At 54.4% G+C, this 228,154-nt stretch carries 234 protein-coding genes and 4 tRNA genes (2 of these 238 only partly in view); 156 read left to right on the forward strand and 82 right to left on the reverse strand.

Annotation, left to right across the window (positions count from 1 at the left end; all coding sequences use genetic code 11):
- Positions 1-370, reverse strand: the start of a protein-coding gene (gene rpoH / locus IT971_RS08700; RefSeq protein ID WP_007089975.1) for an RNA polymerase sigma factor RpoH. Its footprint begins 497 nt before the window's first position; 370 of the gene's 867 nt are visible here — the first part of the coding sequence; its start codon is at positions 368-370; its stop codon lies off the left edge, out of view.
- A 111-nt stretch (positions 371-481) separates the two neighbouring features.
- Entirely contained in the window at positions 482-1,483 is a 1,002-nt protein-coding gene (locus IT971_RS08705; protein ID WP_063092909.1) for an RluA family pseudouridine synthase, read from the reverse strand.
- Between the two features lie 207 nt (positions 1,484-1,690).
- Here IT971_RS08705 and IT971_RS08710 point away from each other — a divergent pair, with 207 nt between their 5' ends.
- Together IT971_RS08710 and IT971_RS08715 are read left to right on the forward strand one after the other, a co-directional pair.
- Positions 1,691-2,056 carry a hypothetical protein gene (locus IT971_RS08710; protein ID WP_063092910.1) on the forward strand — a complete coding sequence of 122 codons (366 nt, stop codon included), beginning with the start codon at positions 1,691-1,693 and terminating at the stop codon, positions 2,054-2,056.
- Between the two features lie 26 nt (positions 2,057-2,082).
- Positions 2,083-2,535 (forward strand): Mov34/MPN/PAD-1 family protein, encoded by a 453-nt coding sequence (locus IT971_RS08715; protein ID WP_063092911.1) that lies wholly within the window; start codon positions 2,083-2,085, stop codon positions 2,533-2,535.
- Here the strand turns inward: IT971_RS08715 and IT971_RS08720 are convergent, their stop codons facing one another.
- Positions 2,536-3,729 (reverse strand): glycosyltransferase, encoded by a 1,194-nt coding sequence (locus IT971_RS08720; RefSeq protein ID WP_063092912.1) that lies wholly within the window; start codon positions 3,727-3,729, stop codon positions 2,536-2,538.
- A complete protein-coding gene (locus tag IT971_RS08725) occupies positions 3,726-4,226 on the reverse strand; it encodes a MarR family winged helix-turn-helix transcriptional regulator (RefSeq protein WP_007089970.1) in 501 nt (166 codons plus the stop codon). Before IT971_RS08725 ends, IT971_RS08720 begins: the two co-directional genes overlap by 4 nt.
- 455 nt (positions 4,227-4,681) lie before the next feature.
- On the opposite strand from IT971_RS08725, the gene IT971_RS08730 reads away from it, so the two are divergent.
- The 15 genes from IT971_RS08730 (at position 4,682) to rfbC (ending at position 23,276) form a co-directional block, all read left to right on the forward strand.
- The gene (locus tag IT971_RS08730) at positions 4,682-6,343 is read left to right on the forward strand and encodes a type I secretion system permease/ATPase (protein WP_230729297.1); all 1,662 of its coding nucleotides are present in this window, start codon (positions 4,682-4,684) and stop codon (positions 6,341-6,343) included.
- Positions 6,340-7,722, forward strand: a complete 1,383-nt coding sequence (locus IT971_RS08735) for an HlyD family type I secretion periplasmic adaptor subunit (RefSeq protein WP_063092914.1) — start codon at positions 6,340-6,342, stop codon at positions 7,720-7,722. The genes IT971_RS08730 and IT971_RS08735 overlap by 4 nt, the downstream gene beginning before the upstream one ends.
- A 333-nt stretch (positions 7,723-8,055) precedes the next feature.
- Positions 8,056-8,850: a calcium-binding protein gene (locus IT971_RS08740; protein ID WP_007089967.1), complete on the forward strand. Its 795-nt coding sequence runs from the start codon at positions 8,056-8,058 to the stop codon at positions 8,848-8,850.
- A 69-nt stretch (positions 8,851-8,919) separates the two neighbouring features.
- Positions 8,920-11,172, forward strand: a complete 2,253-nt coding sequence (locus tag IT971_RS08745; RefSeq protein ID WP_063092915.1) for a glycosyltransferase — start codon at positions 8,920-8,922, stop codon at positions 11,170-11,172.
- Positions 11,169-12,014, forward strand: a complete 846-nt coding sequence (locus IT971_RS08750; RefSeq protein ID WP_063092916.1) for a class I SAM-dependent methyltransferase — start codon at positions 11,169-11,171, stop codon at positions 12,012-12,014. Before IT971_RS08745 ends, IT971_RS08750 begins: the two co-directional genes overlap by 4 nt.
- The gene (locus tag IT971_RS08755; RefSeq protein WP_063092917.1) at positions 12,011-13,273 is read left to right on the forward strand and encodes a glycosyltransferase family 4 protein; all 1,263 of its coding nucleotides are present in this window, start codon (positions 12,011-12,013) and stop codon (positions 13,271-13,273) included. Before IT971_RS08750 ends, IT971_RS08755 begins: the two co-directional genes overlap by 4 nt.
- A 21-nt stretch (positions 13,274-13,294) precedes the next feature.
- Positions 13,295-14,077 carry a hypothetical protein gene (locus tag IT971_RS08760; RefSeq protein ID WP_063092918.1) on the forward strand — a complete coding sequence of 261 codons (783 nt, stop codon included), beginning with the start codon at positions 13,295-13,297 and terminating at the stop codon, positions 14,075-14,077.
- Positions 14,078-14,088: 11 nt separating this feature from the next.
- Positions 14,089-14,244, forward strand: a complete 156-nt coding sequence (locus tag IT971_RS08765; protein ID WP_156488011.1) for a hypothetical protein — start codon at positions 14,089-14,091, stop codon at positions 14,242-14,244.
- On the forward strand, positions 14,237-16,429 hold the full coding sequence (locus IT971_RS08770; RefSeq protein ID WP_065701992.1) for a glycosyltransferase family 2 protein: 2,193 nt from the start codon (positions 14,237-14,239) through the stop codon (positions 16,427-16,429). The genes IT971_RS08765 and IT971_RS08770 overlap by 8 nt, the downstream gene beginning before the upstream one ends.
- Positions 16,416-17,738: a glycosyltransferase family 4 protein gene (locus IT971_RS08775; protein ID WP_063092920.1), complete on the forward strand. Its 1,323-nt coding sequence runs from the start codon at positions 16,416-16,418 to the stop codon at positions 17,736-17,738. The genes IT971_RS08770 and IT971_RS08775 overlap by 14 nt, the downstream gene beginning before the upstream one ends.
- Before the next feature lie 36 nt (positions 17,739-17,774).
- Positions 17,775-18,965, forward strand: coding sequence for a polysaccharide pyruvyl transferase family protein (locus tag IT971_RS08780; RefSeq protein ID WP_007089960.1), 1,191 nt, complete (start codon positions 17,775-17,777; stop codon positions 18,963-18,965).
- A 101-nt stretch (positions 18,966-19,066) separates the two neighbouring features.
- Positions 19,067-20,065 (forward strand): UDP-glucose 4-epimerase GalE, encoded by a 999-nt coding sequence (gene galE / locus IT971_RS08785; protein ID WP_063092921.1) that lies wholly within the window; start codon positions 19,067-19,069, stop codon positions 20,063-20,065.
- Positions 20,066-20,210: 145 nt separating this feature from the next.
- Positions 20,211-21,365 carry a polysaccharide pyruvyl transferase family protein gene (locus tag IT971_RS08790; RefSeq protein ID WP_063092922.1) on the forward strand — a complete coding sequence of 385 codons (1,155 nt, stop codon included), beginning with the start codon at positions 20,211-20,213 and terminating at the stop codon, positions 21,363-21,365.
- 84 nt (positions 21,366-21,449) lie between these two features.
- Positions 21,450-22,640, forward strand: a complete 1,191-nt coding sequence (locus IT971_RS08795) for a hypothetical protein (protein ID WP_063093040.1) — start codon at positions 21,450-21,452, stop codon at positions 22,638-22,640.
- Positions 22,641-22,652: 12 nt separating this feature from the next.
- Positions 22,653-23,276: a dTDP-4-dehydrorhamnose 3,5-epimerase gene (gene rfbC / locus IT971_RS08800; protein WP_063092923.1), complete on the forward strand. Its 624-nt coding sequence runs from the start codon at positions 22,653-22,655 to the stop codon at positions 23,274-23,276.
- On the opposite strand, the gene IT971_RS08805 is transcribed toward rfbC, so the two are convergent.
- From IT971_RS08805 to proV, 6 genes are all read right to left on the reverse strand, one after another.
- A complete protein-coding gene (locus tag IT971_RS08805) occupies positions 23,255-24,325 on the reverse strand; it encodes an HD-GYP domain-containing protein (protein WP_065701993.1) in 1,071 nt (356 codons plus the stop codon). The genes rfbC and IT971_RS08805 overlap by 22 nt on opposite strands.
- Before the next feature lie 157 nt (positions 24,326-24,482).
- A complete protein-coding gene (locus IT971_RS08810; RefSeq protein WP_063092925.1) occupies positions 24,483-25,502 on the reverse strand; it encodes a glycine betaine/L-proline ABC transporter ATP-binding protein in 1,020 nt (339 codons plus the stop codon).
- Entirely contained in the window at positions 25,499-26,365 is an 867-nt protein-coding gene (locus tag IT971_RS08815) for a proline/glycine betaine ABC transporter permease (protein WP_063092926.1), read from the reverse strand. The genes IT971_RS08810 and IT971_RS08815 overlap by 4 nt, the downstream gene beginning before the upstream one ends.
- Before the next feature lie 205 nt (positions 26,366-26,570).
- A complete protein-coding gene (gene proX, locus IT971_RS08820; RefSeq protein WP_063092927.1) occupies positions 26,571-27,587 on the reverse strand; it encodes a glycine betaine/L-proline ABC transporter substrate-binding protein ProX in 1,017 nt (338 codons plus the stop codon).
- 63 nt (positions 27,588-27,650) lie between these two features.
- The gene (gene proW / locus IT971_RS08825; RefSeq protein WP_063092928.1) at positions 27,651-28,757 is read right to left on the reverse strand and encodes a glycine betaine/L-proline ABC transporter permease ProW; all 1,107 of its coding nucleotides are present in this window, start codon (positions 28,755-28,757) and stop codon (positions 27,651-27,653) included.
- A complete protein-coding gene (proV, locus tag IT971_RS08830) occupies positions 28,750-29,955 on the reverse strand; it encodes a glycine betaine/L-proline ABC transporter ATP-binding protein ProV (protein ID WP_007089950.1) in 1,206 nt (401 codons plus the stop codon). The genes proW and proV overlap by 8 nt, the downstream gene beginning before the upstream one ends.
- 239 nt (positions 29,956-30,194) lie before the next feature.
- Between proV and IT971_RS08835 the strand changes: the two genes are divergently transcribed.
- Entirely contained in the window at positions 30,195-30,689 is a 495-nt protein-coding gene (locus IT971_RS08835) for a MarR family winged helix-turn-helix transcriptional regulator (protein ID WP_037988469.1), read from the forward strand.
- Positions 30,690-30,824: 135 nt separating this feature from the next.
- Here the strand turns inward: IT971_RS08835 and IT971_RS08840 are convergent, their stop codons facing one another.
- Positions 30,825-31,829 (reverse strand): ABC transporter substrate-binding protein, encoded by a 1,005-nt coding sequence (locus tag IT971_RS08840; protein WP_230729295.1) that lies wholly within the window; start codon positions 31,827-31,829, stop codon positions 30,825-30,827.
- 384 nt (positions 31,830-32,213) lie between these two features.
- On the opposite strand from IT971_RS08840, the gene IT971_RS08845 reads away from it, so the two are divergent.
- The 17 genes from IT971_RS08845 (at position 32,214) to IT971_RS08925 (ending at position 53,259) form a co-directional block, all read left to right on the forward strand.
- A complete protein-coding gene (locus tag IT971_RS08845; protein WP_063092930.1) occupies positions 32,214-33,047 on the forward strand; it encodes a 3'-5' exonuclease in 834 nt (277 codons plus the stop codon).
- Positions 33,048-33,206: 159 nt separating this feature from the next.
- Positions 33,207-34,223 (forward strand): Fe(3+) ABC transporter substrate-binding protein, encoded by a 1,017-nt coding sequence (locus IT971_RS08850; RefSeq protein ID WP_110252310.1) that lies wholly within the window; start codon positions 33,207-33,209, stop codon positions 34,221-34,223.
- A gap of 227 nt (positions 34,224-34,450) precedes the next feature.
- On the forward strand, positions 34,451-35,473 hold the full coding sequence (locus IT971_RS08855; protein ID WP_110252311.1) for a Fe(3+) ABC transporter substrate-binding protein: 1,023 nt from the start codon (positions 34,451-34,453) through the stop codon (positions 35,471-35,473).
- 12 nt (positions 35,474-35,485) lie between these two features.
- Positions 35,486-37,255 (forward strand): iron ABC transporter permease, encoded by a 1,770-nt coding sequence (locus IT971_RS08860; protein WP_223305077.1) that lies wholly within the window; start codon positions 35,486-35,488, stop codon positions 37,253-37,255.
- A gap of 63 nt (positions 37,256-37,318) precedes the next feature.
- The gene (gene glp / locus IT971_RS08865; protein ID WP_063092931.1) at positions 37,319-38,620 is read left to right on the forward strand and encodes a gephyrin-like molybdotransferase Glp; all 1,302 of its coding nucleotides are present in this window, start codon (positions 37,319-37,321) and stop codon (positions 38,618-38,620) included.
- Positions 38,621-38,697: 77 nt separating this feature from the next.
- The gene (locus IT971_RS08870; RefSeq protein ID WP_063092932.1) at positions 38,698-40,278 is read left to right on the forward strand and encodes an MBL fold metallo-hydrolase; all 1,581 of its coding nucleotides are present in this window, start codon (positions 38,698-38,700) and stop codon (positions 40,276-40,278) included.
- Positions 40,279-40,404: 126 nt separating this feature from the next.
- Positions 40,405-41,607, forward strand: coding sequence for a glycosyltransferase family protein (locus IT971_RS08875; protein ID WP_007089940.1), 1,203 nt, complete (start codon positions 40,405-40,407; stop codon positions 41,605-41,607).
- Positions 41,608-41,628: 21 nt separating this feature from the next.
- Entirely contained in the window at positions 41,629-42,897 is a 1,269-nt protein-coding gene (locus tag IT971_RS08880) for a glycosyltransferase family 4 protein (protein WP_063092933.1), read from the forward strand.
- Between the two features lie 13 nt (positions 42,898-42,910).
- Positions 42,911-44,059 carry a glycosyltransferase family 4 protein gene (locus IT971_RS08885; protein ID WP_063092934.1) on the forward strand — a complete coding sequence of 383 codons (1,149 nt, stop codon included), beginning with the start codon at positions 42,911-42,913 and terminating at the stop codon, positions 44,057-44,059.
- Positions 44,056-44,661 carry a histidine phosphatase family protein gene (locus IT971_RS08890; protein ID WP_063092935.1) on the forward strand — a complete coding sequence of 202 codons (606 nt, stop codon included), beginning with the start codon at positions 44,056-44,058 and terminating at the stop codon, positions 44,659-44,661. The genes IT971_RS08885 and IT971_RS08890 overlap by 4 nt, the downstream gene beginning before the upstream one ends.
- Positions 44,658-45,785 carry a glycosyltransferase family protein gene (locus IT971_RS08895; RefSeq protein WP_063092936.1) on the forward strand — a complete coding sequence of 376 codons (1,128 nt, stop codon included), beginning with the start codon at positions 44,658-44,660 and terminating at the stop codon, positions 45,783-45,785. Before IT971_RS08890 ends, IT971_RS08895 begins: the two co-directional genes overlap by 4 nt.
- Positions 45,782-46,540, forward strand: a complete 759-nt coding sequence (locus tag IT971_RS08900; protein WP_007089935.1) for a polysaccharide deacetylase family protein — start codon at positions 45,782-45,784, stop codon at positions 46,538-46,540. Before IT971_RS08895 ends, IT971_RS08900 begins: the two co-directional genes overlap by 4 nt.
- Positions 46,531-47,145: a hypothetical protein gene (locus IT971_RS08905; RefSeq protein WP_007089934.1), complete on the forward strand. Its 615-nt coding sequence runs from the start codon at positions 46,531-46,533 to the stop codon at positions 47,143-47,145. Before IT971_RS08900 ends, IT971_RS08905 begins: the two co-directional genes overlap by 10 nt.
- A complete protein-coding gene (locus IT971_RS08910; protein ID WP_063092937.1) occupies positions 47,142-49,070 on the forward strand; it encodes an ABC transporter ATP-binding protein in 1,929 nt (642 codons plus the stop codon). Before IT971_RS08905 ends, IT971_RS08910 begins: the two co-directional genes overlap by 4 nt.
- Positions 49,067-51,016, forward strand: coding sequence for an ABC transporter substrate-binding protein (locus tag IT971_RS08915; protein WP_082822701.1), 1,950 nt, complete (start codon positions 49,067-49,069; stop codon positions 51,014-51,016). The genes IT971_RS08910 and IT971_RS08915 overlap by 4 nt, the downstream gene beginning before the upstream one ends.
- Before the next feature lie 78 nt (positions 51,017-51,094).
- Positions 51,095-52,093: an ABC transporter permease gene (locus IT971_RS08920; RefSeq protein WP_007089931.1), complete on the forward strand. Its 999-nt coding sequence runs from the start codon at positions 51,095-51,097 to the stop codon at positions 52,091-52,093.
- A complete protein-coding gene (locus IT971_RS08925) occupies positions 52,090-53,259 on the forward strand; it encodes an ABC transporter permease (RefSeq protein WP_063092938.1) in 1,170 nt (389 codons plus the stop codon). Before IT971_RS08920 ends, IT971_RS08925 begins: the two co-directional genes overlap by 4 nt.
- A 50-nt stretch (positions 53,260-53,309) precedes the next feature.
- Here the strand turns inward: IT971_RS08925 and IT971_RS08930 are convergent, their stop codons facing one another.
- The 5 genes from IT971_RS08930 to dusA form a co-directional block, all read right to left on the reverse strand.
- A complete protein-coding gene (locus IT971_RS08930) occupies positions 53,310-54,491 on the reverse strand; it encodes an MFS transporter (RefSeq protein ID WP_063092939.1) in 1,182 nt (393 codons plus the stop codon).
- Between the two features lie 118 nt (positions 54,492-54,609).
- The gene (locus tag IT971_RS08935; RefSeq protein ID WP_007089928.1) at positions 54,610-55,467 is read right to left on the reverse strand and encodes a class I SAM-dependent methyltransferase; all 858 of its coding nucleotides are present in this window, start codon (positions 55,465-55,467) and stop codon (positions 54,610-54,612) included.
- A 25-nt stretch (positions 55,468-55,492) separates the two neighbouring features.
- On the reverse strand, positions 55,493-56,689 hold the full coding sequence (locus IT971_RS08940) for a 3-phenylpropionate MFS transporter (protein ID WP_063092940.1): 1,197 nt from the start codon (positions 56,687-56,689) through the stop codon (positions 55,493-55,495).
- Positions 56,686-58,719 carry a bifunctional tRNA (5-methylaminomethyl-2-thiouridine)(34)-methyltransferase MnmD/FAD-dependent 5-carboxymethylaminomethyl-2-thiouridine(34) oxidoreductase MnmC gene (gene mnmC / locus IT971_RS08945; RefSeq protein WP_063092941.1) on the reverse strand — a complete coding sequence of 678 codons (2,034 nt, stop codon included), beginning with the start codon at positions 58,717-58,719 and terminating at the stop codon, positions 56,686-56,688. Before mnmC ends, IT971_RS08940 begins: the two co-directional genes overlap by 4 nt.
- Complete coding sequence (gene dusA, locus IT971_RS08950; RefSeq protein ID WP_063092942.1) at positions 58,716-59,711, reverse strand: tRNA dihydrouridine(20/20a) synthase DusA; 996 nt, start codon at positions 59,709-59,711, stop codon at positions 58,716-58,718. Before dusA ends, mnmC begins: the two co-directional genes overlap by 4 nt.
- Positions 59,712-59,855: 144 nt before the next feature.
- On the opposite strand from dusA, the gene IT971_RS08955 reads away from it, so the two are divergent.
- Positions 59,856-60,209 (forward strand): ArsC/Spx/MgsR family protein, encoded by a 354-nt coding sequence (locus IT971_RS08955; RefSeq protein ID WP_063092943.1) that lies wholly within the window; start codon positions 59,856-59,858, stop codon positions 60,207-60,209.
- A 23-nt stretch (positions 60,210-60,232) separates the two neighbouring features.
- On the forward strand, positions 60,233-60,901 hold the full coding sequence (locus IT971_RS08960; RefSeq protein WP_223305080.1) for an HAD family phosphatase: 669 nt from the start codon (positions 60,233-60,235) through the stop codon (positions 60,899-60,901).
- A gap of 58 nt (positions 60,902-60,959) precedes the next feature.
- On the opposite strand, the gene ggt is transcribed toward IT971_RS08960, so the two are convergent.
- Both ggt and IT971_RS08970 read right to left on the reverse strand, forming a co-directional pair.
- A complete protein-coding gene (gene ggt, locus IT971_RS08965; RefSeq protein WP_223305081.1) occupies positions 60,960-62,735 on the reverse strand; it encodes a gamma-glutamyltransferase in 1,776 nt (591 codons plus the stop codon).
- 149 nt (positions 62,736-62,884) lie between these two features.
- Positions 62,885-63,721: an alpha/beta hydrolase gene (locus IT971_RS08970; protein ID WP_063092945.1), complete on the reverse strand. Its 837-nt coding sequence runs from the start codon at positions 63,719-63,721 to the stop codon at positions 62,885-62,887.
- A 252-nt stretch (positions 63,722-63,973) separates the two neighbouring features.
- Between IT971_RS08970 and IT971_RS08975 the strand changes: the two genes are divergently transcribed.
- Positions 63,974-64,654 (forward strand): Crp/Fnr family transcriptional regulator, encoded by a 681-nt coding sequence (locus tag IT971_RS08975; protein WP_007089920.1) that lies wholly within the window; start codon positions 63,974-63,976, stop codon positions 64,652-64,654.
- A 273-nt stretch (positions 64,655-64,927) separates the two neighbouring features.
- On the forward strand, positions 64,928-65,305 hold the full coding sequence (locus IT971_RS08980) for a DUF423 domain-containing protein (RefSeq protein ID WP_063092946.1): 378 nt from the start codon (positions 64,928-64,930) through the stop codon (positions 65,303-65,305).
- A gap of 107 nt (positions 65,306-65,412) precedes the next feature.
- Here IT971_RS08980 and rpmG read toward each other — a convergent pair whose 3' ends face one another.
- The 3 genes from rpmG to IT971_RS08995 form a co-directional block, all read right to left on the reverse strand.
- Complete coding sequence (rpmG, locus tag IT971_RS08985; protein WP_007089918.1) at positions 65,413-65,580, reverse strand: 50S ribosomal protein L33; 168 nt, start codon at positions 65,578-65,580, stop codon at positions 65,413-65,415.
- 94 nt (positions 65,581-65,674) lie between these two features.
- Positions 65,675-67,291 carry a S41 family peptidase gene (locus tag IT971_RS08990; protein ID WP_223305083.1) on the reverse strand — a complete coding sequence of 539 codons (1,617 nt, stop codon included), beginning with the start codon at positions 67,289-67,291 and terminating at the stop codon, positions 65,675-65,677.
- Positions 67,292-67,365: 74 nt separating this feature from the next.
- A complete protein-coding gene (locus IT971_RS08995) occupies positions 67,366-67,803 on the reverse strand; it encodes a DUF983 domain-containing protein (RefSeq protein ID WP_007089916.1) in 438 nt (145 codons plus the stop codon).
- A 137-nt stretch (positions 67,804-67,940) separates the two neighbouring features.
- Here IT971_RS08995 and IT971_RS09000 point away from each other — a divergent pair, with 137 nt between their 5' ends.
- Positions 67,941-68,723: an Hpt domain-containing protein gene (locus IT971_RS09000; RefSeq protein ID WP_063092947.1), complete on the forward strand. Its 783-nt coding sequence runs from the start codon at positions 67,941-67,943 to the stop codon at positions 68,721-68,723.
- Between the two features lie 54 nt (positions 68,724-68,777).
- Here IT971_RS09000 and rnr read toward each other — a convergent pair whose 3' ends face one another.
- The 3 genes from rnr to dprA form a co-directional block, all read right to left on the reverse strand.
- Positions 68,778-71,207 carry a ribonuclease R gene (rnr, locus tag IT971_RS09005; protein WP_074624809.1) on the reverse strand — a complete coding sequence of 810 codons (2,430 nt, stop codon included), beginning with the start codon at positions 71,205-71,207 and terminating at the stop codon, positions 68,778-68,780.
- 48 nt (positions 71,208-71,255) lie between these two features.
- Positions 71,256-73,907 carry a type I DNA topoisomerase gene (gene topA / locus IT971_RS09010; RefSeq protein WP_037987568.1) on the reverse strand — a complete coding sequence of 884 codons (2,652 nt, stop codon included), beginning with the start codon at positions 73,905-73,907 and terminating at the stop codon, positions 71,256-71,258.
- Between the two features lie 166 nt (positions 73,908-74,073).
- A complete protein-coding gene (dprA, locus tag IT971_RS09015; RefSeq protein WP_223305085.1) occupies positions 74,074-75,336 on the reverse strand; it encodes a DNA-processing protein DprA in 1,263 nt (420 codons plus the stop codon).
- A gap of 277 nt (positions 75,337-75,613) precedes the next feature.
- On the opposite strand from dprA, the gene IT971_RS09020 reads away from it, so the two are divergent.
- The 4 genes from IT971_RS09020 to IT971_RS09035 are packed head-to-tail and all read left to right on the forward strand — an operon-like array spanning position 75,614 to position 79,224.
- Positions 75,614-76,120, forward strand: coding sequence for a hypothetical protein (locus tag IT971_RS09020; RefSeq protein ID WP_063092949.1), 507 nt, complete (start codon positions 75,614-75,616; stop codon positions 76,118-76,120).
- Positions 76,113-76,784 carry a PspA/IM30 family protein gene (locus IT971_RS09025; RefSeq protein WP_063092950.1) on the forward strand — a complete coding sequence of 224 codons (672 nt, stop codon included), beginning with the start codon at positions 76,113-76,115 and terminating at the stop codon, positions 76,782-76,784. Before IT971_RS09020 ends, IT971_RS09025 begins: the two co-directional genes overlap by 8 nt.
- Positions 76,785-76,795: 11 nt before the next feature.
- On the forward strand, positions 76,796-77,458 hold the full coding sequence (locus IT971_RS09030) for a YqiJ family protein (protein WP_063092951.1): 663 nt from the start codon (positions 76,796-76,798) through the stop codon (positions 77,456-77,458).
- Positions 77,459-77,514: 56 nt separating this feature from the next.
- Positions 77,515-79,224, forward strand: a complete 1,710-nt coding sequence (locus IT971_RS09035) for a flotillin family protein (protein ID WP_063092952.1) — start codon at positions 77,515-77,517, stop codon at positions 79,222-79,224.
- Positions 79,225-79,317: 93 nt separating this feature from the next.
- Here IT971_RS09035 and plsY read toward each other — a convergent pair whose 3' ends face one another.
- From plsY to IT971_RS09055, 4 genes are all read right to left on the reverse strand, one after another.
- The gene (gene plsY, locus IT971_RS09040) at positions 79,318-79,965 is read right to left on the reverse strand and encodes a glycerol-3-phosphate 1-O-acyltransferase PlsY (protein WP_175494885.1); all 648 of its coding nucleotides are present in this window, start codon (positions 79,963-79,965) and stop codon (positions 79,318-79,320) included.
- A gap of 2 nt (positions 79,966-79,967) precedes the next feature.
- Positions 79,968-81,305 carry a dihydroorotase family protein gene (locus tag IT971_RS09045; protein ID WP_110252312.1) on the reverse strand — a complete coding sequence of 446 codons (1,338 nt, stop codon included), beginning with the start codon at positions 81,303-81,305 and terminating at the stop codon, positions 79,968-79,970.
- The gene (locus tag IT971_RS09050; protein ID WP_110252313.1) at positions 81,302-82,261 is read right to left on the reverse strand and encodes an aspartate carbamoyltransferase catalytic subunit; all 960 of its coding nucleotides are present in this window, start codon (positions 82,259-82,261) and stop codon (positions 81,302-81,304) included. The genes IT971_RS09045 and IT971_RS09050 overlap by 4 nt, the downstream gene beginning before the upstream one ends.
- Before the next feature lie 140 nt (positions 82,262-82,401).
- A complete protein-coding gene (locus IT971_RS09055; RefSeq protein WP_063092953.1) occupies positions 82,402-83,325 on the reverse strand; it encodes an AEC family transporter in 924 nt (307 codons plus the stop codon).
- 255 nt (positions 83,326-83,580) lie between these two features.
- Here IT971_RS09055 and IT971_RS09060 point away from each other — a divergent pair, with 255 nt between their 5' ends.
- The gene (locus IT971_RS09060) at positions 83,581-84,408 is read left to right on the forward strand and encodes a VOC family protein (RefSeq protein ID WP_063092954.1); all 828 of its coding nucleotides are present in this window, start codon (positions 83,581-83,583) and stop codon (positions 84,406-84,408) included.
- 56 nt (positions 84,409-84,464) lie between these two features.
- Here IT971_RS09060 and ruvX read toward each other — a convergent pair whose 3' ends face one another.
- Positions 84,465-84,995, reverse strand: a complete 531-nt coding sequence (gene ruvX, locus IT971_RS09065; RefSeq protein ID WP_063092955.1) for a Holliday junction resolvase RuvX — start codon at positions 84,993-84,995, stop codon at positions 84,465-84,467.
- Positions 84,996-85,277: 282 nt separating this feature from the next.
- On the opposite strand from ruvX, the gene gatC reads away from it, so the two are divergent.
- From gatC to gatB, 3 genes are read left to right on the forward strand one after another with little or no spacing between them, the layout of a single operon-like run.
- The gene (gene gatC / locus IT971_RS09070; protein ID WP_007089905.1) at positions 85,278-85,568 is read left to right on the forward strand and encodes an Asp-tRNA(Asn)/Glu-tRNA(Gln) amidotransferase subunit GatC; all 291 of its coding nucleotides are present in this window, start codon (positions 85,278-85,280) and stop codon (positions 85,566-85,568) included.
- Positions 85,568-87,046 (forward strand): Asp-tRNA(Asn)/Glu-tRNA(Gln) amidotransferase subunit GatA, encoded by a 1,479-nt coding sequence (gene gatA / locus IT971_RS09075; RefSeq protein ID WP_063092956.1) that lies wholly within the window; start codon positions 85,568-85,570, stop codon positions 87,044-87,046. The genes gatC and gatA overlap by 1 nt, the downstream gene beginning before the upstream one ends.
- 3 nt (positions 87,047-87,049) lie before the next feature.
- The gene (gene gatB, locus IT971_RS09080; RefSeq protein ID WP_037987559.1) at positions 87,050-88,504 is read left to right on the forward strand and encodes an Asp-tRNA(Asn)/Glu-tRNA(Gln) amidotransferase subunit GatB; all 1,455 of its coding nucleotides are present in this window, start codon (positions 87,050-87,052) and stop codon (positions 88,502-88,504) included.
- A 177-nt stretch (positions 88,505-88,681) separates the two neighbouring features.
- On the opposite strand, the gene IT971_RS09085 is transcribed toward gatB, so the two are convergent.
- A complete protein-coding gene (locus tag IT971_RS09085; RefSeq protein ID WP_037987558.1) occupies positions 88,682-89,116 on the reverse strand; it encodes a helix-turn-helix domain-containing protein in 435 nt (144 codons plus the stop codon).
- A 653-nt stretch (positions 89,117-89,769) separates the two neighbouring features.
- On the opposite strand from IT971_RS09085, the gene IT971_RS09090 reads away from it, so the two are divergent.
- Positions 89,770-91,434 carry a methyl-accepting chemotaxis protein gene (locus tag IT971_RS09090; RefSeq protein WP_063092957.1) on the forward strand — a complete coding sequence of 555 codons (1,665 nt, stop codon included), beginning with the start codon at positions 89,770-89,772 and terminating at the stop codon, positions 91,432-91,434.
- 200 nt (positions 91,435-91,634) lie between these two features.
- On the opposite strand, the gene IT971_RS09095 is transcribed toward IT971_RS09090, so the two are convergent.
- On the reverse strand, positions 91,635-92,393 hold the full coding sequence (locus IT971_RS09095) for a helix-turn-helix domain-containing protein (RefSeq protein WP_063092958.1): 759 nt from the start codon (positions 92,391-92,393) through the stop codon (positions 91,635-91,637).
- A 135-nt stretch (positions 92,394-92,528) separates the two neighbouring features.
- Between IT971_RS09095 and IT971_RS09100 the strand changes: the two genes are divergently transcribed.
- Complete coding sequence (locus tag IT971_RS09100; protein WP_063092959.1) at positions 92,529-93,734, forward strand: MFS transporter; 1,206 nt, start codon at positions 92,529-92,531, stop codon at positions 93,732-93,734.
- A gap of 66 nt (positions 93,735-93,800) precedes the next feature.
- Here the strand turns inward: IT971_RS09100 and IT971_RS09105 are convergent, their stop codons facing one another.
- A complete protein-coding gene (locus IT971_RS09105; protein ID WP_007089898.1) occupies positions 93,801-94,001 on the reverse strand; it encodes a heavy-metal-associated domain-containing protein in 201 nt (66 codons plus the stop codon).
- A gap of 70 nt (positions 94,002-94,071) precedes the next feature.
- Positions 94,072-94,752 carry a type 1 glutamine amidotransferase domain-containing protein gene (locus IT971_RS09110; RefSeq protein WP_063092960.1) on the reverse strand — a complete coding sequence of 227 codons (681 nt, stop codon included), beginning with the start codon at positions 94,750-94,752 and terminating at the stop codon, positions 94,072-94,074.
- Positions 94,753-94,862: 110 nt separating this feature from the next.
- Between IT971_RS09110 and IT971_RS09115 the strand changes: the two genes are divergently transcribed.
- Positions 94,863-95,774: a LysR family transcriptional regulator gene (locus IT971_RS09115; RefSeq protein WP_007089896.1), complete on the forward strand. Its 912-nt coding sequence runs from the start codon at positions 94,863-94,865 to the stop codon at positions 95,772-95,774.
- Positions 95,775-95,852: 78 nt separating this feature from the next.
- The gene (locus IT971_RS09120) at positions 95,853-96,431 is read left to right on the forward strand and encodes a thymidine kinase (RefSeq protein ID WP_007089895.1); all 579 of its coding nucleotides are present in this window, start codon (positions 95,853-95,855) and stop codon (positions 96,429-96,431) included.
- A 60-nt stretch (positions 96,432-96,491) separates the two neighbouring features.
- Here IT971_RS09120 and IT971_RS09125 read toward each other — a convergent pair whose 3' ends face one another.
- Positions 96,492-97,118 carry a LysE/ArgO family amino acid transporter gene (locus IT971_RS09125; protein WP_063092961.1) on the reverse strand — a complete coding sequence of 209 codons (627 nt, stop codon included), beginning with the start codon at positions 97,116-97,118 and terminating at the stop codon, positions 96,492-96,494.
- A 283-nt stretch (positions 97,119-97,401) separates the two neighbouring features.
- Between IT971_RS09125 and IT971_RS09130 the strand changes: the two genes are divergently transcribed.
- The 7 genes from IT971_RS09130 to IT971_RS09160 all read left to right on the forward strand — a co-directional run bounded on the left by IT971_RS09130 (position 97,402) and on the right by IT971_RS09160 (position 106,437).
- On the forward strand, positions 97,402-98,301 hold the full coding sequence (locus IT971_RS09130; RefSeq protein WP_063092962.1) for a LysR family transcriptional regulator ArgP: 900 nt from the start codon (positions 97,402-97,404) through the stop codon (positions 98,299-98,301).
- 151 nt (positions 98,302-98,452) lie between these two features.
- On the forward strand, positions 98,453-99,739 hold the full coding sequence (locus IT971_RS09135) for a paraquat-inducible protein A (protein WP_063092963.1): 1,287 nt from the start codon (positions 98,453-98,455) through the stop codon (positions 99,737-99,739).
- Complete coding sequence (locus IT971_RS09140) at positions 99,736-101,421, forward strand: intermembrane transport protein PqiB (RefSeq protein WP_037987548.1); 1,686 nt, start codon at positions 99,736-99,738, stop codon at positions 101,419-101,421. Before IT971_RS09135 ends, IT971_RS09140 begins: the two co-directional genes overlap by 4 nt.
- Positions 101,422-101,435: 14 nt before the next feature.
- Complete coding sequence (locus IT971_RS09145) at positions 101,436-102,038, forward strand: membrane integrity-associated transporter subunit PqiC (RefSeq protein ID WP_158526650.1); 603 nt, start codon at positions 101,436-101,438, stop codon at positions 102,036-102,038.
- Between the two features lie 277 nt (positions 102,039-102,315).
- Complete coding sequence (locus tag IT971_RS09150; RefSeq protein WP_063092965.1) at positions 102,316-104,004, forward strand: hypothetical protein; 1,689 nt, start codon at positions 102,316-102,318, stop codon at positions 104,002-104,004.
- A gap of 164 nt (positions 104,005-104,168) precedes the next feature.
- Entirely contained in the window at positions 104,169-105,209 is a 1,041-nt protein-coding gene (locus IT971_RS09155; RefSeq protein ID WP_082822700.1) for a GlxA family transcriptional regulator, read from the forward strand.
- A 52-nt stretch (positions 105,210-105,261) separates the two neighbouring features.
- Positions 105,262-106,437, forward strand: coding sequence for an MFS transporter (locus IT971_RS09160; RefSeq protein WP_063092966.1), 1,176 nt, complete (start codon positions 105,262-105,264; stop codon positions 106,435-106,437).
- Between the two features lie 146 nt (positions 106,438-106,583).
- Here IT971_RS09160 and IT971_RS09165 read toward each other — a convergent pair whose 3' ends face one another.
- Positions 106,584-106,805: a hypothetical protein gene (locus IT971_RS09165; protein ID WP_007089886.1), complete on the reverse strand. Its 222-nt coding sequence runs from the start codon at positions 106,803-106,805 to the stop codon at positions 106,584-106,586.
- Positions 106,806-107,092: 287 nt separating this feature from the next.
- Between IT971_RS09165 and IT971_RS09170 the strand changes: the two genes are divergently transcribed.
- Positions 107,093-107,185, forward strand: a tRNA-Ser gene (locus tag IT971_RS09170).
- A gap of 179 nt (positions 107,186-107,364) precedes the next feature.
- The gene (locus tag IT971_RS09175; protein ID WP_196871208.1) at positions 107,365-108,720 is read left to right on the forward strand and encodes a DUF6538 domain-containing protein; all 1,356 of its coding nucleotides are present in this window, start codon (positions 107,365-107,367) and stop codon (positions 108,718-108,720) included.
- Here the strand turns inward: IT971_RS09175 and IT971_RS09180 are convergent.
- The 12 genes from IT971_RS09180 to IT971_RS09235 all read right to left on the reverse strand — a co-directional run bounded on the left by IT971_RS09180 (position 108,665) and on the right by IT971_RS09235 (position 116,596).
- Entirely contained in the window at positions 108,665-108,901 is a 237-nt protein-coding gene (locus IT971_RS09180; RefSeq protein ID WP_110252315.1) for a hypothetical protein, read from the reverse strand. The genes IT971_RS09175 and IT971_RS09180 overlap by 56 nt on opposite strands.
- A gap of 1 nt (position 108,902) precedes the next feature.
- Positions 108,903-109,163, reverse strand: coding sequence for a hypothetical protein (locus IT971_RS09185; RefSeq protein WP_158526652.1), 261 nt, complete (start codon positions 109,161-109,163; stop codon positions 108,903-108,905).
- Complete coding sequence (locus IT971_RS09190; RefSeq protein WP_110252317.1) at positions 109,150-110,043, reverse strand: hypothetical protein; 894 nt, start codon at positions 110,041-110,043, stop codon at positions 109,150-109,152. Before IT971_RS09190 ends, IT971_RS09185 begins: the two co-directional genes overlap by 14 nt.
- Positions 110,044-110,294: 251 nt before the next feature.
- Complete coding sequence (locus IT971_RS09195) at positions 110,295-110,876, reverse strand: hypothetical protein (RefSeq protein WP_110252318.1); 582 nt, start codon at positions 110,874-110,876, stop codon at positions 110,295-110,297.
- Positions 110,877-110,909: 33 nt separating this feature from the next.
- Positions 110,910-111,593 (reverse strand): hypothetical protein, encoded by a 684-nt coding sequence (locus tag IT971_RS09200; RefSeq protein WP_110252319.1) that lies wholly within the window; start codon positions 111,591-111,593, stop codon positions 110,910-110,912.
- Positions 111,590-111,835 (reverse strand): hypothetical protein, encoded by a 246-nt coding sequence (locus tag IT971_RS09205; protein WP_196871209.1) that lies wholly within the window; start codon positions 111,833-111,835, stop codon positions 111,590-111,592. Before IT971_RS09205 ends, IT971_RS09200 begins: the two co-directional genes overlap by 4 nt.
- On the reverse strand, positions 111,835-112,248 hold the full coding sequence (locus tag IT971_RS09210; RefSeq protein ID WP_110252321.1) for a hypothetical protein: 414 nt from the start codon (positions 112,246-112,248) through the stop codon (positions 111,835-111,837). Before IT971_RS09210 ends, IT971_RS09205 begins: the two co-directional genes overlap by 1 nt.
- Positions 112,249-112,351: 103 nt before the next feature.
- On the reverse strand, positions 112,352-113,551 hold the full coding sequence (locus tag IT971_RS09215; RefSeq protein ID WP_110252375.1) for a phage Gp37/Gp68 family protein: 1,200 nt from the start codon (positions 113,549-113,551) through the stop codon (positions 112,352-112,354).
- Positions 113,552-113,562: 11 nt separating this feature from the next.
- On the reverse strand, positions 113,563-114,261 hold the full coding sequence (locus tag IT971_RS09220; RefSeq protein ID WP_071240151.1) for a hypothetical protein: 699 nt from the start codon (positions 114,259-114,261) through the stop codon (positions 113,563-113,565).
- A gap of 16 nt (positions 114,262-114,277) precedes the next feature.
- Positions 114,278-114,832 (reverse strand): Nmad5 family putative nucleotide modification protein, encoded by a 555-nt coding sequence (locus IT971_RS09225; RefSeq protein WP_110252322.1) that lies wholly within the window; start codon positions 114,830-114,832, stop codon positions 114,278-114,280.
- A gap of 131 nt (positions 114,833-114,963) precedes the next feature.
- Complete coding sequence (locus IT971_RS09230; RefSeq protein WP_071240150.1) at positions 114,964-115,752, reverse strand: phage antirepressor KilAC domain-containing protein; 789 nt, start codon at positions 115,750-115,752, stop codon at positions 114,964-114,966.
- A gap of 175 nt (positions 115,753-115,927) precedes the next feature.
- Positions 115,928-116,596 (reverse strand): helix-turn-helix transcriptional regulator, encoded by a 669-nt coding sequence (locus IT971_RS09235; RefSeq protein ID WP_063092980.1) that lies wholly within the window; start codon positions 116,594-116,596, stop codon positions 115,928-115,930.
- A gap of 156 nt (positions 116,597-116,752) precedes the next feature.
- On the opposite strand from IT971_RS09235, the gene IT971_RS09240 reads away from it, so the two are divergent.
- The 56 genes from IT971_RS09240 to IT971_RS09510 all read left to right on the forward strand — a co-directional run bounded on the left by IT971_RS09240 (position 116,753) and on the right by IT971_RS09510 (position 151,788).
- Positions 116,753-117,013, forward strand: coding sequence for a helix-turn-helix domain-containing protein (locus IT971_RS09240; protein WP_063092981.1), 261 nt, complete (start codon positions 116,753-116,755; stop codon positions 117,011-117,013).
- 47 nt (positions 117,014-117,060) lie between these two features.
- On the forward strand, positions 117,061-117,561 hold the full coding sequence (locus IT971_RS09245; RefSeq protein ID WP_071240149.1) for a hypothetical protein: 501 nt from the start codon (positions 117,061-117,063) through the stop codon (positions 117,559-117,561).
- Positions 117,558-117,965, forward strand: coding sequence for a hypothetical protein (locus tag IT971_RS09250; protein WP_071240148.1), 408 nt, complete (start codon positions 117,558-117,560; stop codon positions 117,963-117,965). Before IT971_RS09245 ends, IT971_RS09250 begins: the two co-directional genes overlap by 4 nt.
- Positions 117,962-118,207, forward strand: coding sequence for a hypothetical protein (locus IT971_RS09255; RefSeq protein ID WP_071240147.1), 246 nt, complete (start codon positions 117,962-117,964; stop codon positions 118,205-118,207). Before IT971_RS09250 ends, IT971_RS09255 begins: the two co-directional genes overlap by 4 nt.
- Complete coding sequence (locus IT971_RS09260; protein ID WP_110252323.1) at positions 118,204-118,869, forward strand: hypothetical protein; 666 nt, start codon at positions 118,204-118,206, stop codon at positions 118,867-118,869. The genes IT971_RS09255 and IT971_RS09260 overlap by 4 nt, the downstream gene beginning before the upstream one ends.
- On the forward strand, positions 118,866-119,531 hold the full coding sequence (locus IT971_RS09265) for an SAM-dependent DNA methyltransferase (protein ID WP_110252324.1): 666 nt from the start codon (positions 118,866-118,868) through the stop codon (positions 119,529-119,531). The genes IT971_RS09260 and IT971_RS09265 overlap by 4 nt, the downstream gene beginning before the upstream one ends.
- Before the next feature lie 433 nt (positions 119,532-119,964).
- Positions 119,965-120,357: a hypothetical protein gene (locus IT971_RS09270; RefSeq protein WP_110252325.1), complete on the forward strand. Its 393-nt coding sequence runs from the start codon at positions 119,965-119,967 to the stop codon at positions 120,355-120,357.
- Positions 120,357-120,794, forward strand: coding sequence for a hypothetical protein (locus IT971_RS09275; RefSeq protein WP_110252326.1), 438 nt, complete (start codon positions 120,357-120,359; stop codon positions 120,792-120,794). The genes IT971_RS09270 and IT971_RS09275 overlap by 1 nt, the downstream gene beginning before the upstream one ends.
- Complete coding sequence (locus IT971_RS09280) at positions 120,794-121,405, forward strand: hypothetical protein (RefSeq protein WP_110252327.1); 612 nt, start codon at positions 120,794-120,796, stop codon at positions 121,403-121,405. The genes IT971_RS09275 and IT971_RS09280 overlap by 1 nt, the downstream gene beginning before the upstream one ends.
- A complete protein-coding gene (locus IT971_RS09285; RefSeq protein ID WP_071240141.1) occupies positions 121,402-121,740 on the forward strand; it encodes a hypothetical protein in 339 nt (112 codons plus the stop codon). Before IT971_RS09280 ends, IT971_RS09285 begins: the two co-directional genes overlap by 4 nt.
- Complete coding sequence (locus IT971_RS22530; RefSeq protein ID WP_255414984.1) at positions 121,730-121,855, forward strand: hypothetical protein; 126 nt, start codon at positions 121,730-121,732, stop codon at positions 121,853-121,855. Before IT971_RS09285 ends, IT971_RS22530 begins: the two co-directional genes overlap by 11 nt.
- A 93-nt stretch (positions 121,856-121,948) precedes the next feature.
- Positions 121,949-122,170: a hypothetical protein gene (locus tag IT971_RS09290; RefSeq protein WP_146216697.1), complete on the forward strand. Its 222-nt coding sequence runs from the start codon at positions 121,949-121,951 to the stop codon at positions 122,168-122,170.
- On the forward strand, positions 122,170-122,367 hold the full coding sequence (locus tag IT971_RS09295; protein WP_110252329.1) for a hypothetical protein: 198 nt from the start codon (positions 122,170-122,172) through the stop codon (positions 122,365-122,367). The genes IT971_RS09290 and IT971_RS09295 overlap by 1 nt, the downstream gene beginning before the upstream one ends.
- Entirely contained in the window at positions 122,367-123,458 is a 1,092-nt protein-coding gene (locus tag IT971_RS09300) for a site-specific DNA-methyltransferase (RefSeq protein ID WP_110252330.1), read from the forward strand. Before IT971_RS09295 ends, IT971_RS09300 begins: the two co-directional genes overlap by 1 nt.
- Positions 123,459-123,766: 308 nt before the next feature.
- Positions 123,767-124,531 (forward strand): BRO family protein, encoded by a 765-nt coding sequence (locus tag IT971_RS09305; RefSeq protein ID WP_158526653.1) that lies wholly within the window; start codon positions 123,767-123,769, stop codon positions 124,529-124,531.
- On the forward strand, positions 124,524-124,937 hold the full coding sequence (locus tag IT971_RS09310; protein ID WP_110252332.1) for a hypothetical protein: 414 nt from the start codon (positions 124,524-124,526) through the stop codon (positions 124,935-124,937). The genes IT971_RS09305 and IT971_RS09310 overlap by 8 nt, the downstream gene beginning before the upstream one ends.
- Positions 124,937-125,236, forward strand: coding sequence for a hypothetical protein (locus IT971_RS09315; RefSeq protein ID WP_110252333.1), 300 nt, complete (start codon positions 124,937-124,939; stop codon positions 125,234-125,236). The genes IT971_RS09310 and IT971_RS09315 overlap by 1 nt, the downstream gene beginning before the upstream one ends.
- Positions 125,236-125,421: a hypothetical protein gene (locus IT971_RS09320; RefSeq protein WP_110252334.1), complete on the forward strand. Its 186-nt coding sequence runs from the start codon at positions 125,236-125,238 to the stop codon at positions 125,419-125,421. Before IT971_RS09315 ends, IT971_RS09320 begins: the two co-directional genes overlap by 1 nt.
- Positions 125,421-125,558, forward strand: coding sequence for a hypothetical protein (locus IT971_RS09325; protein ID WP_158526654.1), 138 nt, complete (start codon positions 125,421-125,423; stop codon positions 125,556-125,558). Before IT971_RS09320 ends, IT971_RS09325 begins: the two co-directional genes overlap by 1 nt.
- A complete protein-coding gene (locus IT971_RS09330) occupies positions 125,548-126,555 on the forward strand; it encodes a CHC2 zinc finger domain-containing protein (protein ID WP_196871210.1) in 1,008 nt (335 codons plus the stop codon). The genes IT971_RS09325 and IT971_RS09330 overlap by 11 nt, the downstream gene beginning before the upstream one ends.
- The gene (locus IT971_RS09335) at positions 126,527-126,688 is read left to right on the forward strand and encodes a toprim domain-containing protein (RefSeq protein ID WP_196871211.1); all 162 of its coding nucleotides are present in this window, start codon (positions 126,527-126,529) and stop codon (positions 126,686-126,688) included. Before IT971_RS09330 ends, IT971_RS09335 begins: the two co-directional genes overlap by 29 nt.
- A gap of 5 nt (positions 126,689-126,693) precedes the next feature.
- Positions 126,694-128,478 (forward strand): hypothetical protein, encoded by a 1,785-nt coding sequence (locus IT971_RS09340; RefSeq protein WP_063092999.1) that lies wholly within the window; start codon positions 126,694-126,696, stop codon positions 128,476-128,478.
- A 306-nt stretch (positions 128,479-128,784) separates the two neighbouring features.
- The gene (locus tag IT971_RS09345) at positions 128,785-128,973 is read left to right on the forward strand and encodes a hypothetical protein (RefSeq protein ID WP_063093000.1); all 189 of its coding nucleotides are present in this window, start codon (positions 128,785-128,787) and stop codon (positions 128,971-128,973) included.
- Positions 128,955-129,545 (forward strand): hypothetical protein, encoded by a 591-nt coding sequence (locus tag IT971_RS09350; protein ID WP_063114501.1) that lies wholly within the window; start codon positions 128,955-128,957, stop codon positions 129,543-129,545. Before IT971_RS09345 ends, IT971_RS09350 begins: the two co-directional genes overlap by 19 nt.
- A 197-nt stretch (positions 129,546-129,742) precedes the next feature.
- The gene (locus tag IT971_RS09355; RefSeq protein WP_063093050.1) at positions 129,743-130,141 is read left to right on the forward strand and encodes an HNH endonuclease; all 399 of its coding nucleotides are present in this window, start codon (positions 129,743-129,745) and stop codon (positions 130,139-130,141) included.
- Positions 130,142-130,282: 141 nt separating this feature from the next.
- Positions 130,283-130,813: a P27 family phage terminase small subunit gene (locus IT971_RS09360; RefSeq protein ID WP_196871212.1), complete on the forward strand. Its 531-nt coding sequence runs from the start codon at positions 130,283-130,285 to the stop codon at positions 130,811-130,813.
- On the forward strand, positions 130,776-132,569 hold the full coding sequence (locus IT971_RS09365) for a terminase large subunit (RefSeq protein ID WP_196871213.1): 1,794 nt from the start codon (positions 130,776-130,778) through the stop codon (positions 132,567-132,569). Before IT971_RS09360 ends, IT971_RS09365 begins: the two co-directional genes overlap by 38 nt.
- Before the next feature lie 12 nt (positions 132,570-132,581).
- On the forward strand, positions 132,582-133,853 hold the full coding sequence (locus IT971_RS09370) for a phage portal protein (RefSeq protein ID WP_110252338.1): 1,272 nt from the start codon (positions 132,582-132,584) through the stop codon (positions 133,851-133,853).
- On the forward strand, positions 133,837-134,736 hold the full coding sequence (locus IT971_RS09375) for a head maturation protease, ClpP-related (protein WP_196871214.1): 900 nt from the start codon (positions 133,837-133,839) through the stop codon (positions 134,734-134,736). The genes IT971_RS09370 and IT971_RS09375 overlap by 17 nt, the downstream gene beginning before the upstream one ends.
- Before the next feature lie 68 nt (positions 134,737-134,804).
- Complete coding sequence (locus tag IT971_RS09380) at positions 134,805-136,109, forward strand: phage major capsid protein (RefSeq protein ID WP_158526655.1); 1,305 nt, start codon at positions 134,805-134,807, stop codon at positions 136,107-136,109.
- Positions 136,110-136,179: 70 nt separating this feature from the next.
- On the forward strand, positions 136,180-136,647 hold the full coding sequence (locus tag IT971_RS09385; protein WP_146216698.1) for a hypothetical protein: 468 nt from the start codon (positions 136,180-136,182) through the stop codon (positions 136,645-136,647).
- Between the two features lie 66 nt (positions 136,648-136,713).
- A complete protein-coding gene (locus IT971_RS09390) occupies positions 136,714-137,169 on the forward strand; it encodes a hypothetical protein (RefSeq protein WP_110252342.1) in 456 nt (151 codons plus the stop codon).
- 17 nt (positions 137,170-137,186) lie between these two features.
- Complete coding sequence (locus IT971_RS09395; protein ID WP_110252343.1) at positions 137,187-137,534, forward strand: hypothetical protein; 348 nt, start codon at positions 137,187-137,189, stop codon at positions 137,532-137,534.
- Entirely contained in the window at positions 137,531-138,082 is a 552-nt protein-coding gene (locus tag IT971_RS09400; RefSeq protein ID WP_110252344.1) for an FkbM family methyltransferase, read from the forward strand. Before IT971_RS09395 ends, IT971_RS09400 begins: the two co-directional genes overlap by 4 nt.
- Positions 138,073-138,660, forward strand: coding sequence for a hypothetical protein (locus IT971_RS09405; protein WP_110252345.1), 588 nt, complete (start codon positions 138,073-138,075; stop codon positions 138,658-138,660). Before IT971_RS09400 ends, IT971_RS09405 begins: the two co-directional genes overlap by 10 nt.
- 32 nt (positions 138,661-138,692) lie before the next feature.
- Positions 138,693-139,304, forward strand: coding sequence for a head-tail connector protein (locus tag IT971_RS09410; RefSeq protein WP_158526656.1), 612 nt, complete (start codon positions 138,693-138,695; stop codon positions 139,302-139,304).
- On the forward strand, positions 139,304-139,654 hold the full coding sequence (locus IT971_RS09415; RefSeq protein ID WP_110252347.1) for a head-tail adaptor protein: 351 nt from the start codon (positions 139,304-139,306) through the stop codon (positions 139,652-139,654). Before IT971_RS09410 ends, IT971_RS09415 begins: the two co-directional genes overlap by 1 nt.
- A complete protein-coding gene (locus IT971_RS09420) occupies positions 139,651-140,028 on the forward strand; it encodes a DUF3168 domain-containing protein (RefSeq protein WP_110252348.1) in 378 nt (125 codons plus the stop codon). Before IT971_RS09415 ends, IT971_RS09420 begins: the two co-directional genes overlap by 4 nt.
- A gap of 45 nt (positions 140,029-140,073) precedes the next feature.
- A complete protein-coding gene (locus IT971_RS09425; protein ID WP_063093017.1) occupies positions 140,074-140,544 on the forward strand; it encodes a hypothetical protein in 471 nt (156 codons plus the stop codon).
- 77 nt (positions 140,545-140,621) lie between these two features.
- Positions 140,622-141,008: a hypothetical protein gene (locus IT971_RS09430; RefSeq protein WP_196871215.1), complete on the forward strand. Its 387-nt coding sequence runs from the start codon at positions 140,622-140,624 to the stop codon at positions 141,006-141,008.
- Between the two features lie 71 nt (positions 141,009-141,079).
- On the forward strand, positions 141,080-141,247 hold the full coding sequence (locus IT971_RS09435; protein WP_196871216.1) for a hypothetical protein: 168 nt from the start codon (positions 141,080-141,082) through the stop codon (positions 141,245-141,247).
- Between the two features lie 5 nt (positions 141,248-141,252).
- Complete coding sequence (locus IT971_RS09440; RefSeq protein ID WP_196871217.1) at positions 141,253-141,696, forward strand: hypothetical protein; 444 nt, start codon at positions 141,253-141,255, stop codon at positions 141,694-141,696.
- A complete protein-coding gene (locus tag IT971_RS09445; protein WP_196871218.1) occupies positions 141,696-143,681 on the forward strand; it encodes a hypothetical protein in 1,986 nt (661 codons plus the stop codon). The genes IT971_RS09440 and IT971_RS09445 overlap by 1 nt, the downstream gene beginning before the upstream one ends.
- A 3-nt stretch (positions 143,682-143,684) precedes the next feature.
- Positions 143,685-144,320 (forward strand): hypothetical protein, encoded by a 636-nt coding sequence (locus IT971_RS09450; RefSeq protein ID WP_196871219.1) that lies wholly within the window; start codon positions 143,685-143,687, stop codon positions 144,318-144,320.
- Positions 144,317-144,880, forward strand: a complete 564-nt coding sequence (locus IT971_RS09455; protein ID WP_196871220.1) for a hypothetical protein — start codon at positions 144,317-144,319, stop codon at positions 144,878-144,880. Before IT971_RS09450 ends, IT971_RS09455 begins: the two co-directional genes overlap by 4 nt.
- Positions 144,862-145,296, forward strand: coding sequence for a hypothetical protein (locus IT971_RS09460; RefSeq protein ID WP_196871221.1), 435 nt, complete (start codon positions 144,862-144,864; stop codon positions 145,294-145,296). The genes IT971_RS09455 and IT971_RS09460 overlap by 19 nt, the downstream gene beginning before the upstream one ends.
- A 3-nt stretch (positions 145,297-145,299) precedes the next feature.
- On the forward strand, positions 145,300-147,927 hold the full coding sequence (locus tag IT971_RS09465; RefSeq protein WP_196871222.1) for a phage tail protein: 2,628 nt from the start codon (positions 145,300-145,302) through the stop codon (positions 147,925-147,927).
- 14 nt (positions 147,928-147,941) lie between these two features.
- A complete protein-coding gene (locus IT971_RS09470; RefSeq protein ID WP_071240115.1) occupies positions 147,942-148,271 on the forward strand; it encodes a hypothetical protein in 330 nt (109 codons plus the stop codon).
- Complete coding sequence (locus IT971_RS09475; RefSeq protein WP_071240114.1) at positions 148,271-149,281, forward strand: hypothetical protein; 1,011 nt, start codon at positions 148,271-148,273, stop codon at positions 149,279-149,281. Before IT971_RS09470 ends, IT971_RS09475 begins: the two co-directional genes overlap by 1 nt.
- Positions 149,282-149,291: 10 nt before the next feature.
- Positions 149,292-149,672: a hypothetical protein gene (locus IT971_RS09480; protein ID WP_071240113.1), complete on the forward strand. Its 381-nt coding sequence runs from the start codon at positions 149,292-149,294 to the stop codon at positions 149,670-149,672.
- Positions 149,669-150,004, forward strand: a complete 336-nt coding sequence (locus IT971_RS09485) for a hypothetical protein (protein WP_071240112.1) — start codon at positions 149,669-149,671, stop codon at positions 150,002-150,004. Before IT971_RS09480 ends, IT971_RS09485 begins: the two co-directional genes overlap by 4 nt.
- A 37-nt stretch (positions 150,005-150,041) precedes the next feature.
- On the forward strand, positions 150,042-150,335 hold the full coding sequence (locus IT971_RS09490) for a hypothetical protein (RefSeq protein WP_071240111.1): 294 nt from the start codon (positions 150,042-150,044) through the stop codon (positions 150,333-150,335).
- A 41-nt stretch (positions 150,336-150,376) separates the two neighbouring features.
- Complete coding sequence (locus IT971_RS09495) at positions 150,377-150,709, forward strand: phage holin family protein (RefSeq protein ID WP_063093029.1); 333 nt, start codon at positions 150,377-150,379, stop codon at positions 150,707-150,709.
- Entirely contained in the window at positions 150,706-150,903 is a 198-nt protein-coding gene (locus tag IT971_RS09500; protein WP_063093030.1) for a hypothetical protein, read from the forward strand. Before IT971_RS09495 ends, IT971_RS09500 begins: the two co-directional genes overlap by 4 nt.
- 1 nt (position 150,904) lies before the next feature.
- On the forward strand, positions 150,905-151,552 hold the full coding sequence (locus IT971_RS09505; RefSeq protein WP_063093031.1) for a cell wall hydrolase: 648 nt from the start codon (positions 150,905-150,907) through the stop codon (positions 151,550-151,552).
- Complete coding sequence (locus IT971_RS09510; RefSeq protein WP_063093032.1) at positions 151,549-151,788, forward strand: hypothetical protein; 240 nt, start codon at positions 151,549-151,551, stop codon at positions 151,786-151,788. The genes IT971_RS09505 and IT971_RS09510 overlap by 4 nt, the downstream gene beginning before the upstream one ends.
- Before the next feature lie 150 nt (positions 151,789-151,938).
- Here the strand turns inward: IT971_RS09510 and IT971_RS09515 are convergent, their stop codons facing one another.
- On the reverse strand, positions 151,939-152,292 hold the full coding sequence (locus tag IT971_RS09515; RefSeq protein WP_063093033.1) for a hypothetical protein: 354 nt from the start codon (positions 152,290-152,292) through the stop codon (positions 151,939-151,941).
- A 345-nt stretch (positions 152,293-152,637) separates the two neighbouring features.
- Here IT971_RS09515 and IT971_RS09520 point away from each other — a divergent pair, with 345 nt between their 5' ends.
- Positions 152,638-153,111 (forward strand): hypothetical protein, encoded by a 474-nt coding sequence (locus IT971_RS09520; protein ID WP_223305088.1) that lies wholly within the window; start codon positions 152,638-152,640, stop codon positions 153,109-153,111.
- A gap of 81 nt (positions 153,112-153,192) precedes the next feature.
- On the opposite strand, the gene IT971_RS09525 is transcribed toward IT971_RS09520, so the two are convergent.
- Positions 153,193-153,435: an Lrp/AsnC ligand binding domain-containing protein gene (locus IT971_RS09525; protein WP_007089884.1), complete on the reverse strand. Its 243-nt coding sequence runs from the start codon at positions 153,433-153,435 to the stop codon at positions 153,193-153,195.
- 97 nt (positions 153,436-153,532) lie between these two features.
- Positions 153,533-154,408: a MurR/RpiR family transcriptional regulator gene (locus IT971_RS09530; protein ID WP_065702202.1), complete on the reverse strand. Its 876-nt coding sequence runs from the start codon at positions 154,406-154,408 to the stop codon at positions 153,533-153,535.
- Between the two features lie 508 nt (positions 154,409-154,916).
- Here IT971_RS09530 and IT971_RS09535 point away from each other — a divergent pair.
- The 7 genes from IT971_RS09535 to IT971_RS09565 all read left to right on the forward strand — a co-directional run bounded on the left by IT971_RS09535 (position 154,917) and on the right by IT971_RS09565 (position 163,174).
- Positions 154,917-155,426 carry a TRAP transporter small permease subunit gene (locus IT971_RS09535; protein ID WP_007089882.1) on the forward strand — a complete coding sequence of 170 codons (510 nt, stop codon included), beginning with the start codon at positions 154,917-154,919 and terminating at the stop codon, positions 155,424-155,426.
- Positions 155,423-156,748, forward strand: coding sequence for a TRAP transporter large permease subunit (locus tag IT971_RS09540; RefSeq protein WP_063093036.1), 1,326 nt, complete (start codon positions 155,423-155,425; stop codon positions 156,746-156,748). Before IT971_RS09535 ends, IT971_RS09540 begins: the two co-directional genes overlap by 4 nt.
- Before the next feature lie 170 nt (positions 156,749-156,918).
- Entirely contained in the window at positions 156,919-157,971 is a 1,053-nt protein-coding gene (locus IT971_RS09545; protein ID WP_007089880.1) for a TRAP transporter substrate-binding protein, read from the forward strand.
- A 256-nt stretch (positions 157,972-158,227) separates the two neighbouring features.
- Positions 158,228-159,595: a glutamine synthetase family protein gene (locus IT971_RS09550; protein WP_063093986.1), complete on the forward strand. Its 1,368-nt coding sequence runs from the start codon at positions 158,228-158,230 to the stop codon at positions 159,593-159,595.
- A gap of 84 nt (positions 159,596-159,679) precedes the next feature.
- On the forward strand, positions 159,680-161,071 hold the full coding sequence (locus tag IT971_RS09555; RefSeq protein WP_063093988.1) for an aldehyde dehydrogenase family protein: 1,392 nt from the start codon (positions 159,680-159,682) through the stop codon (positions 161,069-161,071).
- 29 nt (positions 161,072-161,100) lie between these two features.
- The gene (locus tag IT971_RS09560; RefSeq protein ID WP_063093990.1) at positions 161,101-162,270 is read left to right on the forward strand and encodes an iron-containing alcohol dehydrogenase; all 1,170 of its coding nucleotides are present in this window, start codon (positions 161,101-161,103) and stop codon (positions 162,268-162,270) included.
- Positions 162,271-162,316: 46 nt separating this feature from the next.
- Complete coding sequence (locus IT971_RS09565; protein ID WP_063093992.1) at positions 162,317-163,174, forward strand: type 1 glutamine amidotransferase; 858 nt, start codon at positions 162,317-162,319, stop codon at positions 163,172-163,174.
- Here IT971_RS09565 and IT971_RS09570 read toward each other — a convergent pair.
- Complete coding sequence (locus IT971_RS09570) at positions 163,171-164,121, reverse strand: carbohydrate kinase family protein (RefSeq protein WP_063093994.1); 951 nt, start codon at positions 164,119-164,121, stop codon at positions 163,171-163,173. The two genes, IT971_RS09565 and IT971_RS09570, sit on opposite strands and share 4 nt — an antisense overlap.
- A gap of 145 nt (positions 164,122-164,266) precedes the next feature.
- Positions 164,267-165,862 carry a bifunctional UDP-sugar hydrolase/5'-nucleotidase gene (locus IT971_RS09575; RefSeq protein WP_063093996.1) on the reverse strand — a complete coding sequence of 532 codons (1,596 nt, stop codon included), beginning with the start codon at positions 165,860-165,862 and terminating at the stop codon, positions 164,267-164,269.
- Between the two features lie 600 nt (positions 165,863-166,462).
- Between IT971_RS09575 and IT971_RS09580 the strand changes: the two genes are divergently transcribed.
- Genes IT971_RS09580 through IT971_RS09595 form a run of 4 tightly spaced genes read left to right on the forward strand, consistent with a single transcriptional unit; the run spans position 166,463 to position 171,168 of the window.
- Positions 166,463-167,458, forward strand: coding sequence for a BMP family protein (locus IT971_RS09580; protein WP_037987537.1), 996 nt, complete (start codon positions 166,463-166,465; stop codon positions 167,456-167,458).
- Between the two features lie 49 nt (positions 167,459-167,507).
- Complete coding sequence (locus IT971_RS09585; RefSeq protein ID WP_063094163.1) at positions 167,508-169,082, forward strand: ABC transporter ATP-binding protein; 1,575 nt, start codon at positions 167,508-167,510, stop codon at positions 169,080-169,082.
- The gene (locus tag IT971_RS09590) at positions 169,079-170,197 is read left to right on the forward strand and encodes an ABC transporter permease (RefSeq protein WP_063093999.1); all 1,119 of its coding nucleotides are present in this window, start codon (positions 169,079-169,081) and stop codon (positions 170,195-170,197) included. Before IT971_RS09585 ends, IT971_RS09590 begins: the two co-directional genes overlap by 4 nt.
- Positions 170,197-171,168: an ABC transporter permease gene (locus IT971_RS09595; RefSeq protein WP_063094001.1), complete on the forward strand. Its 972-nt coding sequence runs from the start codon at positions 170,197-170,199 to the stop codon at positions 171,166-171,168. Before IT971_RS09590 ends, IT971_RS09595 begins: the two co-directional genes overlap by 1 nt.
- Before the next feature lie 136 nt (positions 171,169-171,304).
- On the opposite strand, the gene IT971_RS09600 is transcribed toward IT971_RS09595, so the two are convergent.
- Positions 171,305-171,505: a hypothetical protein gene (locus IT971_RS09600; RefSeq protein ID WP_063094003.1), complete on the reverse strand. Its 201-nt coding sequence runs from the start codon at positions 171,503-171,505 to the stop codon at positions 171,305-171,307.
- A 21-nt stretch (positions 171,506-171,526) separates the two neighbouring features.
- On the opposite strand from IT971_RS09600, the gene IT971_RS09605 reads away from it, so the two are divergent.
- From IT971_RS09605 to deoA, 4 genes are read left to right on the forward strand one after another with little or no spacing between them, the layout of a single operon-like run.
- Positions 171,527-171,769 carry a hypothetical protein gene (locus tag IT971_RS09605; RefSeq protein WP_063094005.1) on the forward strand — a complete coding sequence of 81 codons (243 nt, stop codon included), beginning with the start codon at positions 171,527-171,529 and terminating at the stop codon, positions 171,767-171,769.
- Between the two features lie 27 nt (positions 171,770-171,796).
- On the forward strand, positions 171,797-172,216 hold the full coding sequence (cdd, locus tag IT971_RS09610; protein WP_063094007.1) for a cytidine deaminase: 420 nt from the start codon (positions 171,797-171,799) through the stop codon (positions 172,214-172,216).
- The gene (locus IT971_RS09615; RefSeq protein ID WP_063094009.1) at positions 172,213-173,019 is read left to right on the forward strand and encodes a purine-nucleoside phosphorylase; all 807 of its coding nucleotides are present in this window, start codon (positions 172,213-172,215) and stop codon (positions 173,017-173,019) included. Before cdd ends, IT971_RS09615 begins: the two co-directional genes overlap by 4 nt.
- 58 nt (positions 173,020-173,077) lie before the next feature.
- Positions 173,078-174,418 carry a thymidine phosphorylase gene (gene deoA / locus IT971_RS09620; RefSeq protein WP_063094011.1) on the forward strand — a complete coding sequence of 447 codons (1,341 nt, stop codon included), beginning with the start codon at positions 173,078-173,080 and terminating at the stop codon, positions 174,416-174,418.
- Positions 174,419-174,485: 67 nt separating this feature from the next.
- Here deoA and IT971_RS09625 read toward each other — a convergent pair whose 3' ends face one another.
- The gene (locus IT971_RS09625; protein WP_063094013.1) at positions 174,486-176,117 is read right to left on the reverse strand and encodes a GMC family oxidoreductase; all 1,632 of its coding nucleotides are present in this window, start codon (positions 176,115-176,117) and stop codon (positions 174,486-174,488) included.
- Positions 176,118-176,410: 293 nt separating this feature from the next.
- Here IT971_RS09625 and IT971_RS09630 point away from each other — a divergent pair, with 293 nt between their 5' ends.
- Both IT971_RS09630 and IT971_RS09635 read left to right on the forward strand, forming a co-directional pair.
- Entirely contained in the window at positions 176,411-177,970 is a 1,560-nt protein-coding gene (locus IT971_RS09630) for a DASS family sodium-coupled anion symporter (protein WP_063094014.1), read from the forward strand.
- 106 nt (positions 177,971-178,076) lie between these two features.
- Complete coding sequence (locus IT971_RS09635; protein WP_037987529.1) at positions 178,077-178,841, forward strand: DeoR/GlpR family DNA-binding transcription regulator; 765 nt, start codon at positions 178,077-178,079, stop codon at positions 178,839-178,841.
- A 20-nt stretch (positions 178,842-178,861) separates the two neighbouring features.
- Here the strand turns inward: IT971_RS09635 and IT971_RS09640 are convergent, their stop codons facing one another.
- The 6 genes from IT971_RS09640 to IT971_RS09665 form a co-directional block, all read right to left on the reverse strand.
- Positions 178,862-179,686 (reverse strand): ABC transporter ATP-binding protein, encoded by an 825-nt coding sequence (locus IT971_RS09640; RefSeq protein ID WP_051682085.1) that lies wholly within the window; start codon positions 179,684-179,686, stop codon positions 178,862-178,864.
- Between the two features lie 147 nt (positions 179,687-179,833).
- Positions 179,834-180,622, reverse strand: a complete 789-nt coding sequence (locus IT971_RS09645) for an amino acid ABC transporter ATP-binding protein (RefSeq protein WP_037987528.1) — start codon at positions 180,620-180,622, stop codon at positions 179,834-179,836.
- Between the two features lie 17 nt (positions 180,623-180,639).
- Positions 180,640-181,743: an amino acid ABC transporter permease gene (locus tag IT971_RS09650; RefSeq protein WP_007092144.1), complete on the reverse strand. Its 1,104-nt coding sequence runs from the start codon at positions 181,741-181,743 to the stop codon at positions 180,640-180,642.
- Between the two features lies 1 nt (position 181,744).
- Positions 181,745-182,941 (reverse strand): amino acid ABC transporter permease, encoded by a 1,197-nt coding sequence (locus IT971_RS09655; RefSeq protein ID WP_007092145.1) that lies wholly within the window; start codon positions 182,939-182,941, stop codon positions 181,745-181,747.
- Between the two features lie 115 nt (positions 182,942-183,056).
- Positions 183,057-184,076, reverse strand: a complete 1,020-nt coding sequence (locus IT971_RS09660; protein ID WP_007092146.1) for an amino acid ABC transporter substrate-binding protein — start codon at positions 184,074-184,076, stop codon at positions 183,057-183,059.
- A gap of 533 nt (positions 184,077-184,609) precedes the next feature.
- A complete protein-coding gene (locus tag IT971_RS09665) occupies positions 184,610-186,562 on the reverse strand; it encodes an acetoacetate--CoA ligase (RefSeq protein ID WP_007092147.1) in 1,953 nt (650 codons plus the stop codon).
- 426 nt (positions 186,563-186,988) lie between these two features.
- On the opposite strand from IT971_RS09665, the gene moaB reads away from it, so the two are divergent.
- The 5 genes from moaB to IT971_RS09690 all read left to right on the forward strand — a co-directional run bounded on the left by moaB (position 186,989) and on the right by IT971_RS09690 (position 191,502).
- Positions 186,989-187,519 carry a molybdenum cofactor biosynthesis protein B gene (gene moaB / locus IT971_RS09670; protein WP_007092148.1) on the forward strand — a complete coding sequence of 177 codons (531 nt, stop codon included), beginning with the start codon at positions 186,989-186,991 and terminating at the stop codon, positions 187,517-187,519.
- A gap of 50 nt (positions 187,520-187,569) precedes the next feature.
- Positions 187,570-188,340, forward strand: a complete 771-nt coding sequence (locus tag IT971_RS09675; RefSeq protein ID WP_063094016.1) for a sulfite exporter TauE/SafE family protein — start codon at positions 187,570-187,572, stop codon at positions 188,338-188,340.
- 248 nt (positions 188,341-188,588) lie between these two features.
- Positions 188,589-189,650, forward strand: coding sequence for a methyl-accepting chemotaxis protein (locus IT971_RS09680; RefSeq protein ID WP_063094018.1), 1,062 nt, complete (start codon positions 188,589-188,591; stop codon positions 189,648-189,650).
- A gap of 212 nt (positions 189,651-189,862) precedes the next feature.
- A complete protein-coding gene (locus IT971_RS09685) occupies positions 189,863-190,669 on the forward strand; it encodes a hypothetical protein (protein WP_007092151.1) in 807 nt (268 codons plus the stop codon).
- Positions 190,670-190,740: 71 nt separating this feature from the next.
- A complete protein-coding gene (locus IT971_RS09690; protein WP_007092152.1) occupies positions 190,741-191,502 on the forward strand; it encodes an IclR family transcriptional regulator in 762 nt (253 codons plus the stop codon).
- Between the two features lie 57 nt (positions 191,503-191,559).
- Here IT971_RS09690 and msrA read toward each other — a convergent pair whose 3' ends face one another.
- The 6 genes from msrA to thrS form a co-directional block, all read right to left on the reverse strand.
- Positions 191,560-192,204, reverse strand: a complete 645-nt coding sequence (gene msrA, locus IT971_RS09695) for a peptide-methionine (S)-S-oxide reductase MsrA (protein ID WP_063094020.1) — start codon at positions 192,202-192,204, stop codon at positions 191,560-191,562.
- A gap of 1 nt (position 192,205) precedes the next feature.
- On the reverse strand, positions 192,206-192,538 hold the full coding sequence (locus IT971_RS09700) for a hypothetical protein (protein ID WP_063114500.1): 333 nt from the start codon (positions 192,536-192,538) through the stop codon (positions 192,206-192,208).
- Between the two features lie 215 nt (positions 192,539-192,753).
- Complete coding sequence (locus IT971_RS09705; protein WP_158526657.1) at positions 192,754-193,755, reverse strand: SPOR domain-containing protein; 1,002 nt, start codon at positions 193,753-193,755, stop codon at positions 192,754-192,756.
- 494 nt (positions 193,756-194,249) lie between these two features.
- Positions 194,250-194,573 (reverse strand): hypothetical protein, encoded by a 324-nt coding sequence (locus IT971_RS09710; RefSeq protein ID WP_223305090.1) that lies wholly within the window; start codon positions 194,571-194,573, stop codon positions 194,250-194,252.
- Positions 194,574-194,750: 177 nt separating this feature from the next.
- Entirely contained in the window at positions 194,751-195,212 is a 462-nt protein-coding gene (locus IT971_RS09715; RefSeq protein ID WP_063094028.1) for a tetratricopeptide repeat protein, read from the reverse strand.
- A 261-nt stretch (positions 195,213-195,473) separates the two neighbouring features.
- Positions 195,474-197,411: a threonine--tRNA ligase gene (gene thrS / locus IT971_RS09720; protein ID WP_063094030.1), complete on the reverse strand. Its 1,938-nt coding sequence runs from the start codon at positions 197,409-197,411 to the stop codon at positions 195,474-195,476.
- A gap of 386 nt (positions 197,412-197,797) precedes the next feature.
- Between thrS and IT971_RS09725 the strand changes: the two genes are divergently transcribed.
- On the forward strand, positions 197,798-198,985 hold the full coding sequence (locus IT971_RS09725; protein ID WP_063094032.1) for an MFS transporter: 1,188 nt from the start codon (positions 197,798-197,800) through the stop codon (positions 198,983-198,985).
- A 38-nt stretch (positions 198,986-199,023) separates the two neighbouring features.
- Here the strand turns inward: IT971_RS09725 and IT971_RS09730 are convergent, their stop codons facing one another.
- Entirely contained in the window at positions 199,024-199,701 is a 678-nt protein-coding gene (locus IT971_RS09730) for a DUF599 domain-containing protein (protein WP_063094034.1), read from the reverse strand.
- A gap of 216 nt (positions 199,702-199,917) precedes the next feature.
- On the opposite strand from IT971_RS09730, the gene IT971_RS09735 reads away from it, so the two are divergent.
- The 3 genes from IT971_RS09735 (at position 199,918) to IT971_RS09745 (ending at position 201,636) form a co-directional block, all read left to right on the forward strand.
- Positions 199,918-200,403 (forward strand): hypothetical protein, encoded by a 486-nt coding sequence (locus tag IT971_RS09735; RefSeq protein WP_063094036.1) that lies wholly within the window; start codon positions 199,918-199,920, stop codon positions 200,401-200,403.
- Between the two features lie 88 nt (positions 200,404-200,491).
- On the forward strand, positions 200,492-201,286 hold the full coding sequence (locus tag IT971_RS09740; protein ID WP_063094038.1) for a peptidoglycan DD-metalloendopeptidase family protein: 795 nt from the start codon (positions 200,492-200,494) through the stop codon (positions 201,284-201,286).
- Positions 201,286-201,636 (forward strand): DUF1491 family protein, encoded by a 351-nt coding sequence (locus tag IT971_RS09745; RefSeq protein WP_007092163.1) that lies wholly within the window; start codon positions 201,286-201,288, stop codon positions 201,634-201,636. Before IT971_RS09740 ends, IT971_RS09745 begins: the two co-directional genes overlap by 1 nt.
- Positions 201,637-201,715: 79 nt before the next feature.
- Here IT971_RS09745 and IT971_RS09750 read toward each other — a convergent pair whose 3' ends face one another.
- Positions 201,716-202,057: a peptidylprolyl isomerase gene (locus IT971_RS09750; protein ID WP_255356858.1), complete on the reverse strand. Its 342-nt coding sequence runs from the start codon at positions 202,055-202,057 to the stop codon at positions 201,716-201,718.
- A gap of 176 nt (positions 202,058-202,233) precedes the next feature.
- On the opposite strand from IT971_RS09750, the gene yaaA reads away from it, so the two are divergent.
- Complete coding sequence (yaaA, locus tag IT971_RS09755) at positions 202,234-203,007, forward strand: peroxide stress protein YaaA (protein WP_007092165.1); 774 nt, start codon at positions 202,234-202,236, stop codon at positions 203,005-203,007.
- A 21-nt stretch (positions 203,008-203,028) separates the two neighbouring features.
- Positions 203,029-204,093, forward strand: coding sequence for a glycosyl transferase family protein (locus IT971_RS09760; protein ID WP_063094041.1), 1,065 nt, complete (start codon positions 203,029-203,031; stop codon positions 204,091-204,093).
- A gap of 71 nt (positions 204,094-204,164) precedes the next feature.
- Here the strand turns inward: IT971_RS09760 and IT971_RS09765 are convergent, their stop codons facing one another.
- The 8 genes from IT971_RS09765 to IT971_RS09800 form a co-directional block, all read right to left on the reverse strand.
- Entirely contained in the window at positions 204,165-204,707 is a 543-nt protein-coding gene (locus IT971_RS09765) for a DUF924 family protein (protein WP_063094042.1), read from the reverse strand.
- Between the two features lie 62 nt (positions 204,708-204,769).
- Positions 204,770-205,429, reverse strand: coding sequence for an energy-coupling factor ABC transporter ATP-binding protein (locus tag IT971_RS09770; protein WP_063094044.1), 660 nt, complete (start codon positions 205,427-205,429; stop codon positions 204,770-204,772).
- Positions 205,411-206,187, reverse strand: a complete 777-nt coding sequence (gene cbiQ, locus IT971_RS09775) for a cobalt ECF transporter T component CbiQ (RefSeq protein WP_063094046.1) — start codon at positions 206,185-206,187, stop codon at positions 205,411-205,413. The genes IT971_RS09770 and cbiQ overlap by 19 nt, the downstream gene beginning before the upstream one ends.
- Positions 206,184-206,852, reverse strand: coding sequence for a hypothetical protein (locus IT971_RS09780; RefSeq protein ID WP_063094048.1), 669 nt, complete (start codon positions 206,850-206,852; stop codon positions 206,184-206,186). The genes cbiQ and IT971_RS09780 overlap by 4 nt, the downstream gene beginning before the upstream one ends.
- Positions 206,853-206,855: 3 nt before the next feature.
- The gene (cbiM, locus tag IT971_RS09785; protein ID WP_063094050.1) at positions 206,856-207,479 is read right to left on the reverse strand and encodes a cobalt transporter CbiM; all 624 of its coding nucleotides are present in this window, start codon (positions 207,477-207,479) and stop codon (positions 206,856-206,858) included.
- A gap of 207 nt (positions 207,480-207,686) precedes the next feature.
- Positions 207,687-208,472, reverse strand: a complete 786-nt coding sequence (locus IT971_RS09790) for a DUF4198 domain-containing protein (RefSeq protein ID WP_063094053.1) — start codon at positions 208,470-208,472, stop codon at positions 207,687-207,689.
- A 165-nt stretch (positions 208,473-208,637) separates the two neighbouring features.
- Entirely contained in the window at positions 208,638-211,214 is a 2,577-nt protein-coding gene (gene secD, locus IT971_RS09795) for a protein translocase subunit SecD (RefSeq protein WP_063094055.1), read from the reverse strand.
- Between the two features lie 115 nt (positions 211,215-211,329).
- A complete protein-coding gene (locus IT971_RS09800; protein ID WP_063094057.1) occupies positions 211,330-211,773 on the reverse strand; it encodes a hypothetical protein in 444 nt (147 codons plus the stop codon).
- 108 nt (positions 211,774-211,881) lie between these two features.
- Here IT971_RS09800 and IT971_RS09805 point away from each other — a divergent pair, with 108 nt between their 5' ends.
- Positions 211,882-213,384: a hypothetical protein gene (locus IT971_RS09805; protein ID WP_063094059.1), complete on the forward strand. Its 1,503-nt coding sequence runs from the start codon at positions 211,882-211,884 to the stop codon at positions 213,382-213,384.
- Between the two features lie 126 nt (positions 213,385-213,510).
- On the forward strand, positions 213,511-213,948 hold the full coding sequence (locus IT971_RS09810; RefSeq protein WP_007092176.1) for a MerR family DNA-binding transcriptional regulator: 438 nt from the start codon (positions 213,511-213,513) through the stop codon (positions 213,946-213,948).
- A gap of 83 nt (positions 213,949-214,031) precedes the next feature.
- On the opposite strand, the gene IT971_RS09815 is transcribed toward IT971_RS09810, so the two are convergent.
- The 6 genes from IT971_RS09815 to IT971_RS09840 form a co-directional block, all read right to left on the reverse strand.
- A complete protein-coding gene (locus tag IT971_RS09815) occupies positions 214,032-216,722 on the reverse strand; it encodes a bifunctional acetate--CoA ligase family protein/GNAT family N-acetyltransferase (protein WP_063094061.1) in 2,691 nt (896 codons plus the stop codon).
- Between the two features lie 241 nt (positions 216,723-216,963).
- Positions 216,964-217,281: a hypothetical protein gene (locus IT971_RS09820; protein ID WP_063094063.1), complete on the reverse strand. Its 318-nt coding sequence runs from the start codon at positions 217,279-217,281 to the stop codon at positions 216,964-216,966.
- Between the two features lie 82 nt (positions 217,282-217,363).
- A tRNA-Asn gene (locus IT971_RS09825) sits at positions 217,364-217,439 on the reverse strand.
- Positions 217,440-217,608: 169 nt separating this feature from the next.
- Positions 217,609-218,532, reverse strand: coding sequence for an aldo/keto reductase family oxidoreductase (locus IT971_RS09830; RefSeq protein ID WP_063094065.1), 924 nt, complete (start codon positions 218,530-218,532; stop codon positions 217,609-217,611).
- A gap of 105 nt (positions 218,533-218,637) precedes the next feature.
- Positions 218,638-218,713, reverse strand: a tRNA-Asn gene (locus tag IT971_RS09835).
- Positions 218,714-218,717: 4 nt separating this feature from the next.
- A tRNA-Cys gene (locus IT971_RS09840) sits at positions 218,718-218,791 on the reverse strand.
- Positions 218,792-219,085: 294 nt separating this feature from the next.
- Between IT971_RS09840 and IT971_RS09845 the strand changes: the two genes are divergently transcribed.
- The 8 genes from IT971_RS09845 to IT971_RS09880 form a co-directional block, all read left to right on the forward strand.
- Entirely contained in the window at positions 219,086-219,739 is a 654-nt protein-coding gene (locus IT971_RS09845; RefSeq protein ID WP_063094067.1) for a protein-L-isoaspartate O-methyltransferase, read from the forward strand.
- Between the two features lie 95 nt (positions 219,740-219,834).
- Positions 219,835-220,158, forward strand: coding sequence for a rhodanese-like domain-containing protein (locus IT971_RS09850; RefSeq protein WP_082822697.1), 324 nt, complete (start codon positions 219,835-219,837; stop codon positions 220,156-220,158).
- A gap of 142 nt (positions 220,159-220,300) precedes the next feature.
- Positions 220,301-221,653, forward strand: coding sequence for a TolC family outer membrane protein (locus IT971_RS09855; protein WP_063094069.1), 1,353 nt, complete (start codon positions 220,301-220,303; stop codon positions 221,651-221,653).
- A 112-nt stretch (positions 221,654-221,765) separates the two neighbouring features.
- Entirely contained in the window at positions 221,766-222,374 is a 609-nt protein-coding gene (locus IT971_RS09860; protein WP_007089650.1) for a DUF2497 domain-containing protein, read from the forward strand.
- Between the two features lie 89 nt (positions 222,375-222,463).
- On the forward strand, positions 222,464-225,130 hold the full coding sequence (locus IT971_RS09865; RefSeq protein ID WP_063094071.1) for a valine--tRNA ligase: 2,667 nt from the start codon (positions 222,464-222,466) through the stop codon (positions 225,128-225,130).
- Between the two features lie 187 nt (positions 225,131-225,317).
- Positions 225,318-226,715 (forward strand): aminodeoxychorismate synthase component I, encoded by a 1,398-nt coding sequence (gene pabB / locus IT971_RS09870; protein ID WP_063094073.1) that lies wholly within the window; start codon positions 225,318-225,320, stop codon positions 226,713-226,715.
- 54 nt (positions 226,716-226,769) lie between these two features.
- Positions 226,770-227,363, forward strand: a complete 594-nt coding sequence (locus IT971_RS09875; protein WP_063094075.1) for an aminodeoxychorismate/anthranilate synthase component II — start codon at positions 226,770-226,772, stop codon at positions 227,361-227,363.
- Positions 227,360-228,154 carry the 5' portion of an aminotransferase class IV gene (locus IT971_RS09880; protein ID WP_063094077.1) on the forward strand. Its footprint extends 72 nt past the window's final position, so only the first 795 of its 867 coding nucleotides appear in the window; the start codon lies at positions 227,360-227,362; the stop codon falls past the right edge of the window. Before IT971_RS09875 ends, IT971_RS09880 begins: the two co-directional genes overlap by 4 nt.

Here is a 228,154-nt window from a genome sequence, read left to right on the forward strand (position 1 = left end):
TCACCAGCGACCAGGAATGCAGGATATATTCCTGAATTGCGGCGCGGATCCACCACATCGCATAAGTCGCAAGGCGGAAACCTTTGTCCGGGTCAAAGCGCTTGACCGATTGAAGCAGGCCCACATTGCCTTCGGAGATCAGTTCGTTTATCGGAAGTCCGTAACCGCGATAGCTCATGGCTATCTTGGCAACCAGCCGCAAATGACTTGTAATCAGCTTTTCTGCGGCAGTTGCATCATCATTGTCACGGAATTCACATGCAAACGTCGTTTCCTGTTCAGGTGTAAGCATGGGGTAACGGCGGATGCGCTGCAAATAGACTGTCAGACCATCTTGGGAGATGATTGGAAGTGCATTTCCCTGTTTCATTGAAGCCTCCCGTTGCGCTTCGTATAAAGTGCGGTTTATCCCCTAGCACTTATTGAAAGGTATACGGGAGTATTAGGTGTCGTCAATAAAAATTAGACCAAAAAGGTTAGGTCAAACTATCCCAATGGGTAGGTCTAGGCAGGTGATGAGTTCCTGTAGGTCTTCCGGGAGGGGGGCTTTGGTGAGGACGTAATTCCCTGTTTTTGGGTGTAAAAATCCCAGTGTTCTGGCATGTAGCGCCTGTTTTTCAAAGCCCGTCAGGACCTCGTGCACATGCTTGCTGAACTTCTGGGTAAGTTTGCTTCTACCGTAAACTGGATCACATATAAGTGAGTGACCAAGATGGGTCATGTGAACGCGAATTTGATGTGTTCTGCCAGTCAAAAGCCTGCATTCAACAAGAGATGCCAACGAGTCGTCGCGTTTTGCCAAAACCTTGTAACGCGTAAGGGCCGGTTTTCCCCCATTTCGAAGTACCGCCATCTTCTTTCTATTGCGCGGGCTTCGGCCGATATTTCCCTCTATGACGCCTTCGATTTGGCGCGGGACACCCCAAACAACGGCGATATAAGCGCGTTCGATATTTTCCTTATCCTCGGAAAACAGGGTCGAAAGTGCCCGATGGGTTGCATCGTTCTTCGCGACCACCATTGCCCCACTGGTGTCTTTGTCGAGCCGGTGCACGATACCCGGGCGCTTCACGCCGCCGATCCCCGACAGGCTTTCACCACAATGGGCCAGCAAAGCATTGACCAATGTACCGCTTTCATTGCCCGCAGCAGGATGAACAACCATCCCCGCGGGTTTATTGATCACCAGCAGATCGTCGTCTTCATAAAGGATATCGAGCGCGATTTTTTCGGCGATTGGGTCGGCCGCCACTGCGGGTGGGATTTCAAGCGCAAAGCGGTCGCCACTTTTTACCTTGTGTGACATCTTGGCGATCGGCGTGTCATTCAGCAGCAGATGTCCGTTCTCAATCAGGCTTTTGATGCGCGAACGGGATTGCTCGGGCCATGCGGTTGCCAGAACCTTGTCAAGCCGCGCTCCCTCGTCAGCGGGAGAGGCAATATATTCAAGATGTTCGGTGTTCAAGCCGCTATCCATATTCATATCTGCTGCTATTCTGGCCTGCTATGACCGTCACTGTCCGTTAAAGGGCGGTTTTAATCGCTTACTGATGAAATGCAATCCCGCTTTGCAAACTTGCAATTGGCTTCTCTTGTCGCTATGGCCTTCAATATCGTCCTGTCAGGCCTGTTGTGATCATAGCGTGGCGCAAGACAGGGGCATTCTATCAACTTATCAATCGGAAATGTGATGCGCGTTATCAAGATTCTGGTCGCTTTTATGGGAGTGCTGATCGTTGCGGGCGTCGCACTTGTGGTTTATGGCCTGTCGCGTCAGGAAGATGGCAGCGTTGCATCCAATGCACCTAAGCTATCCGCGCCGATTGCTGGGCCGTTTGAGACGCCAACAGATACAGGCCCACGATCCGCAACACAGATCGCACCGTTCGGAACGATCAATGTTGATTTGGCACCGGGGGAGACCTTGGTTGATTTTTCCCGTCAGGGAACAGAGGCAACTCTTCGTCTTGAGGGACGCCAAGGAAGCCGTCTGGTGATTGTTTCTTTGCGTGACGGCGCTATTCTTGGGCAGATTTTACTGGTGGAGCCGCAATAAGCACCGCTTAAACTGATGGTGGTTTGATGATCGACGCGGGTAAAATCATAAAACTGCGGACAGGTTTGCTGGCAGAGATTTCAGATATCGCAGCTGCGGCATGGCCGGAGGAATGCTGTGGTCTATTGATTGCCGACGCGGAAAGTCCCGAAGTTATTCTGCGTTTTGTTGCCTCACGCAATGTCGCCATCGATCGCCAAAAAACATTCGAAATTGATCCGCACGTTCTGATTGCGACGCATCGATCGGTTCGGCAACGCGGAGAGGCGATTATCGGATGCTATCATTCACATCCGAATGGCGATTGCCAGCCATCGAAAACCGATTTGTCTCGCGCCGAAGAAGCCGGTTTTCTGTGGCTGATTTTCGCCACTGGCAAAAACGGGGTTGATGAGTGGCAGCTATATCGCCGGATGCCGGAACGTGCCGATGACACAGCACCGCGTTATTTCAAAGCTTGTGATATCGCCGAGGCCTGATCATTGCTTTGCCATGCGTTCGATCAGGCCAGTCTGCTTTTCAAGTGATTGCTGAAGCGCGAAGTTTTGCGTGATTGTCCGGCGCGCCAGCTGGCGTATTTCGCGAAGCCTGTCAGGATTGGCCAATGCTTCGACCATTGTGCTGGCAAGTTGGTCTTCATTCCAGAAGCCACACATTAATCCATTCCTGCCATGACGAATGATATCGCGGCAGGGGCCTGTGTCCGATGCGATCACCGGCGTTCCGCATGCCATGGCTTCAAGTACCGACCATGACAAAACAAACGGATATGTCAGATAGACATGGGCCGAACTGATCTGGAACAGACGGATCAGCTGATCGTGGGGGATTTGCCCCAGAAAGACGATGCGAGAGGGATCCATACCGGTTTCAGCCATCATCGCATCACGCCATTTCTGGCCGTCGGCGCGCGGCGTTCCATAACTGACGCCATCCCCCCCGGCGATGACAAAGGTTACATCGGGGTTGTGCCGGGCCAGCTTGGCAGCGGCACGCATGAATTGTGGAAAGCCGCGATAGGGTTCGAGATCGCGTGCAACATAGGTCACTATCGGATCGCCATGTCGCAGCACACGACCATCGGGCAGGCGAAGCAGTGCCTTGTCGTCCGGACGGCAACGATGGATATCGATGCCATCGTGGCAAATACCGATCTTGTTATGGAAGCTTTGCGGAAAGGCGGCTTTCTGCCATGCCGTGGGGCTGATCCCGGTGTCTATTGCTTCCAGACTTGAAAGCTGTGCGCTGTTGCGCAGCCGCAGTTGTGTGCGTTTTGCCAAGGTCACCGTTTCTGTCGGGTCAAAGCCGACATCGCGACCTTCGGCGTGGTAAAAATGTTCGCAATAGCCCACCAGTGGCGTTTTGCGCAGGACATCGCGCGCAAACATCATGCTGCCCCAGCCGATATGTCCGTAAACGATGTCGGGTGGGCCTTCCTGTGCGACGAGTGAATCAAGTGTTGTCGCCGCATGCATGCCGATCTGCTGGTGATATTGCGGAAATGGGGTCGCAGGCGGTGGCGGAGTTGCCCGCTGACGCAGGACGCGAATGCCGGGAAGCTGTACGTTCATTGCTTCGCAAAGGAAGGAAACCTGCCATCCGGCATTTGCCAGATGACAGGCCAGGTGAACAAATTGTCCCGGTCCATGGCGGTGGACAAAGACAATTTTCATCGGCGACTGCGAAGCTCGTGTGTCATAACGCCACTTGTGACGGGGACACCGCCATACCGAAGGGTCTGTGTCCAGAATTCCTCCAGGCGACGCAAAGTTCGAAGTGCCGTTTCCATTTCCTGCTGGTCCTGCAGGTCATTGGTCAGTGCGTTGTGATATTCTTCGTGAAATTCATGCAGGGATTCACAAAGTTCGTGCCCCTTGCGCGTCAGTTTTATTCTGGCAGACCGTCGGTCACGGGCCATGACATGTCGTTCGACATAGCCCGATTCAGCCAGCTGTTTCAGATTATAGGATGCATTCGATCCCATATAGTGGCCGCGATCCAATAGATCACGTACCGACAGTTCATCGTCGCCGATGGTAAACAGCAACGCGACTTGTGCGGGGCTGATGTCATCTTTGCCGAGTCGAATAAGATCTACACGAAGCAGATCAGCAAAACGCCGATAAATACGCTCGACGGTATTTGCAAGTTCAAGATGAGTGACGGTCATGTTGTTTGATCCGTTATCTGGTCCCAAGCGAGAGTTGATGCCATGGCCTTTCGACCAAGGCAGGCCTTTCGTGTGGGGAAGATAACAGGACGTTGCTCTTGAACGATTTTTCCGCACGCCCAATTCTTCCCTCAGTTTGCTCGTAATTTCGAAGTAATTTCAAAGTATTTTTATTTTAAAATTACTTCGTATTCTTCTGTTTTTACATTGTCAGATCATGAACATGAGATCGACATATTTGATTTTATTGTAGATCATCATGACATCGCAACTATGTGATTAGATTGCGGAAAAACTATGACTTTTGGCTGATTGGATGAAAATCAATGCATTTTGGTCGTAAAAACACGCCAAAAACCGCAGAAAGCAAAGCTGTCAGACCATCTCTGGATGCAAAATCGGTTATCCGCGAGGCGAGATTCACTTTTGTACGCGGTCTTGGATGGGCCGGGGTCTTGAGTGGCTTTATCAATGTTCTGCAACTGACCGTGCCGCTTTTCATGCTTCAGGTGCATGATCGCGTGATTAACAGTCAAAGTACCGATACGCTTAAATTGCTGCTCGCAATTGCGATTGGTGCCATCATTCTATACGGCATCCTTGATTTCATTCGGGCCCTGATCTTTCAGGAAATGGCCAAATCATTGTTGCGTCGCCTGAACTTGCCGGCCATTTCGGCGGCAATGAGCGTGGCGCTGGAAAAAGGATCGATACAGGGCACGCAGGTTCTGCGCGATTTGTCGGATTTGCGCAATTTTATCAATGGCAATACCATCAGTGCGCCACTCGAAGCGATCTGGTCGCCGATTTTCCTTGGTGTGATGTTTGCCCTTCATCCGTTTTACGGTATTGCGGGGCTTGTGGCGGTGCTGGTCCTCATCGGGCTTAGTCTGTTGGGTGATTTGCTTGTGCGACAGATCACCAAGGAAGGCACCGATGCCAATCTGCGTAATATCGGCGATATCGGGTCAACCGTATCAAATGCCGAGGCGATTGAGGCAATGGGCATGTTACCCGCACTTGCCATGCGCTGGCGCCAATCGCAGGTCCATGCCAGTGAGTTGCTTGATATCGGGAATGTCCGAAGTAAAGGCATGTATTCCGTCACGCGCTCGGCCCGTTTCGGCATGCAGATTTGCGTGCTGGCGATGGGGGCGTATCTGGTTATTCTGGGGGAAACAACACCCGGGGCGATGATTGGCGGTACGATTATCATGGGCCGTCTTCTGTTGCCGTTTGATAATGTTACGCGCGACTGGCGGGCGTGGGTTTCTGCTCTTTCGTCATGGAAGCGCATCCGGAATATCCTTGAGGAGCGTCATTCCGAGCGCGAAATCGAACCAACACCGCGTTCCGAAGGGCCGCTTGTTGTCGATAATCTTGTATATGCGGTGCCCGGCTCGAACGTGCCGGTTCTACGCGGGGTGAGCTTCGATCTTAACCCGGGCGAAATTCTGGGCGTGGTCGGGCCGTCGGCTGCTGGTAAATCGACCCTGTCGCGTCTGCTGGTCGGATCGGCGAAACCGACTGCTGGCGGCGTATTTCTTGACGGGCATAGCACCTATCTTTGGGAGCGCGGTTCGTTTGGCAACATGGTCGGTTATCTGCCGCAATCCGTTTCGCTTCTGAACGGCACCATCCGTGAAAACATTGGTCGCATGCGTGAAGCCAATCCGCGCAAGGTGATTGATGCGGCCCGCGCAGCCGGGGTGCATGAAATGATCGGCCGACTGCCACTTGGTTACGATACGCCGATCGGGGCGGGGCGACATACCCTGTCTGGTGGGCAGCAGCAACGCATTGCACTTGCCCGTGCTCTTTATGGCTGGCCACGTCTTCTGGTGCTTGATGAACCCAACGCCAACCTTGATGCTGAAGGTGAAGCATCACTGATCCGGGCGGTCCGTCAGGCAGCAGAAGGTGGGGCAATGGTTGTTCTGATCGCACACCGGCAAAGCATCATGCAATACGCCCACAAGCTGCTTGTCATGCAGGAAGGGCGGGTCAAACAGTTTGGTGAACGCACCAATGTGATCCGGGCGATGACGCAGGATGATAACGACATCAAAAACCTGCCCCCGGTTAAGCGCAATCAGCAAAACGGGGGTGCAGCATGAACCGAGTGATCAATGTCGACAACCGTGGCGAGGTCATGATTCCCGAAGACCCGCAACCGGCATGGTATCAGGTCCTTGACGAAGAGCGCACCGCGTCGCGTCAAAGCCTGCGAAAGCCGATCATGGCGGGAATCATCGTTATTGCCGTCGGGTTTGGCGGCTTCTTTTCCTGGGCTTTTACGGCCGAACTCGACAGTGCTGCAGTGGCATCGGGATCTGTCATTGTGGATTCCCGCAAAAAGGTTGTGAACCATTTCGAAGGCGGCATTTTGAAGAAGCTGCTGGTTGAAGAAGGTGATCGCGTCAAGGCGGGGCAAACATTGATGTTGCTGGATGGAACACGCAGTGAGTCCGAGTTGGGCCAGCTGCGCGGTGAACGATATGGGCTTATCGCCAAGCTTGCCCGACTTCGCGCTGAGCAAAGTGGCCGTGGTGAAATCGATTTTCCCGAGCAAATACTGAATGCGGAGCAGGATTATGTTGCCGATATCTTGCTGGATGAAAAGCGATTATTCGGCAAGCGTAATGAGGTTTACGATGCCAAGCGAAATGCCCAAGCCAAGCAAATAGAACAATTTGATGCCGAGGCGCGCGCACTGGAATCCCAGATAAATGCCCGCACCCGTCAGGAAAAGCTTGTTGCCGAGCAGCTCAAGGGCATCAGGCAGCTTGCGGAAAAGGGCTTCGCGACGCGCACCCAGTTGGTCGAGATAGAAAACAATTGGTCTGACCTTGTCGGGGATATGGGCGAGTTCAAGGCCCAAAAAGCCGCCGCCGAACAGCAAAAGGCTGAGGCCGAAATCAATCTTGCCTCGATTGAAATGGAATGGCAAAGCGATATCGCGACAGAAATCCAGGAAGCGCAACTGGCACTGAATGATGTGACCCAGCGTATCCGCGCCAGCGAGGATGTTCTGAACCGGCGCGAAGTCAAGGCACCGCAGGACGGTATTGTTGCCAATATTCAGATCCGCACGCCGGGTGGCGTGATCAGTCCGGCGGAGCCCATCATGGATATCATCCCGGAAAACGAGCCGCTTCTGATCGAAGCCATGATCAACCGTCAGGACATTGATTCGGTTCATGTCGGATCAAAAGCCCAAATCAAGCTTACGGCATATAGTCAGCGCCGGTTGGCACCGCTTGACGGCGAAGTCCGCTATGTTGCCGCCGACCAGACGGTCGATGAGAAACGCGACTCTTCCTATTACATCGTTCGGGCCGCAATTAACCCCGATGCATTGGCAAAACGCGATGATATCGAAATTCGACCGGGTATGCCGGCCGACATTCTGATCCTGAAATCTCCCAGAAGGGCGATCGACTATCTGATTGATCCGATCACTGAAAGCATGAGCAGGGCCTTCCGCGAGGACTGATTTTTGCTGATGCTGCGGGTGCGAAGGCCGCGGGCTGAAAGGTCTGCGGCCTTTTTCTTTGAATTATTGTTTAAAAGTAAAACTAAATAAAAATTAAACAAACAACAAATACTTATTAAATAAATATAGAAATATAATGTGATTATTGCCTTAATCCATAATATTGACACAATAAAAACACGAGAATATCTTCCTAAGATAAAAGAAAAGAATATAGGGTTGCTGTGTGGCCGATCTCAGGGTGGCCTCTAGCTGCCTTGAGGGAACGGCCAGCCTCTCGTGAGGGGATAACCCCCGCGATGTCAATAATGTTGGGACACGAAGGAGGATACCATGGCAACTCTCGAAGGCGGCGCCTTTGATGATGCGCTTCTAGGGTCTCGTTTCAGCGACGTGATTTTCGGACGTGGCGGTGACGATACAATCTTCGGACAAGGTGATGACGATGTTCTGTTCGGTGAAGAGGGCGATGACGTTCTGTTCGGCGGCGCAGGAAACGATGTCGCGATTGGTGGCGAAGGTGACGATATCCTGTTCGGTGGATCGGGTGACGATGTGCTGATGGGGGATTCCGGCAGCGACCTGTTGATAGGTGGCTCTGGCGAAGACGTACTGTCAGGTGGTGCCGGTGACGACACCCTGCTTGGCGGTTCGGACAATGATGTCCTTGATGGTGGCGCAGGCGATGATCTTATGGTCGGCGGTGGCGGCGATGACATCATGCTGGGCGGTGCAGGCGACGATCAGTTGCTGGGCGGTTCTGGGGACGATGTTCTCCAGGGTGGCGATGGCAATGACGTCCTGCTTGGCGGCTCCGGGGACGATGTCCTTGACGGTGGTGCCGGGGACGACCTGCTGGTCGGTGGCTCGGGTAGCGATACCTTTGTCTTCACCGGTGGCGGCGGCAACGACGTCGTGCTCGACTTCACGGTTGGTGAAGACATGCTTTCCATTAGCAGCAACATCAATGATACCGGCATTGAAAGTGCCGATGATATTGCTGCGCGTGCATCGCAGGTTGGCGCCAACACTGTTATCGACCTTGGCAATGGGGATTCCATCACCCTCAACAATGTCGATGCAGAAGACGTCCAGGACAATCCGGACAGCTTCTTCAGCGTCCAGTAATCCGAATGTTGGCGTCCGCAACTTATGTTGCGGGCGTCACCCCGTTCTTCTTGTGAAGTGAAAATCGCCATGCTTGAATTTGCCTCGTCCGATGCTGTGCGGACGACCGGTGACGCGCCGGACGTTTGCCTGCTTAACCCGGAAACATTGCTTCTGATCTGGGATATGCCGACCCGCTTGTGGGCGGTGCCCAAACTTGAAACTACCGAAGGCAAGGCAATCTCGCCGCAAGCCACACTGCGTTTGCCGCTTAATGGTGGCGGCACGCGACTTCTGCGCCTGATCCGTCGGCCTAAGGACGAACCGGTTTCGTTCCTGGCAGAAGCAGGGACTCTTGGCCGCAAAGATGAAATCACCATCGATCCGGAAGGTGATTTTGAATTTGCCAATGCGAGCATGCTGCTTGAAGACGTGACGCCATCGGGACGCTTGTCTCTTATGTCTGCGCTGCTTGGTGCGTGGGCAAGCATGTTTCGTACCCGCCGAAGCAAAAGTTACACCGCATTTCTCAATAAACTGGTTTCCGAAATTGTCGATACGCCACAGCGCGCCAAAGCGGTCGCAAAACTCTCAGATCAGCAGATACTGATCTCGGCTGGGCTGCCGGTGGCGTTTGGTGACATCGAAGCTGTTTATATCGTGTCCTCGTTCGGATTCCGCCGTCTGGCTGTTCCGCCACATGAAAGCAGCGAGGGGCCCCAAGGCAAAAAACAGACCTACATGATCGCTGATCGCGACGGCACCGAGAACGGTGCCTATCTCGTCGTGACCGGCGGACGCGCGCTGGCCATTCGCCATCTGGCGGCGACGCCAGTTTTGCCCTCGTTGTCGCGATGGTGGCTGGCGCGCGGCAAATCTGATGCCGATCTGCGCGAATATATCATTGGCGCAATGGCGCGTGGCGATACCAAGGCCAGAAAGGCCGCGCTTGAATTCCAGCTACGCTGTCCGCTTTCAAGCCAGCGGGTTACGGGTGGCGGTGGCTTGCCCAGTGGTGAGGTCGACCTTGCCGTAACTACTGCGCGTGGCACCCTGATTGGCGGCTGGTATCGTGATCCGGCTGAAATGATCGCCAGCATTGATATTCTTGACAGCAAGGGCACAGCCCATCCATTCGGCGATGGTTTTTATCGCTATGCCGGGAATGTCATGGATGACGACCGAACGGTTTCGGCCACCGGGTTTGTCGGGTTTTATCGTGACATTCAAAGCCAGGTACCGATCCTTCAACCACGCAGTTTGATGCGACTGACCTCGGGCAGTCGTCACCTGATGGTGCCAACCGCCCAGCCGATTGACCCGGCAGAGGCGCGGGCACGTATCCTGCGTGCGGTCCCACCGCAGCACCTGACTGACGAGATCATTGAAAACTGTCTGGCTCCGGTCATTGGTGATTTGCAGCAGAAATTGCTTGCTGCTGCCAAAGCGGATCGAACCATCGAGTTTGGTGAGCAGCTTAAAGAGCCCGCTGTTTCGATTGTTGTGCCGCTGTATCGGGTGCTCGATTTCCTGCGTGCCCAGGTTGGTGCCTTTGCCTGTGACCCCTGGATTTCACGATATTGCGAAGTGATTTACGTTCTGGATTCTCCGGAACAGGCAGAAGAGTGCGAACATCTGCTGCGTGGGTTGCATCTGCTTTATGACATGCCGATGCGTCTGGTGGTCATGACCCGAAATGGGGGGTATGCGCGGGCCTGCAATTCAGGTGCCGAACAGGCTCGGTCAGACCTGATCGCGATGCTGAATTCGGATGTCATTCCCTATCAGATTGGCTGGCTGGAATTGATGGCCTCAAAAATGGGCGGTCCGCAGGATGTCGCCGCGGTCGGGCCAAAGCTTCTGTTTGAAGATGGCTCGTTGCAGCATGCCGGAATGTATTTTGCCCGCAATGAACGCGGACAATGGCTGAACCATCATTTCTATAAAGGGCTGCCCGATCAGTTCCGTGACGCCAATGTTGAACGATCCGTTCCCGGGATCACCGGGGCTTGCATGCTGTTGCATCGTGGCACGTTCAATGATGTCGGTGGCTTTACCGAAGATTACGTGATCGGCGATTACGAGGACAGTGACCTTTGCCTCAAAATCCGCAAGGCCGATTTCGATATCAAATATGTACCTGACGCCAGCCTTTATCATTTCGAGCGAAAGTCGATCTCGACCCACACCGATTACATGCTTGGTGTGGCGACGCAATACAACGCCTGGCTTCATGCCTCGCGCTGGTCAGACATGCTCGAAGATTTCCACAAAAACGATGTTCCACAGAACCGGCCGCAAAACCGTGTTTCAGATAAAGACGATCAAGGAGAAGCGGCATGAGCCAGGTTCTGGCATTTTCCAACCATGATGAACCGGTGCTCGACGCCAAAAGCGAACAGCATCTGGACTGGCTTTGCAAGCAGATCATCGCCAATCGTTTTCTGCCGGTACCGCCCGAAGAAGCCGTTTTTGTCGGCGATGGCGACTATCGTGCCATCGGTGCCGAATTTCTGGGGCATTTTGTCCGCCGGGCGGGCCTTATGCCTGACCATGATGTGCTTGATATCGGGTGCGGCATCGGGCGGATTGCGGTGCCACTGACCCAGTATCTTGATGCGTCCAATGCGATCTACGAAGGCATTGACCCGGTTGCAAACGGGATTGAATGGTGCAAGCGCACGATTTCACCCGCTTATCCAAATTTTGGTTTCCAGACGCAGGACGTCAAAAACGCGCTGTATAATCCCGAAGGATCCATCGGCGGGCGTGGCATGCGGTTGCCTTTTCAGGATGGTGCATTCGATTTCACCGCAATGATCTCGGTGGCAACCCACTTGCCGCCTGAAGAAATCGAAACCTATTGCACCGAGGTGTTCCGCGTGCTGCGCCCGGGCGGGAAGCTGTTTCTGACGGCATTCATCATTCGCGATCCAGAAGAACTTTCAAAGCCCGGTTGCGATCCGCGACTGACCAGTCTGGAAAAACTTGAAAACCAGCCGTGCTGGCATCTTAAGGGTGAAAACCCGATGGCGGCCGTCGGCTTTGATGATGGTTTCATCGACGGCGCGATGAGTGCCGCCGGATTTACCCTGAAATCCAAAAGTTTCGGAACCTGGCACGGTGATCAGGCCGATCATTACCAGGACTTCCTGATTGCAGAAAAACCGCGGAGGAACGCATGAACCCGCGCATCATGGTTCTGGCTCATAATCATCCCGATTTGCATCCCGGCGGCACCGAGATTTTCGCCCACGATCTGTTTAATGCCTATAAGCGGGCAGGGTGCGAAGCCATTTTCATTGGCGCGACCAACGATATCCATCGTGAACGTCGCCCTGGCACCAGCTTTCAGGCGATCAATGATGCCGGTGATGAAATGCTGTTCTGGGCGGGGCATTTTGACCGGTTTAACATGTCGCAGACGGATCTTTATGCCGTCGCGCCGAATTTTACCGAGCTACTGAAAACCTGGGATCCGGATGTGGTGCATATCCATCATCTGGTTCTTTGGGGGATCGAGTTGCCGATTCTGATCCGCCGTGTTTTGCCGCATTGCCAGATCGTGATGACCTTGCATGACTACTATGCGATTTGCCCGAATGACGGGTTGATGATCCATCGCGGGACCCGTCAGCGTTATCTGGAAGCGGACCGGATTGGCAAACGTTGTGGTCTTGATGGCATTGCGCCGGAACGGTTTTCAATGCGGACGGTCAATCTGCGCAATCATCTTCGCGTTGTTGATCGCTTTCTGTCTCCAAGCGCGTTCCTGCGTGATCGCTATGTCGATTGGGGAATTGACCCGGCAAAGATCGAAGTCATGCACAATGGTCGCCCGTCCGTACCGGCCGCACCCAAACGCGATATGGGGGCCGGGATGCCAAATGTGTTTGGTTATTTCGGCAATCTGAACCCATGGAAGGGGGCGGATGTTCTGCTTGAAGCCAGTCAGAAACTGGCAGCCGATGATGTTGATTTTGAATTGCGTATTCACGGCGGGGCACCGTTCCAGACTGTTGCCTTTAATGAAAAGATTGATGGTCTTTTCGATGCAACCGGTTCGAAAGTTCACCGTATGGGGGCCTATGAACGAGCCGATATCCCCGAACTGATGGCACGCATCGATTGGGTCGTCGTACCGTCGATCTGGTGGGAAAATGCCCCGCTAGTCATTCAGGAAGCGTTCCAGCATGGCCGTCCTGTGATCACAAGCGGCATCGGCGGCATGGCTGAAATGGTCCGCGATGGTCATGACGGTATTCACGTGCGCGCCGATGATCCGGCCGATCTTGCCCGTGTGATGAAGGACTGTGCCACCAATCCGAAACTCTGGAAGAAGCTGTCGGGGCATGTGCGTCCGCCAGCCGGTATCGATGAAGTTGCGCAAAAGCACCTTGTGCTGTTTCGCAAGATGATCCGTCCCGATTTCGTCGCGGCCTGACACAGATAAAAGGAGGCATTCATGGCGATTGCCCAGAAAGACCTATCAGAAACATCTGCAAAGCCCGTTGCCAATGATGCGGCAAAAAACGATGTCGAACCGGCGATCCCGACAATCGAGGGACGCGTTGATGCGATTGATCGTCAACGGTTGTTTGGCTGGGTCTGGTGCCCGGAGCGCCCGGATGCGCGCATCGAAGTTATCGTTCGTCTGAACGGGCATACCTTGTTGCGGATGAAGGCCGAAAACGAGCGTGTCGACCTGCGCCGTAATGGCATAGGCGACGGTGCCCACGCATTCGAGGTGGAGCTTCCCGAAGCCGCCTTGGCAAGTGTTGAAAATGTTAGCGTTTTCGCGATTGCGCCTGAAACCGGCGATCAGATCGAGTTGCGCATTCCGTCGCAAAGCGAACAGCAGGCGCAATCGGCCGTCAACGCGCCGCTTTCGAAAATTCTGGACCGGCTTGATCGTTTGCTGGCGGCTCAGCACATTTTACAAAATGGTCAGCGTGAAGCCGCCAAGCGCCTTGTTGATGCATCCAAGCGCATGGATGAACTGGCGTCCGCCGATGACGGGATCGAGGCCGGTGTGAAGCTTGTTCGTACCGGGCAGGACGAACTGACCCGTCGTGTTGAGGAACTCGAAGTTTTCCTGGTTCGCTTCGACAAGTCACTTGGCGGATTTGACGAACGTCTTTCCGTATTGACCGAGCGGCATCGCAACGATCTGAAAACGCCGCTTTTGGTGCTGTCCTGCCTGATTGGTGTGACGGTCGGACTTTCCATCGGCGCAATGGTTTGGTGAGGCAGGGCGTCATGACAAAGGCCAACAATCATCGCGAATTGCTCGAAAGTACCGGCAGCGCGGATTTTTCGGCGCCGTCATTTGTAATGACGGTGCCGTTCGGTCTGGCTGAACTGTTTTTCAATTCACAATCACAAGAAATGACAAGGAGGGCAGGGCATGACTGAACCGTCTGGAATGCCGCTGGACGGCAGGACCGTTGTGGCCGCTTTGGTCGATGACGGGCTTGCGCTTATGGCGGGTGTCGGTGCTGCGATGCCCGCGACAATCGATGTATTCCTGAACGGTCAATCTGATGCCAAGGTTCAGGCATCAATCATCAGTTGGCGTCGTGCCGATGGCCCACCCGAGGCTGCTTTTGGTTTTGTCGCACTTCTGCCGATGCAGAATGTATCGCAACGCCGATTGAAAACGGCCCTGTTCAAGGCACCGGGACAGCCCGGCGAATATCGGATTGAAAGCCGCTCGCAGGGACTTGAATCCATTCTATCTGCCGTGGCCGAGCAATCCGGGTCGGCATTCGCGACCGTGATTGACGGCGTTATCGAGGCGCTTCTGGCCGGCAACCCGAACAAGAAGCGTTTGCGCACTGTGGCTGCCCTTGTCCGGATTGCTGCACGAAGCAACGGCTTTATCGAAGTTCTGGGCGGTCTGGAAGAAGGCGATATTTACATTCAGGGCTGGTCGAGCAATTTCCCGACCGGCCGCACCCGCGTGATCGCGATAGACGAAGGCCCGGTTCTTGCCGAACTGACCAGTGCTGAATTTCAACGCGATGATCTTGGTGAACATGCATCGGGCGTTACCGGGCTTATGGCTGGCGACACCAGGATCAATCCGAGCAAGTTGCAGCGCGTTTATTTCCGTGGTCGTGATGGCTGGTTCTCGATCGAGGTTTATCAGCAGCGCGTGCTGGTTGCCTTGCAAGATGTGCCTGCGCATATCCGTTCTGTTCTGGATCGGGTAAAGGCGCCCGATAACATCCTTGCGCAAATCCGGATGGCAGCCCATCGCTTTGACGGTCGCGATACTGTTTCCGAACTGGATCGTCCGGTGCGGATCGGGATCGACTTTTCGCTGGTGATAGAAGGCAGTGGCATTCTGGTATCGGGCTGGATGCTTGACCCTGATCGTGCGGTTGAAACCGTCATGTTGCGCGTTGGCGGTGAAGCGGTTCGGATTGATGATCGCTGGACCCGGCAGTCACGGCCCGACGTTACCAATGCATTTCTGAACGATCCGATGTTTTCGGGGCTTAACCCGGCACGTAACAGCCATGGTTTTCTGGTGTTCTGTCCGCTGGAAGATACACCGTCATCCGATCAGCCGGTTTATCTGGAACTGGCCATATCCGACGCGTTCCCGGCCTATTGCCCGCTAAACCCGACCCGTGCGTCGGCGCGACAGGCATTGTCGCGGGTTCTGCCGTCCCTTGATCCGCGTTCGGTTACGGCATCAAACAGCATCGAACGACAGTTTGGCCCGATGTTGCAGAACATGACGGCGCAAAGCCCGTTTGCCATCGATACCCATGATATCGGCAATTTCGATGAAGACGCGCCAGTTACCCTGATCGTTGGTGTTGACGACACGATTAGCGATATCGGTGTGACTATTGCCTTGCTTGGCCTTGATGAGGTCACGCGCCATCTGCCGATTGTGATAGCAGGCCCCGCCGAAAGTTTTGATCAGGTCGGCAGCGACATGATGAGGCTGGCGGCCTTTTATAAACTTAATGTCCGCATCGTTTTTGCCGAGGGCGTCGAGGATTTCTGCGACGCGCTTGAGGTTGGCGTTGCTGCAACGAATTCCGAAACAATCGCGTTGGTGTCAGCACACATCCTGCCACACGACACAGGCTGGTTCGAGCCATTGCTGGCGGCTTATCGCAAACGCGGCAGCAAATGCGTCGTCTGTCCGACGATCCTGTTTGAAGATGATTCCGTCCGTTGGGCAGGCACCTGGATCGAGGGCGATGTCGACGGGCAGTATTTGTCGGATCGTTATGTCGGTTATCCGCGTGCCGTTCTGGCCGATGCCGAACCGACCGAAGTCAGTGCCGGAACCCCGGAATGTTGCGTCATGCCGCGCAAGGCATTCGAAGACATAAACGGTTTTACTCGTGGCTATATTGGCCCGTCGGAAAAGGGGCTCGACCTTGCGCTGAAACTGCGCATGGGCGGGACGGCGTCATGGTGGATTCCGGAAATCGAAGTCCTGGGGAGCGAACAATCGATAACAAGCGCCCCCGCCTGGGAGGAACTTTCGCATCGTCTTGACCGCTGGGCGTTTGATCGCCGCTGGTCATTGGTCGTCTCAAATTTGCGGAGCCACAATCATGCCGTCGACTGACCTGCGTGTCCTCATCATTTCGCACGGACATCCCAGCATGTCGCTGGGCGGGGCCGAAGTGGCCTCCTACAACCTGCATAAAGGCTTGAACGAACTGGACGGGGTGGAAAGCTTCTATCTGGCCCGTGTCGGTCATCCGGTGCCGCGTCACGGTGCGTCTGCACTTATGAGTCTGCGCCAGAAAGATAACGAAATCCTGTATCATGCAGAAAACTATGATCATTTTCTGCTGTCGAACGGGAATACTGACGAAATTGATCGCGATCTGTTGCGCTTTGTGCGCGATTATGAGCCGGATGTTGTGCATTTTCACCACTATCTCGGCCTCGGTTTGGAAACTATCTATGCGATCCGTGAAGCCATGCCGGATGCGGCGATCTTCTTTACCTTCCACGAATTCCTGACGATCTGTCACAACCACGGACAGATGGTAAAAAGCGGCGGGACGAAGCTTTGCAACCGGGCAAGCCCCATCGAATGCAACGGCTGTTTCCAGAACATCTCGCCGGCATCCTTCCTGCGTCGCGAGCGGTTCATCAAGGCGATGCTTAATCTGGCCGATCATTATGTGTCCCCCAGCGATTTTCTGGCGGACCGGTTTGTCGACTGGGGATTGGATCGTGACAAGATGTCGGTGATCGAAAACGGTCTGGACGTCAAGGAGGCGGCAAATACCCGGGCACTTTCCAAGGCGCAACCACGCCGGTCGCGTTTCGCGTTCTTTGGTCAGCTAACCATGTTCAAGGGTGCTGATATCCTGCTGGATGCGGTGGGCCGTGTGCCTGATGAAATCTGGGGGGATGATGCCCGGATGATGATCTTTGGTGGCAATCTTGAGCGGCAACCCATTGAATATCAGGAAAAAGTCCACGACCTGATCGAAAAAGCCGGTGAACGTGTCCGGTTCTATGGCGCTTATCAGAACAGCGAAATGCCCAAACTGATGGAGCTCGCCGACTGGACGATCATTCCGTCGATCTGGTGGGAAAATTCACCGATCGTCATTCAGGAAGCCTTCTTCCATGGGCGTCCAATGATCTGTTCGAATATCGGTGGCATGGCCGAAAAAATTACTGATGGCGTCAATGGTCTGCATTTCCGTGTCGGCAGTGCCGAAGACCTTGCCGACCGTCTTGTTGATGCCCTTACCGACAATAAAATCTGGGATCGGATGCGCGAAGGAATTCCCCGCCCGCCGACCTATATCGATTGCGCCGAGCAACATCTCGCGCAGTACCGGGAGGTTCTCGAGACCCGCCCGATGTCTGTGACTCCTGTGTCGCAGCACTCCGTCGCCAGCACGGCATAACGATAATCAGAAGTCACCTAGCCAAGGAGAAATACTATGGCGCGCGTTCTCGTAATGATTCCATCGGGCGAAGTCTACGACCATGATTGTGTCCGCTGGTACAATTATCAGGATATTCAACGTAGTATCGACCACTATCACAATATTGGCGATGCGTTCGTATACGATTCATCACTGAAATTGATGAATTATGACAAGCTCGGCGTTCTGCCGATTGCAGAGCCCAAAATGGAAGATATTGATCGTCTGCGTGAAGAATACGATTACGTCTTCCTGCGTGGGTCGAACTATATCCATTCTGATATGGATTGGCGCAATACCATCGAAGTCCTCGAACGGCTGCGCTTGCCTGTTCTGGGTTTTGGTATCGGTGCGCAGGCTCCGGTCAAGGGCAAGCTGGAATTGTCCGACCAGACCAAACGCGTCTTGCGGATGATGGCCGATTCCACGACTTCAATCGGTGTGCGCGGGGCTTACACTGCCCAGGTTCTTTGGGATCTGGGAATTACCAATGTTCGCATTGTCGGGTGTCCGACGGCCTTCCGGTCCAATAATCCGGACATGCGCATCAAGCTCCCGTCGCTTGACGCTGTACGCAATGTCGGTATCACCCTGCGGCGCGAAGTTTCCCCAGCCTACGCACAGAACATTGAACGGTATCTGACTTTCCATCGCGATCTGGTCAAGGAACTGGCACATCGGTTCGATGACATCACCCTGATGGCCCAGGGCGAACCCGAAGAAAAGAAACTGGTTTTCGGGACCAATGCCCAGAAAGAAGAGGCAATGCAGGCCCTTAAAAACAACGATTGGGTCAAGAACTGGTATCTCGATCCGACGATGGAAAAGCTGTATCGCGAAAAGCTATTCTATTCCGATGTCGTGGCCGATTACGAACATCTGGTCCGCACCAAGGATTGTGTTCTGGGCTATCGCCTGCACGGCAATCTGATGGCGTTGTCGAACGGTGTTCCATCGATCTATTTCACCTATGACAGCCGCACGGTGGAATTTGCCGAAACCTATCAGATTCCTTCCTACGACGTGTTCTCGAAAAAGGAATTCGTGCTTGAGGATTACTGGAATCAGGATCTGTTCGACAAATTCAATCGCGCCTGGTTCCAAACCTATCGCGAGATGGCAACGTTCCTTACGGAAAACAATATCGATCACAAGATGGTCGATGTGATGGCCCGAGACGCTCAGCCCGAGCGCAAGGTCGCCTGATTAAACCCGGTGCAGCCATTTCGCACCGTACTATCGGGCGGGATGGCTGTGCCACCACAAGCATGTCCGCAAACGGGCAGCGATAACAAGGAGACACGGCAATGACTGTACTTGTAACGGGTGGCGCAGGTTATATCGGTAGCCACGCAGCGCTTGCACTTCTGGATGCCGGGCGACATGTCGTCGTCCTCGATAACCTTAGTCAGGGGCACCGCTGGGCTGTTCCGGCCGGGGCTGCCTTTGTCGAAGGTGACTGCGGCGATTATGAGCTGGTTGGCAAACTCATCACCGATCACGATGTGACGGCAATCATGCATTTTGCGGGCTCGATCATCGTGCCGGAATCGGTCGTTTATCCGCTTGATTATTACTACAACAACACGGTGAATTCCCGTGCGCTTGCACAGGCCACTGTTGATGCCGGTATCCGGCATTTCATCTTTTCCTCGACCGCAGGTGTTTATGGTGAACCGGCCAAAACCCCGATCCTTGAAGATTTCCCGTCAAAACCGATTTCGCCTTATGGCACGTCGAAAATGATGACGGAAAAGATGCTGGCCGATGCCTCGGTTGCCCATGACATGAATTATGTCGCATTGCGCTATTTCAATGTTGCCGGTGCGGATCCCAAAGGTCGGGCAGGGCAGACGTCACGCAAGGCGACCCATCTGATCAAGATCGCAAGCCAGGCCGCGACCGGTGTCCGCTCGCATCTGGAAATCTATGGCGAAGATTACGAAACCCCCGATGGCACCTGTATTCGCGATTACATCCATGTTTCCGACCTTGCCAATGCGCATGTTCTTGCATTGGAATATCTGGAAAATGGTGGCGAAAGCGACGTGATGAATTGTGGTTACGGTCGCGGTTTCTCCGTCAAGGAAGTGATTTCGGCGGTCAAGGAAGTATCAGGCGTTGATTTCCCGGTCAAACTGGCCGAACGCCGGCCGGGTGATCCTGCGGCGCTGATTGCCGGAGCAGACCGTGTTCGTGAAAAACTCGGTTGGGTGCCGAAACATGATGATCTTGAAATGATCGTGCGTCATGCCCTTGACTGGGAGGAAAGCCTGAAAAACCGTCAGGTGGTCGACGCCGCATAACACCCGAGCGCCAAGAAGGGAGGAAACGTCCATTACGAGCAAGCGGTTCAGAAGGATCAAAATGGCCCGAACCGCAATAGCAGGAGTACCAGAAATGAGCCAGATAACCCCCTCCACTGGCCAGAGGCCCCGTATCGGCGTTCTCATGCCGGCAGGCAGAGTTGTCGAAAATGTCGGAGTGGTAACGCATACTTTTGGATCCCCGGAAAAAGCCACTCGGCTATTTACCAATATCGGTGACTGCTTCGTCTATGACTCATCCCTGAGAATTCTTGATTACGCTGAACTCTATCCTATTTATGCTTCGGCCAATGGCGATATTTCAGAAGCCCAGATCGAAAAAATCAACCTGCTTGATTATCTGTTTCTGCGCGGATCGAATTACATCCATACCAACGGTCAATGGGATCCGATCATTCGGGTGTTGGAGCGAACCAAAGTTCCGGTAATTGCATTTGGTATTGGTGTGCAAACACCTGACAATTCGGAAGACTACGTCAATGAGTCGACCAAGCGTTTCCTTCAAATCGTATCTCATCGGTCGGCAACGCTGGGGGTGCGCGGGAATCTTTCGAAAAAGGCGCTGAACTCGATTGGGATCAAGAATGTCCGCGTTTTTGGGTGTCCGACGGCGTTCCGCCACTGCAAACCGAAACTCAGTCTCCCCCGCATCAAGGCCAACGAAATTAAAAGGCTTGGTTTTACCCTAAGGCGCAAAACACATGGTTTTGGGACGCTGCAACGCTATTTGATGCGCACACTTGCGGAACGATATCAGACCGAATTCCTGTGTGCGGGTGAACTGGAAGAAAAGGCCATTTTCTATGCCCGCTGCAACCAGATTGCCAACGCGGACGAAGTGATGGCAAAGGCCGTCAACCAGCTTATCAAGGAACGCTGGCTTTATGGTGAAAACGACCCGATCTTGCAACTGTATAAATCGTCACTGGCGGTTTTCGAAACGGTGGCAGATTTCGAGGAAGCAGAACAGCATCTTGATGCCGTAACCGGCTTCCGTCTGCATGGTAATCTTCTGGCGCTCGCCAACGAAGTGCCAGCGCTTTACATCACCTACGACACGCGAACTCGCGAATTTGTCAAAACGCTGGGCATTCCGCATGTCGACGGTCGCTATATCGACAAGTTTTCCTTCGAAGAAGCCTGGGATCAGGCAGATTTCGGCCATTTCGAGGAAACCTACCAGATGCGGTTTGGCGAACTTAAAACCTTCCTTGAAGAGAACGGCATGGCGCACCGCCTTGGTGCAACTCCGACCCCATACGTGGTCGAGGCGGCGTGATCAATGCTGCGCGGGCGTGGCCGGTTTTCCTAGTGCCGGTCATGCCTGTGTTTCTTTTCGTTTCAAACGGTAATGGATGGCGACGTGTTAACCAGATCGCATTTCCGCTACGCGGCAGTATTGATTGCGACCGTCTTTTCCGGCGGCAGCATACTTGCTTTCTCATCTCCGAATTCCTCGGCGCTTGAATTGACCGTCAAGGGACCGGAAAAAGTCATTTTTGACAGTGACGTTGCGGGTTGTGATTCACATCATTTGCCCGATGCGCCAGCACGTGCCTTTCGCGATGATAAGGGGCGCATGATCCTGTTTGCGCCGAATTTTCAGAACCGGGCATTTGTCGGGTATGGTTTCGATAGCCTGAAACCCGATTGCGACAGCCGGTTTATGGCGGCAGGCAAGGCGCGGCCCGATCTTCTCGATGACCGCACCTGGATCCACGCCATTTACACCAATGATGGCAGAAATGTTTATGCACTGGGCAGTGCCAGCTTCATGCCGTATCGGCACGAAATGCCCTGCAAGGGACGGACAAAGCGGATTGATTGCTGGATCAACGGATTGGTAACGCTGAAATCGACCGATGGTGGCAAGACATTTGATTATCTGGGAAAACCGCCTCATCACGCACCCTTTCCGCCACCCGAACCTTATCGCGATGACCGCAAACGTGCGCCAAGCTACGTAACCGTGACCAACATCATCAATTGGCAGAATTATCTTTATGCCATTGTCTGGCGACGGGAAGAGGAATGGAAAAATTCGCGCAATTGTCTGGTCCGCGCCCCCGCCAATGACCCGTCAAGCTGGCAGGTTTGGGATGGCGAGGATTTCATCGACGCTGCCCGCCTGACTGAAAACGTATGGCATGTCAAACAGACTGATTGCGCCCGAGTTGGTCCAAGAGGCATTACCTCGATCCGGGGGCTGGTGCGACACGAAGGCACCAATAACTTTATTGCGATCTATCAGCACCGGCAACGCAACAAGGACGGTACAGATCGTCACGGAATCTTTTATTCGACGTCGGCAGATATGAAAAACTGGTCGGATCCGCAGTTCCTTCTGGATGAGGATCTGGACCCCGATGCCGGACCGGGGGATCCGTTTGCCGCCTATGCCACCATGATTGATGAAGACAGTCAGGATCGGCTTTTTAGCACTGTGGATGACGAGGCCAGCCTCGTGTTCGTGCGTTTGATCCCAAAGCCTCATAACGGGAAGTGGCGGGTGCCGCGACAGTTGGTACGTTTTCCCGTTTCCATCAGGAAGTAAAAGGATAAGGCCATGGAATTTGATCGTTTTGACATTGACGGGCCGGTGCTTTTTGTCCCCAACCGTCATCGTGACCCGCGTGGAACATTTGCCGAAACCTTCCGCGAGGATGAATTTCGTGCGGCAATTGGCGATGTAACACTCGTGCAGGAAAACCAGTCCATCAGCAAACCGATCAACACCATTCGTGGTTTGCATTACCAATCTGAACCCCATGTTCAGGGTAAGCTGGTCCGGGTGACAACGGGGGAGATCATGGATATCGCCGTTGATATCCGCCCGCATTCACCGACTTTCGGGCAGCATATCAAGATCAAACTGTCGGCGGAAAACTGGTATCAGCTATGGATACCGCCGGGATTTGCCCATGGTTTCCGTACCATGCGGCCCGACACCACCGTGATTTACAAGGTGTCGGATTATTACAGCCCTGAAAATGACCGTGGGATCGCGTGGAATGACCCTGATCTTCAGATCGATTGGGAATTATTTGGTCAGCAGCCCGTACTATCGGAAAAAGACAGAGCGCAGCCCGCATTGATCGAACTGTTTTCAGTTGATGTTGCGCGTGCGGCGGCGGCGCATCATGCTCTTGCCAGGGATATCGGGCGTTATCACGCGTCGACGGGTGATTGATATAGCGGGGCCAGCGCAATCAGGCTTTCGTCCGGGATTTTATCGTTGATTGCGTTGATGTTCTTTTCAAGCGTCCTGCCCAGGGCGTGCACCAGGACCTTTTCCACTTTGCCGTCATTGGCCATTTGCAAAAGGATGGATAAAGATTCTGTGACGCTGAAGGGTTCTTTGTAGGATCGCCGTTCAAGCAGCGCACCCATGATATCGCAAACGGTCAGAATACGGGTCAGATCGCGAATTTGGTCACCTGACAGGCCATCAGGGTAGCCAGTGCCGTTCAGGAATTCATGATGATGCAGGATGGCATCCAGAACGTCTTCGTCAATGCCGCCTTGCCGGGAAAGGAACCGGTAACCCGCCAAGGGATGGGTACGGATGACGTCAAACTCTTCGGGGGTTAATTTTCCCGGCTTATCAAGGATTGCAGCCGGGATATCGACCTTGCCGATATCATGCAGCAATCCGGCGATGGTCAGCTTTTCGATATCGCCGCGCCGCATTCCCATTGCAGTAGCAAACGAGCAGGCAAGACCGGTTACGATCAGGATGTGCTGGAAGGTTGTCTGGTGATATGCCCGCACCGTCGATAGCCATTCATTTACACCGACATCGCCAATGGTTTTTGCAACTTCCTCGCCGGTTGCCGCAACTTCGTCAAGGTCGACGGGCCTGTTTGCTCCGAACTGGGTAAAGGTGTTTTCCAGTGTCTTTGCTGCTGCGTTTATCGCTTTGGTCGCTGTCGGGGTAAATATGCCCTCCGCCTCGCGAATGTCTTCGATAATCTTTGCCAGCCCGACATCGTTTAACGGTTTGTGCGTTGTCTTGCGCGCGCCAAGAGTGGTCGCCTGCAATTCTTCCTGCAGGTTGCCTTTGGTGATCGCGAAAATCTGTTTGCAGCGGGCAGGAGCCGTTTTGCGAAACGCTGTCAGCTTGGTGATATTATCGGCCTTCGCAAGATCGATATCCAGAACGATGGTTTGCGCATCCAGCGGAATTTTATCAGCAATGGACGAGACCCGAATGTCAAAACCAAGCAGGGATACCGGCATCAAAGCCGTGCGGTCGCTTTCGCACACGACATGCAATATGTTTTGGGTTCCGGTGGTCAACGAAGTGCCATGAGACTGAATTCCTGCCCGATATTATCGCTTTTATTCGTATGAATATAAGATTTTATCAAGCAATTAGAAGCCTCTAATCAAAAAATTATGCGGCCAGTGCTGCAATCACCTGTTGTTTGCTTAAGATGCCGACCGTTTCTTGCCTGTCGTTAATCACGGCCATTGATCCCTCGGTCGCCAGTGCGACGGGCAGGATATCTTCAAGGCGCATGTCCCCGGCAATCCTGGGCCAACCCGCATTGACGTCGCTGCCATTTGCAACGGGCTGCATCAAGGTACGGGCACGCAGTACCCGTGATCTGTTCACATCGCGGGTGAAGGCACGTACATACGCATCAGCGGGCTGCATGATGATTTCTTCGGGTCGACCGACCTGAATGAGTTTGCCATCCTTCAGGATCGCAATCCGGTCGCCCAGTTTAAGTGCTTCGTCCAGATCATGGGTAATGAACACGATGGTTTTATGAAGCTCGCCCTGAAGTTTCATCAACTCATCCTGCATGTCATTGCGGATGAGTGGATCAAGGGCTGAAAATGCCTCGTCCATCAGAAGGACTTCGGGATCGGTTGTTAAAGCACGGGCAAGGCCCACGCGCTGCTGCATGCCGCCTGAAAGCTGATCGGGGAATTTATCTTCGTATCCGGCAAGGCCGACCCGTTCGATCCAGTTGCGAGCCGCATCGTCGCGTGGTTTGCGATCAATCCCCTGAATTTCCAAACCATAGCCGACATTGTCGATCACACTGCGGTGGGGCAAAAGCCCGAAGCGCTGAAACACCATGCCAAGCCTTTTGCGCCGAAATGCATTCAATTCACTGATGCTCATGGCAAGGATATCAGTGCCGTCAAAAAGGACTTCGCCTGACGTCGGATCAATCAGACGGTTCAGATGCCGGATCAGGGTTGATTTTCCTGACCCTGAAAGCCCCATAACCACAAATGTTTCACCCCGTTCGACAGAGAGTGATACATCATGCAGGCCGACCGTATGGCCGGTCTTGGCAAGGATTTCATCCTTATCGGCACCGTCCTGCGCCAGTTTAAGTGCTGTTTGCGGATCCGGGCCGAAGATTTTGAAAATATTGCGGATTTCAATATAACTCATGGCTTTTCCTCCGCCTTGTGACTGCGTTGGGACCGTCTGCCATAAGCCTGACCGATCCGGTCAAACACCACCGCCAGAAGCACAATCGCAATGCCGGCTTCCATACCCGCACCAACATCAAGGCGCTGGATGCCCATCAATACCTGTTCACCAAGGCCGCGCGCACCGATCATGGACGCAATCACCACCATCGAGATCGACATCATTGTCGTCTGATTGATCCCGGCCATGATGTTGGGTAGGGCGAGGGGGAGTTGCACTTTCCAGAGGATTTGCTTGCGGCTGGCTCCGAATGACCGGGATGCTTCAAGAACTTCGGCATCGACCAGCCTGATTCCCAGATCGGTCAGACGGATTACCGGCGGGGCCGCGTAAATCACAGTTGCAAGGATAGCTGGTACCTTGCCCAGACCAAACAGCATCAAAGCTGGAATCAGATACACAAAGCTTGGCATTGTCTGCATGGTATCAAGGATCGGCAGCATTACGGCGCGTAGCCGGTTGGACATCGCCATCGCAATGCCGACCGGAACGCCGATGATCACCGAAAATGACGTTGCCACGATCATCAGGGCAAGGGTCTGCATCGCCTTGTCCCAAAGCCCCAGCGATCCGATGGCAACCATGGCAATTGCCAGTCCGGCGGCAATTTTCCAGTTGCGGCTGGCATGAAATCCGATGACCGCAACCGCGATCACCACGATCCACCAAGGCGTTCCGCGCAGGATTTGTTCAAGCCAGACCAGAATTGTCAGCAGGCTGTCGGCAAACGCTTCAAAGGCATCGCCATAATTCACCACCAGCCAGTCGACAAAGCGATTGACCCATTTGCCCAAGGGCACATTCAATTGTTCTGGAAACATCGTGTGCGTCCGGCCGGTTGTGTTCAGAAAACCAATGAACGTAGGAGCCTAGCAATATGATCCCGCCTGCGCACGATTAATTGCTTGAGGGACTGACATCTCCTGACAGTTTTTTGCGTCAGGAACTGATAATAAAACAGCCCGCCCCATTCAGGCGGGCTGCTTTACACGTCAAAGACGTCAGAGCTTAAAAGCCTTAACGCGATTACATCGCAGCTTTACGTGCTTCTTCAAGCCAGCCGTCGAATTTCGCCTGATTTGCCTTGATCCAGGCATCGGCATGACGGTCGATATCCTCGGCCGATTTTTCGCCATCGCGCATGCGAAGGTTCTGGGCCGAGATGTCGTTGGCTGACAGTTCCATGATCGCAAACAGTTTTGCCGCAGCCGGGTTTTCTTCGGCCCATGCCTTGTTGGCGATGATCTGCTGGTTGTTCACCTGGAAGCCATAGTTCGAACCGTCCGGAAGGGCGGTATCGGCTTCCTTGTTTTCACCCGGAAGCGACGAGAACGGAACCTGAAGCCAGGTAACGTCTTTGCCCGGTACGAGAACGCCCGAAACCCAATAAGGGGTCCAGGTGTAATACAGGATCGGCTCGCCAGCCTTATAACGGGTGATGGTATCGGCGATGATCGCCGAATAGGAACCCTGATTGTGGGCCACCGTGTCGCGCAGGTCATAGGCATCAAGGTGATGTTCGATCACACCTTCACAGCCCCAACCCGGGTTGCAGCCCGCAAGATCAGCTTTGCCGTCGCCGTTATTGTCAAAAATCTTGGCGATTTCCGGATCGGACAACTGGCTGATATTGGTGATGTTGTATTCATCAGCTGTTTTCTTGTCGATCAGGTAACCCTGCAACGCGCCCGGTGAATATACACCTTCGCGATAGATTTTCTTGTCACCGCCAGCAGCCTTGTAAAAATCGGCATGCAGCGGGTTCCAGTGATCGGCCAAGAAGGTCGCATCGCCATTGCCGATGGCAACGTGGCCCGCAGCATATTCGATTTCCTGGATATCCTGGACGTCATAGCCAAGTTCTTCAAGCGCCTTGTTCACCAGAACGGTCTGGAATGTTTCTTCGGCGATCGAGCTTTTAAGCGGCTGAACTTCAACGCCTTCGCCCGGTTTCATGTTGTCGGCAAAAGCAGTGCCGCTGATCAGAAACGAGCTGGTCACAGCAATGGCTGCACCGGTGGAAAGTTTCTTCAGGATCGTCATTAGCTTCTCCTTGTTGGTTGATTGGGGCAGTTTTCTGCCCTTGTTTTCAAACCGGCGTGCCGGCTATTTCTTGCCCATAAGGGAACGGATAGCTGCGGCCGGGCCGCTTTCGTACCAGTGGCGGGTGCCTTTGCTGCGGCTATCCTGACCAAGCGCCTGCGTCATGCGGTCAAGCACGATGGCCAGAAGGACAATCCCAACACCGCCAACTGTGGCAAGGCCCATGTCAAGGCGACCAATGCCGCGCAAAACCATCTGACCAAGGCCACCAACAGCGATCATCGAGGCGATCACCACCATCGAAAGGGCAAGCATCAGGGTCTGGTTCACGCCTGCCATGATTGTCGGCATGGCAAGCGGAAGCTGAACACGGAACAGAAGCTGTTTCGGGCTGGCGCCAAAGGAACGAGCCGCTTCGACCAGATCGCCGGGCACCTGACGGATACCCAGAATGGTCAGGCGGATCAGTGGCGGCAGGGCAAAGATGATGGTCACCACCACGCCCGGAACGTTGCCAATACCAAACAGCATCACGATAGGCACAAGGTAAACAAACGCAGGTGTTGTCTGCATTGCGTCAAGGACGGGGCGTGCCGTATTTGCTGCCCGTTCATTGCGTGCCAGCCAGATACCGGTCGGCAGGCCCAGGACCACGCAGAACAGAACCGATGTTATAACCAATGATAATGTCACCATGGCTTCTGACCAGGCACCGATCAGACCAACGGCAATCATCGAAATCAAAGTACCAATCGCAAGGCGACGACCGGCCAACTGCCACGCAATCAATGACAGGATCAGAATGACAACGATGGCTGGTGTTGCCTGCAACCCAGTTTCGACACCCGATAGGACCGCATCAATCGGCCAGCGGATCGCCTGAAAGACGCTGCGAAAGTTATCGACGACCCATTCCAGCCCATGATTGACCCAGATATCAAGTGGAATGACCGCATCCTGAAACGGATGAAGGATATCAAAATGATGTTCCGGGGCAGGGGCGGCATTCGAAAGCCAGTCTCCTGCCGTGTCAGAAGCGTCACCGCCACCCCATGGATTGGACGCGCCGTTCCGGGCTGCATCAGCGGCACCTGATGTGGTTGCGTCTTTTGCTGCATCTGCCGCGCCGGTATCGGTGGCAGCACCCCACGGATTGCTGTTATCAGCCATTTGCGCCATCTCCTTCGCGGTCGAGAGTCGCCAAAAGATTGGCTCTGTTGATTACGCCAAGATATTTGCCGTTTTCATTGACGACCGGCACGCCGCACGGTGTATGTGCCACGGTTCCGATCAGGTCAGAAAGCTGGGTGTCATGGGAAACGGCTTCGATATCAGGCAGGAAAGCTGCTGAAAGTTTGTCGGCACCTGATTTGATCGCCTGATCGACGCTGTCGACGGAAATGATCCCGTGGAAATCAAGCTTGTCACCAACGATATAGCCATATTCGCGGTCTTCGTTACGCAGGCGGTTAAGGGCTGTTTTAAGGCCAACGCCTTCGCGTTCGATCACAGTAACCTGGCGTTTTACGACGATATCCTTGGCCGTAAGAATTGTTGAGACATCAACACCGCGGAAGAACGATTTGACATAGTCATTGGCCGGATTGTTGAGGATTTCCTCAGGCGTTCCGACCTGAACGACAATGCCGCCCTCCATGATCGCGATACGGTCACCGATGCGCATCGCTTCATCCAGATCGTGCGAGATGAAGATGATGGTGCGCTTGTGTTCACGTTGCAGGGTTAGAAGTTCGTCCTGCATTTCTGTACGGATCAGCGGATCAAGGGCGGAAAATGCTTCGTCCATCAACATAACGGATGGGTCGTTGGCAAGGGCACGGGCAAGGCCGACGCGCTGCTGCATGCCACCCGAAAGTTCATCGGGGTATGAATTGGCCTGTGCTTTCAGTCCGACCTGATCAAGCGCATTCAGGGCGCGCTCATGGCGTTCGTTTTCGGCAACACCCGCCAATTCTAGGCCAAATGCTGCATTTTCGACGACGCTCATATGGGGCATCAGTGCAAAGGACTGGAATACCATGGACATGTCCCTTCGGCGTAATTCGCGCAATTCCTCGTCATTCATGGCGGCAATGTCGGTGCCGTCATAAAGAACCTGGCCCGACGTCGGCTCGATCAAACGGTTCAGCAGGCGAACAAGTGTCGATTTTCCGGATCCCGAAAGCCCCATCACAACGAAAATCTCGCCCTGACGGACGGTGAAGCTGGCGCCGCAAACCCCGACGGTTTGTCCGGTTTTGTCAAAAATTTCGGCTTTGTCGATCCCGTCATTGATCATCTGCATTGCCTGATCAGGACGGTCGCCAAAGACTTTATAAAGGTCCTTTACAACGATTTTATCGGTCATTGGCCCTTGTCATTTGTTGTTGTCGGACAACAAGCGTCGTCGATCCCGGGGTGCGGAAACCGCGCGATGTCATCCATTGAAAATGTCATGTCGAGACAGGTGTGATCTTTGCGCCGGATCGCGCCTGCTCCCCCAATTTCGTCACATTCTGTGTTTTGATAGTTACAGATCAAAACATTTGATGTCAAATTATAATGGCGCTAAGTTGGCCCGATAACATGACAGGGAGAACGGCGCGTATGATCACGGATCAGCAGAAAAGAAGAGAGTTTCTCGATGTTCTGGTCGCGCTGAGGCAGATCATTCGTGCAACCGATCTGCATTCAAAACATGTGATGAAGGTTTGTGGTCTTACTGTTCCGCAGCTTGTCGTGCTTCTGGCAATCGAAGAATTGGGGGCGGTGACGGTCAAGGAAATCTCGCGGCACGTCTCGCTTAGTCAGGCAACCGTTACGACGATCCTGAACCGGCTTGAAGATCGCGGTTTTATCGAGCGGGCCCGCAACGCGGATGACAAGAGGGTGGTCAATAGTCGCCTTACCGACAAGGGGCTTGCCGTACTGAGCGATACGCCACCGCTGATGGACGGTGAATTCATGCAGCGCTATGAAATGCTTGATATGAACGAACGCAGCCGTATCCTGACCTCATTGCAGCATGTTGCCCGCCTGATGGATACCGAAGAAGTCGACCCTAGGCCGCCGACCGGATACGACCGGTTTTCCGTGGACTAGAATGGGGCAATCCGGATTGCCTCGATTGTTTCCACCCCTAACCAATTTTGCAGGCGCAGCAAAAAGGGGCAGATCGAAATCTGCCCCGTGATCAATATTTGCAAGACCGCATTGCGATCAGGTTGCTACCTGTTTTTAAAGCGCGGCCTCAACCCGCTCTGCCACTTTCTCCGGCACCCAGGCTTTCCAAACGTCCGGCTTTTCTTTCAGGAAATAAAGTGCTGCATCTTCGGGCTTTTCTTCGTTTTCCTGCATATAGGCCAGCATTTCCGAAACCATGGCGTTGCTGGTTTCATAATGCGTCAGGAATTCGATCAGTCTGGGCGCTGATTTCATGAATTCCGTATTAACCCCGACCGTAACCGTGCTTTCGGGATAGGCCGTGGCTTTTTTCGGGTTTGTATCTGTTTTCAGCTTGTCGAAAATCGACTGATCATAGGCCGGTTCTTCAAGGCGATAGCTGTCATAAAGACCCATCACCCATGTCGGCCCCCAATAGTAATAAAGTGCCGGCTCGCCACGCTTGTGCGCAGAGGCGATTGCCGCAGAAAGCGCCGCACCGGTGCCCGGGCGGAAGTTGGTGAAGCTGTCATCAAGGCCATAGGCCACGAGTTTCGCCGAATTGACCTTTTCGCAAACCCAGCCCGCCGGGCAATTGTAAAAGCGGCCTTTGTTCGGTTCTTCGGCATCTTCGAACAGTTTGGCGTATTTGGGCAGATCATCGACCGACTTCAGATCGGGCGCCATCGGCTCGATCCCGCGTTCCTTATCGCCTTCGATCACATAACGCGGCACGAACCAGCCTTCGACCGCATCATCGAAATTCACCCCGATTTGGGTAACATTTCCGGCGGCCTCTGCCTTTTTCCATGCGTCCGCCACGTTATCGCGCCAGATTTCCATGACAACGTCGATGTCGCCTTTACCCGCACCGGTCAAAAGCGGAATCACATCACCGGGCAGGGCGTCGGTCTGGCAGCCATAACCCTTTTCAATGATAAAGCGCGCGACAGCATTGTGGAAAAGCGCGCTGTCATAATTCAGCCCGGCGAACATCACCGGGCGATCAATCTCGCAACTGGCATCTTGTGCCTGTGCGCTTGTGTGCGTGGAAAATGCAAGGCCAGCGGCCATAAGCATTGCGGCTCCGGTAGGCAGGATGTTCATCATTTTTCCCTTTGATTATCTTCTACGGTCCGGAAGCGCATCAAATGCAATGTCCGACGGTTGGATGCCGTCATGTCACCAGTGGTTGTTCATTTGGTCCCCTGACTGGACTTTGCCCCTGATACAGGTAGGTCAAAGTTTAACCTCGGGCCCAAAGATGACGCAACCCTGCTTGCCGACATTTGTCGGACTTGTGATGTGCCATGATGGGTTGCAGTCTAAAACGCTCCTCCTGACAACGATGTCAGGAGATGTCAGTGTATTTACGATTGCGGGGGTGGAATTTTGACCGGAAGTTCGTGAAACTTTCCTGTGGCATGTTTATGCTGCGCCAAACGCATTTTCGCCGGGGGCACCATGACGCATGACAGTCTGTTTGTTTTTGATATCGAAACCGTTCCCGATATCGATGTTCTGCCACAATTGACCGGCGAAACCGCACCTGATCCGGCAACAGGTCGCGAGATGCTCGAAAAATATCATCTTGATATCACCGATGGTCGAAACGGGTTCCCGCGCCAGCCGTTTCACAAGGTTGTCGCGATCAGTTTCCTGCGCGCCACGATCCAGCGCGACGGAAATCTTGAAACTTACGAGATCGAAGAACTGCGTTCCGGTGGTGATCTGACCAGCGAGGAAAAGGACCTTGTGAATGGTTTCTTTGCCTATTGCGGTAAACTTTATCCCAGGCTTGTTAGTTTCAATGGTCGTGGGTTCGATCTGCCGGTTTTAAAATATCGCGCGATGAAGCATGGGGTGAGTGCGCGGTGGTTACACCAATCTGCCAACAAGTGGGAAAATTATACGTCGCGTTATGCGCCAAACTGGCATTGTGACCTTGGCGAAGTTCTTTCCGACTATGGTGCATCCGCAAGAACCAAAATGAACGAGGTCTGTGCCGCCCTTGATCTTCCGGGCAAGACCGGCGTTGATGGTAGCAAAGTTTCGGACATGTATGACAATGGCGAGATTGAAGGCATTCGTCGTTACTGCGAAACGGATGTTCTCAACACCTATCTTCTTTATCTTCGCTATGTTCTCCACACCGGATTAAGCGATCATGACGGTTATAATCACGCCATCAATCTGACCGTCGCATGGCTTGAGGAACGGGCAGGGGATATTCCGGCTTATCAGGAATTCCTCGACGCCTGGCGGGCTTCAAGCGCCGGATCATTCAATCTGCTTTAAGATATCCCGGTTTCGGTAAAGTGAAACGTTTCACACCGACGGGATCGTTCTGTGTGATCTGTATTGAATTGCGAATCATTTGCGATTAGTGCTGGTGTTTGGTTGCAAGTGACTTGCAAACGCATGTCGTGGTGAAAAGATTTCAAGGGAAACGTTTCGATGGATATCAGGAGAATCATCTGTGGCACGGTGTTGGGTGCTGCCGCCGTTACGGCTTCGGCCGCCTCTGCACAGGAAGTGAATGTCTACTCCCTGCGCCAGCCTTTCCTTGTTGAGCCCCTGTTCGAGAGCTTCACCAAGGAAACCGGAGTTAAGGTCAATGTGATCTTCGCGGAAAAAGGTCTGGTCGAGCGGATCAAGCAGGAAGGTGCAAACAGCCCGGCGGATGTCCTGATGACCGTCGATATCAGCCGCATCAAGGAAGCCGTCGATGCCGGTGTCACCGACGCCGTCAATAGTGATGTTCTGGAAGCAAATATTCCGGCCCACTTGCGCGATGAAAACGATCAGTGGTTCGCGCTGACCCAGCGTGGTCGCGCTCTTTATGCATCGAAAGACCGTGTGACCGAGGGCGAAATTGCCACATACGAAGATCTTGCCGATCCGAAATGGAAGGGCCGCGTTTGTACCCGTTCTGGTACGCATGATTACAATATCGCGCTGGTTTCTTCGATGATTGCGCATCACGGCACAGAAGAAGCCAAAACATGGCTCGAAGGGCTGAAAGCAAACCTTGCACGCAAGCCACAGGGCAACGATCGTGGTCAGGTCAAGGCGATCAAGGAAGGCGAATGCGATGTCGCGATTGCCAATACCTATTACTATGGCAAGATGCTTGATGATCCGGAACAGCGCGCATGGGCGGAATCGGTAAATATTATCTTCCCCAATCAGAATGACCGCGGCATGTCGATGAACATTTCCGGCATGACCCTGATCAAAGGTGCCCCGAACAAGGAAAACGCCGTCAAGTTGATGGAATTCCTTTCGGGTGACGAGGCACAGAAAATCTATGCCGAAGTGAATTACGAATATCCGGTCAAGCCGGGTGTTGAATGGTCCGACTATGTGAAGTCGTGGGGCACGTTCAAGGCTGATGAGCTGCCGTTGTCTGAAATTGCGCGTCTGCGTGCGGATGCCGTACGCATGATCGATGAAGTGGGATACAACGAATAAACGAATTTTCGTTTTTCGAATCATTCCGGAAAGGGGCGGTAACCATTACCGTCCCTTTTTTTATGTCTGTAAACCCGGCAATTCCGCGGCGCAAACCGACATGGACAAGGCGGTTATGTTCTATTGGCTCTTGCAAAACAGGGTAGCAGCCCTTTAATTTCCCCGACAGCGAGTACAAATCATTCTTACTTGCCCCATCGCTTTGCGACCATTTCAGGAGATTCAAGATGACTTCACTGCGCAACAAGGTCTTTGGCATTATGGGCGCGGTGGTCGGATTGACGGCATTTCAAGCGAATGCTGCCGAGGAGGTGAATGTATATTCGCTTCGCCAGCCTTTCCTGATTGAACCGATGTTCAAACAATTCACTCAGGAAACCGGCATCCGGGTCAATACGCTGTTTTCGCAAAGCGGTCTGGTCGAACGTATCAAACATGAAGGCCGCAACAGTCCGGCCGATCTTTTGCTGACGGTTGATATCGGGCGCATCCAGGATGCTGTTGATGCCGATATCGCAACACCGCTTCAAAGCGATGTGATCGATGCCAATATCCCCGAACAATTCCGTGATCAGGACCATCTGTGGGTTGGTCTGACAACTCGTGCACGTGTTCTTTATACGTCGCTTGATCGTGTGAAGCCCGACGCCATTTCGACATACGAAGAACTTGCCGATCCGGAATGGAAGGGGCGCATTTGTCTCCGTTCTGGAATGCATGTTTACAATATCGCACTGGTGGCCTCGATGATTGCCCATCATGGCGAGGAATACACAAAAACCTGGCTTCAGGGACTGAAAGACAATCTTGCTCGCAAACCGCAAGGGGCCGATATCGACCAGATCGAGGCCGTATCGCAGGGTGTTTGTGACCTGGCAATCGGCAATTCCTATTATTACGGCAAGATGCTTGATGATCCGAACAAAGCCGATGCCGCCAAGGATGTTCGGATTGTTTTCCCCAATCAGGGTGACCGTGGTACGCATGTGAATATTTCGGGCGTTGCGCTGATCAAGAATGCACCCAACAAGGAAAATGCGATCAAGCTGGTCGAATTCCTATCGGGGGACGAAGCGCAGCATATGTATGCTGACGTCAATTTTGAATACCCGGTCAAGCCGGGGGTGGCATGGTCGGAAATGGTTCGTTCCTGGGGAACTTTCAAATCCGACACGCTGCCGCTTAACGAAGTTGCCAACAATCGTGGCGCCGCCATTCGTCTGATCGACGAAGTCGGCTTTAACGAATAGGGCATTCTTCGCGTGAACAATTCCTGTCAGACCAAAGATGATCGCGATATCCGGCCGTCGGCCGTGACCGAAACGCTTGATCCGTTGCGCGAACGGTCGCTTGGAACCTCGATGCGGTGGTTGCCACGTGGCCAATCAGGTCTTTGGTTGGCCGGGGCGTTCATTATAGCGCTTCTTGTGGCGACGCCGTTGATTGCGGTTGTCTATCTGGCACTGTTCCCCACCGAAAATATCTGGCCGCATCTGGCATCAACCATGTTGCCCCGATACCTTAAAAATACCGGCATTCTGATGCTGGGCGTCGGTGTTGGTGTAACATTGATCGGTGTGTCGGCGGCATGGGTCGTAACGATGTGCCGCCTGCCCGGCAAACGGTTCTTTGAATGGGCAATGCTGCTGCCGATGGCGGTTCCGGCCTACATCGTTGCTTATGTTTATACCGATCTTCTGGAATATGCCGGGCCGTTTCAGCGTCTGTTGCGCGAAATTTTTGGCTGGCAATCGGCGCGCGATTACTGGTTCCCCGATATCCGGACCAAGGGCGGGGCAATTCTGGTGCTCAGCCTGACGCTGTATCCTTATGTTTACATGCTGGCCCGGGCTGCCTTTTTGGCGCAATCGGTCTGTGTCCTTGAAGCTGCGCGCGTTCTTGGGCGTTCGGCGTGGAATTCGTTTGTGACCGTTGCCTTGCCATTGGCGCGGCCTGCCATCGTGGTTGGGGTGGTCATTGCATTGATGGAAACGCTGAATGATTTCGGCACCATCGATTTCTTTGCGGTTCATACCCTGACTGCCGGTATTTTCAACGTCTGGCTTGGTATGGGAAATGCCGGTGGGGCGGCGCAGATTGCGCTGACCATGCTTGCGGTTGTGATTGTCCTGATTGTGGCCGAACGCTATTCGCGTCGTCGCCAGCGCTTCCACGACACAACCAATCGTTTTCAGGAATTACCGGGTTACGAGCTTGGCCCGGTCGCCAAGTTCTTTGCACTTGCGGTTTGTGTTCTGCCGATTGTGCTGGGTTTCGTGATCCCGTCGCTGGTGCTGATCTATTATTCCGTTGGCTATTTTGACCAAAGCTGGACATCGGACTTCTTTGAATATGCGGGCAACAGCCTTCTGGTTGCTGGTCTTGCAACCTTTGTTGCGGTCGGATGTGCTGTGTTTCTGGGATATGCCCTGCGGCTTTTCCCGCAGCCGCTTTTGCGGTTCTGCATCCGCATGGCGTCGGTTGGCTATGCCGTGCCGGGGGCAGTTCTTGCAATCGGGGTTCTGATTCCATTCGCAAGGTTTGATAATGCGGTTGACGCCGTGATGCGCGAAACATTCGGGATTTCAACCGGTCTGCTTCTAAGCGGTACGGTCTTTGCCATCGTGTTTGCCTATGCCGTGCGGTTTATGGCTGTTTCTTATGGATCGATCGAGGCCGCCCTTGGCAAGGTCCGGCCAAGTATGGATGACGCCGCCCGGACATTGGGGGAAAGCCCGTGGGGTACGTTGAAACGTATTCATTTCCCGATGGTGCGTGGCGGTATTCTTGCCGCCGCGGTTCTGGTCTTTGTTGATGCGATGAAAGAACTTCCGGCGACACTGATCCTGCGGCCGTTCAATTTTGAAACGCTGGCAACGCATGTCTATCAGTTTGCCAAGGACGAAATGATCGAGCAGGCCGCACTAGGTGCCTTGACCATCGTCATTGTCGGCGTCGTGCCGGTGGTTATGCTCAGCCGTGCAATTTCTCGGTCCCGCCCCGGGCATGGCAGTGCATCTTCGCCCCATTGACGTTCCTGTTCCGGCGGACCACTATCGCTGCTATATGATCCCGATAAATTCGACAGGCTGCCGATGACCACGTCGCAAAAAAATCCTGCCAAGACCGACCTTTGCCATCAACCGGGCCTGACCCGGTTGGAAGATGCACTGCGTATTGCGTTTAACGACGTGGCTGTTCGCGCCCCGGTGATTGAGGCACCACTTTCTGATTGTTATGGCGCAATCCTGCGCAAGGATATCGTTGCCAGGGTCGATGTTCCGTCTGCTGATAATTCGGCGATGGACGGATATGCATTTTGTCATGCCGATTTGCAGGAATTTGTCGGGGCGTCGGATGCACAAATCATTGTGGGCGGCGTATCACTGGCAGGTCATCCTTTTGCTGGAGAAATCCCGCGCGGGCAGGCAATCCGCATTGCGACCGGGGCCTCCATTCCTGATGGTGCGGATTGCATCATCATTCAGGAAAATATCACGGCCAATGCCGATGAAACGCTTTTGACCATCCCGCAGGACGTGATCGCCAAAACCCGTCTGCATCAACATATCCGTCGGCGCGGTGAAGATGTTGCAACCGGTATGGTTGTCCTGCCAGCCGGTAAACGTCTGCGCCCACAGGATATCGCAGTCGCGGCCGGGCAGGGGTATCAGTCCCTGCCGGTTGCCAGACCATTATCAGTTGCCGTTTTCTCGACCGGGGATGAGCTGGCAAGGCCGGGTGATCCACTTCCAGCCGGTGGCGTCTACGATTCCAACCGGTTTGCCATGATCGGTATGCTGCGCGCTTGCGGGTGCAGGGTAACCGATCTCGGTCTTCTGGCTGATGATTTCGACGTTCTGAAAACGGCCTTGAAGGATGCGGCTCAAACCCATGATGTCATCTTGACGTCGGGTGGGGTTTCGGTTGGCAAGGCCGATCTGCTTAAACCCGTCGTGGATAGCCTTGGCGAAATTCAGGCGTGGAAACTGGCAATCAAACCCGGAAAGCCCTTGATGCGAGGCCGTATCGGGGATTGTGTGGTTATTGGTTTGCCTGGCAATCCTGTTTCGGTGATGGTGTCAGGCCTGCTTTATGCCGTGCCATTGCTTTTGCATATGATGGGGGCTGCTGATCAGGTTTGTGCCCCCGTGCGATTGCCCGCAACCGCCGGATTTGATTTCAGGCGAGGTACCGGGCGCCGTGAATGGTTGCGCGCCCGTCTTGTGGAGGATGATGGTCAATGGGTTGCCAGGCCTTATCATTCGGCAAGTTCCGGTATGTTATCCTCGATGGTGTGGGCAGAAGGCCTGATTGAAATCGCCGAGGATTGCGGACAGGTTAAAAAGGGTGATCGCGTGCTTTATTTGCCCTTCGGTGGTTTGCAGGCGTTTTAAAAACTGATCCAGATCATGGATTTGCTGCCTTTTTTCGCAGATGTATAACAAAACAACGGATTAAGGGTGGAAAGCAGATGACTGTATCAGTTACTTTTTGCGGGGCTGCGGGTGGCGTTACCGGTTCGTGTTATCTGCTGCGTACCGACGGTGGTGATATCATTGTCGATTGCGGCATGTTTCAGGGCAGCAAGACGGTTCGCGAACTGAACTATGGAGCTTTTCCGTTCAAGGCTGCGGATATTCGTAGCGTGCTTCTGACCCATGCGCATATTGATCATTCCGGGTTGCTTCCCAAACTGGTGAAGGCCGGTTTTAACGGGCCGATCTACGCGACCGAACCCACCTGCGATCTTCTGACCTACATGCTGCCTGATTCCGGCTATATTCAGGAAACCGAGGTCGAACGTCTTAATCGCCGCAATGTTCGGCGTGGCCGCCCGGAAGTCACCCCGATCTATACCCGCGAAGACGCGGAAAAGACCCTCAAACGTTTGCAGCCTGTCGATTATCATGAGTGGCGCGAAGTTTTACCGGGTTTGCGGGCACGCTACTGGGATGCAGGGCATCTTTTGGGATCGGCCTCGATCGAGGTCGAAGTGGATGACGAGGCACCGGACGGCGAACCGCGCACCTTGCGGTTGCTGTTTTCAGGTGATATCGGCACGGGAGAGGCGGTGTTTAACGATGCCCCCGAAGGCCCGAAAAACATCGATTATCTGTTTGTTGAATCGACCTATGGTGATCGTAACCGTCCTGAAGTCAGCGACGCCGAACGTCGTGAAATGCTTGCCGTGGAAGTTCGCGCTGCCATTCAGGCTGGCGGCAACCTTGTCATACCAAGCTTTGCTGTTGCCCGAACGCAGGAATTGCTGGTTGATCTGGCAACCCTGTTTAACCTTGGAAAGCTGCCCAAGGCGGATGTTTTCGTCGATAGCCCGCTGGCTCAGCGCGCAACCGAGGTTTTTGCCAAACATCTGTCTCATGACGATGCTCGTGGCTTGGCGCATCCCAATTTCCATATGGTGCCCGATGCCGAAGCCAGCATGCAACTGGCACGGGTTAAAAGCGGGGCGATCATTTTATCAGCAAGCGGCATGTGCGATGCCGGGCGTATTCGGTATCATCTGAAAAACAATCTGTGGCGTCCTGAATCTACGGTGTTGATGGTTGGTTTCCAGGCTGCCGGCTCGCTTGGTCGTGTGTTGCAGGGCGGGGCAAAGCACGTCCGCATTCACGGTGACGAGATTGATGTCCGTGCCCGGATCAGAACGCTTGATATCTATTCCGGTCATGCCGATCAGGACATGCTTCTGCGCTGGACAAAAGAACGTATGCCGGTATCGCGGCGTATTTTCCTGACCCATGGTGAAGATGGCGCACGTGCCGGTTTGCAGCAGGCGATGATTAATGCCGGTATCGAAGAAAGCAAAATCGCCCTTCCGATGCTTGATGACACCGTTATGCTCAAACGCGGGCAGGCAAAACAGGCCGAATTCAAACCGCGCCTGCCGGCTGGCGAAATGTCCCGGGACGACTGGCATAACCGCTATGCCCATAGTGTTACAGAGCTTTCTGAAAAACTTCGCGCACTCGACAGCAACGAAAAACGCGAGGCCCTGCTCGAAAAAGTCTTGCAAGATATCGCATCGGCATGAGAGCAATAGCCCGATGGCAGGTTTTAAATACCGTAAAATACGGAAATACTTGCCAACGGGCGATATCGTGTCACCCTATATCGGGTTGAGAAGGTATCGAAGGACACTACGAGAGCGGGCGGATATATGTCGATCGTGGGGAATACCGGCTATCGTGTTCTGATCTATAGCCACGATACATTCGGCTTGGGCCATCTGCGCCGCTGCCGAACCATTGCGCATGCGCTTGTTTCACGTCGGGACGATGTATCTGTGCTGATCCTTTCTGGATCGCCGATCATTGGCAGTTTCGAATTCCGTTCACGAGTCGACTTTGTGCGCATTCCGGGCGTGATCAAGCTCTCGAATGGTGAATACACGTCACTTAATCTGAATATTGATGTTGATCAGACTCTGGCGATGCGTGAATCCATTATTCAGCATACCGCCGACGTGTTTAACCCTGATCTGTTCATCGTCGACAAGGAGCCGCTTGGTTTGCGCGGGGAAGTTGAATCGACACTTCAAATGCTTCGCCATCGCCGCACGCGCCTTGTCATGGGCTTGCGCGATGTGATGGATGACCCGGTTAATCTGCGCGAAGAATGGGACCGCAAAAAATGCGTTCCGGCCCTTGCCGATCTTTACGATGAAATCTGGGTCTATGGCCTCAAGGACATCTGCAATCCGCTTGAAGGTATTGATTTGCCACCGGGTGTCGAAGAAAAAATGACCTATACCGGCTATCTGCCGCGTACAGCCACCCGCAAACCAACCCCGGAACATGGCGCGCTTGGTCTTGAGGAACCCTATTACCTTGTCACCACCGGTGGCGGTGGAGATGGGGTTAATCTGGTCGATTGGGTTATCAGTGCCTATGAAGCCGATCCTGACATTCCGGTTCCGTCGCTTGTTGTGCTGGGCCCGTTCATGGCACCAAATGATCAGCAGGCGTTCATGGAACGCGCCGAAAAGATCGATAAGCTCTCGGTCATCACCTTTGATGCCAATGTTGAAATGTTGATGGATCGGTCCGCTGGCGTGATTGCGATGGGCGGATACAATACCTTCTGCGAAATTCTGTCTTTTGACAAACCGGCAATTATTGTGCCGCGAACCGTTCCGCGGCTTGAACAATATGTCCGCGCATCGGCGGCCGAAAAGCTTGGTCTGGTCAAGATGCTGACCGAGGACGGTGGTCGTCCGCCGATGCAAATGGCCGAGGCCCTTCGCAGTCTGATTGATCAGCCAAAGCCGTCGCATGTGACCGTGCCAAACCTGATGGGCGGCCTTGATAGTGTTGGCGATCAGGTTGAACGCTGGCTGCCGCCGCAGCTTGCTGCCGAGTAAGATTTTCCGGGATAACAACAGATGTCATGCGACAAGCTTGCAATCGTGGTGAAAGGTTATCCACGATTGTCGGAAACCTTTATTGCCCAGGAAATACTTGGTATTCAGCAGGCAGGTATTCCTTATCGCATTGTATCCCTGCGTCATCCGACCGATAAAAAACGCCATCCGATCCACGAACGGATCATGGCTGAAATCGATTACCTGCCAGAATATGTTTATCAGGAACCGATGCGCGTGTTTCGCGGCTGGTTAAAGGCGCGCAAAATGCCGGGATATCGTCGGGCCAGAAACATCTGGTGGCAGGACTATCGCCGGGATCGCACGCCGAACCGTGCCCGTCGTTTCGCCCAGGCATTGGTAATGGCGGCGGAGCTGCCGAACGATATCACACGCATCTATGCGCATTTCCTGCACACCCCGGCATCGGTTGCACGATATGCCGCGATCATTCGCGGTCTTCCATGGTGTTGTTCGGCGCATGCCAAGGATATCTACACCAGCGAAGATTGGGACATGCGTGAAAAGCTGGCAGATATGGATTGGCTGGTGACCTGCACGAAGGCAAATGTCGATCATCTGCAAAAGCTTGCCGATGATCCGGCCAAAGTGAATTTGCTTTATCATGGATTGGATTTTTCACGGTTCCCCGAAGAACTGCCCGATCGGTCCCCCCGTGACGGGCGTGATGACAATAACCGGGTGACAATCCTGTCGGTTGGTCGGCTGGTTGGCAAAAAGGGTTATGATGACCTTTTACGAGCACTTGCCGACTTGCCAAAAGATCTGCACTGGCGGTTTGTCCATATTGGTGGCGGTAATGGCGATAAATATAAATCGCTCGCAGCGGACCTTGGAATTGCCGATAATTGCGATTGGCAAGGGCCGCGTGACCAGAAGGAAGTGATTGCAGCCTGTCAGTCTGCTGATCTGTTCGTGCTGGCAAGCCGGGTGGAAAAGGATGGTGATCGTGACGGATTGCCCAATGTCCTGATGGAAGCCCAGCTTTGCGGGCTTGCAGCGGTTTCGACCGCAATTTCAGCGATACCGGAACTGATCACGGATGGCCTGAATGGCAAACTTGTTCCCGAACGTGATCCAAAATCATTGTCGTTGGCAATGGCTGAACTGATCGTTGATCCGGCTCTGCGCGACCAGATGGGGCGCAAGGGCAATGAAATCGTCCGACGCGATTTTTCGTTCTATACCGGGATGAAGGAACTGGCGCGTCGATTTGGCGCTGATCGGGCTTTCGATACAAGCACATTAGAACAACCGGCGGCGGAGTAGGGGGACGGCAAACGTGCAGATCGCCTTTTATGCACCGTTAAAGCCGATTGATCATCCGACACCATCGGGGGATCGCCTGATGGCGCGCCTTCTGTGTGACGCGCTTTCGCAAGCCGGACATAAAGTTGATATCGCATCTCGTCTGCGCAGCAGGGTTGGCGATGGCAATGTCCTGCGTCAGGCGCAAATTGCCGAACTGGCGTCAAAGCTGACCGCGCGGCTGTTGCGGCAGTATCAGAATGGCAAACGCAAGCGCCCCGATATCTGGTTTACCTATCATCTCTATTACAAGGCCCCGGACTGGATTGGCCCGGTGATCGCGAATGTTCTTGGCATTCCCTATGTCGTGGCCGAGGCATCCTTTGCCCCCAAACGCGCAACCGGTCCCTGGGCGCAAAGCCATATAGCCGTTGAACATGCCTTGCGATGTGCCGGTGCGGTGTTTTCACTTAATCATGCGGATATGGAATGTCTTGCGCCAATATGCGGTCAGGATCGGCTGCATTATCTGCCACCCTTTACCCATACCGAAAACTGGCATGCTGCTGATCGTGGCCAAATTGATCTGGATAAACCGGTTCAGTTGGTAACAACCGCCATGATGCGACCGGGCGACAAGCTGAAATCTTACGAATTGCTGGCAAACGCACTCGGCAGGCTCAATGCACGGAATGTGACGAACTGGCATCTGACGGTGATCGGCGATGGTCCCGCACGCGCGGATGTCGAGGCAGCCTTTGAACGCCACGCAATCAAATACGATCAACTTGATTTCGCCGGTCTTTGCGATGCCGATCATACGCGCATTCTTTTGGCGCGATCTGACATGTTTGTATGGCCGGCGATCAACGAGGCCTATGGTATGGCAATACTTGAAGCACAGGCGGCAGCATTACCTGTTCTGGCAGGCGACTGTGGCGGTGTTTCAGGCATTGTAGCGGATGGCAAAACCGGATGGCTGGTGCCGGTTGGGGATGTTGATGCCTTTGCCGACAAACTTGCCGAATGCTTGGCATCGGATCGGTACAGCATATTGCGCGATATCGGGCAGTCGGCCGCGCAGAAAGCCGAACAGATGCATACCGTCACCGCCGCCGCCCAAAAGCTTGATACTGTCCTGGGTGGCGTGATGGAAAGTCACATGAAACGGAAACAGGGATGAGAAACTTTCATTTTGCCCTGTTGCGACATGGGATTACCGCGTGGAACACGGAAAAACGTATCCAGGGCCAAAGCGACATATCGTTGCTTCCCGAAACCATTGATGAGTATGGCCGCCTGCAATTACCGGAAAAATGGCGCAAAGTTCCTTGGCGTGTCAGCCCGCTGATCCGGACAATTCAAACAGCCGTTAGCCTTTCGATTGAGGGTGTTTCACCTGACGAACATTGGATTGAAATGAACTGGGGGGATTGGGAAGGTAAAAAACTTTCCGACTTGCGCCGCCAACTCGGCCCCAGAATGCAGGAAAATGAAGGCCGTGGTTGGGACTTCCGCCCGGAAGGCGGCGAAAGCCCGCGTGAAGTTCTTTCCCGGGTCGAGGCCGCCTTGGCCGGGCATCGTGACGGTGATTTTGGCGTCGTAACCCACAAGGGTGTTATTCGTGCGGTCTATGCTGCGGCAAGAGGCTGGGACATGATGGGGAAAATCCCTGACAGGCTTGATTGGAAAAGCATTCATGTCTTTTCATGGTCTTCGGATGACGGGCTTGGCGTCGTTGATCTTAATTGCCGTCTGCTTGAACGGGACGGAACAACCTCATGACCGACATCCTGATATATGTTCAGCATTTGCTTGGTATCGGTCATGTGCGCCGTATCGCCCTGATCAATGCGGAACTGAAAAAGCTCGGCATCAAGGCAACCGTTATCACCGGTGGTATCCCCGATGCCGCACTGGATTTCGGAAGCGATGATGTGATCCAACTGCCGCCTTGCCGAACCGCAGATAGCGGTTTTTCCGGATTGGTCGACGCGGCGGGAAATCCGGTCAATGAGGCATGGAAGCAGGCGCGAAAACAGGCATTACTTGATGCGTTCAAATCCGTGGCACCCAAGCTTTTGATGATCGAAATGTTCCCGTTTGGCCGCCGGGCCTTCCGGTTCGAATTACTGCCGCTGCTGGAACGGGCTGGGCAGGCGGGGATTCCCCGTATCTGTTCCGTTCGTGACCTTCTGGTTCGCAAATCTGACCCGTCAAAAGAAGTCTGGATGCGCGATATTGCGCGCAGTCATTTTGACCACGTGCTGGTTCACGGTGATCCGATGCTTTTTGGTTTCGGGCGTAGCTTCCCGTTTGCCAGCGATATTGCTGATATGATCGAATATACTGGTTATGTTGCGCCCAAAGCTGAGTTCTTGGGCGGCGAACGACAAGGTGTTCTTGTTTCTGCTGGCGGTGGTGCGGTCGGGGCTGCGCTGATTGAAGCTGCAATTGCTGCGCGTCCGCTTTCAAGCCGGTTTGCCGATCAGCCATGGGATATTGTCACAGGGCCGCATTTCCCGACCAACACATTCCATCGCCTTGCGCAAAACCTGCCGGCCGGGGTCACGTTGCATCGCTTTTTGCCTGATTTCCGCGAACGGATGGCACATGCCTGTGTTTCCGTCTCGCAGGCAGGCTATAATACCTTGATGGATGTTCTGGCGACGGGGACCGCGTCGGTAATGGTTCCATTCGCCGATGGCGGTGAAAGCGAACAGACTGAGCGCGCTGCTATTTTAGCGGGAAAGAAAGTGCTGTCGTTGCTTGATCCCGATGATTTAAGTCCACAATCCTTGGCAAATCAAATAGATCGGGCGAAAAATCCTGTTAAATTAGATATATCTCTGGACGGGGCAGGGATAACTGCGGCTAAACTCGCAGAAAGAATAAGAGGGAAGGCATGAGTAGCTGGGATCAACTTCGCGCAGAGCTGGATTTGTGGCAGTCCGAAGAATGGATTGCCACGATGTGGTGGCGCGACGATGACGCAGTTGCCGTTACATCGGCACTTGAAACGTTGCTTGCCTTCGAACAGGATTATCGCGTTCCCTTGGCCCTTGCGGTGATTCCGGCTGATCTTGAACATGATCTGGTGCTGCGTCTGGCAGAAACACTTGATACCCGTGTTTTCCAGCATGGCTGGTCCCATACCAATCATATGCCTGCTGGCCGAAAAAAGCAGGAACTCGACGATGTTCGCGATATTGGTACGGTCGTTGCCGATATCCGCCGCGGCTTTGATATCCTGTCATCCCAGTTTGGCAATCGTTTCCTGCCGGTGATGGTGCCGCCATGGAACCGCATTGCCGATGACGTCATGCGGGCTTTGCCATCGCTTGGCCTGCGCGGCATCAGCACGTTTAATGCGAGACCGGATGCATATCCCGTTTCCGGCCTTCTGATGGTCAATACCCATGTTGATGTTATTGACTGGCGCGGTACCCGTGGGTTTGCGGGCGAAGACCAATGCATTACGGCGATGATTGCGCATTTGTCGGCCCGCCGAACCGGGCTGGTTGACGCCGCCGAGCCCACAGGGCTTCTGACGCATCATCTGGTTCATGACGACGCCACAACACGATTTCTTGAAAACCTGTTTTCGTTTGAGCACGCAGCGCTCAAATGGTTGCGAATTCCCGGAGTTTTCCCATGGCAATAAGCCCTATCGAAGAAACCGGCGGTGTCGAAACAGTCGATCCGGTCAAGCCTGCCGGTGTGCGTGATCGTGATGTTCAGATCATGGGATATCCGCCGCGGCTTATGGCACCTGATATGGCGAAATCGGTTGCCGGATTGCTGATTTGCGGTGTCATTGCCCTGATTCCCGAAATGCTGCCGATTATTCAGTGGACGGCAGCCGGGCTGGCGCTTTTGTTCATTCTTTATTTTGCCCGCACATTAATGCGGTTTCAGTCAAAGATTTATGTTTCGGAATATGGTATCCGGATCAGCAACTTGCGCGGCGGAACCGCATTTGCGTGGTCGGAACTTTCCAAATTCCGTTTGCGTTATTTCTCTACCCGTCGCGATGGCAGGAAAGGCTGGTTTGAACTGACCCTCCAGGCCGGGGATGCGAAAATCGTCACAGAATCAACATTGGACGGTTTTGATGATCTGCTTGAAATTGCGCGGGATTGGGCCAAAGATAACCAGTTACTGGTCGACGATATAACAAGAACCAATCTGATGCGTATGGACGAGGCCGAAACAATGGTCCAGGCAGCCGCATCAAGTCGGGCAGGCGGCATTGGCGAGGGAAGATGACCGATATTCTGCGTATCCGCGATTTGAAAGTCGAATTCGTTTTGCCGCATATGCGGGTCAAGGCGGTCGAAAATGTCAGTTTTCGCATTGGTGCGCAGGAAACCGTCGCCCTTGTCGGAGAATCCGGTTCTGGCAAAACCACCATTTCACAGGCGATCATGGGGTTGTTGCCCAAATCGGCACAGATCACCAACGGATCAATTGTTTTTGCCGATCCGAAAAAGCCGGGAACCCGCGTTGATATCGCGATGCTGGATCGCTCGGGTGCTGAAATGCGTTCCATTCGCGGTGGCCGTATTTCCATGATTTTTCAGGAGCCGATGAGCTCCCTATCACCTCTTCATACCATCGGTGATCAGATTTGCGAGGCCGTGCGCCTCCATCGCAAGGTCGGCTCCAGCGAGGCCAAAGAGCTTGCCAGTGACATGCTGGGACTTGTCGGTTTTCCCAATCCAAAAAGATCCTTAAAGACATATCCGTTCGAGCTTTCAGGTGGTTTGCGCCAACGTGCGATGATTGCCATGGCAATGGTTTGCCGGCCGGCACTGCTGGTTGCGGACGAACCGACAACGGCACTTGATGTGACGATACAGGCCCAGACACTTCGTTTGATCAAGGATATGCAGGCCGAATTGCAAATGTCCGTACTGCTGATCACCCATGATCTTGGGGTGGTGGCCAACATGGCGGACCGCATGGTCGTGGTTTATGATGGCCGTGTTGTCGAAAGCGGTCTGACCCATGATGTGTTCGTCAATCCCGGTCACCTCTATACACAGTCGTTGCTGGCTGCGGTTCCGCATTTCGATATGGGACCTGACGAACGTTTGCGTCCCCTGCGTGAAATCAAGCCGAAGGTCGATAGTCTGCTGACTTTTTGCGGCGACAAAGACACATCTGAGCAAGGCGGGGATGTTCCACCGTCGCTGGCATTGCATCCGACAATGGCAAGCGAGCCGGTTCTGGCTGTGCGCCACCTTTACAAAAGTTTTGCGGTGCGCAAAGGCAACTGGCTAAAGACCGAGGAACAAGAAATTGCCGCTGTGGCGGATGTGTCTCTGACGGTTAATCGCGGCGAATGTGTCGGTCTGGTTGGCGAAAGTGGATGTGGCAAAACCACGCTTTCCAAACTGATCATGCGGGCGATGGCACCCGATAGCGGATCGATCCTGTTCCGGGGGGAAAGTGGTCAGATGACCGAATTGACCGGCTTGAACGAAGATCAGCTCAACCCGTATCGCAAACGTATCCAGTTCGTTTTCCAGGACCCGTTCGGGTCCCTTAATCCACGGATGACCGTGCAGGACATAATTACCGAACCGTTGATTATTCATGGTATCGGTGATGCATCCTACCGTAAGAAAATGGTGCTGGAACTGATGGAACTGGTCGGGCTTGATCCCCGGTTCCTGAACCGGTATCCGCACAGCTTTTCGGGCGGCCAGCGCCAGCGTATCGGCATTGCACGCGCGCTGACGCTTAAACCCGACCTTCTGATTTTTGATGAACCGACATCGGCACTTGATGTATCGGTTCAGGCGCAAATTTTAAACCTTCTCAAAGATTTGCAGCGTGAACTTAAACTGACATACCTGTTTATTTCGCACAATCTGGCGGTGGTTGACTATATTGCGGACCGGATTGCTGTGATGTGTGCGGGGCGTATTGTTGAATCCGCACCACGCGAACAATTGTTCAGAAATCCGGTCCATCCCTATACCCAGGCATTGCTTAACGCCGTGCCGTTTGCCGATCTCGACCATCTTCTGGATTTTACCAAGATTGTCGACGGCAAGGCTTCCGATCCGCGCCGCTGGCCTGCGCCCTTTACCATTGATCCCCAATCTGATCCGCGGATGGTCCAGTTTGCCGAGGATCACTTTGTCCGTGCCGCACGTGCCGATTATCAGGAGATGGCCATATGAAGCCGACTATCGTTCCTGCGTTCTCTGCGGGTTGGTTTAACAAATCGCGCATGGCGTTCGTATGTGTGGGGTTCTCGGCGGCAATGTTTGCGGGGATGATATCGGCGGTCGGCCCGGCAAAGGCTGAAATTCCGTATTTCGAGGATGCCGTATCAAAGGGGGAATTGCCCCCGATGGCGGCACGTCTGCCTGAACATCCCAACGTCATCGACTTCACTGCCGAGAATAAGGAAATCGGCAAATATGGCGGTGATCTGGTGACCATCATGGGCCGTTCGCGCGATATTCGCATGGCGGTGGTTTATGGCTATGCCCGGTTGATCGGATATGACGAGAACCTGAACCTGCAACCCGATATTCTCGAAAGCCTTGATGTCAACGATACCGGTAATGTATTCACCCTGCATCTTCGCAAAGGCCATAAATGGTCCGATGGTGAACCCTTTACCGCCGAGGATTTCCGCTATTTTTGGGAAGACGTCGTCAATAACGATGAACTGTTTCCGGTCGGTCCGCCGCGTTTCCTGTTTGTTGGCGATGAACCGGCAACATTCGAGATTCTCGACGAATATACCGTTCGTTACAGTTGGTCCAAACCCAACCCGTTTTTCGTAACGGAACTGGCTGCAACCCGGCCGCCCTTCATTTATCGGCCTGCACATTATCTGAAACAGTTTCACGCGAAATATCGCGATGCGGCCGAGTTGGATGCGATTGTCAAAGAACGGGGCTTACGCAGCTGGGCGGTGCTTCATACAGATAAGGACCGTCCTTACCGGCTTGAAAATGTCGAACGTCCATCGCTGGAACCATGGCTGATCAGGACCGAAGAACCGTCTGATCGCTTCATCTTTGAACGTAACCCGTACTATCATCGCGTTGATCCGGATGGCAATCAGCTGCCTTATATTGATCGGATGATCTTCAATATCTCGAATGCCAAACTGGTTCCGGCCAAGGTCGGCGCGGGCGAGGTTGATCTGCAAAGCCGGATTCTGTCCTTGCAGGATTACACCTTCCTTAAACAGTCCGAGCCGCAGCAAAACTTCAAGGTGAACCTTTGGGATGTCGGTTACGGTGCCTATGCGGCACTTTATCCGAACCTGACCTGTTCTGATCCGGTCTGGCGGAAATTATTGCGCGATGTGAAATTCCGCCGGGCATTGTCGCTTGCCATCAACCGAACAGAGATCAACCGGGTGATGTTCTTTGGTCTGGCGGCACCAACCAACAATACGGTCCTGCCCAAAAGCCCGCTTTTCAAACAGGAATACCGCGACAGCTATATTGAGTTCGATGTCAAGAAGGCCAATGCGCTGCTTGATGAAATGGGCCTGACCAAGCGCAATGGCGATGGTATTCGTTTGATGCCCGATGGTCGACCGCTTGAAATCATTGTCGAAACCATGGGCGAAAACCCCGAACATGACGACATGCTTGAACTGATCGGGGATAGCTGGAAACAGATTGGTGTAAAGCTGTTCGTCAAGGGATTGCAGCGCGAAGTTCTGCGCAATCGGGCCTATAGCGGCGAAACCATAATGTCGATCTTTAATGGTGTCGATAGCGGCCTTGCAACGCCGGGTACAGTTCCGGCGGAATTCGTTCCGATCCAGCAGGACAGCCTGCAATGGCCGAAATGGGGACAGTATTTCCAGACCAATGGCGAGGCGGGCGAAGCACCGGATATGCCCGCCGCCAAGGAACTCATGGACCTTTATGGTAAATGGGCCAATGGCAATGACGCGGCCCGAAAGGACGCATGGCAGCGTATTCTCGATATCAATGCGGAAAACATGTTCTCTATCGGTCTGATCGGTAATGTGCCGCAGCCGGTCGTGGTTCGCAACGATCTGCGCAACGTGCCGGAAAAGGGCATACATAGCTGGGAACCAGGTGCATTCTTTGGCATTTACCGTCCCGATACATTCTGGTGGGACCGTTGATCGCAATGATCTGAAAACGAACGCATCATTCCGGATAGGGAAACCGGAGCCGATGCGACAGGGGGAGCTTAACCGCCGATGCTGACTTTCTTGGCAAGACGGCTTTTTGTCATGATGCCCACGCTGTTTTTCATCAGCGTGCTGGTGTTTATTATCATTCAATTGCCGCCGGGCGACTTCCTGTCCACCTATCTGAATGAATTGCAGGCGCAGGGCGAGGCGGTCGATCCTGCCAAAATTGCTTTCCTCAAACAGCAATACGGTCTTGATCAACCGCTCTGGCAGCAATATTTCGATTGGGCGTGGGGGCTGTTGCACGGCGATCTTGGTTTCTCGTTTGAATATAACCTGCCGGTTACCGAGGTGGTTGGGGATCGTCTGTGGTTATCGGTCGTTCTGAATTTCAGCACGGTTCTGTTCATCTATGTCGTCAGCTTCCCAATCGGGATTTATTCTGCAACCCGCCAATATAGCTGGGGAGACTACGGCTTTACCTTGCTCGGTTTCCTCGGCCTTGCCATGCCGAACTTCCTGTTTGCGCTCATCCTGCTTTATTACGCCAATGTTGTGTTTGGGACTTCCATCGGTGGTCTGATGGACCCGGAATTCATCAATCAGGGTTGGTCTTTTGCCAAGATCATGTCGGTTGCCGAACATCTTTGGGCGCCGGTGCTGGTGATCGGGACATCCGGGACCGCGTCGATGATCCGGCGCCTGCGGGCCAATCTTCTTGATGAACTCGGCAAACAATATGTTGTCACGGCCCATGCCAAGGGCTTGTCGCCAACGCGCGTTTTGTTCAAATACCCGCTGCGCATGGCATTGAATCCGTTTATCGCCGATATTGGCAATATCCTGCCTCAGGTCGTATCGGGTTCTGTTCTGGTATCTGTTGTGATGTCGCTGCCAACAACCGGGCCGATGTTGCTTGCCGCCCTACAAAGTCAGGACATGTATCTGGCCGGGTCGTTCCTGATGTTTCTGGCATTGCTGACGGTGATCGGCATGTTTGTGTCCGATCTGCTTCTTGCATGGCTTGATCCCCGAATTCGTCTGCAAGGAGGGGTATCGCAATGAGCCGCAGCGACGATAAACGTAACGAGCATTTCGTTGATACCGCGCCCTTCGATCCCTGGGATCGTGAGGAACTGACACGCGCGCAGGAAAAATACTATCTCGCATCGCAGTGGAAGCTGATCTGGTGGCGGCTTAAACGCCATCGGCTGGCGTATGTTTCGCTGATCATTCTGGCGATAATGTATGCATCCGTTTTCATTGTCGAAATCCTGGCACCCTATGCACAGGAAACCCGGAATTCCGAATACATCCATCATCAACCGCAAGCGATCCACCTGTTTCACGACGGGAAATTTGTCGGGCCGTTTACCTATGGCACCGATTTCTCGATTGACATGGAAACGCTGAAACCGATCTATACGCCAAGCGACAGCCGCGTTGAAAAAATCCGCTTCTTCTGTTCCGGCGATCCCTATGAATTCTGGGGCCTGTTCGAGGCCGATTTTCATGTCATGTGCCCGGCCGAGGACGGAACCCTGTTCTTGTTGGGTACGGATCGTCTGGGACGCGACATGTTGTCGCGCATGATTTACGGCGCGCGTGTGTCGCTGACCATCGGTTTGGTCGGTATCGCCGTAAGCTTCATTCTGGGCATCCTGATCGGCGGGGCGGCGGGATATTACGGCGGCTGGGTCGATGCAAGCGCGCAGCGCCTGATCGAAGTCATCCGCTCGATGCCGGAAATTCCGTTATGGATGGCACTTTCAGCAGCATTGCCGGTGACCTGGAGCCCGGTTTTGATCTATTTCGGGATCACGATCATTCTGGGCTTGATCGACTGGACGGGGCTTGCCCGCGCGGTACGTTCGAAACTTCTTGCACTGCGTGAAGAAGACTATGCCCTTGCCGCCCGTCTGATGGGGGCCAAGCCAAAACGCATCATTGCCCGTCATCTGCTGCCAAACTTTGCCAGTCACCTGATCGCGTCGGTAACCCTCTCGATCCCGAACATGATCCTTGGCGAAACCGCGCTCAGTTTCCTTGGTCTTGGCCTCCGGGCACCTGTCACCAGTTGGGGCGTGCTGTTAAACGAGGCACAGAACATCAACGCCGTTGCTGTCTATCCGTGGCTGATGTTGCCGGTGGTGCCGGTGGTGATCGTTGTTCTGGCGTTCAACTTCCTTGGCGATGGCCTGCGCGATGCGGCCGATCCCTACAAGAATTAACTGTCCTGCCAAATCAAGCAGCCCGCCATCTAATGGCGGGCTGTTCTGCTTTAATGCACAATCGGTTTTGATCGCAGTTGCGCCATCGAGGGCACCATCGCAATCACCGAAAGTGCGAGCCCGAAACCGCAAACCGCAGGCCAACCGCCCAGTCCCCATGCATAGGTCGCCCCGGCCGAGCCGAATGAACCGCCAAGGAACATACCGGTCATATAAACGGTGTTGATCCGGCCGCGGGCCTCTGGCAGCAGGCCGAAGATCACATGTTGGTTGGAAATCATCGCACTTTGCACGCCGAAATCCAGAATGATCACCCCGACGATCAACCCTGCAAGAGCTGTCCAAAGCCCGAATGCCAGCCACGAAATCACGCAAATGATGACACCAGCGGCAATGACGCGCGCAGGACCATATCGGTCTGCCAACCGGCCCGAAAGGGGGGCTGCCAGAACGCCAATCGCGCCCAAAACCCCGAATAGCCCGGCGATATCGGCACCCAGCTGATAGTCGGGTTCCTGAAGATGCAGGGCCAATATGGTCCAGAAGGCCGAAAATGATCCGAACAGGGCGGCTTGCGTCAATGTCGCCCGGCGAAGGGCAGGCAGCTGTTTACACAGGAACAGCACGGATAAAAGCGCCTCGCCATAGCCGATGGAGGTCCGCGCCTTGTCCTTTGGCAACATCACGGCCATCACGATGGCGGCAAGAACGGCCACCGGGGCGGCAAGCCAGAACATCTCGCGCCAGCCAAGATGGGTCGACACAAACCCCGCCAGTGTCCGGCTCAGAAGAATACCGCACAGCAAACCCGCCATGACCGTGCCAATGGTTTTTCCGCGGTTTTCGGGAGGGGTCAGTGCGGTTGCATAAGGAATGATTTGCTGGGCCACCGTCGAACAGGCACCAAGCAATATTGACGAAATAAACAGAACATAATCCGTTGGTGCCGATCCTTCGACTACAAGAACCAGTGCCAGCAACAGGAACAGGATAACAATCAGTTTGCGCCGGTCAAACAGATCGCCAAGCGGGACGAGTAAAAACAGACCAACTGCATATCCCAACTGCGTTGCGGTCGGGATCAGGGCCGCAGTGCCGCTTTGATTGAACTCGGCCATGATGATGCCAAGCATCGGTTGGTTATAATAAATATTGGCAACTGCAAGACCGGCAGCAACCGCCATGACAAAGGCCAGTCCCCGGCCAAGACCCGGAGCATCTGTTCGCGACATCGATTTAATCCTGATTAACCGTGGTTCGGATGGAAAGACGTTTTCCCGGCAGGCTTGCGGGGCTTTTGCCCCGTCATTTCCGTCAATACGGTTTGAATGGATCCTGATCCTGTTTGAACTACTTTTTACGCAACCACAAGCTGGTTTCATGTGCCCCATCAGGCAGATGAATGCCATTGGCGATGGAGTTTGCAATAATGTTATTCAGGCGTGTACTGGCATAGGCACTCGACCACAGGATTTCAAACCCGTTACCTGCCAGCAACGCTGCAACACCCTGCTGTTCATTGTATCCGCGCCATTGCCAGATTTCCGGATAATCATCGGGCAGGGTGATGTCATGGATATGAATGATCGCCCCACTGGGCAATGCCGGTATGACCGTTGAAAACAGCAGATCAACATCCGTGCCGGGCATCAGGATATGGCTTGAATCTATCGAAAGAATATCCGCACCCGACAATGTCTTGAACACAGCCGGATCGGCCTTTTGCACGATGGTTCGTTCGACCGTAATCGGCAAGGCGGCAATATCGGCGCGTGGTACCGGATCAATTGCGTGAAAGATGGTGTCGAGTTCACCATCAAGAATGGCGCGATAGTAAAACCGTGTTGAATGGCCCGATCCAATTTCAATAATCCGTTCCGGGCGAAATTCACGCGTCAGGACATAGGCCATCATCCCGTCTAGTCGCGGGAACCAGCTTTGTTGCCAACGTGGATCGGGTGGGGTGGCATTGCCGAAACTGGCAAATGCGTCCTGATATTTGTTGGCCTTGGTCAGCCACGCCTTCATGGTCGGTGCCGCGTGATCCATCATGGCCTCTATTGCCGGATAATGCGGTCGGCCAACGGTACTGGCCGTTTCGGCGGCATAGCGATACGGAATGAAATAACCGGCTGGCGACGCCGTCAAAAGCGTCCTAAGCCCCAGTTTCAAACGGCGCCATTTCCGTGAAAGCGGAAGATTGCTCATCAGATTTCCCCCCGGCATGTCCCGGTCATTCACAAAACGTGTTGTCTTCGCCGCGCCAACGCTTGATTAGCCAAAGCGCAAAGAAGAACGCAACAATCGAAAGTCCGCTCATGGCGTAATAGGCATGCGATCCGAAATGATCATAAAGCGGTCCCGATGCCCAGATCGCACTGCCAAGGAAAACACCCATGGATAATGTCGCCATCAGGCTTTGAGCCGATGTTGCAAGCTGGGTCGGTACCGCGCGTGCAATAAAGCTGACAGCCGCCAGATGGGTAATGCCAAATGTCATGGCATGCAAGGGTTGCACCAGAACAATCAGCCAGAAATTATCGGTCATGCCCAGAACAGTCCAGCGCAGCACGCCTGACGCCGCTCCGATGGCAAACAAAATCCCCGGATGCCGACCGCGCACATATTTCCCGGCAAAGGCAAACAGGGCTATTTCGGCAATCACCCCGATGGACCAGAACGCCCCGATCACATCATGGGGATAGCCGACATTTTCCCAATGGACAGACGCAAAGCTATAATAGGTGCCGTGCGACCCTTGCGCAAAACCGATGCAGCCGAGATAAATCAGGAAAACGGGTTTGCGCAGCAGATAAATGATTGACGAACCGGACCGCAACGGACGGTCGGTTTGTGGATCGGGCATGCGAGTGACGATGGCAAAATTTACAATCCCGGCAATAAACAGCATCCAGACAATCCAGGCCGTAGATGTGCCATCAAGAACCCATCCCGCGCCATAGGATGCCGCGATAAAGGCAAGCGATCCCCAAAGCCGAACCCGGCCGTAGTCAAGTTCCTTGGCCTTGCATTCATGAACCGTAATCGTTGTGCCCAGTGGCAATAACGGTGCAAAGCTAAAGCCGATGATCACGGATAATCCGGCCAGCCACCAGAAATTGCTCGATACCGGAAAGGCAAGAACCGTAACGACATAAATCCCCGCCAGCCATAACATAGGTGTCTTACGATTGCCGGTGCGATCTGCGCGCTGCGCAATCAATGGGTCGGCAAAAACCCGAACCCAGTTGGGCAGGGACAGCAAAATACCGATCTCGCCCGCCGATAATCCCTGACTTTTCAACCAGACCGGCCAATAGGGCAGAAACACACCCTGAATAAGGAAAAGCCCCACGAAAAACAGCGCAAGCACGGTTGCGGTTTTCATATGCGGGTCGTCAAATGACGGAAGGACGTGCTTGTTGATCATGCCGTGATTTGCCGCCGTTTAAGACCACGCACGATGAACCGTGCGGGATGGATCGCATCCATCAGGGACTTTTCGAGCGGCAGGGGCATATTGCAAATCTCGCTGGCAATTATTTCGGCGGCAAGAGGGGCTGCGATCAGCCCACGCGCGCCAAATCCGGTACAGATATACACGTCTTTATGGTAAGGCGCATCGATATATCGCGCCGCCTTTTTCCCTTTGTCTATATCGTGATAGGCCGAAAGATAGGCATCGTAATCCGGTGCTGGACCGATCATTGGCAGGTGATCCGGGGTTGTGGTCCGCAATGCCGCCCGACCGTCAAGTTTTATCGCTTCCAGCCTGTCGGCAAGCTCGGGCAGGACGCGGCTCAACTGTTGGCGGTTATGGGCATGGTCAGTTTCGCGCAGGTCTGTCTGATCATCATTGCGATCAAATGTCGCACCAAAAACATGGATACCCGCACGCGCCGGGGTCAGGTAGCCTTTATGACTGAGCACGCAGCGAATTTTGTCGTCGCCATAGCATTCGCGCAATGCGCTGTCGTCAAAGTAACTGATCTGTCCACGTACCGGGCGCAGATAGTCTGAAAGCCATGCGGTTTGATCAAGCCCCGTTGTTTCGGTCGCACCGGCAATGATCACAGCGTCAAAGGGGCCAAATTCCTGCCCCCCAACCGAATGCAGGACCTTGTCCGTACCATCTTCGGAAATTGCAGCAATCGGTGTGTTGGTGTGGCACTCGATCCCGCTGGCAAGACAGGTCACCAGCGATGGTGGATTGACCCAGCCAGCACCAGGATAAAACAAACCACCATGGGGCAGCGGCAACCCAAAGGCGCTACTCGCAGCTTCACGGTCCAGAACATGAACCAGATCGGGGCTGTCCGGCAGGCGCTGCATCATGCCTGCCTGACGCTCTTCGTCGCGCTGACTGCAAATCAAATCCAGTACGCCGCAAAAATCGGCTTCGATCTTCCCTGCATCGGACAGGCGGCGCACCAGTCGTTGGCTGTATCGAAAGCCCGCTTCGTAAAAGCGTCCTGTTATGGCGTTATCAGCGGTGAAATAGGGTTCAAGCATCCCGACGGGATTGCCTGATGCCGCATTTGCCAAGCGTTCGGATTTTTCAAAAAGCGTAACCGCGCATCTGCGATTTTGAAGCGCCCGTGCACAGGCGGCCCCGGCCATGCCGCCGCCAATGATCGCGACACGTTTGTTATCCGTCACTTTTGGCAATACAAACCAAGGGTTTTCGTCCATTCCTTTGCCGCGATCTGCGCTTTCATCGGTCCCTTTCGGGGCAAGGCGGGCCGTGATCATATCGCGCTTATAGGCATATCCCTTGCGCTTGGCGACTTCAAACCCGGCCTGTTCCAGCCCGTCACGCACGATACGTGCTGCACTGAATGTCGAAAGGGTCGCGCCATCACGGCTTGATGCCGCGGCAAGGGCGGTGAACAATTCCGGTCGCCACATATCGGGATTGCGCGACGGGGCAAAACCGTCAAGGAACCAGCAATCGACCATTCCGTGATAATCGCGATAACAGTCAATCGCATCCCCGATCAGGAGTGTCAGCGTGACCGAACCATCGCCCAGATCAAACCGGTGCACACCGGGCAACATCGTTCCGGTTGGCCACTGCGTGACCAGTTGGTCTGAAATTTCGGCCAATTCCGGCCAGTTCTGATGCGCGCGTGCCATCGCATCACGCGTCAGCGGGAATTTCTCGACCGATACGAAATGAAGCCGTTTGGACCGCGACGGGTCCTTTTGCCCGCAATCCCACGCGGCAAGGAAATTTAGTCCTGTGCCAAAGCCGGTTTCACCAATCGTGAAATTCTCGCGGTTTTGCCATGCCTCGGGCAGGTTATTGCCCGCAACAAACACATATTGCGTTTCGGCCAATCCGTTTTTTGGATTGTAATAGATATCACCAAATTGCGGGGAAAAGGGGACGTTGCCTTCCCGCCATGTAATGCCGCCGGTTTGTCTCGCGGCTTCGGGTGATTGTTCATCTGCGCTCATGCAGACAATGCCTCGGCATCTTCTTTGGAAACCAGTGCCAGTGCCCCGCGCACCGTATCAACACCCGCGCCCTTGCGATGGGCATTTTCGCTTAAATACCGGCGCCATTGTTTGGCTCCGCGCATCTGCTGAAACAGGCCAAGCATATGCCGCGTCACGTGGCCAAGCGTCCCGTTGTTCGATTTCAGATGTTCGTCGATATAGGGCAACATCGCCTCTGCCACCTGATGACGGCTTAAGGGCTTTGTATCATCGCCATAAAAACGCCGATCCACATCCGAAAGCACATAGGGGTTCTGATAGGCTTCCCGCCCGATCATCACGCCGTCCACCTGTTTCAGATGTTCTTCGGTTTCATCCAGTGTCTTGATGCCGCCATTGATCAGGATTTCAAGTTCCGGCAATTCCTGTTTCAACTGGTAAACCAGTTCATATTTAAGCGGCGGGACTTCGCGGTTTTCCTTGGGACTAAGCCCGTTCAGCCATGCCTTGCGGGCATGCACGATGAAAGTTCTGCACCCGGCATCCGCCACGGTTTCCACAAACCGTTTAAGCGATGGGTAATCTTCCTGATCGTCGATACCGATACGGTTTTTAACCGTTACCGGTGCGTCACTGGTGCCAATCATCGCTTTGACGCAATTTGCCACCACATCGGGGGTCGCCATCAGACAGGCACCAAATGCCCCGTTCTGGACGCGATCCGACGGACAACCGCAATTCAGGTTGATCTCGTCATAGGCATAATCATTGGCAATCTCGCAGGCACGCGCCAGATCATCGGGGTTGCTGCCGCCCAGTTGCAGGGCAACGGGATGCTCTGCCGTGTTATAGCGCAAATGCCGGGCCGCCCCACCATGGATGATCGCACCCGTGGTAACCATTTCGGTATAAAGCAGCGCATGCCGACTGATCTGCCGCAAGAAATAGCGATCATGCCGATCTGTCCAATCCATCATCGGGGCGACGGAAATACGCCGATTGACAGTCATACCGAGTTGTTCCTGAACCTGAGCACGTGAATGGGGTTGCCGATTTCCGGGCGCGGTCTTTATATATGTTCCGGGATTTAGGGTCAAAACCCATTCGGCGATGCATGGCTGCATCGCACATTGCGCGACATACAGGAAGCATTCATGATTACGGTCTATGGCATCAAAAACTGCGACACAGTCAAAAAATCCCTTAGATGGTTCGATGCCAAGGGGATTAATCACAAGTTTCATGATTTCCGCATTGACGGAATTGATGCCAAAACCATCGAAGGATGGCTTGCCGAAGTCGGCGGTAAAACCCTGATCAATAAACGCGGGCCAAGCTATCGTAATCTTTCCGATGGTGACAAAGCTGTGCTTGAAAATGACGATGCGGCCGCCGCCGTCATCCTTGCGGCCAATCCGACCGTGATCAAACGGCCGGTTGTCGATTTCGGCACAACCCGCACGGTTGCCTATGACGAAGGATGCTGGTCCGAACTGGCTGAGGCATGAGTGACAGGATGATGGACGCGATTGTGACTAAACCTGTCTTGCGCGGCGTGATCTTTGATTGTGATGGTGTTCTGGTTGATACCGAAAACCTGGCAAACAGGGTTCTGACCGATCTGCTGTGCGAATATGGCTGTGACATGACCCCGGCGCAAAGCCACCAATTCTTTATAGGTGGCACGCTGGCGGCTGTTGCACCCAAAATGGCCGAATCTTTTGGTGTGACCTTGCCTGACGACTGGATTAAGGAATGTTATGCCAGAACCTTCAAATCATTTGAAAAAGATTTGAAGCCATATCCAGACCTTGATCCTGTTCTCGACCTTCTGGATGCGAAGGGGATCCCGATGGCAATCGGTAGCAACGGCCCGCATGACAAAATGGATGTATCGCTTGGCAAGGTCGGGTTGCTGGATCGTTTTCGTGGTCGGATATGCTCCGCCCATGATGTGCAACATGCAAAACCGGCCCCCGATGTTTATTTGCTGGCTGCTGAAAAAATCGGTATCGACATCACCGAATGCGTGGTTATTGACGACAGCATTAGCGGCGTGCGCGCCGGTGTTGCATCGGGGGCCACGACAATCGGTCTGGTCGATCTGACATCGGCGGATGCTCTGCGCGGGGCAGGGGCGCATTATGTCGTAGAAAATCATCTGGCATTACGCGACTTTCTGGCTGATTGGCTTGCTTGACAAAAAAAGGCGGCATCGCAATCGATGCCGCCCGTCCTCAAATCATCGAAATCTATCTTTACTCGCCGATAACGATGCCTTCGCGTCGTGGATCTGCCCCGCCAATCAGACCCTGATCGGTAATCCGGATGATGTGCAAACCGGAATTAAGATCGCGGATCTCGGTTTTGAAACCGCGTTGCTGAAGGTATGGCTCAAGAGCCTCGGCCTCTGTTCCTGCCTCGATATCAAAGGTTCCGAACCGGTTGATCAGATGGGGCATGTTGATGGCCTGCTGCGGGTCCATGCCCCAGTCAATCATCCCGACTAGCGCCTGTGCGACATACCCGATAATCCGCGATCCGCCAGGTGACCCGGCGGCGATAACCGGTTTGCCTTCCTGCATGACGATTGTCGGTGCCATGGAAGAACGCGGGCGTTTGCCCGGTTCCAGCCGATTGGCAATCGGCACACCGTTGCTGTGTGTCTTGAACGAAAAATCGGTCAGTTCATTGTTCAACATAAAGCCGCGCACCATCAGGCGCGACCCAAAGCCGTTTTCAATGGTGGTGGTCATCGACACAACGTTACCCATGGCATCGACAATTGAAAAATGGCTGGTGCTGGGGAATTCGATTGCTTCATCATCGGCAAGCCGCATGGCGTGACTGAACGCGGGCATGCCCGGTTCCACACTTTCCAGCGCCTGGTCGCTTTCCAGAAGCTTCGATCTTTGTGCCAGATAATCCTTGTCCAGTAATCCGGTCAAAGGCATCGGCACAAAATCGATATCAGCCATATATCGCCCGCGATCAGCAAAGGCCAAACGTGATGCATCACCAATCAATCGCCAGCTTTCCGGCGATTTGGGGCCAAAATCACCAATATCAAACGGTTCGATCAGCCCAAGTATCTGCCCGACCGTCAGGGCACCGGATGATGGCGGGCCCATTCCACATATTTCGTATCCGCGATAATCGGCGCAAACCGGATCACGTTCCTTGACAGTATAATTGGCAAGGTCTTTCAGGGACAGAACACCGGGGTTCCAGCTTGCCCCCTGAACCTTGTTAATGATGTCATTGGCAATCGGCCCAAAATAGAACCCGTCAGTACCGTTTTGTGCCAACGCTTTAAGGGTATTGGCATATTCCGGGTTTTTCAGAAGCGCACCTTCTTCAAGCGGCGCACCATTGCTGTCAAAGAAATAGCCCTTTGCGGTATCATCGCGTGAGAGCTTTTCGGCATCCTCGGCGATCAGTCCGGCAAGGCGAGGGGAGACATTAAAACCGATTTCGGCGCGTTCTATGGCAGGGGACAGCAATGAGGGCCATTCCAGTTGACCCCATTTTTCGTGGGCTACTTTCAGTAATGCTGGTGTTCCCGGTGTCCCGACGGACCGACCGCCGACAACAGCATCATAAAATTCCATTGGTTCGCCTGTTTCGGTCTGAAACAGGGGCGGTGTGGCGGCCATCGGCGCCGTTTCGCGGCCATCCATGGTTGTCAGCTTGCCGCTGCGTGCATCAAAATAAACCAGAAAGGCACCGCCCCCCAGTCCCGACGACTGTGGCTCAACTAGTCCAAGCATCGTCTGAACGGCGACCATGGCATCAATAGCATTGCCGCCGCGACGAAGCACATTTGCACCAGCTTCAACCGCCAGCGGGTTGGCCGCCGTAACCATCCAGTTCGGCGCGCGAACAGCGTCGCGATGTGAGACCGGCGATGTCGCACTTTCGGGTGCAATCGCATCCGTGGCCTGTTGTGCGTTGGCCGACAGTGTCAGCAATATCGCCGTTGCACTGCTCAGCAGAAAGGACCGCAGACGAAAACCTTTGATCATGTGGGGCATGTCACCAACCTTTTTGTTGTGGTTCTGATGGCCCATGCTTCCAGAAATGGTGGTGATTGAAAAGAAAACAGTTGGGGACGTTCAGAAAAACAAAAGGCAGAATGCGCTAACATCCTGCCTTTAAAACTGAATTCGTTTTTTGTAATCAATCAGGCTGCGGTCTTCTTTGAGGTACTGTCCTGTTTTTCGATTACGTTTTTTTCAAGCCATTTGGCAATTTGGGATGCTGCTTTTTCCCATTTTGCGTCAAGCATCATCGCGTGTGCGATATCATCAAGCAGAATGCAATCCGCACCCAAACGCTTCGCGGTATGATTGACCAGCTCGCTTTGAATGATCTCATCATTGCGTGCCCCGATGGCCAGTATCGGCGGCAGATCTGTTTGCGATAGAAACACAGGATTGGCGCCCATCATATCCATCAGGGCGCGGTGGCTTTCCGTTTCAAGGCGACCGAAATAAATCATGCCTTCGTCCTCGGCGATGTCGGGCGACAGCATGGCACGCCCAAGTCTGTCTCGCAGCAGGGTGTGCGGTCCTATTGCCTGAAGCCAGAACATCTGAAGATAAAGATCGGGCTTTGCCATCGCCATCATGGTGTTGCTGGCAAGAAGGCCTTCCGGCGGGACGGATGCCATCAGTACCGCAGCGGTGACCTTATGTTTTTCAAGATATTTCTGTATGATGTAGCCACCCATCGAATGCCCGATCAGGATCGGCTTCTGTCCCAGCGTATCGACAACGGTTTCAAGGTCTTCGACATAATCATCAATTGACGCCAGACTGCGAAGGTCGCGTCCGCCGCTGCCACCATGGCCGCGAAGTGAAAACGAGATGGTTTCAAACCCCTGATCGGCAAACCAGGTCAGGAAATGCTCGTTCCAGCACCAGGCACCGGTAAACGCACCATGGACGAAAACAATCGGGGTTTTAGATTTGGGCTTGCTGCTTGGGTTACGGCGAAAAATTTCCAATTCGGGACTCATGGCAGGCCTCCTGCATGCGAATTGTGTAGGGATCCATATAATCTAACATGAAAATCGACAATTCACATCCGCAGCATTCGTTTGGATAGAGTATGGTCATACAATTGTATTGAAAATAGCCCCGAAATTGATTGCCGGTGATTGTCAGTGCCGACTGCTTTGCATATGATCCTAAGGGGATAGTCGGTATCGGTCACATTCGCGATGAACCGGTAAAACGATGAAAACGAGAGCATGGAAAAGCTGGGGTAGATGGTAGAATTATCGGTGGTCGGTATTCTTGCGGGGCTTGATCAAGCCGCACTTGCGGATGTCGAACGGCACATCAACCGAAAAACATTTTCGGCCGGTGCGCAGATCATTGAACCGGAATCGGACAGTTCGGATGTCTATCTGATCCTGTCGGGTAAGGTCAGAATCGTGAATTATTCGCTATCGGGGCGTGAAATCACGCTGGAGGAAATCGGGGCCGGCGGCTGTGTCGGCCATCTTTCGGCCATCGATGGAGAACCCCGTTCGGCTTGTGTGCTGGCCGTTACCAATACCGATGTTGCCATTGTCAGTCCGGCCAATTTCGAAAAAGTCGTCAAGAACCACCCATCTGTCGCCTGGAATGTCATTCATGAACTCGCGCGTATCGTGCGGACGTCGACCCGGCGGATTGTTGATGTGAGTACCCTTGGCGCGAACGAACGTGTCGTGGCGGAAATTCTGCGCTGCGCACAGATCGCGATTGCAGGGGACGGATCGGCAACGTTAAACCCGGTGCCGGTTCATTCCGACATTGCCGGGCGTGTCAGCACATCGCGCGAAACTGTTGCGCGCGTTATGGGCAGTCTGGCGCGCAAGGGACTGGTGACCAAAAACGATACCGGTCTTTACGTTCCCGATGTACGACGTCTGGAAGAATTCCTGAGTGAGTCGATCCATTGATTTAATTAGGTCGGTTGCGAAATGATGAAATGTCGACAGAAAGTCGAAATTGTTTCGTCAATTGTGACGGGTGTCACAGAAACCTTTGACCGTACAGGATAGAAAAACAGGGTGACGGGCATTTAAATGGTCCGGAACATCTCCCCCAAGAGAGTTTACTGGCCGTACAATTTTTTGTACGGCCATTTTTTTTGCGTTTGATCATGGCGCGCCCAGCTACCGGTCTATAAAGTATCGCCAGTTTAAGGCTTTATAAAATCAGGAAACATCTTCATGCGGTTATCTGTTGTTTTGGTGGGGCTCAATGGGGCAATTGCCGTCGCACTTGGTGCGTTCGCAACCCACGGCATGGCAGGCGAAGAAATGAGCCACGCCCGTGATCTTGTCGAAACTGCCGCACATTATCAGCTGGTTCATGCTGTGGGGGTTGCTGCCATCGCAGCCCTTGCCCATCAGGTGCCCGATGAACGGCTTTTGCGCTGGGCGGCATATGCAATGCTGGCGGGTATTTTATTCTTCTGCGGAGCGCTTTATGTCATTGCCTTTGCCGGGATAAGCGCCTTTGGCATGGTGGCCCCAATTGGCGGGCTGTCTTTCATTACCGGCTGGCTGATGCTGGCGGGGGCAGGGTGGAAAAGATTTTCAGCCTGACGGGAGTTGGGGCGTTTCACCAGGTCCACCAGACAATAAAAAAAGACGCGACCCGAAGGTCACGTCTTTTTAAAATTCCGGTAACCTAATCAGCCGAGGCTGAAAGATTACTTCATTTTCGCTTCTTTGAACTCGACGTGCTTGCGCACGACCGGGTCGTACTTGCGAAACGAGAATTTCTCGGTGGTATTCCGCGGGTTCTTCTTAACGACGTAGAAGTAACCGGTGTCAGCGGTGCTTACCAACTTTACGAGGATCGAAGCGGGCTTCGCCATATCTCAGCTTCCTGTGTTCAGGTGTATCTCAGGCCGCGGAACATAAAGGTTATGCGCCGGGTGTCAAGCCATTTTGGCAAAAATAATGCCATTTTTATTGCGAGGCAAAGGTATCGGCAATCTCATTGATCGGCAACTGAGCCAAATCCTTGTAACCCGGGAGGTTTTTGATCAATTCAAGCGCGATATCAATGTCGTTTTCATCAATGCCCTGACGGGCCGGGCACACCTTTCTAAGGTCCTGTCGTGCCTGTTCGTTCTGATAATCAAGCTTGCGCCATTTTGTCATCACGGCGACCATGTCATCGCGATGGGCCAATGCAGATTTGATCTGTTCATCCGGACCAACTCCGTCGGCGGTTGTGCAGATCGACGGGAAAAGTCCGATACGATCAAATGTGTAACCGGATGGAGCCGTCATCTGTGACCATGTAAAGGTCAGGGTACCCTTGTTCGAAAGATCATTGATCGCCTGAACCGATCCCTTGCCAAAACTGGTCGACCCGATCAGGACGGCGCGATTGCGGTCCTGAAGGGCCGCGGCGACCAGTTCGGCCGATGATGCCGTTCTTCCATCAATCAGAACCACAAGCGGGGCACCGCGGGTCAGGTCCTCGGCATCGGCTTTGAAGATATGGCGCGCGGCCATCACGCGTGATCGGGTATTGGCAATCGGGCCACCGGCAATAAACAGATCGGCAACCTCCACACCCTGCTGCAAAAGCCCGCCACGATTACCGCGAAGGTCAAGGATCACCCCGCGCAAACCACCGGGATAAAGATCGGCCTTCAGGATTTCATCGCCAAGCGCCTGTGCCGTCGCGCTGTTAAAACTGGCGATCCGCGCAATCAGAATATTGTCGCGAATTTCGGCAAAAACGGTCCGGCCGATAACGCGTTCTCGCATGATTTCAACCGGTGTGACGACCGGGCTATCGGCCCCATTGATCTCGATTGAAACACGTGTGCCTTCCTCGCCATGCAAAAGGTCGCTGGCGTAGGTCGCGGTCCGGTTATAAAGGTTGATCCCGTTCACCGAAATCAGTTGATCGCCGATATTAAGGCCTGCCTTGGCCGCCGGGCTGTCTTCGTGCACTTTCTTGATGACCGGATATCCATCGCCACCGATCAGTCGCACGCCAACCCCGATATAACCATCGCGCCGTGTCCGCGCCGTTTCGGCCTGGCTGGGACCCTCGTAACGGCTGTATCGATCAAGATTCTTGATTGATCCACTGACAAGGGCCGATTGTACCGAAAGCGGATCGGCATGGCGCAAGTCTGGTGAATAAACCCGGTAAATGCCAACGCCCTTAAGCGTCAGCTCCGTCCACAAAAGGGTGTCCTGTTCTTCGCTATCGGCAGCAGGCAGGGCAAGATTGCGAACGGTTTTACCGTTATATCCAAGGATGATTTCGTCAGGTGTCATGCCGATGCGAATGTTCGGATCAATGGTCGAAAGCCCGTCAAGCGCATTGACAACGATCTGTTCACGGCCAATTGGATCAATATATCGGGTCGCGACCAGTTCAATGGTTTGTGACATCACATCGCGGGTCTGCGCGTCATCACTTGAAATGATCACATCCGCACGCTGGGTCACACACCCGGCCAGCAAAAGGCAAATACCAACCGTCCCGGCAACACGCCTTATCGGGCGTAAAGCCGGACGGAAAGAAACAGTATCGAAGTCCTGCGTGGCTGATGCCAAAATGTGCTCAATCCGAAAGGAGATGGATCAATGTGAAAGTCATTCTACTGCGAATGATGTGCAGTCGACAATGACTATCCCTTGATCTTCATCGCCCACTGGGTTCCAAGCACCGCCCCCTTGATAAAGGGCAGGAAGCCGAGGCAAAGCAAAACAGTGATCGGTAGCCAGACCGACAGTTGCAGCGCCATGGATGGCTGCATGGATTGCTCCATCGTAAGCGCCCCGCCAACAACGATATGGCCGACAATGAAAATCGTGAAATAGGGCGGTGCATCATCACAGCGATATTCGCCGATCGGATGCGCACAGCAATCACATTCCTGACGCAGCTTCAGATACCCGCCAAACGCAAGTCCATGCCCGCAATTGGGGCATTTCCGGCGGAAACCACGGCTAAGACCGGTTAGCAGGCGCGACCCGCTGCTTTGTTCGCTATATTCTGGCTGCATGGTGGCATTCGTTCCTGTTTTTTGATCCAGCCCCTTGATCGGGCCGAAAAAAAGGGGCATTGAAACGGATATCTATCATCATGAAGTTGAAGTGATCGGGCAAGTGCTTTTCTGGCATGGCTGAAAACCCTGCGAAACGCCGTTATAATGCCGACTCTTTGATACTGATGTCTTCAACCCGGTACAGGAGCGCCCAGATGGGGAATGCAGACGATATCGTCGCCCGACTGAAACAGGATTTCATTGAAGACACTCTGGAACGCGCAGACCGCATTGAAACCACCATTGATCGTGTTGCCGGCGGTATGGACAAGGCTGATGTTGGCATCGCCGAACTGCGGCGCGAAGCCCACACAGTCAAAGGCCTGGCCGGATCGTTCGGTTTCCCGCTTGTCGGCGCGATTGCGCACCGCATGGAAGATTACATCGCCGAACTGACTGAAATTGATGATCTCGAAGCCGCATCGCTTGTCGATTTCACGACATGGATCCGCGAAATCATCGAAAGCGGGACCAATCCCCCGGCGGAGGAAGAAACCCGCATTCTGCGCTCATTGCCGACCCGAAGTGCAAAAAAGGGGGATGAGGATAGCGTCTCGAACACGCCAACAGCGCATGACAAGGAAGTTCTGATTGTCACTGCAACCACGGTTCAGGCGCACTTTCTGCAACGCGAATTGCGCGAAAAGGGGTTCCGGACCATCACCGCACGTAACGCAGTCGAAGCATTCGAGACCGTCGTGCAATCGCGCCCGGATGCAATCATCACTGCGGCGGTCCTTGATGGTCTAAGCGGGATCGAACTGATCCGCGCCCTTGCCGCAATGAAAACCATGAAGGACAAGGCGCTTGGCCTTCTGACCAGCTTCGAGGCATCCCACCCCGATCTGGAAGGTCTGCCATCAAATGTCGTGATCATTTCAAACCGGGGCAAGCAGACAGCCGAGCATCTGGCAAAGTTCATTGAAACGCTTGACTGATTGCAACATCCGATATCAACGAAAAAGGGCGACCATCGCGGCCGCCCTTTTTCTTTAACTATCGCGTTTGGTCGTGTTGCGTGCGACCCGGCTTGATGCCACCAGCTTGCGCTGTTTTTTGGGTGTGGTTTTCTTCTTGCCTGCAGCCTTGGCACCAGGCTTGCTGCCCGGGTTTCCCCCACGGGGGCCACCACCAGATGCACCGCTTTTATCCTTTGGATTGGCGCGGAAACCCGGTTTGGTGCCGTGACGGTGGCTGCGATCACCGGGGCTGCCACGGCGCTTGCCGCGTCCACGCGGCCGTTCGATCAGGTCACGGTCGGTGATATCGGCATGTCCCGCCAGACGCAGCGCAAGCGATCCGGTTGCTGCATCCGCCTCGGCAATGCGGACAACAACATCATCTCCCAGACGGAATGTCTTGCCGCGATTTTGCCCGACCAATGCATGTCCGATGGCATCATGCACATAATAATCATCGGGCAGGGTGGAAATCGGGACGAGACCATCGGCACCGGTTTCCTGAAGCGATACGAACAGGCCAAAATGCGTGACCCCCGAAACACGTCCGGGGAATTCCGCGCCGACCTTGTCGGCCATATAGGCCGCGACATACCGGTCAACCGCATCACGTTCGGCCATGGCCGCCCGTCGTTCGGTGCCGGAAATGTCTTCGCCGATCTGCTCGAACCGTTCGCCATCTTCGGGCGGTAATCCGCCTTCGCCGAGTTTCAGGCCCGCAATCAGTGCGCGATGCACCAGAAGATCGGCATAACGTCGGATCGGGGATGTGAAATGGGCATATTTCTTAAGGGCCAGACCAAAGTGCCCGATATTGTCCGGGCTATACATGGCCTGTGACTGACTACGCAGTACGACCGTGTTGATCAGCTCGGCTTCCGGGGTGTCTTTGGCCTGTTCAAGGATGCGGTTGAAATCGCGCGGGCGCAGGACCGCCCCCTTGTTCAGCTTGTATCCAGCCCCTTCAAGGAATTCATGAAGGGCCTCAAGCTTTTCCTCGCTTGGCGCATCGTGAATACGATACATGCAGGGTTGCTTGATCCGTTCAAGTTCCTCGGCCGCACAGACATTGGCCGCGACCATGAATTCCTCGATCAGCTTGTGGCTGTCAAAGCGTGCCCGTGGGGCAATGGCAATGATCTTGCCCTTGTCATTCAGCTCGATCTTGCGTTCCGGAAGATCAAGTTCCAGAACACCACGTCCTTTGCGCGCCTCTAGAAACGCTTCATACGCGCCGTAAAGCGGCTTGATAATGGTTTCAAGCAATGGCCCCGTTGTGTCGTCGGGATAACCATCCATTGCGCGCTGAACCTGATCATAAGTCAGGCGTGCTGCTGATCGCATCATTCCGCGACAGAATTTGTGTCGCAGTTTGGTGCCGTGCCGGTTCAACCACATCTCGACGGCCATACAGCCGCGATCTTCATGCGGTACCAGCGAACACCAGCCGTTTGACAATTCAAACGGCAACATCGGCACCACGCGGTCCGGGAAATAACAACTGTTGCCGCGCTTTACCGCTTCACGGTCGAGCGCATCATGAGGACGCACATACCAGGACACGTCGGCAATCGCGACCATGATGTGCCAGCCGCCCTCGTTTTCCGGATCAGGATCGGGTTCGGCCCAGACGGCATCGTCAAAGTCGCGCGCATCCGCACCGTCAATCGTCACCAGCGGAATATCGCGCAGATCGGTGCGCTTGCCCATTGGTGTTGCCTTGGACTCACGCGCCTGCAATTCGACCTCGGGCGGGAATTCAAACGGAATACCGCGCGCATGGATCGATACCAGACTGATCGATTTCGGTTCGTTGATATTGCCCAGAACCTCTGTAATCCGGCCTTTGCGCAGGCCAAAATGCTTGCCTGGGAGAATTTCGGTCAGAACCAGCGAACCACCTTCAAGATCGGGATGGTCATCCAGCGGCACGGCGATCTCGCCGCTATCCTTGCGGTCTGTCGGCACAACCCGGCCTTCGCGTTCATTGGGGCGGAAAATGCCCAGAACGCGTTGCGGGCCGCTGCCCAGAACCCGCATGATGCTGGCTTCATAGGTCTGCTTGCCGGTATAGCGCAGTTTGGCAAGGATTTTATCGCCAATTCCCGGTGCGCTTGGTCCGCCACGCCGGATCGTTTTCACGTAAATGACCGGTGGTTCGTAATCTTCTTTCCAGACATTGGGACGGGCAATTACCTCGCCATCATCATCAATGCCGATGATTTCCAGTACTTCAACCGGCGGCAGGCGGTCGGGTTTGTCAAACCGTCTGCGGCCCTTGACCACGTCACCACCGATTTTCAGATCCCTCAGGATCTTTTTAAGCTCGATCTTCGCTGCACCCTTGATGTTGAAGGCGCGCGCAATTTCGCGCTTGCCCACCGGGGTGGGGCTCATATCGATGAATTCCATGATCTGTTCCCGTGTGGGGAACGGGGTTTTATTTTCTGTGTCGTTCGCCAACTTCGCGGCGTCCTTTCAAATATATCGTCAAGAAAAGGAAGGCGGCGATTAGTTCGCCGCCTCTTTCCTGATTGTTTTTTTCGCTGCGGTTTTCTTTGCAGCGGTCTTTTTGGCGGCTGGCTTCTTGGCTGCCGCTTTTTTCGTCGTTGTTTTCTTTGCTGCGGTTTTGGTTGCCTTGGCCGGTTTTCCCGATTTGGCTTCCTTTTCCTTCAGTGCCGCAATGGCCATTTCCAGCGTGACATCTTCCTTGTTGGTGTCACGCGGCAGATTGGCATTGGTTTTCTTGTGTTTGACAAACGGACCCCAGCGGCCATCGGCTAGGAATATTGGTTCGCCGTCATCGGGATGTTTGCCGATTTCCTTGCCTGCTTTTTCGCGCTTATCCGCAATCAGGGCAATGGCACGGTTTTCTCCAACCGTCAGAACGTCATCCTCGGCCTTAAGCGATGCAAAAATGCTGCCCGCCTGAACATAGGGGCCAAAACGGCCGACATTGGCTTTAATTTCCTCGCCCGTATCGGGGAATACGCCCACCAGACGCGGCAATGTCAGCAATTCTTCCGCCTTGGTCAGATCGACAACCGATGGCTCCAGACCTTTCGGAAGCGACGTCCGCTTCGGCTTGACCTTTTTGGGTTTGCCGTTCTTGCCTTCAACTTCTTCTTCTTCACCCAGTTGCACATAAACGCCATACGGCCCTTTGCGCAGCGTGATTTCCTTGCCGGTTTCTTTGTCGATGCCAAGCACCTTGGGCCCGGAATCAAGTTCGGAATCACCGCCATTTTCATTGGCAACCAGCGGACGGGTAAAGTTGCATTCCGGATAATTCGAACAGCCAAGGAATGCGCCGAATTTACCAAGCTTGAGGCTCAGCGTCCCTTCGGAACATTTCGGGCATTTATGCGGGTCCGTACCATCTTCGCGCGTCGGGAACAGATAGTTTTCCAGCATCACCTGAAGCGCATCAAGCACATCGGTGATTTTCAGTTCCTTGGCTTCGTCAACATTGCCCTTGAAGGCCGACCAGAACTGGTTCAGCACATCACGCCAGGCAAGGCTTCCGTTTGAAACGTCATCAAGCTGGTTTTCCAGATCGGCCGTAAAGTTGTACTGCACGTAACGTTCGAAGAATTTCGACAGGAACGCCGTGACCAGACGACCGCGGTCCTGTGCGATAAAGCGGCGCTTGTCCAGCGTCACATAATCGCGATCCTGCAACACCGAAATGATCGATGCGTAGGTCGACGGACGGCCAATTCCCAGTTCTTCCATTTTCTTGACCAGGCTCGCCTCGGTATAACGGGGCGGGGGCTGTGTGAAATGCTGGTCGATACTGACTTTGCCAAGATCGGGCTTCTGGCCTTCGTTCAAAGGTGGCAGACGACGATCATTTTCGTCTTCTGCCTCGTCATCCTTGCCTTCCTGATACAGTTTCAGGAAACCGTCGAATTTCACGACCGAACCATTGGCGCGCAGAACCACGTGATTGTCATTCGATGACAGATCAACCGCGACCTGATCGAATTTGGCATCTTCCATCTGGCAGGCGACGGTGCGTTTCCAGATCAGGGTATAAAGCGCAAGCTGATCCTTATCCAGGTGACGCGCAACCTGATCAGGGCGACGGAACAGGTCCGTCGGGCGTATGGCTTCGTGGGCTTCCTGCGCGTTCTTGGCCTTGTTGGCAAAGCTGCGCGCACTTGGTGGCAGGTAATTTTCACCGTAATCCTTGGAAATCAGGCGGCGTGCTGCTGCCAGTGCCTCGCCCGACAGCACGACCGCATCGGTACGCATATAGGTGATCAGGCCAACTGTCTCGCCACCGATATCAACCCCTTCATAAAGGCGCTGTGCCAACTGCATGGTGCGTTTCGCGCCAAAGCCCAGCTTGCGTGACGCTTCCTGTTGCAGGGTCGAGGTGGTGAAAGGCGGCTGCGGACGACGTTTGACGTCTTTGCGCTCGACCTTTGAAACCGTATAGCTGCGGCTTTCGACCTTTTCCTTGGCAATCGTCGCTGCACCCTCATTGCCCAGTGCCAGCTTATCAAGCTTCTCACCGTTCAGATGAGTCAGACGCGCGGTGAAGTTGCCCTCAGGCACCTTGAAACCGGCTTCGAGTGACCAGTATTCGTCGGGGCGGAATGCTTCGATCTCAATCTCGCGCTCGCAAATCAGGCGAAGGGCGACCGACTGAACACGACCGGCCGACCGTGATCCGGGCAATTTGCGCCACAGAACCGGCGACAGGTTAAAGCCCACCAGATAATCAAGGGCACGGCGCGCCAGATAGGCATCGACCAGTTCCTGATTAAGCTCGCGCGGATTGGCAATCGCGTCGGTAACCGCTTTTTTCGTGATCTCGTGGAACACAACGCGATGAATATCGCGACCGCGCAAAAGCTTTTTCTGTTCCAGAACTTCCAGAATATGCCATGAAATCGCTTCCCCTTCGCGATCCGGGTCAGTCGCGAGATAGATGGTATCGGCATCGCGTGCAGCCGATGCGATCTCGCGGATCTGTTTTTCGGAACGGCCATCGGTTTCCCAGACCATCGCAAATTCGTTGTCGGGATCAACTGATCCATCTTTTGACGGAAGATCGCGGATGTGACCAAACGAGGCCAGCACCTTGTAATCGTCACCTAGATATTTATTGATCGTCTTGGCTTTGGCCGGGGATTCGACGATGACAAGATTCATTACGTTTTTCGTGTCCGGTTCTTGCGCCCTGGGGCGAAAATGTATGTCGTGCTGCGAATGATCCGAATGTCCGACACATATATATAGTGTGATCGTATTTCAGATCAGATTGCGCAAATTGCGGCAAATCACAACAATATTGTCGCAGCACAGATGTCTGCGACACTCATTCGGCGATACGCGATACCCTATTTCCGGGGTGACGTTCAACCCTTCCTGCAAGCTCAAGCTCAATCAGCATGGTCGAAATCACATCGGCAGGCATGCCAGAAGCCCGGATAAGCTGGTCAATCAGAAGCGGACTGGACGACAATAATTCAAGTATATGGTCCGTTTCACGGTCTCCGTTTCGGGTCGGGGCAGGGACCCCTGTTTCTTCTTGGTTATCAATGCTTTCCGGGGTGTCGACGATGATCACGCTTTGGGCATCGCGTTCGATGGATTTGGTGATGTCGCTGAAATCATCTGATGAACTGGTTGTGGTTGTCGCACGGCCGTCGATGGCAAAATGATGAATTCCTTCACGCAGATGGTTGTTTTGTTCGGAAACACGCAAGGCATCCAAAATCACATCAACGGAGTCGCACAGGATCGCCCCGTCACGGATCAGGCTGTTGGGGCCTGCCGCACGCGGATCGGTCGGACTGCCTGGAACGGCAAAAACATCACGTCCCTGTTCTCCTGCAAATCGGGCGGTAATCAGCGATCCGGAATTGCGTCCGGCCTCGACCACGACAACGCCATGCGACAGGCCGGAAATGATCCGGTTGCGCCTTGGAAAATGCCGTGCCTGCGGATTAAGTCCCGGTGGCATTTCCGAAATCACGCAGCCATTTTCGCAAAGCTTGCGATACAGATCGGCATGTTCACGCGGATAGATCACATCCACACCCCCGCCCAGAACCGCGACGGTGCCGCCATCCGTATTTGCGACTTGCAGGCAGGCATCATGAACCGCGCCATCAATCCCGCGTGCCATGCCCGATGCGACAACATATCCCGCGTCGCACAGGGCGGCGGATAACCGCCGTGCAAAACCGCACCCATTGGCCGATGCATTGCGAGCACCGACGATCCCGATGGTTGGCCTGGTCAAAAGTTCAACACGACCCAGCGCATAAAAATAGGGTGGGGCATCCTCGATCGCGGCCAGCATAATCGGATATTCCGGATCACCGACAATCACCGGCTTGGCATCGAAGGCGCGCGCTTGTTCAATTTCGGCAATCGTGTCTTCGCGCGTTGCCAGAACAATCTGTCGTTTGCCACCTGTGCGCGCGATGATATCGGGCAGGACATCAATGGCATTGCGTGCCGATCCGAACCGCTCGACCAGCTTGCGGAATGTGACCGGGCCAACATTGGTACTGCGCGCCAGTCGCATACGTGCGAGGCGTTCAGATTGCGGTAATCGTATCGGTTGTTGCATGTCTGAAACCATAACGCCCGGATTGTGATCATCCGGGCGTTGTTTCGTCAAGAGGATCAGTTGTGGTGTGATGGCAATCACACCGCCAGCCAGCAGCTTCGCATATTATTGTCAACATTCTCTCGCCTTAAAGTCGTGATACATGACGTTTGTAGTGATTTGTTTACAAATGAATTCAAATGTATTGACTTGGCGTTTTAGATGTATAACCTAGAGTGAAATTGCATTTTAGGTGGGTTGTTCGAGATGGGTGATCCAAAAGATAGGGAGGACGATATTGTCTAATAAGTCAGTACCGTTCAGTGTCCGTTTGGCTGCTGAGGATGCCGAGTTTATCGCCTCCCTCAGTATTCCCGGGGCTGTCACACCAAGTGACAAAATCCGGCAAATCATTTCTGAAGCGCGATTGCGGAAGGAAACGGGTCAGAATTTCAATGAAGTTCTGAAATCAGTTCAGGAAGATATTCGGCCTTCAGTGGAATATCTCCGCGATCTTGAACGCGAGGGTGATATTGAATCCGAGTTACTGCATTTCTTTGCGGACTGGCTCGGAGAAACCCAGGCAGAGTTCATTGCTGGGCCTGAAAGTGAAAATGATCTTGTGAAATATGAGGCCAGGATGATGCAGAGGGCGGTCAAGTTGATGGAATACGTTCTGCGGCTGGCCATTACTGAAGATGCTCCGTGCTTCAACCCGAATCTCATGGCTAATGCAACCCGACGTATCATTGAACTGTCGCGCCTGATCGAAGCGCGAAACCAAAAGGAGAACGCCAGTGTCTGAAGGATTGTCAAGCCGAGTAGGGCGCATCATCAGTGGTGGTCTGAATGCCATTCTTGATGCTGTCGAAGATGCTGCACCTGATGCGATCATGGAGCAGTCCATTCGCGAAATCGACGATGCGATTGATGAAGTTCGTAATGAGCTGGGCAGGGTTCTTGCGGCTAAACATTTGTCAAGCAAGACGTTGTCGGACAAGAATTCCGAACATGAAGACCTGTCTAACAAAATCGAAATTGCCCTTGCCGAAGGTCGGGAAGACCTTGCCGAAACAGCAGTTTCTCATCAGCTCGATATTGAGGCGCAAATTCCGGTTCTCGAACAAAGTATTGCCGATGCTGCCGAGAAAGAACGGGAATTGGAAGGCTATGTTGCCGCTCTTCAGGCCAGAAAGCGCGAAATGAAAGAAGAGCTGGCTAGGTTCCGCGAGGTACGTGATGCAGCCCGGATTGATACCTCTGAAAATGGGGCTGAGGCGTCTTTAGGCCACGGAGTTTCCAAGGCAGCCCGTGCATTTGAACGGGTCATGGAACGCCAAACCGGTGTGACTTCTGGCGCTATGACCGCTCCGAAGACAGCGGCACAGCTTCAGGAACTCGAAGCGCTTGCTCGCCAAAACCGGGTCAGTGAGCGCTTGGCTGCGATTAAAACCCGCATGAACAAATAGATGGCTTAGTGATGTTCCTATCCTATGTGAATGAAACTCCAAACTTTCCTTTTTCAGTAGCATTGGTGATCGTCGCCATACTGGCTGCGATTGAAGGTGTCGGCCTTTTGATCGGGGCAGGACTATTCGGCTTTCTTGATGGCTTGCTTCCGAACATTGACCTTGATGTTGATGCGCCAGACATGACGACGTCATCGATCAGCGGCCAGTTTATGACTTGGCTCAGGATCGGTCGGGTTCCTGCAATCTTTTCACTGATTGTCTTTCTCGTGGCTTTCGGTTTGACCGGTTTGCTCATTCAGGGATTGAGCAACACGATTCTTGGGGCTCCTTTGCCTGCTTTGATTGCCATCATTCCGGCTTTCGTGGTTTCTATGCCGATCCTTCGTGTTGGAAATTATGTTTTGTCGGTTGTCGTACCGAAGGATGAGACAACTGCGGTTTCAAAAAACAGCCTGATTGGAAAGCTCTGTACGATCACCGGCGGAGAGGCTAAAGCACGCTATCCCGCGCAGGGCAAGGTGAAAGATCAGCACGGTCAAACACATTACATTCTTATCGAACCGGACATGGAATCTGATGTGTATTCGCAAGGTGAAACAGTGCTTCTGGTCCGTCGAAATAATTCCATCTACTTTGCTATTCGCGCTAATTCGAATGGTTTGATGGATTGAACGTGTTTTATTCAAAAAATACTGGTGGAGTATTTTAGATGTATGGAAGAACAGGTATGTTTGACGGTCTGATAGGTGTTGGAACGACCGCAATAATTATTGTTGTTGCCCTGCTGGCAATTGGCATGATTTTGATGCGATTGTATGTTCGGGCGTCTAAGGAAATCTCTTTTGTTCGAACGGGTTTTGGCGGACAGAAGGTCATTATGAATGGCGGGGCACTGGTTTTCCCTATTCTTCATGAAACTATTCCGGTCAATATGAATACCCTCCGGCTCGAGGTGCGGCGCGATAATGATCAGGCATTGATCACGCGTGACAGAATGCGCGTCGATGTCGTGGCAGAATTTTACGTTCGGGCGCAACCAACCGAAGAATCCATTGCTGCTGCGGCCCAAACGCTTGGACAGCGCACCATGCAGCCGTCGCAGCTCAAAGAACTTGTTGAAGGCAAATTCGTCGATGCCTTGCGTTCTGTTGCTGCTGAAATGACGATGGAAGAACTCCACGAGAAAAGAACGGATTTTGTCCAGAAGGTTCAGCAGGCGGTTACAGAAGACCTTTTGAAGAACGGTTTGGAACTGGAATCCGTGTCTCTTACAGGTCTTGACCAGACGGGAATGGAATTCTTCAATCCAAACAATGCTTTTGATGCTGAAGGTCTTACGCGCCTGACCGAAGAGATTGAGCGCCGTAAAAAGATACGGAACGATATCGAGCAGGAAACGCAAGTCCAGATCAAAACCAAGAATCTGGAAAGCGAAAAGATACACCTTGCGTTGATGCGCGATGAAGAATACGCCAAACTTGAACAACAGCGTGAAGTTGAAGTTCGCAAGTCAACGCAGATGGCCGAAATTGCACGACATCGAGCAGAGCAGGAACAGGCTGCTAAACAGGCCGAAATTACGTCTGTTCAGAATGTCGAAAAGTCAAAAATTACGGCTGATAAGGGCGTCGCAGAAGAGCGGATCGAAATGGAGCGCTTGATCCGCGAAAGGGAAATCGAAAAGCAAAAGGCTATCGAACTTGCCGAACAGGTTCGTGCCATTGCCATTGCCGAGAAATCGAAAGAACAGTCGGAGGCGCAGTCAAATGCAGATATTGCGCGTGCCAAAGCTGTTCAAGCCGAAGAGAAAGTCACAACGGCGCGTGAAAACGAGATTGCCGAACGTCTCAAGGCAATTGAGCTGATCGAAGCTGCCAAGGAAGCCGAGCGTCAGGCAATTGGCATTAAGGTTGCCGCCGAGGCCGAAAAACTCGCGGCAGCAGATCGTGCAGAAGCGCTTCGCGAAGAGGCAGAGGGTGAAGCCGCAGCCGAGAAACTGCGAGCTGAGGCCGCTGAAATTCGCTATCGCGTTGATGCAGAGGGCGCGAGAGCAATCAACGAAGCACAGAATGTCCTGTCCGCAGAACAGATTGCGATGCAGATCAAGATCAAGCTTATCGAAAACCTTGATCAGATCATTCGCGAAAGTGTCAAGCCGATGGAAAATATCGAAGGCATCAAAATCATTCAGATCGATGGTTTGAACGGTACGTCTTCCGGGGGCGACAATGGAAAAAACTCGGGTGGCGGAAGTCTTGCCGACAACGTGGTGAACAGCGCGCTAAGATATCGGGCGCAGGCCCCGTTGCTTGACTCATTGCTAAAAGAGGTGGGGATCACAGGTGGCGACATTAACAGCATTGCATCCATCATTCCCGATTTGGACCCGACTGAAACACTATCGAAAGAGAAACCCGATACCAATACAACCAAGTAGAATCCGATATCAAAATAATCGGATAAGGATATGAACAAAGAAAACCCGTCCTGATAATTCAGAACGGGTTTTCTTTCGTCCAGTAACCTGAATTTATTCTTCGCTGGCAGTCGTGGCTTCTTTTTTCTTCTGGCCGATTTTCGGCTCTTCGCCTTTAAGAAGGCGGCGGATATTGCTGTGATGTGCAGCCCAGACAATCACCGCAAGGAAGATTGCAAGCCATCCGGCACCGGGATCATTGGCGATCAGGAAGGCCGCAATCGGGGCGGCAATCATCGCAATCAGGGCCGAAAGCGATGAAATGCGGAAAATCAGCGCCATGACAAGCCACGTCGCTGCCGCGACAACCCCCATGATCCAGTTGACCGCAACAAGGGTCCCAAGGGTGGTGGCAACACCCTTGCCGCCCTTGAAACGCAGCCATACGGGGAACATGTGCCCGACAACCGCGGCACCACCAGCAAAAATACCGGCCTCGGCATTGACAAAATGGGTAAATAGCAGGGCTGCTGCCGCACCCTTGCCGACATCGCCGACAAGTGTCAGGAATGCCAGAAATTTGTTGCCGGTACGCAGTACGTTGGTCGCACCAATATTGCCCGATCCGATCTTGCGGATATCGCCAAGTCCGGCCATCCGCGTCAGAACCAGACCAAACGGGATCGAGCCCAGCAGATAACCGCAAACGGTCGCAATCTGCAGCGACATCAGGGTTGCCTTGTAAGTGGCATCAAGTTCCATATTCACGCGCCTTCCGCGACAGAGGGATCGGCAAAAACCTCGCGACCATCAATGATGGTGCGCAGGACACGGCCTTGGGTAAGACGGCCGTCAAATGGCGAGTTTTTCGATTTTGACTCGAACTGATAAGGATCGATCTTCCACGGGCGATCCGGATCAAACAGCACCAGATCGGCTGCCGTCCCGATTTCAAGCGTACCGGCACCCTTGATGCGTACCAGTCCTGAAGGGGCGGTTGTCAGCTTGGTAATCACATCAAGCATCGACATGTGCCCGTTATGATAAAGCTCCAGCGTGATCGGCAGAAGTGTTTCAAAACCAACACCACCGGCGGCTGCTTGTGCAAAGGGCAGGCGTTTGGAGTCAACATCCTGCGGATTATGATCGGAGGCGATGGCATCAATCGTGCCATCGGCAAGGCCTGCCACAATCGCCTGACGGTCGTCTTCGGACCGAAGTGGGGGCGACAGCTTGGCAAAGGTCCGGTAATCCGAAACCGCATTTTCGTTAAGCGCAAAATAGAACGGGGCGGTATCGCACGTGACCTTAAGGCCGCGTTTCTTGGCCTTGCGGATCACCTCGACGGACTCTCCTGTCGAGATATGGGCAAAATGCAAACGTCCGCCCGTCATTTCAACCAGCCGCAAATCGCGCTCTATCTGCATGACTTCCGCAAGGGGTGATACACCGCTAAGACCAAGGCGCGTGGCAAGTTCGCCACTATTCATCGACGCCCCCCTGGAAAGTTCCGGTTCCTCGGGATGCTGGACAATCATGCCGTCAAAGAAAGTCGAATAAGATAGCGCCTGTCGCAGCAACCGGGCACTGGCGATGGTTTTCACGCCATCGCAAAACGCTACCGCGCCGGCCTGATGCAAAAGGCCCATCTCGGTGATTTCGCCACCCTCAATGCCCTTTGATACCGCGCCATAGGCAAAAACTTTGGCCAAGCCAACCTTGCGTGCCCGGCGTGCGATAAATTCGACACCGGCCACATCGTCAATTACCGGATCGGTATTGGGCAGGGCGATGATTGTGGTGATCCCGCCAGCTGCCGCCGAACGACCGGCGGTTTCGATGGTTTCCTGATGTTCGAACCCCGGATCGCGCAATTGCGCGCGCATATCGACAAGCCCGGGCGCAAGACACGCACCCGCAGCATCAACAATCTCGCAATCCTTGGGCAGGTTTTCGCGGGTGACCTGCGCACCGCAATCGATGATCTTGCTGTTTTCAATCAGGATGCCGCCCGTACTGTCGGTCTGTGCCTCCGGGTCAAGCAAACGGGCATTGATGATGGCCTTACGGCCCGTACCCTTTACGCGAATGGCTGGGGTCATGCCTGGCCTCCTGCCTGTCTGTGGTTCTGGACCAGCAATTCAAGGGCGGCCATGCGCACCGCAACCCCCATTTCAACCTGTTCGCGGATGACGGATCGTTCGACGTCGTCGGCGACTTCGCTGTCGATTTCGACCCCGCGATTCATCGGGCCGGGATGCATGATCAGCGCGTCGGGCTTGGCATTGGCAAGCTTGGCGCGATCAAGGCCATGGAAATGGAAATATTCGCGGACCGACGGGATAAAGCTTCCTTCCATGCGTTCAAGCTGAAGGCGCAGCATCATGACGATGTCGCAATCCTTAAGACCTTCTTCCATGTCATGGAAAATCTCGACCCCCATCCGGTCGATCTTTGACGGGATCAGGGTCGGCGGCGCGACAAGGCGCACGCGCGATCCCATGGTATTAAGCAGCAGGATATTGGACCGGGCGACGCGCGAATGCGCGATATCGCCGCAGATCGCGACATTAAGCCGATGCAGGCGGCCCTTGTGGCGGCGGATGGTCAGCGCATCAAGCAACGCCTGTGTCGGGTGCTCGTGGCGGCCATCCCCGGCATTGAGAACCGCACAATTGACCTTTTCGCTCAGAAGCTTGACCGCACCGCTGTCACCGTGACGGACCACAAGTGCATCGGGGTTCATGGCATTCAGCGTCATTGCCGTATCAATCAGGGTTTCACCCTTTTTGACCGAACTGGTGCCGACCGTCATGTTGATGACCATCGCCCCCAACCGCTTGGCGGCAAGTTCAAACGATGTCAGCGTTCTGGTCGAATTTTCATAGAACAGATTGACGACCGTGGCCCCGGCAAGAATGTTACTGGTCTTGTCTGCGGTGCGGTTCTTTTCCGCATAATGCTGGGCACGATCAAGAATAAGGGTGATTTCCCCCGGGGTAAGACCTTCGATACCGAGGAGGTGAGGGTGCGGATAGTGATCCGCCGCTGGTCCCATGACACTCATGGCGTTGCACATATTCCTTAAATGGTATGGGCAGAATTTCGCGCGGAGCATACCCAATTGCCCCTGCCACGGAAAGTTAAAATATTGCCCCAACATCCTGACCGAATGGTCAATATTTCGCTTGGTTTAAATCACACCACATGCAGCAAAACCGCAAGGATCGGGATGCTGACAATCGCGACAAGCGTGTGAACCGTAATGATGCTGGCCATCATCTGGGCGTCACCACCCATCAGGCGCGCCAGCACAAACGCACTCGCCGAACAGGGCAATCCGGCATACAGCACAACCGCCGCCAGTTCGACCTGCGGCAGGCCGAGCAAAAGGCAAAGCCCCGCTGCAATTGCCGGGCTGATGACAAGTTTGCCCAGCGTGGAAAATCCGACCGACCCCCCGGCGCGTCGTGCCGCCGAAAGATCAAGCCCCGCACCAACCGCCAGAAGCCCGATCGGCAATGCCGCACGCCCCAGAACTTCCAGAAACGGTCCAAGCACTGGCGGCAGGCCAAATCCCGTCATATTGATCCCAATGCCAAGAACACACGCCATCAGCAACGGATTGCGCAGAACATCGCGCAAAAGCGATACCGCGCCGGGCGTGCGGTCATTATCCCCCCAATGTGCGCAGGCCAGAACCGAAAGCACATTGACCGTCGGCACGACAAGGGCAACGCAAAGGGCCGTTACCGTCAATCCGGCTTCGCCCAGAAGGGCCGCGGCAACGGCAAGTCCGATATAGGTATTGGGCCGGATGGCGCCCTGAAACAGAGATGAAAACGCCGGATTGCCGACTTTCAGAACCGGCTTGGCGATCAGGATAAGAACGGTACATATGAAAACCGTGCCCAGCATCGCAGTCGCAATTCCCGCTAGTGGCAGGCTGCCCAGATCGGCGCGCGCTGTATTGGAAAACAGCAATGCCGGGAATGTCACATAATAGGTCAGCTTTTCCGCCCCTGGCCAGAACGCATCAGGCAGGAATTTGCGTTGCCGCAGGATGAAGCCCAGCACGATCAGGGCAAAGGTCGGTATCAGGGCGGACAGGATGGCTAACATGGGGCGCTTTCGAAAATATCTTGCCGCACGATGGGGCAGTTATTAATCGGTTGTTATGTGATTTGCTGTGATGGTTTGCATTGTAACAGTCCGGCCTGACGTCGTATTGACAAGACTGCCTGTTTCATTGCACGGACATCCTGTGATAATGGATGTCGCTCAGATAATGCGTTCAACGCACTGATTTATCAATTGAAAGAAATTCCTGCGCTGTGACCTGCCGCGCCAAACAGGAATGCAATCAGGGGAAAGCCCATGAGTCGCGCAATCGATCATCTGGTTCTGTGTGTCAATGATCTTGATGCGGCCTGCGATGCCTATCGCAAGCTGGGTTTTACCGTCACCCCGCGTGCCAATCATCCGTTTGGCACCGGCAATGCCCTGATCCAGCTTGATGGCATGTATATCGAATTGCTTGCCGTGATCGAGCCGGAAAAAATCGCTGAAACCGATCTTGCCGCGCCGTTCTCCTTCCCGATTTATAACCGCGATTATCTGCGTCAGCGCGAAGGCATGTCGATGCTGGCGCTGCAATCGCGCGATGCGGAAAAAGACCGGGAGGATTTCATTGCCGCGGGTGCCGCCGTGCCCCGTGTTTTCAAGTTCGAACGCGAAGCAACCCGCCCGGATGGTTCGCTTACCGATCTGGCCTTTTCGCTGGCCTTTGCCAATCATCCGCTGTTGCGCCATGCGGTGACCTTTGTCTGCCAGCATCGACATCCGCCTCAGAATTTCTATTATCCGGAATATCAAAACCACGCCAACGGTGCCTATGCGATTGGCAAGGTATTCCTCACGCATTGGGCGGCGGACGCGGTTACGGATTTCGTCGAAGAAATCGGAACCGAGAAGATCGTCACAGCTCTGCATAGTGATGAAATGGTCACCCGGTTCGGAATTGACGACCCGGCTTTCCCTACCGATGGCTTTGCCGGTTATGAAATCATCGTCAACACGCTCGACACGATTGCCCAAGCCGCCCAGTCCATGGGGGCAATCCATAAAAAGGGCCGTCTGATCCTGCCGCCCTCGAAATTTTTCGGAACACTGATTGTTTTTACGGCCAAAGGAAAAGCCGCCTGAACAAACAGGCGGCTGATCGAAAACTCTGAAACCAAGTGGTTTCGTTTGGCTGAAAATCAGGCTTCTTCGTCACCAAATTCATCTTCATCATCGTCGTCATCAGGGTTTGCGCCCGGATCGGTATGAAGATTAAGGTTATCAAGCGCACCTTGCAGGATATAGGCCGCAGCCGTTTTATCGACGACCTGCGCCCGGCGTTTGCGCGTCATGTCGACATCTTCAATCAGGATGCGTTCAACCGCATTGGTCGAAAGACGTTCATCCCAAAGCAGGATCGGCAGATCGATATAATTCTGCATTTCGTCCACAAAGGCATAAACCCGGTGGCATGCCTTGCCGACCGTGCCGTCAAGTTCACGCGGAAAACCGATGATGATGCCGCCGACATTCTGCTTGGTGACGATTGCCGAAAGTTCGGCAATATCACGCGTGAATTTCTTGCGCGAAATCAGCGAATAGGGGGACGCGATCTGTAGCCCGACATCCGAAAGGGCCACGCCAATGGTTTTGGTGCCGAGATCCAGCCCCAAAACGCGTGCTGCCGGTGTTAGAAACCGCAGCAATTCCTGTGTGTCATTGCAAATCATGGCGACCTTATAGGTGCGTTGCCCAAAAAACGCCAGCGCATTTCAACCGGCGAAACGCAATACTGACATGCCTGAAACGTCGGTGAAAGCATGGCTTTGCCCCTGATGCCAGCCATGATCGGGCGGCATCTTTCCCAACAGTTGGAAAAGTTGCCGAAATTGGCTGTCTCCGGCCCTTGCGGCGGGGGCGGCGGGGTGCTAGTTTCCGCGCTGTAATTTCAGGTTCCGGCAGGCTGACTGCTTGCCGGGTGTTTTGTCATTCCTTAAGAGAGACTTTCATCCATGTCGTCTTTGGATAAGGAAACAGTTCGCAGGATCGCCTTTCTGTCGCGTATCAACGTGTCCGAAGAAGGGCTTGGCGAACTGGCGGGAGATTTGACCCGTATCCTCGATTTCGTCGAGGAACTGCAAGAAGTTGATGTCGAGGGTTGTGATCCCCTGACGTCGGTTGCCGATCTGACCCTGCCGATGCGCAAGGACGAAGTCACCGATGGCAATATCCAGCAAAAAGTGCTGTCAAACGCACCGATGACCGATGCTGGCTGTTTTGTTGTGCCGAAGGTGGTTGAATAATGACTGATCTGACAAATCTGACGCTTGCCGAAGCCCGTGACGGGCTGGCAAAGGGCGATTACACGTCGGTCGAACTGACCGAAGCCCACATCAAATCGATGGAAGCGCACCGTAATCTGAACGCTTACATCACCGAAACCCCGGACAAGGCCATCGACATGGCCAAGGCTTCCGATGCCAAGCGCGCCAAGGGTGACGCGGGCAAAATGGAAGGCCTGCCGATTGCGATCAAGGATCTTTTCTGCACCGAAGGTGTCCAGACGACCGCAGCCTCGCACATTCTTGAGGGGTTCAAACCGGAATATGAATCCACCGTCACCACCAACCTGTTTGGTAACGGTGCGGTGATGCTGGGCAAGGCCAACCTTGATGAATTCGCCATGGGGTCGTCCAATACGTCGTCCTACTATGGCAATGTCATCAACCCGTGGAAGGGCAAGGATGGCAAGGATCTGGTTCCGGGGGGCTCGTCCGGTGGTTCGGCGGCTGCTGTTGCTGCGGGCATGGCGCTGGCGGCGACCGGTACCGATACCGGTGGCTCGATCCGTCAACCGGCATCCTATTGCGGTATTGTCGGCCTGAAGCCAACCTATGGCCGTTGCTCGCGCTGGGGCATTGTCGCCTTTGCAAGCTCGCTTGATCAGGCTGGTCCGATGACCAAGACCGTTCGCGACGCTGCGATCATGCTGGGCGCAATGGCCGGACACGATGCCAAGGACAGCACATCCGCCCCGGTAGCGGTTCCTGATTTCGAAGCTGCTCTTACGGGGGATATTCGCGGCATGAAAATCGGTATTCCCAAAGAATACCGTGTCGATAACATGCCCGAAGAAATCAACAAGCTTTGGGATAACGGTATTGCGATGCTGCGTGATGCGGGTGCCGAAGTGGTCGATGTGACCCTGCCGCACACCAAATACGCGCTCGGCACCTATTATATCGTTGCCCCGGCCGAGGCATCCTCGAACCTTGCGCGTTATGACGGCCTGCGTTACGGCCAGCGCGTCATGGACGAAGGCGACAGCCTGGACGACATGTATATGAAGTCCCGTGCGGCCGGTTTCGGCAAGGAAGTCCAGCGCCGCATCATGATCGGCACCTATGTGCTGTCGGCTGGCTACTATGACGCCTACTACAACAAGGCGCTCAAAGTCCGTCGTCGCATTTACGAGGATTTCGCAACCGCATTTGGCACCGTTGATGCCATTCTGGCACCGACCGCTCCGTCGGCGGCCTTTGCGATTGGTGAAAACGAAGACGATCCGGTCAAAATGTATCTGAACGATGTCTTTACCGTTCCGGCAAGTCTTGCGGGTCTTCCGGGTCTGTCCGTTCCGACGGGTCTGTCTGCCGAAGGTCTGCCGCTTGGTCTGCAGCTGATTGGTAAGCCGTTTGACGAAGAAACCGTTCTGCGTGTCGGTGGCGTGCTTGAAACTGCCGCCAACTTTACCGCGAAACCGGCCGGGCAGGAGGGCTGATCCATGACCTATATCATCGAAGGTTCAACCGGCCCTTGGGAAATCGTTGTCGGTCTGGAAGTCCACTGTCAGGTGGTTTCCAAATCCAAACTGTTTTCCGGTGCATCGACCACATTCGGTAACGATCCGAACACCAATGTCAGCCTTGTTGACGCGGCCATGCCGGGCATGTTGCCCGTGATCAACGAGGAATGCGTGCGGCAAGCCGTCAAGACCGGTCTTGGCCTTAAAGCCAGGATCAATCTTGAAAGCGTCTTTGCACGCAAGAACTACTTCTATGCCGATCTGCCGCAGGGCTATCAGATTTCACAGTTCGACAAACCGATTGTCGGCGAGGGGACCATTATTCTCGACATGCCTGATGGCTCGACCAAATCGGTTGGCATTGAACGCCTGCATCTTGAACAGGATGCCGGTAAATCGATGCACGATCAGGACCCGAAATATTCGCATATCGATTTGAACCGTTCGGGCGTTGCCCTGATGGAAATCGTGTCCAAGCCTGATATCCGCACCCCGGAAGAAGCCGGCGCATACCTGACCAAGTTGCGCGCGATTGTGCGTTACCTTGGCACATGCGATGGCAATATGAACGAGGGTTCGATGCGTTGCGATGCCAACGTTTCGGTCCGTCGTCCGGGTGCCGAATTTGGCACGCGTTGCGAAATCAAGAACGTCAACTCCATCCGTTATGTGATGCAGGCGATCGAGATCGAAGCAAAGCGTCAGGTCGAAGTCATCGAAGCCGGTGGCGAAATCGTTCAGGAAACCCGTCTTTACGATCCGCGTCTGGGTGAAACCCGTTCGATGCGGTCCAAGGAAATGGCACATGATTACCGCTATTTCCCGGACCCGGATCTGCTGCCGCTAGTATTCGATCAGGCATTCGTTTCCGAAATCGAAAAGACCCTGCCGGAACTCCCGGACGAGAAAAAAGCCCGCTTCATGCGTGAAAACGGTCTGTCGGCTTATGATGCCGGTGTTCTCGTTGCCGATCAGGAAAAGGCCGCCTATTACGAAGTTGTTGCCAAGGGCCGCGATGGCAAACTTGCCGCGAACTGGGTGATCACCAACCTGTTTGGTGCGCTCAACAAGCTGGAAGTTCCCGTCACCGAAAGCCCGGTTACGGCCGAAAATCTCGGCAAACTTCTGGACCTGATTTCGGATGACACCATTTCGGGCCGTATCGCCAAGGACGTCTTTGAAATCATGATCGAAACCGGCAATGATCCGGAAAAGATCGTCGAAGAAAAAGGTCTGAAGCAGATCACAGATACCGGTGCGATTGAAACAGCAATCGACGAAGTCATTGCGGCCAACCCGGACAAGGTTCAGGAAATCCGCGACGGCAAGGACCGCATGCTGGGCTGGTTCGTTGGCCAGGTCATGAAATCCACGGGTGGCAAAGCCAACCCGGGCATGGTCAACCAGATGCTCCGCGACAAAATCCTCGGCTGATTTCAATCATCAGAAGATGTGCAAAAGCCGCCCGTTTCGATCTGAAACAGGCGGCTTTTTGTTGGGTTCTATGTGTCGCTAATCATCTTCAACGTTAATGAGCCAAATGTTGCCTGAAGATTTCATAAAACATATTTTTTGTAGAATTGGGAGGCACCTGAGCTTTTTGTCGTTAAATCACAGATTTGCTGCCTGTAAGAGTAGGTTCAGGTTTCTTGGAGATGGCTCAATACCCCGATCTCTTTCTGCTTGCAGCATTTCATAGCTTAGAACAATAACGCGAGCCGCCTCCGATATGCTCCATGTCCTATTGTTTTGTGAGCGATAGGATTCAATTTCCTCGAGAATCATGCGTATTAAATCGGGGTCAATCACGCGCGCTTGATCCAGCACTTCGCTTCTCAGCATGCTGCCCCTTCCTGTCAGCAGCCAGCTTGCGTCTATGCCCTTATCAACCAGTACAGCCAAAGATGATGCTTTTGGTTCATTTTTGTCCAGCTCGTAACGTTCCCACGATTTGCGTGTAAGTCCGGCAAGGTTTGCTGCTTCCGATGCACTAAGCCCTAGATGCTTTCTTGCCTCTCTTATTCGCTCACTAAGGTTGGTTATCATAACTGCTGTTCCTGTATGGAATTGGAGTGTGAAGAATCAAAAAAACATGAACCTTTGATTTATTTAGATTCTCAAAATTGATACTTTTGGGTTTAATGGTCTAAAAAAATACCACTAAAGGTGTTTTTTCTTGATTTTGGTTCATTTTTGTACCACTGTTTCTCTGTCTTTGATGGTGTGTGCAGAGTGAACTTCAGTGCCAAACTGAAATGATCGCCTGTATCCGTGCATAAGCGATGTTTTGCCCGGGCGATATTTGGCATTCGCGATCTATCTGCGCTTGACTGTTAACTTTCCGACTGGGGTGTTGGTTAATCTCAAGCAAAGTGTGAGACGTGATTATACGCAGCTTGGCGAAGTGCTCAGGATGATCGTCGCACAGTGTTTATTTCCTGTAAGCATTCTGAAACCTTAGAAAACCTTCGTGATGACTTGAGGCAATGTCGCATATTTCATCTCAGGTTGCGTGCGGGCAGGTCATGTTCATTCAAAGCCATTGATTGCATGGGACAATTTTGCTCAGAGCGAAACAGTTTCCTCTGATTGCGGCGTGAAATGAATTCATTCTTTTGTATCAAGGCTCCCTCTAGATGTGTGGTTCTTTTTTGGGGGAACAATACTAAAGGATAGTTATTGGGGTGTGGGGTAGTAATATGGGGCTTCTAAAGCGAATTAAAATTGCCATCAAAGTTGCTGGCGGTTTTGGCGTGATGTTGGTTTTGATGATCACGGTGTCGGCGATCTGCGTTATTGCATTGATGGATGCAGACAGTAATTTCAACGAGTACCGGCAGATTGCACTGCAATCAAACCAAGCTTCACGTGTTCAGGCCAATATGCTTGAAGCTCGTGTCTCGGTTTTGAATTTTCAGATGAGGCAGTCTCCTGAAGCACTTGAAAACGCAAATCAAAGATTGGAAACAACCAAAAAGCTTAACGCCGAATTTTTGTCTCTTGTTAAAGACCCTGACTATCTCGAAAGTGCGAAAGCTGTGGATCAGGATATTGCGGAGTATGCTGCGGCGGTTCGCGCGTTAAGTGCAACCAAGGATACTGCGGAACAACAACGTATCGCTGAAAAGACCCTGAACGTTCTGGGGCCAAAGGTCGCAAGCGACATCGAAGAACTCAAACTGTCCTTCAAAGCCAAACAGGATGAGATTGGTCCTAGAGCAAAAGCAGAAAACGCTTTTGCCATTTCGCTTGCCGCAATTATTTCTGCAATTGCTGTGGTGGTCGGTTTGGCAGCAGCGTGGCTGATCGGTGTTGGTATTTCGCGTCCGATTATTACCATTACAAACGCGATGCGGGTTCTTGCCGGAGGCGACAAAACCGTCGATATCCCCGGACAGGATCACAAGGATGAAATTGGTGATATGGCCAAGGCGGTGCTCGTGTTTAAAGAAAACATGATCAAGGCAGAGGAACTGGCCGCCCAGGAAGTCGAAGCCCAGAAACAGCGTGAATCCCGCGCCAGGTTGATCGAAAAACTGACCGGTGATTTTGAAGGTGATGTATCGGTCGTTCTGAAAACGGTCTCGGATGCAGCGACCGAAATGCAGCATACTGCAACGTCAATGACGGCAACCGCGGAAGAAACCAGTCGTCAGTCAACGGTTGTTGCTGCGGCGGCCGAGCAGGCATCAAATAATGTTCAAACCGTTGCCAGCGCGTCCGAAGAACTAAGTGCATCGATCTCTGAAATCAGCCATCAGGTTACACAGTCATCCCGTGTGGCGGATAAGGCTGTTGTGGAAGCGCAAAGTACGAATGCACAGGTTCGTGGACTTGCAGAAGCGGCTCAGAAAATTGGTGATGTCGTCGGTTTGATCAGTGATATTGCGGCACAGACCAATCTTTTGGCTCTGAATGCCACGATCGAGGCTGCCCGCGCAGGTGAAGCAGGCAAAGGTTTTGCCGTTGTCGCGGCCGAGGTGAAAAACCTTGCTAATGCGACCTCCAAGGCCACCGAGGAAATTACCAATCAGATAACCGCAATCCAAAGCGAAACAGAGGGCGCTGTTGTTGCCATTGATTCCATCGGAACAACCATCACCGAAATCAGTGAAATTGCATCGGCAATAGCCAGTGCGGTTGAACAGCAAGGTGCCGCAACCGATGAAATCAATCGGAACGTCCAGGAGGCTTCTGCGGGTACCGGCGAAGTAACGGCCAATATTCACGGTGTCAACCAAGCCGCGGCATCAACCGGGGCTGCGGCCGAGCAAGTTCTTTCTGCCTCAAATAATATGTCTCAGCAGGCAGATATCCTGCTTCAGAAAGTCGAAGCTTTCTTGTCGGCGGTAAAGGCTGCTTAGGCTGTCTGCTGCGTTTCGCCAAGGCTCGGCGCTGATATGGTATTATGAATGCCACCGATCTTGTTTCGGCGTTATCTTTCAATGGTTAAGCCTGATTTAGCATGCGGGCTTAACCATTTTTCTATGTGCAATTTGCTTGGTGCCCGATGAAGTGATCCTGATGTTCCATTTTTTTGTAAGCTCAGAGGCGAAATATTTTCCTATGTGCCCGCAGTCCGGTAATCGCGCGGTGATGCGCCAAGGATGCGTTTGAACATGTTGCTGAACGCGGCGGGATTGTCATAGCCAAGGTCCATCGCAATCGTTGTCACGGCTTCGCCGGCGGCCAGTCTTGGCAGGGCGGCTAGGATGCAGGCCTGTTGACGCCATTCGACAAAGCTTGATCCGGTTTCCTTGCGAAACTGCCGGGTAAAGCTTCGGCGGCTCATGCCCAGATGATGGCACCAGTCATCGATGGTTTCATGCGGGGTTGGCGATGCCAGAAAGGCACGGCATTTTTCCCGTAATGCGGCCTGTTCCGGTAGCGGAAGCGACAGTGGCAGGACCGGCAACCGTTTGATTTCATGTTCGATCAGCGCCATCAGCGCCCCATCACGACCCGCCATATCATATTCCGCCGGGACGGCAACCGCTTCGATCAGTAAATGACGCATCAGCGATGAAATGCCGACCACCTTGCACTGGTTGTCTGTCGCGCCCAGCCGGTCCGGGCGCAGATAAAGCGAGCGCATTTTGACATCGCCAAACAGGCGGACCTCGTGGATGACCCCGGCGGGGATCAACATGCCGCGCTGGGGCGGCATCATCCATGCGCCGTGCGGGGTTGATGCCATCAAAACCCCGGTCATGCCATATAGCAACTGATCGCGATCATGGCGATGGGCGGCAATCACATGACCATCGGGATAATCCGTCCCCAATGCGATAATCGGTCTTGGAACTTCGCGAAATGATGACATCGATGCCTGTCTTGCGTGATTGGCCCAGTCTCGTAATAAATTGACCCTAACGCGGTGGTGGGCCGTTTTGCAATTTTTATAATGATGATCAACGCACCAAGGCGTGCGTTTAATGTCATTTCAACGAGGTCCCCGATGAACGAAGCCGTTCTCAACCGACCGCAAGTCTCCCGAACCGTTTTGCCGGTTCTGGGTGCGGCCAGTTTCTGCCATTTGCTGAACGATATGATCCAGTCGCTATTTGTCGCGGCTTATCCGGTGTTCAGGGGCGGCTTTGATCTATCGTTTGCGCAGCTCGGTCTATTGACCCTGACCTATCAGGTGACGGCATCGTTGCTGCAGCCCTTTATCGGCCATTTCACGGACCGTCGACCGCAACCTTATTCCTTGCCATTCGGCATGGGGATGTCGATGGCGGGGCTTTTGGTTCTGTCCTCGGCAACCAGTTTTGCGGTGCTGCTTATGGGCAGTGCGATGCTGGGTGTGGGATCGTCGATCTTTCACCCGGAATCCTCGCGTCTGGCGCGTCTGGCATCGGGCGGGGCGCATGGCTTTGCGCAGTCGCTGTTTCAGGTGGGCGGCAATGTCGGTTCAGCCATCGGGCCGTTGCTGGTGGTCGCAGTGGTTTTGCCGCACGGACAGGGCAGTCTGGCATGGTTTGCCTTTGCTGCATTGGCCGGTGTTGTGATCCTGACGCTGCTCGGGCGTTGGTATAAACGCAACGGCCATGCCGTGCGGCGCCCGCGTGTTGTTCATCTGGCGGCAAATCTTCCGGCCCGACGCCAGGTGATTGGCGGCCTTCTGGTTCTGTTCTGTCTGATGCTGTCGAAATGGTTCTATCTCGCCAGCTTCACCAGCTATTACGTGTTTTACCTCATGGAAAAATTCCCGCTCTCCGAAGGCGATGCGCAGATTTATCTGTTCATTTTCCTGGCCTCGGTTGCGGCGGGAACCCTGATCGGCGGATCGGTCGGCGACCGGATTGGCCGCAAAAAGGTGATCTGGGGATCGATCCTTGGAGCACTGCCCTTTGCAATGATCCTGCCCTATGTCGGGTTGGGGGCAACCGTGATGCTCTCGATTGCCATCGGTCTGATCCTGTCATCGGCATTTTCGGCGATTGTTGTCTATGCGCAGGAACTTGTGCCGGGACGTATTGGCATGATTTCCGGTCTGTTCTTTGGCCTGGCCTTTGGGCTTGGCGGGATTGGTGCGGCCATTCTTGGCGTGATGGCTGATCATTTCGGGCTGGGGCTGGTCTATCAGGTTTGCGCATGGTTACCGGCCATTGGTTTCCTTGCGATTTTCCTGCCTGATATCGAACATGTCGACAAAGCCTGAATGCGGGAAACCGAAACGCAAAAGACCGCCCATCGGGGCGGCCTTCCGCGTGGATATCTTGATCGATCAGGCCAGTTCGCGGGCCGGATAACCGGCATCGTCAATGGCGGCGATCAGGGCTGCGACATCGGGATTGCCGGTCACGGTTACTTCGCCCTTTGCAAGGTCGATATCGGCTTTTTCAACCCCCGAAACGCCCTCGACAGCTTTGGTAACAGTGGCAGCGCAATGGCCGCAGCTCATTTCATCGACTTTCAGTTTCAGCATTCCGGTTGCTCCGTCAGGTTGGATTCGATAATCCGACTATGGGGCTTCCAGTTGCTGGAAGGTCAAGCGATTATTTACCAAGCAGTTTGATAACCTCATCTGCGGCCGCATCGCTGGATGCAGGGTTCTGGCCAGTTACCAGTTTGCCATCGACAACCGCATGGGACGCCCACATGTCAGCGCGTTCATAAAGGCCGCCCTGTTTGGTGAATTCGTCCTCAATCAGAAGCGGGACGACCTTTTCAAGGCCGACGGCCTTTTCTTCGTCATTGGTGAAGCCGGTGACTTTTTTGCCCGCCACCAGCGGCTTGCCGTCTTTGGTTTTGGCATTCACGAATGCTGCCGGGCCGTGGCAGACAGCGGCCACCGGTTTGTCCTGTGCGACGAATGCCTCGATCAATGCGATGGATTTGGCATCAATTGCCAGATCCCAAAGCGGCCCGTGACCGCCGGGATAAAACAGCGCGTCGTAATCATTGGCTTTCAGGCCATCAAGCTTCACGGTGTTGGCGAATGCCTTCTGGGCGTCGGCATCACCTTCAAACCGTTTGGTCGCCTCGGTCAGGGCATCGGGAACCTGGCTGTTGGGATCAAGCGGCGGCTGACCACCCTTGGGGGATGCCAGCGTGATATCGGCACCGGCATCGCGGAACCGGAAATAGGGGGCGGCAAGTTCTTCCAGCCAGATACCGGTTTTATGGCCGGTATCGCCCATTTTGTCGTGGGACGTCACAATCATCAGAATACGCATCGTTTTGGTCCTTGATATGTGAATAGGATTTGCACCAAGGATAGAATGCTGATCTAATTTGCGGAAGATCGAAGAATTGGACAGATTGTCAAATTAAATGAGCATATAAAATGTCGGCACTGGATGAAGTTCGGGCAATGATGATTTTCGCCCGTGTGGTCGAGGATGGCGGGTTTTCTGCCGCAGCGCGCAAGATGGGGCTGAGCCGTGCTGCGGTGTCTCATCAGATCAGGCAGCTTGAAGCCAAACTTGGCGTGCCGCTGCTTCGGCGCAGCACCCGCAATTTCAGCCTGACCGATGCCGGAACGCGTTATTACGACAGTTGCCGGACGATTGCGCTGGAGGCTGAGGCCGCCCGCAAGCGGGTCGAAGTCATGCGTGACGAGCCGGTCGGCAAGATATCGATTACTTCATCGGTGCATCTGGGCACACTTCGGATCGTGCCGATCCTTGACCGGTTTCGCCAGACCTATCCGGGGGTGGCGATTGATGTTCATCTGTCTGACGAGGTTGTCGATCTGATCGGGCGGGGGATTGATATTGGCATCCGGTCCGGGCCGCTTAAAAGCTCGGAGCTTAAAAGCTTCAAGCTCTATCAGACCCACCGGATCATTGCGGCGTCGTCGGGGTATGTTGCACGGGTGGGCTTGCCCGAAACCCCCGAACAGCTCGCCGATCATGACTGGGTGATGTATAGCCGGGTTCCCGAAACCCTGCGCCTGATCTGCGATGATCAGGAAAAATCCATTCGGGTATCGGGTAGTGTCCGGGTTGATAATGCAACCGCCCGTCTGCAATTCCTGCGTGGCGGGCACGGGCTTGCGGTTGTGCCGTTTTGCGATATTGCCGATGAAATTGAGCGCGGCGATGTCGTGCATGTTCTGCCGAACTGCAAATTGCCCGATCTTGAAGTTTTTGCCGTCTTTCCGGCCGGTGTGACGCGCAGTGCCAAAATCCAGTCGCTGCTTGATTTCATGCGCCGCGAACTGCGCGATATCGATATGGGTCGCAATGGCGGATAACCGTTTTTGGCTGCCGTTGTCATATTGATCAATCCCGATTGATCGGCTATTCCCCAATAACGATTTTCGGGGGAAACCATGGCCAAGCTGTTCTTTTATTATTCGTCGATGAATGCGGGCAAATCGACGACGCTTTTGCAATCGAGCTTCAACTATCAGGAACGCGGCATGCAGACGCTTCTGCTGACCGTGGCGTTTGATGATCGTTTCGGTGTCGGCAAGATCGCATCGCGCATTGGCCTTGAAGCCCCGGCCGTCTTGTTTGACGGCAATACCGATCTTTGCGCCCTGATTGGGGAAAAGCTTGATGAAGGCCGGATTGATTGCGTGCTGGTGGACGAGGCACAGTTTCTGACCAAGGATCAGGTCTGGCAGCTTTCCGATGTCGCCGACAAGCTTGGCGTGCCGGTGCTGTGTTATGGCATCCGTACCGATTTTCAGGGGCAGCTTTTCGAAGGCTCGAAATGGCTTCTGGCCTGGGCGGACAAGCTAAGCGAACTTAAGACAATCTGTCATTGCGGACGCAAGGCCGGGATGGTTCTGCGCGTTGATGAAAACGGCAATACGGTGCGCGAGGGGGCCCAGGTCGAAATCGGTGGCAATGATCGCTATGTCTCGGTCTGCCGACAGCATTTCAAGGAAGCGATGGGCAAATAAGCCGCCCGAATCCCTATTTTTCACAAAAAATGTTTAATCACATCGATTATTCATTTTTACTCAGGAATAAATCAGGGACGTGATTTCCGGTGCGATCAGCGTGTAAGCCACCAGCCACATCACCGCACAGGTGACCCCATCAATGATTTTCCACGTGATCGGCCGCGCCACATAGGGGGCCAGCCACGCCGCGCCCAGCGCGATGGCAAAGAACCAGACGAAGCTTGCGCTCATCGCGCCAAGCGCAAAGGTCAGCCGTTCGTCGGCGGGGAATTGCCCGCCAATCCCGCCCAGCATGACAACGGTATCAAGATATACATGCGGGTTCAGGAGGGTCACGGCAAGCGCCGTCGACAGAACTGCCTTCCAGCCCGCCTGCCTGACATCGCTTTCTGACAGGGTTTCGGTTTCAAACAGACGCCTGAGCGCTGCAAACCCGTACCAGATCAGGAAGGCCGCACCGCCCCACGTCGCGATTTTGGTCAGGATCGGGTAGGTGGCAACCAACGTTCCCAGACCGGCAACACCGGCTGCGATCAGGATGGTATCACATAGCGCGCAGACAAATGCCACCATCACCGGATGGTTGCGACGCAACCCTTGCCCGAGAACAAAGGCATTCTGCGCGCCAATGGCAATGATCAGTCCGCCGCCAAGGCCAAATCCGGTCGCAAAAGTCAGAAGCATTTTTCATCCCGCAAAATCGCTGTTGATGGGGCAGGGATAGCAGTTTTAAGAAATAAGAAAATCGAATTATCATGATATAGTATTAGTAAATTTTATGATTAGAATGCGCGAGGCAGCGTATGGCCAGCCCCGTTACCATTCGGCTCTGTTTAAGCAGCTCAGCAATACAGTAGTTAGTTGTGCCGACAGGTGCTGCTGTCCTGATAGGGGTGATGCATCCTTGGATGTTGATGATGCATCTATGAATAGGTGTGCGGCTGGTGGATGAGGCAGTGACAATAAAATGATCGATTACAAGCTGTTACAAGCCAGCGCCGAGGTGATCCGTCATGGCAGTTTTGAGAAGGCGGCGCGTGATCTTGGTCTGACGCAGTCGGCGATATCGCAGCGGGTCAAGTTGCTGGAAGACCGGCTGGGGCAGCCTTTGATCATCCGGTCCAAACCGATTGCCGCGACCGATGCCGGAAAGCGGCTTTTGCAGCATTATCAGCGGGTCAGCCTGCTTGAGCAGGAATTATATGATGAACTGCCAAAGCTGCATTCGGTCAGCCGTTTCGGCCAGATCGCGATTGCGGTCAATGCCGACAGTCTGGCGACATGGTTTGTCAATGTGCCCAAGACGCTGTTTGATGAGCTTGACCTGCTGGTGCATCTGACGGTCGAGGACGAGGCACTTAATCACGAGGCACTTCAGGCCGGCACCGTGCTGGGTGCGGTCAGTTTGCGGCCCGATCCGATACAGGGGTGCCGGGTGCGGCCACTGGGCGCGATGCGCTATATCATGGTGGTGTCGCCGGAATTCCGCGACCGGTACTTTGCCGATGGTGTAACGGCGGATGCTTTGCGATCCTGCCCGGCGGTGAATTTTTCACGCTATGACGAATTGCAAAACCAGTTTTTAAACCGGTATTTCGGATTGGTGCCGGGCGAGTTCCCGGCCCATACGATGCCAAGTTCACAAGGTTTCGTTACCGTGGCCGAGCAGGGTATCGCCTATGCCGTGGTTGAGGAGCATCAGGCGGCGGAGGGTTTACAGAGCGGACGGTTGGTGCAGCCATGCCCGCATGTAATCGAACGGCCGCTTTATTGGCATCACTGGAATATGCAAAGTGGATTGCTGTCGCAGGTTAATGAGATCGTTCTGGGTGAAGCGCGCCATTATTTGCCCCAAATCGGGAACTAAAGGGTTGGGATCGCGTTTGTTTTCGGGTTTGGCGATATGGCATGCCCACCCATTGGCTTTGCCAATCGGATTTGACAGGGGATGAATTCTGCCGCTTACTCATATGACTTCCAGATTGTGCGCTAATGCCTTATGGAAACAGGAAGATTGAATGCCGCATCGCCTTGTTGCCTGTGAACATTGCGATTACCTGCATGTCGAAGACGACATTCCACCGGGCTTTGTGGCACGTTGCATCCGGTGCGGGTCGCCCTTGTATGAGGCGCAGAAGGGTACGGTTGAACGGCCTCTGGCCTTTGCCATTACAGCATTTGTCCTGTTTCTGATTGCCAATTCATTTCCGATCCTGACCTTTGCCATGGAAGGACGCACCGAAAGCAATACGTTGCTGAGCGGGGTTGTGACCTTCTGGCAGGAGGGGTTCCCGTTTCTGGCCTTTATGGTCGCGTTGACGTCGATTGCTGCCCCGCTGATGCTGATCGGGGCTTATATCTATGTGCTCGCGCCGCTTTATTTCGGGTTCGTGGTGCCGGGCTTGCGGGCAGTCTGGCGTGTTTTGGCTGTTATTCGGCCTTGGTCGATGCTTGATGTGTTTCTGATCGGACTTCTGGTCGCGCTGACCAAGCTTACGGATTTTGCCGATGTCATTGCCGGGCCTGCCTTTTATGCAGTTTGCTTTCTGATCCCGACGACATTGCTGATGAGCACGACGCTGGATCCAAGGACGATCTGGCGGCGACTGGCGCCGGAAAATTTGCGCTATGCGACGTTAGAGGATCTGGAAGAATTGCGTGTCGGTACCGGGCAGGAGAAGGCAACAGGCTGGATGACCTGCGAGATCTGTGCGTTTGTCGTAACGGACAGTGCCGCACGGGAAACCGGAGGCAAATGCCCGCGTTGCGGGACGCATCTGCATCATCGCAAGTCGGGCAGCCTGTCGCGGGCCTGGGCACTGCTGGTGACAGCGGTCGTTTTTTATATCCCGGCCAACATTTTTCCGATCATGACGATCACCTATCTGGGGCGGGCGGAATCCGATACGATCCTTTCCGGGGTGGTGGTGCTGTTGCAATCCGGGCAATGGCCGATTGCGATTGTTGTCTTCACCGCCAGCATCGTGGTGCCGATCATGAAGATTGTCCTGCTTGGCTGGGTTTATGCCGCAACGGGTTTGGGGCTTGCCGGGCCGCTTCGCGAACGGACATTGATCTATCGCGTGACCGAACTGATCGGGCGCTGGTCGATGATTGATGTGTTTATGGTGTCGATACTGGCAGCACTTGTGAAATTGGGTAATATTGCAACCGTCGCACCGGGTTTTGGTGCTGTGGCCTTCTGTGCCGTGGTCATTATGACCATGCTGTCGGCAATGGCATTTGATCCGCGGCTGATCTGGGATCGGGCGGGAATGCAAAAGGAACAGGGGATGTCATCATGACGGACGACACCAGCCGGAATGCCGGTCAGGGGCAGCCAGGCAGGCCCGATGTGAAAAAGGCATTTCAGAACCTGCCGGTCATCTGGATCGTGCCGATTGTCGCGTTAATCATCGGCGGTTGGCTTTTATGGCGCGATGCGGCAGCCAAAGGACCAGAAGTTACCGTGACGTTCGAAACGGCCGAGGGACTGACCGCGGGCAAAACCGCCGTGCGGTATCGTGATGTTGATGTCGGACAGGTTACCGAAATCAATCTGAGCGAGGATTTCGGGCATGTGGTTCTGACGATGCGGATGAATTCGGATTTTGAACCCTATCTGACCGATAAAACCAAATTCTGGGTGGTACGCCCGCGCGTTTCCGCACAGGGGATTTCCGGCCTTCAGACCATCGTTTCAGGGGCTTATATCGAAGCGGTTCCAGACAGGTCTGGCCAAGAGGCCCGCGAGTTTACCGGATCGGAAGAACCGGAATATGTGCCTGATGGATCGGACGGAACACGGTTTATCCTGATGGCGGAGGAACTTGGTTCAGTCGCGTCGGGAACGCCGGTTCTTCTGCGCGGGGTAGAGGTTGGCGAGGTCCTTGATACCAATCTGGATTCCGCGGCCGAAAAGGTGTCGATCCCGATCTATGTCCGCAAGCCGTTTGATGGATTGGTCAAGCGCGATACGCGTTTCTGGAATTCCAGCGGCATCAGTCTTGATCTGAATGCGGAAGGCGTATCGGTGCGTGCCCAATCTGTTCGATCAGTTTTGGCCGGTGGCATCAATTTCTATACGCCTGACGAAAGCCTGAATTCGGAAACAGCGAAACCCGATACGGTGTTCCGGTTAAACGACAGCCGTAAACAGGCGGAAATTCTGGCGTATGGCATCACGCAGAAATACATGCTGTATTTCGATTCCTCTGTACGCGGGCTTTCGCCCGGCGCGCCGGTTGAATTCAATGGCATTCGCGTCGGCACGGTCAACAGCGTCAATCTGGAATATGTCGTTCCCAATCAATCGTTCCGGGTGCCTGTTGAAGTGACGCTGGAGCCCGAACGGGTGCAAATGGTCGGCAATCAGGACACCGCCGATGTCGATTATGCGAAGATCATGGATGTTCTGGTCGAACGTGGTTTGCGGGCACGTCTGAAAACCGGGAGCTTTATAACCGGCCAGCTGTTTGTTGATCTGGGCATGTATCCGGTGACGCCGCCCCGCTATCTGGGCGATGCGCAGGGGAAAATTCCAGAATTGCCGACATTGCCGCAAAAGATCGATGAGATCAGCAATTCCCTGTCCTCGTTGCTTGAAAAGGTTGAAACATTCCCGATTGAGGAAATCGGCATTCGACTGTTGGGGACTGTCGAGGGGATGGAGAACATTGTTACATCGCCTGCGATCATTGAGAGCATGGATAGCCTGAAACAGGCAGCTGCCGGGGTGAACCAGCTTGTGACGAACCTTGATACCAGCGTGTTGCCAGCCACTCAGAAGGCGCTGGAATCCGCGCAGGTTGCACTTGGCGGTGTACGTGACGTGACATCGCCGAATTCGCCGATCCGCTATAATTTTGAGGAAACTCTGAAAGAGCTTTCGGCGGCAGCCAGGTCGTTGCGGGATCTGGCCGATTTCCTTGAACAAAATCCGAATGCTCTGATCCTGGGCAAACCGGGCCGCCGGGAGGAAGAATGATGCGGGAAATGCAAATGAAACCGAAAACAACGGCGACAATTCGCAAGCGACTGATCGCGGGGGTGTTATTGGCATCGCTTGGCTTCCTGTCCGCGTGCAGCACACCGGTTCAGGAACGTTATTATCTGTTATCCCCCGACGATGTTGCAGCCCCGTCGGGGGCCACCCGAACGGCGGTGATGGGGGTGGGACCGATAACCATCCCAAGCCATCTTGATCGCAGCCAGATTGTGACGCGCAGTAGTGACAACCGGCTGGTGATCAACCAGTTTGATCGCTGGGCCGAGCCGCTGGATGAAAACATTCAGCGGGTGTTGATCGAAAACCTTGACCATCGGTTGAGCCCGCAGCGGATCGAGACATTCCCGTGGAACTCGCGCGACGGGGTTGTCTGGCAGATCGTGGTCGATCTGGGACAGTTCGAACGTCAGCCGGACGGTTCGGTGCAGATCGCAGCGCGCTGGAAAATTGTCAATTTCAATTCGGGTGAAACCGCCGTATCCGAACGGTTTACCGATTCCGTGGTTCCCAAGGATACAACAACCGAGGCAACTGTCGCTGCCATGAGTGTCCTTTTGGGGCGGCTTAGTGATTCTATTGCCCGGTCGTATCGCTGAGTTCTCGTCAAAGCAGAACTTGGATAGGGTCCTTAAATCAACGTGTATGCATCTATGGTTGTATTAATGGCGTCGCATGTGTTTTGGATTGCGTTTTCTGTCGCGCAATACGGGGATTTTTGGGCTCATTTGAGAAGTTCGAATTCGCCCTATTGTTTTCAGCATCAGAATTGCCTTATAAAGAAGTATAAATATAAAAAAAACGGGACACGCGCCTGACTGAGAAATGGCATGCAAATGCCGCCCCAAACAGGAAGTTAGGGAGCCAGTGCGCGTTATGTCGGATACGACGTTTGAAGTACGAGTCCAGCGTGGGGAACGCTGGATCATTCATTCGACCTTTGATGTCGAGAAAGAGGCGGTTAACGAAGCTGAGAAGCTTTTAAAGACCAAGATCTCTGCGGTTCGGGTTGTTCGTGATTGGGAACGCGCCGACGGTCGTCATATTGAAAAGGTCCTTCTGGAAAAACAGGGTGCTGGTGAAGACGACGACAAGGATGTTCGTGTCTCAGCCATTGAAGATGCACCGCTTTGTGATTCCGATAACGACCTGTTGCAGTCGGAAAGCCGCGCGACGATCAATCGTCTGCTGCGCAAATATTTCGAACAGGAAATCCTGACACCTTGCGAGGTAATGTATAATTACCAGAACCTGCGCAAATTGATGTTCCACGATACATTAATGCCGACCGCAGTGGACAAGGTGGCTGGCATTCATGCCAAGGCGACCGACGGCGACCATATTGAGGCCATGAACAAGCTGCATGGCGCGATTGAACAGTTGGCTGCCCGTGCGCGCGAGGTTGAAAAGGTCGACCTGCCGGCGTTTGAAGATGCGACCATTTCCGAAGTTCGTGACGAAATTCGCCGTCTGAACCTTGCGGAGGATACCGACTTCCTGACGATGGTTGCGCTTACGCGCGTTCTATCATCAAGCCGCAACTGGGTGGGTAAGCTTGATCTGGCGCTGAAGGTCAAGGGGGACGAGAAAGACGAGGCAGCGCGTAAGCTGCTTGACGATGTTATTGCCGATATCCTTGGATCGCCGGTGGCGCTGAAAGAACTGCTTGGCAGTTCGCGAAGCTTTGGCGACGCGGTTATCCTGCATATTGATCTGGCGATGGGGCGTGCACACGGCAATCGCGGGGCGGCGGATGATATTCTTGAACTGCTTAACCCGCTGTTCGGGTCGGGATTGCTTTCGACATCGCAGGATGCGCTGTTTGACTATATCGTTCGCGAGTTGCGCAGTGCAAACAGCCTGACCCGTCATGAAGGGGATCATGATCCGCTGGTCGGTATTCTGGATCGTCTGATTAGTGAGAAGGGGGTCGTTTACGGCGCACCGATGGTAACGGCCATTGCCGAGCGTGGCGCACGTCTGCGAAATGTTGGCGGCCCACGGGCATTGATTGACGGTGTTGCAGAAATCAACGGCCGCATGGGGCCGAATTGCCGCAAGATGGCCTGGCTTCTGGCGGTTGTTAATTCGGGGATTGTCGAGGATTTTGGCGAAGAAGTTTTCGACATGCTGATGGATACGGTCAAGGATATGCGGGCATTGCGCGCTTTCTGCGACAGTGAAGCCAAACCGCGCGACAAGATGGCGACGGTCACGGTGATGAATGATGCGCTTCAGGCATCGAACCTTTCCGACGAGCAGAAACAACGCATTGGTGACAAGCTGGACGAGGGACTGGCCGATTATCTGGTGCGTGAAAAGGTGATCGAGCGGATCGACAATCCGTCGCTTCATCTGCGCAAGCGCGCCTATATGCTGGTGCAATTCTGTTCGAGTGGCGTTCTGATCGAAGGCAAATCGGCATCGATGGCGCGAAAAAGGGTCGTCGGATATTTGAAGCAGCCCAATTTCACCGACAAGCTGGTTGATGACATCAAGGACATGACGGCCAAGGAAGGCACGATTCGTGACTTCTATGCCCTGCTGCAGCGAAGCGGTTTTTAGGGTGGCTGAACCCGGGGTTGGTGGGGAGACGCAGTAAAAACTGCGAAGCGACACACCCCGCGAAGATTGTTGCAGCATATGCTGTGGCAAGATTCGTGGGGTGTTTGTCATTGTTGCCATTCGTTTCGTGAGGCATGCTGCATTCCTGATTAAAGGGGATCGCCATGCCAGAGCGCATTACCAACACCACAAGCATCAGAATGATTGCCTGTTTTGCCTTTGACGATGTCATGAGTCTTGATGTTGTCGGGCCCTTACAGGTTTTTGCATCCGCCAATGCCGAGCTGGAGCGGCAGGGGCGTGAACGCGACTATGAGGTGCTGGTGATTGCCGATGCGGCAGGGCCTGTGCCGACATCGGGCGGTTTCAGGCTGTATGCCGATCTGGATTGGCGGGAGTTGGAGCTGCAAGCGACCGATACGGTGCTGATTGCGGGGGGCGATGGTGTCAATCGGGTGCGCGAGCGGCGGGATATACTGGATTGGCTGGTGCAGGTCGAAATGTGCGTGCCAAGGCTTGGTTCGGTTTGTTCCGGAGCGTTGATCCTTGCCGAGGCAGGATTGCTGGACGGGCGTCTGGCAACCACGCATTGGTCGCGATGTGATGAGATGCGCAAATGTTTCCCCAAGGTCGATGTGATCGAAGATCGTTTGTACAGTTATGATGCGCACGGTCTGGATGGTGATCCGCATATCTTTACGTCGGCCGGGGTGACGGCGGGTATTGATCTGGCGCTAGCACTGGTGGAGGCGGATCACGGGCGGGTAATTGCCCTTGCCGTAGCACGACGTCTGGTGATGTTCTTAAAACGGCCGGGCGGGCAGGCACAGTTTTCTGCCTATCTGACACCCGCCATCGGAACCACGGCACAGCTTGTCGGATTGCTGGAATGGATACCGGCCAATCTGGATGGTGATCTGTCGCTGGAAGTTCTGGCAAATCGTGCGGGAATGTCGGCACGGACATTTTCACGGGTATTCACCCGTGATCTGGGCATGACACCGGCACGTTATGTTGAACGGGTGCGGGTCGAAGCCGCGCGCGTCCTTTTGCAGGATGATGGCATGACGGTGACGCGTGTGGCGCGGCTTTGCGGTTTTGGCCATCCGGAAACCCTGCGCCGGGCCTTTCAACGCCATTTATCTGTCAGTCCGCAGGAATATGCTGATCGTTTCGGACGAAGGCCGGTGGCCGTTCCGATTTAGGTGAACGGCGAAGATATTTTCGTAATCATCTGTTTTTATTGGAGTTGGCAACATGCTGTTACTGACCAATGGATCAGTGCGTCTGCTATTTATTGCCCAGGCGCTTTACTGGTCCTGTTCGCTGATCGGGATAACCCTGACATCACTGATCGGAATTGATCTGGCACCGATGGCGGAACTGGCGACCCTGCCATTGGCCTTGCTGGTTGTGGGCAATCTGGTTTGTGTGCATCCGCTGTCGATGATCATGCAGCATTATGGCAGGCGCACGGGATTGTTTCTGGGAGCCGCAAGCGGCGTGGTTGGCGGTGCTGTCGTGGCGGGTGGTGTGTATCAGGCGGAATTTTTGCTGGTGTGTCTGGGCACGTTTTTGATTGGCGGATATCAGGCATCGGCAATGTATTACCGTTATGCCGCCCTTGAGGCGGTCCGCGATGATCAGAAAGGTCGTGCGGCGGCACTTGTGGTTGGTGGCGGTGTTCTGGCGGCGCTGATCGCGCCGGAAATTGCCAGCTATACGCGTAACATGGTCGCGATTCCGTTTGCCGGATCGTATCTGGCATTGGCCGGGTTGGCGACCATCGCAGCCCTGATCATGTTGATGTTGCGTGATGGCGGGGTTCCGGCAAAAACGCGCACCGGTGGTGCGGTCATGCTGGAACTGTTGCGCCGTCCAAGGTTGCGCGGGGCGATTGCCATCAGTGCCGCGGGCCATGGCATCATGATCCTTGTGATGACGGCAACACCGCTTGCCATGAAGTTTTGCGGGTTTGATGTCGATACGGCGGCGAATGTCATTCGCTGGCACATTATCGGCATGTTTTTACCAGCCTTTGCCGCCGGCCCGATGATTGATCACTTTGGCGCGCGTTTGATGGCGATGGTCGGCGCGCTGGCGCTGTTGTTCAGTGTGGCTTTTGCCGTGTCGGGGATCAGTTTTTCGGCGTTTCTCATCAGTTCGTTCTTGCTTGGGATCGGTTGGAACCTGATGCTTCTGGCGGGGACGACGCTTTTGGGCGAGGGGCATGACGCATCGGAACGCGGTCATGCGCAAAGCCTGATGGAGCTTGGCAACAGCATTACCGGAACCGTGGCATCGCTGGTGGCAGGTGCGCTGATTGCCGGGGCGGGGTGGAACATCATCAATTTCGGTGTTTTGCCGGTGCTTCTGGTTGCCATTTTCCTGATGTGGGCGGGGGGCCGCAAACCGTTGACGCAAGGCGCATGACGTACATAAAGAAACCGCCGGTCAAACGACCGGCGGTTCGAGTTGCAGGGCGAACGGGGAGTGTCGCCCCGGCGCGATCTCGTATCGCGTGGTGTCACCGGCGGGAATGACCGCGCCGCTGTATCCGGGCAATAAAAAACCGGCCCTCAGGCCGGTTGTGCATTCATTGTCGGGCTGTGGGCCGCGACGAATTCCTTGATCTTTTGCAGGACAAATTCACGAGATGAGTTTTCACGGGTGCGAAACAGCACTTCGCGATCATGAATGACAAGACCGAGATAGACCGGGCTTGTGTGGCCTTCCTTGCTGAGTTTCAGGGCGCGAAGGGTATGACCGTTGTCATCCGTGCTCTGATAGATGGTGCGCATGGTGCTTTAACCTGCTTTCTGTCTCTGACGGGTTCAAACCGGAAAAAGAAGCTTACAGTGCCCTTATGACAGCCAAGTTTTTCGCTGCGATGACAGCAATATGATGGTTTGAAGACTCTTTTGATCCTCAACCGCAAAAGGCAATGGCAAAGCCCTTCAAAAAGCTGGTGGTTTCATTCGCCCGATTTGATAAAAGAAAACGACCAGATCGCCTGTTTCCGGCATTGACATGGGATGATGCGATGTTTAAGAAAGGCGTCGTTCCGCACGGAACAGCAGAGAGATAAGGGCAAGTGGCCGAGTGGCTGAAGGCGCTCCCCTGCTAAGGGAGTATGGGGTCAAAAGCCCCATCGAGGGTTCGAATCCCTCCTTGTCCGCCAGTGAAACAAGCGCCCAAGACGGGCGCTTTTTTCTCTTCCGCACCAAATAACAAAACAAAAACAATGGTTTATGTGGTTGGCATTCGTCGCGCTTGACGTATGATCGCGGTATGAATACCCTCGCGCCTTCGGTTTTGGTACACATTTTGGTACACACTTTGGTACACGGGGCGGGATTCATGGGCGAGAATGCGCGCAGATATATCACCCGGCGCGGGGTGAAATATTCCTATCGTCGCCGCGTGCCATCGGATCTTGAGGACGTGCTGGGGCGCGAGGTCAAGATATCGCTTAAGACCGATAGTTATGACATGGCGTGTGACCGTGTCGGCGCGGTCAATGACCGGGTCATGGCCTATTGGGATGACCTGCGCGCGACCGGAAAGGCGACCCTGATTGCCGAACGTTATGCCAATGCCCGTGCGCTGGCCGGGCGGCTGGGCTGGCGATATCGCACCGCTGATGACCTGGCAGTGAACGCGACGGCGGGCGAGGTGATCGAACGCCTTGAAGCCCTTGACGGGGTCGATGACCGGCGGATCACGACGGCCGTTCTGGGCGCTGCCCCCGAGCCGCAATTGCGCCTGTCGGGGCTGTTTGCCGAATATGAAAGCCTGACGCGCGATCAGCGGGTTGGCAAGTCCGACCGGCAGATCAAGGTGGCGCTGGGTCCGTACAGGCGATCCGTCGCCAGCCTGATCGATGAAATCGGCGACAAGGTGGTGTCGGAGATCGAGCGGGCCGACGCGCTGGCATTTCGCGCCAGGTGGTCGCAGCGGATGACCGAGGAAGGGCTTTCGGCCAAATCGGCCAACAAGGAATTCAACAGCCTGCGCGCCATGTTCCGCACGATTGGCGATGCCTATCTGGGCGGGCGTGCGAATCCGTTCGTCAATATTTCCTTTGCCACCAAAAAGGCCGGCGGCAAAAAGCGCGGCGCGACCGTATCGGCGCAATGGGCCTATGATGTGGTGTTGTCGCCGATTGCAATCATGGCCGGGATTAATGATGAGGCGCGGCTGATTACTGCGATCCTTGCCGAAACCGGGGCGCGGCCCAGCGAGATATGCGGATTGCTGCCCGAAGATATCCGGCTTGATGGCAAGGTGCCCTATATCCAGATCAGCCCGAACCGGATCCGGCAGCTTAAGAACGAACCATCAGAACGGCAGATACCGCTGGTTGGCGGGGCATTGCCCGCGGCGGCGGCATTGATCAATGCGGGCGGGATCGTGCGATATCTTGGCAACAATACCGGGTTTTCCAATGCGGTGAACAAGTTCCTGCGCGATCATCATGCGTTTGAGCATGGCAGGCAAAGCCTGTATTCGCTGCGGCATTGCTTCGAGGATCGGTTAACCGCGGTCGAGGCCCCGGACAAAATTGCCGCAGCCCTGATGGGGCACAAGTTTCATCGTGAGAAATACGGGGCGGGGCCGTCACTGGCGCAAAAGCGCGACTGGCTTTTGAAGATATCGCTTATGCCGACTTCATCAGATCGGACATCAGGCTTTCCAGTGCAGCGGGCTGGCTGATGCGGTTGCGTTCGTCATAGAGCTTCTTGGCCAGCGCCATCAATTGCCCGTCGTCAAACAGATCGCCCTGATCACGCATGATGCGGGCGAGTATAGCCAACGCATTGTCGATACGGGCAAGCGTTATCGGCTCGCCCGTATCAATGCGCCGCGCACCTTTCATGGTGATCGCGATGGTCACATTATCCCCCTTGTTTGCATCGCCCGCGGATCAGGAGACGATCCGGGGACAGGACGCTGTCGCTTTGTGAATAGACGCGCCGGTCAATTTCATCAAACCCGTTCGGGCACATGCCATAGCGGGCAACATCTTCGCGCATCCACCGTTCCCGATCTTCATCGGAGTAACCAAGAAGAACGGTGCCATCCCAAACAAATTCGGTATCGCTGACCGGGGTGAAACGGGTGTGGTTGTGGCGGTCCGTGCTTTCACATGCCGTCATGGTCAATCCCCCGATGATCACTGCGGTGATCGCCATCCATCCGTGTTTTTTCATTGCAACCTTCCTTGACAATTGTGCCGATCACAACAACGACCGGTCGTATAAGGTCACGCGAATTTAACGGATTGGCAAGGTGGCATCTGTCAAACCAGATTTTGGGGATGGCGGTTTCGGCGATGGTGAAAATGTCGGGGCCGCTGCCATCCTCGGTATTGATGGCAACCACGCGGTCGCCGGGCTGGTATGTGGTGGCGGTGCAATCGGCGGTGATCGTCTGCCCATCGATCACGAAAACCGCATGATCCGGATCAGGCTGGTCATTGGCGGCAGGCAGGTGGCGGATGCCGTAATCGCGCGGGGCGCGGATGATGCCGTTGTCGCGGTCCTGTTTCATCTGGGCGATGATCATGTCGCGCACCGGGTGGAAATGGACCTGCAACAGTTCGCTGGCGCGGGAATTGATCTGCTGCATTTCCGCCCGCGTCGGGTGCCATGGGCGATTGTGCCGTGCCGGGATCACGATTGGCATGCGGTTTTGCCGCCATGCGGTAAAGACGGTGATCACTTCGCGTCGGACGGCTTGCGCACGGGTGGTTCTGGCGAACATGCAGATCAGCAGGGCCTGTTCTTCATTCAGCCAGTATTCCTGCACGTTTCGTTGTGCGCCCGACCCGATGCGAACCATCGCCCCACGGTGGGGCGTTGGTCCGTAAGTGTTTAATTCTTCAAGGTTTCGTTCGATCAGATCGCGGATTTTACGCGGTCGGTCAAAGCCGAGTGACTCGCCCAGATGTCGGGCACAGATGCGCGGTTCGTCCTTGGTGATTGATGTATCAAGATCGGATATGGACAGAGTCCGGGCGTTGGTTGGTCCGCTCATGGCGACCTCCTTGTGTGTCGGGTTAACCCGATCACAGAGACGCCAATCTCTGGTGATCGGACGTGCAGGATTGGCGTTACCATCACAAGGAATGGCGCACCCGAAGGTGCTCCCACACGCCCGACCATAAGAAAACCGCGCAAGTGTGGCGCGGTTCGAGCGCCTTGTGACAGACGGGACGCCAATCCCGGCCATGGATGCGTCCATGACGGCGGGAATGTTACGCCCATCGATTTGCGCGGTCAAGAATGTCATGCGGCGCTGCTTTCTTCAACGCTGGCCGCAAGTGCCGTGCGGTAGCTGCCCGGTCGCCAAGACAGGACCGGTTTTGTTTCGGTCAGAATGTCATTGACCTTGGCGATCGCGTCGGCCAGTTCCGGTGCGACATCCGACAGATACATGTCTTCGGGCAGGTAATCTTGCCACATTTCATCGATATCAATGATGGGTGCATATTCCGGTTCACAGATGACCAGCCGCAGGGCTTCGGCCTGCAGGTCGTCATTGTCGGCCAGATGTTCGCGCAGTTCCTCTTCATCATTAAAGAACCGATCGAGCGTTTGGGAATAGACCATGCCGCCGTCCCATTCGGCAAAAGGCATCGCGTTGTAGCGTTGTTCCGCGTGCTTTGCCCGGCATTCATCGCAGCATGTCCAGTTGCGCTGGTGCTCGTGTTCGCCGCATTCCTCGCAAAGCTTGTGGGTGCAGCCGTCGTATCGGGCGGTTCGTTCGTCATTGCCATAAAAGCGGCCGGTGGAACTGACCCAGCCGGTGACCTGCCGCAGGCTTGCGGCTTCCAGGCTGTGATACAGTATTTTCGTTTCGGTTTTCATTCCTCAGTGCTCCTTAATGATTGGCCCGCGGAGTCATGCCGCAATGCTTTCAAGTGCCCAGCCGCCCCATTGGTCGGCGCAGGCGTCGGCCATGCCGGGGAAGAACCGGCTGCGTTCCTTTGCCCGTTCCGGGCCGGGTGGCATCCGGTGGACCCGGCACCATTTTTTCCATTCGTCGCTGCCGCGTTGGGGTTCGGGCAGTTTGTGGGTCGGTGTCAGGCACGGCAGGTTTTTGAGATACCAGCCGGTGTTTTTATATTCCGGGTGCCCGAAATGGTGGGGCTGCACCATCTGCGGGGCGGGCAGGTCATTGGGCATGTGGGCCTTTGCTATGTCGTGCATTTCCGGGTTCTCGATCGCGATGCGATCAACCGGCGCGCGCCAGCAGGCCGTGAACAGGTCAACCCCGTCCTTGAATTCCTGTTTCATGCTGTCCCATGTGCGCCCGGCAGGGAGTTTTTTGGGTGGGGTCATGAAACCCTCGCCTGACAGCCAGCGCCGCCCGGCGCGGCAAAGGCGTGTGCAAGGCGGGTGGGCGACAATCAGCAAGTCCCATCCGTCTGCCAGGATATCGCGAATGTCGCCGGTGATATGTTTGTTCGACCGATCCTCGGCCGGTAGCAGGTCGCATGACCATGCGTCGTGCCCGCGGGCGGCAAACGCCCGGCGCACGGTGCCGGTAAACTCGCATCCCACGAGTACGCGCAGGGTTGTCATGCTGCTTCCTCCGGGGCAGTCGCCGCCGCGTCAAGTTCGCGGGCTTCGGCTATCGCGGCGGGTAGTCTGGAAACGAGTTCTTCGGCTTCTTCCGCTGTGATAGACAGGTAAATCCTGCTATCGAAATGGATATCTACCGTTGCCGGAACATTTATAAAAACCTTTGTTTCAGTTTTATATTTGTGTGCGGATATACGGATTTTTCCGCCATCCGTTCTATCGCTAATCGATGCATAGGCCATCACGCATTCCCCCGTTCAAGCCGGTCCGGGAAAGTGCATTGGGAGAGTTCGACCCATGCGCTTTCGCGGTCTTTGGTGGTGGCGTGGAACTGGAAATCGACCAGGATGCGACCGCCGGGAAGGGCGGCAACGCAGGTGGCCGGTCGGATCATGCCGCGATGCTGGTGCGGGTGGCCCGCCGGGTCCATCACCACGACGTTAAGCCGTTCGCCAATGGTCGGCAGGGTGTGGTCGGCATGGTCGGCAAGGATTTTTGCCGCACGGGCGCGGCCCGCGCAAAGCAGGACATCATCGGGGGTGCGGAAGCTGATCGGGCCGGGGGTGGTGTCGTTGGCGGCTTGTTGAAGGGCGGCAAGCTGATCGGCGCTAAAGGCCGATGCGTGGACGGTGAATGGTTCAAGCTTGGTAACCATGGGGTCGGTTCCTTTTCTGACTGGCTGATCCTTGCGGCCTGCTGCCCGATCACGACGGCGATCAGGGCGCAGGCGGTGAATTTGGCAAGGGGCAGTATCGGGTTCATGCGGCGAAGGTGCCGGATTTCACCAGTGCGCTTTCGGCGGTCCGGTTTTCGTTGGCGGATACAGTTGGAAAGGCGTTGTGCTCGACGCCGTCAAGCAGGCGTCCGGCGGCTTTTTTGCCGACGTTACACATCCATGCGCCGCCGCGCTCTTTCCAGTCTGTTTCGACATAGCCCAAGCCATGCTTCCGAACGCCAACGCCGAGCACCTCGCCGGAAGGCAGAAAGATATGGTCAGCGGAAGCACCTTTGACGCCCGGAAATTCAAGGTGCGAACAGTCTTTCCATGCGCCCCACTGCTTAAAGAAGAACGGCACGCTTGCCGCCTTGCACTGATCGCGCAAAGATCGTGCCCAGACCGGGTGCATCGGTCGGGCGTTGTGTCCGCTTTCGCCGCCGCAGATGACCCAGTCGATGGTTGCGCCCCTGAAGGCTTCGTCATCTTCGATATCGAGACCTTCGTTATCGAGGCAATTGAAACTCCATTCGCCGGTCGGGAGATCGGCAATGATAAGGTTATCCAGTTCCACCGGGCCAAGGAGCGGTTCCGCGCTGATGAACCGCACCGCTGCCGGTGTTTTCAGCAGGGTAGGAATGCGTTCAATGGCTGTTGCCTGATCCTCGACACTGGTGCCGATCCAGACGTTGGGCAGTGGAAGATGCACCGCCAGCCACACGGAAGGATCTTCGCCGGTTCTGTCAAAGTGGATACGTTGGGCTGCACCTTCTATCATGGCATCACGGAAACCATCCCATTCAAGCCGATCATGGCCGGGGCCATTACCGATGGATGTCATGTATTGCCGGGCTGCTTCGATCCGTTTCGTGAGGACGATGAATGTGTGCTGCGGGCACAGTGCGGCGATGGCAAAGATATCATCTATCCACGATTCCTCGTGTCCCTCGTAAAACAGGTCCGTCATGCTGCACACAAAGATCGTGCGCGGTTTTTTCCACATCAAAGGCTGCCGGACCACGATAGCGTCAAGGAAGATTTCGACCTGATCGGCATCCTGTGCGGCATAGCGCACCGGGTTTTTGAACCGCTTCTGGAAGTCGGCGGCGTAACAGTTCTGGCAGCCTGCGCTGACTTTGGTGCAGAAATGTCCGGTTCCACCGGTTGACTTGTTCTGCGCCCGGATAGGGTTCCACGTCTCGCCCTTGGTGTCGGGTCGCTGGGTCCATTCTATTTTGGTCATGATGGTTCCTTTCACGCCGCCGCAATCAGCCGGGCCATGCGGAGGCTGTTGCCGGTCAGTTCGGTTGCGTGGGGCTGGGTGATGCCAATGGCGCGGTTCATCGCGTTGGCGATGCGGGTGGCGTAAAACAGGGTGGCATAGGGGCCGATCAGGGCATCCATGCGGGTTGATCCCGGTTTGTGTTCGGCGCACCAGGCGATATGCACGGTTTCGGCTGGCTCACAGCCGCCAACGCTGCGCGCAGTTTCGACACAGAAGGCGATGCGCGACAGCGTGCAATCGCGGATCTGATGGGCCCTGAATATCTCGTGATCGAACAGCAGGTGATCGATCTTCTTCTGCAGTACGATGATATCTGACGCGATCAGAAGCGGGTTGAAGCCAGCGCCGCATTCGGCGATCTGTTTGCGCCAGCGGGTGGCGTTGTGGGTTATCAGCCTGCCGCGATACTCATCTGCAGGCTTTGCATCCACCATGGCAAAGAAATCGCGCAGCGCACGGGTATGCGCGTTGCGATCAGACACTTGATCCTGATGATTGCGCAGGCAATCAAGCTGATCGATCACGGCGGCCAGCCAGTCGGTTCTGGCAAGCTGTTCGCGGGCGGTTGCGCGGTCTTCATCGGATGCGCAACCCTGTTCATGGGCCGCCGCGTAGGCCAGAAAGTTCTGGCGCGCGACCTGATAGGCGGTTTCACTTGGTTTGAACATGGGGGTTCCTTTCAGGTCAGGCGGCTTTGGCGACCGGCAGGTCCAGCGCCTTGTTAAGGTCCTGGGTGATGGTCGCGGGGAGTTGAGCCTTGGCCGGTTCCGGCGGCAGGAAGGGTTCGACCTCTGGCCAGATTTCAAGCAGGCGTTTGGTGCTGCCAACGCTTTTCAAAACGGCTTCGGCCTTGGCTGCTGCCTGCGCTTTGCGTTCCTTCAAATCCTTGCGGGCGTTTTCCAGTGCGGTCCATTCAAGGGTAAAGGCGTGTTGCGCGTCGTACGCTGTGCTGCGCATGGTCGATCCGCTATAGCGGTCGATATAGAAGCAGCGCCGTTCGCTGGAAAATTTCAACGTGTCCCGGCACCCGGCGAAGTTGACAAAGGTGTCGCGCGTGACCGGCAATGCGCCGTCCGGCATGCTTTCCATCTGTTTGCGCGTCGCCTTGCCGTAATAGTCACAATAGAGTTTGTCGGCGAGGGTCGTTTCCATCTGGTCGATGGCTTCCTGATCGGCAGTGAAGCGGTGCTTGATCAGGGCTTCAATGATGTCGTTACGGATTTCGTTTGAGAGTTTCATGGTTGGTTCCTTTTGCCTTATGGGCAAATGTCACTGAGCTCAAAATTGAGCCGAGTGATATGGGTGTGTCGAAGATCACCACCGGCGCAATTTTGAGCCGGTGCTCCCCTCAAAATTGAAGGGAGTGCGGGTCATTTGACCTCCGCAATGGCGGGTTTGATGATGGTGGCAAGGCGGGTCAGGCCCTTGGCCGTGATGCGTACCTGTTCGGTCACCTTTTCCGAACCGTCGCCGCGCCAGACCGTTGTCGTCTTGTGTTCCAGAAGGCCCTGCGCGGTTTTGGACTGATAGCCAAGCCATGTGGCGGAGCCGGGCCGCTTATAGGTCCAGCCATTCTGCGCCAGCCATGCAAACAGGTCCTTGGGCCGCATTTGCAGGACCTTGGCGGCGTTGGTGATGCACATGGTGCCATCGGCCTGCGCGATGCGGTCGAGTGCATCCAGCTTTGGTTTGGCTTCCTCGATCTGATGTTCGAGTGCGATGACCTTTTCGGAATAGGTCAGAAGCAGGCCGCGCAATGCGGTCGGATCATTAAGCTGCTGGTGGATGTCGGTCGGGCTGGTGGTGGTGCCTTCCATCCGTTCGCGAACAACGGTGTTGCACCACATATGGAATTCCGGCGACAGGTACTTGGCATAGGCCATGCCGACCTGCCAGTGGGCTGCCGTCGTTCCGGTTCTGCCCTTGCCGATCTCTAAAAGGTGGGAAATTTCCACATTTAAACTGTCAGCCAAGAACAAGCAGAATTTTTGCGCATCTGCCGAACGAAGCCATTCCGCCGGTTTACGGGATGGGTCGCTGTCCGCAGCGCGCCACATATCTGTCAGGTTCAGTTTGTCGTCATTAACCCGAATCGCCGCCCCGTTGTAAGACAGTGTGGTAGCGGAGTTGTCATTGAAGGCTTGAAGTTGTGCATTCATCGCAAAAGCGCCCTTTGCTGTATTGAACGGGCAAAGGGTGTCGTTAATATTCGTAATTGTCAACGATTAATTAGGATAAAATAACGAATAATAACGGCAGAAAACTGCGCTCAGTGTCGGAATATCCGATCTTGACTATCTGTTGAGCTAGTAAAAGGTCGGGGAATCCGACCTTTTACGCCGGATAGATGGCGACAATGCGGGCGACGTTGACGATGGCGTCGGCTGGTATTGTGATCTTTTTGCCTTCGTTGCTGTAAATCGTGCCGGTGAAACCGTGTTCGTGGCTGTTTTCAAGGCACCGCATCAGGTGTATTTCGCCGTCGGTGTCATGGATGGCTGCATCGTCGCCCGGTGCTACGGGGTCATCGGGCGAACATAAAACGGTTTCGCGCATTCTCAGTCGGGGCATGTTAAGTGTGTTGGCGACCCTTACGGCATAGACATTGCCGGACAGTGTCATGTTCTGCGGTGCCTCGACATAGGCAATCGGAAAGATTGTGGCGATCACCCGCCCGTTTTGCGCCCTGCCGACCACGGGAACCGCACCGCCAAACATTGGCGGTTCTGCCGATGGTACGCCCGATGATGCGGCAATGCTTGCGGGCGGCGGCGACGAAAATCGTTGCGCGGTTTCCCCGAAAATATCAGACAGTTTGGCGTGCTGCGTCTGCGCGATTTTGAGTTTGTTTTCCATGCGCAGGTCACGGGTTTTGCCGTTCTTGTAATGTCGCAATGCCGATTCATTAATGCCCGCGCGTTTGGCTACCGCCAGTGTGCTTTGCCCGGTTCTTTCCAGCCATCTGTTGAAGCTTTGGCGCTGGTCTTCAATCGGATCTGTCATTTTCTCCTGCTCCAAATGTCCTGCTGTTTCTTGGTTTTCGGCATTGTGCGCGCAACAGGTTCGCATTGTTATCGGCAAATAGTACGAATTATCGTTGACAATAGTTATAAATGCCGAATATGTTGGGTTCATCATCAGAAGAAAAGGCAGTGAACAATGTCGATTGATGCAAATCTGAACCGTATCCGGGCATGGCGGCATCACAAGGGCTTTGCGATTTATCGACTGGCCACGATGGCTGGTGTCAATGAGGCCGCAATTCGCAAGATTGACAGCCCGGAATGGAACCCGACCGCCAATACAATTCGCAAATTTGAGGCCGTTATCCCCGCCGATTTCATGATGGCGGCGAATGATACCGGTGCCCCGTCGGCCGCCAAGGCCGACCGGGGTGACGATCAGACCAAGGCGGCCTAGCGGGCTACCGACAGCATTTAAGTTCTCATACAACGGGAAATTGTTTTATGGCGAATACACCCCCAATTGCCCATGAAGCGGTACAGTCGGTTTTTACCGGCGCGTTCCGCCGCCATGTCGGCACCTATGATGCGGAAAACAAGGCGATCACGCTTAAGGCTTTGTCAAAGGGTGGTGTGATCAAGCCCCGGACGCTTGAATGTTATCGCGATGGTGAAAGCCTGCCGGGCATGGTCAATTTCCTGACGATTGCAAATTTTCTGCCCGCCACGTTTTCCAATGAAATCCTTGCGCTGGCCGGGCTTGGCAAGGCGGAAAAGCTTTCGCCCGGTGCTGTCACCATTCATCAGGCGATGGCGCATGCCGCGGAGGTTCTTGCACAACATTCGCAGCATATGGCCGATGGCATCCTTGACCATCGCGAGGCCAAACAGGACCTTGAGGCGATGATCCACTTGCTGGAAACCCTGCAGAATGCCGTCGCGGTCATCAGCAATGTTCACGCATTCCCTGCGTCGCGATCCAAGCGGGCCGGGGGTGCGGCATGAGCAACGGGAACTTTACCAAGGCACCCGTCCAGGTAGGCGCATGCCTGACCAAAGTAATTACAAATTTCCGTGACTCATCCGGTCACAAATCAAACGATAACTATGTCGGCGGCGGGCATCCAAAGATCATTTGCAAGATATCAAAGCAGGCATGGATGCCGGCGCTTGAAGCAACTGAAAATCTGTATCTGATCGCAGAAGCCTTCAATGTCGCCAATGAAACCGGTCTTACGCCAAGTCAGCTACGCGCACAGCGGGATGAATTGCTGGATGCGTTTAAAGCAATCGGTGCTGCCGATGAAGCAGATTTGATCGGCGCCAGTGACCCGGCAATCCGAGGGCTGCTCTATGCGGCGATAAGGGTGGCACGTGCCGCCATCGCCAAAGCGGAGGACCGGTCATGAGCCAGCGCGTCAAAACCGATCCGCAGACAGAACTGGTCGATGCCGCGCGGGCTTTCCTTCTGGATGTATATGGCAAGGCCCCGAAAGAGGCGATGTGCGGCATGACGCCGGACGGGCTGTTTCAGGCGCTTTACAGCATGTCGCCGTCGGCGGCGGCCCGCAATGCCAAGGCCAACCCGGATGGCGCGCCCAGCATTCGACTGGTGCAGGCCATCAAGCGGGCGGAAAGGGCAAAGCCATGACCGCCATCAAGAAACCCGTCCTTCCCCTGGCGCATGTGCCGCATGTGCCGGTTCCGGCCAATGATGCGCTGCCGCGCGCGACCAAGGCGTTGCCGGGGATATCGCAACAGATCGGTTTTGGCGGCCGTCGGCGTGACCTGCCGGTGGTGGTGGAGGCCAAGCGGCCGCAGCGCATCAATGTCATGGATTGCGCCGAAAAGGCGTTTTTCCCGTGGCTGGTGTGGTCGATCTATTGTTCCTATGACCAGGACGATGCGGATAATCGCGCGGTGATCGATGCGATGAAGCGCGATCTTGATCTTTGGGCCGATCTGATGCTGCCCGGTCAGTGGTCGGACTTCAAGCGCGAAGCCAACAATGCGGTCATGGCCGCCCTTGAACCGATGTTCGACAGGAATGCGGGCGGCTGGCAATCGATCAAGGTTATGATGGTGTTTCTGCTGCTGGTCAAATGGGTCGATACCCATGCCGACCAGCCGATGTTCACCACGGATTTCGCCCGCGTTCTGGCCGATATCGCCGCCCATCTTGACCGGTTGCATGGCGATGAATGCGATGCGGTCGAGCCATCGGCCCACAAGATGCTGGGCAAGGTGATCGCGCGGGTCAAGCAATGCGGCCTGTTTCAGTGGCTGCCGGATTATCGGGGGATTGAGGCATGACATCCCTTGGTGCGGCGATGGTTGGTGGACGGACGGGGATCACGGGCGACCGGTTGCGCCAGCAGGATGATTTCTATCCGACGCCGCCCGAAGTATTCGAGGCGCTGTTTCGCCGGATGCCGCACCTTAAGGGCAAACGCATCTGGGACCCGGAATGCGGTGATGGCGTTCCGGCGCGGGTGATGGAAAGCCATGGCTGCAAGGTGATCGGGACGGATCTGATTGATCGGGGTTATGGCACGGGAGGGGTCAATTTCCTGTCGGTCATGCGGCCGCGCGGATCGATCATCATCACCAATCCGGCCTATGACGCGAACCATCCCGCGCAGTTCATCGAACATGCGATGCGCATGCATGTCGGGGAAATGTGGCTTTTGCTGAAATCGACATACTGGCACGCGGAAAACCGGCAGGGGCTGTATCGCCGTCATCGCCCGAAATGGAAGCTTGAACTGACCTGGCGGCCCGATTTCCTTGGGCTGGGGCGCCCGACGATGGAATGCGCGTGGTTCGGCTGGGATCGGGACTGGACGCGTGCGGAAACCCTGCATGATCTGCTGGCGAAACCTTCGATGGATAACCTTGATCTGTTCCTGCCCGCCCCTGGTTCGCGGGTGGTGAATTGCCGCAACGATAATCAGGCGGAAACGACACTTTTGTAAGGCCCGGCGGGTGGGGCGTTGGTGGTTTGGTAGTGCCATCAACAGGACCCGACAGGGATCAGACGGACAGTACCCTGATGCAGAAATAACCCCGTCATCCGGTGGAGTGCCGCCTCCAAGCTCTCCGCACTCGCGACCGGACCCAACCCCGTTACCCGCGCCTGACGGCAGGGTCGGGGTTTTGGGGTGAAAGCCTGCAGGCCAAGAGGGTGCCAGTAAGTCGGGCATTATTTTGAAAGCACAAGTACCCCAGCCAAAGGAGGCCATCGTGTAGCAGTCCGGAACACTTTTACAGCCAAAAGCCCCTTACCCGGTTCCGGGTGGGGCTTGCGGCAATAGAAGGCCGGGCGGCGTTTGATGTGTCAAAACCTTGTTGTCCGCTTGGTGTGCTGTCCGGTCTTCGATCCATTTCTGTTCATGCGAGGGTGACGACATGACAAATCCCGTGACCGATATCGAATCAGCCGCCGCGCGCGGATCCGCACCGCGTCCGGTGACCAGCCCGCTTGACCTGATCGGGCTGTTGCGGATTGCGGCAAGCAGGCATTCCGCCCAGCCGCCGCACGAAAAGGCATTGAATGTGCTGCGCACCGCAATCGACCGGCGGGCGGAATATCTCAATGACCGTCATGCCTGCCGGGTTTCCGGCGCGGTGATATCCGTGCCCGCGATGGTTGATCTTGCCAATGCGGTGCTGGAAAAGGCGGAGTTGCATGATTTGCGGCTGCCTTATCCCGGTGCCAAATTCTCGCTGGCGGAGCATTGCCAGGCGGCAAATGACAACCGCCGCACCCGCTCATCGTTTGATACGGTCGGGGGTGTGTGATGGGGCGTGCTGAAACATTCGCCGAAATCATGGCGGTCACACTTGGCGAGGTCGCCAACGAAAACCGCCGGCCCGCCGATATCGTCAATGCCATCGTCTATGACCTGACGGTTGCGGGCTTCGCGGTGCGCCGGACTTACGAGCGCGTCGCTTATCACAGGGACATCATCGTTCTGTATGAACCGGGGCAGACCGGCATTTCCGGGGCCAGCCATCATGATGCGATGATGGTGCTGGAAGCGGGCAGCGCGGTCGATCTGCGCGGTGAACATGGCTGGCTGGTGGTGTGGTCGGAACGGGGGCGCAAGCGTTCCGCCTGGTTCGATGCCGAGGGCAAAAGCCCGATCCTGACCGATTACCGGGTTGCCAACCCGCGCACGCCGGTCGCCGGTGCCTTTGTCCCCCTGCCCGACGGGCAGAAATTGAGGGTTGCGTGATGGCAAAGCCTGATCAGTTCATATCCCCTGGCGCGCCTTTGACTAATTACCAGCGTGAATTGCTGGTGATCCTGATGGAGGAATGCTGCGAGGTTGCGCAGCGGGCTTCCAAGGCGTTGCGGTTTGGTCTGGATGAAACGCAGCCGGGCCAGCCGTTCGACAATGCACAGCGGCTGGCGCACGAAATCGGTGATTTCAAGTGCATGGTCAGTAAGCTGCTCGAAGCCGGGATGATCCGTATTACGGATGTTGATGTTGGTAATGCAAGCAAGCGCGAACAGCTTGCAAAATATATGCAGCACAACACCAGTGAGTCGGTGCCTGCCATCCCCGAAAAATGGACTGAGCGCATCAGCGCCAAGGCCAATCAGATCAAATGGTGCGTCCATGTGATCGGCCCCGATGATGTGATGGCGATGCCGTCATATGAGGCGGCTGTCGAAATGGCGCAACGCTGCAATCGAGATATCGTCGCGCATGATTTCGAACGTCTGATCGATATCATCTGCTTTGCGGTCGTCGCCCCGTATGACGGGGACGATCACGCCGCCGCGCTTGACAACGAACTGGCCAAGCAATGGCTTGCCGAACAGGAAGGATTAAAATCATGAGCAATCAAGCACTTGAAGAAATCGCCGCAGAACGCCAGCGCCAGATCAGTGGCGAAGGGTGGACGCCTGAGCATGATGATACCCATAAAATGGGTGAATTGGCGCGGGCTGCTTCTGTTTACGCGTTCTGTGCCGCCGATGCGGTTAGTCCCGAAGTGGCGCGTTCACAGGGCGCCAGTTTCCTTCCGCCTTTCGACTGGCCATGGTCACCGGAATGGTTCAAACCCACCAACCGCCGCCGCGATCTTGTCAAGGCTGGTGCGCTGATCGTGGCAGAGATCGAGCGGCTGGACCGTCTGGCGGCCAAGGCAGGGGACGGGGCAAATGAAATATGATCATGCCCGCTTTGCCCGCCGCCGTTGGCGCGCCCGGTTTGAGCGCCTTGGCAATATCGCTGTGGTGCTGTCGGTTCTGTTCCTTCTGGCTTTTACGTTCGGGTGGGTCCAATGAAACGCGCATTTGCCCTTTTGGCGCTGGCGGGTCTGTGGTGCGTGATTGCGGTCTGTGCGCCGCTGTCGCGCCCGATTGACGAGGATGGATGCGATGCCGATCCCCGTTAAGACCGCCAATCCCTATCACTGTGCGGAACATGACATGGCGCGGGTCATGCATGTTTCCACGCAGGGCTACAGCGTTCTGTGCTGCCCGCTTTGCGCGGTCGATACGGCAGAATTCAGGCCGGGCGAAACCGCCTGCACGATGCCGGATCTGCGCGCTTATACTGGTAAACTCAATGAAGCCCATGACCGGGCGGTGAGGGTGTGATGTCCAGATATCCGATTGCCTATAGCCCGCGTGTGCTGCATCTGCCCGGTGATTTTGGCGGCTGCATCCTGATGCCGGTCCTGTTCGGTCCGCTGCTGGATTTCTCCGGCCGTCCCGATTTCGCGCATGTCGCCACGGTGACGGTCCGGTCAACAGGGGTTCGTATCCTGTTGCTGCGCAGGGTCGGGGGTTGGTGATGACGGTTGAAATCCTGATTGGTGATTGTCGCGCCCTGCTGGCGGAACTGCCTGATCAGTCGGTGCATACCTGTGTCACCAGCCCGCCTTATTTCGGTCTGCGTGATTATGGCTGTGACGGGCAGATCGGTCTGGAAGCGACGCCGGCAGAATTCCTTGCCGCGATGGTCGAGGTATTCCGCGATGTCCGCCGCGTTTTGCGAGATGACGGCACCGTCTGGATCAATATCGGCGATAGTTACGCTGGCGGCGGCAGGGGTGGAAGTCCGGGCCATTCGCCGCATATCAAGCAAAAATCCAACTCGGGGTCATTGTCGGTCCGTGGCGTCAAGCGCGACGCCGAAAATTTCAAGCCAAAGGACCTGATGGGTATCCCTTGGCGTCTCGCTTTAGCCCTGCAGGATGATGGCTGGTATCTGCGCCAGGACATCATCTGGTCAAAGCCGAACCCGATGCCGGAATCGGTAACGGATCGCTGCACAAAGTCGCATGAATATATCTTTCTGCTGACCAAGCAGGATCGATATCACTTTGATCACGAGGCGATCAAGGATGACGCAAACCTGACCGGCAAGGGTAACGCCGCCAGTTTCCGGGGTGGTGCCTATGTTGGCGGCGCAACCTTTGACAATACCAATGGTGGAAAGCGCAATGTGTCGGGCAATGTGCAGCCGCGCGGATCTCGTGACAGTTTCAAGCGCGAAGGCTCAAAGCGCGGTGTTTCCCATGTCGGGCAGAATATGGGCACCCATCGCCCGGATCGTGATGACGGGCAGTGGGATATCGCCAAGCGCAACAAACGCAGTGTGTGGACCGTGGCAACGCAGGGGTTCAAAGAGGCGCATTTCGCGACCTATCCACCGGCCCTGATCGAGCCCTGCATCCTTGCCGGATGCCCCGAAGGGGGCACTGTGCTGGACCCGTTTGGCGGGGCAGGCACCACCGGCCTTGTGGCGGACCGTCTCAAACGCAATGCCATCATGATCGAACTGAACCCGGAATATGCCGAAATTGCCCGCAAGCGGATAGAAGGTGATGCGCGGTTGTTTTCCAATGTAACGGTCAGCGACCCTTTGGCGGGTGCGGCATGACCCAGCCATCAATATTGACTGTCGCGGGCAGGGGGCGTAAGGTAACGCCCATCAACGGGAAAAATCCGTTGTGGGGGCCTGAAATCTCCCTGTTCCAGACGGTTAGCCGTCACGTCAGTTACGGCTATTTTTGTGCCCGGATTCCGGGCGCAGCTTCTCGCTTAGGGCGGGAGGGCGGTGCCATACAAGACCCGAAAGGGGAAAGTATCCGCGCCTGCCTCTGGACAGGTTTTCAGCCTCCCGCCACCAGCGCGGTCCTGAAAAGCCTCGTTGGTGGTGTTGTGAAACGCCGACCAGAGGGCTTTGACATGACCAAGCATGATTCCGCGCGCGATCTGCCCGCGACACTGACTTTCCAGAATACCGAACTTTCAATTATCGACCGTGACGGGGTGCCGTGGCTGACCGGCCCCGACATTGCGCGGGCTTTGGGGTATGCCTCTGCCGATGAAATCGGCAAGCTTTACCGTCGCCATAAAGACGAATTTACCGATGCCATGTCCCTCACGGTCAAATTGACCGGGAGGGGACATATCGCCCCGACCAATCACCGAATTTACAGCCCGCGCGGGGCGCAATTGATTGCCATGCTGGCCAAGACGCCACGGGCGAAGGATTTCCGGCGCTGGGTTCTGGATGTGCTGGAAGGGCTTGCGCCCGCACCCGGTGCGAAGGTGGATGACGCCGATCAGCGCCGCCGGATCGTGGCGGAGGTCACGCGGCAGGTCATGGCATCGATCACGCCGCATCTGCCGTCTGCACATGCCGCGCCGCCCGCCCTGCCATCGGCACGGGGCGAAATGCCGCGCCTGACCGAGGGGCAGGCATTGTTTGTGATCGAGGGGCGGCAGGTGATTGTCGACACACGCGATGCCGAGCCCCGGCGCGGTGAACGTGCGGTCGTGATCCGGGTCGAGGATGGCGAAGGCCCGCAGGTTGTGACCATCCTTGGCGATCCGCCGATCAAGACATGGTTTGACCGCTGCAAGATTTATGATTCCGGCGTCAAATGGCTGATCCCCGTCGGGGTCGTCATCGGGCGCGTTGTTTGGGAGGGTGATTATCGTGGTTGATACTGCCAAAAAATCAGAGTGCTGGGTATGCGATGACACACCGCCCGGTATCTTTTCTCACCGATGCGAAAAGCACGATGTTTGTGATCAATGCGGCACGCCGCGCAGCCAGCTTGCGGAAATCCCATGGGGCACGCATGGCGGGTTCCTGTGCGAGCCGTGCGACCTGAAAAACAAGGCGGAACTTATTGCCGGTTATGACAGCGACGACCATGACGATAGCGAGTGGCGCGATTGCCTGAAATGCCCGAATTGCGGCAAGGAAAGTCACCCGGAAATGGAAGATTATCGGGGTGAAGGCGATGAATACGAAACCAATTGCCCGCATTGCGATCTGCCGATGAAGGTCGTAACGACCTATACGGTTGAATGGTCAACAGCCAAGGTTGTGAAAGGGGGTGCGTGATGGCAAATCTTGATCAGGCAGATTTCGACATGATGGCGCAGTCCATCGGGTTCGAAACGGCATCGGTGTTTATCAGCTATTGCGAGACGCATAGCGACACCGAACGCGCGCTTTTCAATCATCCGCAGATCGGCACCTTGCTGGCGATGGCGGGCGAGGATGAAAAGGCGCAGGAATGGCTTGACGGCGATGGACTTTTCATCAGCGGGGATTGCAGCGCGCTTTGTCTGGCGGCACGGGCACGCATTCGCGTGGTCCATGCCGCGCCCTTCATTGAAGCGTTGTTTGGGGGTGCGTGATGGCAAAGCGCCTAATTGAGGCTTTCTGGTTCGTCGTTTTCGGCTTCTGTTTCATGGGTGGCATTATGGGAATAATGCTGTTCTGGGCGGGCCTGATTTCGGGCGATTTGCGGCCGGTCGTTGCGTCGATTGGTCTTCTGTATATCTGTGCCCTGACCGGACGCGAAGCATCGGAGCGGATGTGATGCCAGACATCATCTTGTTTGCCTTGGCGGTTCCGCTTCTGATCGTCCTGTTTTGGTCGATCCGCATATCGTTAATGCTTGGGTGGATGCAGATTGTTGAAATGTGGCGTCATTGGTGGGCGCGGCATGGCAAATGATATCAAACACACCCTTTCGGATATGGCCGATGCGATCAAGGCGCGGTATCGGCCGTCCGAGGTGGTGGAGCCGTTTGTCAAGCTGAAACGTCATGGGGTGGAGCGGGTCGGTTTGTGCCCGTTCCATACCGAAAAATCGGGCAGCTTTACGGTCAATGACCGCAAGGGGATTATCCATTGTTTCGGGTGTGGCTGGTCGGGTGATCTGATCGGGTTTTATGCCGAAATCCGCAATATCAAGCCGGTCGAGGCGATCCGGATTCTGGCGGCCGATGCCGGGATCGATGACCCGATTGCCCGCGAAAGGTTGGCCCGGCAATCGCGCGAACAGGCGGAACACCGTGACCGGGAACAGGCCAGGGCCAAGCAAAGCGATGCGGTGAAATTGCGCAATATCTTTGCCGCCCGCACCCCGATGGGGGGCAGTGCCGTCGAAACCTATCTGCGGTCGCGCAAATGCTGGCCGGGGGTGGAAATCCCGACAATCGGGTGCCTGAATGATTATCCGTACTGGCATGACGGCAAGATCATCGGTCATTTCCCGGTGATGGTGGCGGTGATGCTGATGCCTGATCGCAGCTTTGCCGGGCTGCATATGACCTATTTGCGCGCGGATGGCAGCGGCAAGGCGGAGGTTATCTGCCCGGATACGGGCGAGGTGTTGCCATCCAAAAAGGTGCGCACCGCCATCGGGCATATCAGCGGGTGCGGCATTTACCTGACCCCATTGCGGGCACATATGGGGGTGGCGGAGGGCATTGAAAATGCCCTGACATGGATGATCCGGCGGCCTGATTGGGGGTTTGTTGCGGCCTACAGTCTTGACAATCTTGCCGGTCACGGGCTGGGCGAGGGCAAGCCGCGGCGCGACGTGCCAAAGCGGCGCTATCCATCGAAAGAGCCGATGATGTCGCAGCCGGGATATCGCCCGCCATGGGGTGATGAAATGCTGGCATGGCGGGAGGGAAGTGCGCGACATATCGGTTCTGGCCGATAATGACAGCAAGGATCCGGTTGCCGCCCGGTGCCTGTTCGAGCGCGCACGGCGCAAATTTTCAAATATCGGATACCGGTCGCGGGTGATTTTCCCGCCTGCCGGAAAAGACTGGAATGACGTGATCAGGGGGTGAAATGCATGAAAAAGAAGCTTGATGCCGCCAACGAAAATGACGCATTCGACCCGATTGACGATACCGATGCCGATACGCCGTTTATCGACCCGGATACGGATAATGCATCGATGCTGGCCGATGCCGGGCCGTGCCCGGTGCAGTGCCTGGGCCATAATGACGGGCGGTTTTATTTTGTCACGCCATCCGGGCAATTGCGCGATCTGGTGGCGAAAAGCCTTGGCAACCGGCAGGAAATCACCGCGCTTATGGAGCAAAAGGCCAAATGGGCCGGGCGGGCCTTTCCGAAGTTTAACAAGGATGGTGACTATGTCGGGCCGGATTATCCGCGCACCGGTGAATGGCTGATCATGGAATGCGCCAAAAAGGGGATTTTCAGCCCGGACAAGGTGCGCGGGCTTGGCGTGTGGAAAGACGTGCGCGGCGGTTTGATCGTGCATTGCGGTGACAAGCTGATGCTGTCAAGTGGGGCGAAATCGATTGATGCGGGTGCGGCCCTTGACGATGGCTGGGTCTATCCGGCACAGCCGCCCTTGCCCGCGCAGTTGCGCCCGGCGATGTTCGAACCGGCCAATACCGCCCAGATGAAGATGGTCTATGACCATATCAAAAGCTGGAACTTCCTTGAGCCTTCGGGGGCGCAAATCTGCCTTGGCATCATGGGCCTGATCTGTGTTTGCGGGGCGCTGGATCGTCGTCCGACGCTGTGGCTTACGGGTGATGCGGGCATGGGCAAGACGGAGTTGTTGAAGCTTCTGACGCAGCCGATTGGCGGGCTTGATTACACATTGCGGTCATCGGATGCATCGGCAGCGTGGGCGCGCGCCGCACTCAAGGGCGCGGCAAGGCCGATCTTCCTTGATGAAATGGAGCCGGGGCCACGCGCAGCGGCGGCAATGGAACTGGCAAGGCTTGGCTTTTCATCCGATCAGGCAGGCGTTGGCCGTGCCAGTGCCGATCAGAAAGCGATTTTGCAGCGCATCACCGCGCAGTTTGTCTTCGGATCGATCCTGCATCCCGAACCCAAACCGCAGGATCAGACCCGCATTCACTTTGTCGAAATGACCCGCCTGACGCCAAATGCGCAGCAGATCGCGGAATTCGAGGCGCGGGAAGCCGCCATTCGTGACCTTGGCCCGCGCATCTGGTCACGCATGATTTTGGGCTATTCCCGGTTTCTGTCGAACATGCTGGTCTATCGCGGGGTTCTGGGTGCGTCGTCCTATTCCCGGCGCATGACGGACAAGTTTGCGCCGGTTCTGGCGGCGGTCGAGACGCTTTTGCATGATGAAGTGATCGACCCGGCGGTTGCCGCCGATCAGCTTTCGGAATGGGGGCTTGATACGCCGGAGGTCAATGACAGCGAATCAGATGAATGCCTGAACCATCTGATGTCCTGTCAGGTGGATACCTGGCGCGGCGGGGATCGACCGACGGTCGGGCAGATGATCGAGGATATTCTTGCCAGCATGAATGGCGCTGTCCACGAATACGATGATGGCAAGCGCATGGCCGAAAGGATACTGCCGGCCTATGGACTGCGGCTTGCCAAGGACAATGACAACGCGCCCGGTGAATTCAAGTGGCTTCTGGTGGCGAACAAGCACACGGCCCTTGCCAAGCTGTTCCGTGATACACGCTGGCAGGGTGGGGTGCACCGGCAGGCGCTATCGCGCATACCCGGCGCGATCAACGGGGATAAGTCCGGGCGATTTGGCGGGGGTATTTCACGTTTCGTCAAAATCCCGCTGGACATTCTCAAGGGGGGCGGTCAGGATGGTGATCCGTAATCCAACACCACCACCCCGCACCCCTGTGATTAAGCGGTGCTTCGCAATTGTTCATGCTGTGGCAGGGTCTGAATGGTGGAATGTAACGCTGTACCGGATTGGTGTTACATTTTTTGTTACGGATAACCCCTTGAAAAACAATACCTGTAACAATGTAACGCATGTAACACCGTTATAAGCCTCCATGTGTGCGCGCGTGCGCATACGTATATAATCACTGTTACACCTGTTACATTGTTACAAGATATATATATCAATAACTTAGGCGTAACAAAAAATGTAACGCCTAAAATCGGAGCGTTACACATGGCAAAACAGGATGAAGCGGTCGGCAAAAAACTTACCCCGGAATCGGTATTGAGCGGAGTAACTCCGCGCTTTGTCGAAGATGGGCAGGCATGGTTAGACACGTCAACGTCGCCTGGCACATTGAAAAGATGGTCTGACAGGTATGGGAAATGGGTGGAGGCAGAGAAATGGCAAAGCGCGATGTAATGGATGTCTGGTCGGCCCTGCAATGGGTGGTGCGCGACCAGAAGGCGGACAAGGCTTTTGCCGCCAATGACGAAACGCGGATGCTGTCGCCCGGTGGTTCGGTCACGGGTGCGATGGCCCGGATCGGTGAGTTGCGTGCGCGGATCGATGGCGGCGGGATTATTCGCGGGGCGGATCTTGATGCGGATGCCGAACTGATCTGGATGAATGTGCTGATGCTGGATCATGAATGGCGCAATGGGGCGTTGGCCGGGATGATCGGCAATGATCTGCCGGGGCGGATGGCGGGCTATATGGCGGCCTGCCGGGTCGAGCCGGTGCGCGATATGGTCAACGCGGCGCGGTCGGGTGATATGCCGTTCTGGTATCCGGGCGGGGTTCGGGTGCATTCGGCAGCGACGCGGCGCGAGGTCGAAGAATCGCGGCTGGAATATATCATGATCTGGGACATGCTCAGCCTGCTTGCCACGAGGTTGGGGCAAAGCACAAGGCTGGGCATTGTCATTGAATTGCCCGCAATTGCGCGACTTCCGTGGAACAGTCGAAAAAAGATGTTTGACAAATGCGGCTGATGCTGTATTGACTTTTCAGACCGCCATAGAAGCGCCCGCCGGAGAAATCCAGCGGGCGTTTTGTCTTTGGTGGTTGATGTCTCCCAGTGTATCCGGTTGATGATGGCCTATGCACATTGGATGTTTTCTCCCTGAATGTCTCAGACTTGGCGGCGGTGATCCTTCGGGACGCCGCCGCAGTCTTTTGCGAGGTGTCCATGCCTGCACTACCGACCAAGCCCTGTGCCTTGGCCCGGTGTGGTCGGCTGGCGCAACCGGGGGAGCGATACTGCGCCGCGCATAAGCAGGAACATCGCAAGCGCGATGATCAGCGGCGCGGGTCATCCAATGATCGGGGATACACTTCGAAATGGCGCAAGGCGCGTGAAGCATTCCTGAAAGAACATCCACTGTGCTGTCGCTGCGAGGCGGATGGCATGGTGACGGCGGCATCGGTCGTTGACCATATCGTGCCGCACAAGGGTGATCAGAAGCTGTTCTGGCGGCGGTCGAACTGGCAGCCGCTTTGCAAGCATCACCATGATGTCAAGACGGCGACCGAGGATGGCGCTTTCGGGCGCAGCGTCGCCCAGGGTGGGGGAGGGTCAAATCCCTAGCCCCCAACCACCCACGACCGACTGGGTGGTCACGTGTTTGTGCGTGGGAAATTGAAAAGGAAAAACCCATCAGGAAAAGCCCTTGGTCATTGAGCAGGGCAGCCTTGGGAGCAGGGTGATTTCCATTGATGAGGTGATGACATGGCGCGCGGACGAAGGCCGACGGACAAAAGCAACGTTATTCCGCTGACGGTTGATGGCCGTGATGTTGGGCCGGAAGCCCGCAAGCGCGAAGCTGTTGAACTGGCAGCGTCGCTGAAACCGTCCGGCATGCCGGACGATGTGGCGCGATTCTGGGATGATGTGGCGGTCGCGTTGGCGGAAAAGAACCGGCTTGACCCGTTGTTCGTGTGGTCGGTGGTCGAGTTGTGCCACTGCCTGGCGAAGATGGCGGAATATCGGGCGTATTTCAAAAGCCATGAGCGCATAGAATTTGGCGACAAAGTCGTCACGAAGCCGGTTGGAGAGACCTACGAGGTCACGGGCCGCAACGGAACGCAGATGAAATCACGGCCGGAGGTCGCGCAATTCAACGAAACCCGGCGCACCGCACTGCGTCTTTTTGCCGAATTCGGCATGACGCCGAGTGCCGCGCGGGCGTTGAACAGTGCCGTAGGGCAGGGTGATTTGTTCGATGACTTCGACGACTTCGCAAGCAACCGGGTCACGTAAACGCAAAGCCCGCAAGATTACCCGTGCCATGCTGGCAAAGAAGGTGCCAGAAGCGGTGCTGGGCCATGTCAGCACGATCTATGCGCTGGATGTTGTCGAGGGAAAGATACCGGCTTGCAAGCTGCGCATCGCGGCATGCCAGCGCCAGCTTGACGATCTGGTCTATGGTCCGAAGCGCGGGCTTTATTTCTCGATCCCGCGTGCCGATCATGCGATCCGGTTTTTCGGATATCTGCGGCATTCCACGGGCAAATGGGGCGGTCAGGTCTTTGAACTGGCAAACTGGCAGGCGTTTTGCACAGCCGTAATGTTTGGCTGGCTGTGGGAATCGACCCAAAAGCGCCGGTTTCGCATGGCATATATCGAGGTGCCGCGAAAAAACGGCAAGTCGACGTTCCTGTCGCCAATCGGGCTTTACATGATGGTCGCCGATGGTGAGCCGGGCGCACAGGTCTATGCCGCCGCCACCAAGGCCGACCAGGCGAAGATTGTTTTTGATGAAGCGGCCAAAATGGCGCGCACCAGCCCGGTTTTGCGCAAGCGCGTACGGGAACGGGCGCATCACATGGAGCATCCGAAATCATTTTCGGTGTTCAAGTATATTTCGGCGGACGGAAAGCGTCTGGATGGTCTTAACAGCCATTGCAACATCATTGATGAGGTGCATGCGCATCCCAACCGGTTGCTGATTGACGTTCTGCGTACCGGGACGGGTGCCCGCGAACAGCCATTAACAGTGGAAATCACCACGGCTGGTGCGGATCCGCATTCGATCTGCCGCGAACATCATGATTACACGGTCAATGTCCTGAAAGGGCTGTTCGAAAACGATGGCTGGTTCGGCTTTATCTGTTCGATCGATCCTGGCGATGACCCGTTTGACGAACTAAGCTGGAAAAAAGCCAACCCGAATTATGGGATTTCGGTGTTTGCCGATGGCCTTAAAGCCGAATTCAAGGAGGCGGAAGATAACCCGTCTGCCTTGGCGTCAAAAATGCGGCTTTATCTGAATGTATGGAGCCAGACGGCAGAAATCTGGCTCGATATCGAGAAATGGCGCGCCTGCGAAACGGTCTATGACCGCGCATCAATGCGGGGGCGTCGGTGCTATATCGGGCTTGATTTCGGCGCGGTTAGCGACATTACGGCCCTTGTTCTGGTGTTTCCGCCTGTTGATTCCGGTGAACCGGTCAAGATCATGCCGTTTTTCTGGGTGCCGTTAGGCACGATTGAGAAACGCCGGGTAGATCAGGCGGTGCCATACGATGTCTGGCTGCGCGACGGTTTGATTTTTCAGACCGAAGGCACGGCGACGAACTATACCGCCATAGAGCATTTCATTATCGGGGATGATGCAGGCAATACCGGCCTGATCAACGAATTCGAGGTGATGGAAGTAGATTATGACCGGTATTTCGCCGGTCAGTTGATCCAGCATCTTGAGGAACGTGGCGTGCTGTGTGTTGCCTTCGGGCAGGGTTATTTCAGCATGGCGGCACCGTGCCGCGAGTTGGAACGGCTGGTACTTGAGGGTTCTATTGCGCATGACGGCAATCCTGTCATGGACTGGATGATCGCCAACACCGCCGTCAAGATGGATGACAGCGGTAATATGCGCCCGATCAAGCCAGATACCCGCAAGGACATGCGCAAGATCGATGGCGTGGTCGCGATGCTGATGGCGCTGGGCCGGATGATTTCGGCAGAAGAAGACAGCAACGTTATTTCATATGAGCCGGGCAGCATGTTCGGTTGACGGGGGCAGCCGATGGGCCTGTTTAGTAAGCTTGGACAACTGACCGGGCTTGGCGGTCGTCCCCGCAATGAAAACCGCATTACCGACCCGATGGAGCTTGAAAAAGCCATTCGGGAACTGGTCGGCGATTCCCGTTCGTCATCCGGTGTGGTGGTCAATAACACCACGGCGGCGCGACTCGCTGCTGTCGGTTCGTGTGTTCGTGTTCTTCAGGATGATATTGCGGCGCTACCGCTTGTTGTGTATCGGAAAACGGGGGATCGCCGTGAAGCGGCAAAGGATGATCCGCTTTACAGCCTGTTGAAGGTGCGCGCGAACGAATGGCAGACCGCGTTCGAGTTCAAGCAGTTTCAGCAGCGTGCGAAGCTGCTTCGCGGCAATGGTTATGCTCTTATTGTCCGTGGATTTGGCAGCCGGATACAGGAGCTTATTCCCCTGCATCCTGATCGGGTGGTGCCAAAGCAGGATGATCGAACCCTTGCGATCACCTACGAATATACCCGCAAGGACGGACGGCGCGTTGTCCTTGAGCAAAAAGAGGTGTTTCACCTGCGCGGGCCGTCGGATGATGGTGTTACCGGGCTTAATACGGTGGCGCATTACCGTGAAACCATCGGCGATGGGCTTGCGCTCCGAGAACATGGCAGCCGGTTTTTTGCTAATGGGGCGCGGCCAAGCGGCACGCTGGAAGCCGGTGGCAAAATCGGACCCGAAGACAAAAAAGCGATGCGATCCGACTTTGAAACGCTTTATAGCGGCGTCGAAAATACCGGGCGGATTGCTGTTCTGGATCAGGGGGTGAAATACAACCCCATGAGCCTGACTATGGAAGATGCGCAGTATCTTGATAGCCGTAAATTCAACCGCACCGAAATTTGCGGCATTTTTGGCGTTCCGCCGCACAAGATCGGCGATCTGGACCGGGCAACATTCAGCAACATCGAACATCAATCGCTGGAATATGTGAATTCCAGTCTGATGCCGCACCTGGTGGCGTGGGAACAGGCCGCACAGCGCGATCTTATGGGCGATCCTGACCTTTACTGCAAGTTCAACACCAATGCATTGCTGCGTGGTGATTTCAAGTCACGGCAGGAAGGTCTGGCAATTCAGCGCCGCAACGGCGTGATCAACCCGAACGAGTGGCGCGGATTGGAAGAAATGAACAACCGCGATGATGCGGGTGGTGACGGTTACATTATCGAAAGCAACATGCAGCCTGATGATGGCACGTTCAAAGGCATGAACCGTAAGGCGGAGGCGAACAATGCGGCGACTGAATAACGGCCAGCGGTTCTTTAACGGGCCTGCGCCCATCGCAATGCCGGACGGGTTGACACAATCGACCGCTCGCCCGTTTTTTAACCGGGCAAGTGGCCGGGTGTTCGACGTGCAGAACGCCGGGGATGTCACCGAAATCGATCTTTATGACGAAATCGGTTTTTGGGGCGTTTCGGCCAAGGATTTCCGCCAGCAGCTTCGGAATGTGACCGGCGGCACGATCCGGATTCGGATCAATTCGCCGGGCGGGGATGTTTTCGACGGCATTGCGATGTTCAACGATCTGGTCGCGCATAAGGCGCGGGTCGAGGTCGAGGTAACGGGTTTTGCAGCATCTGCGGCATCCCTGATCGCGATGGCAGGTGACAAGATCACCATCGCCGATAACGCATTCTTCATGATCCACAATGCATGGACGCTGGCCGTCGGGGATCGCAACGCGATTTCCGATGTTGCAGCGGTTCTGGAACAGATCGACGGTGCGCTTGCCGACACATATGCAGCGCGCACCGGCATGGATCGTGCTGAAATCGTCGAAATGATGGACGATGAAACCTGGCTTTCGGCGGCAGATGCCCGTGAAAACGGCTTTGCTGATGTGGTTGGCAAGGCCGAGGAAGCGAAAGCCAAATTCGATCTTTCCTGTTTTGCGAAAGTGCCGGACGGGTTGCGCGGATTTGCCGCGCAGGCAGCCGGTCCGACCATTCGCGATACCGAACGTGCCCTGCGGGATGCCGGGCATTCCCGTGCGCAGGCCAAGGCAATGGCCGCACGCGGAAACCAAGCCGATGACCAGCGGGATGCTGGTGATGACGCCGAAAACGCAGAATTCTGGGCCGCACTGTCGGCCTTTTCCGATAAACTTGAACGGAGCATTGCGCGATGAACGCGATTTGTAAACCAACGGCGAAGATCACCGCTTTCAACGGTCCGGAGCCGACGCCGAACCCGGACGTGAGCGATCCGAAGGCTATCGTCAACAAGCTGCAGGATACCTTCGCCAAATTCCAGGCGGAAAATGACGCGGCCTTGAAAGGCAAGGCTAACAGCGATACCGTCGACAACATCAACAAGGAAATTACCGATCTTAAGGCCGCGCTGGATACCGCGACCAAGCAGGCGGCACGTTCCATGGTTGGTGGTCTTGGTGGTGATAATGCGGCAGTTGTCGCGGGACATGCCGCAAGCTTTATGACCCGTGCGCGGGGCAAAAAGGCAAAGGTTGGTGATCCGGCTGATATCGAAGCCTATCAGAACTATGTTTCTGCCTTTGGTGATCTGGTCCGTGGCGGGCTTAATGCCGACATGCTGGGTCCTGATATCCGTGCCGCCCTTTCGGTGGGTTCCGACCGTGATGGCGGGTACATGGTGCCGACTGAAATGTCGAGCGAAATGGAGCGCCGCCTGTTTGAAACCTCGCCGATCCGCCAGATTGCCCGCGTGATCCGCATTGGCACGTCGGCATGGGAAGCGCCTTACAAGTCGAGCAAGGGCACGTCTGGTGGCTGGGTTGGTGAGCGTACGCAGCGTAACAATACCGACACTGGAAAGGTTGGTATTCAGCGCATCGAAACCCACGAACAGTATGCCTATCCCGAAGTCACGCAGTCGATGCTTGACGATGCAAGCATGGATGTCGAAAGCTTCGTTATCGAAGATACCGAAGATGAAATGATCCGTGTCGAAAACGCTGGTTGTGTGACCGGTGATGGTGTCATGAAGCCGAAGGGCTATATGTCCTACAAGGACACAGCCGTCACGACCAGCGACAAGAATGATCGTCCATGGGGCAAACTGCAATATATCCCCATCGGCGATGCGGGCGCGTTCCCGTCCCTGTCAAGCGGTGCCGATAAAGCCGATTGCTTTATCGACACTATCTATGCGCTTAACCAGGCTTATCGTGCCGGTTCGGTCTGGACGATGAACAGCACGGTCGAAGCCGCCGTTCGCAAGCTGAAGGACGCGGAAGGCCGTTACCTGATCGGTATGAGTCAGATCGAAGGTTCGCTTGAATTCGACATTCACGGTTATCCGATCGTGAATATGGAAGACATGCCGGATCTTGGCGCGGATTCCTTCCCGATCGCCTATGGCAACTTCCGGCGCGGTTATTTCCTGATCGACCGCATGGGCTTCCGCCTGCTGCGTGATCCGTACACCAACAAGCCGTATGTTGGTTACTACATCACCAAAGGCGTTGGCGGTGATGTTCGTAACTTCGATGCGATCAAGCTGATGAAGGCCGCAGCTTCCTGATTTGTGACACGTGACCGGCTGTTGATCAGCCGGTCATTGCCTTTTTATCTTTCATCAAAGGAGAATGGATATGATCCGTCGTGATCTTCATTCCAATATCAAGGCGGTGTCGCACTATGTCGGGGCACCAACCGCAACCGTAACGCCCGCCAGTGGCGTTGATCTTGCCGGTTTTTCGTCGTCTGAATTCATCATCAGCGTTGGCGCGGTCGCCAATATCGCCAACTCGCCGCAGCCGTCCTGGGCGTTCAAGCTGCAGCACAGTGACAGCCAGTCATCCGATTTTACCGATGTAACCGACGCCAATGATGTGCTGGTCGGTTCGGCCAAATCGCCGGTTACTGCGCCGAATTCCTCGACCGGTGTGTTCCTGACGGTTGATGACGCCGCCGAGGACGATACGGTTTATCGCGTCGGCTATATTGGTACGAAACGCTATGTCCGTGTGGTCGCTACTGCGGCAAACACGCCTGGTGCAACGCCGATGGCATTCGTTGCCGTGCTGGGCGATCCGGCGCTGGCACCGACTTCGGACTGATCGCCGATCTGACGTAATTTGAAGTGAAAGGCGGGGTGTCCGTTAAATCGGGCACCCTGTTTTAATATGGCAAAACTCGCAAAAATACAGATTACCCGTGCATTCAAGGCGTGCTTTAACGGTGAAATGCATCCGCGCGATGTGCAGCCTGGCATCTATGAAGTCGTGGCCGATGGCGCGGCGGTTGGTGACGGGCAGGTGCCGCAGCGTGTTGCCGACATTGCCGAGGAAACCGGGCGGTGCAAACCGACAAAAAAGTCGAATGGGCCGGACGCTGGCGCGGACAAACAGTCTGCATCGCCGCAAACGGACCCAGCCTTGACCGATCAGACATCGAATACGCCCGATCTGCTGAATGCCGGATCATCGCCGTCAACAATGCCTGGCACCTCGCCAGCGGAGCGGACGGAACCGGCGGCGCAGACGTTCTCTACGCCTGCGACGGAAAATGGTGGGACCACCACGACGGCGTCAAAGCCTTCGACGGCGAAAAATGGACCCAAGACAGGCAAGCCAGCCTGATACATGGTCTTCACCATGTGCCAAGCGTTGATGAACCGGGAATATCGTTAAATCCGCCGGTGATCCATCGCGGGGCCAATGGCGGCTATCAGGCGATCAATCTGGCGGTGCTGTTTGGGGCCAAACGCCTCATTCTGCTGGGCTATGACATGGGCATTTCCGATGACGGACGCCGTCACTGGTTTGGGGATCATCCGACGGGTCTGAACAACCCGCAGGATCGCGATTTTGCCCGCTGGCGGGCCAATTTCGAAACCATGCTGCCCGATCTGGACCGGGCCGGGGTGCAGGTGATCAATGCATCACGGCAGACCCGGCTTGAATGTTTTGACCGGGTTCCGCTTGAAAGGGCGTTGGTGACATGACCCTGAAAGACCTTCCGGATCATCACGATATGACGCATCTGCAAGGTGCGATCAAATTCGTGAAAAACTGGCGCACGGCGGTTGATGGCGGGGCACATCGCGGGATTTTTACATCTGTTTTGTGTGACAGGTTCGATACGGTCCATGCGTTCGAGCCGACTGACCTTTGCCAGAAGATCGACCCGCGCGCCATTGTCTGCCAATCCGCTCTTGGCGCGTTGCGCGGCCGTTGTTCGATGCAATCGGGCGCGGAAAATACCGGTCAAACCCATGTTGCATTGGGTGATGGCACTGAAATCGTGCGGCTCGACCAGTTCGATATTGCCGATGTCGATTTTATCAAGCTGGATGTCGAAGGCTACGAATGGTTCGCCTTGCTGGGCGCAATGCGGACGATCCTGCGCGACCGGCCGGTTGTCATGATCGAGGAAAACGGGCTTTGCCAGCGATACGGCGTTGCGCCTTTTGCTGCCAACCGGCTGATGGAAGAATGGGGCGCAAGATGCGTGGCGCGGTTTAACAAGGATTATGTTTTCGCATGGGATTGACCGTTGTCAGCGTTTTGCGAAGCGGCGGGCAATACCAGGCTTGGCATGTATCGCGCCTGCAGGGTCAGGTGAAAGCGGCGACGCCTGCGGCGCGGTTTGTATGCCTGTCTGATGTTGCGGTTGATTGTGATCGTATCGATTTTTTGCATGATTGGCCGGGATGGTTTGCCAAGATAGAGCTGTTTCGTCCCGGCCTTTTTGCCGGGCCGGTGATCTATCTTGATCTTGATACCGATGTGGTCGGTGATATCGCGCCGCTGTCGGTGCGCGAATTTACCATGCTGTCGGATTTCTACCGCCCCGATCTTCCGGCATCCGGTGTGATGGGCTGGTGCGATGATGCGCCTTGCGAGGTCTATGACGCGTTTTGTGCGGATCCGCACGGCGCAATGGTGCGGTGTCGTCATCGCGATTGCTGGGGCGATCAGGGATTTATCGCCGCCACGCTAAAAGAGGCCCCGGCACGCTTCGGGCGCGAAATTGTCAGTTACAAGGTGCATTGCCGTAGGGGCTTGCCAGATCACGCGGCGATTGTTGCCTATCACGGCGATCCTAAGCCATGGGATTTGGCGGGATAGAATTTTATGTCTTTCATCTGATCGGGGCGGCGATGGATTACAGTTTGGTGCAGACCGTCGCGCCCGCGACGGATTTCATGGAAGATGCGCGGGTGTATGAACATTTGCGCGTTCCCGTTTCGGGTAGCCCGGCAGCGCCAGAAGACAAGGACCTGATTGCGATCTATCGCGACGGGGTTCAAAGCCATCTTGACGGGATTGACGGCATTTTGGGCCGCGCCCTGATCACGCAGACATGGCAAATGAAATTGCCGCGTTTTCCGCAGCGATCCTGCGCCATCCGTCTGCCGTTGCCGCCCTTGCAAACGGTATCGGCGATTGAATATATCGACGATGACGGCGATGAAATCACCCTGGATAGCGGCCTTTACCAGGTCGTGAACCGGGGAAAATATCCGTCGCACATTGTGCCGGCATACAGTCAGACATGGCCATCAACCCGCGATGTTCCCGATGCGGTGACGGTGACCTTTGTGGCGGGCTACGGCAATGCGGCTGATGATGTGCCGGCGGCAATCCGCAATGCGGGGCTGCTTCTGATCGGTGATCTGTATGAGCATCGCGAGGCGCAATCGGTTGATTTCGAAATCCATCAAAACAAAACGGTGGACTGGCTGTTAAGCCCGTTCCGGCAGGTGTTCTGATGCGGCGTAAAATGCGAAATGCCGGTTCCGGCGCATTTGATCAGCGGGTCACGGTGCGGCGCGTCACGCGCACGCCGGATGGCTATGGCGGTGCGACGGAAACATGGGCCGATATCGGCACGGTATGGGCGGAATGTTTGCAGATCAGCGGCGATGAAAGTGCGGTTGGCGATGCCAAGCGGGCGATGTCGCGATACCGGTTTACGTCGCGAAATGCCGGTATCTGGGCGGGTTTGACCGCTAGTGACCGGCTTTCGTGGGGCGGGATGGTGTTTGATATCCGTCATGCGCCGGATGTGGCGCGCGCCCTTGATCGCGTGATCGAGGCGGAAACGGGGGCGGTGCAATGAGCAGTCTTGACCTGCAAAAGGCCATCGTCAGCATGCTGGATGGGGTGTTGTCCTGTCCTGTTTACGACGATGTGCCCGATGATGCGCAATACCCGTATGTGGCGGTTGATGCCGATCTGGTGTCCAACAGCCGGGCGCTGGGCCAGTACCGCGAAACGGTAATGGTCTATCTGTCGATCTGGTCTGATTATGCCGGTCGCAAGGAAGTCAAGCAGATTGCCGATACCATCCGCACCACCACGGAAAACACGCGACCGGCAATGGATGCCGGGGTGTGTGAAAACCTGCGGTTCGAGCGGGTGACAACGTCAAAGGATGTTGACGGAACGACCTATACCGGGCGGGTGACGCTGCGCGCGATCATCCGGCCTTAACCCGGCCGTGACGGCCATTTCATGCAAAACTAAGGAGCCATTGCCATGACCGTGCAAACAGCGGCCGGGTGTACACTTTCTATTTCCGACGGATCATCTGTCGCGGCAACGCAGTCGGCGTTCGAGGCGGAAACATACCTTGAAGTTGCTGAAATTACCGATCTGGGTGAATTCGGGGCGGAATTTTCGACGATTACCCATGTCTCGCTTGCGGATCGTTTGGTGCGCAAGTTCAAGGGCACCGAGGATCCGGGGTCACTGCCTTTGCAGCTTGGTTATGACCCGGATGATACTGGGCAGAACCAATGCAAGGCTGCGTTGGCGTCGGACAACGAATGGGCGTTCAAGGTGACATTGAATGATGCCGGGACCGGTTCGCCTTCCAGCCCGACGACATTCTTTTTCCGCGGGCGTGTGATGTCTTTCCGTCGTCAGATTGGCAGTCCTGAAAGTGTTGTCGGTGCCACCTGTAATATCGGGATCAATACCCGACCGATTGAAGTCGCCGCCGTTTAACAGATTGCCGCGGCAGGCGGGCGCGTGACGGGGGTTCGCGCCCGCCATCTTTCCCCCGATCCCCGAAAGGTATTCACATGACCAAGACTAAGCAGGCCGTTGCGACGGCCCCGGAACTGACCGTTACGGTCGCGGGCACTGTTCATTATCTTGCGCCGAAACTATCCGCAGTGCGGATGATTAACAGCTTTGCCGGTGGCCTTAACCCGGCCTATCGCAAGGTGCGTGATCTTGATTTCGACGCGATGGCCCAGATCATCGTTGCCGGGGCTGGCTTGAAGCTCAAGCCGTCGGAATATGACGATCTGGTCACGACCATCTGGCAGGAGCCGGACAAGGCGAAGCTTGGTTCGGATCTGATCAATTACATCACCGTTCTTCTGAACGGCGGCCGCCCGATCATTGATGGCAACGATGTTGCTGATGATGCGGGCGATGCGGATGCAGCGCCGGGAAAGCCGTAAGTCTCGATGAATGGTGGGACCTTGTTTATCGCTATGCGACCGGCTGGCTTGGCTGGTCGGATGAACAGGCGATGGAAACGCCGGTCCCGCGCATTCTTCTGGCCCTTGATGGCAAGATCGATTTCCTGCGCAAAAGCAATGGCGTCGATGACGAACCGGAAACACGGCAGCCATCGAAAGATGAAGTCGCCGACAAATTGCGGGCGGCCCTTCGGGGTTGGAAACCGTCACGGAGATAGCCGCCATGCCCGTCACCGGAACAAAGGAACTGGTGGCGGCGCTGCAGCACGGCATTCCGTCGCGGATACGCGAGAATGTCGAGGAAGTCCTTCATAAGGCAGCACAGCTTGTGCTGGTCGATATGGAGGCGCTGACGCCGATTGACGGGGATAATCCCGGCCCGCATGCACGAGACGGTTTGACGATTCTGGCTGGGGATGGTGGGCTTTCTTACGATATCGGCCTGCCGACCCGTGACCTTGCGGAAGATCATTTCTGGTTCCGGTTTCTCGATGGCGGGACCAAGGGCGGCGAGGTTTCCTATCGTCGCAATGGCAAGCGTTTCACGATGCGCGTGCCGAAACGCCCGGCCCTTCGCATCCTTGAACGTGCGATGGACGGCAACCGTGATGAAATCGAACGGCTGATCGTCCAGGCGATCCGCGAAGCTTTGCGCGAGGGTGTGTGATGGCGGGCGAACTGCAAAAAGTCGGTATGTCCGTTTCGATTGATGCGGAACTTGAACGGCTTGAAGCGAACTTCAAACGGGCCGGGCGACTGGTTGATACCACATCAACCAATATGGACCGCAGCACCAAACGGGCCGCCAAGGCGTTTAATCAGCTTGAGGCATCAATGGACCCGGTCGCGCGGGCGGGCCAGAACCTAGAGCGCCAGTCGGACAAGGTTCGCATTGCGCAGGAAAAGGGAATTATTACGGCTGAACAGGCCGGGGCGGCATATCGTCGATTGAATGACCGTTTTGATGCCTATGTCGCAAAACTCAATCAGGCGGGTGTTGCGGTCGCGGCAAACGACAATGCGGTTGTCAAGGCAGCACCGAATTACCGCCGGTTTGGTGCTATCGCACAGCAGGCAGGTTATCAGGTCGGTGACTTTGCGGTGCAGGTTGCCAGCGGACAGAATGTGCTTGTGGCCCTAACGCAGCAGGCATCGCAGTTGCTTGGGGCTTTCGGTCCGTGGGGTGCTGTTATTGGCGCTGCGGCAGCCATTGCCGGGGCTTTGGCGATTGCGTTCTGGGATACCAGCGAATCAGCCGATGAAGCCGCAACCAGCCTTGAAGCTTATGAAAAGTCGGTGAAGAAGGCCGAGGAATTCATTAAAAAGCTGAACGATCAGCAGAAAGAAAGTGCCGAACTCCTGCGCGATGAGCGCGACGAAATCCTGAAAACCGCCAAGGCGCGATTGGAAGCTGCCAAGGCTGCGCTGGAAATCAGAAAGGCAGAAATCGAGCGCATCAACGCCATGTCGAACGATCCGATGTTCGGTATTGGTGATGAACCGATTGATGCGGGTGTCTATCAGAATCAGATCAACGAAATTGCCGAATTGCAGGCAAAATTCGACGATCTGAATGACAGTATGACCGCAGCGATTGATTCCAGCGAGGAATTCAAGGCGTCGCAAGAGGCCGACAAATCGCGCAAAAAGGCTGCGGATGATGCGGAACGGCAGGCGGAGAAAATCGGTGCTGTGATCGAAGCTCTGCAGTACGAGCTTTCCGCATTTGAGCTGACCAATCGCGAGCTTGAGGTAAATAACGCGCTGCGCCGTGCCGGTGTTGATGGTGCAAGTGCGCAAGGCATCCTGATCAGGCAGTTGGCGGGCGATGTTTACGATTACAAGCAGCGTCTGGACGATTTGAACGATGCCCTTGATCGTGAAGCCAAGGTCATGGAGGAAGGCGCACGGGTAACCGAAGCCAACCGCACCGCACAGGAAAAATACAACGACGAAATCGAGCGGCTTCGCGAATTGCTGGCGGAAGGCGCGATCAGTCAGGAAACCTATGGCCGGGCGGCATCGGCGGCAGCGGATGATCTGACCAAGGCCAACGAAAAGCTGAACAAAACCGGCAAGGAAGTCGGTCGTGTGTTGGGTAATGCCTTTTCCGATCTTGGCGGCTGGGCGGATGACGCGCGGGGCAAGGTTGATCAGCTTGCGATGTCGATTGCCGAAATGGTCTGGCAGCAGCAAATCGCCCAGCCAGCGGCGGATGCGATTGGCGGTGCCATCGGTGGTATTGACTGGGGATCAATGTTTGCCTTCGCCGATGGCGGGGTGATGACATCACGCGGCAAACTGCCATTGCGGCAGTATTCCGAGGGTGGCATCGCCAATTCGCCGCAGCTTGCGATGTTCGGCGAGGGTTCGGTGCCAGAAGCCTATGTGCCGGTTCCGTCGGGCAAGATTCCGGTTGATATCCGGATGCCGAAAATGCCCGCCGCCAATTCCGGCGGCCCTTCGGCGATATTCAATATCGATGCGCGCGGTGCTGATCAGGCGGGAATGGCACGGCTTGAAACCGCCATCACGGCGATTGGCGGCGAGGTTCGGCGCATTGACAGCACATTCAACAAACGGGCCGTAAATGCCGTGTCTGATCAGGCACGACGCGGCGGTAGTGCCGGGCGGGCAATCAGGGGGCGTTAAAACATGACCGATCCGATTGCCTTGCCAACTGTACCGATGGAAATAACCGTCACCCCGGTCAATTCCGTCGGGCTGGCGATTTCCAATTTTACCTTTCAGGGGCAGGCGCAGGCCAATCAGGGGGAGCGTTGGGATATCGCCATGACGTTCGCACCGGAACGGCGGGCGGATGTCACGGCGATGCAGGTGTTTATTTTGCAATGTCGCGGGCCGCTTAACCCGTTTCTGGCCAATGATCCTTTGGCGCGGTTCCCGCAGAATAACACCGACGTGGTGACCGTGCAGCTTGCGGGGGCGCATGCCGCGCGGATCCGCACCATATCGACGATCAACTGGACAACCGACGACCCGGACGGCTTTGCCCTGCGGAAGGGGGATTATATCCAGCTTGGCAGTGGCAGCGCATCGCGCCTGCACATGGTTCTGAACGATGTTGAAATCACCGATGAAATGACCGGTGCGGCCGATATCGATATCTGGCCCGCCACCCGTGCGGCCTATGTCGATGGGGCGACGGTGGTTTATCGCGATCCCAAGGGGGTGTTTCGCCTCAAACCCGGTGAGACCGGGCAGTGGCGGGGTAATCCCGGTGATTATTACGACGGCATCACCTTCGGGGCGATGGAGTACATCACATGAGAACCGACATTGATCCGGATTTGCTGGCGCAATTGTCGGGCGACCGGCTGATGCCGGTTCTGTTCGGTCGCATCGGTGCGGCGTCTGATGATGTGCGGATGTGGACCGGGATCGGGCCGATTTCGTGGGGCGGGTTTGAATGGCTGGGCGGCGGTGAATTCGTCGGTATATCGGAAATCGAGGAAACCGAGGAAATCCAGGCCAACGGCCTGACCTTCCAGTTGTCCGGGATTCCGATTGAATACCTGTCACTGACGCTGACCGAAATGCGGCAGGGCCTTTCGGGTGATCTTCATGTCGGCGCGATGTCCGATACCGGTGTTCTGATCGGCACGCCTTACAAAGCGTTTTCCGGCCTGACCGACGTGCCGGTGATCGATGATGACGCCACCACGATCACGATATCGGTGACGGTCGAAAGCGATCTGGTCGATTTGGAACGGTCGAAAGTCCGGCGGTTTACCGATGAAGATCAGAAGGCGATTTACCCGGATGATCGCGGGTTCGAGTTCGTCAACCGCCTGCAGGATACCGAAATCACATGGGGGCAGATCAAGTGACGCGATTGCCACTTTGGGAAAGCAAACTGTCAGACTGGCAACAGGCCGCCGCAAGGCGGTCTTTTTCGTGGGGTTCTGCCGATTGCTGCCTGACCGTGTGTGACGGGTTGCAGGCAATCACCGGGATCGATCCGGCCCGCGCCTTTCGCGGCAAATACAAGACGAAAACCGGGGCCTATGGCGCGCTGAAACGCTTTGCCGGGGGTGGGCTTGCAGCGACAGCGGAAAAGATCACCGCCGGGCTTGGCTGGCCGGAAATCCCGGTTCTGATGGCGCGGCGCGGTGATGTTGGCCTTGTCAATACCGATGAGGGCGAGGCGCTTGCGATCTGCATCGGGGCGCGCTGGGCGACACAGGGTGCCGCCGGTCTGGTTTATCTATCCATCAAATCGGGCCTGCGTGCCTGGAGGGTCTGACGAATGCCACAGGTGATCCCGGTCATTGCAGCAGCAGCGGCGGCGGCCGGGACCAAGGCGGCGGTTGCGGCCTTTGCGGCGGGCTGGATCGCAAGTCTTGCCGGTGCTGTGGTGGGTGCGGTTGTTTCGGTTGCGGCTGCGTCTGCGTTCGGCGCATCTGCGAAATCGAAGGCTGCGGGTATCACGGCGGCCTCTGCCCTTTCAATCCGGACCCAGATGGTGCGCCAGCCTTTGGCGACCCGCCCGATCATTTATGGCGAGGTGCAGGCATCCGGCCCGGTGACATACATGAATGTCACCGACGGCAAGCGCAAGCTGCAATGGCTGATCACCCTGACCGGTCATCCGGTCGAGGAAATCGGCGATATCTGGTTTGGCGATACCAAGGTGTTTTCCGGATCGGGCACAGGCAATGCCATCGGCAAATATGCCGGGTTTGCATGGTTCTGGAAGGGTGACGGCACGGATGCAGGCGATGCCGACCTGCTGGCCGCGATGCGGGCACGCAACAGCGAATGGACGGTTGATCATCGGCAGCGCGGATGCGCCAAGCTGTATTGTGAACTGACCTATGACCAGGACATTTATGCGGGCGGCATCCCGCAGATCAAATGCCTGGTCAAGGGCAAGAAAGATATCTATGACCCGCGCAGCGATACGACCGGTTACACCGATAACTGGGCGCTGGTAACCGCCGACTATGTCAAGATTTCCGACGGTGTCGGTTCGGGCTATGAGGCGATAGAGGAAGATACCCTTATCGCGTCGGCCAATGTGTGTGATGAAGATGTCACGCTGGCGGCGGGCGGCACGGAAAAACGTTATGTCGTTTCCGGGGTGATTGATACCGGCAATCCGGTCGGTGACAATCTGCGCGAATTGCTTAATCCGGGCGGCGGTATTGCGACCCGTGCGGGCGGAAAATGGTCGATCCTGCCGGGCTATTACCGCACGCCGGAAATCGAAATCGATGAAAGCTGGCTTGACGGCCCGATCCGTGTGCGGACCCGGCAGTCAAAACGCGATCTGTTTAACGTGGTGCGCGGGGTGTATTCATCCCCCGAAAGTCTGTGGCAGCCGACCGACCTACCGGTTCTGAAATCGGCAACCTTCATTGCCGAGGATCAGGGCCGCGAAATCGCGGTTGACCGTGAATTCCTGTTCACCACGTCACCGGCCTGCGGGCAGCGGTTGCAGAAGCAGGCGCTGTTCAAGAACCGTCTGCAGGCCGAGGTTGAACTTAAATGCAACCTAAAGGCATTTGCGGTGCAGGTCGGCGATGTCGTCGGCTTTACCCGGTCTGCCTATGGCTGGGATAACAAACCGTTCGAGGTGGTGACCTGGCGTCTGGCACCGCGCGATGATGGTGATGTGATCCGGCTGGGTGTGGATATCACGCTGCGCGAGACGGCGGCGGCGGTCTATGACTGGACCGCCGATGATGAAACCATCGTCGCGGCATCGTCGGCCAATACCCTGCCGGGGCCGGGTGATGTAGCGCCGCCTGACGGGCTGGATGTGACGGAGGTCCAGTATGAAACCCGCGAAGGGGGCGGTGTCAAGATCAAGGCGGTGCTGTCGGCGGGAGAGGCCGATGACGGGTTTGTCGTGTCCTACCGGTTTGAAAGCCGCGAAATCGGCGCTTTGGACTGGACGGAATATGCACCTGTCCCGGCACCGGAACTTGAAATATTCGATATGCCGGCCGGTGTCTATGACTTCCGGGTCAAGGCGGTCAACCGGGTTGGCGCAAGTTCGGAATATGTCACGATACGTCGCGAAATCTATGGACTGCCGGGCAAGCCTTTGGCGGCAACCGGGCTGACGATTTCGGCGCTTGGCGGGCTTGCGGTTCTGCGTTGGGATCGATCCACGGAACTTGATGTTCGGATGGGCGGGCAGGTGCGGTTCCGTTGGTCCCCGGCAAGCAGCGACCCGCTGGTGTCGGAAAGTTCCACGATTGGCGCGCCGGTTCCGGGCGGGGATACGGTGGCGGTCCTGCCGCTGAAACCAGGTTGCTATCTTCTGCAATTTGTTGATGCGTCCGGTTCGATTTCCGATGCGGTATGGGTTTCGACCGATGGTGCAACAGTGCAGGAATATGGCGATGTCATTGATCTGGTCGAAAGTCCGGCATGGTCCGGCACGCTTGAAAACCTTGCGGTCGATGGCGGAGACCTGAAACTGACCGGGTCGGGGATGTTTGACGATATTCCGGCCTTTGATGAAATCGCCTCGCTTGATGCCTATGGCGGTATCGTCGCAAGCGGGCTTTATACCCATGCGGCGGGCCATCATTTCGGCACCAAAAGCCGACGGGTGTTAAGCGCATCGGTCAGTCTGCAGACTGTCAATGTCATTGACCTGTTTGATCAGCGCGAGGGCACGGTTGATAGCTGGGCCAGCTTTGACGGCGAAAGTGGCGGTGAAGGTGATGCCATCACCTGGTATCGCACCACAGATGATGATCCGGACATCGTGCCGGAACCGCAATGGTCGGCGTGGCAGCGGCTTGACCGGGCAGAGGTATATTGCCTGGCAGCGCAGTACCGCACCGAAATCACGGTGTCGGACGGATCCTATAACGTTCTGATCAGCGATCTGCGCGTGCGCGCGGAAAGCCTTGCATAATCAAGGATAATCACATGGCTAAAAAACGGCGCACTTCCGGTGCGGCGACCAAATGGGTTGCCGTTCTGGATGATCAAAACATCCTGCGCGGAATCAGGGAAGTTGCCCTTGACGAACCAGGTGTTGACCTTCCGGCAGGCTGTGACCTTCTGGAACAGAAAAGCCTGTTTCGCTACATCGCAAAGACCGGTCAGTTCAAACCGATCCGCGATAAAATGCCCTGCGCCGAAGATGCGATGATCGCGATCATCGATGCGCTGGAAAATGCAGGCATCTCTATGGCTCCAGTCGCCACCGACTGGCGCGATTTCCGCAACAAGCGCAAGGCGGGGAGTGACGACTGATGGCACAGCATGACATGAATATTGCCGATGGTTCGGGTGCTGTTGTCCGGTCGGATGTGAATGGTGCGATCGAGGCGCTTGCTACATGCCAGATGGGGGCAACCGCGCCCAGCCCGACATGGCCGCTTATGTGGTGGGGGGATACCGGCAACAGTCGGCTTAAGCAGCGCAATGCGGCAAACACCGCATGGATTGATCGGGGCGATCTGACATCTGCATTTTTGCAGGCGTCGGATATTGCAGCAGGTGGTAGTGCAGGATTGCTTCGGGCGGATGGGGATGGGTCGCAACTGACAGGTATATTTTCATCAACAGTATCTGCGGCTTCTAAAAACCTTGTCGGGGCCTACGCGACCGCATCAACAGCAACCTATACCGCCGACGAGTTGGTTTTGAAAAACTCGTTAGGTTCCGCTTATCTCGCAAGTAACGTTTCGTTCACGGTTGATATCACGGCGTCTGGCGTTAATGGCCTGGATGCTGGATCAGAAGCATCTGACACATGGTACTACATTCACGCCATTTACAACGGCACAAGCACCAACGGTCTTATTTCAACCAGCGCAACAGCACCGACCTTACCGAGCGGTTACACCTATTCCGCTCTGATCGGCGTTATTAGGAATGATAGCAGCGGGGGCTTCTTTCCGTTTTTGCAAAACGACCGACAGATCAGCGTTCAGCCTCACTCTGTTTTTGCTGGTGTCGCGGGTGTCTCATCTTTTACATCCGTCAGTCTTTCTTCGCATGTCCCGCCGATTGCCAAATCCTGTGACGGCTGGTTCGGCCATGCTTCAATCAACATTACAGCAGGCGTTCGAGTTGCGTCTGATACGGCTGGTCTTGGTGCGCAGGCTCTTGCGGCTCAATCATCTGGGGTTGTGTATGACGGCTACGCAATCCGCATGACATTCATTGATTTAAAGTGCCCGTCCCAGACGATCTATTGGGCTAGCGTCAACGTTGGCACGGCAACGCACGCAATGGCTATTGTCGGCTATCAAATATAGGAGATTAGATATGCATACTATTTTTTACGGACAAGAGAACGTTCCCGGCAACAATTCTGTTGATAACCCTGCATGTTCTAATGCCGGTGTTTTGAACGCTGGAAGTTTGCCTTTCACGGTTCCCGCAGGCAAAAAAGCTGTGGTCAAATCTTACGGCATCGAGGGATATGACTTTGCTGGGATTTCGGTAATTTTCCCGTGGATCGGCAGTACGATCACATCGAACAATCAGTGCCTGCATTCATGCGCAGCAGACAGCGGAAGCAATGAAGTTTTGGGCGGAGAATGGGAAGTTGACGAAGGTGAAACGCTCAACATACGATTGCAAAACGGTACAGCGAATACGGCGGTTTTCGGCTGGTACTGCAAGATTGAGGTTGTGGACCAATGACCTGCTATCCTCACATTGAAAACGGCGAGGTTCGGGGAGTTTATTACTCCCCGCAGCCGGGAAAAGCAGAAGAACCTTATACCGATGACGATCCTTTGATCGTTGCGTATTTCAACCCCCCGACAGCAATTCAGGATATCAAAGACGAGGCGCGTCGGCGGATTGATGAAATTGTCCCGCGTTGGATGATTGATCGTGAGATTCTTGGCGGGGATCCGGTGCCACAAGAACTGAAAGAGCAAGCAGAATCTATACGGACGGCATCTGACGGGCTTGAGGTCATACTGCCATACGATTACACCGCCGACAGCTATTGGCCGTCAACCTCGTAAGCAGGATTCACCATGAACCGCACATTATGGATCGCACTTGCTGCGGTCTTTTTTTTTATCGCTATCGCCCGCCATATCCGCAAGCCCCGTCTGTGGCGATCGCGCCAAGGTGATCGATAGTCTTGCGGCAAAGTATGCCGAGGAACCTGTTGCTGTCGGTGTCACGCCAAACGGCGGGGTGATCGAGGTGCTGAGCGCACCGGATGGTCAGACATGGACAATCCTGTTTACCCGGCCCGATCAGGTGACGTGCCTTCTGGCAAGCGGTGAAGCGTGGCAGCACATCGCGCCGGTTCCGGCATCGCGCGGTGATCCCGGCGACCCGGCTTAACAAACCTGCCGTTTCGACTTCATGCATCAGGGGGTGACAAGGTGCAGGAAAACATTCCGCCGGATTTCGATTGGGCCAATGTGCTTAAGCTGAATGCGCCGTTGCTGGCCTTTTCGCTGATGGTGCGGCTTCTGTGGCATCAGCGGCTGGTACGGGTCGGCCAACGCCGGTTCTGGTCATGGGATCTTTTGTGGGAACTGCCGATGGCGGTTCTGTGCTGTGCGGTCGGGGTGGGTGTTGCCAGCTATCTTGACCTTGTCGGCAGCCAGCAGATTGCCTGCATCGGCGTCTGTTCGTGGCTCGGGCCGCGGGGTGGCGAGGTCCTTCTGGATAAATTCCTGATGCGCTATGCGCCGAAAGGCACGGAAAAATGAAACTGCTGCGTGATCTTATGCGTGATCCGGTGATCTGGGTGTTTGCCGTTGCCGGTGCCGTGATTGGCGGGGTTGGTGCGTTCTTCCTGATCGGTGGTGTCTGGTTGACGATTGCCGGGGTTGCCGGTGGGGCTGTGACTGGCGTCATTGTCTTTGTGATCCTGCTGATGATTGCGTTGGCAAGTGGGGGTTAATATGGATTTGCAGATTGATACGCTGGCCCGCACGATTTATGGCGAGGCCAAGGCAAATGACGTTGCGGATGCACAGGCGATTGCCTGTGTTGTGATGAACCGGGTTGGGTATCGCAACTGGCCATCAACCCCGGCTGCGGTGTGCAAACAGGCGTGGCAGTTTTCCTGCTGGAATCAGAACGACCCGAACCTGTCGCGGATCATGAGTGCATCCGGTGCGTGGTTTGACAAATGCTGTGCAATTGCCAAGCTTGCGGTCGAGGGACGGCTTGAAGATCAGACCAGCACGGCAACGCATTACCTGACCCGCGCGGTGCGTTCAAAGACATTCTGGGCCAAGGGCAAGGTGCCTTGCTTTGAAACCGCAGGACACCTGTTCTTTAATGATATCGATACGCCTGCGCCGATCAGTGCCAAGGATGCGTTGGATCAGCAACGCCCGCTGTCGCAATCGCGCACGATCAAGGGCGCGTCTGTTGCCGGTGTCATGGCGGTTGTCGGCCCGGTGGCGGCGGATGTTTCATCCACGCTTGAGCAATACGCATACCTGTCTGACGTGATCAAATGGGGGTGTGTCGTTTTGGGCGCGATTGGCGCGGGCTGGGCTATTTATGCCCGGCTGAATGACCGTGCAAAGGGGCTGGTATGATAGCGGCTGTCGGTGCGTTCCTGTCGGGTGCGTGGATGCGCATCGCGATCATTGGCGGGGCGGTTCTTGCCGTCCTGCTGGTGCTGTTTTCCGCCAGGCATGCGGGGCGGCAGGCCGAACGGGTCGAAACCATGGCGCGCAACCTGGAGAACGTCAATGCACAACGCAAAGCGGCTGCTGCTGCCCCTTCTGATCGTGCCGGTGTTGTTGACCGGCTGCGCAACGGCAAATTCTGATTCTGCCGTCTGTCCGCCGGTGATCGAATATAGTGTGGAATTTCAGGGGCGTCTTGCCGATGAACTGGAAGCCCTGCCGGATGGTTCGGCGTTGGAACGTGCCATGATCGATTATGGCCGGGTGCGGTCGGAATTGCGGGCATGCCGTTCCTAATGCTGTTGCCGCCCGGCCCGTGTGGGGCCGAGGCGGCAGCTTTTGACGCATTCGGTCAGGGGCAGGCACCGCCGGTGCCCGCGCCCTTGTAGCGGGCAATAAAGTGGCTTGGCGATGTGATCAGCACTGTGTGTCGTTGCGCGCGGGTATGCGCCCAGATGTCCGCATACCTGACAGCGCATCCTGCGCAGGATATCGCCCAGTCCGATATCAGGGCCATGCCGTTCGATCAGTGGGCCAAGGCGTAAAACCCCGCCATGATCGCATAGATGGTTCGCGCAATAGACGAACATGTGATCATCATGCCGGGCCGCATCGCGCAGCGTGATGTAACCATCCCAATCGGGCATTTTTATTTATCCTGATTGTTCCTGTTTTGTTCTATTATCATCCCCGATTTCTAGGCCGTCGTCATCGCACCGAAACTGGTACACATTTTGGTACACATTTTGGTACACAACGCAAAATCAATAAGTTTAATAAACAAGCAAAAACAAACACTTGATGATAAGTGTAAGATCGGTCCCAATCCCTCCTTGTCCGCCATTGATCAAAGCACCCCAAAAGGGTGCTTTTTTCTTTTGAGCCGGGAATAAAACAATCATTTCAAACGTTATCGTAACAGGCGGGCTCGCTAATGGCGTTCTCGAACATCATCTATGATGGATCAGCTTTAATAATCCGACGAGGTTGCGATGATGTATTTCGATCAGTTCAAGTCCATCGCCAAACCATTGTTACTTGCGGGTTCGACCTTGCTGGCAGTGATGGTTCTGACGGCAACGGCGGCTGCGAGCAAGCCGGCTGCCGCGCCAGTTTACGAAATCGCGCAATCAGGTGGTTTTAGCCAAGAAGAACGGCGCATCATTTATGACGTGCTTGATGCGGTTGACCGCAATATTGGCGATGACGAAAATCGAGGCAAAGGTGGCAAGAGCAAGGACAACGGCAACGGCCAAGACGGATTGCCACCAGGCATTGCCATGAAGCTTGAGCGCGGCGGCACCTTACCCCCGGGGATTGCCAAGCGCGATCTTCCTGCGGATTTGCAGTCGCGTCTGCCATATCGTTCGGATGCCATTCGCCAGATTGTCGGCAATGATGTGGTCCTGATTGAAAAGGGGACCGATATCATCCTTGATGTGATCCGCGATGTGGTGCGCAACTAGCATCAGATGCGGTACCGACAAAAAACGCGGCGAAAATCTCACCGCGTTTTTTGTTAGTATATCTTTTATCTTTGCAGAAAATCAGGTGAAAGCGTTGAAGGTAATGATTGTCTGGGTGTCCTTGATATGGGGCAGCAGATGGATTTTTTCGTTTACATAGCGCCCGATATCCTGCCCATCCTCGATATAGACCTTGACCAGCAGTTCGAACGGGCCGGAGATCGAATAGACTTCCGAGACCCCTTCGATTTCCTCGACCAGTGCTGTGGCAACGTCATAGGCTTTGCCCAGATCGCATTTCACGAAAATGAAAAAGGGATGCATCGGTGCGGCTCCGGTATTTGGGGATAAAAATTATACCCCAAGCTATCGCGGTGCGGCGGTGGTTTCAATCATTACTGCGGCGAATATACGCTACGTATTACGATTGCGGCGGGCGGCGCAGCATTTCGAGATGTTTGATGCGCGCACGCACCTGTTCCGGGTTATGCTGCCCGACCCCTTCAAGCAGGGTTTCAAGCATCACCATGCTGGCCGCCGAGCTATCCCATGTCGTGCCGGTTTCGATGCGCACCGGAAAGACATGCCGGGCGAATTGCGCAATTGGACTGAGCCACTGATCGGTAAACAGGATGATTTTGGCGTCCTGTTTGGCAGCGGCTTCGGAAAAGGCAATGACATCGGCCTGATAACGCCGGACGTCGAAGACCAGAAGCACATCGCGTTTGCCGATATCGAGAAGGTCTTCGGCCCATTTGGCACTTTGGCCCGAAACGCGCCTAACGTGGCTTCGCATGGTGCGCAGATGTTCATAGGCATAGACCGCAAGGGCGGAGGTGAACCGCCCGCCAAGGATATAGACCGATCCCTTGCAGTTGCCGATCAGTTCGATGGCACTTTGCAGTTCGGCCGGATTGATATTGGCAAGGCTTGTGCGGATGTTGCTGATGGTGGCCTCAGTCATTTCATGAAGCAATTCCCCCATCGGATGACCGGAATGATTGCGCGAGCGGGGCAGGCTGCTTCGCGTTAAAGGCGATTGCAGGCGGGCTTCGAGTTCGCCGCGCAGGCGCGCCTGCATGTCGGGATAGCTGTCAAAGCCGATCTTGCTGGCAAAACGCAGCACCGTTGGGGCAGAAACGCCACACCGTTCGGCGAAGGTCGCCACCGTTTCAAGGCCGGCCATCGGATAGTTACCAAGCAGAGCCTGGGCGAGCTTGCGTTCCGATGCGGTCAGTGTATCGGCTTTTTGCGTGATCTGTTCGGCGACCGTTGGCTTTGTAGCCTGCTGCTTCACATTCAAAGGCGAGATTTCCCCGGTTATGCCATCCGCATGGAATGGCCAAACACCCGCAAAGTGCGCTTATGCATTGTTCGGGCGCGGTTTACCTTGTCTGACATACAAATACAATGATTGTAATGAATTTTACAATATTTGATATTCTTGTCATCAAAATTGAAATCATGTAACGTTCGTTACAGAGGGGATGAAACCCGTGCCGCAAAAAGCGGTGCAACAATTCAACGGCTTGGCAAAAGTCGGTCGCCCGAGAGGCGGTTCATCACACGGTACGGCCTTGCAAAAGGTAGTGCAGACAAGGGGATGCAATATGGGTTGTCAGGGCTGCGGATACTTCCATCCAGATTTGGTGTCGATGTTCGACCTGTCGGGTTTTTCCGGGCGGTAAGGCATTTCGGATCACCGTTCGTGTCCACCGGATGCGAACGGAGAGGATCGTATTTGCAGATGACAGGCCAGCCGCTGTTGCGACCCATAGAACAGGGAGATGTTGGGGTGGCGTTAGATGCCTGAATTTATCAAGACCTACGTCAGATGGGTCGATTGCGTTAACCGGATCATCGGCCGGTTTGCGATGTATCTGATCTTTGCGATGCTTGCGGTGCTTTTATATTCGGCTGCGACCAAGCTTATGGAATTTCCGGCCCTTTGGACGCTGGAAACCGCGCAGTTCCTGATGGTCTCATATTTCCTACTGGGTGGGGGATATTCCATGCAGCTGGACTCGCACGTTCGGATGGATTTGCTGTATGGCGCATTGTCGCCGCGCAAACAGGCCGGGCTTGATGCGATCACCATCCTGTTTCTGATCTTTTATCTGGCGTTTCTGCTGTATGGCGGCGTTTCATCGACCGCCTATGCGTTCGAGTATGGTGAAACCAGTTATTCCGCGTGGTCGCCGCCGATGTCGCCGATCAAGGCGATCATGACCTTTGGCGTGTTCATGATGTTGCTGCAGGCGATTGCGACCTTCTTCAAAGATGTGGCAGCCGCCTGCGGGGAGAGCCTTTCATGAGTTATGAGATGATCGCTCTTCTGATGTTTTCCACGATGATGCTGATGCTTCTGACTGGGAAACGGGTTTTTGGTGCCATTGGTTTTGTTGCCGTTGTCTTCGCGCTTGGCATGTGGGGGGATGGCGGTTCTGAAATGGCGTTCAGTGCCGCGATGAAGCTGATGAAGTGGTATCCGCTTCTCACGCTGCCGCTGTTTGTTTATATGGGTTACATGCTTTCCGAATCCGGTCTGGCAGACGACCTTTACCGGATGTTTCATGTCTGGATGGGGCCGGTCCGCGGTGGCCTTGCCATCGGGACGATTGTTTTGATGGTGGCGGTCTCGGCCATGAACGGGCTGAGCGTTGCGGGCATGGCGATCGGGGCGAGTATCGCGCTGCCGGAACTTTTGCGACGCGGCTATGACAAGATCATGGTGACCGGGGTTATTCAGGCGGGTAGTTCGCTTGGTATTCTTGTGCCGCCAAGTGTGGTTCTGGTGCTGTATGGCATGATCGCGCGTCAGCCTGTCGGACAGCTTTGGCTGGCGGGGGTGTTCCCCGGGCTGCTGATGGCCGGGATGTTCATCGTTTATATCGCCATTCGCTGCTGGCTGCAGCCCGATATGGGCCCGGCACTGAGCAAGGAAGAACGCGCGGAAATCACCTGGGGTGACAAGATCGGATTGCTGAAGGCGGGGATTGTTCCGCTGTTCATCTTTTTCTCGATGACCGGTCTGTTCCTGATGGGGATTACGTCGCTTGTGGAAAGTTCGGCGGTGGGGGCACTTGCCGCGACCATTGCCGCCTTTGCCAAGCGTCGCCTGACCCGTGGGGTCATGGAAGAAACCCTTCGCAAGACGCTTTCGATCAGCTGCATGTTTATGTGGATTATTCTGGCAGCACTGGCATTTGGTGCGGTGTTTGACGGGCTGGGTGCGGTCAAGGCGATTGAAAGTTTCTTTGTCGATCAGCTTGGACTTGGCCCGTGGCAGATCCTGATCATGATGCAGATTTCCTTCATCCTGATGGGCATGTTCCTTGATGACACGGCGATGCTGGTGATTGTCGCACCGCTTTATGTGCCGCTGGTCGGCGCCCTTGGTTTCGATCTGGTCTGGTATGGCGTGCTTTATACCATCACCTGCCAGATCGCCTATATGACGCCGCCGTTCGGCTACAACCTGTTCCTGATGCGTGCCATGGCACCGCCAGAGGTGACGTTAAAGGACATCTATAAATCCATCACACCGTTTGTGATCATCATGGCGATGGCGCTTGGCATCGTGATGGTGTTCCCGCAAATCGCGCTGTGGCTGCCAGAATGGCATTACGCGCGGTAAGCAAAACGAACCCGATACCGGCGGGGTCGCAACAGGCCCCGCCGTTCAAAACAAAATCAATTCAGGGGAGGTTTGAATTTCCAACAACAGGAGGCGCTGCCAGACCCGTTAGGCGGGCAGGGCAGTTAATGAATGCGTTAACGAACTTCATCGATCAGGGAGATGATACAATGACGACGAGACGCGACTTTATGAAAAAAGCCGGTGTTGCAACCGCAGCAGCGGGTACGACCGCCTTTGCCGCACCTTATGTCAAGGCGCAGAATGCCAAGATCACCTGGCGTTTGCAGACCTATGCCGGTCCGGCACTGGGCGAGCATGTTATCAAGCCAGCGATTGATGCCTTTAACAAGGTCGCCAACGGTGAAATGGAAATCGAACTTTATTACGCCGATCAGTTGGTTCCGACCGGCGAGCTGTTCCGTGCCATGCAGCGCGGTACCATTGATGCGGTTCAGTCCGATGATGACTCGATTGCGGCTCCGGTCGATATTTCGGTCTTTGGCGGCTATTTCCCGTTTGCGACCCGTTACAGCCTTGACGTTCCGGTCCTGTTTGAAGAATACGGTCTGAATGAAATCTGGGACGAGGCGTATGGTGAAGTCGAAGGTGTTAAATGGCTTTCGGCCGGTTCATGGGATCCGTGCCATTTTGCAACCGTTGATCCGATCAACAGTCTGGAAGACCTTAAAGGCAAGCGCGTCTTTACCTTCCCGACGGCAGGCAAGTTCCTGTCGCGCTTTGGCGTTGTTCCGGTTACCCTGCCGTGGGAAGACATCGAGGTTGCCGTCCAGACTGGCGAGCTTGACGGGATTGCATGGTCGGGCATCACCGAGGATTACACGGTCGGTTGGGCCGATGTGACCAACTACTTCCTGACCAACAACATTTCCGGTGCATGGTGTGGTTCTTTCTTTGCCAACGAAGAACGTTGGAACGAACTTCCGGAACATCTGAAAGTTCTGTTCAAGCTGTGCATGGATAGCTCGCACTATTATCGCCAGCATTGGTACTGGGGTGGTGAAGCCAAGCTTCGGACCCAGGGTACGAAGCTGAAGCTGACTTCGATCCCCGATGCGGAATGGGCGACGGTTGAAGCCGAAGCACATAAATTCTGGGACGAGATTGCACAGACCAGCCCGCGTTGCGCCAGAGTTGTGGACATCTTCAAACAGTATGCTGCCGTGATGGAAAAAGCGGGCAAGCCGTATCGTTACAGCTAAGCCAATCGGGAATGGTCACATTTGACCGGGCAGGGGGCGCAGGCGCATCATTTGTGTCTGTGTTCCTTGCATTCCCTAGGGTTTAGTTGATGTTCCAGTTTGTAACAAATAATACAAATAAGCAAAATTTATGTTTATTTGTTGCATAGTGTAATTTATATTACGCAACAAGACGTCACAAGACGCGATGACCAAAAACGGGCAGGAACCGGTCAGTCCGATACAAAAACAAAGCCCAAATCACAGGAGGCCGCCGATGCAGGCGAAGGATGTCAAAACCGCCGATGACGCACGAAAACTGATTAAGGAACGAGACATCAAATTCGTCAAAATCGGTATTTTCGACGTCGACGGAATCATGCGCGGCAAATACATGCATCGCGAAAAATTCCTGTCGGCACTCGATTCCGGTTTTGCCTTTTGTGATGTGGTTCTGGGTTGGGATTCAAATGACCAGCTCTATGACAAATCCGAGTTTACAGGATGGCACACGGCATATCCGGATGCACCGGTGCGCGTGATCCCCGAAAGCTGCCGCGAATTGCCGATGGAAGACGATACCGTTCTGTTCCTTGGCGAGTTCGAGGGACGGGCGGAAACCGTGTGCCCGCGTGGCACATTGCGCCGTGTCCTCGATAAAGCCGATAAGATGGGATATGACGTTTCGGCCGCCTGCGAGTTCGAGTTTTTCCTGTTCGAGGAAGACCCGCATTCCGTGCGCGAGAAGAACTATCGCAATCTGAAGAACATCACACCGGGCTTTTACGGTTATTCGATGCTGCGCAATTCCGTGCATTCGGAATTCTATCATGACCTGCTTGAACTGGGTGAAAGCATGGATTTCCCGATTGAGGGACTTCATACCGAAACCGGCCCTGGGGTTTTGGAAGCTGCCCTTACCCATGATGAGGCGATGAAAGCCGCCGACAAAGCCGCACTTTTTAAAACATTCACCAAGGTTCTGGCCCAGCGTGCCGGATGGATGGCAACATTTATGGCGAAATGGTCACCTGATTGGCCGGGGCAGTCGGGGCATATGCATGTTTCGATCAAGGGCAAGGATGGCCGGGCGGCATTTTATGACGCCAACAAGCCGCACAATATGTCCGATGAAATGCGGTGGTTCCTTGGCGGGCAACAGAAATTGATGCCGGAACTGCTGTCGATGGTGGCCTGCACGGTGAACAGTTATTCGCGACTGATCCCGGGTTTCTGGGCACCGACGACGGCAACGTGGGGTGTTGAAAACCGTACCACGGCCCTTCGTGTCATTCCGGGTAGTGCCAAGTCGCAGCGTATTGAATATCGCATTGCGGCGGCGGATATTAACCCCTATATCGCGCTTTCGGCGGCCATCGGTTCGGGGCTTTGGGGCATTGAAAACAAGGTGGAGCCGGGCGAAATGGTCGTCGGCAACGCCTATGCGCAGGAATTCCCCGAAGATACGAGCTTGCCTGCAACGCTTTACGAGGCAGCCGGACGTTTGCGCAAATCCGAGGCGGCAAAATCGCTGTTTGGTGAAGAATTCGTGACCCATTACGCCCAGTCGCGGGAATGGGAAGAACGCGAATTCCGCAAGGCGATTACCGACTGGGAAATGCAGCGTTACTTCGAAATCATTTGATCTGTTGCATGCGGCGACGCATCGTCGCTTCGCGCCTGGTCACATATCTTAGCGCCCTAACTCATTCTCCAATTGTGAGGCATCATGTCTGAGAGTTTACGCACCATCTCGCCCGTTGATGGATCCGTTTATGTCGAGCGTCCGCTTGCCGGTGCCGCCGAGATCAACAAGGCACTTGATGTTGCCCGCGCCGCACAGGCCGAATGGCGCAATGTGCCGGTTGCGACCCGTCAGGAAATCCTGCGCAAGGCGGTTGCCGCCTTTGTTGCGAAAAAGGATGAAATTGCCGCTGAGATCAGCTGGCAGATGGGCCGACCGATTTCGCAAGCCGGTGGCGAGGTTAACGGTTTTAAGGAACGCGCCGATTACATGATCAACATCGCGCCTGAGGCACTTGGCGATTACAATCCGGGCGAGAAGGCCGGTTTTAACCGTTTCATCCGTCGCGAGCCATTGGGCGTCGTTGCGATCATCGCACCGTGGAACTTCCCGTATCTGACGGCGGTGAACGGCGTTGTTCCGGCCCTTATGGCGGGGAATGCGGTGGTGTTGAAACATTCGCACCAGACCCCGCTTTGTGCAGAACGCTTTGCCGAGGCGTTTGAAGCCGCCGGTCTGCCCAAGGGATTGTTCCAGTATCTGCATCTGAGCCATGCGGATGCGGAAAAACTGATGGGCGATATCCGTGTTGATTTCGTCAATTTCACCGGTTCGGTGCCTGGCGGCCATGCTGTTCAGAAAGCGGTTGGAGGCAAGTTCATCGCGACCGGTATGGAGCTTGGCGGCAAGGACCCGGCCTATTTGCGTTCGGACGTCAATATCGATCATGCGGTGGAAAACGTCATTGATGGCGCGTTCTTTAACAGCGGACAGTCGTGCTGCGGGATTGAACGGATTTACGCCCATGAAAGCGTTTTTGATGCCTTTGTAGAGAAGGCTGCCGATCTTGTATCGCAATACCGCCTTGGCAGCCCGATTGATACGGAAACCAACCTTGGCCCGATGGTGCGTGCGTCATCAGCGGCCTTCGTACGGGGCCAGATTGCCGATGCCATCCGTGACGGGGCAAAGGCATTGATCGATCCGTCGAAATTTACCGCCAACAAGGAAGGCACCCCGTATCTTGCGCCGCAGGTCTTGATCAATGTCGATCATTCGATGCGCGTCATGAGCGAGGAAAGCTTTGGCCCGGTTGTCGGCATTATGAAGGTGACATCCGACGAGGAAGCCATTGCCCTGATAAATGACAGTGAATTCGGGCTGACGGCATCGATCTGGACAGCGGATGAGGATGCCGCCCTTTCGATTGGGGACCGGCTTCAGACCGGAACGGTTTTCATGAACCGTGCAGATTACCTTGATCCGGCACTGGCCTGGACGGGTGTGAAAAATTCGGGACGTGGATGCACGCTTTCGAAACTGGGTTACGAATCCCTGACCCGGCCGAAAAGCTTCCACCTGCGGACCAAGATTTAACGTCGCGTTTGCGCGCAAAGGATACAGAAATGACCAAGAAGATTGTTGGAAACTGGAACTTCCCGACCTCCGTGCGTTTTGGTCCGGGCCGTATTTCAGAACTGGCAGATGCCTGCAAGGCAACCGGCATGAAAAAGCCGTTGCTGATCACCGACGAGGGTCTTAAGGATCTGCCGATGGTACGTGATGCGATTGCCGCAAACGAAGCCGCAGGACTTCCGACCGGGCTGTTTGCCGGGGTCAAAGGCAACCCGACAGGCAAAAACGTTGAAGACGGTCTGGCGGTCTATCGTGCCGGCGGTCATGACGGTGTGATTGCCTTTGGTGGCGGTTCGGGCCTTGATGCGGCCAAGGCCGTGGCCCTGATGGCAGGGCAGATCCGCCCGATGTGGGATTTCGAAGATATAGGTGATTGGTGGACCCGCGCCGATCCGGCTGGTATCGCCCCGATTGTTGCGGTTCCGACCACATCAGGGACCGGTTCCGAAGTGGGCCGTGCCAGCGTGATTACCAAAGAAGACACGCATGAAAAGAAAATCATCTTCCATCCGAAGATGTTGCCAGCCATCGTGATTTCCGATCCGGAACTGACCATTGGCCTGCCGCCGCATGTGACGGCGGCCACTGGTGTCGATGCGTTTGTTCATTGTTTCGAAGCCCATTGTGCGCCGGGTTATCATCCGATGGCGGATGGTGTGGCCCTTGAAGGTATGCGCCTGATTGCCGATGCGCTGCCGCGTGCCTATGACAATGGCAAGGATATCGAGGCGCGTGCCGATATGCTTTCGGCAGCGTCGATGGGGGCGACAGCCTTCCAGAAGGGGCTTGGCGGTGTTCACGCACTGGCCCATCCGATCGGGGCGATTTTCGATACCCACCACGGCCTGACCAATGCCATCCTTTTGCCGTATGTCATGCGGGCCAACCGCCGTGCGATTGAAGGCAATTGTGAAACGATTTGCCGTTTGCTGGGCCTTGCCGCACCGGGCTTTGACACCCTGTTTGAATGGGTTCTGGCGTTCCGTACCCGTCTTGGCATCGTCAATACGCTGGCGGAAATCGGTGTCGACGTAAACCGAGCCGACGAAGTCGCGACCAAAGCCAAGGGTGATCCGTCCGATGGAGGCAACCCGATTGAACTTTCGGTGGCTGATTATGCCGAAATCTTCCGTCGGGCCTGTGTCGGCGAGCTTGGCTAAGTTCAAGAAACGATAACCGGAACAATCACGGGATCAGGGTGTTATCATGGAAAACGTCAGAAAAATCCTGATTGTAGATGGCAATCGCCACGAAGTGAATGAATTGAACCGTTCACTGGGGGGATCGCCATCGGGCGAGGGATATGAAGCGGCCCTGAGACGCCTTGATCCTGAACTTGATATCACGATTGTCCGGCCTGCGGATGATGGGCCGGACTGTCTTCCCGACGGTGTGAAGCTTACCGATTTTGACGGCATTGCGTGGACCGGTTCGGCGCTGAATGCCTATATCGATGAAGACGCGGTTTTAAACCAGTTGCCATTGGCAAGGGCAACGGTTGAATCCGGTGTGCCGGTATTTGGCAGTTGCTGGGGCATGCAGATTGTTGCCCGTGCGTTTGGCGGTGAAGTGCGCGCATCGCCCAATGGGCGCGAGATTGGCGTGGGCCGCATGATCCGCCTGAACCGGGCAGGGGTTGCGCATCCGATGTATCGCGGGAAATCGGTCTGTTTTTCTGCACTGACCGTGCATATGGACGAAGTATCGGTTCCGCCCAAGGGGGCGGTGATCCTTGCCGGGAACGAACACAGCCATATTCAGGCGTTTGTGATGGAAAATGACGGCCTGAAATTCTGGGGCGTGCAATATCATCCCGAATATACGCTGGCGGAACTTGCCGCCATTTTCCGGCGGTACGGGCAGCGCCTGATTGATGCCGGATTGTTCGCCGATCAGGGGGCGCTTGAAACCATGGCGACCAACTGGATGACGCTGCATCAGGACCCGGATCGGCGCGATCTTGCGTGGCAATACGGGATTGATAATGATGCGCTGCGCTATGAACGCAGATTGCTGGAACTTGGCAACTGGTTGAAGTATTCAGTCGGTAAAATTCGCAGTTAGATCGTTTCTTTGTAGGCGTTTAACGCGCGTTCCTGAACCGTTTTGCTATCAAGGTTCCAGACAGTTGTGCCGTGGGTTTTCGCCGTCAGACTTGCCATGGCAAGGCCGGTACCAATCGCGGCGTCAAAGCCGGTTTCCAGTTTGCTGAACGCCGACAGGAAGCCCGAATAAAACGCATCCCCGGCTCCATTGACGTCAACGACCTTGGTGGGCAAAGGACGCCAGAAGGCAGTTTCACGGCCATCGGCAGATACGACACCCTTGGCACCCAGCGTTATGACAATATGGGGAATGCCATGATCGCGTAGAACCGTGATTGCGTTTTTGGCATCATCAATGTCGTTGATTTCAATACCGGATAAAACTTTTGCTTCGGCCCGGTTGGCGATCAGGACATCAAGTTTGTCCAGAAGTGGCTTGAAGCGTGCCGATTTTGACGGGGATACGGTCGCGGCACAAAAGCGTGATGTGCCTTTCTGGTCGGCTAGCCAGATCAGCGTTTCGGTCGGCAGATTGGCATCGACCATCCACCAGGGCCAGTTTTGAATATTTGCCAGTTGATCAGCCAGAAGATCGTATGTCAGGCGGTCATAGATTTCGGCATCCATCAGGCCGAGGGCCAGTTCGCCGGTTTCGTCAAGGATGGCGGTGTAACCCGCGGTATGGCCGCCGGGGATTTTGCGGATTTGCCGGGTATCGATACCGATTTCCGATAAGGAGCGGATGATCTGATCGCCGTCGCCATCGTCGCCGACCGCACCCAGCATACCGACATTACATCCCAGCAACCGCAGGTGAACCGCGATATTGCGACTGACGCCACCGGGTTTTCGGTGCAGGGTCCGGACAGGGTTTGACGCCGCAGGCACGAATGTTTCCGTGCATTGCAGGGTTCGGTCAAAATGGGCTGCGCCAAGGCAAAGGATGTTGCTGGCAGGGTTGATCAAGATGATGCTCTGTTTATTGTTAAACGGTCTTTGATGGCTGGCGCAAAGTCATAAGCTGCGGGGTCAATTCAACGCAAGCAAAACAAGAAGGGCGGCGTACGGGATCATCGTGCGCCGCCCTTTGGCTAACCTGGTTAGTTCGGGTTTATTTCATCATGATACGATCATGGGTTGCCGGGATCATCGGCGAATTCATGCCGATATATTCCGCCACTGCCTGTTCAAGGTTCGGACCGAAATCATAGACATCGGTTGCGTTATCGCGGAACAGGGCATAACCATCCCCGCCATTGCGCATGAAGTCGTTCGAAACAACGCCATACGTTTTGGCCGGATCAATCGGAACGAAAGTACCGCCTTCATCGACCATAACGTTGGATATGCGCGATCCGACCGGTGCGTTAAGGTCCAGATCGAATTTCAGACCGGAAACCTGCGGGAACTGGCCTTTGCCCTCGGACACCATTGATACGCCATGTTCAAGGGACGCCACGACATCGGCACCGGTCAGTTTGAAGGTTGCCAGAGCATTCTGGAACGGCAGAACCGTCAGGACTTCGCCCATTGTCACGGTACCTTCGTCAATGCTGGCACGGATACCGCCACCATTCTGGATGGCGATCTGATACCCTTCGCCAGCTTTCCACAGCATGGCATCGGCAATCAGGGAACCCATGGCGCATTCCATCGCGCGGCAGCTTTCACGCGATCCATCGGCGGCCGTGGTGAAGCTTCCGACCTCAACCGTGCGAATGGCATCGACCGCACCGCTGACTTCGGCTATTTTCGCCAGAACGTCTTCGGCCGGTTTGATACTGGCATCAAGGGTGATCGGTTCGCCCGACCATGCCTTTGCAACGCCGTCATCGTCAAAGGTGACCTCAAGCGCGCCGAGATAGCGGCTATAGGCGTAGGCCTGAACGACCAGAACTGGTTTGCCATCCGGTGCGGTTTCAACGACCGGGTAGGGATAGTCGGCCTTTTCATTGGTGTTCGAGAAGAGCTGGTTGTCATGTCCGCCAACGATGACATCGATGCCGCTGACGGTTTTTGCCAGTTCAAAATCCTTGTAGGACCCGGAATGGCTCATAACGATAATTTTGTTGATGCCCTTCAGGCGCAGGCGGGCAACGGAATAGCGCAACGCCATTTCGGAATCGGTGATGCTGACATGATCACCCGGGCTTGAAATATCCGGGGTTTCTTCGGTCGTGATACCGATCAGGCCGATTTTCTCGCCCCCGACTTCGACGATGGTGTCGGGCTTGATGAAGCCTTCAAGGCCGGAACCGCCAAGCGGCTTGACGTTGGCCGACAGAACCGGAATTTTGCTGGTTTTGATGAAGGCGGCAAGAACATCGGGACCATCGTCGAATTCGTGGTTGCCAATCGTCATGGCATCATAACCCGCCATTGCCATCAGTTCGGCGGTCAGTTTGCCCTTGTAGGTCGAATAATAAAGCGACCCCTGGAACTGATCACCGCCGTCCAGAACAAGGACATTGCCGCCCATGGCGCGATTGTCGCGAATGGCGGTTGCAAGGCGCGCGTAACCGCCAAAGCATTTACCTTCGGTTTCGTCTTCTGCGCTGCAGCTGTTGTTGTATTTGGTAACTGATTCAACGCGATCATGAACGTCGTTGGTATGCAGGATACGAAGATCATAATCCGCAAGTGCCGAACCGGCACCAAAAGTCAGCATCGTGCAGGCCGAAAGAAGCCCGGCAATTTTCCGTTTCATTTTTTATCTCCGAACAAGCCGTTGCACCGGCATCCCTCGACCCGGTGTGGCATGAAAAGTCAAATCCCTGAACGCACGTGATCCTAGCATTAAAATTCTTTTGGGGGTACGTCCGGTTGATGACGTGACGGTTAAATTGTCGATCTGAATTTGTCTGGGCGGGGCGTTGTATTTTCATTTCAATGCAGAATCGGACGGCGCTGTTTTCGGACCAGCAGGCCGTATTGCAGAATTGGCGCGCGGTGCGATTGTGAAATTCTTTGAGAAATAGTATCGGCAGCGGCTGAAATGTCAGCGTTTGCTAATTCGGTAAAAACTAAGGGAAACCCCGCAGATAGACGGTATAATGACAAGCTGGGGTAGAATGAATTCTGACCGAATGGACAGGTTTTGTGTCAATGGTCCGTGCTCTGCTATTTACAGAGTACCGTATTTTGTAGTTACCATAGGCGTTCTGTAGCAGATACGCACAAGAGGCACCGGTATCCGGGGCAAAAAAAGCGGTGCTGCTGCATGAAACACTTTTTCGATGAGGGAGTCCTGCCGGTTAAGGGCGCTGGCGGGATATAAAAGAGAATCAAGCAATAGAAGGGCATCGGAATGAAAAAGCTTCTGACCTCCATGGTCGCGGCTGTTGCATGCTATGCAGGTGTAGCGAGCGCAGCAGAAATCAAACCGGCAGTCGTTTACGACATGGGTGGCCGTTTTGACCGTTCGTTTAACCAGGGCGCATATAACGGTGCCGAAAAATACAAGGCCGACAAAGGCGTCGAGTATCGCGATTTCGAGATCCAGAACGATTCGCAGCGCGAACAGGCAATGCGCAACTTTGCACGCCGTGGCATGAACCCGATTGTTGCAATCGGCTTCTCGCAGGCGTCCGCCCTTGAGAAAGTTGCAACCGAATTTCCCGACACCAAGTTCACGATCGTTGATATGGTTGTTGACCTGCCGAACGTTCAGTCGGTGGTTTTCAAGGAACATGAAGGTTCGTTCCTGGTTGGTGTTCTGGCAGCCATGGCATCGGAAACCGGCAAGGTCGGCTTCATCGGTGGCATGGACATTCCGCTGATCCGCAAATTTGCCTGCGGTTATGCACAGGGCGTTAAACACGCCAATGGCGATGCCGAAGTTTTCCAGAACATGACCGGTACCACCGGTGCGGCTTGGAATGACCCGGTTAAAGGTGGCGAGCTTGCGAAATCGCAGTTCGACCGAGGGGCTGACGTTGTCTATCACGCAGCAGGCGGCACCGGTGTCGGTGTTCTGCAGGCGGCGGCGGATGCCGGCAAACTTGGCATTGGTGTTGACTCCAACCAGAATGCCCTGCATCCGGGTTCGGTTCTGACCTCAATGCTCAAACGTGTTGACGTTGCTGTTTACGAAGCGTTCGACGCGGCAGCCAACGATACATGGAAGCCGGGCGTCACCGTTCTTGGTCTTGCAGAAGGCGGCGTTGACTGGGCGCTTGACGAGAACAACGAAAAGCTTATCACCGACGACATGAAAGCGGCTGTGGCCAAAGCCAAGGAAGAAATCATTTCCGGCAACCTTGAAGTCCACGATTACATGAGCGACAGCGCCTGCCCGATGTAAGGCAGGACGAACAAACCGGGGATTTGTAGTGTCGGATACGATGCATCAAATGCACGGCGCCGGGGAGACCGGTGCCGTGCAACCCGCTATTGAACTGCGCGGTATAGACAAGCGGTTCGGTGCGGTACACGCGAATAAATCAATCGATCTTAAAGTCGAAAAAGGCACGATTCACGGCATCGTCGGGGAAAACGGTGCAGGGAAATCGACCTTGATGAGCATTCTATACGGTTTTTATCAGGCCGATGGGGGCACCATCCATGTCGATGGCAGGCTTTGCGATATCAAGGGATCCGAAGACGCTATTGCGGTCGGGATCGGCATGGTTCATCAGCACTTCATGCTGGTTGAGCCCTTCACGGTTCTTGAAAACGTTATTCTGGGTGTCGAGGGGGGGGCGATCCTGCGCGAGGGCGTTGACAAAGCCCGCGAGGAGCTTAAACGTCTGGAGCGTGAATATGCGCTCGACGTTAATCCCGATGCCATTGTGGGTGATCTGTCTGTTGGCTTGCAGCAGCGCGTTGAAATTTTGAAGGCCCTTTATCGGGGGGCCGAAATTCTAATTCTGGACGAGCCGACCGGGGTTCTGACCCCGCAGGAAGCCGATCATCTGTTCCGCATTCTGGAAACCCTGAAACAGCAGGGCAAAACGGTTGTTCTGATCACGCATAAACTGCGCGAAATCATGGCGGCAACGGACAATGTTTCCGTGATGCGCCAGGGTGAAATGGTGGCCCATCGCAAAACGGCCGAAACCAGCCCCGAAGAACTTTCCGAACTGATGGTTGGCCGCAAGGTGCTTTTGCGCCTTGAAAAGGGTGAAGCCGCACCGGCGGCAACGGTTCTTGAGGTCGATAATCTGTGCATTGAAACATCGCAGGGTGTGCGCAAGGTCAAGAATGCAAGCTTTAAGGTGCGCGCCGGCGAGATCGTCGGCATTGCCGGGGTTTCCGGCAATGGGCAAAGCGAACTTCTTGAAGCGCTTGGCGGGATACGTGCGGTAACCGAAGGCCAGGTCCTGTTAAACGGGCAGGATGTGACGCCGGGTCGTGGTGTGGATACGGCCGAACTGCGAAAGCGTGGTGTCGCCCATGTGCCTGAAGATCGCCATCGCATGGCAATGGTGACGTCATTTTCTGCCAAGGAAGCCGCCATTCTCGGTTATGAGGATGACGCGGCCTATCAGAAGGGCATTTTCCTGAACTGGCATGCAATTTCCGATGCGACGAAGCATTTGATGTCGGAATTCGACGTGCGGCCAAATGATCCTGATCTGAAAGCAGCCAATTTTTCCGGCGGCAACCAGCAGAAGCTGGTTCTGGCGCGTGAAATAATGCGCGATCCGGAGCTTCTTCTGGTCGGACAGCCGACGCGCGGTGTCGATATCGGTGCCATCGAATTCATTCACAAACGTATTGTTGCGATGCGTGATGCTGGCAAGGCCGTTTTGCTGGTATCCGTCGAACTGGACGAAATCATGTCTCTTGCCGACCGCATACTGGTGATGTGTGATGGAGCCATCATCGGCGAAGTTTGTGCTGCTGATGCCAATGAACGGGTGCTTGGCCTGATGATGGCCGGGGTTGATCCCCATGAAGCCAAAGCTGCGGAGGGGCAGGCATGAGTGACAGTGTTCAACTGCCGCGCTGGATTGATGTCGGCGCGTTGCCGCTGCTTAATCTTTTGCTGGCACTCGTTGTTTCGGGGCTTGTTGTTCTGGCGATTGGTGAAAGTCCGACGAAAGTCGTTGAAATCCTGCTTTATGGTGCGTTCGGCTATGAAGAGGCGTGGGGTTATACGCTTTATTACACCACCAACTTCATTTTTACCGGTCTGGCTTTTGCGGTGGCATTCCATTGCGGTCTGTTCAATATCGGTGCCGAAGGCCAGGCCTATGTCGGGGGGCTTGGTGTTATTCTGACGACCCTTTACCTTGATTTCCTGCCATTCCCGATCATGCTGATCGTTGTAGTTCTGGCCGCGGCAATTTTCGGTGCGGCGTGGTCCTATATACCTGCTTATTTGCAGGCACGTCGCGGGTCGCATGTCGTGATTACCACGATCATGTTCAATTTCATTGCGTCGTCGCTGATGGTTTATCTTCTGGTCAATGTTCTGCGCCCGCAAGGGTCCATGACCCCGGAAAGCGAACAGATCGCTGAACATCTGCGTTTACCGTTCATTCATGACATCGCCGCGGGCCTTGGTCTGGAGATGGCAAGCAGCCCGCTGAACCTGTCGTTTGTTTATGCGCTTGTCTGCAGTATTTTGGTCTGGCTGTTCATCTGGCATACAAGATGGGGTTATGCGATCCGCACTGTGGGGGCCAATGCGGTTGCCGCGACCTATGCCGGGATCGAGCCGGGGCGATATATCATCATGGCGATGATGATTTCAGGTGCGCTTTCGGCCTTCATGGCGCTTAACGAAGTAATGGGTGTTCAGCACCGGTTACTGATCGATTTTACGGCCGGTTACGGCTTTGTCGGGATTGCGGTTGCCCTGATGGGGCGCAATCATCCGTTTGGTATTTTCCTGGCGGCGTTGCTGTTTGGGATGCTGTATCAGGGCGGGGCGGAGCTCAGCTTTGAAATCCCGACGATTTCGAACGATATGGTCGTGGTTATTCAGGGGCTTGTGATCCTGTTTACCGGTGCGATGGAACATATGTTCCGTCCGCGCGTGACCCGGATTTATACAGCGTGGCATTTGCGCCGCCGTGCGCAGGAGGCTGCATAATGGATAATTTTGAACTGGTTATTCTGCTTCTGGATGCGACACTTCGGACATCGACCCCGCTTATTCTTGCCGCACTGGCCGGGATGTTTTCGGAACGGTCGGGTACGATCAACCTGGCACTTGAAGGCATGATGCTGGGCGGGGCGTTTTCGGCTGCTGCCGTGGCTTATTATGTCGGAAATCCCTGGGCCGGCTTGCTGGCGGCAATCGCAACGACGATCTGCCTTTCGCTTCTGCATGGTTTTGCCTGCATCACGCATAAGGGAAATCAGGTCGTATCGGGCATGGCGATCAATATCCTGATGTCCGGTCTGACGGCACTTGTCGGGATTGCCCTGTTTGCGCAGGGCGGTAAGACTCCGTCGCTTGATCATGGATCGCGGTTCCAGCCGATTACATTGCCCGTCGCGGATGCCGTTGCCGATGTCCCGGTTCTGGGATCGATTTATTCAGAATTGCTGAGCGGTCATAACATTCTTGTATATGTCGCATTTCTGGCGGTTCCAGCCGCGTGGTGGGTGATGTATCGCACCCGTTTCGGTTTGCGTCTGCGTGCGGTTGGTGAAAATCCGGGGGCCGTTGATACCGCCGGTATTGGCGTGGTCGCCATGCGGTATCGCGCGGTAATTTGCAGTGGCGTTCTTGTCGGTATGTCGGGTGCGTATCTGTCGACCGCGCAGGGGGCGTCGTTCCTGCAGGATATGACGGCGGGCAAGGGCTATATTGCGCTGGCGGCGATGGTGTTTGGTAAATGGCGGCCTTTCCCGGCACTGTTTGCGTGCCTGCTGTTTGGTTTCCTTGATGCCGCGGCAACTAGGATGCAGGGCGTTATCCTGCCGGGGATTGGCGAGGTGCCGGTGCAACTGGTGCAGGCATTGCCCTATATTTTGACGGTGATCCTGCTGGCGGGCTTTATTGGCCGCGCCATTCCGCCCAAATCTCTTGGTCGTCCGTATGTGAAGGAACGCTGATCGCGTTGCGGTCAGCTTTCTGGTCCGGCATATCTGGCAAACGAGGCTGTGATGAATTGCAAACAGGTCTTTTTCATCATTGCCGTTCTGGCTGTTTCGCTGCCTGCCACGGTTTGTGCCGTGCAGGCCGCCGAAATTACGCCGACAGTTGTTTATTCGACCAGTGCAGCGTGGAACGAACACGACCCGTGGTGCCGAACTGGCAGCCACACAGATCGGTCTTGGTGCGGATGTTGCTTTGCAGCTGGCCGTTAGCACGGGAATTGGCATTTTGCAGATAACAGCGGATGCCGGAAAGCTTGGGGTTGTATCGGATGTAAACCAGAACGGACTGCATTCGTAATCGATTCTGACATCGATGGTTAAGCATGTCGAGGTCGCCGTTTTCGAGGCATTCGCGGCGGCGCGAGATGGGGACTGGAAACCGGGTATTCTCAGTCTTGGCCTTGCCGAAGACGGGGTTGACTGGACGTTAGACGATTTTAACAGGGACCTGATCACGCCTGCGATGAAGGATGCGGCCGATGCGCCGCGCAACGATATCATCAACGGCAGGATTACGGTTCACGACTATATGCAGGATGGAACCTGCCCGCGATAAGCGGTAGGAAAAACAGGATCAAGACACATGACATCGCAAACTGTAACCGACGCCCCGCGCGATTTGATTGATGCGGCACTTGCCGCGCGTGACAGGGCATATGCGCCCTATTCGAAATTCCACGTCGGCGCAGCCCTTCGGACGGAGCGCGGGCAGATCATTGCCGGATGCAATGTTGAAAACGCGGCCTATCCCGAAGGTGTTTGTGCCGAAGCCGGGGCGATTTCGGCCATGGTTTTGTCGGGTGAAACCAAGTTTGACGAAATCGTCGTTGTCGGGCTTGGCGATGTTGCCTGTACGCCATGTGGCGGGTGTCGTCAGAAAATCCGGGAATTCACCGGATCGGATGCGACGATTTATATCATCAATGATGCAGGCAAAACGCTTTTGACCCTGACACGTGAAGAACTTATTCCCCATTCCTTCGGGCCGGAGAATTTGAAATGAGCAACATCAAAGCCGCATTGGACATCATTGCCGCCAAGGCACCTGGCTTTAAGGCCGAGGTCGCACTTGTTCTTGGCAGTGGGCTGGGGGGCGTTGTTGACGCCGTCAGTGATGCAATCAAAATTTCCTATACCGACCTGCCGGGATTTCCCAAGCCGACGGTAGTGGGCCACGGCGGGCAACTGGTTCTGGGCCGTATCGCGGGCGTTTCCGTTGCCGTCATGCAGGGCCGGGCGCATTATTATGAACATGGCCGTTCGGATTTGATGAGCGAGCCGCTTGAGACATTGCGTGAATTGGGTGCAGACCGGCTTATTCTGACCAATGCGGCAGGGTCGCTTATTCCCGAGGCATCACCGGGGAACCTGATGCTGATTACGGATCATATCAGCCTGTTTGGGCCCAATCCGTTGATCGGATATCATGGCAATGATCGTTTTGTCGGAATGGATGTGCCTTATGATCCGGAAATCGGATCGGGTTTGAAAAATACTGCGGCGGAGCTTGGCATTAATCTGTTTGAAGGCACTTATTGCTGGTGCACCGGACCGAGTTTCGAAACGCCGGCCGAAATTCGCGCGCTTAAGGTTCTGGGGGCGGATGCGGTGGGCATGTCGACGGTGCCGGAAAACATTCTTGCCCGGCGTCTGGGATTCCGGGTGGCGGCTGTTTCAAACATCACCAATCTGGCCGCGGGCATGAGCCCGACGGCCCTTAGTCATGAACAGACCCTTGAAATGGCAAAAGAAGGATCTGCCAATCTGATCAAGATCCTGCTGCGTTATTTTTCAAGTGATGCGTGAAGATGTTTTGATCGGGTTTGGAAACGTAATTCAATAATAAGCGCGCAGGAGACAGCATATGCTGCCGCAGGAAATCATTCGCCGGAAACGTGAAGGCGAAGTTCTGACAGACGCCGAAATCGCCTTTTTCGTCAAAGGCATTGCGGATGAAAGCATCAGCGAGGGGCAGGTTGCCGCCCTTGCCATGGCGGTATTCTTTAACGGCATGACCATGGATGAACGTGCGGCCCTTACGCGCAATATGCGTGATTCCGGGACCGTTCTTGATTGGAAGGCGCTTGGCCTTGAGGGCCCGGTCGTTGACAAGCATTCCACCGGTGGGGTTGGCGACAAGGTCAGTCTAATGCTGGGGCCGATTGTTGGTGCGTGCGGCGCATTTGTTCCGATGATTTCGGGACGGGGCCTTGGTCATACGGGTGGGACGCTGGACAAATTTGATTCCATTCCGGGTTATCGCACCGCGCCGACCCTGGATGAATTTGCCAAGGTCACACGTGAAGTCGGTTGTGCCATCATCGGACAGACCGCCGATCTTGCCCCTGCGGACAAGCGTTTTTATGGCATCCGCGATGTTACCGCGACGGTCGAAAGCATTCCGTTGATCACCGCATCAATCCTGTCGAAAAAGCTGGCAGCGGGTCTGGATGCGCTGGTGATGGATGTCAAATTCGGATCGGGTGCGTTCATGAATGAATATGATCGTGCGCGCGAACTGGCCGAAAGCATCACCGAAGTCGCGACCCGCAATGGTGTGCCGACAACGGCCCTTTTGACCGATATGGAGCAGGTTCTGGGCGATACGGTCGGTAACGCGCTTGAAATGCACGAAGCGGTTGATTTCCTGACGGGCAAACATCAGGAACAGCGTGTTTATGATGTCACGATGGCGTTGGCAGCGGAAATGCTGGCACTGACCGGTGTTGCAACCGATGTTGCCGATGGGCTGCAAAAAGCCAGCGACGCCCTGACATCGGGCAAGGCAGCCGAGGTATTTGGTAAAATGGTGTCGGCCCTTGGCGGACCGGTCGATTTTGTTGAAAACACATCGGCCCATCTTGAGATGGCACCGATGATCAAGCCGGTACGTGCCGCAAAGACCGGGCGGGTGGTATCAATGGATGCGCGCAAGGTGGGGCTTGCGCTGGTTGCGTTGAAAGGTGGCCGGACACGTGCCGATCAGAAGATCGACTTTGCTGTTGGCTTTACCGATTTCATCAAGGTCGGGCAGACCGTTTCGACCGAAACGCCGCTTTGTATCGCCCATATCCGCGATCAGGCACAGCTTGACGAGGCGACGGCGCTGTTGCGCGAGGCAATCGTAATTGGTGATGGCGAGGTCGCCAGAACCGGTTCTGCCGCGGCAGTGCGCGAACGGATCGTTGCCCGCACCAAAGGGTGATCACACAACTGAGAATGCAAAAGGCCGGGTAGGGTGACTGCCCGGCCTTTTTGTTTGATCTGTGTGGCTAGTTTCGTGTGCTTTCCATGATCATGGCCGCGGCTTTTTCCGCGATCATGATGGTCGGTGAATTGGTGTTGCCCGATGTAATGGTGGGCATGATTGAGGCATCCGCAATCCGAAGCCCGTCAAGCCCGCGCAGGCGCAATTGCGGGTCAACCACCGATGCCGGGTCCGCACCCATGCGACATGTGCCAACGGGATGGAAAATTGTCGTGCCGATATTGCCTGCGGCTTTGACCAGATCATCCTCGGTCTCGTATGACGGGCCAGGTTTGAATTCTTCGGGCTGGTAGGGGGCAAGGGCGGGCTGATTGGCAATTTTGCGGGTCAGTCGGATTGAATCGGCCGCAACCTTTTTATCGGCATCCGCGCTCAGATAATTGGGTGCAATGGCCGGTTGATTGCGGAAATCGGGTGATTTCAGATGGATGCTACCGCGACTTTGTGGCCGCAGGTTACAGACACTTGCCGTAAAGGCCGGAAAGGGATGAACAGGATCACCGAACTTTTCAAGCGATAGCGGCTGCACATGATATTGCAGGTTTGGTGTTTCAAATGACGCGTCCGATTTGGTGAAGATGCCAAGCTGGCTTGGGGCCATCGACATCGGCCCTGATTGATTGAACAGGTATTCCAGCGCGATCCCGGCCTTTCCGACAAGGCTGCTGGCCTGTTCGTTCAAGGTCCGAATGCCAGAGACCTTGAAGGCGCAGCGCAATTGAAGGTGATCCTGAAGGTTTTCACCGACCTGTGCGCTTTCATGGATAGTCTGGATGCCATGTTTTTGCAAAACATCGCCGCGACCAATACCCGACAATTCCAGAATATGGGGCGATCCGACGGCACCGGCCGACAGAACGATTTCACGACGTGCCGTGACGGTTTCAATCTGGCTACTGCGGTCATATTCAACGCCCGTGACGCGACCGTTTTCAATGATCAGGCGACGAACTTGCGCATGCGTGCGCAGTTCCAGGTTCTTGCGCGACAGGGCAGGTTTCAGAAATGCCTTCGAGGTATTCCAGCGAATGCCGCGTTTCTGGTTGACGGCGAAATAGCCCGACCCTTCGTTATTGCCGCGGTTGAAGTCGGCGATCTTCGGGATGCCTGCCTGTTCGGCGGCATCCTGAAACGCATCAAGGATTTCCCAGCGCACGCGCGCCTGTTCAACCCGCCATTCGCCGCCTGACCCGTGCATATCATCTGAGCCGAGATAGTAATCTTCGGATTTTCTGAAATGCGGCAAGACATCATCCCAGCCCCAATCGTTACATCCAGATTGCCGCCAGTGATCATAATCGGCAGCCTGACCACGCATATAGATCATGCCGTTGATCGACGAACATCCGCCCAGAACCTTGCCGCGCGGATATCCCAGTGATCGGCCATTCAGGCCGTTCTCGGCCTCGGTTTTGAAGCACCAGTCGACATTCGGATTGCCAATGCAATAAAGGTAACCCACGGGAATATGAATCCATGGATTGGTATCCTTGCCGCCGGCCTCTAGCAGAAGAATGCTGGCATCGCCCATTTCCGAGAGGCGATTGGCCAATGTGCATCCGGCAGAACCGGCGCCAATGATAATGTAATCGAAGCTATCCAATGATCGAACTCCGTTGCGTGACGCGGGGATCATTCCGGACAGGGTAAGGTCGTGTGATCATGTTTTCTATCCTCCCAGTGGTATCGTTGTTTTGGCAGCACAATTGGCTGCATTTGATTTTAGCTGTAACGCTATCATTGATCGCCGGGATCGGAAATATAATCGATGGTGGGATGCGTTCCGCGATACGGAAAACTCCGAAAGTAATTGAAAATTGGAATAATTATATAAAAATCAAACTGTTGCGAAGAGATTGTGATGTCGTAAGTTGATGGCATATCACAGCGTTTCACAGCACATATGCTGCCTTATGGCCGGAGCATCCGATGATCCGATTTCCTCTGATTGACAGGCTTCCGATCTCGTCGACGGGTGCCAACCCGGCATCGCCCCGCCGACCCGGAGCATTACGGCGGCAGGCCGGGCTTTGGGGCGGGATGATCCTGTTTGTTGCCATGGTGCTGATGGAGCCACCAAGTGGCATGAGTTCGATTGCCTGGTACGCGGCATCCCTTGCCGCCTTGATGGCCGTTTGGTGGTTGTCGGAAGCGATCCCGATAGCGGCAACAGCACTGGTGCCGGTCGCCCTGGCGCCGGTATTTGGTTTGGCATCGGTTGCACAGGTAACGCCGCACTATGCCAATCCCCTGATATTCATGTTTTTGGGGGGATTCATCATTGCGATCGCCATGGAGCGCTGGAACCTGCATCGACGCATTGCGCTGATGATCCTGAAAACGGTAGGGTTTAGGCCGCGTGCTCTTGTCGGGGGCTTCATAACCGCCACGGCATTCCTTTCGATGTGGGTCAGTAATACCGCAACCGCGACGATGATGTTGCCGATTGCGCTTTCGATTGTGAATTTGCTTCGCGACAATGAAACGGAACCGTCCAGAGGCATTGAGGACGACGATGAAAGTGTGACGGAAAAGCTTGCTCCGCTGACGCGCAATTTTGCGCTGGCGCTTCTATTCGGGATTGCCTTTGGTGCGAGCATCGGCGGGATCGGGACCCTGATCGGGACGCCGCCGAATGCGTTGCTTGCCGGTTATCTTGCCAGTAACTTTGATGTCAGCATAGGGTTCGGGCAATGGATGATGCTGGGGGTTCCGTTTGCTGCGGTCCTTTTGCTATTCTGCTGGTGGATACTGACATCTGTTGTCTATCAGCAGGCGGATGATCTTCCGGAAAATGCACGACATGCTTTGGCGCGTGATATTGCCGCACTGGGACCGATGTCACGCGGGGAGAAGTCGGTTGCCATCGTCTTTGTGGCGACGGCCTGCCTGTGGCTTTTCCGACCGCTGATCGAGGTGGCTTTGCCCGATGTCCCGATCAGCGATGCATCGATTGCGATGTTTGCTGCGATTGCCTTGTTTGCGATCCCGGTCAAGGCACGTGAAAATCTTTATGTCCTGGATTGGAAGGCAACATTGCGGTTGCCCTGGGGCGTTTTGCTTTTGGTGGGCGGCGGACTGGCGTTAGGGGCGCTGATCAATGACAGCGGCCTTGCGGCCTGGATTGCCGGAAATGCTGGTGCTTTACCAGACCTGCCGGTGTTCGTGCAGATCGGTCTGATTGCCTTGATGGTGATCCTGATCAGCCATCTGACATCCAATACGGCGACGGCTGCAACCTTTTTGCCTCTGGTGGCAACTTATGCGTTGGGCGAGGGCATCGACCCGCTATTGCTTGCCGTGCCGGTGGCGATTGCCGCAAGCTGTGCCTTCATGTTGCCGGTGGCAACGCCCCCGAATGCTATTGTTTTTGCCAGCGGCTATCTGAAAATTGGCGATATGGTTCGCGCCGGTGCGGTTGTGAACCTTGCCGGGCTTGCTCTGCTGGTGGTGTTTTCCATGATTCTGGTGCCCATTCTGTTTAAATAACAACTTCTTTGTGCGCAGGGCTTGCATTGCCGTTCATTAGAAAGCATTTTGATCGGTAACGAAAATTAACAATCAAAGACGAAAATTCAGGGCGGAAGGAAACAATATGGGCAAGCTTGATCGGCGGCGTCGCGAAATTCTTGAACTGGTCGCGGCGAACAGTTTCATGACGATTGATACATTGGCCGATCATTTTGCCGTTACCCCCCAGACCATTCGACGTGATATCAACGAGATGGCCGAAGAAGGGCTTGTTGCGCGTTATCATGGCGGGGCGGCCAGCCTTTCGACCACGGAAAACACGGCATATACTGATCGTCAGGTTCTTAACCTAGGCAGCAAGCGCGAGATTGCCAAGCTGGTGGCGCAGCATATCCCCGAAGGGGCGTCGATATTCATCAATATTGGCACCACGAATGAAGAGGTTGCGCGCGCGTTATCGTCACACAAGAGCCTGAAAATCATCACCAATAACCTGCATGTCGCCCAGATTTGTGCCGCCAACCCGGGCTTTGAGGTGATTATTGCCGGTGGCGTTGTTCGTCAGCGTGACTTTGGCGTGATTGGTGAGGCGACCATCGATTTTATCAACCAGTTCAAGGTCGATTACGCGATTGTCGGGATTTCCGGCGTTGACGAAGATGGTAGTCTGATGGATTTCGACTATCGCGAAGTCCGGGTGGCGCGTGCGATCATTTCCAATGCCCGCCAGACGTTCCTGTGTACCGATGCATCGAAATTCGGGCGGCGCGCGATGGTGCGGTTGGGGCATCTTTCGGAAATTGACGCCCTGTTTACCGACCGTCATCCCGGCCCGGTTTGGGCCGATGTCATCCGTGAAGCGGATTTGTCGGTTTATACCGCAAATTGACCGGCAACAACGATTTGCGATCAGGCAACCATATGGTCGCCGCGCTTGCCCATCCGCATGGTGATCGGACCTTGTGACGAACCATTGAGCATCTGGGTCAGATGTTCGTTATGGGCGTCATCAATATCGTTTGTCGAACCCGACCAGTAAACTTTGCCCGCGTGCATCATCACAAGGTTAGCGTAGCGCGTGCGTGCGATCTGCATGTCATTGGTGATGGTAATGACGGTGGTACCGCGCTGGGTCGCGATCTTGCTGATCATCAGTTCGATATGGTTCGACAGAACCGGATCAAGACCCGCGGTCGGATTATCAAGCAGCAGAATTTCCGGATCGGTTGAAATGGCACGCGCAATGCCAACGCGCTTTTGCATGCCGCCGGAAAGATCACCCGGGGAAAGAAAGGCACTGTCTTCGGACAGGCCAACATGACCAAGCAGATCTACTGCATGATCCTTGGCTTCTTTGCGGGTCATGGTTCCGCGCTCTATCTGGCGAAAACAGATATTTTCCCAAACCTTCATGCTGTCAAACAGGGCGTTTTGCTGAAACAGCATGCCAATCCGTTCGGCCCAATGTTTTCGCGCAGGCGAACTGACCTGGCTGACATCGTCACCGCCCAGCATGATCTTACCGCTGTCTGCTCCGTGAAGACCGACGATACATTTCAAAAGCACGCTTTTACCCGCCGCCGATGGGCCGATGATCGCCATGGTTTCACCCTTGCCGAGCGACAGGCTGACATCATCAAGCGCAGTATTCGGACCGAACTTTTTGGTCAGTGACTGAACCGTGATGAAGCCCGATGTTGACGCAGCGGTAGCAGGTGTGGAAGGCGTGGTCATGAAGATGTTTATCCATTACTGTTTGCCCGCCGATCTTCGGCATTTGACGGGCAGGGGGCAAGCCCGAAATTTGCAAAAAAGAAAACGGCCCCGTTTCGGGGGGCCGTTTCCGATACGCAATCTGTGGAAGTCCACCGCGCGTTTTGCCTAGTGAGACAGGATCTGGCTGAGAAACAGCTTCGTCCGTTCGCTTTTGGGGTTCGCAAAGAATTCCTGCGGACCTGCCATTTCAACGATTTCACCGGCATCCATGAATACGACACGGTCGGCGACTTCTTTGGCGAAGCCCATTTCGTGGGTCACGCAAAGCATGGTCATGCCTTCCTTGGCGAGTTCGACCATAACGTCGAGCACTTCCTTGACCATTTCCGGGTCAAGGGCCGAAGTCGGTTCATCGAACAGCATGATTTTCGGCTGCATGCAGAGCGAGCGGGCGATTGCCACACGCTGTTGCTGACCGCCGGAGAGCTGGCCGGGGAATTTATGGGCCTGCTCTGCAATCCTGACACGTTCCAGATAGTGCATCGCCAGATCAATGGCTTCTTTCTTGGGCATCTTGCGAACCCAGATCGGGGCCAGCGTAAGGTTTTCCAGCACGGTCATGTGCGGGAAAAGGTTGAAGTGCTGGAACACCATGCAGACTTCGCGGCGCACGGCTTCGATGTTTTTGACATCGTCGCCAAGCAGAATGCCATCAACGGTGATTTCGCCGCTCTGATAGGTCTCAAGACGGTTGAGTGTGCGGATCAGGGTCGATTTACCCGAACCGGACGGCCCGCAGATAACGATGCGCTCGCCCTTGCGGACATGCAGGTCGATATCCTTGAGGACATGGAAGTTGCCATACCATTTGTTGGCCTTGCTGACGGTGATCACTTCCTCGTTCGACGGAGGAGGGACAACGCCATTGGTGGTTTGTGCTTCTGTAGCTGTCATTGTTTTTTCCTCTCTCCTTACCGTTGCTCGCCCTTGCGGAGCTCTTTTTCAAGATAGGCCGAATATTTGGCCATGGAGAAACAGATCAGGAAGAAAATTGCCGAGGCGAAGGCATAACCCTCGACGTAGTATTTCGTCCATGCCGGGTCGCTACGCAGTGCCAGCTTGACGGTGCCAAGGAAGTCGAACAGACCGATGATGACCACCAGTGTCGTATCCTTGAGCATCGAAATGAAGCTGTTCACGGTCGGTGGGATTACCAGACGCAAAGCCTGCGGCAGGATGATCAGGCGCATGGACTGCCAATAGGACAGGCCAAGGCTGTCGCCGGCTTCGAACTGGCCCCGCGGCACAGCCTGGAGACCGCCACGGAACACCTCGGCAAGATAGGCCGCGGTAAACAGAATGATACCGATCTGCGCGCGCAGCAGTTTGTCGATGGTCACACCGTCCGGAAGAAACAGCGGGAACATGACAGATGCCATGAACAGAACCGTAATCAGCGGCACACCACGGATCACTTCAATATAGACAACCGAGATCGTCTTGATCGCAGGCATATTCGACTGACGTCCCAGTGCCAGAAGCAAGCCCAGCGGGAAGGCAAAGATGATGCCGATCGCCGACAGGATCAGAGTCAGCGGAAGTCCGCCCCAATAGCTGTTCTGCACATAGGTCAGGCCAAGTGCACCGCCCCACATCAGGATGGCAATGATCGGAACTCCGATCACCCACATCGGGATGATTGCCTTGCGGAAGGAAGGATATTTAACCCCGCCAAGGCTGAAGCAAATGATGCCCATCAGGACAATCATTGCCAAAAGCGGACGCCATTGTTCGTCGTACGGATAGGTTCCAAACAGAATGAGACGCAAGTTGGCGTTTACAAAGCCCCAGCATGCGCCGGTGACTTCGGCACAACCTTCGATGGAGGGCGTCAGCGTTGCATTGATGATCCCCCAGTTCACGAGTGGCGGAATAAGCCACACAAGGAATGCGATGGAGCCTAGTGTCAGGAGGGTGTTGAACCAACCGTCAAACAGGTTCTTTTTTGACCATGTAACTGCACGGGCAGAAAAAGTGCCTGTAGGAAGCGGAGGTAATTTTGCCTTATCTGCCATCTTACCTCTCCACCAGTGCCATTTTCTTGTTGAACCAGTTCATAAAGAGCGAGGTCAACAAGGACAGACCAAGATAGATCGACATGAAGATCGAGATTGCCTCGATCGCCTGACCGGTCTGGTTCATGGTCGTATTTGATACCGACACCAGATCGGGATAGCCGACCGCGACAGCAAGCGAGCTGTTTTTGGTCAGGTTCAGATACTGGTTGGTCAGTGGCGGAATGGCGACGCGCATGGATTGCGGCAGGATCACCTTGCGAAGGGCAACCGAACGCTTGATGCCAAGACTATCGGCAGCTTCCCACTGGCCGTGAGGGACGGCCTGAATACCGGACCGGACAACTTCGGCAACATAGGTTGACGTGTAAACCGTCAGGCCAATGAGCACGGCAAGGAATTCGGGTGAAACATTTGTGCCACCACGGATGTTGAAGCCTTTGAGTTCCGGTATGTCCATATCGGTCGGCGCACCGCCGATCAGATAGGCAATAAAGACCAGGCCGACAAAAATGCCCGTTCCGACAAGAAATACCGGGAATGGCTGACCGGTTTCATCCTGGCGTTTTTTGGCCCATTTTTTGATAAGAAAGATGGCAACGAAGGCGATAATCGCAGCTATCCCCATCAGAGTATAGGCATTATCGGCAACCGGAACCGGCATATACATGCCACGTGACGTCAGCAGGACGCCGGGCAGGGGTTCGAATGCGTCGCGCGGATGCGGGAACGCGTTCGGAATGACGGCATACCAGAAGAAAAGTTGCAACAGGACCGGGATATTCCGGAAAATTTCCACGTAAACAGTCGCCAGTTTCCGAACGATCCAGTTCGACGACAGGCGCGCAATCCCGAAAATGGTACCAATAATGGTACACAGGATAATTCCGAGTAAAGACACCTTTACGGTGTTCAGAAGGCCAACCAACAGTGCGGTTGCATAGCTGCTTTGTGCACTGTACTGGACCATGCTTTCACTGATTTCGAACGAAGCTTCGAGATCAAGGAAGCCATAACCGGTTGAGATGTTTTGTCGTTCCAGGTTTACCAGCGTATTGGAAACCAGATACCAGCCCGCCAATATGACAAGTCCGATCGCAATGATTTGATACAGTATTGCGCGAACATTCTCGTCATTCAGGTAATCGACGACGGTCTTGGAACGAACACCCCCCGGGGCATTTTGAGTCTTACTCATCTGACCCTCAGGTGTAGATTGTATCCAATGTAAGTGGCCTTAACGAAAAGCTCCGCCCATGCGTTCAGGCAGTGGGGCGGAGCTTCGTTAGGCGATTTTCAGCCGACGCTAGATATTAGCGAACCGGCCAAGCATATTGCAGACCACCATCGGTCCAGAGAGCGTTCAGGCCGCGCTCGACACCCAGTTTCGCGGTAACGTTTTTCTCATAGCTTTCGCCATAGTTACCAACCTGCTTGATGATGCGGTATGCCCACTCTTCGTCAAGACCAAGAGCTTCACCCATGCCCGGGGAAACGCCTAGAAGACGCTGGATGCCGGGGTTGGTGCTGCTCTTCATTTCGTCAACATTTGCCATCGTGACGCCGTACTCTTCGGCTTCGATCATGGCGGCAAGAGCCCAGCGACCGATATCAGCCCACTGTTCGTCACCCTGTGCGACAGCCGGTCCAAGCGGTTCTTTGGAAATGATTTCCGGAAGAATCATATAGTCGTCCGGGTTCGGCGCCATGGTGGTACGGATCGAGGCAAGGCCCGATGCGTCAGTGGTGTAAACGTCGCAACGGCCAGAGAAGAAGGCAGCGGTTGCTTCGTTGATGTTTTCGATAACGACCGGCTCGAAGCTCATGCCTTTGGCACGGAAGTAATCAGCCAGGTTGAGTTCGGTGGTGGTGCCCGGCTCGACGCAAACGGTTGCGCCGTCAAGTTCCGTTGCGCTGGATACGCCCAGGGCTTTCGGAATCAGGAAGCCCTGGCCATCATAGTAGTTGATACCAAGGAAGGTCAGGCCAAGCTTGACGTCGCGCGTCAGGGTCGCTGTGGTGTTACGCGAAAGGATGTCGATTTCGCCAGACTGCAGAGCGGTGAAACGCTGCGCAGCGGTCAACGGGGTGTACTGAACTTTATTAGCGTCGCCCAGAAGTGCAGCAGCAATGCCACGGCAAACGTCAACGTCAATACCTTCCCATTTGCCTTCGGCGTTGGCAGCGGAGAAACCCGGAAGACCGGTGTTCACGCCACACTGAACGAAACCTTTAGCCTTGATGCCGTCAAGCACAGCGCCCGCGTGGGCATTGTTTGCGGCGATGGCTGCAACAGACATTGCGCCAGCGGCCAGGATCGTTTTGATTTTCATTAGATGAGCTCCCTCATTAGCAAAGCATTCTTTATGGCTTTGGTAACTTTTATGCCACCCTGGATATGCCAGAGCAGCATATCCTACTGTCCTGTTTTTATCGGACCACCAAATTAAGAAATTTTCGGCTGGTATGTGTCAAGCCTGAAAAATTTTACGCTGGGGGCTTGTTCTTCAAATTTACGCCATTTCCTCGCTTTGGTGATGTACTGAAAAACGTTGTTTTGACGACTACAGAGCCTTTTTGCTGTTAAAAAACGCCATATTTCAAAAGGTTAAAAACCTGTTCGAATGGTCAGGTTCTGAAAAGCAACAAATCTCAAAATTTTTTTGTTGTCAGCAATGAAATGAGTATTTTTTGACCAAATGTAACTGTTGCTCAAAAAATAAACTCTGTTGCGGCGCGGAATCGACTTGCGATGTGCGCTGAAATCAAATCGGCACGCTTTATGGTTCTGATTAATCTTTTGCAAAAACGAAAGCCCCGTCGATCACGCGACGGGGGTTTGATGTTTTGAGCCGGACGTCTCGGCCTAGCTGCGCAGTTCCGGTAAATTGGAAAAAAGTTCAAGTGCTGTAGGGTTTGCGAGTGCTTCCTGATTCTTCACCGGGCGCCCATGCACAACATCCCGGACGGCCAGTTCGGTGATTTTTCCGGACTTTGTGCGGGGAATATCGGCCACGGCAATGATCTTTGCCGGGACGTGACGGGGCGTACAATTGTTCCTGATCTGTTTGCGTATACGGTCGATCAGAAGTTCGTCCAGCTGATATTTTTCGCGCAGCACAACGAAAAGGATGACCCGAACATCGTTATCCCATTCCTGACCGATAACGATGGATTCTTGAATTTCGGGGAGCTTTTCGACCTGACGATAAATCTCGGCGGTGCCGATCCGGACACCGCCCGGGTTAAGCGTCGCGTCTGATCGGCCGTAGATGACCATACCGCCGTCATCGTCAAGCTCTACATAGTCGCCGTGGCACCAGATGTTATCGAAACGGTTGAAATAGGCTTCTTTATAGCGTGCGCCATCGGGGTCATTCCAGAAACCGATCGGCATGGAGGGGAAGGGGGCGGTGCAGACCAGTTCGCCCTTTTGATTGCGGATTGATTTGCCGTCATCGTCAAAAACATCAACGGCAAGACCCAGTGCGCGGGTCTGAATGATGCCGCGCTTCACCGGTAAGACCGGACAAGCAAGAACAAAGCAGCCCAGAATGTCGGTCCCGCCAGAGATGGAGGCCAGATGGATATCGGATTTTATATCGCGATAGACATAATCGAAACTTTCGGGGGCCAGAGGCGATCCGGTGGATGTCATGGCACGCACCGTCGATAGATCATGGGTTTCCCGTGGTTTAAGTTCGGCCTTTGCCAATGCATCGATATATTTGGCCGATGTCCCGAACAGGGTCATGCCCTCGGCATCGGCATAGTCAAACAATATATTTCCGCTGGGGTAGAACGGCGATCCATCGTAAAGCAGCAGTGTCGCCCCAGCCGCAAGGCCGCCCATCAACCAGTTCCACATCATCCAGCCACACGTGGTGAAGTAGAATACCCGATCGCCGGGCACCACATCGCAATGCAGGACATGTTCGGAAACCTGTTTAAGAAGCGTTCCGCCAGCGCCATGCACAATGCATTTCGGTTTGCCTGTCGTGCCGGACGAAAACATCACATAAAGCGGGTGATTGAATTCGACCTGTTCAAATACGATCTTTTCCGGACTGAAGGGGGCTAGGAAATTATCGTAGGAAACGCCATTGCGAATGCCGGTCGTGTTGGTGCCATCAAAGGCATATTTGACGATGACAACTTTCTGGATCGTCGTGATCCTGTCGACAACATCGCGGACTTTTTCGCGAATGTCGTGGCTTTTGCCATTATAGTGATAGCCGTCAACCGTAATCATCAATTTGGGTTCGATCTGGCCGAACCTGTCAACGACGCCCTGAACCCCGAAGTCGGGGGAGGCCGATGACCAAGTGGCACCGATTGCGGCTGTACCCAGCATTGCGATCACGGTTTCGACCATGTTGGGCATGTATCCGCATACGCGATCACCCTTTTTGATGCCTTCGGCGCGAAGTGCCTGCGAGAATTTCGATACCGCGATATTCAGGTCGCACCATGAGATACGGGTTTTGACCTTGTCTTCCCCCCAGAAAACGAGCGCGTCGGTGTCGTCATCACGGACCAGCAGGTTTTCTGAAAAATTCAGTCGGGCATTCGGGAAGAACTTTGCACCGGGCATTTTGTAGCCGTCAACAAGTACTGAGTCACCCCAGCTTTCTGCCTTCAGACCGACATAGTCGATAATTGCGGGCCAGAAATCTTCCTTGCTGGCAACCGACCAGTCATAGAGCGCGTGGAAGCTGTCCAGTTTCAGGCTGTGCTTTTCGTTCACCCAGTTGCGGAACCGGGTGACATTGGCGTTTTCAACGCGCGCTGGACTGGGCTGCCAAAGCAAATCGCTCATGATGGATCCTTTGTTTCCTGCCTGTTTTCTTGCAATTACCGACCATTTTTAAGGCTCAAATCGGTATCTCCCTACCACTTTTTTACGGTGAATTATGTTGCACGGCAAGAAAAGTCATGGGGCAGAGTGGGCGAAGTGTGAACTATCTTGCTGAAAGTCAAGTTTAAGAGTTTCAGGTTTTCTTCTTAGTGTTATGAAAATTAACATTAATTTTATTGGGTTTGTTGCCAGTTTTTTGAATGGAGGGTGATCGGGTCCGGGAAATTCAAGCGTTTTTCGGTAATTAAATAACCAAAATTTGCGATCTTTTGTTCGATTGTGATGTGCTGAGGGTGTGTTGTGCGGTGCGGTATTTCGAAACGGCTTGCGCTTGTCTGCATGCTGACTACTCTGTCGGAAATGAAGCCACCATCCGGAGTTGATAGCATGTCCAGAATCGATGAAAATCGCCCGTTTGTATCTGTAAATATTGCTGTTCTGACGGTGAGCGATACCAGAACGCTGGGGAATGATACCTCTGGCCAGATTCTTGCTGATCGGATCGAAGCCAAAGGTCACAAGGTCGCGGCGCGGACTATCGTAAAGGATGATTTCGACACGATTGTCTCGCAGCTCCGGCAGTGGTGCGATGATCCGAAGGTTGACGTGATCATCAGTACGGGCGGGACTGGTGTGACCGGGCGCGATGTTACGACAGAGGCCCATCAGAAGGTTTATGACAAGGAGATCCCCGGGTTTGGCGAGCTGTTTCGCTGGCTGTCATATGCCAAGATTGGCACATCGACTGTTCAATCGCGTGCAACCGCTGGCGTATCTTGTGGAACTTACATGTTTGCCCTGCCTGGGTCGAATGGTGCGTGCAAGGATGCCTGGGATGATATCCTGTTCTATCAACTCGACATTCGTCACCGTCCATGCAACTTCGTCGAACTGATGCCGCGTTTGACCGAAAAGTAATCTACCGCTCAGGTTTTACACGAGACGATCACCTTCCGTAGGACGATTTTATGGAAATTATCACCGATCCCTTCTTTTACCTTGTCGCAATTCCGGCAGTTTTGATTGCTGGTGTGTCAAAAAGCGGGTTTGGGGGTGGGCTTGGTGTTATGGCAGTGCCACTGATGGCATTGGCGTTATCGCCGCAGGCGGCGGCGGCAATTATGTTGCCGATATTGTGTCTGATGGATATTGCCAATGTCTGGGCATACCAGAAGAACTGGGATCGTCGCAATATGATGATCCTGATACCTGCCGCACTTCTTGGTATCCTGGTCGGTACATTATCGTTCAGCTATCTGAATGAATATGCAGTGAAGCTGATTATCGCCCTCATTGCCATCGGCTTTACACTTGATCACTGGTTTCGTGGAAAGAAGCGTGGTGATGAAGTCAAGCCTGCCAATTGGGGCATGGGATCGTTTTGGGGGACCATTGCCGGTTTTACGAGCTTTGTCGCGCATGCTGGTGGTCCGCCGGTTTCTGTATTCCTGTTGCCGCAGCGAATGGACAAAACGGTTTTCGTCGGTACGACCGTCATGTTCTTCATCGTTGTCAATTATGTGAAGCTGATTCCGTACTGGTATCTGGGGCAATTCGGTGGTGCCAATTTCGGAACCGCGCTTGTTCTGGTTCCGGTGGCGCTTTTCGGGACGTGGCTGGGGCTTTGGGCGCATGACAAGGTCAATGAAAAGCTGTTTTATCGGGTGTGCTACACCTTGCTGTTTATTACCGGTTTAAAACTGCTGTCTGATGCCGTTATCCACTTTGCCAAGATTTGAATGACGTTCTGGTGTGATTGATGCGGTAATTTTGTGTTCATCAGGTTGAATTTTAGGGCGGGAAATTTCCTGCCCTTTTTCTTTTGGCGTGATTTAATCGGGAAAATTATCTCAAACGCACTATGTAAGCATTTTTTCATTAACCAATCGGGCATGAATTGCATATAAATTGCACGCTTAAGAATGATGCATAAAAAAAAAGCATCAACACGGGGTGAAACCAAATTTTGCAAGGGGAGCTTGCGGGAATGCCCGAACGAATTTTGCAGGTGGCGACAGAGATGTCGCAACTTGCCAATGAGAAGATCACAGAAATAAAAGGTGTAACCCGGGCGACGCGGACATTGGCGCTGAATGCGTTGATCGAAGCAGCACGTGCGGGGGAAGTAGGCCGCGGGTTTGGTGTCGTTGCCAACGAGGTTAAGGAAATCTCGCAGCGCGTAACCGTCATTACCGAAGAACTCGAACATATGTTTGAAAGTCTGGCGCTTGATCTTGAGCGAACGGCGCAAACGGCGCGTGGCGACCGCTTTGCCGACCTGTCACGATATGTTGTCGAGCTTATGGACCGAAACCTGTTTGAGCGGTCTTGTGATGTTCGATGGTGGGCCACAGACGCCGCGGTTGTTGATGTTTGCGAGAACCCGGACAACGGTGAAATCGCCAGCCAGACATCGCAGCGCCTTGGCGTGATCCTTGATTCCTATACCGTCTATCTTGACCTTTGGATTGCGGATTGTAACGGCCGGATCATTGCCACCGGGCGTCCGGATAAATACCGTCTTGTCGGTACAGATATCGGTCACATGCCGTGGTTCCGCGAAGCCATGCGATGCCGGGATGGCGGGGCGTATGCGGTTGCGGATATCGCGCACAATGAGCTGCTAAATAACGCGGCTACGGCGACCTATGCGACGGCTGTTCGACGGGGCGGTAAGGCAAAAGGCGACGTTATCGGTGTTATGGGGGTTTTCTTTGATTGGGAAAACCAGGCACCGATGGTGGTAAAGGCATTGAACTTCAGCGACGAAGAGCGTGCACGCACGCGTGTAATGCTGATTGACTCGCAAAATCGCATCATCGCGGCGTCCGATAATCAGGGCGTCTTGAGCGAGCAGATCCGGTTGGAGGTCAAGGACCCCAATCGTGGTTCCTATCTGTTGGCGGATGGGTCACTGGTCGCTTATGCGCTAACGCCCGGTTATGAGACATATAAGGGGCTTGGTTGGCGCGGGGTGATTGTTCAACAGCCCCGAAATGCCACCAAAGCAGTTGATAAGCCGGGGGCAAAGCTTTCAATGGCGTCATAGGGGCGGTCGGCAGCAAAGCCAGACCAAGTAAAGCATAGCAACCAGAAAAGCGGGCACCGTCGGGGCTCGCTTTTTTGCTTATGCGCCTGGTGTTCGTGAAACATCCTAAAATTGGTTCCTGCTTGCGCAGGCTGGAAAAAGGAGATAGCGGTAAAATATAATATCACGACAATTCATCGATGAATTGTTAAAATAAGCCGCGGGAGGTTACCTTGACGTTGCTGTTTGCCAAGCTTGCAGTATCAATTTCTGTTGTGCTGGGGTTATCCATCCTTGCGGAGCGTACAGGCCCGCGTGCCGCCGGGGTGCTTTCCGGATACCCGCTTGGAACGGCGATCCTGCTGTATTTCATCGGGCTGGAGCAGGGCGTTGTGTTTGCGACAGAAAGCGCCGTCTATGCCCTGCCGGGGCTGATCGCAACACTTGCCTTTCTATATGCCTATTACCTGACGTCACGGTTGTTGTCAGACCGCCGGATGATATTGCAGATACCGGCAAGTTCCGTCGCGGCCTTTGGCGCATTCATGTTCGTTTCATGGATTTGCCAGCAGATCCAGTTTACCCGGATTTCAGGTGCCGTTACCCTGTTGGCTGCCATGATCGTCGCTCTGATACTGTTTCGGGGGATCGAGAATGTTCGCATATTGAACCGGGTGCGATTGACCCGACGCATCGTGCTGTTTAGAGCTGTTCTTGCCGCACTGATTGTTCTTGGCATCAGCGGTATTGCGGCATGGATCGGACCGAAATGGGCCGGGCTTTTTTCAGGGTTCCCGGTGACGCTTTATCCGATGATGCTGATCCTGCATGCATCTTATGGCATTGGTCCATTGCACACGGTAATCCGTAACTTCCCAAGAGGTATGGGATCGCTTTGGATTTATATTCTTGCGGTGACGTTCACGTATCCGGTTTGGGGTATTAATGTTGGTACATTGCTTAGCTTCGCGGCAGCGACAGTTTATTTGATCGCTTATTCCACTTTGGTCTGGATGCGCGAAAAGTCCGTGCGTGTCTGAAGCCGATCCCATAATATTACAATATATCAGTTCCCAAGGCTTCAAAGCCTGTGACCGGAAGGATGATCTGCATGCAGCAGGTTCAGTCATTGGTAAGGGCAATCAGCATTCTGAACACGCTTGCGGATAGCGAGTACGGGATGACCTTGACCGAAATCGCCCATCAGGTGCATTTGCCGCCCTCTACCGTGCACCGGTTATTGACGACGATGCAGCATGAACGCTATGTCACATTCGATGGTGAACGAACGCTGTGGTCGATTGGTGTGCAGGCGTTCAGTGTGGGTAATGCCTTTACGAAAAACCGTAATCTTAGCCAGATCGCGCGCCCCTATATGCGCGCCTTGATGGAAGACAGTGGCGAAACGGTCAATCTGGCTGTGGCTGATGGCGGCGAAGTTATTTTCCTGTCGCAGGTGGAATGTCGCAAGATGATGCGGGCATTGGTAACGCCAGGCCGCCGGGCGCTGATGCATTGCTCGGGTGTGGGGAAGGCGCTGCTTGCATTTCTGCCTGATGAAGAGGTGAATGCGGTAATCACGCAGCATGGTCTGCCAAAAATCACCGAACGTACACTGATCAGTGCCGATACGCTGAAAAGTGATCTGAACCGGTCAAGGCAGCGTGGATACGCACTTGACGATGAAGAACATGCCATTGGCCTGCGCTGTGTTGCTGGCGTTGTACGTGATGAGACAGGACTGCCGATTGCGGCACTATCCTTGTCGGGCCCCGCTGCCCGCATACCGAACGAACGGATTGAACAGTTCGGATTGAAAGTCCGGCGGGTTTGTGCAGATCTTAGCCGTGAATATGGCGGCAAACCGGTGTAAGATGATCAGCCCGCATTGATGTTCATGCAGGCTGATCATTAAACTTTGTATTGCGTTTTATAATCCCGGGCACGAAATGCCGGTTCCGCCAAGGCCGCAGTAACCATCCGGGTTCTTGTGCAGATACTGCTGATGGAAGTCTTCTGCATAGAAGAATGGCGGGGCGTCTTTGATTTCGGTTGTGATGGCATTGCGCCCGGCGGATTTGAGCGCATCAAGATATTGTTTTCTCGACGTCTCGGCGGCTTCTTTCTGTGTGTCGTTCAGGGTATAGATTACCGACCGGTACTGTGTGCCGATATCATTCCCTTGGCGCATTCCCTGGGTCGGGTCATGATTTTCCCAGAACAGGCGCAGCAATGCCTGATAGGATATCACTGTCGGATCAAAGACGATCTGCACAACTTCCGCATGGCCCGTCATGCCGCTGCAAACCTCGCGATATGTGGGGTTTTCAGTGTGGCCACCCGCGTAACCTGCTGCTGTGGTAAAGACGCCATCCTGTTTCCAGAAAAGACGCTCCGCCCCCCAGAAGCAGCCCATGCCAAAGACAGCTGTTTCAAGGTTGTCGGGAAACGGGCCGGTCATCGGATTTCCGGTAACCGCGTGACGGTCTGCGACCTGTAATTTCTCGGCGCGACCGGGCAGGGCGGTTTCGGCAGACGGGATAGAGACTTTTTCTGGGGCGATCGAAGAGAACATGTCAAAACCTGACTTGTGTTGATGGACTGACCTGCAATTTAACCCAGATCGACACTTTGGCAATTGCCTTCACGGTAAATTGTCTTTGAACATTCTTTTGGTAAGGGCCGTGCGGGACGCGATAATAAGAATACTGCATGTCATTATCGCTGGAAGCCGCTGATTTGCGACGCGCAAGACATTTGAAATCATCCTTGCTGATTGGTGGCGGTGTAATCAACCTGTTCATCGGGTTCGTATTCCTGCCTCTGCCGCCACCATTTTTCGGGATGGTTTTTATTGCGATTGGCATCCCGATGCTGGCGGCTGGGTCAAAACGCACAAGGCGTTTCATCCAGTATTTGCGTTGGCGATATTACCGGCATAACACCAGAATCGAGGCGGTTCTGAAGCGCCTGCCGGGGTTTCTTCGCAGGCATGGCCGCAAGACAAGGCCGGAAGCGCTTCATAGGCACCGGTCATTCGGTCACTGGGCAGGTAAAGCATCCGGGGTGGGTATGCCACCCGACGATAAGTCAAAACCCTGAAGCTTTTTCCGAAGATGTGATTTCAGAGTTTTATGTGACGGATCAGACAGTCAATTCCGGCGCGTTTCAGGCCGCTACACGCTGATTGTGCTTCGGACTGGCTGGAGTACTGTCCGGTCATAAGACGGAAAAACAGACCTTGACCTTCAATCGCAATGCTTTGGACCTCGTGGCTTGTGCCACGAAGGATGCCGTTGCCCATGGTTTCAAATTTTAACCAACGGGATTCAGCCATTTCACGCGAACGATAGGCCGCCAATTGCACCGCGTAATAAGAAGAACTGCTTGTTTGAACCGGTTGAGACGCTTCTGGCTTGGGTTCCGGTTCACGGATCGAAGGTGCAGGGGCCTCAGCAATCTTTGCTGGCTCGGTTGGAATTTCCGCAGTGCTCTCTTCAGCTTGGGCTTTATTTAATGCATCCATCATTGGAACTTCGATCAAGGTGCTTTGCGATGCAGGTGTTTCATCTTCCAGTTCCAGCGTGCCGCTTTCAATGGGACGCGTTGTCGAGAGCAGAGCCTTGTTTGACGTGCTTGGCGTAACCGCATCGCCTTTGATCGTAGGTGGTGTCGTTGCCGCGGTTAGTTGCTCTGTTTGGGGGACAACAGACGGTGCAGCAATTTTCCTTGCTGGTCGGTCAACAGAGGTCAGGCGTGCTGTATTGCTGCTAACATCCATTTCCATTGCGGGACGCGCAGCCGTTGAATCCTCGGGCGGAATGTCGAGCGCGACAGTGTTTTTGTAAAAGTCGCGATTTCTTTGCACCGTCGGCGGATCGGGAAGTTCCGGGCCGGGCGCAACGATTGCCGAAGCAACCACCGCATCAATTTCGCGCGAGCGGGCAAGATCCGGATTGCTGATATCCATCGCCTTAATGCGCTTTTGTGCAAGGCTTGTGATCGTACCGATTAGCATAATGCCGTTACCGCAATTGATCGAGATTGAGGCATTCGGATCGGCTGCGGTCAACCAGAGATAAAGGCGCCGCGCCTTTGCATGTTCGTTGGCAAGATCAAGTGCCATGGCATGACGCAGGTCATCGGCCGGATTGCCCTGCAGCGATATCGGTTCTGCTGCATTGTCATTCAGGGCTTGGTTCGAAACTGTCCCGGCAGATGCATTATCAAAGAAAAGACCGCAGGCAGCACTATCGATGCCAGATGCTATTGCCGTTTGCGATTGGCTGTCCGTATCGCTGATTTTGATTTGTTTGGACCCAGTTTCGTTGCCAAACAGCGACATCATATCGTCAGAAGAGCATCCGGAGAGCAGGGGGACGAACAGTGCAATCGTCAGGCAGCCGTATTTCCAGCGCGACGATATGACGGATTTGGCGCTTTTATTGATCAATTGGCACCTGATTTCCCTTTGAGCCCCCGAAGGTCCATTGCATGGACTTCACCAATTTTGCAACCGGGCGGCACACTGTCAAGCAGTCAGAGAAAACAGATGATCGATTTATCTCAGCGTTTCGCGGGATATCGTCGTTTCGATACGATTAGCGGTGTTATGCACTATCAGCGGTTCATCAATGGGATGACAATCCCGGCAAGAAGCACCAGAACGGTAATCGCCAGAACGATGTTGACGATCCCCTTGCTAAACTGGTTGGCTACTTCGTGGCTGACGCCGGAATCCTTTGCGCGTGATTTTGCCGCGCTGCCATTTCCTGCACCACTTTCCTGACGGGTCAGGATTTTCACAACCTGTTTTTTGTCGCGTTTTGTGGCGTCGTCATATTTGTTTTCGACAACGCGAACTTCGGAATTGTTATTGTTGGTCAATGCGTTTTTCGCAGAATTGATCGCGCTTTGATAATCCGAAAGCGTTTCCAGGTCCATTTGCTGTCCTGTGCTGCGCACGACAACAACAGTATAACTTTTCCGCAGCACAGCGTCAGGCATGCCCAAGTCCAGTTCCATGTATTACCCACAAGAGGGGTAATACATGGCGATAAATGTGTGTGTTGCAAAGCTATCCTAACGAATAGTTTCGGAAGGTTTTTTTGCGGTGCAAATCTATTGCGGAATTTTTGCTGACAGCTCTTTGTATTCGTCGCAATCCATACCGCAGACTTTCTCCAGTCGCGCAAGGTTTTCAAGCGCCATGTCGGGCTTTCCGGTCTGAAGGAACAGTTCGCCCTGATATTCCAAAGCACCCTTGTGTTCCGGATCAATCATCAATGCGCGTTCGTAGTTTTGGGACGCACTTTCAAGATCGCCTGATTTCCGCTGACTATAAGCAAGATAGTTAAGGATATCGGCATTTTTCGGATCATCTTCGAGCATGCCTTCAAGGCTTGCGATAGCCGTGTCGTATTTGCCAGCATCAATCATTTCGACGACTTCGGACAGATCGGGTGTATCGCTGCCCCAACTGCTGCCGCTGCCCATCGCCAAAGCTGCGGAGGATACAGTACCCAATGCAAGCGTCATTGCCAGCGATGCAATAAAATAACGGGTTTTACCTTTGGAATTCATTGTCGCTACCTTTTCCTTAAAAAACATATGCACCAGATACGTTGGGGGCTTGGGATCAGTTTCGGATTTAGCACAACTTTGCGTTAAGTGCAGTCACGAGTTGGTGAAAGAACTATATTCCAAAGCCCTGGATTATCTGGCGATTGTCAAACGAGTATTGAAACCTTTGGTTCTGCTGTGCCGTCCTGAAATACGCAAAATGCAAAGGCCCGCAATAAAACATGCGGGCCTTTGTGGTTTTGCCTTGAAGTGGGCAGGCGATCAGAAATTGGCTTCGATTACGCGATCACGGATTTCGGTCGCCATGTTTTCGGCCAGCTCATCAATCCCCATGGTTTTCTGATGCTGAAAACCGAGACGACGGACCGACGCTGTTTTTTCCTCTGCTTCGCGTTTGCCAAGAGCAAGGATCAGCGGGATTTTCGCGTGGCTGTGTTCGCGAACCTTGTAGCTGATCTTCTCATTTCGAAGGTCAAGCTCAACATTCAAACCTTTGGCCTGAAGTGCTTTTTTGACGTCTTCTGCGTAGCTATCGGCTTCGTTGGTGATCGAGCAGATCACGGCATGAACAGGTGACAGCCAAAGCGGCAGGCGGCCGGCATAGTTTTCGATCAGAATGCCAATGAAGCGTTCGAGCGAGCCAAGGATCGCGCGATGCAGCATGACCGGACGGTGCTTTTCACCATCTTCGCCCATATAGGACGCGTCAAGGCGTTCAGGTAGTACGAAGTCGGCCTGAAGCGTGCCACACTGCCAGTCACGACCAATCGCATCACGCAGAACAAACTCAAGCTTCGGCCCATAGAACGCGCCTTCGCCCGGGTTAATTTCAAGCGTCAGACCAGCTTCTTCGGCGGCTTCGCGAAGGGCGGCTTCTGCCTTGTCCCAGATTTCATCAGAACCGGCACGGACTTCCGGACGGTCCGAGAATTTGACGAGGATGTCGGTAAAGCCGAAATCCTTGTAAACCGATTTTAGAAGGTCACAGAAAATCTTGGTTTCCGAGACAATCTGGTCTTCGGTGCAGAAGATATGCGCGTCATCCTGAATGAACTGACGCACACGCATGATGCCATGCAGGCCGCCGGACGGTTCATTACGGTGGCAGCAGCCAAATTCAGCCATACGCAGCGGAAGATCACGATAGGATTTGCTGCCCATACGGAAAATCTGCACGTGGCACGGGCAGTTCATCGGCTTGAGAGCCAGAACCTTTTCCGGGTCGTCTTCATCCGGGGTCGTGGTGAACATGTTCTCGCGGAACTTTTCCCAGTGGCCGGATTTTTCCCAAAGGATACGGTCAACAAGCTGCGGTGTGCGCACTTCCTGATAACCTTCGGCATCAAGACGTTCACGGATATATGTTTCTACCTTGCGATACAGCTTCAGGCCCTTGTCGTGCCAGAAAACCGAACCCTGTGCTTCTTCCTGCATGTGGAAGAGGTCCATTTCGCGGCCAAGGCGGCGATGATCACGCTTTTCGGCTTCTTCAAGCATGTGCAGATAGGCATCAAGGTCTTCCTGCGTTTCCCAACAGGTACCATAGATACGTTGCAGCATCTCGTTATCCGAGTTGCCACGCCAATAGGCACCGGCGACCTTCATCAGTTTGAAGGCTTTGCCGATCTTGCCGGTCGACGGGGCATGCGGGCCACGGCACAGGTCAATGAAATTGCCCTGGCGATAGCAGGTGATGGTTTCGGTTTCCGGAAGATCGCGGATGATCTCGGCCTTATAGTCTTCACCCTTGTCGAGGAAGAATTTGATCGCTTCGTTACGATCCCATACTTCGCGTTCGATTTTCTCGTTCCGCTCGACGATCTTGTGCATCTGCTTTTCGATCTTGATCAGATCGTCCGGCGTAAAGGGCGTCTTGCGGGCAAAGTCATAGTAGAAACCGTTTTCGATGGACGGGCCGATCGTGACCTGCGTGTCCGGATAGAGTTCCTGAACCGCTTCGGCCATGACATGGGCGCAGTCATGCCGGATCAGCGGCAGAACTTCCTTGTGCCCCTTGGTCACGATTTCGATGGCGGCATCAGTATCGATTTCGCGCGACAGGTCGCGCAATTCGCCGTTAACGATGATGGCAAAGGATTTCTTTGCCAGCGAGGGACTGATGCTTTTGGCAACATCGAAACCCGATACAGGACCGTCAAATTCGCGTACGGCGCCGTCCGGAAGGGTCAGGGCAATCATGTCTGGCTCAACTCTGCTTTATCTGCGGGCATAAATGTCATGTGCGCATTTTTCAAACCCGCATATTTACGCGGGCTTTAGGCACAAGAAAAGGAATTTCAGGATGAGGTCAAGTTCGCTCTTTGAAAAAAGCGACCGGGGAAACAACACAAAAAGCCGCGTTGCCCGAAAGACATGCGGTGATTGTGCATTCCATCAATTTATCGTCGGCCATGCCGTGCATTGATGCTATCCCGTTAATTGAAAAGCCAATATAGCATCAAAAGAGAGCAGGGCAAGCCGTAACCCGGTTAATATTTTACAGCAGTTCCTTGTTCTTGTAGTTTGCAAAAACACCAGATTGAAACGGCGCCACCACGCCAGAGCCTGATGAAAGTACGCCCCATATGTCCAGTCCCGAAGTGCGCCGAAATGTTCTGTTTTTAAGTTTATGTGTTGCCCTGTCGGCGAGCGCGATGTCACTGCTGTTTACGGTTGCAGCCGTAATCGGTTATTCGCTGGCGCCGGATAAATCACTTTCTACGTTACCGGTTGCATTCACCATGATTGCAATGATGGCAACGACCGCTCCGTCGGCATTGATGATGAGCAGGTTCGGTCGCCGTGTCGGGTTCTGGATCGGATCTGGTATCGGCATGGTCGGTGCCGTGGCAGGCATGGGGACGGTCTATTGGGGGAATTTCTGGTTGCTGTGTGTAGCTTGCGCCTGCATCGGGTCTGCCAATGCCATCGCCATGCAATATCGTTTCGCCGCAGCCGAGGCCGCGCCGCCGGAATTCCGTTCTCGTGCGATTTCACTGACCATGCTGGGCGGGCTTGCTGCTGCCTTCGTCGGACCAAACCTGGCAAGTTTTGCACGCAACTGGTTTGATACGGTGCCATTTCTCGGAACTTTCCTGGCACTGATCGGGATTCAATTTCTGCTGGTTCTGGCGATCAGCCAGTTGCGCCTTCCTGATATGCGCGGCACCAAGCATGATGAACCGGCGCGTCCGCTCAGAGTGGTGATAGGGCAACCTGCCGTGATCGTTGCAATGATTGCCGGGGCACTTGGCTATGCGGTCATGAGCTTTGTCATGACGGCAACACCACTTGCGATCCTTGATTGCAATTACGAGTTCGGCGATGCCGCCTTCATCATTCAGTGGCATGTGGTGGGTATGTATGCGCCAGGTTTCTTTACCGGCAACCTGATCCGCCGGTTTGGTGCCCTTGGCATCATTCAGGCGGGGGCGGTGCTGAACCTGATCTGTCTGGCATTTGGTCTGGGCGGAGAGGATTTGATAGGCAATTTCTGGCCGTCTCTTGTGCTGCTTGGGGTTGGATGGAATTTTATGTTCGTTGGCGCGACCACCTTCCTGACCGAAAACTATCGTCCGGCGGAGCAGGCCCGCGTACAGGCGATCAATGAATTTGTGGTGTTTGGTACTGTTGCCATTGCATCATTGTCAGCTGGCTCGATATATGCTGGGGCGGGATGGTCAACCTTGCTGTATTCGGCGGCCTTGCCGGTTGGGTTGGTGATGTTGGTGCTTGCCGGATACGCGTTGCGCCGCCGTTGTCAACCAGCTTGAAAAATGCAAAAAGGCCACTTGATGCGGCCTTTTTCGTGTCAGTGATGCCCGGCAAGAATATCAAGTGCGTGGGACCGAAATTCCCGATTGTATAAAACCAGAGTAACCCATGCGGCGCCGATGATGAACGCTACCGGATGATAGAACCACGCAAGTGCTGACAGCGCGAAGAAATAGGCGCGAATGCCGCGATTGAAATTGTGCGCTGACATCATGCTCATGCGTGATGCCCGGGCGGCTGCCCGGGCCGCATCCGGTGCGCTTGGGTCCGGGGCGGCACCGATCAGGATCGAACAATAGTTCGACAGACGGAATGCCCATGTGAACTTGAAGAACGCATAGATAAAGATCAGAATCAGCAGCACGACCTTGCATTCCCAGACTGCTGCCGTTGTTTCGACGGCAAAGGGCAGGGCGGATACCGTTTGGATTGCTTTTTCGGTGTAGCCAAGAAGTGCGATCAAACCAATCAGGACCAGAATGGTGGTCGATGAAAAGAAACTGATGCCGGTGATCAGGTTACCCGCGATGGAGGTATCAACCATGCGCAGATTGCGTTGAAGCATCTGTTCCATCCAGCGATGCCGATTGCGCGCCATATGTGCCGAAATCGAATTACGCCGTCGCGAACTCGCATCGGCAAAGATGGTATAGCCCACCCACCAGAGTAATGCCCAACTAACAGCGGCAATGTCGAGTAACGTAAATTCGGGCATAATGTGATCCGTCTTTAAATTCGTTTCGACCGTAAAACACGGCAGCCTGTAACGTCATCCTACTGAGGATACATGTTTCTTCGCAATTGGGTTTAATGTTTCCTGTATTCATTCCGATCTGTGATCCATGCATGTCTGATCCCTATTGACCCGGTGCGGGTTGTGTTTTTCACCGATACAGAGTATGAGCGGCGCAAATTTTCACTGGAGAGCGACATGAGCGACCTCGAAAACGATCTTGGCGAAGACATCGACTTCGAAGAATTCGAAGCGCATACCGAAAAGCTTCTGGCCGAAGGCCGCAATAAGGACGATCTGTTCGAATTTATCGGTTTCCTGAACATCAATGAAGTCGGCACGCACATGATCGCGGCCGAGATGGTTCTGGACGAAGATGCCATCGACCAGATGAGCAAGACGCTTCGCAAGCTTGATGTTGATCTGGGCCCGCTTGGTGAATTGACCGGTGGTCTTAAAGGCGGCGAAGACGTCAAACGTGCGCTTGCGGCTCTGTTCCTTGAATTGTTAGAGCTGTGCGAACTTGATGAAGACGATGAAGATGCCGGCGATCTTTCCGAAGAAGCGCTGGTGCTTTTGAATTTCGTTAAACGCTTTAATCCGCAGATGCGTCGCCTGACGGTGGCACTGACCGATACCGATGATGACGATGTCGCGTGCGAGTACGAAGTCACCAACTGGTAAGTCTTGGGACTTGCCCTTATGGCAAAATATCATGTAGGCAAAGGCAGGGTGTTTTCATCCTGCCTTTTTCTTTGCCGGAGCCACCATTGTGACCACAGCCATTCTTGATGACGCGTCTGTACGTTTTCAGTGTTATCTTGATCGTTACGCAAAGGGGCAGGAACCTTTGGCGGATGCACCGCGACTTCGCCAATGGATCATTGATCATCAGGCTGATTTCGCGTCGGTCCTGGATTGCGATCTGAAAAGCTGTGCTAAAATCGTTTATGACTTTTCAAGCAATGGCGATGTGGTGATTGGTGGTACCAGCGATCCGGCGCGTCAGACCGAAATCATGTGGCAGCAGATGGCGGATGCCAATGCGCCGGTAGGTGTCGGTCGTTATCGCGAAGACCGGATATGTTATCAATCCGATCAATTCAAAAATGATGGCGAGGCGCGCAGCCAGCATCTTGGCATTGATCTTTTTGCCCCGGCGGGTACGCCCGTTTATGTGCCACTTGATGGCGTCGTCCACAGCTTTGCCGATAACAATCTGCATCTTGATTATGGGCCGACCATCATCCTTGAACACAATCCGGAACCGGATGTGACTTTCTATACATTGTATGGTCACCTCAGCCGTGAATCGCTTGAAGGTCTTTATATCGGACAGCCCGTGGAAAAAGACCATCTGCTGTGTGCTTTTGGCGATTTCCCGATTAATGGCGACTGGATTCCGCATCTTCATTTTCAGATTATTTTCGATATGCTGGGTAAAAAGGGAGATTATTTTGGGGCGGCAAAGCCATCGGAATGGGACATCTGGGAAAGCATCTGTCCAAATGCCAATCTGATCCTTCAAATGCCTGAAAATGTGACGGCAAAGCGGGGGGACCAGTAATGCAGCCACGGCTTAAGGCTGGCATCTGGGTTCGCGGGCAGATTGCGATCTGCCAATCAAAACTGATTACGGCGATGGTGGTGCACATGGGCAATGAAGATGCCGGTGCGGTGCTGCTGAAGCTCAATCGTTTTGCGGCCGGATGCTATGTCTTTTCGCGGGTGACGACACTTGATGGCGATATGGGCTGGATGCAGGTGGCCGGTGGCGCGGATGGTGGACGCGAGACCGAGTTCGCCTGCGACGAATACTGGCGCAAACAGGTGAAATTTGATCGCGATGTCTGGGTGCTGGAGATCGAGGATCACAAGGGCGAATACGAGCTTGATGCGCCACTGGTCGATTTTTGATGGATGAGATTTCCGAAGTGCTAAATCAAGAAGGGCTCGCAAGATGTTGCGAGCCCTTTGGTGTTTTGGCGAGGGCCAATCAGGCGGTGCGCTGCAGCAGGTGGTAACCGAAATCGGTTTCCACCACGTCGGACGTGGTGCCGACTTCCATGTTGAAAGCAGCGGCATCGAATTCCGGAACCATCATGCCACGTCCAAAGAAGCCAAGGTCGCCGCCCTGTTGACCGGAAGGACAGTCAGAGTTTGCTTTGGCGACTTCACCGAAGTCAGCACCATTGGCGATCTGGTCTTTGAGCGCGTTGATTTCGGTAAGCGCTTCTTCTTTGGTGCGGGTTGCACTGGAGCGTGCCGAACCAGCATACATCAGAAGAATGTGCGACGCGCGAACTTGTTCACTCATAACTCGTCCTTTCTTCCACAGGTGGGTTGCACCCTGCGGATTTTCTGCAAGATTAGAAATCTATGGGGAATGCAAAGGGTCCAAACCGATGCACAAGCGTATATACGCGTGTACATGGGCTTGGGCCCTAGACTTTCTCCATGCCTTGTGGCTTGTTACGACAAAATGATCAGAGATGAAAGAGAAGAGGCGTTTTAATGCTTGCTGTCGTTTCTCCGGCAAAGAAACTTGATTTCGAAACGGATGCACCTGAAATGGCCGTTTCAGAACCGCAATTTCTCGACGATACTGAAGAACTTATTGAAGTTGCGCGTAAAAAAAGCCGCAGCGATTTGATGAAGCTGATGGGGATCAGTGAAAATCTTGCTGATCTGAATTATCAGCGCTTTGCGCATTTTTCACGGCCTTTTGATCGCACAAACGCCAAGCCGGCAATTTACGCGTTCCGTGGTGATACCTATGTCGGTCTTGATGCCGACACGATGGATCAAAAAGATATCGCCTGGGCCGAAAACCATTTCCGGATGCTTTCGGGCCTTTATGGTCTTTTGAAACCGCGTGATTTGATGCAGCCCTATCGTCTTGAAATGGGAACCCGACTTTCGAACCCACGTGGCAAGGATCTTTATGCATTCTGGGGTGATAAGATTGCCAGACAGATCAATACTATTATCGCTGATCACAAGAACCGCAGCCTGATCAATCTGGCATCGCATGAATACTTCAAGTCGGTGAAAGAAGATGTGCTTGACGGTCCGGTGATCACGCCGGTCTTCAAGGAAGTCAAAGCCGGTGTTGGCAAGGTCATTGGTTTCTCGGCCAAACGTGCACGTGGCATGATGGCGCGTTACATGATCGACAATCGTCTGGAAAAGCCCGAGGACCTTAAATCGTTCGATATGGACGGTTATCGCTATCAAAAAGATCAGTCGAATGATAACGAGTGGATATTTACACGCGAACATAACTGATAACAGAAGTGGTGCGATCGTATGACCGACGACCATCTTGAGCAGCTTGAAGATGACAACCATCTGCCGGAAGCTCATCCGTTTTCCGGATATCTGCGGACTTTCTTCCGTGGACCGGGGCGTTCACGCAGCCTGACGCGCGAAGAGGCATTTGAAGCCTTTTCAATGATCCTGCGTGACGAGGTGGAACCGATCCAACTGGGCGCGTTTCTTTTGATGCTGCGTTATCGTGCCGAAACGCCCGAAGAACTGGCAGGCATGATCGAAGCCGTTCGCAAGGCCGCGCGGCTTGAGCTGGACGATGAAAGCCTGATTCCGGAAAAATGTCATCCGATGCTGGATTGGCCATCCTATGCGGCAGGGCGTTCGCGCGGTTTGCCGTGGTTCGTGCTGTCGGCGATGTTGCTGTCGCGGAATGGTATTCCGGTTCTGATGCATGGCTATAATTCGCACCTGACCAACGGTGTGAGCACGGAGGTTGCGGTCAAGACGCTAAAATTGCCCTTGGCGATGTCGGCCGACGAAGCACGTTCCGATATTGCGTCGAAGGGCTTTGCCTATTTGCCGCTGCGCCACATCCATCCGAAATTGCAGGAGCTGATTGGTCTGCGGCCTTTATTGGGGTTGCGCAGTCCGGTCAATACCCTGCTGCGTCTGCTTAATCCGTTGCAGGCGCGTGCGGCGTTTCTTGGCGTATTCCATCCGGCGTTTCTTGATGTTCACCGGGAAACGGGAAAGCTTCTGGAATTACCGCGTATTGGCGTCATCAAGGGCGGCGGCGGTGAGGCGGAACGCACACCGTTCAAGCATGTCGATCTTCGTATGCTTGACAATGGCGAGCTTAGCGACGTTCGCTGGCCGGCACTTCTGGCGCGGACTGAAAAGGACGATGAAGACAACAGCCCGATGACCTTGCAGCATTTTATGGCCGTATGGCGCGGCGAGGTCGAAGACAGTGCCGCGATTGCGCGCATCAAAGGCAGTGCGGCAATGGGGGCGTTCCTTGCAGGCAAGGCCGACTACATGGACGAAGCCGAAGCACTGGTTGATGGCTGGTGGGAAAAACGTGACCGCAAGATCGGTTAAAAATCGCAGTTATGAGTGACTGCGAAATCAAATCACGGGATGGTGAGACGAGCCATCCCCTTTTGTTATTTTCAGAATGAAGAGTTTGGTTCTTTCAGGAACGCAATTTCATCTGGCGTTGATGTCCGCCCCAGAATGTCATTACGGTGCGGATAGCGACCGAAACGATCAATGATCCGTTTGTGTTTGATTTCGTAGCCATGATTGTTTTCAAGGCCCGGCTGGTTAAACAAATCCAGTGCGATCTCGTGAATGGCTTCTGATTCCGAATGCATGTAGGGCATATACAGGAAGGATTTTTCGGCAGGCTTGGTCAGTTTGGTATCAAAGCCATGTGCAACGGCTTCCTGTGCCAGAGCGAGTGCCATAGGGTCGGCGGCAAATGATTCCGGTTTGTCGCGATAGATGTTGCGAGAAAACTGATCCAGAATAATGATTTCAGCCAGTCGGCCATATGCGGTTTTGCGCCAGCCATACAATTCCCCGGCTGCTGCTGCGGCATGAAAATCGGCAAATCGTTCCGCGATATGACGGTCAATTGCAGTGTCTTTTTCAAACCATTGTTTAGGCTCAAGTTCCTTGAACCAGAACACAAGAATGGATTCAGGTTTCATGGGGCATTTCCCGTTCTTTTAATGTTGCTGCAGCATAGGCGAGCTTGCAAATGCTAGGCAAGTCAGGCTTTGGATATAACGCCATCCTGAAGGCGAACGGAACGTGTTGCGACCTGATCAAGAAACAGATGATCATGGGAAATGATCACCATCGCTTGTGGTAAAGAGCGCAAAATTGCGATCAGACGTTGCTCTACATCGGCATCAAGCCCATTGGTTGGTTCGTCAAGCAGAAGGATTTCGGGCGACATCGCCAGAACTGTTGCAAGTGCAACCAGTCGCTTTTCACCACCGGAAAGCTGATAAGTGATCCGGGTTTCAAATCCATCCAGTCCAAGATCAGCTAGCGTTTGCATCGCTATTTTTCGCGCATCATCGCGCGATTGACCAAGGTTAAGCGGGCCAAAGATCACGTCTTCAAGAACGGTCGGGCAGAAAAGCTGATCATCGGAATCTTGAAACAGCAACCCAACCCGGCCGCGAACGGCGCGAAATTCTGATTCTGTTTCGCATCTTGACCCAAGAATGGCGATCTCGCCATTCTCTGCTGTGACCAAACCCATCAGACAATGCAACAGGCTGCTTTTTCCAGCGCCATTCGCCCCGATCAGGGCCAATCTTTCACCGGTCCGCAGGTACAGGTCCACACCATTCAAGACCTTGCGCCCGGTGGGGAAGGTGAAATGCAGGTTTTTGACTGTGATCAGATCAGCGGCGGACATGCGACCTCCAACCCGATCAGGGCAGCGGTGAAAAGGATGAAGGCACTGGCAAACAGATAATCCTGAGGACTGAACCGGGGCAGGGAGCCGAAATGCATATGACCGTGATAGGCACGACATTTCATCGCCCAAAGAATGCGTTCTGAACGATCATGGCTGCGCACCAGCAGCATCCCAAGTAAATATCCAAAACTGCGCCAGCTATGACGATTGTTACGCGCGACAAAGGCGCGTGCCCGCATGGCAACACGCAGGCGCAGATATTCCCGCCGCAAAAGATCGATATAGCGAATGGTAAACATGAAAAGCGTCACCAGCTTTGCCGGAACGTATATCCCCTGCAAACCCCGCCCCAGAAGGATTGCATCCATTCCGCCCACCAGTGCAATCAGAACAAGGATCGCAGCATTTGCCTTAAGCGCGATCAGCACGGCCTGAAAGAGGCCCTGATAGCTGGCGTCAAAACTCCAAAGGGTGAATATCACATCACCGGGCACGGTAAAGGGCAACATGGTCAGCATCACAAGGATGAAGCCATCCATGGTCAAAACCATTTTAAGTGTTCTGGACCAGTCGGGTTTGGCAAAGCCGGTAATGATCGCAGCGACCAGAACCAGCATTGCTAATGGTTGCCAGCTTGAAAAACTGACGGCTGTTACGATCAGTGCGAGAGCTGCCAGCAAACGACAGCGTGGATCAATCCGTGACAGAACTGAATTGGATCGTGACGGTACAAGGACATTTGTCGCGCCGATCATGGTTTTTCATTCTGCTGATCGGGCCTTGATTTTCCGGCCCTGAACCATGCAAAGGCCCCGAATATTCCGACGATGACACCAATCCCACCCAGAAGATCGGAGAGTCGGACTTTGTCCTCATAGGCAACCAGCTGTTCGCGCAAGGGCCGAACATGACGGGATACAGCCGCATCAATCAGGTTGTCCAACTCGTCCCGCGAAAGGGTGACCGTTGTGTTGGAACTATCCGTGGCAATGATTGTCGATGGGGGATCTTTTTTTTTGCTTTGAGACGAGGATGCTGCGTCAATCTGGCTAACCTGAACGTCGATACCTTCATTTCCTGAGGGCAATTGACTGGAAAGCTCATCACCATTGATTTCGAAGCTGGCGATATGGCCATCACCGGAATTGGCTTCGATGACATAATCCTGTTGGTGGCTGACGCGAAGTTTGAATTCACCCTGACCATCGGTCTTTCCGGCAAAAATAACGCGACCTGTATCATCGAGAAGCTGGATTTCTGCAGCATGTGGCCGGGCACCGCCCCCGAAATAGGCATAGCCGTCGATGACGTCGCCGTTTCCCATCGCAAAAACATGCAGGCTATGTGCCTGGGCATTGACGGATATGAACAGCGTGCCGATCAGAACAGAAAATACGTATAAAACGGGAAATCGCGGCATCGATCAGGCAGCACTTCGAAGCGAGCCGACGGGTGCCAGCATGACCGGACGGACTTTTTTGACAAGATGCACGGCTGCTGCGGTCAGGATACCTTCAACCACCATGACCGGTATATGGCTCATGACCACAAGCTTTGCGGTTGGAACAAATTCCTGCCCGCTAGCAGCAAGTGACAGGCCAACCATTATGCTTGAAAGGGCAATGGCACCGCACCCGGCGACAAAACCTGCCAGCAAGATCGATTTACCTTCGGCACGTACCAGAAACGGTGAAACCAGCCACCACATCAAAACCGCAGGCAGGGCGATGTTGATTGTATTTACACCGAGAACGGTGATGCCGCCGAAACCAAAGAAAACGGCCTGCAATAACAGTCCGATGAATATTGCCGGGAAAACAGCCCAGCCCAGCATCAAACCTGCCAAGCCATTTACGATAAGATGTGCGCTGCTTGGCCCGACAGGAACATGGATCAGGGAGGCAATAAAGAAAACCGCACTCATCATCGCCACACGGGGCATCGCATCAATATCGATTTTACGAAGTCCGTAACCGATACCTGCAACCGCAAAAACGGCGCCGGTTACAACGACTTCACTCGATAGGGCTCCATCGACGATGTGCATGGTCAAATCCCTGTTTAGTGCATTTGCAATTCTGAGGTCTACAGGACTGGCCTGCAAACGGATCAATTTACGTGTGCATTTTGTTCTGGTGGGGCAGGCAGGTCATAAATCCTACCTGAAAATCGTAGCGATTTCGCAGTCGCGAAGTCAAGCGGGTTTCATATTTTTTACAAATAAGTATGACAGGCTTCGCGTGTTGCTCGAAAGTCAGTCCATTGGGTCGGTTTTAACCCAGATAACACCGCCGCGTTCGACTGGGACCTGATTATCCGATCCTGGAGCCGTCATCGTGCCATCTTCGACCAAGGCGGCAAACGCCCACCAACCATCATGGGGCATGGCATAGTTGAAAACACCATTGCCATCGGCTTTGATGACCTGCGTTGAAAAACTTTCGTTTGGTAGTGTGACGCTACCGTCATTGGCATATTCAACCTCGACCTCGGCAAACGGTACCGGCTCGCCGTTATGACGGACAATCGCGCTGAATACATTACCTGTCCAGATGCCATAGGGGCGGGTCAGGGGCTCTATCTCGACCGGGAAGCCGACCATCTGGTCCCATTCTTCACCGGCACCAAACGCATCAATGATCGTTTTGGTGTACTGGACGATGTATTTACCCTCGGACGGTTCGAAATAGGGAATCGGTTCGACATAAAGCGCGTATCCGCCGGGACGATCAATGCGGACTGTGGCGTCGAAGGCTGCTTTGCCATCGACCGTCTTTGCCACCAGACTGTCGCGAAGATCGGTTTTATTGCCGTCGGTCTGAATGCCAAACCGAACCGGCCGTGCCATTTCCATTGCCGGGCCATTGGTCATTGGATGGGTAAAGGTCAGGTCGACCTCGATATCGCGACCGGTTTCCTGAGTGACCACGTTGGTTGACGGGATCATCTTCTGGAAGTGGGCCTGTGCAGCATGCTGGGCAATGATCAGCAACCCAAATGAAAAGCCCGCGGTCACGATAAACCGGAAAGGAATCGACATCTTTCTGTCCTGTGAAACTGGAATGATGCCGTACCCTATGGTGACCGATTTGCCGGGTCAATCCATTGAAATAAGATATTTCATAAAATATTTTAAAACGTATGATTATCTGGGATTTATCGAAACCGACGATGAAAGCCGGTTTCGATATGGCATATGCTCTTGTTAACTGGATGCCTTTTTTATCAGGGGATTGTCATCAATGTCGGTTTCTGATGCCAGCCGTGCATGCTTCTGGCGTTGTTTCTGTCGCCATGTGTCGAGGAACAGCAGGATTGGTGCCGCGATATAGATCGACGATGTCGTGGCAATCACAACGCCGAACACCATCGGAACGGCAAAACTTTCAACGGCAGACCCGCCCCAGATCGCCATTGGCACCATCGCAAAAAGGGTTGTAAGAGATGTGAAAAGGCACCGGGCAAGTGACTGGTTGATCGACATGTCGATGATTTCACGCATCGGCATTTTTCGATAAAGCCTCAGGTTTTCGCGCATCCGGTCATAAACCACCACCTTATCATTGACCGAATAGCCGATCAGGGTGAGCAGGGCTGCAATGGCCGTCAGGTTGAAGTCGAGCCCCATAATCGCGAAAAAGCCGATGGTCTTGGTCACATCAAGGATCAATGTCACAATCGCGCCAACGGCAAATGGCCATTCAAACCGCCACCAGATATAGCACAGCATCGCGAGGCTTGCGAAGATGACAGCGCTGACACCAGATTGGGCCAATTCACCGCTGACTTTGGGACCAACGACTTCTGTGCGTTCAAAATCTGCTGCCGGATCAATTGATTGTACGGCTTTCTTAACTGTCTCGACGGCTGCTGTCTGTGCCTGTTCGCCGCCCGGCTGACGTTCAACCCGGATCAGGATATGGCCATCCTTGCCGATATCCTGAAGGCTGACATCGCCAAGCCCCAATGTCGAAAGTTCCTGTCGCAAGGCTCCAAGGTCAAGCGGGCTGTTACCGTCATTCGCACTGCTACTGGCAACTTCAACCTGAATGCCGCCCTTGAAATCAACCCCGTAATCAAGACCGGGTTTGAAGAACAATCCGATTGAAATAGCAGACAGCAAAAGCGACATTCCGATGCCGAGAAAACGTGCCCGCATGAAAGAAATGCTGGTTTTTTCGGGCATGAAACGCCAAAGCGGTTCAATGACGAGCTTTTTCATACGGGTGCGCCAGACGATTTCGGTCATGATGACCCGAACCACGGCAACCGCGGTAAACATCGAAATCACGATGCCAAGACCCATGGTGATGGCAAAGCCACGCACCGGGCCGGACCCGAACTCAAACAAAAGGGCGGTTGCGATAAGGGTTGTTATGTTGGAATCAACAATCGTGGCATAAGCACGCTTGAACCCGGAATCGAGCGCCATGAACGCCGAAAGGCCCCTTTTGGTTTCTTCCCTGATACGTTCGTTGATCAGAACGTTGGCATCAACTGCAAGCCCGATCCCCAAAACAATCCCGGCAATACCGGGCAGGGTCAGTGTTGCTCCCATCAGGCTCAGTGCGCCGAATGTCAGCATGACGTTAAGGCCAAGTGCCAGATTGGCGATCATGCCCCATCGCCCATACAGGAAAAACATCAATCCGGTGACCAGTCCCAACCCGATCAGGCCGGTATAAAGGCCCATCTCGATGGCATCTGCACCAAGGTCGGGGCCGACGGTTCGTTCTTCGATCACGGTCATTGGTGCAGGCAGGGACCCGGCACGAAGAAGTGCAGAAAGTGTTACCGTTTCACCAACCGTAAAGCTGCCGCTGATCTGGCCCGAGCCACCGGTTATCGCTTCCCGGATGACTGGTGCGCTAAGGACTTCGTTGTCCAGAACAATGGCAAAGGGTTTTCCAACATTGGCGCGTGTGATATCGGCGAACTTTGCCGCACCGGCCGTATCAAACCGGAAATTGACAACTGGTTGATGGCTTTGCGGATCAAATCCGGCATGGGCATCTGTCAGATGATCGCCCGAAAGGGCTGGAGTACGATGCAAGTGATAGCTTTGCCCGTCCTTGTCCTGCAAAGTTAGTACGCTGCTGTCGCGTTTATCGGTCCTGCTGCGATCCGCGAGCATATAGAAGCCAAGCTTTGCGGTGCTGCCCAGAAGTTTTCGGACCTGTGACGGGTCCTGAACGCCGGGCAACTGAACCAGAACACGATCACTGCCAATCCGCTGGATCGTTGGTTCCGATACGCCTATCTGGTCAATGCGGCTTCGAATGATCTCAAGGCTTTGCTGGGCGCTGGCGTCGACCCGGTTGCGAATGCCCTGTTCGCTAAGTGCGATATGGATGCTGTTATCGGATGGCGCGGTAATGACAAATTCTGCCGTTGATCCGTGTCGTGGTGTTTCAACCTGCGCATTGGCAAGGTATTCCAGGGCATCAAGGGCACCGTCGTGGTCCTTGGTATCAGACAGGCTTACAATCACCTGATCATTACTGATCTGAATGCTGTTGACGTCGATATGGGCTTTGCGAAGGGCGGTTGTGACATCATCGCGTGTGATTTCAAGGCGTTCGGCGATCATTGCCGCAGTATCGATTTCAAGCACAAGGTGCGATCCGCCGCGCAGATCAAGGCCAAGGGCAACCTGGCGTGTTGGTAAAAATGAGGGCCAGTCTGCAAGCTGAGCCGGGGTGAAAAGGTTTGGCAGGGCTGTCAGAAAACCTGTCAGAAGGACAAGGCTATAGACAACCACGCGCCATCTTGATGTACGCATGAAAAATAAACTCCGCACAGCAGTCAGACCGGGCCAACCTGATACCCGGTTATGCTGTCATCTGATATTTCTGGAAACACGGCGCATATCGTGCCGCGATTATGAGTAGGAGAAATCAGACCCGAAAGGGCGGAGCGCGCGGGGAAAATGGAAGAATTTCAGCGCCATGAGTGGCGATTGCACTTGCCACAAAGATGCATTTTGCCCGTTGGGCGGCTGTATGCTGTGTGACCGACGGTACAACAACGGCATCATCGGGGAAGGTTGGCTTATGGTCTGGTAAATCGTCCGGGGTTTGGCGGGGACCGGCAATGGCACGATCCGGTGCCACCGGAAGGACTGCCTGCGACGGGCCGCTATCATGATTGACGGTATTAAACGGATAGGGGAAAGTCGACCCGTCGGAAATTGGCGTGTCAGTAACGGATGTGCCGCCACCAAACAGGATAAGCGCGCAAGCAATCAGGCAAAATGCAGCATGGCGCAACAAACCCGACAGGGATTGACTACGATCACGATGATCTATTGCCTTTGCGGCTTGGCTCGGTGGTTGGTTCATATTGGTCCGGCAGCGGTGAAACAGCGACAGATATGGCGTGACGTCTGATAAAACACAAGCCCGGCAATAAAATCTAATCGGGCATCGGGGTAACAAGGGGAACATGAAATGCTCAGGATGGTTTATGTCACGCCGGATGGCGGGCGTCATTGGGTCGATTCTACCTGGCGCGAAACCTCAACACTTCATAATGCGGTGGCCAATTGTGCACCTGGTGATTTGATCCGTTTGATGCCGGGAAACTATTTCCTGCCGGAACCGGTTGATATCCCGATAAGCGGCCTTGAAGATCAGCCGATCATCATTCGCGGTGAATATGGTGCCATTCTTGAGGGTCGCCGTCCGCCCGATCCCGAAGTTTCGGCAATCGATCCCGGATGCGCCAAATACGCGGCGTTTCGCATCATTGGAAAGCGCCATATTCGTCTTGATAATATCCGTATCGAACGTGCATGGCCGAGTGCCGTCTATATCCGCGACAGCAATGATCTGATATTCAAAAACCTTCAAATCCGCGGCGGAACATATGCTTTTTATGCGACGGGCGAGCACACATCACGCATCATCATCGAAAATTGCGACTGGATTCAGGATGATGTGATCTGGCGGTACCTTAACTGGGCGATGATCCATGACGGCGAAATCACTCCGGGCAAGGAAGCACCATATCGATACCTGAACGGTGCATTTTTTGGGGCGGATGACATTGCGGGCGATATCGTAATCCGTGGAAACGATGTGCGCCACTGCTATAACGCCGTTCGAATGGATGTATCCGCGACCAATCTGCAAAAGCCGATCGGCAGCTTTAACCGCAATGTCCGCATCATTGATAACCGATTCAGTTTCGTGCGCGACAATCCGATTGAACCCGAAGCAACTGCCGTGGGCTGGTGGGTGGCATATAACCAGTTCTATAACTGTCATAAGCTTTTCTCGCAGGATAATCTGGCTGGCGGGTACTGGTATTATTTCGGCAATCGCGGCTGGTTTGATAGCCGCCCGGGGCCGGAGGGTGATGAAAACAACGGTGGTGCCGTTTTCAAATTCGGCAAGTCAAGCCATGCGCAGCCAAGTATGCCTTTTGAATGCTTCCACAACAGCTTCTTCCTGCGTCAGAAATACGTCAAAAAGGGCGCAACCAGGATGTGGCAAAATCGGCGTAATGCCATTGGGTATGCCAATCCGGCGACTTTGCCCATCAACCTGATGCCGCTTGATCAGACATTGTTTGGTCCTACTGACGAACTTGATCTTGGCAGGGATGAAGATCGCGGTGTGCGGTTTTCCGGTGATGTGTGCAATCACGCGACTTATCCCGCAATATTTGATGCTTGGTCCGGTGTGCTGAGCAATCCACGGCCGGCAGCAGGGCCGATATTCAAGGCGGGTATTTGTGGTGACCTGGAACTGGTGCCCGAATATGCCGAGGGTTTCCGTAATCCGCTTGAAGTCCCAATGCCCGATGGCACCGTCTGGAAATCCGATCCCCAAAGCTGGCCGGGGGCATTGACCGGCAAAAAGCTATTCAACGGTCCGGACTATGTGCCGGTTGATTTGGCATTTATTCGTACCAAGACGAACGAAAGTAACTCGAATGCAGGGGACTAGGGGATTGGCGACGTTGTCGTAATCTTGGGAATGGCCTGAAGCGAAGTGACGTAAGCGTAAATATATTGACTTGTAAGTCCCAATGTTGCGATGTTGCACCATTGCATTCATTCAATAAGAAAAACCATGAACGATAAGCTGTACAGCATTACCGAGCTTGCCGAAGAGTTCGACATCACGCCGCGCGCTATCCGATTTTATGAAACCAAATGCCTGCTATCACCCCAGCGGGCAGGTGCGACGCGTGTATATAACTATCGTGATCGCGCGCGCCTTATGCTGGTGCTGCGTGGCAAACGTCTTGGTTTTTCGCTTGAAGACATCAAGGAATATATTGATCTTTATGACGCTGAACGGTCGGGTGCAGATCAACTGGCGCATCTGATGCTGGTCGGGCGTCGTCGCATTTCCGAACTGGAACAACAGCTTGAAGACGTTCAGACAACCTTGGGCGAACTTCGCAAGATCGAAAGCGAGGCCGCCGACGCTTTGCGCGAAAAGGGGATTGATCCAGAAAAGGCATTGGCACACATCAAATCCAAACTGACGCCTGAAACCGCGTAATTTTTGGATGTCGTCTGATGGCAAAATAAAAACCCGGCCAATTCAATGTGACCGGGCTTTTTTCATGATTTATCAACCCGATATCAGGCGACGTCGCGTTGCAAGGGCAGGGTGACTTCAAACACTTCCTCATCGGCAAGATATTTGCGCGAGAAGCCCAGTTTTTCGCAAAGCGTCAGCATACGGCGGTTATCTGGTAGAACCTGCCCGATAAAGGTTTCTGTCCCTTTCTGGCGGCAGAATTCGATCATCTTTTCCATTAATATGCGGCCAAGCCCGCGCCCTTTGATGTCTGAGCGAACCATAATCGCATATTCGGCATGCTCGTTGTTCGGATCGATTACGACCTGAACAATGCCATGGATATCGCCTGCTTCTGGCCCCTCTGGCACGATGGCAAGGAATGCCATATCCCTATCGTAATCAAGTTGTGTCTGGCGGGCCATTTCCGAATGCGGCAATTCACGGACCGAGCCAAAGAACCGGAAATGAATGTCTTCCGGTGTCAGTTTCGACATGAATTCATAGTGCTTCGGCTCGTCTTCCGGCTTGATCGGACGCAGAAGGTATTTTGTCCCGTCTTCAAGGATCAGTTCCTGTTTCAGGTGGCGCGGATAGGGATGAATTGCCAGACGTTGATCATCGCTAACCACTTTTGGTGTCACCTTGATCCGTGCGTCCAGTGCTATCACCCCGGTCTGATCAATCAGAAGCGGGTTCATGTCGAGTTCAAGCACCTCGCCAAGATGCACAACCAACTGTGACAGCCGCACCAGCGTGACGTAAAGCTGTTCCAAGTTGACCGGCGGCACATCGCGATAACCGCGCAGCAGATTATAGATACGCGTTCCTTCCACAAGCTCGCGCGCCAGCTTCATATTCAGCGGTGGTAGCGCCATGGCCCGGTCACGGACTACTTCAACTTCGACCCCGCCATGACCAAACAGGATCACCGGGCCAAAAATCGGATCGGTGGTCATGCCAACGATCAATTCACGTGCACCGGCACGTTTGATCATTTCCTGAACGGTAAAGCCTCGTACCCGCGCATTTGGGAATTTCTGTTTGACGGTCCGCAGCATCTTGTTGCCGGCAGCTCGGAGCTCTTCGTCACTGTCGATATTCAGAACCACACCGCCAACGTCGGACTTGTGGCTGATATCATCCGAGAGAATCTTGAGCGCGACCGGATAACCGATGGCATTCGCCGTTTCGATGGCGTCATCAACCGATTCTGCGGCTACGGTTTTGACCGTATTGATGCCATAGCATTCCAGAACGGCTTTTGCCTCTGGCTCGGTCAACATATCGCGCCCCGAATGAATGGCTGTGTGGATTATCTGGCGCGCCTTGTCGGTTTCCGGCGTGAAATCCTGCGGAACTGATGGCGGCGTTTCCATCAGGACTTCCTGCAATTTGCGGTAATTCACCATATGCTGGAAGGCGGCAACGGCATTTTCCGGGGTACGATATGTCGGGATCCCAGCGGCATAAAACAGATTGCGTGCCTTGGCGACGGTTGCCTCGCCAACCCAGTTGGTCAGGATGTTTTTGCGACTGTCCTTGATCGCATCAATCACGCCTTGGGCAACTTCCACCGGATCGGTGATAGCGGTTGGGGCATGCATGACCAGAAGGCTGTCGATATTGGGATCTTTCAGGACCGCATCAATCGACTTTGCATATCGTTCGCCCGGGGCATCGCCGATAATGTCGATCGGGTTTGCATGTGACCAGGTCGATGGCAAGACACCGTTAAGGGCCTCGATCGTGCTGTCTTCAAGCTTGGCAAGATGGCCTTGGCGTTCAATCAGGGCATCAACGGCCAAAACGCCAATACCGCCCCCATTGGTGATAATGCCAAGTTTGTCGCCCCGGAACGGGCGCATACGTGACAAGGTTTCTGCGGCGGAGAACATTTCCGAAACTGTATAAACGCGCAGAACGCCCGCACGTTTGATGGCGGCATCAAACACGTCATCGGCTCCGGCCAGCGCGCCGGTATGCGATGCGGCTGCGGCTGCACCCTCGGCAAAGCGGCCTGACTTGATACAAAGGATCGGCTTGTTGCGCGATGCGGCGCGTGCTGCTGAAATGAAACCGCGGCGTTCCTGAATGGATTCGATATAAAGCATGATCGCACGCGTATTCGGATCCGACCCCAGATAATCGATCACGTCGCCGAAATCGACATCGTCGCATTCGCCTAACGATATAAAGTGCGAAAAACCGATGCCGCGTGCCGCCGCCCAGTCGAGAACAGCGGTGCAAAGCGCGCCCGACTGCGACACAAAAGCGATTTTGCCACTGCCGATGCTTTGATGACTGAAACTGGCATTGAGTCCGATACCCGGCACCATCAGGCCAAGACAGTTTGGGCCCAGCAGGCGCATTTTATGGCTTGCGGCAACTTCAAGCATCGCCTGTTTCACGCTGCGGTCATCGTCATATTGTTCGGCGCCAAGACCCGCGGTCAGCACAATGGCTGCCATGCAGCCTTTGGCGGCAAGGCATTCCATGGTTGGCACAACGGCTTTGGGAGGAACGCAAATAACGGCAAGTTCGGGAACAACCGGCAGGTTTTCAACATCAGGATAGGCCAGAACACCACCAATTGACTGGCTGTGCGGATTAACCGGCATGATCGGTCCGTCAAAACCGCCTGCCAGCAGATTGCGCATGATCACCTGTCCAACGGAATGGGACCGATTGGATGCGCCGATGACTGCGACCGATTGTGGTTTGAAAAGATGGTCCAGGTTAATCGTGCTCATGACCGAATTCCCGCTTTTTTCATGGGGCACGCGATGACGCGGCCGGTGGCAATTGAATGGCCATCATATTTGTTCCGGCCACCTGTCAAAATCCGCTTTCGCAGATGCGAGATCATATTTCGTCAAAGAGTATATTGTTTTGCTGTGGATCAATAAAGCATTGTGGACATGACGGTTTCGCACAACCGTCATATGCCATCCAAACATCTGCTGATCGGCAAGTTTATTTAATCGGCTTTAATTAATGCAGATGCCCATTATGACTTTCGTCATCGAAACGCTCGGACTGTTCAATCCATTCCTCGACTTCGCCGGCACTTTGCATGGCCAGCGCTATTTCCAGATCATTTTGAACATGGGCAAGGCTGTCAAACATCGGGCACCAGCCAAATGCCTGGATACGTTCATCGGTCGTAGAGGAAATTGTAAACAGATCACCATCTATCTGGTGCACAAGGCCATGAATGACATCATCTTCGCAGACAATCATCCAGCCCTCAGTCGCACCGGAAAGCGTGCCAAGTTTCACTTGTTTCAATTCGATTTTGGCTGTTTTCATGGTCGATAGGTCCGGTTTTGGGGCGGATAAAGCAATATCAAAAGAAAAAGGGACCGAACAAATTGTTCGGTCCCTTTTTAATTGGCTCCGGCAGCAGGACTCGAACCTGCGACCCAATGATTAACAGTCATTTGCTCTACCAACTGAGCTATGCCGGATCAGGGTTGGCACTCCGTTCGAAGCGCGTGGCAGGGGTATAATAAAACAGCTTTGATCCCGCAAGACCTTTTTGAGAAAAAATGATCCGAAATCCATCTTTTTTCACGGTATCGTATCGCCCGTCGCCTTCCGGTTAATTGAACGCCTGTTTCCTGTGCCTGTAAATGCTTAGGGGACCGGATGCCCCTGTGCCGCGACCAGAATTTCAAACCAGTCCTGCCGATCAAATTGAACGCTGCAGGATGTTGTTGCATCAATAATGCGGTGTGTCTTCATGGTGCCAAGGACCGGCACCGGCTGACAGGGCAGGCGCAACAACCATGCAATTGCAACTTCGGCGATGCCGGGCAGGTTATATTTGTCACGCATTCGTTCTAGAACGGGGCGCAAGCGGTCGGCTGTCACATCATTTTGCGCGTTGAACAGTCGTGCGCCACCAAGTGGTGACCAGATCATCGGATGGATCCGCTTTTGCTGCATCTGATCAAACGTGCCATCAAAGATCGGGGCAAGTTCCAGAACCGAACATTCCACCTGATTGGTGGCGAGCGGTGTATCAAGTCGGCTTTGTAACAGATTGAATTGTGACGGCGTAAAGTTTGAAACACCGAAATGACGAACCTTACCGGACTGGCGGAGTGTGTTGAATGCATCCGCAACCTCGTCGGCGATCATCAGTGGATCGGGACGGTGGATCAAAAGCATGTCGATACTGTCGGTTGTCAGGTTACGAAGCGAATTTTCAACCGATGCCAGAATATGCGCCTTGCTGGTGTTGTAATGATTGATCCGGTTGTCAGGCCGCGCATCCTTGACCAGTGCGACATCGCACTTGGTCACGATTTCCATTCTCTCGCGCAGTTCTGGTGCTTTTGCCAGCGCCTCGCCAAAATAGGTTTCGCATCCGTAGCCTCCATAAATGTCGGCATGATCAAATGTGGTAATCCCAGCATCAAGGCAGGCGTGGATCAATGCCAGAATATCACCGACATTTTTGATGTCCGTGCTGTCGCGCAATCGCCATGCGCCCCACGCCAATTGCGAGAAACTCAAATCCTTGGCCATGTGACGGCGCGAAACAGGGGGTGACATATATTGATCCTAATCGAAGTTCAGGGCGGATGATGCGCTATTGGTAGCAATTTGCATGGCAGGGCACAAAAGCAAAAACCCCCGGAACAGAGTTCCAGGGGTTTGTGGCTCCGGCAGCAGGACTCGAACCTGCGACCCAATGATTAACAGTCATTTGCTCTACCAACTGAGCTATGCCGGATTAGTGGAGGCGCGAGCCGGAATCGAACCGGCGTGCAAGGATTTGCAGTCCTCTGCGTAACCACTCCGCCATCGCGCCTTCGCGTTGGCTGGCCGGTGTATAGCCCTATCGAATACAGGCCGTCAAGCACCCAATTTTAGATTTTTAAACAGAAAACAATCTGAAGATCGCCAACAAACAATTTGTGCGCGGATAAATCCATTCTGGATATGTTTTCAATATGTTTTCGCGAATAATTGCCGCTCTGCCGTTGATCCGTTGTTGTCAGTTGCCCATGTGCTGACTATAAACAGGGCAACATCTGTGACGTGGTTTTGGGGACAAAGACCGGTTGCAGGCTTTTTCTCGCGAGAATTTTCAGGTCAGATAAACATGGATTACCAAATCGCGCGCCATAACATGGTGGAAAATCAGGTTCGGACCAACAAGGTTACCGATCCCTTGGTCATCGCTGCGATGGAGGAGGTTCCACGCGAGCTGTTCCTGCCGGAAGGCAAGCGTGGCATTGCCTATGTCGATGAAGATATTCCTGTCGGAAATGGCCGATATGCGATGGAGCCGATGGTAATCGCACGCATGATGCAGTCTGCCGAGATTGCACGTAGCGACGTCGCGCTGGTGATTGGCGCAGGCTATGGCTATACGGGTGCAGTTCTTTCGCGCGTTGCCGAAACCGTAGTTGCGGTTGAAAGCGACAAGGAAATGGCATCCATCGCTGAAAAGACATTCCAGGCGCACAGCTATGACAATGTCATCGTGGTGGAAGGCGATCTTGCCGAGGGTTATGCCAAGCAGTCGCCGTATAATGTGATCGTCTTTGACGGTGCGGTTGCCGAAGTTCCTGCCAACATTCTTGATCAGCTTTCCGAGGGTGGTCGTTTGCTGGTTGTCGTTCGGGCACCTGGCAAGGTTGGTGTTGCGCGTCTTTACGAACGTGAAAACGGGGTCGTTGGGCATCGTGATCTGTTCGATGCCAACATTCCCTATCTTCCCGGGTTCGAACCGGCAGAAAGTTTCGTGTTCTGATATGATTTTGTTTTGCCCGGGGAAAACTCCGGGCAAAATTTTATGTAAACCGGTTCAGCAACCCGATCAGGAAAATAGAGCAGGTAGGCAGGTAAATGGTGCGCGATCTTCGATGCAGCGAACTGGCATCAAGTCTTGAAGGAAACAATCCCCTCGTACTTGTTGATGTGCGCGAAGATTGGGAATTGGAGATTTGCGCAATCGCGGGCGCGATCCATATACCTTTGGGCGAATTGGCGGATCGGGCAGGGGAACTTGCCCCCGAAAAACCGGTTGCACTTCTTTGCCATCATGGCGTTCGCAGTCGCCATGCCGCAATGCTGCTTGAGGATCGCGGATTTAAAGATGTTTTTAATGTTGCTGGCGGTATAGATGTCTGGGCGTTGGAAATCGACCCGGATATGACACGTTACAATTGATAATTTGATGGCGAAAAGGTCGGCATTTTTATTTTTTCTCAAACAAATGCCTCTTTTGTTGGAAAATATTCGTTCCGTCGTTACCATATGCGAAACTGCGCCGGGGTCGGGACTTGGTGTAGGATCTTACAAGGGTAGATAAATGTTAAAACGGTTCTTGCTGACCTGCAGTATTCTGGCCACTGGTGGTATCGTTGCCAATGGGGCCTCTGCAGAGAGCCTTGAAGAAGCTTTGATCAAGGCATATCAAAGCAACCCGACGCTGGAAGCCGGTCGTGCGTCGCTTCGTGCAACGGATGAACAGGTTTCGCAGGCGCTGTCAAACTGGCGCCCGAACGTTTCGCTTTCGGGCGAAGCTGGCTTCCGGGACTTGGATACCGATCAAAATGGTACCGAAACGGACAATAGCCTGACGCCTTATACTGTCGGTGCAGAAGTTGTTCAGCCTCTCTATCGTGGTGGTCGTACCGTTGCTGAAACTGATCGGGCGGAAGCGCGTATCCGTGCGGCACGTGCGGCCCTGCGTTCTTCAGAACAGGATGTGCTGCTGCAGGTTGCAACGGCCTATTTCAACGTTTTGCGTGATACGGCAGTTGTCGAACTTAATCAGAATAACGTCCGCGTTCTTGAACGTCAGCTTGAAGCAACGCGTGACCGTTTCTCGGTTGGTGAAGTGACACGTACCGACGTCTCACAGGCCGAAGCCCGTCTTGCCGGTTCCAAGGCAGACCTGATCTCAGCCCAGGGTAACCTTGCCAATACCCGTGCCCAGTACGAGCGTCTGGTGGGTAACAAGCCTGATAATCTTGAAATTCCGAATCCGCTGTCGGGGCTTCCGACCAGTGTTACGGATGTTCTGGCGATTGCCCAGGATCAGCATCCTGATGTGGTTCAGGCCCAGTATACCGAAGATGCGGCAAAGTCTGACATCCGGCTGAGCGAAGGGTCGCTTTATCCGGAGGTCAATCTGAGTGCCGGTGTGCAGCGCGCTTACGAAGCCTCGCAGGAGGATCTGACCTCGGACAGTGCAGAAATACTCGCACAGGTCACCGTTCCGCTTTATCAGAAAGGTGCGGTTTATTCATCTGTTCGTGCGGCCAAGCAAACAGCCGGTCAGGCCCGGGTTCAGGTTGATGAGGCCCGTCGCGCCGTGATTGAAAATGCGACCAGTTCTTGGGAAACCCTCGTGACGGCACGTGCGAGCATCGAATCCCAGCAGGCGCAGGTATCATCTGCCGAGGTCGCCCTTGATGGTGTGCAGCGCGAAGCTTCTGTTGGTTCGCGTACTGTCCTTGACGTTCTTGATCAGGAACAGGAACTGCTTCAGGCACGTGTGAACCTTGTTGGTTCGCGCCGTGACGCAGCGGTTGCCGAATTCCAGGTCAAGGCGGCGATGGGAGCCTTGAATGCGCAGGTTCTCGGCCTTCCGGTCGAAATTTATGACACTGAATCCAACTATAACAAAGTCAAGGATCAGTGGTGGGGAACGGATTGACCTGATTGCTGACAGGGCCTTTAGGCCCTGTCAGGCCTTGGGGAAGGGTCGGTTCGGTAATGAAATCTAGTGCGGAAGATAAAAAATGAGTGACGGGCAACAAGAACCTTCAATGGAGGACATCCTCCAGTCCATCCGCAAGATTCTTGCTGATGAAGGGGATGATGACAAGAAACAGGCCGCTCCTGAACCAGAACCGATGCCGGAACCAGAGCCCGAACCGGAAATTGAAGAAGAGATCGACGAGCTCGAACTTGATGAAGAGCCCGAAGAACTTGAATTCGATGAAGAACCGGAAGAGCTTGAGCTTGACGAGCCCGAGGAAGAGCTCGAACTCGACGATATGCTCGATTTCGATGAAACCCCGGAAGAAGACGAATTCGAAGAACCTGAACCCGATCTGATGGATGACTTCGACGAACCGGAACCCGAACCGGCAATGCCTACGGTCTACGAGGACGACGAAGATGACGAGCCGCTGATTTCCCGTGCTACCGAAAACACGGCAACCGGAACCATCTCGGATTTGGCGCAAGCCGTTGCAAAGAAACGTGCCGTCGCCCTTGGCCTTAACGCTGGTCATATCACGCTTGAAGACCTTGTGCGCGATATGCTGCGTCCGTTGCTTAAGGAATGGCTTGACGAAAACCTTCCCTATATGATCGAACGCCTTGTGAAAAAGGAAATCGAGCGGATTGTGAACCGCGCCGAAGACCTGTAGGCGAGCCGAAATATGATTTACAGCGGCGCGCCAACGGTGCGCCGCTTTTTCTTTGTACAGTGATAAAACCCGCAGCGGATCAAAAGACCATGTTGGAGAAGACATACAGCCCGGCCGACGTTGAAGGCAGACTTTACGATAAATGGGAAAAATCGGGGGCGTTTGCCGCCGATCCGGCATCAGGTGCAAATCCCTATGTCATCATGATGCCGCCGCCCAACGTAACCGGCAGCCTCCATATGGGGCATGCACTGACCTTTACGCTTCAGGATATTCTGGTGCGCTATAACCGGATGTCGGGCAAGGATACGCTGTGGCAGCCCGGTACCGACCATGCCGGTATCGCGACACAGATGGTCGTTGAACGCCAGCTTGGCGAACAAAACGTGACGCGTCATGACCTTGGCCGCGAAAAGTTCATAGAAAAAGTTTGGGAATGGAAAGAAAAATCCGGCGGCACGATCACCAATCAGCTTCGCCGTCTTGGCGCATCGCCCGATTGGCCACGTGAACGCTTTACCATGGACGATGGTCTGTCGGCTGCTGTTCGCAAGGTATTCGTTACCCTGCACAAACAGGGACTTATTTACCGTGACAAGCGTCTGGTCAACTGGGACCCGAAACTTCTGACCGCGATTTCCGATCTTGAAGTCGTTCAGAAAGAAGTCAAAGGCCATTACTGGCACTTCAAATACCCGATTGAGGGCAAGGAAGGCGAGTTCATCACCGTTGCGACCACGCGTCCGGAAACCATGCTGGGTGATACCGGTGTTGCGGTTCATCCTGATGATGAACGTTACAAGGATCTGATTGGTCAGTACTGCATTCTGCCAATCGTGGGACGCCGCATCAAAATCGTTGCCGATGAATATGCCGATCCTGAAAAGGGATCGGGCGCCGTTAAAATCACCCCAGCGCATGATTTCAACGACTTTGAAGTCGGCAAACGCAATGATCTCGAAAAAATCAACATCATGGATGATCATGCGCGCATCAATGATGACGCGCCGGAAGAATATCGTGGTCTGGATCGGTTCAAGGCACGCGAACTGATCGTTGCCAAAATGGAAGAACTCGGTCTGCTGGAAAAGATCGAAGACACCGTTCACATGGTGCCATATGGTGACCGGTCAAACGTCGTGATCGAGCCGTACCTGACCGATCAGTGGTTCGTGAATGCCGAAGTTCTGGCCAAACCGGCGACCGAGGCAGTTGAAGACGGTCGTATCAAATTTGTGCCCAAAAACTGGGAAAACACCTATTTTGAATGGATGCGCAATATCCAGCCATGGTGCATATCGCGTCAGCTTTGGTGGGGACATCGCATTCCGGCATGGTTCGGTCCGGACGGTGAAATATTTGTCGAGGAAACCGAAGAAGAAGCATTGGCCGCAGCCAAAGCGCATTTCGGCAAGGATGTTGAACTTACCCAGGAAACCGACGTTCTTGATACGTGGTTCTCATCGGCATTATGGCCATTCTCGACCCTTGGCTGGCCGGATAAAACGCCGGAACTTGATAAATATTATCCGGGCGATGTGCTGGTTACCGGTTTTGACATCATCTTCTTCTGGGTTGCCCGCATGATCATGATGGGCATGCATTTCATGGACGGTAAAGTTCCGTTCAAGGATGTCTATATCCATGCGCTGGTCCGTGACGAACATGGTCAGAAGATGTCGAAATCCAAGGGCAACGTAATTGATCCGCTGGAACTGATTGACGAATATGGCTGTGACGCGCTGCGTCTGACCCTGACGGCACTGGCGGCTCAGGGCCGCGATATCAAGCTTGCAGCGTCCCGCGTTGAAGGTTACCGCAACTTCGCGACCAAGCTTTGGAATGCGGCACGTTTCGCTGAAATGAACGAATGCAAACCGGTCGACGGGTTCAATCCTGCCAATGTCAGTTCGACACTGGCGCGCTGGATTGTCGGTAAGACCGCCGAGGCGGCAAAAACCGTTTCATCGGGCATCGAAAGCTATCGTTTCAATGATGCCGCGAACGGTGCTTATCAGTTTGTCTGGGGCACTTTCTGCGACTGGTATCTGGAACTTGCAAAACCGGTCCTTATGGGCCAGGACGAAGACGCCAAAGCCGAAATCCGGGCTGTGACTGCATGGGTTCTGGATCAGATTCTTTTGATCCTGCACCCGATCATGCCCTATATCACCGAAGAACTTTGGGAAAAGTCGGCTGATAATCGTGCGACGCTTCTGATGTCGCAGGCTTATCCGAAATTCGACGATGCACTGATTGACCGTGCCGCCGAAGATGAAATCGATCTTGCCATCCGCCTGATCGGTAATATTCGTGGTGTTCGTTCCGAAATGAACGTACCGCCTGCGGCTGAGGTTCCGATCTATCTGGTCGATGCATCCGATGCAATGAAGGCAGCCGTATCCGCGCAGGAAGCCCAGGTTAAACGTCTGGCACGTGTGGCTGTGGTTGAATTCAAAGGGCAGGGCGATGTTGAAGCCATCGCCAAAGGGGCCATTCAGACCGTCGTTGACGGTGTAACCGTCTTCGTTTCGGTTGCCGATTTCATCGATGTCGTGGCCGAAAAGTCGCGCCTTGAGAAGGAAATCGACGGCAAAACCAAATATATCAAGGGTCAGGAAGGCAAATTGTCGAACGAAAGTTTCGTCAGCCGTGCGCCTGAACATATTGTCGCGACCGAAAAAGCCAAGCTTGAAGAAGCGCGCGATACCCTTGCCAAACTTCAGGAAGCTCACGCCCGCATCGCGGCGATGTAATTCCGGTTGTTGTGATCACGTCAAAGGGCCAGTCCATCGGATTGGCCCTTTTGCGTTTCATTCACTCTGATCTTTGACGAATTTTGAAATTCATCCTCGCCAGAGTTATAGAATCGCATAAATTGGCGACCAACCGTTATCTCGCGATCTGACGCAACTTTATCCCGATGATGGGCCGAACCGTAAAATGCTGATTGAAGAATGCCCTTATATCGAACCGCTTGATGCCTACGGTGCCTTTGCCGGGTTCGCAGACAGTCATTTTCTTGATTCCGGTGACCGGGACCGCTTTGCTTATGTTGTTGCATCGCCGTTGCATAAACTGACTGCCAAGAATGGGCAGGTGAAGCTTGACGGTTTTCCCGTTCCCGGTGATCCCTTCGCGGTTCTTGCCGATCTGATGGAGCGCTATCGCGTGGAAGCCGGTCCGGATTTACCCCCGTTTCAGGGAGGGGCTGTCGGTTATTTCGGTTATGAGCTTGCCCAACAGCTCGAAACGCTTCCCCAAGCTCCGCAGGATTGGCTCAACATGCCCGACATGGCGGTTGGCATCTATGACCTTGTCATCGCATTCGATCAACTTGATCGCCGCATGTGGCTTATTTCGACGGGGATTCCCGAAACATCGCCGACTGCACGGAAAAAACGTGCGGCTGATCGCATCGGGATTATTCGTAAGTACCTTCGGTTTGCACGGCCAATGCTTGAAACGCCCGAAATTCCTCATACGCCAGATATCATGCCGTGGCAGTCGAATTTTGATCGTGTCGGCTACGAAGGTGCCGTGCAGACCGTCGTTGATTACATCCATGCCGGGGATATTTTTCAGGCTAACCTGTCGCAAAGTTTCCGGGCCGAATATGCTTATGATGTCATTCCCAAACGGTTTGACCTTTATCGCCGCCTCAGCCTTGCCAGTCCGGCACCATTCGGGGCCTTCCTGAATTTTGGCGATGTGGCAGTCCTGTCCAATTCGCCCGAGCGGTTTCTGAAGGTCGCGGATGGGCAGGTGGAAACCAGACCGATCAAGGGCACACGCAGGCGCGGGGCCATGCCTGTAGAGGATGCCGAACTCGCACAGGAATTGATGTTATCTGCGAAAGATCGCGCAGAAAATATTATGATTGTTGATCTTCTGCGTAACGATTTATCGAAAGTATGCAAGCCGCATAGCGTAAAGACGCCGCAGATTTGTACGCTTGAGAGTTATGCAAATGTCCATCATTTGGTTTCGACTGTGACCGGGGAATTGCTGGATGGCAAGTCTGCTGTCGATTTGCTAGCAGCCTGTTTCCCGGGCGGTTCGATTACAGGCGCACCAAAAATCCGCGCAATGGAAATCATTACCGAACTTGAAGGATCGACGCGTGGTGCGTATTGCGGAGCAATCGGCTTTATCGGCTTTAATGGCAGCATGGATACCAATATTGCGATCCGAAGCATTTGTGTAAATGGCGGTCGCATGGCGTTCAATGTAGGTGGTGGAATCGTCGCCGATAGCATTCCCGCTGCTGAATATGATGAGACGCTGGTCAAGGCCGCCAAGATATTCGAAGCATTGGGGATCCGGCCCTATGCGGTGTAAGATGGTTGACCTTATGCATTATCATCAACGCACTCATGGACGGATCGGGTTGAAATGATCCTGCTGATCGACAATTACGATTCCTTTGTTTTCAATCTGGCGCGCTATTTCGTGGAGCTTGGACAGAAGGTTGATGTCGTGCGCAATGATCGGATTGATGTTGATGAAGTACGTCGGTTGAATCCCGATGCCATCGTCTTTTCCCCCGGACCATGCGGCCCGGATGAAGCGGGAAACAGTATCGACCTGATTACCAAATTATCCGGCGATTACCCGATGCTGGGGGTCTGCCTGGGGCATCAGTCGATTGCGCGGGCATTTGGTGGCGTCGTAAAGCGCGCAAACCGGCCGGTACATGGCATGACATCGGCAATTGATCACAATGGTTCGGCACTGTTTAACGGTATCAAATCTCCGCTGATGGTAACGCGCTATCACTCTCTGGTTGTTGATCTTCCGCTGGATGGCACTTTGGTTCAGACCGCGACGGGACCGGACGGCGAAATCATGGCTTTTGCACATCGGGATCTGCCGATCTTTGGTGTCCAATTCCATCCCGAAGCCGTCTTGACCGAGCAGGGACATGATTTGTTGTCTAACTTCCTTGCCATTGCCGGTGCGACCGTTCCGCGAAAGGCTGCGTCGTGACGAAAGTCTGGCTTAATGGCAATATCATTGGTCAGACGGATGCGCATATTGCCGTCACGGATCGGGGATTGCTGTTGGGAGATGGTTTTTTTGAAACCATGCGGGCCCATAAAGGCAGGGTTGCCTGGCTTGATCGGCATCTTGATCGTCTGACCAGCCATGCCGAATTAATCGGGCTTGATCCGATATTATTGCCAAATGCCCAAACAATTGCCCAGGCTATCGCATCGCTTTGTATGGAACTCGGTGGGAATGAAGCGGTTATCCGCCTGACCGTTACGCGTGGTAGCGGCCCGCGCGGGTTGTTACCACCCCAGGATTGCCACCCCACGGTTCTGATAACGGCGTCTCCCTTTGCCAAAGCGGCAAAGGATGAGGGATTGATCCTTGCGACGTCAAAACGGGTTCGGCGCAATCCGTGGTCGATTGCAGGCAAGGTCAAAAGCCTTAACTATCTCGACAATATAGCGGCGCGACAGGAAGTCGCCGCTTGTGGCGCGGAAGAGGCACTCGTTCTTTCTGTTGATGGTTCTGTCGCGGAAACAACAATCGCCAACCTGTTCGGGATTCGTGACAACACGTTTTATACTGCACCTGCCAATTGCGGAATTCTTGCCGGGTTGGCACGGAAATTCGTCATTGATTGGTGTCGAGATCAGGCGGTTGCCGTCCACGAGGCGTCTATCGATCTGAAAGACCTGCTGTCAATGGATTTGGTTTTTGTCTGTAACGCATTGCAGGGAATAAGGTTTGTTCGCTCGATTGATGGCGTTGCTTTTGACTTTGATCAG

The organism is Thalassospira sp. B30-1, assembly GCF_015767575.1.
Lineage (GTDB): Bacteria > Pseudomonadota > Alphaproteobacteria > Rhodospirillales > Thalassospiraceae > Thalassospira > Thalassospira xiamenensis.

Excerpts from the sequence above, each read along its gene's own strand:
- IT971_RS08705 (WP_063092909.1), bottom strand. The coding sequence starts at position 1,483 with ATGAATATGGATAGCGGCTTGAACACCGAACATCTTGAATATATTGCC.
- IT971_RS08710 (WP_063092910.1), top strand. The coding sequence starts at position 1,691 with ATGCGCGTTATCAAGATTCTGGTCGCTTTTATGGGAGTGCTGATCGTT.
- IT971_RS08715 (WP_063092911.1), top strand. The coding sequence starts at position 2,083 with ATGATCGACGCGGGTAAAATCATAAAACTGCGGACAGGTTTGCTGGCA.
- IT971_RS08720 (WP_063092912.1), bottom strand. The coding sequence starts at position 3,729 with ATGAAAATTGTCTTTGTCCACCGCCATGGACCGGGACAATTTGTTCAC.
- IT971_RS08725 (WP_007089970.1), bottom strand. The coding sequence starts at position 4,226 with ATGACCGTCACTCATCTTGAACTTGCAAATACCGTCGAGCGTATTTAT.
- IT971_RS08735 (WP_063092914.1), top strand. The coding sequence starts at position 6,340 with ATGAACCGAGTGATCAATGTCGACAACCGTGGCGAGGTCATGATTCCC.
- IT971_RS08740 (WP_007089967.1), top strand. The coding sequence starts at position 8,056 with ATGGCAACTCTCGAAGGCGGCGCCTTTGATGATGCGCTTCTAGGGTCT.
- IT971_RS08745 (WP_063092915.1), top strand. The coding sequence starts at position 8,920 with ATGCTTGAATTTGCCTCGTCCGATGCTGTGCGGACGACCGGTGACGCG.
- IT971_RS08750 (WP_063092916.1), top strand. The coding sequence starts at position 11,169 with ATGAGCCAGGTTCTGGCATTTTCCAACCATGATGAACCGGTGCTCGAC.
- IT971_RS08755 (WP_063092917.1), top strand. The coding sequence starts at position 12,011 with ATGAACCCGCGCATCATGGTTCTGGCTCATAATCATCCCGATTTGCAT.
- IT971_RS08760 (WP_063092918.1), top strand. The coding sequence starts at position 13,295 with ATGGCGATTGCCCAGAAAGACCTATCAGAAACATCTGCAAAGCCCGTT.
- IT971_RS08765 (WP_156488011.1), top strand. The coding sequence starts at position 14,089 with ATGACAAAGGCCAACAATCATCGCGAATTGCTCGAAAGTACCGGCAGC.
- IT971_RS08770 (WP_065701992.1), top strand. The coding sequence starts at position 14,237 with ATGACTGAACCGTCTGGAATGCCGCTGGACGGCAGGACCGTTGTGGCC.
- IT971_RS08775 (WP_063092920.1), top strand. The coding sequence starts at position 16,416 with ATGCCGTCGACTGACCTGCGTGTCCTCATCATTTCGCACGGACATCCC.
- IT971_RS08780 (WP_007089960.1), top strand. The coding sequence starts at position 17,775 with ATGGCGCGCGTTCTCGTAATGATTCCATCGGGCGAAGTCTACGACCAT.
- galE (WP_063092921.1), top strand. The coding sequence starts at position 19,067 with ATGACTGTACTTGTAACGGGTGGCGCAGGTTATATCGGTAGCCACGCA.
- IT971_RS08790 (WP_063092922.1), top strand. The coding sequence starts at position 20,211 with ATGCCGGCAGGCAGAGTTGTCGAAAATGTCGGAGTGGTAACGCATACT.
- rfbC (WP_063092923.1), top strand. The coding sequence starts at position 22,653 with ATGGAATTTGATCGTTTTGACATTGACGGGCCGGTGCTTTTTGTCCCC.
- IT971_RS08805 (WP_065701993.1), bottom strand. The coding sequence starts at position 24,325 with ATGCCGGTATCCCTGCTTGGTTTTGACATTCGGGTCTCGTCCATTGCT.
- IT971_RS08810 (WP_063092925.1), bottom strand. The coding sequence starts at position 25,502 with ATGAGTTATATTGAAATCCGCAATATTTTCAAAATCTTCGGCCCGGAT.
- IT971_RS08815 (WP_063092926.1), bottom strand. The coding sequence starts at position 26,365 with ATGTTTCCAGAACAATTGAATGTGCCCTTGGGCAAATGGGTCAATCGC.
- proX (WP_063092927.1), bottom strand. The coding sequence starts at position 27,587 with ATGACGATCCTGAAGAAACTTTCCACCGGTGCAGCCATTGCTGTGACC.
- proW (WP_063092928.1), bottom strand. The coding sequence starts at position 28,757 with ATGGCTGATAACAGCAATCCGTGGGGTGCTGCCACCGATACCGGCGCG.
- proV (WP_007089950.1), bottom strand. The coding sequence starts at position 29,955 with ATGACCGATAAAATCGTTGTAAAGGACCTTTATAAAGTCTTTGGCGAC.
- IT971_RS08835 (WP_037988469.1), top strand. The coding sequence starts at position 30,195 with ATGATCACGGATCAGCAGAAAAGAAGAGAGTTTCTCGATGTTCTGGTC.
- IT971_RS08840 (WP_230729295.1), bottom strand. The coding sequence starts at position 31,829 with ATGCTTATGGCCGCTGGCCTTGCATTTTCCACGCACACAAGCGCACAG.
- IT971_RS08845 (WP_063092930.1), top strand. The coding sequence starts at position 32,214 with ATGACGCATGACAGTCTGTTTGTTTTTGATATCGAAACCGTTCCCGAT.
- IT971_RS08850 (WP_110252310.1), top strand. The coding sequence starts at position 33,207 with ATGGATATCAGGAGAATCATCTGTGGCACGGTGTTGGGTGCTGCCGCC.
- IT971_RS08855 (WP_110252311.1), top strand. The coding sequence starts at position 34,451 with ATGACTTCACTGCGCAACAAGGTCTTTGGCATTATGGGCGCGGTGGTC.
- glp (WP_063092931.1), top strand. The coding sequence starts at position 37,319 with ATGACCACGTCGCAAAAAAATCCTGCCAAGACCGACCTTTGCCATCAA.
- IT971_RS08870 (WP_063092932.1), top strand. The coding sequence starts at position 38,698 with ATGACTGTATCAGTTACTTTTTGCGGGGCTGCGGGTGGCGTTACCGGT.
- IT971_RS08875 (WP_007089940.1), top strand. The coding sequence starts at position 40,405 with ATGTCGATCGTGGGGAATACCGGCTATCGTGTTCTGATCTATAGCCAC.
- IT971_RS08880 (WP_063092933.1), top strand. The coding sequence starts at position 41,629 with ATGTCATGCGACAAGCTTGCAATCGTGGTGAAAGGTTATCCACGATTG.
- IT971_RS08890 (WP_063092935.1), top strand. The coding sequence starts at position 44,056 with ATGAGAAACTTTCATTTTGCCCTGTTGCGACATGGGATTACCGCGTGG.
- IT971_RS08895 (WP_063092936.1), top strand. The coding sequence starts at position 44,658 with ATGACCGACATCCTGATATATGTTCAGCATTTGCTTGGTATCGGTCAT.
- IT971_RS08900 (WP_007089935.1), top strand. The coding sequence starts at position 45,782 with ATGAGTAGCTGGGATCAACTTCGCGCAGAGCTGGATTTGTGGCAGTCC.
- IT971_RS08905 (WP_007089934.1), top strand. The coding sequence starts at position 46,531 with ATGGCAATAAGCCCTATCGAAGAAACCGGCGGTGTCGAAACAGTCGAT.
- IT971_RS08910 (WP_063092937.1), top strand. The coding sequence starts at position 47,142 with ATGACCGATATTCTGCGTATCCGCGATTTGAAAGTCGAATTCGTTTTG.
- IT971_RS08915 (WP_082822701.1), top strand. The coding sequence starts at position 49,067 with ATGAAGCCGACTATCGTTCCTGCGTTCTCTGCGGGTTGGTTTAACAAA.
- IT971_RS08920 (WP_007089931.1), top strand. The coding sequence starts at position 51,095 with ATGCTGACTTTCTTGGCAAGACGGCTTTTTGTCATGATGCCCACGCTG.
- IT971_RS08925 (WP_063092938.1), top strand. The coding sequence starts at position 52,090 with ATGAGCCGCAGCGACGATAAACGTAACGAGCATTTCGTTGATACCGCG.
- IT971_RS08930 (WP_063092939.1), bottom strand. The coding sequence starts at position 54,491 with ATGTCGCGAACAGATGCTCCGGGTCTTGGCCGGGGACTGGCCTTTGTC.
- IT971_RS08935 (WP_007089928.1), bottom strand. The coding sequence starts at position 55,467 with ATGAGCAATCTTCCGCTTTCACGGAAATGGCGCCGTTTGAAACTGGGG.
- IT971_RS08940 (WP_063092940.1), bottom strand. The coding sequence starts at position 56,689 with ATGATCAACAAGCACGTCCTTCCGTCATTTGACGACCCGCATATGAAA.
- mnmC (WP_063092941.1), bottom strand. The coding sequence starts at position 58,719 with ATGAGCGCAGATGAACAATCACCCGAAGCCGCGAGACAAACCGGCGGC.
- dusA (WP_063092942.1), bottom strand. The coding sequence starts at position 59,711 with ATGACTGTCAATCGGCGTATTTCCGTCGCCCCGATGATGGATTGGACA.
- IT971_RS08955 (WP_063092943.1), top strand. The coding sequence starts at position 59,856 with ATGATTACGGTCTATGGCATCAAAAACTGCGACACAGTCAAAAAATCC.
- ggt (WP_223305081.1), bottom strand. The coding sequence starts at position 62,735 with ATGCCCCACATGATCAAAGGTTTTCGTCTGCGGTCCTTTCTGCTGAGC.
- IT971_RS08970 (WP_063092945.1), bottom strand. The coding sequence starts at position 63,721 with ATGAGTCCCGAATTGGAAATTTTTCGCCGTAACCCAAGCAGCAAGCCC.
- IT971_RS08975 (WP_007089920.1), top strand. The coding sequence starts at position 63,974 with ATGGTAGAATTATCGGTGGTCGGTATTCTTGCGGGGCTTGATCAAGCC.
- IT971_RS08980 (WP_063092946.1), top strand. The coding sequence starts at position 64,928 with ATGCGGTTATCTGTTGTTTTGGTGGGGCTCAATGGGGCAATTGCCGTC.
- rpmG (WP_007089918.1), bottom strand. The coding sequence starts at position 65,580 with ATGGCGAAGCCCGCTTCGATCCTCGTAAAGTTGGTAAGCACCGCTGAC.
- IT971_RS08995 (WP_007089916.1), bottom strand. The coding sequence starts at position 67,803 with ATGCCCCTTTTTTTCGGCCCGATCAAGGGGCTGGATCAAAAAACAGGA.
- IT971_RS09000 (WP_063092947.1), top strand. The coding sequence starts at position 67,941 with ATGGGGAATGCAGACGATATCGTCGCCCGACTGAAACAGGATTTCATT.
- topA (WP_037987568.1), bottom strand. The coding sequence starts at position 73,907 with ATGAATCTTGTCATCGTCGAATCCCCGGCCAAAGCCAAGACGATCAAT.
- dprA (WP_223305085.1), bottom strand. The coding sequence starts at position 75,336 with ATGCAACAACCGATACGATTACCGCAATCTGAACGCCTCGCACGTATG.
- IT971_RS09030 (WP_063092951.1), top strand. The coding sequence starts at position 76,796 with ATGTTCCTATCCTATGTGAATGAAACTCCAAACTTTCCTTTTTCAGTA.
- IT971_RS09035 (WP_063092952.1), top strand. The coding sequence starts at position 77,515 with ATGTTTGACGGTCTGATAGGTGTTGGAACGACCGCAATAATTATTGTT.
- plsY (WP_175494885.1), bottom strand. The coding sequence starts at position 79,965 with ATGGAACTTGATGCCACTTACAAGGCAACCCTGATGTCGCTGCAGATT.
- IT971_RS09045 (WP_110252312.1), bottom strand. The coding sequence starts at position 81,305 with ATGACCCCAGCCATTCGCGTAAAGGGTACGGGCCGTAAGGCCATCATC.
- IT971_RS09050 (WP_110252313.1), bottom strand. The coding sequence starts at position 82,261 with ATGGGACCAGCGGCGGATCACTATCCGCACCCTCACCTCCTCGGTATC.
- IT971_RS09055 (WP_063092953.1), bottom strand. The coding sequence starts at position 83,325 with ATGTTAGCCATCCTGTCCGCCCTGATACCGACCTTTGCCCTGATCGTG.
- IT971_RS09060 (WP_063092954.1), top strand. The coding sequence starts at position 83,581 with ATGAGTCGCGCAATCGATCATCTGGTTCTGTGTGTCAATGATCTTGAT.
- ruvX (WP_063092955.1), bottom strand. The coding sequence starts at position 84,995 with ATGATTTGCAATGACACACAGGAATTGCTGCGGTTTCTAACACCGGCA.
- gatC (WP_007089905.1), top strand. The coding sequence starts at position 85,278 with ATGTCGTCTTTGGATAAGGAAACAGTTCGCAGGATCGCCTTTCTGTCG.
- gatA (WP_063092956.1), top strand. The coding sequence starts at position 85,568 with ATGACTGATCTGACAAATCTGACGCTTGCCGAAGCCCGTGACGGGCTG.
- gatB (WP_037987559.1), top strand. The coding sequence starts at position 87,050 with ATGACCTATATCATCGAAGGTTCAACCGGCCCTTGGGAAATCGTTGTC.
- IT971_RS09085 (WP_037987558.1), bottom strand. The coding sequence starts at position 89,116 with ATGATAACCAACCTTAGTGAGCGAATAAGAGAGGCAAGAAAGCATCTA.
- IT971_RS09090 (WP_063092957.1), top strand. The coding sequence starts at position 89,770 with ATGGGGCTTCTAAAGCGAATTAAAATTGCCATCAAAGTTGCTGGCGGT.
- IT971_RS09095 (WP_063092958.1), bottom strand. The coding sequence starts at position 92,393 with ATGTCATCATTTCGCGAAGTTCCAAGACCGATTATCGCATTGGGGACG.
- IT971_RS09100 (WP_063092959.1), top strand. The coding sequence starts at position 92,529 with ATGAACGAAGCCGTTCTCAACCGACCGCAAGTCTCCCGAACCGTTTTG.
- IT971_RS09105 (WP_007089898.1), bottom strand. The coding sequence starts at position 94,001 with ATGCTGAAACTGAAAGTCGATGAAATGAGCTGCGGCCATTGCGCTGCC.
- IT971_RS09110 (WP_063092960.1), bottom strand. The coding sequence starts at position 94,752 with ATGCGTATTCTGATGATTGTGACGTCCCACGACAAAATGGGCGATACC.
- IT971_RS09115 (WP_007089896.1), top strand. The coding sequence starts at position 94,863 with ATGTCGGCACTGGATGAAGTTCGGGCAATGATGATTTTCGCCCGTGTG.
- IT971_RS09120 (WP_007089895.1), top strand. The coding sequence starts at position 95,853 with ATGGCCAAGCTGTTCTTTTATTATTCGTCGATGAATGCGGGCAAATCG.
- IT971_RS09125 (WP_063092961.1), bottom strand. The coding sequence starts at position 97,118 with ATGCTTCTGACTTTTGCGACCGGATTTGGCCTTGGCGGCGGACTGATC.
- IT971_RS09130 (WP_063092962.1), top strand. The coding sequence starts at position 97,402 with ATGATCGATTACAAGCTGTTACAAGCCAGCGCCGAGGTGATCCGTCAT.
- IT971_RS09135 (WP_063092963.1), top strand. The coding sequence starts at position 98,453 with ATGCCGCATCGCCTTGTTGCCTGTGAACATTGCGATTACCTGCATGTC.
- IT971_RS09140 (WP_037987548.1), top strand. The coding sequence starts at position 99,736 with ATGACGGACGACACCAGCCGGAATGCCGGTCAGGGGCAGCCAGGCAGG.
- IT971_RS09145 (WP_158526650.1), top strand. The coding sequence starts at position 101,436 with ATGAAACCGAAAACAACGGCGACAATTCGCAAGCGACTGATCGCGGGG.
- IT971_RS09150 (WP_063092965.1), top strand. The coding sequence starts at position 102,316 with ATGTCGGATACGACGTTTGAAGTACGAGTCCAGCGTGGGGAACGCTGG.
- IT971_RS09155 (WP_082822700.1), top strand. The coding sequence starts at position 104,169 with ATGCCAGAGCGCATTACCAACACCACAAGCATCAGAATGATTGCCTGT.
- IT971_RS09160 (WP_063092966.1), top strand. The coding sequence starts at position 105,262 with ATGCTGTTACTGACCAATGGATCAGTGCGTCTGCTATTTATTGCCCAG.
- IT971_RS09165 (WP_007089886.1), bottom strand. The coding sequence starts at position 106,805 with ATGCGCACCATCTATCAGAGCACGGATGACAACGGTCATACCCTTCGC.
- IT971_RS09175 (WP_196871208.1), top strand. The coding sequence starts at position 107,365 with ATGGGCGAGAATGCGCGCAGATATATCACCCGGCGCGGGGTGAAATAT.
- IT971_RS09185 (WP_158526652.1), bottom strand. The coding sequence starts at position 109,163 with ATGACGGCATGTGAAAGCACGGACCGCCACAACCACACCCGTTTCACC.
- IT971_RS09190 (WP_110252317.1), bottom strand. The coding sequence starts at position 110,043 with ATGAGCGGACCAACCAACGCCCGGACTCTGTCCATATCCGATCTTGAT.
- IT971_RS09195 (WP_110252318.1), bottom strand. The coding sequence starts at position 110,876 with ATGAAAACCGAAACGAAAATACTGTATCACAGCCTGGAAGCCGCAAGC.
- IT971_RS09200 (WP_110252319.1), bottom strand. The coding sequence starts at position 111,593 with ATGACAACCCTGCGCGTACTCGTGGGATGCGAGTTTACCGGCACCGTG.
- IT971_RS09205 (WP_196871209.1), bottom strand. The coding sequence starts at position 111,835 with ATGGCCTATGCATCGATTAGCGATAGAACGGATGGCGGAAAAATCCGT.
- IT971_RS09210 (WP_110252321.1), bottom strand. The coding sequence starts at position 112,248 with ATGGTTACCAAGCTTGAACCATTCACCGTCCACGCATCGGCCTTTAGC.
- IT971_RS09215 (WP_110252375.1), bottom strand. The coding sequence starts at position 113,551 with ATGACCAAAATAGAATGGACCCAGCGACCCGACACCAAGGGCGAGACG.
- IT971_RS09220 (WP_071240151.1), bottom strand. The coding sequence starts at position 114,261 with ATGTTCAAACCAAGTGAAACCGCCTATCAGGTCGCGCGCCAGAACTTT.
- IT971_RS09225 (WP_110252322.1), bottom strand. The coding sequence starts at position 114,832 with ATGAAACTCTCAAACGAAATCCGTAACGACATCATTGAAGCCCTGATC.
- IT971_RS09230 (WP_071240150.1), bottom strand. The coding sequence starts at position 115,752 with ATGAATGCACAACTTCAAGCCTTCAATGACAACTCCGCTACCACACTG.
- IT971_RS09235 (WP_063092980.1), bottom strand. The coding sequence starts at position 116,596 with ATGACAGATCCGATTGAAGACCAGCGCCAAAGCTTCAACAGATGGCTG.
- IT971_RS09240 (WP_063092981.1), top strand. The coding sequence starts at position 116,753 with ATGTCGATTGATGCAAATCTGAACCGTATCCGGGCATGGCGGCATCAC.
- IT971_RS09245 (WP_071240149.1), top strand. The coding sequence starts at position 117,061 with ATGGCGAATACACCCCCAATTGCCCATGAAGCGGTACAGTCGGTTTTT.
- IT971_RS09250 (WP_071240148.1), top strand. The coding sequence starts at position 117,558 with ATGAGCAACGGGAACTTTACCAAGGCACCCGTCCAGGTAGGCGCATGC.
- IT971_RS09255 (WP_071240147.1), top strand. The coding sequence starts at position 117,962 with ATGAGCCAGCGCGTCAAAACCGATCCGCAGACAGAACTGGTCGATGCC.
- IT971_RS09260 (WP_110252323.1), top strand. The coding sequence starts at position 118,204 with ATGACCGCCATCAAGAAACCCGTCCTTCCCCTGGCGCATGTGCCGCAT.
- IT971_RS09265 (WP_110252324.1), top strand. The coding sequence starts at position 118,866 with ATGACATCCCTTGGTGCGGCGATGGTTGGTGGACGGACGGGGATCACG.
- IT971_RS09270 (WP_110252325.1), top strand. The coding sequence starts at position 119,965 with ATGACAAATCCCGTGACCGATATCGAATCAGCCGCCGCGCGCGGATCC.
- IT971_RS09275 (WP_110252326.1), top strand. The coding sequence starts at position 120,357 with ATGGGGCGTGCTGAAACATTCGCCGAAATCATGGCGGTCACACTTGGC.
- IT971_RS09280 (WP_110252327.1), top strand. The coding sequence starts at position 120,794 with ATGGCAAAGCCTGATCAGTTCATATCCCCTGGCGCGCCTTTGACTAAT.
- IT971_RS09285 (WP_071240141.1), top strand. The coding sequence starts at position 121,402 with ATGAGCAATCAAGCACTTGAAGAAATCGCCGCAGAACGCCAGCGCCAG.
- IT971_RS22530 (WP_255414984.1), top strand. The coding sequence starts at position 121,730 with ATGAAATATGATCATGCCCGCTTTGCCCGCCGCCGTTGGCGCGCCCGG.
- IT971_RS09290 (WP_146216697.1), top strand. The coding sequence starts at position 121,949 with ATGCCGATCCCCGTTAAGACCGCCAATCCCTATCACTGTGCGGAACAT.
- IT971_RS09295 (WP_110252329.1), top strand. The coding sequence starts at position 122,170 with ATGTCCAGATATCCGATTGCCTATAGCCCGCGTGTGCTGCATCTGCCC.
- IT971_RS09300 (WP_110252330.1), top strand. The coding sequence starts at position 122,367 with ATGACGGTTGAAATCCTGATTGGTGATTGTCGCGCCCTGCTGGCGGAA.
- IT971_RS09305 (WP_158526653.1), top strand. The coding sequence starts at position 123,767 with ATGACCAAGCATGATTCCGCGCGCGATCTGCCCGCGACACTGACTTTC.
- IT971_RS09315 (WP_110252333.1), top strand. The coding sequence starts at position 124,937 with ATGGCAAATCTTGATCAGGCAGATTTCGACATGATGGCGCAGTCCATC.
- IT971_RS09320 (WP_110252334.1), top strand. The coding sequence starts at position 125,236 with ATGGCAAAGCGCCTAATTGAGGCTTTCTGGTTCGTCGTTTTCGGCTTC.
- IT971_RS09325 (WP_158526654.1), top strand. The coding sequence starts at position 125,421 with ATGCCAGACATCATCTTGTTTGCCTTGGCGGTTCCGCTTCTGATCGTC.
- IT971_RS09330 (WP_196871210.1), top strand. The coding sequence starts at position 125,548 with ATGGCAAATGATATCAAACACACCCTTTCGGATATGGCCGATGCGATC.
- IT971_RS09340 (WP_063092999.1), top strand. The coding sequence starts at position 126,694 with ATGAAAAAGAAGCTTGATGCCGCCAACGAAAATGACGCATTCGACCCG.
- IT971_RS09345 (WP_063093000.1), top strand. The coding sequence starts at position 128,785 with ATGGCAAAACAGGATGAAGCGGTCGGCAAAAAACTTACCCCGGAATCG.
- IT971_RS09350 (WP_063114501.1), top strand. The coding sequence starts at position 128,955 with ATGGCAAAGCGCGATGTAATGGATGTCTGGTCGGCCCTGCAATGGGTG.
- IT971_RS09355 (WP_063093050.1), top strand. The coding sequence starts at position 129,743 with ATGCCTGCACTACCGACCAAGCCCTGTGCCTTGGCCCGGTGTGGTCGG.
- IT971_RS09360 (WP_196871212.1), top strand. The coding sequence starts at position 130,283 with ATGGCGCGCGGACGAAGGCCGACGGACAAAAGCAACGTTATTCCGCTG.
- IT971_RS09365 (WP_196871213.1), top strand. The coding sequence starts at position 130,776 with ATGACTTCGACGACTTCGCAAGCAACCGGGTCACGTAAACGCAAAGCC.
- IT971_RS09370 (WP_110252338.1), top strand. The coding sequence starts at position 132,582 with ATGGGCCTGTTTAGTAAGCTTGGACAACTGACCGGGCTTGGCGGTCGT.
- IT971_RS09375 (WP_196871214.1), top strand. The coding sequence starts at position 133,837 with ATGCGGCGACTGAATAACGGCCAGCGGTTCTTTAACGGGCCTGCGCCC.
- IT971_RS09385 (WP_146216698.1), top strand. The coding sequence starts at position 136,180 with ATGATCCGTCGTGATCTTCATTCCAATATCAAGGCGGTGTCGCACTAT.
- IT971_RS09390 (WP_110252342.1), top strand. The coding sequence starts at position 136,714 with ATGGCAAAACTCGCAAAAATACAGATTACCCGTGCATTCAAGGCGTGC.
- IT971_RS09400 (WP_110252344.1), top strand. The coding sequence starts at position 137,531 with ATGACCCTGAAAGACCTTCCGGATCATCACGATATGACGCATCTGCAA.
- IT971_RS09405 (WP_110252345.1), top strand. The coding sequence starts at position 138,073 with ATGGGATTGACCGTTGTCAGCGTTTTGCGAAGCGGCGGGCAATACCAG.
- IT971_RS09410 (WP_158526656.1), top strand. The coding sequence starts at position 138,693 with ATGGATTACAGTTTGGTGCAGACCGTCGCGCCCGCGACGGATTTCATG.
- IT971_RS09415 (WP_110252347.1), top strand. The coding sequence starts at position 139,304 with ATGCGGCGTAAAATGCGAAATGCCGGTTCCGGCGCATTTGATCAGCGG.
- IT971_RS09420 (WP_110252348.1), top strand. The coding sequence starts at position 139,651 with ATGAGCAGTCTTGACCTGCAAAAGGCCATCGTCAGCATGCTGGATGGG.
- IT971_RS09425 (WP_063093017.1), top strand. The coding sequence starts at position 140,074 with ATGACCGTGCAAACAGCGGCCGGGTGTACACTTTCTATTTCCGACGGA.
- IT971_RS09430 (WP_196871215.1), top strand. The coding sequence starts at position 140,622 with ATGACCAAGACTAAGCAGGCCGTTGCGACGGCCCCGGAACTGACCGTT.
- IT971_RS09435 (WP_196871216.1), top strand. The coding sequence starts at position 141,080 with ATGGAAACGCCGGTCCCGCGCATTCTTCTGGCCCTTGATGGCAAGATC.
- IT971_RS09440 (WP_196871217.1), top strand. The coding sequence starts at position 141,253 with ATGCCCGTCACCGGAACAAAGGAACTGGTGGCGGCGCTGCAGCACGGC.
- IT971_RS09445 (WP_196871218.1), top strand. The coding sequence starts at position 141,696 with ATGGCGGGCGAACTGCAAAAAGTCGGTATGTCCGTTTCGATTGATGCG.
- IT971_RS09450 (WP_196871219.1), top strand. The coding sequence starts at position 143,685 with ATGACCGATCCGATTGCCTTGCCAACTGTACCGATGGAAATAACCGTC.
- IT971_RS09455 (WP_196871220.1), top strand. The coding sequence starts at position 144,317 with ATGAGAACCGACATTGATCCGGATTTGCTGGCGCAATTGTCGGGCGAC.
- IT971_RS09460 (WP_196871221.1), top strand. The coding sequence starts at position 144,862 with ATGGGGGCAGATCAAGTGACGCGATTGCCACTTTGGGAAAGCAAACTG.
- IT971_RS09465 (WP_196871222.1), top strand. The coding sequence starts at position 145,300 with ATGCCACAGGTGATCCCGGTCATTGCAGCAGCAGCGGCGGCGGCCGGG.
- IT971_RS09470 (WP_071240115.1), top strand. The coding sequence starts at position 147,942 with ATGGCTAAAAAACGGCGCACTTCCGGTGCGGCGACCAAATGGGTTGCC.
- IT971_RS09475 (WP_071240114.1), top strand. The coding sequence starts at position 148,271 with ATGGCACAGCATGACATGAATATTGCCGATGGTTCGGGTGCTGTTGTC.
- IT971_RS09480 (WP_071240113.1), top strand. The coding sequence starts at position 149,292 with ATGCATACTATTTTTTACGGACAAGAGAACGTTCCCGGCAACAATTCT.
- IT971_RS09485 (WP_071240112.1), top strand. The coding sequence starts at position 149,669 with ATGACCTGCTATCCTCACATTGAAAACGGCGAGGTTCGGGGAGTTTAT.
- IT971_RS09500 (WP_063093030.1), top strand. The coding sequence starts at position 150,706 with ATGAAACTGCTGCGTGATCTTATGCGTGATCCGGTGATCTGGGTGTTT.
- IT971_RS09505 (WP_063093031.1), top strand. The coding sequence starts at position 150,905 with ATGGATTTGCAGATTGATACGCTGGCCCGCACGATTTATGGCGAGGCC.
- IT971_RS09510 (WP_063093032.1), top strand. The coding sequence starts at position 151,549 with ATGATAGCGGCTGTCGGTGCGTTCCTGTCGGGTGCGTGGATGCGCATC.
- IT971_RS09515 (WP_063093033.1), bottom strand. The coding sequence starts at position 152,292 with ATGCCCGATTGGGATGGTTACATCACGCTGCGCGATGCGGCCCGGCAT.
- IT971_RS09520 (WP_223305088.1), top strand. The coding sequence starts at position 152,638 with ATGATGTATTTCGATCAGTTCAAGTCCATCGCCAAACCATTGTTACTT.
- IT971_RS09525 (WP_007089884.1), bottom strand. The coding sequence starts at position 153,435 with ATGCATCCCTTTTTCATTTTCGTGAAATGCGATCTGGGCAAAGCCTAT.
- IT971_RS09535 (WP_007089882.1), top strand. The coding sequence starts at position 154,917 with ATGCCTGAATTTATCAAGACCTACGTCAGATGGGTCGATTGCGTTAAC.
- IT971_RS09540 (WP_063093036.1), top strand. The coding sequence starts at position 155,423 with ATGAGTTATGAGATGATCGCTCTTCTGATGTTTTCCACGATGATGCTG.
- IT971_RS09545 (WP_007089880.1), top strand. The coding sequence starts at position 156,919 with ATGACGACGAGACGCGACTTTATGAAAAAAGCCGGTGTTGCAACCGCA.
- IT971_RS09550 (WP_063093986.1), top strand. The coding sequence starts at position 158,228 with ATGCAGGCGAAGGATGTCAAAACCGCCGATGACGCACGAAAACTGATT.
- IT971_RS09555 (WP_063093988.1), top strand. The coding sequence starts at position 159,680 with ATGTCTGAGAGTTTACGCACCATCTCGCCCGTTGATGGATCCGTTTAT.
- IT971_RS09560 (WP_063093990.1), top strand. The coding sequence starts at position 161,101 with ATGACCAAGAAGATTGTTGGAAACTGGAACTTCCCGACCTCCGTGCGT.
- IT971_RS09565 (WP_063093992.1), top strand. The coding sequence starts at position 162,317 with ATGGAAAACGTCAGAAAAATCCTGATTGTAGATGGCAATCGCCACGAA.
- IT971_RS09575 (WP_063093996.1), bottom strand. The coding sequence starts at position 165,862 with ATGAAACGGAAAATTGCCGGGCTTCTTTCGGCCTGCACGATGCTGACT.
- IT971_RS09580 (WP_037987537.1), top strand. The coding sequence starts at position 166,463 with ATGAAAAAGCTTCTGACCTCCATGGTCGCGGCTGTTGCATGCTATGCA.
- IT971_RS09585 (WP_063094163.1), top strand. The coding sequence starts at position 167,508 with ATGCACGGCGCCGGGGAGACCGGTGCCGTGCAACCCGCTATTGAACTG.
- IT971_RS09590 (WP_063093999.1), top strand. The coding sequence starts at position 169,079 with ATGAGTGACAGTGTTCAACTGCCGCGCTGGATTGATGTCGGCGCGTTG.
- IT971_RS09595 (WP_063094001.1), top strand. The coding sequence starts at position 170,197 with ATGGATAATTTTGAACTGGTTATTCTGCTTCTGGATGCGACACTTCGG.
- IT971_RS09600 (WP_063094003.1), bottom strand. The coding sequence starts at position 171,505 with ATGCAGTCCGTTCTGGTTTACATCCGATACAACCCCAAGCTTTCCGGC.
- IT971_RS09605 (WP_063094005.1), top strand. The coding sequence starts at position 171,527 with ATGGTTAAGCATGTCGAGGTCGCCGTTTTCGAGGCATTCGCGGCGGCG.
- cdd (WP_063094007.1), top strand. The coding sequence starts at position 171,797 with ATGACATCGCAAACTGTAACCGACGCCCCGCGCGATTTGATTGATGCG.
- IT971_RS09615 (WP_063094009.1), top strand. The coding sequence starts at position 172,213 with ATGAGCAACATCAAAGCCGCATTGGACATCATTGCCGCCAAGGCACCT.
- deoA (WP_063094011.1), top strand. The coding sequence starts at position 173,078 with ATGCTGCCGCAGGAAATCATTCGCCGGAAACGTGAAGGCGAAGTTCTG.
- IT971_RS09625 (WP_063094013.1), bottom strand. The coding sequence starts at position 176,117 with ATGATCCCCGCGTCACGCAACGGAGTTCGATCATTGGATAGCTTCGAT.
- IT971_RS09630 (WP_063094014.1), top strand. The coding sequence starts at position 176,411 with ATGATCCGATTTCCTCTGATTGACAGGCTTCCGATCTCGTCGACGGGT.
- IT971_RS09635 (WP_037987529.1), top strand. The coding sequence starts at position 178,077 with ATGGGCAAGCTTGATCGGCGGCGTCGCGAAATTCTTGAACTGGTCGCG.
- IT971_RS09640 (WP_051682085.1), bottom strand. The coding sequence starts at position 179,686 with ATGACCACGCCTTCCACACCTGCTACCGCTGCGTCAACATCGGGCTTC.
- IT971_RS09645 (WP_037987528.1), bottom strand. The coding sequence starts at position 180,622 with ATGACAGCTACAGAAGCACAAACCACCAATGGCGTTGTCCCTCCTCCG.
- IT971_RS09650 (WP_007092144.1), bottom strand. The coding sequence starts at position 181,743 with ATGGCAGATAAGGCAAAATTACCTCCGCTTCCTACAGGCACTTTTTCT.
- IT971_RS09655 (WP_007092145.1), bottom strand. The coding sequence starts at position 182,941 with ATGAGTAAGACTCAAAATGCCCCGGGGGGTGTTCGTTCCAAGACCGTC.
- IT971_RS09660 (WP_007092146.1), bottom strand. The coding sequence starts at position 184,076 with ATGAAAATCAAAACGATCCTGGCCGCTGGCGCAATGTCTGTTGCAGCC.
- IT971_RS09665 (WP_007092147.1), bottom strand. The coding sequence starts at position 186,562 with ATGAGCGATTTGCTTTGGCAGCCCAGTCCAGCGCGCGTTGAAAACGCC.
- moaB (WP_007092148.1), top strand. The coding sequence starts at position 186,989 with ATGTCCAGAATCGATGAAAATCGCCCGTTTGTATCTGTAAATATTGCT.
- IT971_RS09675 (WP_063094016.1), top strand. The coding sequence starts at position 187,570 with ATGGAAATTATCACCGATCCCTTCTTTTACCTTGTCGCAATTCCGGCA.
- IT971_RS09680 (WP_063094018.1), top strand. The coding sequence starts at position 188,589 with ATGCCCGAACGAATTTTGCAGGTGGCGACAGAGATGTCGCAACTTGCC.
- IT971_RS09690 (WP_007092152.1), top strand. The coding sequence starts at position 190,741 with ATGCAGCAGGTTCAGTCATTGGTAAGGGCAATCAGCATTCTGAACACG.
- msrA (WP_063094020.1), bottom strand. The coding sequence starts at position 192,204 with ATGTTCTCTTCGATCGCCCCAGAAAAAGTCTCTATCCCGTCTGCCGAA.
- IT971_RS09700 (WP_063114500.1), bottom strand. The coding sequence starts at position 192,538 with ATGAAACGCCTTGTGCGTTTTGACCCAGCCGCCAGCATCGGGATGCCA.
- IT971_RS09705 (WP_158526657.1), bottom strand. The coding sequence starts at position 193,755 with ATGGCACTTGATCTTGCCAACGAACATGCAAAGGCGCGGCGCCTTTAT.
- IT971_RS09710 (WP_223305090.1), bottom strand. The coding sequence starts at position 194,573 with ATGGACCTGGAAACGCTTTCGGATTATCAAAGCGCGATCAATTCTGCG.
- IT971_RS09715 (WP_063094028.1), bottom strand. The coding sequence starts at position 195,212 with ATGAATTCCAAAGGTAAAACCCGTTATTTTATTGCATCGCTGGCAATG.
- thrS (WP_063094030.1), bottom strand. The coding sequence starts at position 197,411 with ATGATTGCCCTGACCCTTCCGGACGGCGCCGTACGCGAATTTGACGGT.
- IT971_RS09725 (WP_063094032.1), top strand. The coding sequence starts at position 197,798 with ATGTCCAGTCCCGAAGTGCGCCGAAATGTTCTGTTTTTAAGTTTATGT.
- IT971_RS09730 (WP_063094034.1), bottom strand. The coding sequence starts at position 199,701 with ATGCCCGAATTTACGTTACTCGACATTGCCGCTGTTAGTTGGGCATTA.
- IT971_RS09735 (WP_063094036.1), top strand. The coding sequence starts at position 199,918 with ATGAGCGACCTCGAAAACGATCTTGGCGAAGACATCGACTTCGAAGAA.
- IT971_RS09745 (WP_007092163.1), top strand. The coding sequence starts at position 201,286 with ATGCAGCCACGGCTTAAGGCTGGCATCTGGGTTCGCGGGCAGATTGCG.
- yaaA (WP_007092165.1), top strand. The coding sequence starts at position 202,234 with ATGCTTGCTGTCGTTTCTCCGGCAAAGAAACTTGATTTCGAAACGGAT.
- IT971_RS09760 (WP_063094041.1), top strand. The coding sequence starts at position 203,029 with ATGACCGACGACCATCTTGAGCAGCTTGAAGATGACAACCATCTGCCG.
- IT971_RS09765 (WP_063094042.1), bottom strand. The coding sequence starts at position 204,707 with ATGAAACCTGAATCCATTCTTGTGTTCTGGTTCAAGGAACTTGAGCCT.
- IT971_RS09770 (WP_063094044.1), bottom strand. The coding sequence starts at position 205,429 with ATGTCCGCCGCTGATCTGATCACAGTCAAAAACCTGCATTTCACCTTC.
- cbiQ (WP_063094046.1), bottom strand. The coding sequence starts at position 206,187 with ATGATCGGCGCGACAAATGTCCTTGTACCGTCACGATCCAATTCAGTT.
- IT971_RS09780 (WP_063094048.1), bottom strand. The coding sequence starts at position 206,852 with ATGCCGCGATTTCCCGTTTTATACGTATTTTCTGTTCTGATCGGCACG.
- cbiM (WP_063094050.1), bottom strand. The coding sequence starts at position 207,479 with ATGCACATCGTCGATGGAGCCCTATCGAGTGAAGTCGTTGTAACCGGC.
- IT971_RS09790 (WP_063094053.1), bottom strand. The coding sequence starts at position 208,472 with ATGTCGATTCCTTTCCGGTTTATCGTGACCGCGGGCTTTTCATTTGGG.
- secD (WP_063094055.1), bottom strand. The coding sequence starts at position 211,214 with ATGCGTACATCAAGATGGCGCGTGGTTGTCTATAGCCTTGTCCTTCTG.
- IT971_RS09800 (WP_063094057.1), bottom strand. The coding sequence starts at position 211,773 with ATGAACCAACCACCGAGCCAAGCCGCAAAGGCAATAGATCATCGTGAT.
- IT971_RS09805 (WP_063094059.1), top strand. The coding sequence starts at position 211,882 with ATGCTCAGGATGGTTTATGTCACGCCGGATGGCGGGCGTCATTGGGTC.
- IT971_RS09810 (WP_007092176.1), top strand. The coding sequence starts at position 213,511 with ATGAACGATAAGCTGTACAGCATTACCGAGCTTGCCGAAGAGTTCGAC.
- IT971_RS09815 (WP_063094061.1), bottom strand. The coding sequence starts at position 216,722 with ATGAGCACGATTAACCTGGACCATCTTTTCAAACCACAATCGGTCGCA.
- IT971_RS09820 (WP_063094063.1), bottom strand. The coding sequence starts at position 217,281 with ATGAAAACAGCCAAAATCGAATTGAAACAAGTGAAACTTGGCACGCTT.
- IT971_RS09830 (WP_063094065.1), bottom strand. The coding sequence starts at position 218,532 with ATGTCACCCCCTGTTTCGCGCCGTCACATGGCCAAGGATTTGAGTTTC.
- IT971_RS09845 (WP_063094067.1), top strand. The coding sequence starts at position 219,086 with ATGGATTACCAAATCGCGCGCCATAACATGGTGGAAAATCAGGTTCGG.
- IT971_RS09850 (WP_082822697.1), top strand. The coding sequence starts at position 219,835 with ATGGTGCGCGATCTTCGATGCAGCGAACTGGCATCAAGTCTTGAAGGA.
- IT971_RS09855 (WP_063094069.1), top strand. The coding sequence starts at position 220,301 with ATGTTAAAACGGTTCTTGCTGACCTGCAGTATTCTGGCCACTGGTGGT.
- IT971_RS09860 (WP_007089650.1), top strand. The coding sequence starts at position 221,766 with ATGGAGGACATCCTCCAGTCCATCCGCAAGATTCTTGCTGATGAAGGG.
- IT971_RS09865 (WP_063094071.1), top strand. The coding sequence starts at position 222,464 with ATGTTGGAGAAGACATACAGCCCGGCCGACGTTGAAGGCAGACTTTAC.
- pabB (WP_063094073.1), top strand. The coding sequence starts at position 225,318 with ATGCTGATTGAAGAATGCCCTTATATCGAACCGCTTGATGCCTACGGT.
- IT971_RS09875 (WP_063094075.1), top strand. The coding sequence starts at position 226,770 with ATGATCCTGCTGATCGACAATTACGATTCCTTTGTTTTCAATCTGGCG.